The 216,571-nt window shown below is 41.5% G+C and carries 186 protein-coding genes, 1 tRNA gene and 2 pseudogenes (1 of these 189 only partly in view); 103 read left to right on the top strand and 86 right to left on the bottom strand.

The features are described from left to right. From COR50_RS05785 to lptB, 5 genes are all read right to left on the bottom strand, one after another. Window positions 1–769: the 5' portion of a RagB/SusD family nutrient uptake outer membrane protein gene (locus COR50_RS05785; protein ID WP_098193118.1), read on the bottom strand. Its footprint begins 737 nt before the window's first position; 769 of the gene's 1,506 nt are visible here — the first part of the coding sequence; its start codon is at window positions 767–769; its stop codon lies beyond the left edge, outside the window. Between the two features lie 21 nt (window positions 770–790). Next, a complete protein-coding gene (locus COR50_RS05780; RefSeq protein ID WP_098193117.1) occupies window positions 791–3,757 on the bottom strand; it encodes a SusC/RagA family TonB-linked outer membrane protein in 2,967 nt (988 codons plus the stop codon). 858 nt (window positions 3,758–4,615) lie between these two features. Next, entirely contained in the window at window positions 4,616–5,365 is a 750-nt protein-coding gene (fabG, locus tag COR50_RS05775; protein ID WP_098193116.1) for a 3-oxoacyl-[acyl-carrier-protein] reductase, read from the bottom strand. A 36-nt stretch (window positions 5,366–5,401) separates the two neighbouring features. Continuing rightward, window positions 5,402–6,931, bottom strand: coding sequence for a GH3 auxin-responsive promoter family protein (locus tag COR50_RS05770; RefSeq protein ID WP_098193115.1), 1,530 nt, complete (start codon window positions 6,929–6,931; stop codon window positions 5,402–5,404). Between the two features lie 27 nt (window positions 6,932–6,958). Then, window positions 6,959–7,726, bottom strand: a complete 768-nt coding sequence (gene lptB, locus COR50_RS05765; protein WP_098193114.1) for an LPS export ABC transporter ATP-binding protein — start codon at window positions 7,724–7,726, stop codon at window positions 6,959–6,961. Window positions 7,727–7,883: 157 nt separating this feature from the next. On the opposite strand from lptB, the gene metF reads away from it, so the two are divergent. Then, complete coding sequence (gene metF / locus COR50_RS05760) at window positions 7,884–8,837, top strand: methylenetetrahydrofolate reductase [NAD(P)H] (protein WP_098193113.1); 954 nt, start codon at window positions 7,884–7,886, stop codon at window positions 8,835–8,837. Window positions 8,838–9,046: 209 nt separating this feature from the next. On the opposite strand, the gene COR50_RS05755 is transcribed toward metF, so the two are convergent. The 4 genes from COR50_RS05755 to COR50_RS05740 all read right to left on the bottom strand — a co-directional run bounded on the left by COR50_RS05755 (window position 9,047) and on the right by COR50_RS05740 (window position 13,095). Continuing rightward, the gene (locus tag COR50_RS05755) at window positions 9,047–9,766 is read right to left on the bottom strand and encodes an outer membrane beta-barrel protein (protein ID WP_098193112.1); all 720 of its coding nucleotides are present in this window, start codon (window positions 9,764–9,766) and stop codon (window positions 9,047–9,049) included. A gap of 404 nt (window positions 9,767–10,170) precedes the next feature. Beyond that, a complete protein-coding gene (locus tag COR50_RS05750) occupies window positions 10,171–10,770 on the bottom strand; it encodes a porin family protein (protein ID WP_098193111.1) in 600 nt (199 codons plus the stop codon). 100 nt (window positions 10,771–10,870) lie between these two features. Continuing rightward, complete coding sequence (locus COR50_RS05745; protein WP_098193110.1) at window positions 10,871–11,575, bottom strand: porin family protein; 705 nt, start codon at window positions 11,573–11,575, stop codon at window positions 10,871–10,873. 113 nt (window positions 11,576–11,688) lie between these two features. Continuing rightward, window positions 11,689–13,095: a TlpA family protein disulfide reductase gene (locus COR50_RS05740; RefSeq protein ID WP_098193109.1), complete on the bottom strand. Its 1,407-nt coding sequence runs from the start codon at window positions 13,093–13,095 to the stop codon at window positions 11,689–11,691. A gap of 151 nt (window positions 13,096–13,246) precedes the next feature. Here COR50_RS05740 and rlmD point away from each other — a divergent pair, with 151 nt between their 5' ends. The 8 genes from rlmD to COR50_RS05695 all read left to right on the top strand — a co-directional run bounded on the left by rlmD (window position 13,247) and on the right by COR50_RS05695 (window position 22,377). Continuing rightward, complete coding sequence (gene rlmD / locus COR50_RS05735) at window positions 13,247–14,674, top strand: 23S rRNA (uracil(1939)-C(5))-methyltransferase RlmD (protein ID WP_098196112.1); 1,428 nt, start codon at window positions 13,247–13,249, stop codon at window positions 14,672–14,674. Between the two features lie 27 nt (window positions 14,675–14,701). Further along, the gene (locus COR50_RS05730; protein WP_098193108.1) at window positions 14,702–15,532 is read left to right on the top strand and encodes a rhomboid family intramembrane serine protease; all 831 of its coding nucleotides are present in this window, start codon (window positions 14,702–14,704) and stop codon (window positions 15,530–15,532) included. 117 nt (window positions 15,533–15,649) lie between these two features. After that, the gene (locus COR50_RS05725; RefSeq protein ID WP_098193107.1) at window positions 15,650–16,606 is read left to right on the top strand and encodes a rhomboid family intramembrane serine protease; all 957 of its coding nucleotides are present in this window, start codon (window positions 15,650–15,652) and stop codon (window positions 16,604–16,606) included. 110 nt (window positions 16,607–16,716) lie between these two features. Further along, window positions 16,717–17,799, top strand: coding sequence for an endonuclease/exonuclease/phosphatase family protein (locus COR50_RS05720; protein WP_098193106.1), 1,083 nt, complete (start codon window positions 16,717–16,719; stop codon window positions 17,797–17,799). Between the two features lie 150 nt (window positions 17,800–17,949). Beyond that, entirely contained in the window at window positions 17,950–19,077 is a 1,128-nt protein-coding gene (locus tag COR50_RS05710) for an endonuclease/exonuclease/phosphatase family protein (protein ID WP_157760638.1), read from the top strand. Between the two features lie 67 nt (window positions 19,078–19,144). Beyond that, a complete protein-coding gene (gene cysS / locus COR50_RS05705) occupies window positions 19,145–20,641 on the top strand; it encodes a cysteine--tRNA ligase (protein WP_098193103.1) in 1,497 nt (498 codons plus the stop codon). Between the two features lie 51 nt (window positions 20,642–20,692). After that, window positions 20,693–21,679 carry a M28 family peptidase gene (locus tag COR50_RS05700; RefSeq protein WP_098193102.1) on the top strand — a complete coding sequence of 329 codons (987 nt, stop codon included), beginning with the start codon at window positions 20,693–20,695 and terminating at the stop codon, window positions 21,677–21,679. An 86-nt stretch (window positions 21,680–21,765) separates the two neighbouring features. Then, window positions 21,766–22,377 carry a DNA-3-methyladenine glycosylase family protein gene (locus COR50_RS05695; protein WP_098193101.1) on the top strand — a complete coding sequence of 204 codons (612 nt, stop codon included), beginning with the start codon at window positions 21,766–21,768 and terminating at the stop codon, window positions 22,375–22,377. A gap of 185 nt (window positions 22,378–22,562) precedes the next feature. Here COR50_RS05695 and COR50_RS05690 read toward each other — a convergent pair whose 3' ends face one another. After that, window positions 22,563–24,719, bottom strand: a complete 2,157-nt coding sequence (locus tag COR50_RS05690) for a S46 family peptidase (RefSeq protein ID WP_098193100.1) — start codon at window positions 24,717–24,719, stop codon at window positions 22,563–22,565. Window positions 24,720–25,500: 781 nt separating this feature from the next. Between COR50_RS05690 and COR50_RS05680 the strand changes: the two genes are divergently transcribed. The 3 genes from COR50_RS05680 (at window position 25,501) to COR50_RS05670 (ending at window position 27,792) form a co-directional block, all read left to right on the top strand. Further along, entirely contained in the window at window positions 25,501–25,968 is a 468-nt protein-coding gene (locus tag COR50_RS05680) for an META domain-containing protein (protein WP_157760637.1), read from the top strand. A 68-nt stretch (window positions 25,969–26,036) separates the two neighbouring features. Further along, the gene (locus tag COR50_RS05675; protein WP_098193097.1) at window positions 26,037–26,471 is read left to right on the top strand and encodes a hypothetical protein; all 435 of its coding nucleotides are present in this window, start codon (window positions 26,037–26,039) and stop codon (window positions 26,469–26,471) included. 100 nt (window positions 26,472–26,571) lie between these two features. Further along, window positions 26,572–27,792, top strand: coding sequence for an IS256 family transposase (locus COR50_RS05670; protein ID WP_098192124.1), 1,221 nt, complete (start codon window positions 26,572–26,574; stop codon window positions 27,790–27,792). Window positions 27,793–27,967: 175 nt separating this feature from the next. On the opposite strand, the pseudogene COR50_RS22715 reads toward COR50_RS05670, so the two are convergent. The 8 genes and pseudogenes from COR50_RS22715 to COR50_RS05630 form a co-directional block, all read right to left on the bottom strand. Further along, window positions 27,968–28,354: pseudogene (locus tag COR50_RS22715) on the bottom strand (transposase); the annotation flags it as partial. A gap of 165 nt (window positions 28,355–28,519) precedes the next feature. After that, the gene (locus COR50_RS05660) at window positions 28,520–29,473 is read right to left on the bottom strand and encodes a glycosyltransferase family 2 protein (protein ID WP_098193095.1); all 954 of its coding nucleotides are present in this window, start codon (window positions 29,471–29,473) and stop codon (window positions 28,520–28,522) included. A gap of 48 nt (window positions 29,474–29,521) precedes the next feature. Then, window positions 29,522–32,377, bottom strand: coding sequence for a TonB-dependent receptor (locus tag COR50_RS05655; protein ID WP_098193094.1), 2,856 nt, complete (start codon window positions 32,375–32,377; stop codon window positions 29,522–29,524). 10 nt (window positions 32,378–32,387) lie between these two features. Next, window positions 32,388–33,623 (bottom strand): 6-bladed beta-propeller, encoded by a 1,236-nt coding sequence (locus COR50_RS05650; protein ID WP_098193093.1) that lies wholly within the window; start codon window positions 33,621–33,623, stop codon window positions 32,388–32,390. A gap of 1 nt (window position 33,624) precedes the next feature. Then, on the bottom strand, window positions 33,625–34,251 hold the full coding sequence (locus tag COR50_RS05645) for a hypothetical protein (protein ID WP_098193092.1): 627 nt from the start codon (window positions 34,249–34,251) through the stop codon (window positions 33,625–33,627). Window positions 34,252–34,261: 10 nt separating this feature from the next. Next, window positions 34,262–35,515, bottom strand: a complete 1,254-nt coding sequence (locus tag COR50_RS05640) for a hypothetical protein (RefSeq protein WP_098193091.1) — start codon at window positions 35,513–35,515, stop codon at window positions 34,262–34,264. Between the two features lie 55 nt (window positions 35,516–35,570). Continuing rightward, on the bottom strand, window positions 35,571–36,011 hold the full coding sequence (locus COR50_RS05635) for a hypothetical protein (RefSeq protein ID WP_098193090.1): 441 nt from the start codon (window positions 36,009–36,011) through the stop codon (window positions 35,571–35,573). Between the two features lie 83 nt (window positions 36,012–36,094). After that, the gene (locus COR50_RS05630; RefSeq protein ID WP_098193089.1) at window positions 36,095–37,393 is read right to left on the bottom strand and encodes a 6-bladed beta-propeller; all 1,299 of its coding nucleotides are present in this window, start codon (window positions 37,391–37,393) and stop codon (window positions 36,095–36,097) included. A gap of 247 nt (window positions 37,394–37,640) precedes the next feature. Here COR50_RS05630 and COR50_RS05625 point away from each other — a divergent pair. Continuing rightward, window positions 37,641–38,857: pseudogene (locus tag COR50_RS05625) on the top strand (IS256 family transposase). Between the two features lie 562 nt (window positions 38,858–39,419). Beyond that, a complete protein-coding gene (locus tag COR50_RS05620) occupies window positions 39,420–41,768 on the top strand; it encodes a right-handed parallel beta-helix repeat-containing protein (protein ID WP_098193088.1) in 2,349 nt (782 codons plus the stop codon). Window positions 41,769–41,776: 8 nt separating this feature from the next. Here the strand turns inward: COR50_RS05620 and COR50_RS05615 are convergent, their stop codons facing one another. The 3 genes from COR50_RS05615 to COR50_RS05605 form a co-directional block, all read right to left on the bottom strand. Then, window positions 41,777–43,591 carry a cytochrome-c peroxidase gene (locus tag COR50_RS05615; RefSeq protein WP_157760636.1) on the bottom strand — a complete coding sequence of 605 codons (1,815 nt, stop codon included), beginning with the start codon at window positions 43,589–43,591 and terminating at the stop codon, window positions 41,777–41,779. Between the two features lie 18 nt (window positions 43,592–43,609). Beyond that, the gene (locus tag COR50_RS05610; RefSeq protein ID WP_232516282.1) at window positions 43,610–44,977 is read right to left on the bottom strand and encodes an alkaline phosphatase family protein; all 1,368 of its coding nucleotides are present in this window, start codon (window positions 44,975–44,977) and stop codon (window positions 43,610–43,612) included. A 569-nt stretch (window positions 44,978–45,546) separates the two neighbouring features. Then, window positions 45,547–46,353, bottom strand: coding sequence for a hypothetical protein (locus COR50_RS05605; protein WP_098193086.1), 807 nt, complete (start codon window positions 46,351–46,353; stop codon window positions 45,547–45,549). A gap of 380 nt (window positions 46,354–46,733) precedes the next feature. On the opposite strand from COR50_RS05605, the gene COR50_RS05600 reads away from it, so the two are divergent. Further along, complete coding sequence (locus COR50_RS05600; RefSeq protein ID WP_098193085.1) at window positions 46,734–47,198, top strand: hypothetical protein; 465 nt, start codon at window positions 46,734–46,736, stop codon at window positions 47,196–47,198. 110 nt (window positions 47,199–47,308) lie between these two features. Here COR50_RS05600 and COR50_RS05595 read toward each other — a convergent pair whose 3' ends face one another. Next, entirely contained in the window at window positions 47,309–50,305 is a 2,997-nt protein-coding gene (locus tag COR50_RS05595) for a glycoside hydrolase family 3 N-terminal domain-containing protein (RefSeq protein ID WP_232516281.1), read from the bottom strand. 279 nt (window positions 50,306–50,584) lie between these two features. Here COR50_RS05595 and COR50_RS05590 point away from each other — a divergent pair, with 279 nt between their 5' ends. Both COR50_RS05590 and obgE read left to right on the top strand, forming a co-directional pair. Beyond that, a complete protein-coding gene (locus COR50_RS05590) occupies window positions 50,585–51,172 on the top strand; it encodes an adenylate kinase (protein WP_098193083.1) in 588 nt (195 codons plus the stop codon). 120 nt (window positions 51,173–51,292) lie between these two features. Beyond that, complete coding sequence (gene obgE, locus COR50_RS05585; protein WP_098193082.1) at window positions 51,293–52,444, top strand: GTPase ObgE; 1,152 nt, start codon at window positions 51,293–51,295, stop codon at window positions 52,442–52,444. 60 nt (window positions 52,445–52,504) lie between these two features. Here the strand turns inward: obgE and COR50_RS05580 are convergent, their stop codons facing one another. The 7 genes from COR50_RS05580 to COR50_RS05550 form a co-directional block, all read right to left on the bottom strand. Continuing rightward, the gene (locus tag COR50_RS05580; protein ID WP_098193081.1) at window positions 52,505–53,137 is read right to left on the bottom strand and encodes a response regulator; all 633 of its coding nucleotides are present in this window, start codon (window positions 53,135–53,137) and stop codon (window positions 52,505–52,507) included. A gap of 24 nt (window positions 53,138–53,161) precedes the next feature. Beyond that, window positions 53,162–55,006 (bottom strand): sensor histidine kinase, encoded by a 1,845-nt coding sequence (locus COR50_RS05575; RefSeq protein ID WP_098193080.1) that lies wholly within the window; start codon window positions 55,004–55,006, stop codon window positions 53,162–53,164. A 48-nt stretch (window positions 55,007–55,054) separates the two neighbouring features. After that, the gene (locus COR50_RS05570; RefSeq protein WP_098193079.1) at window positions 55,055–55,315 is read right to left on the bottom strand and encodes a hypothetical protein; all 261 of its coding nucleotides are present in this window, start codon (window positions 55,313–55,315) and stop codon (window positions 55,055–55,057) included. Between the two features lie 1,215 nt (window positions 55,316–56,530). Beyond that, a complete protein-coding gene (gene recA, locus COR50_RS05565; RefSeq protein ID WP_098193078.1) occupies window positions 56,531–57,592 on the bottom strand; it encodes a recombinase RecA in 1,062 nt (353 codons plus the stop codon). Between the two features lie 277 nt (window positions 57,593–57,869). Continuing rightward, window positions 57,870–58,562: a hypothetical protein gene (locus COR50_RS05560; protein WP_098193077.1), complete on the bottom strand. Its 693-nt coding sequence runs from the start codon at window positions 58,560–58,562 to the stop codon at window positions 57,870–57,872. 21 nt (window positions 58,563–58,583) lie between these two features. Beyond that, a complete protein-coding gene (gene rpoN, locus COR50_RS05555; RefSeq protein ID WP_098193076.1) occupies window positions 58,584–60,065 on the bottom strand; it encodes an RNA polymerase factor sigma-54 in 1,482 nt (493 codons plus the stop codon). Window positions 60,066–60,158: 93 nt separating this feature from the next. Continuing rightward, window positions 60,159–60,767 carry a ribonuclease HII gene (locus COR50_RS05550; RefSeq protein WP_098193075.1) on the bottom strand — a complete coding sequence of 203 codons (609 nt, stop codon included), beginning with the start codon at window positions 60,765–60,767 and terminating at the stop codon, window positions 60,159–60,161. A gap of 248 nt (window positions 60,768–61,015) precedes the next feature. Between COR50_RS05550 and COR50_RS05545 the strand changes: the two genes are divergently transcribed. Both COR50_RS05545 and COR50_RS05540 read left to right on the top strand, forming a co-directional pair. After that, window positions 61,016–62,059, top strand: coding sequence for a COX15/CtaA family protein (locus tag COR50_RS05545; RefSeq protein ID WP_098193074.1), 1,044 nt, complete (start codon window positions 61,016–61,018; stop codon window positions 62,057–62,059). A 155-nt stretch (window positions 62,060–62,214) separates the two neighbouring features. Beyond that, the gene (locus tag COR50_RS05540) at window positions 62,215–64,368 is read left to right on the top strand and encodes a patatin-like phospholipase family protein (RefSeq protein ID WP_198405784.1); all 2,154 of its coding nucleotides are present in this window, start codon (window positions 62,215–62,217) and stop codon (window positions 64,366–64,368) included. 2 nt (window positions 64,369–64,370) lie between these two features. Here the strand turns inward: COR50_RS05540 and COR50_RS05535 are convergent, their stop codons facing one another. Next, on the bottom strand, window positions 64,371–65,354 hold the full coding sequence (locus tag COR50_RS05535; protein WP_232516280.1) for an alpha/beta fold hydrolase: 984 nt from the start codon (window positions 65,352–65,354) through the stop codon (window positions 64,371–64,373). A gap of 337 nt (window positions 65,355–65,691) precedes the next feature. Here COR50_RS05535 and typA point away from each other — a divergent pair, with 337 nt between their 5' ends. Next, window positions 65,692–67,500, top strand: coding sequence for a translational GTPase TypA (gene typA, locus COR50_RS05530; RefSeq protein ID WP_198405783.1), 1,809 nt, complete (start codon window positions 65,692–65,694; stop codon window positions 67,498–67,500). A 164-nt stretch (window positions 67,501–67,664) separates the two neighbouring features. Here the strand turns inward: typA and COR50_RS05525 are convergent, their stop codons facing one another. After that, window positions 67,665–69,104 carry a Gfo/Idh/MocA family oxidoreductase gene (locus COR50_RS05525; protein WP_098193072.1) on the bottom strand — a complete coding sequence of 480 codons (1,440 nt, stop codon included), beginning with the start codon at window positions 69,102–69,104 and terminating at the stop codon, window positions 67,665–67,667. Between the two features lie 224 nt (window positions 69,105–69,328). Here COR50_RS05525 and COR50_RS05520 point away from each other — a divergent pair, with 224 nt between their 5' ends. Next, window positions 69,329–70,969, top strand: a complete 1,641-nt coding sequence (locus tag COR50_RS05520; RefSeq protein WP_098193071.1) for a peptide MFS transporter — start codon at window positions 69,329–69,331, stop codon at window positions 70,967–70,969. A gap of 131 nt (window positions 70,970–71,100) precedes the next feature. On the opposite strand, the gene COR50_RS05515 is transcribed toward COR50_RS05520, so the two are convergent. Together COR50_RS05515 and COR50_RS05510 are read right to left on the bottom strand one after the other, a co-directional pair. Further along, window positions 71,101–71,784: a gluconate 2-dehydrogenase subunit 3 family protein gene (locus COR50_RS05515; RefSeq protein WP_098193070.1), complete on the bottom strand. Its 684-nt coding sequence runs from the start codon at window positions 71,782–71,784 to the stop codon at window positions 71,101–71,103. Between the two features lie 55 nt (window positions 71,785–71,839). Next, window positions 71,840–73,579, bottom strand: coding sequence for a GMC family oxidoreductase (locus COR50_RS05510; protein ID WP_098193069.1), 1,740 nt, complete (start codon window positions 73,577–73,579; stop codon window positions 71,840–71,842). A gap of 133 nt (window positions 73,580–73,712) precedes the next feature. Between COR50_RS05510 and COR50_RS05505 the strand changes: the two genes are divergently transcribed. Then, window positions 73,713–75,191, top strand: a complete 1,479-nt coding sequence (locus COR50_RS05505) for a gluconokinase (RefSeq protein ID WP_098193068.1) — start codon at window positions 73,713–73,715, stop codon at window positions 75,189–75,191. Here the strand turns inward: COR50_RS05505 and mutL are convergent. Continuing rightward, window positions 75,188–77,167, bottom strand: coding sequence for a DNA mismatch repair endonuclease MutL (gene mutL / locus COR50_RS05500; RefSeq protein WP_232516279.1), 1,980 nt, complete (start codon window positions 77,165–77,167; stop codon window positions 75,188–75,190). The genes COR50_RS05505 and mutL overlap by 4 nt on opposite strands. A 239-nt stretch (window positions 77,168–77,406) precedes the next feature. On the opposite strand from mutL, the gene msrB reads away from it, so the two are divergent. Beyond that, window positions 77,407–77,895 (top strand): peptide-methionine (R)-S-oxide reductase MsrB, encoded by a 489-nt coding sequence (msrB, locus tag COR50_RS05495; protein ID WP_098196107.1) that lies wholly within the window; start codon window positions 77,407–77,409, stop codon window positions 77,893–77,895. A 199-nt stretch (window positions 77,896–78,094) separates the two neighbouring features. Beyond that, window positions 78,095–78,625 carry an SRPBCC family protein gene (locus tag COR50_RS05490; RefSeq protein WP_098193067.1) on the top strand — a complete coding sequence of 177 codons (531 nt, stop codon included), beginning with the start codon at window positions 78,095–78,097 and terminating at the stop codon, window positions 78,623–78,625. Between the two features lie 93 nt (window positions 78,626–78,718). Here the strand turns inward: COR50_RS05490 and COR50_RS05485 are convergent, their stop codons facing one another. Further along, window positions 78,719–79,006: a YciI family protein gene (locus tag COR50_RS05485; RefSeq protein ID WP_098193066.1), complete on the bottom strand. Its 288-nt coding sequence runs from the start codon at window positions 79,004–79,006 to the stop codon at window positions 78,719–78,721. 209 nt (window positions 79,007–79,215) lie between these two features. Here COR50_RS05485 and COR50_RS05480 point away from each other — a divergent pair, with 209 nt between their 5' ends. The 5 genes from COR50_RS05480 (at window position 79,216) to COR50_RS05455 (ending at window position 85,323) form a co-directional block, all read left to right on the top strand. Beyond that, the gene (locus COR50_RS05480; RefSeq protein WP_157760635.1) at window positions 79,216–80,982 is read left to right on the top strand and encodes a DUF4836 family protein; all 1,767 of its coding nucleotides are present in this window, start codon (window positions 79,216–79,218) and stop codon (window positions 80,980–80,982) included. A gap of 1,266 nt (window positions 80,983–82,248) precedes the next feature. After that, window positions 82,249–82,899, top strand: a complete 651-nt coding sequence (locus COR50_RS05470; protein ID WP_098193063.1) for an ATP-binding cassette domain-containing protein — start codon at window positions 82,249–82,251, stop codon at window positions 82,897–82,899. Between the two features lie 9 nt (window positions 82,900–82,908). Continuing rightward, window positions 82,909–84,099, top strand: coding sequence for a hypothetical protein (locus tag COR50_RS05465; protein WP_098193062.1), 1,191 nt, complete (start codon window positions 82,909–82,911; stop codon window positions 84,097–84,099). Window positions 84,100–84,121: 22 nt separating this feature from the next. Then, the gene (locus COR50_RS05460; RefSeq protein ID WP_098193061.1) at window positions 84,122–84,433 is read left to right on the top strand and encodes a Dabb family protein; all 312 of its coding nucleotides are present in this window, start codon (window positions 84,122–84,124) and stop codon (window positions 84,431–84,433) included. A 23-nt stretch (window positions 84,434–84,456) separates the two neighbouring features. Next, window positions 84,457–85,323, top strand: a complete 867-nt coding sequence (locus COR50_RS05455; protein ID WP_098193060.1) for an alpha/beta hydrolase — start codon at window positions 84,457–84,459, stop codon at window positions 85,321–85,323. Window positions 85,324–85,397: 74 nt separating this feature from the next. Here the strand turns inward: COR50_RS05455 and COR50_RS05450 are convergent, their stop codons facing one another. Both COR50_RS05450 and COR50_RS05445 read right to left on the bottom strand, forming a co-directional pair. Further along, window positions 85,398–86,033, bottom strand: a complete 636-nt coding sequence (locus COR50_RS05450; RefSeq protein WP_198405782.1) for a GDSL-type esterase/lipase family protein — start codon at window positions 86,031–86,033, stop codon at window positions 85,398–85,400. A gap of 11 nt (window positions 86,034–86,044) precedes the next feature. After that, complete coding sequence (locus COR50_RS05445; RefSeq protein WP_098193058.1) at window positions 86,045–86,980, bottom strand: hydroxypyruvate isomerase family protein; 936 nt, start codon at window positions 86,978–86,980, stop codon at window positions 86,045–86,047. 168 nt (window positions 86,981–87,148) lie between these two features. Here COR50_RS05445 and COR50_RS05440 point away from each other — a divergent pair, with 168 nt between their 5' ends. The 3 genes from COR50_RS05440 to COR50_RS05430 all read left to right on the top strand — a co-directional run bounded on the left by COR50_RS05440 (window position 87,149) and on the right by COR50_RS05430 (window position 90,894). Then, window positions 87,149–88,120 carry a formylglycine-generating enzyme family protein gene (locus COR50_RS05440; protein WP_098193057.1) on the top strand — a complete coding sequence of 324 codons (972 nt, stop codon included), beginning with the start codon at window positions 87,149–87,151 and terminating at the stop codon, window positions 88,118–88,120. 75 nt (window positions 88,121–88,195) lie between these two features. Beyond that, window positions 88,196–89,527 carry a Gfo/Idh/MocA family protein gene (locus COR50_RS05435; RefSeq protein ID WP_098193056.1) on the top strand — a complete coding sequence of 444 codons (1,332 nt, stop codon included), beginning with the start codon at window positions 88,196–88,198 and terminating at the stop codon, window positions 89,525–89,527. Window positions 89,528–89,577: 50 nt separating this feature from the next. Continuing rightward, entirely contained in the window at window positions 89,578–90,894 is a 1,317-nt protein-coding gene (locus tag COR50_RS05430; RefSeq protein ID WP_098193055.1) for a D-alanyl-D-alanine carboxypeptidase/D-alanyl-D-alanine-endopeptidase, read from the top strand. A 46-nt stretch (window positions 90,895–90,940) separates the two neighbouring features. Here the strand turns inward: COR50_RS05430 and COR50_RS05425 are convergent, their stop codons facing one another. After that, entirely contained in the window at window positions 90,941–91,255 is a 315-nt protein-coding gene (locus COR50_RS05425) for a YbaB/EbfC family nucleoid-associated protein (RefSeq protein ID WP_098193054.1), read from the bottom strand. Window positions 91,256–91,368: 113 nt separating this feature from the next. Here COR50_RS05425 and COR50_RS05420 point away from each other — a divergent pair, with 113 nt between their 5' ends. Continuing rightward, complete coding sequence (locus COR50_RS05420) at window positions 91,369–92,619, top strand: NAD(P)/FAD-dependent oxidoreductase (protein WP_098193053.1); 1,251 nt, start codon at window positions 91,369–91,371, stop codon at window positions 92,617–92,619. Window positions 92,620–92,696: 77 nt separating this feature from the next. Next, the gene (locus COR50_RS05415; protein WP_098196106.1) at window positions 92,697–93,746 is read left to right on the top strand and encodes a DUF2891 domain-containing protein; all 1,050 of its coding nucleotides are present in this window, start codon (window positions 92,697–92,699) and stop codon (window positions 93,744–93,746) included. Here COR50_RS05415 and COR50_RS05410 read toward each other — a convergent pair. The 3 genes from COR50_RS05410 to COR50_RS05400 all read right to left on the bottom strand — a co-directional run bounded on the left by COR50_RS05410 (window position 93,743) and on the right by COR50_RS05400 (window position 96,188). Further along, window positions 93,743–94,228, bottom strand: coding sequence for a transposase (locus COR50_RS05410; protein WP_098193052.1), 486 nt, complete (start codon window positions 94,226–94,228; stop codon window positions 93,743–93,745). The two genes, COR50_RS05415 and COR50_RS05410, sit on opposite strands and share 4 nt — an antisense overlap. Before the next feature lie 438 nt (window positions 94,229–94,666). Beyond that, window positions 94,667–95,809: a formimidoylglutamase gene (locus tag COR50_RS05405; RefSeq protein WP_098193051.1), complete on the bottom strand. Its 1,143-nt coding sequence runs from the start codon at window positions 95,807–95,809 to the stop codon at window positions 94,667–94,669. A gap of 130 nt (window positions 95,810–95,939) precedes the next feature. Next, window positions 95,940–96,188 (bottom strand): hypothetical protein, encoded by a 249-nt coding sequence (locus COR50_RS05400; protein ID WP_098193050.1) that lies wholly within the window; start codon window positions 96,186–96,188, stop codon window positions 95,940–95,942. 336 nt (window positions 96,189–96,524) lie between these two features. On the opposite strand from COR50_RS05400, the gene COR50_RS05395 reads away from it, so the two are divergent. Next, a complete protein-coding gene (locus COR50_RS05395) occupies window positions 96,525–97,649 on the top strand; it encodes a glycosyltransferase (RefSeq protein WP_098193049.1) in 1,125 nt (374 codons plus the stop codon). A 3-nt stretch (window positions 97,650–97,652) separates the two neighbouring features. Here COR50_RS05395 and COR50_RS05390 read toward each other — a convergent pair whose 3' ends face one another. Next, window positions 97,653–98,003: an arsenate reductase family protein gene (locus COR50_RS05390; protein WP_098193048.1), complete on the bottom strand. Its 351-nt coding sequence runs from the start codon at window positions 98,001–98,003 to the stop codon at window positions 97,653–97,655. A 100-nt stretch (window positions 98,004–98,103) separates the two neighbouring features. On the opposite strand from COR50_RS05390, the gene polA reads away from it, so the two are divergent. The 3 genes from polA to COR50_RS05375 all read left to right on the top strand — a co-directional run bounded on the left by polA (window position 98,104) and on the right by COR50_RS05375 (window position 102,804). After that, a complete protein-coding gene (gene polA / locus COR50_RS05385; protein ID WP_098193047.1) occupies window positions 98,104–100,917 on the top strand; it encodes a DNA polymerase I in 2,814 nt (937 codons plus the stop codon). A 105-nt stretch (window positions 100,918–101,022) separates the two neighbouring features. Then, on the top strand, window positions 101,023–101,553 hold the full coding sequence (locus tag COR50_RS05380; protein WP_098193046.1) for a GNAT family N-acetyltransferase: 531 nt from the start codon (window positions 101,023–101,025) through the stop codon (window positions 101,551–101,553). Window positions 101,554–101,658: 105 nt separating this feature from the next. Continuing rightward, window positions 101,659–102,804 carry a C1 family peptidase gene (locus tag COR50_RS05375; protein ID WP_098193045.1) on the top strand — a complete coding sequence of 382 codons (1,146 nt, stop codon included), beginning with the start codon at window positions 101,659–101,661 and terminating at the stop codon, window positions 102,802–102,804. A 179-nt stretch (window positions 102,805–102,983) separates the two neighbouring features. On the opposite strand, the gene COR50_RS05370 is transcribed toward COR50_RS05375, so the two are convergent. Together COR50_RS05370 and COR50_RS05365 are read right to left on the bottom strand one after the other, a co-directional pair. After that, window positions 102,984–103,334 carry a hypothetical protein gene (locus COR50_RS05370; RefSeq protein ID WP_157760634.1) on the bottom strand — a complete coding sequence of 117 codons (351 nt, stop codon included), beginning with the start codon at window positions 103,332–103,334 and terminating at the stop codon, window positions 102,984–102,986. 50 nt (window positions 103,335–103,384) lie between these two features. Next, window positions 103,385–104,002: an L-threonylcarbamoyladenylate synthase gene (locus COR50_RS05365; protein ID WP_098193043.1), complete on the bottom strand. Its 618-nt coding sequence runs from the start codon at window positions 104,000–104,002 to the stop codon at window positions 103,385–103,387. A 134-nt stretch (window positions 104,003–104,136) separates the two neighbouring features. Here COR50_RS05365 and mtgA point away from each other — a divergent pair, with 134 nt between their 5' ends. Beyond that, window positions 104,137–104,880 (top strand): monofunctional biosynthetic peptidoglycan transglycosylase, encoded by a 744-nt coding sequence (gene mtgA, locus COR50_RS05360; RefSeq protein ID WP_098193042.1) that lies wholly within the window; start codon window positions 104,137–104,139, stop codon window positions 104,878–104,880. Here mtgA and COR50_RS05355 read toward each other — a convergent pair. The 4 genes from COR50_RS05355 to COR50_RS05340 all read right to left on the bottom strand — a co-directional run bounded on the left by COR50_RS05355 (window position 104,872) and on the right by COR50_RS05340 (window position 108,448). After that, window positions 104,872–105,387 carry an AAA family ATPase gene (locus COR50_RS05355; protein ID WP_098196105.1) on the bottom strand — a complete coding sequence of 172 codons (516 nt, stop codon included), beginning with the start codon at window positions 105,385–105,387 and terminating at the stop codon, window positions 104,872–104,874. The two genes, mtgA and COR50_RS05355, sit on opposite strands and share 9 nt — an antisense overlap. Window positions 105,388–105,406: 19 nt before the next feature. Further along, on the bottom strand, window positions 105,407–106,030 hold the full coding sequence (gene pnuC / locus COR50_RS05350) for a nicotinamide riboside transporter PnuC (RefSeq protein WP_098193041.1): 624 nt from the start codon (window positions 106,028–106,030) through the stop codon (window positions 105,407–105,409). Between the two features lies 1 nt (window position 106,031). Continuing rightward, window positions 106,032–107,753, bottom strand: a complete 1,722-nt coding sequence (locus tag COR50_RS05345; protein ID WP_232516278.1) for a PNGase F N-terminal domain-containing protein — start codon at window positions 107,751–107,753, stop codon at window positions 106,032–106,034. A 110-nt stretch (window positions 107,754–107,863) separates the two neighbouring features. Beyond that, window positions 107,864–108,448 (bottom strand): NifU family protein, encoded by a 585-nt coding sequence (locus COR50_RS05340; protein ID WP_098193040.1) that lies wholly within the window; start codon window positions 108,446–108,448, stop codon window positions 107,864–107,866. Between the two features lie 171 nt (window positions 108,449–108,619). Here COR50_RS05340 and COR50_RS05335 point away from each other — a divergent pair, with 171 nt between their 5' ends. The 5 genes from COR50_RS05335 to ypfJ all read left to right on the top strand — a co-directional run bounded on the left by COR50_RS05335 (window position 108,620) and on the right by ypfJ (window position 118,242). Next, window positions 108,620–109,072: a methylglyoxal synthase gene (locus COR50_RS05335; protein WP_098196103.1), complete on the top strand. Its 453-nt coding sequence runs from the start codon at window positions 108,620–108,622 to the stop codon at window positions 109,070–109,072. A 205-nt stretch (window positions 109,073–109,277) separates the two neighbouring features. Beyond that, on the top strand, window positions 109,278–110,813 hold the full coding sequence (locus tag COR50_RS05330) for a glycoside hydrolase family 10 protein (RefSeq protein WP_198405781.1): 1,536 nt from the start codon (window positions 109,278–109,280) through the stop codon (window positions 110,811–110,813). Between the two features lie 367 nt (window positions 110,814–111,180). Beyond that, window positions 111,181–115,707, top strand: a complete 4,527-nt coding sequence (gene gltB / locus COR50_RS05325; RefSeq protein ID WP_098193038.1) for a glutamate synthase large subunit — start codon at window positions 111,181–111,183, stop codon at window positions 115,705–115,707. A 42-nt stretch (window positions 115,708–115,749) separates the two neighbouring features. Further along, on the top strand, window positions 115,750–117,228 hold the full coding sequence (locus COR50_RS05320) for a glutamate synthase subunit beta (protein WP_098193037.1): 1,479 nt from the start codon (window positions 115,750–115,752) through the stop codon (window positions 117,226–117,228). Window positions 117,229–117,405: 177 nt separating this feature from the next. Then, window positions 117,406–118,242 (top strand): KPN_02809 family neutral zinc metallopeptidase, encoded by an 837-nt coding sequence (gene ypfJ / locus COR50_RS05315; protein WP_098193036.1) that lies wholly within the window; start codon window positions 117,406–117,408, stop codon window positions 118,240–118,242. 14 nt (window positions 118,243–118,256) lie between these two features. On the opposite strand, the gene COR50_RS05310 is transcribed toward ypfJ, so the two are convergent. Together COR50_RS05310 and COR50_RS05305 are read right to left on the bottom strand one after the other, a co-directional pair. Further along, a complete protein-coding gene (locus COR50_RS05310) occupies window positions 118,257–119,333 on the bottom strand; it encodes a lipase family protein (RefSeq protein ID WP_098193035.1) in 1,077 nt (358 codons plus the stop codon). 413 nt (window positions 119,334–119,746) lie between these two features. Continuing rightward, complete coding sequence (locus tag COR50_RS05305) at window positions 119,747–120,424, bottom strand: type 1 glutamine amidotransferase domain-containing protein (protein WP_098196102.1); 678 nt, start codon at window positions 120,422–120,424, stop codon at window positions 119,747–119,749. Window positions 120,425–120,649: 225 nt separating this feature from the next. Here COR50_RS05305 and COR50_RS05300 point away from each other — a divergent pair, with 225 nt between their 5' ends. From COR50_RS05300 to corA, 8 genes are all read left to right on the top strand, one after another. After that, on the top strand, window positions 120,650–121,537 hold the full coding sequence (locus tag COR50_RS05300) for a LysR family transcriptional regulator (protein WP_098193034.1): 888 nt from the start codon (window positions 120,650–120,652) through the stop codon (window positions 121,535–121,537). A gap of 53 nt (window positions 121,538–121,590) precedes the next feature. Beyond that, window positions 121,591–122,088: a GNAT family N-acetyltransferase gene (locus COR50_RS05295; RefSeq protein WP_098193033.1), complete on the top strand. Its 498-nt coding sequence runs from the start codon at window positions 121,591–121,593 to the stop codon at window positions 122,086–122,088. Between the two features lie 55 nt (window positions 122,089–122,143). Beyond that, window positions 122,144–122,644: an SRPBCC family protein gene (locus tag COR50_RS05290; protein ID WP_098193032.1), complete on the top strand. Its 501-nt coding sequence runs from the start codon at window positions 122,144–122,146 to the stop codon at window positions 122,642–122,644. Window positions 122,645–122,703: 59 nt separating this feature from the next. Beyond that, window positions 122,704–123,078, top strand: coding sequence for a septal ring lytic transglycosylase RlpA family protein (locus COR50_RS05285; protein ID WP_098193031.1), 375 nt, complete (start codon window positions 122,704–122,706; stop codon window positions 123,076–123,078). A 173-nt stretch (window positions 123,079–123,251) separates the two neighbouring features. Beyond that, window positions 123,252–124,022, top strand: coding sequence for a hypothetical protein (locus COR50_RS05280; protein ID WP_098193030.1), 771 nt, complete (start codon window positions 123,252–123,254; stop codon window positions 124,020–124,022). A 16-nt stretch (window positions 124,023–124,038) separates the two neighbouring features. After that, window positions 124,039–124,428 carry a VOC family protein gene (locus tag COR50_RS05275; RefSeq protein ID WP_098193029.1) on the top strand — a complete coding sequence of 130 codons (390 nt, stop codon included), beginning with the start codon at window positions 124,039–124,041 and terminating at the stop codon, window positions 124,426–124,428. Between the two features lie 118 nt (window positions 124,429–124,546). Further along, entirely contained in the window at window positions 124,547–125,803 is a 1,257-nt protein-coding gene (locus tag COR50_RS05270; protein WP_098193028.1) for a DUF3472 domain-containing protein, read from the top strand. Window positions 125,804–125,914: 111 nt separating this feature from the next. After that, a complete protein-coding gene (corA, locus tag COR50_RS05265; protein WP_098193027.1) occupies window positions 125,915–127,021 on the top strand; it encodes a magnesium/cobalt transporter CorA in 1,107 nt (368 codons plus the stop codon). On the opposite strand, the gene COR50_RS05260 is transcribed toward corA, so the two are convergent. The 3 genes from COR50_RS05260 to COR50_RS05245 all read right to left on the bottom strand — a co-directional run bounded on the left by COR50_RS05260 (window position 126,990) and on the right by COR50_RS05245 (window position 130,904). Then, window positions 126,990–127,679: a hypothetical protein gene (locus COR50_RS05260; RefSeq protein WP_098193026.1), complete on the bottom strand. Its 690-nt coding sequence runs from the start codon at window positions 127,677–127,679 to the stop codon at window positions 126,990–126,992. The two genes, corA and COR50_RS05260, sit on opposite strands and share 32 nt — an antisense overlap. A gap of 466 nt (window positions 127,680–128,145) precedes the next feature. Further along, window positions 128,146–128,649: a DUF2480 family protein gene (locus COR50_RS05250; protein ID WP_098193024.1), complete on the bottom strand. Its 504-nt coding sequence runs from the start codon at window positions 128,647–128,649 to the stop codon at window positions 128,146–128,148. Between the two features lie 173 nt (window positions 128,650–128,822). After that, a complete protein-coding gene (locus tag COR50_RS05245; RefSeq protein WP_098193023.1) occupies window positions 128,823–130,904 on the bottom strand; it encodes a peptidylprolyl isomerase in 2,082 nt (693 codons plus the stop codon). Window positions 130,905–131,662: 758 nt separating this feature from the next. Between COR50_RS05245 and nadA the strand changes: the two genes are divergently transcribed. After that, the gene (gene nadA, locus COR50_RS05235; RefSeq protein ID WP_098193021.1) at window positions 131,663–132,670 is read left to right on the top strand and encodes a quinolinate synthase NadA; all 1,008 of its coding nucleotides are present in this window, start codon (window positions 131,663–131,665) and stop codon (window positions 132,668–132,670) included. Window positions 132,671–133,581: 911 nt separating this feature from the next. Here nadA and COR50_RS05230 read toward each other — a convergent pair. Beyond that, window positions 133,582–133,830 (bottom strand): FeoA family protein, encoded by a 249-nt coding sequence (locus tag COR50_RS05230; protein WP_098193020.1) that lies wholly within the window; start codon window positions 133,828–133,830, stop codon window positions 133,582–133,584. Window positions 133,831–133,988: 158 nt separating this feature from the next. On the opposite strand from COR50_RS05230, the gene ybeY reads away from it, so the two are divergent. The 3 genes from ybeY to hemN all read left to right on the top strand — a co-directional run bounded on the left by ybeY (window position 133,989) and on the right by hemN (window position 138,164). Beyond that, window positions 133,989–134,411, top strand: coding sequence for an rRNA maturation RNase YbeY (gene ybeY / locus COR50_RS05225; RefSeq protein WP_098193019.1), 423 nt, complete (start codon window positions 133,989–133,991; stop codon window positions 134,409–134,411). A gap of 158 nt (window positions 134,412–134,569) precedes the next feature. Continuing rightward, a complete protein-coding gene (mnmG, locus tag COR50_RS05220; protein ID WP_098193018.1) occupies window positions 134,570–136,438 on the top strand; it encodes a tRNA uridine-5-carboxymethylaminomethyl(34) synthesis enzyme MnmG in 1,869 nt (622 codons plus the stop codon). A gap of 364 nt (window positions 136,439–136,802) precedes the next feature. Next, the gene (gene hemN, locus COR50_RS05215) at window positions 136,803–138,164 is read left to right on the top strand and encodes an oxygen-independent coproporphyrinogen III oxidase (protein ID WP_098193017.1); all 1,362 of its coding nucleotides are present in this window, start codon (window positions 136,803–136,805) and stop codon (window positions 138,162–138,164) included. Here hemN and COR50_RS05210 read toward each other — a convergent pair. After that, a complete protein-coding gene (locus COR50_RS05210) occupies window positions 138,157–138,693 on the bottom strand; it encodes a CopD family protein (RefSeq protein WP_098193016.1) in 537 nt (178 codons plus the stop codon). The two genes, hemN and COR50_RS05210, sit on opposite strands and share 8 nt — an antisense overlap. A gap of 266 nt (window positions 138,694–138,959) precedes the next feature. On the opposite strand from COR50_RS05210, the gene COR50_RS05205 reads away from it, so the two are divergent. The 3 genes from COR50_RS05205 (at window position 138,960) to COR50_RS05195 (ending at window position 142,262) form a co-directional block, all read left to right on the top strand. Next, window positions 138,960–139,853, top strand: coding sequence for a terpene synthase family protein (locus COR50_RS05205; protein ID WP_098193015.1), 894 nt, complete (start codon window positions 138,960–138,962; stop codon window positions 139,851–139,853). A gap of 98 nt (window positions 139,854–139,951) precedes the next feature. Further along, on the top strand, window positions 139,952–140,314 hold the full coding sequence (locus COR50_RS05200) for a VOC family protein (RefSeq protein ID WP_098193014.1): 363 nt from the start codon (window positions 139,952–139,954) through the stop codon (window positions 140,312–140,314). A gap of 394 nt (window positions 140,315–140,708) precedes the next feature. Beyond that, window positions 140,709–142,262, top strand: a complete 1,554-nt coding sequence (locus COR50_RS05195) for a PAS domain S-box protein (RefSeq protein ID WP_157760633.1) — start codon at window positions 140,709–140,711, stop codon at window positions 142,260–142,262. An 8-nt stretch (window positions 142,263–142,270) separates the two neighbouring features. On the opposite strand, the gene COR50_RS05190 is transcribed toward COR50_RS05195, so the two are convergent. Continuing rightward, a complete protein-coding gene (locus tag COR50_RS05190) occupies window positions 142,271–143,569 on the bottom strand; it encodes an MFS transporter (RefSeq protein WP_098193012.1) in 1,299 nt (432 codons plus the stop codon). 112 nt (window positions 143,570–143,681) lie between these two features. Between COR50_RS05190 and rpiA the strand changes: the two genes are divergently transcribed. Then, the gene (gene rpiA / locus COR50_RS05185) at window positions 143,682–144,353 is read left to right on the top strand and encodes a ribose-5-phosphate isomerase RpiA (RefSeq protein ID WP_098193011.1); all 672 of its coding nucleotides are present in this window, start codon (window positions 143,682–143,684) and stop codon (window positions 144,351–144,353) included. A gap of 3 nt (window positions 144,354–144,356) precedes the next feature. On the opposite strand, the gene COR50_RS05180 is transcribed toward rpiA, so the two are convergent. Beyond that, on the bottom strand, window positions 144,357–144,875 hold the full coding sequence (locus COR50_RS05180) for a DinB family protein (protein ID WP_098193010.1): 519 nt from the start codon (window positions 144,873–144,875) through the stop codon (window positions 144,357–144,359). A 126-nt stretch (window positions 144,876–145,001) separates the two neighbouring features. Between COR50_RS05180 and COR50_RS22250 the strand changes: the two genes are divergently transcribed. Next, complete coding sequence (locus COR50_RS22250) at window positions 145,002–145,178, top strand: hypothetical protein (protein WP_157760632.1); 177 nt, start codon at window positions 145,002–145,004, stop codon at window positions 145,176–145,178. A gap of 41 nt (window positions 145,179–145,219) precedes the next feature. Here the strand turns inward: COR50_RS22250 and COR50_RS05175 are convergent. The 3 genes from COR50_RS05175 to recQ all read right to left on the bottom strand — a co-directional run bounded on the left by COR50_RS05175 (window position 145,220) and on the right by recQ (window position 148,345). Continuing rightward, a tRNA-Phe gene (locus COR50_RS05175) sits at window positions 145,220–145,292 on the bottom strand. Window positions 145,293–145,356: 64 nt separating this feature from the next. Then, entirely contained in the window at window positions 145,357–146,130 is a 774-nt protein-coding gene (locus COR50_RS05170) for a DUF3050 domain-containing protein (RefSeq protein WP_098193009.1), read from the bottom strand. A 13-nt stretch (window positions 146,131–146,143) separates the two neighbouring features. Next, window positions 146,144–148,345: a DNA helicase RecQ gene (gene recQ, locus COR50_RS05165; RefSeq protein WP_098193008.1), complete on the bottom strand. Its 2,202-nt coding sequence runs from the start codon at window positions 148,343–148,345 to the stop codon at window positions 146,144–146,146. Window positions 148,346–148,521: 176 nt separating this feature from the next. Between recQ and COR50_RS05160 the strand changes: the two genes are divergently transcribed. Both COR50_RS05160 and COR50_RS05155 read left to right on the top strand, forming a co-directional pair. Further along, complete coding sequence (locus COR50_RS05160) at window positions 148,522–149,496, top strand: KpsF/GutQ family sugar-phosphate isomerase (RefSeq protein WP_232516277.1); 975 nt, start codon at window positions 148,522–148,524, stop codon at window positions 149,494–149,496. A 5-nt stretch (window positions 149,497–149,501) separates the two neighbouring features. Further along, entirely contained in the window at window positions 149,502–150,593 is a 1,092-nt protein-coding gene (locus tag COR50_RS05155; RefSeq protein ID WP_098193007.1) for a mannose-1-phosphate guanylyltransferase, read from the top strand. A gap of 57 nt (window positions 150,594–150,650) precedes the next feature. Here the strand turns inward: COR50_RS05155 and COR50_RS05150 are convergent, their stop codons facing one another. The 3 genes from COR50_RS05150 to COR50_RS05140 form a co-directional block, all read right to left on the bottom strand. After that, window positions 150,651–151,319, bottom strand: a complete 669-nt coding sequence (locus COR50_RS05150; protein ID WP_098193006.1) for a carbonic anhydrase family protein — start codon at window positions 151,317–151,319, stop codon at window positions 150,651–150,653. Window positions 151,320–151,340: 21 nt separating this feature from the next. Continuing rightward, a complete protein-coding gene (locus tag COR50_RS05145) occupies window positions 151,341–152,975 on the bottom strand; it encodes a SulP family inorganic anion transporter (protein WP_098193005.1) in 1,635 nt (544 codons plus the stop codon). Window positions 152,976–153,252: 277 nt separating this feature from the next. Next, the gene (locus tag COR50_RS05140) at window positions 153,253–153,555 is read right to left on the bottom strand and encodes a hypothetical protein (RefSeq protein WP_098193004.1); all 303 of its coding nucleotides are present in this window, start codon (window positions 153,553–153,555) and stop codon (window positions 153,253–153,255) included. A 337-nt stretch (window positions 153,556–153,892) separates the two neighbouring features. Between COR50_RS05140 and COR50_RS05135 the strand changes: the two genes are divergently transcribed. The 9 genes from COR50_RS05135 to COR50_RS05095 all read left to right on the top strand — a co-directional run bounded on the left by COR50_RS05135 (window position 153,893) and on the right by COR50_RS05095 (window position 167,654). Continuing rightward, window positions 153,893–154,228, top strand: coding sequence for a PadR family transcriptional regulator (locus COR50_RS05135; protein WP_098193003.1), 336 nt, complete (start codon window positions 153,893–153,895; stop codon window positions 154,226–154,228). Between the two features lie 42 nt (window positions 154,229–154,270). Beyond that, window positions 154,271–156,112, top strand: a complete 1,842-nt coding sequence (locus COR50_RS05130; protein ID WP_098193002.1) for a PspC domain-containing protein — start codon at window positions 154,271–154,273, stop codon at window positions 156,110–156,112. Window positions 156,113–156,295: 183 nt separating this feature from the next. Beyond that, window positions 156,296–158,425: a ferrous iron transport protein B gene (gene feoB, locus COR50_RS05125; RefSeq protein WP_098193001.1), complete on the top strand. Its 2,130-nt coding sequence runs from the start codon at window positions 156,296–156,298 to the stop codon at window positions 158,423–158,425. Between the two features lie 80 nt (window positions 158,426–158,505). Next, the gene (locus COR50_RS05120; RefSeq protein ID WP_098193000.1) at window positions 158,506–159,453 is read left to right on the top strand and encodes a M28 family peptidase; all 948 of its coding nucleotides are present in this window, start codon (window positions 158,506–158,508) and stop codon (window positions 159,451–159,453) included. A 142-nt stretch (window positions 159,454–159,595) separates the two neighbouring features. Further along, window positions 159,596–160,189 (top strand): RNA polymerase sigma factor, encoded by a 594-nt coding sequence (locus COR50_RS05115; RefSeq protein WP_098192999.1) that lies wholly within the window; start codon window positions 159,596–159,598, stop codon window positions 160,187–160,189. A gap of 71 nt (window positions 160,190–160,260) precedes the next feature. Further along, entirely contained in the window at window positions 160,261–161,187 is a 927-nt protein-coding gene (locus COR50_RS05110; protein ID WP_098192998.1) for a FecR family protein, read from the top strand. A gap of 57 nt (window positions 161,188–161,244) precedes the next feature. Beyond that, window positions 161,245–164,625 carry a SusC/RagA family TonB-linked outer membrane protein gene (locus tag COR50_RS05105; protein WP_232516276.1) on the top strand — a complete coding sequence of 1,127 codons (3,381 nt, stop codon included), beginning with the start codon at window positions 161,245–161,247 and terminating at the stop codon, window positions 164,623–164,625. A 64-nt stretch (window positions 164,626–164,689) separates the two neighbouring features. Next, a complete protein-coding gene (locus tag COR50_RS05100; RefSeq protein ID WP_098192996.1) occupies window positions 164,690–166,486 on the top strand; it encodes a RagB/SusD family nutrient uptake outer membrane protein in 1,797 nt (598 codons plus the stop codon). Between the two features lie 55 nt (window positions 166,487–166,541). Continuing rightward, window positions 166,542–167,654, top strand: a complete 1,113-nt coding sequence (locus COR50_RS05095) for a glycoside hydrolase family 76 protein (protein ID WP_098192995.1) — start codon at window positions 166,542–166,544, stop codon at window positions 167,652–167,654. A gap of 115 nt (window positions 167,655–167,769) precedes the next feature. Here the strand turns inward: COR50_RS05095 and COR50_RS05090 are convergent, their stop codons facing one another. Beyond that, window positions 167,770–169,299, bottom strand: coding sequence for a S41 family peptidase (locus COR50_RS05090; protein WP_098192994.1), 1,530 nt, complete (start codon window positions 169,297–169,299; stop codon window positions 167,770–167,772). 22 nt (window positions 169,300–169,321) lie between these two features. Beyond that, on the bottom strand, window positions 169,322–169,951 hold the full coding sequence (locus COR50_RS05085) for a hypothetical protein (RefSeq protein WP_098192993.1): 630 nt from the start codon (window positions 169,949–169,951) through the stop codon (window positions 169,322–169,324). Window positions 169,952–170,262: 311 nt separating this feature from the next. Between COR50_RS05085 and paaA the strand changes: the two genes are divergently transcribed. The 5 genes from paaA to nadD all read left to right on the top strand — a co-directional run bounded on the left by paaA (window position 170,263) and on the right by nadD (window position 173,620). After that, the gene (gene paaA, locus COR50_RS05080) at window positions 170,263–171,279 is read left to right on the top strand and encodes a 1,2-phenylacetyl-CoA epoxidase subunit PaaA (RefSeq protein ID WP_232516275.1); all 1,017 of its coding nucleotides are present in this window, start codon (window positions 170,263–170,265) and stop codon (window positions 171,277–171,279) included. Window positions 171,280–171,293: 14 nt separating this feature from the next. Further along, a complete protein-coding gene (locus tag COR50_RS05075; RefSeq protein ID WP_098192991.1) occupies window positions 171,294–171,662 on the top strand; it encodes a 1,2-phenylacetyl-CoA epoxidase subunit B in 369 nt (122 codons plus the stop codon). Window positions 171,663–171,691: 29 nt separating this feature from the next. Continuing rightward, on the top strand, window positions 171,692–172,459 hold the full coding sequence (paaC, locus tag COR50_RS05070) for a 1,2-phenylacetyl-CoA epoxidase subunit PaaC (RefSeq protein ID WP_098192990.1): 768 nt from the start codon (window positions 171,692–171,694) through the stop codon (window positions 172,457–172,459). 24 nt (window positions 172,460–172,483) lie between these two features. Continuing rightward, complete coding sequence (gene paaD / locus COR50_RS05065; protein WP_098192989.1) at window positions 172,484–172,975, top strand: 1,2-phenylacetyl-CoA epoxidase subunit PaaD; 492 nt, start codon at window positions 172,484–172,486, stop codon at window positions 172,973–172,975. 75 nt (window positions 172,976–173,050) lie between these two features. Continuing rightward, window positions 173,051–173,620, top strand: coding sequence for a nicotinate (nicotinamide) nucleotide adenylyltransferase (gene nadD / locus COR50_RS05060; protein ID WP_098192988.1), 570 nt, complete (start codon window positions 173,051–173,053; stop codon window positions 173,618–173,620). A gap of 148 nt (window positions 173,621–173,768) precedes the next feature. Here the strand turns inward: nadD and COR50_RS05055 are convergent, their stop codons facing one another. Further along, a complete protein-coding gene (locus COR50_RS05055; RefSeq protein WP_098192987.1) occupies window positions 173,769–174,818 on the bottom strand; it encodes an AI-2E family transporter in 1,050 nt (349 codons plus the stop codon). Between the two features lie 239 nt (window positions 174,819–175,057). On the opposite strand from COR50_RS05055, the gene COR50_RS05050 reads away from it, so the two are divergent. The 3 genes from COR50_RS05050 to COR50_RS05040 are packed head-to-tail and all read left to right on the top strand — an operon-like array spanning window position 175,058 to window position 176,097. Next, the gene (locus COR50_RS05050; protein WP_098192986.1) at window positions 175,058–175,252 is read left to right on the top strand and encodes a YtxH domain-containing protein; all 195 of its coding nucleotides are present in this window, start codon (window positions 175,058–175,060) and stop codon (window positions 175,250–175,252) included. Window positions 175,253–175,282: 30 nt separating this feature from the next. Further along, the gene (locus COR50_RS05045; RefSeq protein ID WP_098192985.1) at window positions 175,283–175,696 is read left to right on the top strand and encodes a phage holin family protein; all 414 of its coding nucleotides are present in this window, start codon (window positions 175,283–175,285) and stop codon (window positions 175,694–175,696) included. Between the two features lie 23 nt (window positions 175,697–175,719). Further along, entirely contained in the window at window positions 175,720–176,097 is a 378-nt protein-coding gene (locus COR50_RS05040) for a hypothetical protein (RefSeq protein ID WP_098192984.1), read from the top strand. A gap of 92 nt (window positions 176,098–176,189) precedes the next feature. On the opposite strand, the gene COR50_RS05035 is transcribed toward COR50_RS05040, so the two are convergent. Then, window positions 176,190–177,215, bottom strand: coding sequence for an SPASM domain-containing protein (locus COR50_RS05035; protein ID WP_098192983.1), 1,026 nt, complete (start codon window positions 177,213–177,215; stop codon window positions 176,190–176,192). Window positions 177,216–177,401: 186 nt separating this feature from the next. On the opposite strand from COR50_RS05035, the gene COR50_RS05030 reads away from it, so the two are divergent. Both COR50_RS05030 and COR50_RS05025 read left to right on the top strand, forming a co-directional pair. After that, a complete protein-coding gene (locus tag COR50_RS05030) occupies window positions 177,402–178,106 on the top strand; it encodes a glycoside hydrolase family 25 protein (RefSeq protein WP_098192982.1) in 705 nt (234 codons plus the stop codon). A gap of 21 nt (window positions 178,107–178,127) precedes the next feature. Next, a complete protein-coding gene (locus COR50_RS05025; protein WP_098192981.1) occupies window positions 178,128–178,415 on the top strand; it encodes a hypothetical protein in 288 nt (95 codons plus the stop codon). On the opposite strand, the gene COR50_RS05020 is transcribed toward COR50_RS05025, so the two are convergent. After that, entirely contained in the window at window positions 178,412–178,975 is a 564-nt protein-coding gene (locus COR50_RS05020; protein ID WP_098192980.1) for a CAP domain-containing protein, read from the bottom strand. The genes COR50_RS05025 and COR50_RS05020 overlap by 4 nt on opposite strands. Before the next feature lie 236 nt (window positions 178,976–179,211). Beyond that, on the bottom strand, window positions 179,212–179,766 hold the full coding sequence (locus tag COR50_RS05015; RefSeq protein ID WP_098192979.1) for a CAP domain-containing protein: 555 nt from the start codon (window positions 179,764–179,766) through the stop codon (window positions 179,212–179,214). A gap of 450 nt (window positions 179,767–180,216) precedes the next feature. On the opposite strand from COR50_RS05015, the gene COR50_RS05010 reads away from it, so the two are divergent. Then, complete coding sequence (locus COR50_RS05010) at window positions 180,217–180,918, top strand: DUF4377 domain-containing protein (RefSeq protein ID WP_098192978.1); 702 nt, start codon at window positions 180,217–180,219, stop codon at window positions 180,916–180,918. 155 nt (window positions 180,919–181,073) lie between these two features. Here the strand turns inward: COR50_RS05010 and COR50_RS05005 are convergent, their stop codons facing one another. Together COR50_RS05005 and COR50_RS05000 are read right to left on the bottom strand one after the other, a co-directional pair. After that, complete coding sequence (locus COR50_RS05005) at window positions 181,074–181,766, bottom strand: response regulator transcription factor (protein ID WP_098192977.1); 693 nt, start codon at window positions 181,764–181,766, stop codon at window positions 181,074–181,076. A gap of 12 nt (window positions 181,767–181,778) precedes the next feature. Beyond that, entirely contained in the window at window positions 181,779–183,212 is a 1,434-nt protein-coding gene (locus COR50_RS05000; RefSeq protein ID WP_098192976.1) for a sensor histidine kinase, read from the bottom strand. Window positions 183,213–183,656: 444 nt separating this feature from the next. Between COR50_RS05000 and COR50_RS04995 the strand changes: the two genes are divergently transcribed. Next, a complete protein-coding gene (locus COR50_RS04995) occupies window positions 183,657–186,380 on the top strand; it encodes an outer membrane beta-barrel family protein (protein WP_098192975.1) in 2,724 nt (907 codons plus the stop codon). Window position 186,381: 1 nt separating this feature from the next. Here COR50_RS04995 and COR50_RS04990 read toward each other — a convergent pair whose 3' ends face one another. Then, a complete protein-coding gene (locus COR50_RS04990; RefSeq protein ID WP_098192974.1) occupies window positions 186,382–186,678 on the bottom strand; it encodes a hypothetical protein in 297 nt (98 codons plus the stop codon). A 249-nt stretch (window positions 186,679–186,927) separates the two neighbouring features. Here COR50_RS04990 and COR50_RS04985 point away from each other — a divergent pair, with 249 nt between their 5' ends. Next, window positions 186,928–187,824 carry a hydroxypyruvate isomerase family protein gene (locus COR50_RS04985; protein WP_098192973.1) on the top strand — a complete coding sequence of 299 codons (897 nt, stop codon included), beginning with the start codon at window positions 186,928–186,930 and terminating at the stop codon, window positions 187,822–187,824. Between the two features lie 52 nt (window positions 187,825–187,876). On the opposite strand, the gene COR50_RS04980 is transcribed toward COR50_RS04985, so the two are convergent. From COR50_RS04980 to mqnC, 3 genes are all read right to left on the bottom strand, one after another. Next, entirely contained in the window at window positions 187,877–188,437 is a 561-nt protein-coding gene (locus COR50_RS04980; protein ID WP_098192972.1) for a GNAT family N-acetyltransferase, read from the bottom strand. Between the two features lie 121 nt (window positions 188,438–188,558). Continuing rightward, window positions 188,559–189,206: a hypothetical protein gene (locus COR50_RS04975; protein ID WP_098192971.1), complete on the bottom strand. Its 648-nt coding sequence runs from the start codon at window positions 189,204–189,206 to the stop codon at window positions 188,559–188,561. A gap of 500 nt (window positions 189,207–189,706) precedes the next feature. Beyond that, entirely contained in the window at window positions 189,707–190,831 is a 1,125-nt protein-coding gene (gene mqnC / locus COR50_RS04970; protein WP_098192970.1) for a cyclic dehypoxanthinyl futalosine synthase, read from the bottom strand. Window positions 190,832–191,035: 204 nt separating this feature from the next. On the opposite strand from mqnC, the gene COR50_RS04965 reads away from it, so the two are divergent. From COR50_RS04965 to COR50_RS04950, 4 genes are all read left to right on the top strand, one after another. Next, on the top strand, window positions 191,036–192,259 hold the full coding sequence (locus tag COR50_RS04965) for an aspartyl protease family protein (protein ID WP_232516274.1): 1,224 nt from the start codon (window positions 191,036–191,038) through the stop codon (window positions 192,257–192,259). 127 nt (window positions 192,260–192,386) lie between these two features. Next, entirely contained in the window at window positions 192,387–193,634 is a 1,248-nt protein-coding gene (locus COR50_RS04960) for a M16 family metallopeptidase (protein ID WP_098192969.1), read from the top strand. Between the two features lie 39 nt (window positions 193,635–193,673). Then, window positions 193,674–194,960, top strand: coding sequence for a M16 family metallopeptidase (locus tag COR50_RS04955; protein WP_098192968.1), 1,287 nt, complete (start codon window positions 193,674–193,676; stop codon window positions 194,958–194,960). Window positions 194,961–195,282: 322 nt separating this feature from the next. After that, the gene (locus COR50_RS04950; protein WP_098196099.1) at window positions 195,283–195,642 is read left to right on the top strand and encodes a phage holin family protein; all 360 of its coding nucleotides are present in this window, start codon (window positions 195,283–195,285) and stop codon (window positions 195,640–195,642) included. Here the strand turns inward: COR50_RS04950 and COR50_RS04945 are convergent. Next, on the bottom strand, window positions 195,639–196,067 hold the full coding sequence (locus tag COR50_RS04945) for a YybH family protein (protein ID WP_098192967.1): 429 nt from the start codon (window positions 196,065–196,067) through the stop codon (window positions 195,639–195,641). The two genes, COR50_RS04950 and COR50_RS04945, sit on opposite strands and share 4 nt — an antisense overlap. A gap of 175 nt (window positions 196,068–196,242) precedes the next feature. Between COR50_RS04945 and COR50_RS04940 the strand changes: the two genes are divergently transcribed. Together COR50_RS04940 and COR50_RS04935 are read left to right on the top strand one after the other, a co-directional pair. Then, on the top strand, window positions 196,243–196,749 hold the full coding sequence (locus tag COR50_RS04940) for a hypothetical protein (protein WP_198405780.1): 507 nt from the start codon (window positions 196,243–196,245) through the stop codon (window positions 196,747–196,749). 59 nt (window positions 196,750–196,808) lie between these two features. Further along, entirely contained in the window at window positions 196,809–197,189 is a 381-nt protein-coding gene (locus COR50_RS04935) for a group III truncated hemoglobin (protein ID WP_098192965.1), read from the top strand. 13 nt (window positions 197,190–197,202) lie between these two features. On the opposite strand, the gene COR50_RS04930 is transcribed toward COR50_RS04935, so the two are convergent. Further along, entirely contained in the window at window positions 197,203–198,417 is a 1,215-nt protein-coding gene (locus COR50_RS04930; RefSeq protein WP_098192964.1) for an MFS transporter, read from the bottom strand. A 173-nt stretch (window positions 198,418–198,590) separates the two neighbouring features. Here COR50_RS04930 and COR50_RS04925 point away from each other — a divergent pair, with 173 nt between their 5' ends. Further along, window positions 198,591–199,955 (top strand): TlpA family protein disulfide reductase, encoded by a 1,365-nt coding sequence (locus COR50_RS04925; protein ID WP_098192963.1) that lies wholly within the window; start codon window positions 198,591–198,593, stop codon window positions 199,953–199,955. A gap of 155 nt (window positions 199,956–200,110) precedes the next feature. Here COR50_RS04925 and COR50_RS22650 read toward each other — a convergent pair whose 3' ends face one another. Continuing rightward, window positions 200,111–200,239: a hypothetical protein gene (locus COR50_RS22650; protein ID WP_262496290.1), complete on the bottom strand. Its 129-nt coding sequence runs from the start codon at window positions 200,237–200,239 to the stop codon at window positions 200,111–200,113. An 80-nt stretch (window positions 200,240–200,319) separates the two neighbouring features. After that, window positions 200,320–201,024 carry a hypothetical protein gene (locus tag COR50_RS04920; protein ID WP_098192962.1) on the bottom strand — a complete coding sequence of 235 codons (705 nt, stop codon included), beginning with the start codon at window positions 201,022–201,024 and terminating at the stop codon, window positions 200,320–200,322. A 334-nt stretch (window positions 201,025–201,358) separates the two neighbouring features. Here COR50_RS04920 and COR50_RS04915 point away from each other — a divergent pair, with 334 nt between their 5' ends. From COR50_RS04915 to COR50_RS04895, 5 genes are all read left to right on the top strand, one after another. Further along, on the top strand, window positions 201,359–201,934 hold the full coding sequence (locus COR50_RS04915) for a Crp/Fnr family transcriptional regulator (protein ID WP_098192961.1): 576 nt from the start codon (window positions 201,359–201,361) through the stop codon (window positions 201,932–201,934). A 68-nt stretch (window positions 201,935–202,002) separates the two neighbouring features. Further along, window positions 202,003–202,455, top strand: a complete 453-nt coding sequence (locus COR50_RS04910; protein ID WP_098192960.1) for a carboxymuconolactone decarboxylase family protein — start codon at window positions 202,003–202,005, stop codon at window positions 202,453–202,455. A gap of 396 nt (window positions 202,456–202,851) precedes the next feature. Beyond that, entirely contained in the window at window positions 202,852–203,355 is a 504-nt protein-coding gene (locus COR50_RS04905) for a hypothetical protein (protein ID WP_098192959.1), read from the top strand. A 21-nt stretch (window positions 203,356–203,376) separates the two neighbouring features. Further along, complete coding sequence (locus COR50_RS04900; RefSeq protein ID WP_098192958.1) at window positions 203,377–204,204, top strand: helix-turn-helix domain-containing protein; 828 nt, start codon at window positions 203,377–203,379, stop codon at window positions 204,202–204,204. Between the two features lie 70 nt (window positions 204,205–204,274). Beyond that, a complete protein-coding gene (locus COR50_RS04895) occupies window positions 204,275–205,150 on the top strand; it encodes an NHL repeat-containing protein (protein ID WP_098192957.1) in 876 nt (291 codons plus the stop codon). A 336-nt stretch (window positions 205,151–205,486) separates the two neighbouring features. Here COR50_RS04895 and COR50_RS04890 read toward each other — a convergent pair whose 3' ends face one another. The 3 genes from COR50_RS04890 to COR50_RS04880 form a co-directional block, all read right to left on the bottom strand. Then, a complete protein-coding gene (locus COR50_RS04890) occupies window positions 205,487–206,608 on the bottom strand; it encodes a rhomboid family intramembrane serine protease (protein ID WP_098192956.1) in 1,122 nt (373 codons plus the stop codon). Between the two features lie 255 nt (window positions 206,609–206,863). Continuing rightward, window positions 206,864–207,166, bottom strand: coding sequence for a hypothetical protein (locus COR50_RS04885; RefSeq protein WP_098192955.1), 303 nt, complete (start codon window positions 207,164–207,166; stop codon window positions 206,864–206,866). 49 nt (window positions 207,167–207,215) lie between these two features. Continuing rightward, on the bottom strand, window positions 207,216–207,458 hold the full coding sequence (locus COR50_RS04880) for a helix-turn-helix domain-containing protein (protein WP_098192954.1): 243 nt from the start codon (window positions 207,456–207,458) through the stop codon (window positions 207,216–207,218). 98 nt (window positions 207,459–207,556) lie between these two features. On the opposite strand from COR50_RS04880, the gene COR50_RS22245 reads away from it, so the two are divergent. The 3 genes from COR50_RS22245 (at window position 207,557) to COR50_RS04870 (ending at window position 208,874) form a co-directional block, all read left to right on the top strand. Beyond that, window positions 207,557–207,724 (top strand): hypothetical protein, encoded by a 168-nt coding sequence (locus tag COR50_RS22245; RefSeq protein ID WP_157760630.1) that lies wholly within the window; start codon window positions 207,557–207,559, stop codon window positions 207,722–207,724. Between the two features lie 3 nt (window positions 207,725–207,727). Further along, window positions 207,728–207,976, top strand: coding sequence for a hypothetical protein (locus COR50_RS04875; protein WP_098192953.1), 249 nt, complete (start codon window positions 207,728–207,730; stop codon window positions 207,974–207,976). An 82-nt stretch (window positions 207,977–208,058) separates the two neighbouring features. Beyond that, window positions 208,059–208,874, top strand: coding sequence for a hypothetical protein (locus COR50_RS04870; protein ID WP_098192952.1), 816 nt, complete (start codon window positions 208,059–208,061; stop codon window positions 208,872–208,874). Window positions 208,875–208,880: 6 nt separating this feature from the next. Here the strand turns inward: COR50_RS04870 and COR50_RS22240 are convergent, their stop codons facing one another. After that, the gene (locus COR50_RS22240; protein WP_157760629.1) at window positions 208,881–209,054 is read right to left on the bottom strand and encodes a hypothetical protein; all 174 of its coding nucleotides are present in this window, start codon (window positions 209,052–209,054) and stop codon (window positions 208,881–208,883) included. A gap of 67 nt (window positions 209,055–209,121) precedes the next feature. Between COR50_RS22240 and COR50_RS04865 the strand changes: the two genes are divergently transcribed. Then, complete coding sequence (locus COR50_RS04865; RefSeq protein WP_098192951.1) at window positions 209,122–209,466, top strand: hypothetical protein; 345 nt, start codon at window positions 209,122–209,124, stop codon at window positions 209,464–209,466. Window positions 209,467–209,654: 188 nt separating this feature from the next. Here COR50_RS04865 and COR50_RS04860 read toward each other — a convergent pair whose 3' ends face one another. Next, window positions 209,655–210,851: an IS256 family transposase gene (locus COR50_RS04860; protein WP_098192950.1), complete on the bottom strand. Its 1,197-nt coding sequence runs from the start codon at window positions 210,849–210,851 to the stop codon at window positions 209,655–209,657. Between the two features lie 278 nt (window positions 210,852–211,129). Here COR50_RS04860 and COR50_RS04855 point away from each other — a divergent pair, with 278 nt between their 5' ends. Then, entirely contained in the window at window positions 211,130–211,342 is a 213-nt protein-coding gene (locus COR50_RS04855) for a YodC family protein (RefSeq protein WP_098192949.1), read from the top strand. Window positions 211,343–211,375: 33 nt separating this feature from the next. Here COR50_RS04855 and COR50_RS04850 read toward each other — a convergent pair whose 3' ends face one another. Further along, window positions 211,376–212,329, bottom strand: a complete 954-nt coding sequence (locus tag COR50_RS04850) for an IS1595 family transposase (RefSeq protein WP_098192948.1) — start codon at window positions 212,327–212,329, stop codon at window positions 211,376–211,378. A gap of 132 nt (window positions 212,330–212,461) precedes the next feature. On the opposite strand from COR50_RS04850, the gene COR50_RS04845 reads away from it, so the two are divergent. Then, the gene (locus tag COR50_RS04845; RefSeq protein ID WP_157760628.1) at window positions 212,462–212,719 is read left to right on the top strand and encodes a helix-turn-helix domain-containing protein; all 258 of its coding nucleotides are present in this window, start codon (window positions 212,462–212,464) and stop codon (window positions 212,717–212,719) included. Between the two features lie 87 nt (window positions 212,720–212,806). Here the strand turns inward: COR50_RS04845 and COR50_RS04840 are convergent, their stop codons facing one another. After that, window positions 212,807–216,532, bottom strand: coding sequence for a DEAD/DEAH box helicase (locus COR50_RS04840; protein WP_098192946.1), 3,726 nt, complete (start codon window positions 216,530–216,532; stop codon window positions 212,807–212,809). Window positions 216,533–216,571 lie beyond the last annotated feature (39 nt).

Genomic DNA, 216,571 nt, shown 5'->3' with positions numbered 1-216,571 from the left:
TAGCCGCGTAATAACCGGGGAAACTAGCCGTTGAAGTCAGGCTATATTTATTTGATAACAACACGGAATCAGCATAATCTTTGGCTAATTGGTTATCTTCTTTATATAAATATACCCTTGATAATAATGCTTCCGCCGCTTCTTTCGTCGCGTAGCTGCATTCCTTATCCTCGGTCATCAGGTCTTTAGCCTTCAACAAATCAGCGATTACGGCATCATACACTTCTTTCACGGTGTTACGTGCAGGCATGGCATTAACGTCCGGTTTCAGCATTACGGGAACACCCGGGTTATCTGCTCCTTGGTTGTAAGGGCGCGCAAAAATGCGGCAAAGGGAGAAATGCACGAAAGCGCGGATGAACAGGTTTTCACCGATTAACTGATCCGTAGCCGCATCGCGGCCTTCCGGCATCACCTCGATGATCTTGTTGGCACCGTTGATCGCTTGGTAGCCCTTTCTCCAGATCTGGTTGGCGTTACCCTGATTTTTCAGATGTTGATATGTATAAGAATAATACAAGGCATCGGAGGTACCGCCGCTCAAGGCCACGTTATCGCCCGGGTACTCCCCCATCATATAATAGTTACGAGTAAAATATTCATCTTTTAAGAAGTAATAATTACCTGCTGTAATTACCGGCCACTTGGATTCATCATGCAAGAAAGTCTCATCAGAGATAGCGGTATATGGTTCTTTTTTCAGATCGCAAGAGGTTGCAGTAACAGCAAGCAAGGCAACACCCACGATTCCTTTTATGAAATTTTTCATTGTTAATTACTTTTTAGCTCATTAAAAATTGATTTCCAAACCGGCTAACCACCTCGTAGCGAACGGGTATTTGAAGCCCATAACCGCCCTGTCGTCAGCATCCGGATCTATGCCAGAGAATTTAGTGAGCGTCCATAAGTTGTCTCCAGAGAATGATACCCTTACACCTTCTACTTTCAAGGACTGCAACCAAGTTTTGGGCAGGTCATACGAAAGGGTTACGTTTCTCAGGCGCAGGTAGCTACCATCTTCAATAAAGCGGGAAGAAGGTTTGTTAGAATTTTTATTACCGTTTAATACATATTTAGGATGGGTGGCATTGTCGCCCGGTTTTTCCCAACGGCTCCAGTTATCATCCAATTTCATGATGTTGTATTGAGCGTAGAAACCATCATTATCAAACAGCTCCCTCTGGTTGTTATACACCTTATTTCCGGAAACGAAGTTGAAGAATGCACTCAGTTGAACCCCTTTATAAGAAACGGTGTTTCTCATCCCCCCGAAGAATTTCGGAGTAGAGCTACCTACCATTTGTATCGTAGCCTGGTTATAACTATTCGTCGTAGTAACTACTTTTTTGCCATCGGCATCCGTGCTTACTTTTTCCCATAGCGGATCGCCATTTTCGGGGTCAACACCAGCCCACTTGCGCATGTAATAAGTGCGCATATCATGACCGATTGCCAATACGAAGCTACCATTTGACGGATCAACCACTTGGCCCACGCCATCATTTAGGGATTGAATCCTGTTGTTGTTGAAAGCAATATTGAAGTCGGTCGTCCAGGTAACCTGGCTGTTCGGGCCCAAGTTATCGGTAGAGATACCGATTTCAATTCCCCTATTCCTAACGGCGCCAATGTTTTGAATCATGTTATAATAACCCGTGGCCACGTTTAACGGAACATTATATAATAAGTCTTTATTATCACGTTGATAAACATCCACGGTTAAATTGAAACGGTTGTTCAGGAAACCTACATCTACTCCCACGTTATAGTTCATAGCCTTTTCCCAAGATAAGTTCGGGTTACCGATAATGCTTGGATAACCTGCAGGGGAGCCGTTATACTGGGCATTGATGGCATAGGAAGGGTAAGCGATATAGTCCGTGATCTCGGCATTACCGGTGGTACCTAAACTGGTTCTCAATTTCAGGTTAGAAATCACTTCGTTGTACTTCAGGAATTCTTCATTAGAAGCAGCCCAGGTGAAGCCCAGCGCGTAGAAATTACCATATTGATTATTGAACCCGAAGCGGGAAGAACCATCCCTACGGAATGAAGTGGTTACGTAGTAACGGTAATCGTAGTTATAGTTTGCATTTACAAAATAAGAGTTGAATGCCCTATCAATCTTGGTCCCCCCCAGGCTGTTCGGTGCAGAAGTATTATTTAATACGCCCCCGGCAATGATTCCTTTACCGGTACCTTCCATATTGTCATAATTATATGTCTGGAACTCGGCCCCGATTAAACCATCTACATGGTGTTTACCAAAATTACGTTGCGCTTTCAGTAAGTTCGACGACAAATACGTTTGTGTATAGCGGTATTCGTTACTCAACAAACCTTGTAAATCCGCACCGCTGGCAGTACGGTAATCAGTATTGTCTTGGTTCCTAAAGTTATTGTACTGTGCCCTGTTCGTAGAGGAGAAGCTCAACCAATCCGTAAACTGGTACTCCAATTTCACCAAGGCATCGAAGGTTTGCTTACGGGTCTTGTTATTGCTGAACTGTTGATCATACACGAAGTTACTCGGATCACGACCGTACCATTTGCTGACGCGGGGATCTAAAGGAGTGCCGTCGTCATTGTAAGGCTTGTCCCAAGGCAAGTTCAGGAACATCGGGTAAATAGAACCCAGCGAGTTATCGGTTTCATTAGCCATGATACCGGATAAGTTTACACCTACTTTGAATTTGTCGGACACTTGGTGATCGAGGTTTAAGCGGGCGCTGTACCTTTCAAGACCTACGCCTTTCAAAATACCTTCTTCATTATAATAGTTACCTACTAAGAAGAAACGAGTTTTTTCGTTCCCCCCGCTGATGTTCACCTCGTAGTTCTGGTTCGTACCTGTTTGGAAACCTACATCCGTCCAGTCAGTATTGGTATTTAAAATTTCAGGCGGTAAAGATTCGGTAATGAATTTCTGGAATTTATCAGGATCGTTGGCATACAACTCTTGTGCAGATTTATATTGCAAATCGTATAGACCTTGAGTATCCATCAATCCGAAGCGGCCCATGTTTAATTTATTCACCCCTAGGTTACCACGCGCAGTGATTTTCGTTTTACCTGCCTTCCCACGTTTGGTAGTAATAACCAATACACCGTTAGCCGCGCGTGCACCGTAAAGAGAGGTAGAAGCGGCATCTTTAAGCACGGTTACGTTCTCGATATCGGAAGGATTGGGATAATAGTTACTGATAACTCCATCCACCACCAATAAAGGACTCGTACCGGCAGTGAGCGTACCATTACCACGGATACGGATAGTTGGCGGTTCGTTCGGGTTACCGGAGCTGGAACCTATGAATACACCGGAAGCCTTACCCTGCAACATTTTATCTACACTGGATGCCGTTACATCCTTGATTTCTTTTTCTTTAATTGTTTGAGCAGCGCCCGTTTGGTTTCTAACCGTAGTAGAAGTGTACCCCATAACAACTACTTCATCGAGCCCCTGCGTACTTTCTGCGAGTTCGATATTCAAAGATGCGTTACCATTAACGGGTACGTCTTTGGAACCGTAGCCGATCAAGCTAAAACTGAGCGTAGCATTTTTGTCTACTTCAATTTGAAATAAGCCGTCTGGCGTGGTAATAGCTCCTTTCTTGGTAGCTTTATCTATAACCGTAACCCCGGGCAGTGGCTGCTTATCTTTAGCGGAGACCACCTTACCTTTCACGGTAATGTTTTGTGCATATGCCGTTATACTTGCAACAGTTAACAGCGGCACTAAAAAAATGGATTTTCTCATTGCGTTTCTTTCAGACTTGAATAATGAAGATTCTTGGAACTAAAATTTTGGTTTATGATAATGCCGCCCTTCAAGGTGGCATATAAAGATGTTTGTTTTCCATACAGGCTTATATTGAACATAATCAACGTAATAATTACACTTATCCCATTTGGGCCTAAAAAAGCCGGTGTTACTTGGTAACTCCGGGACTATTTCGACCGATAGATTCAAATAATTCTAAATTGTCATAGTAAATTCACAGAATGAATTAACTACAATCGATTGATTGACTTTGGAATGTATTTAGCCAGGTTGACAAAACATTTCCACGGGGTATCACACCCCAAGAAAAATTAACTTCCATTACAATGATCAGGAGTACTTAGCTGGCAAATTGTTCACTGTTGCTTCATAACTAAATCCTTCCGAAATAGCTATCATAATTGCTACTAACTACCTTACAATAAATTTGGTTATACTCACTTTATATGAACGCCCCGGGATTCCCCGGCACATTCTACTATGGTTCCTTATGCTATCCGATTATGCTTTAAAACTAATTATCTCTAACTTTCTTTATGAAAATGTTAACAAGCATTTACATTTACATGACAATACATAGACAATTAGGGATGTCAAAAATAGGCTCTCCGTCAGTATAAACAATTATTATTCATATGTTTTTTCAATACTTTGTTAACTTTTCTTGCATTTTCGCTTATTAACCAGCAAGAATGGGAAAGTAAAGCATTTAACTTTCCATGATAATTAAGGATAATACTTCATGTAATTAATACATATAATTGTATTTGGGCACAAAAAAACCGGGTCAAATCTGACCCGGTTGTAAAACAAGTTTATGGATAGAGAAGCGCATTAAACGTTCATACCACCGCAAACACTTAGTACCTGTCCCGTAATATAATTCCCCATATCTGATGCCAAGAACAGGCAGGTATTAGCGATATCTTCCGGGGTGCCGAATCGACCTAAAGGAATTTTTTCCATGTAGGTTTTAGCGGTTTCTCCTTCCTTCAGGTAATTAGTCATATCAGTTTCGATGAAACCCGGCGCCACGGCGTTGCAACGAATGTTGCGACTACCCAGCTCCTGCGCAACGGATTTTGTAAAACCGATGATCCCGGCTTTAGAAGCTGCATAGCTGCTTTGCCCGGCATTACCCTTGATACCGATAATAGAACTCATATTAATGATAACACCGTTTTTAGCTTTCATCATCGGGCGGATCACTTGCTTGGTCATGTTGAAAACGCTCTTCAGGTTGATGTCCATTACATCATCCCATTGATCTTCACTCATACGTAACAACAAGTTATCCTTGGAGATACCGGCATTATTCACGCAGATGTCAACGCTACCAAATTCTTTCAACACCTCTGCAACCAAGGTTTCGCAATCCTGGAAATTACCTGCATTACTTTTATATGCTTTTGCCTTTACACCGAGGGCAGTCAATTTATCTTCCAACGCTTTCGCTTTTTCATCGGAGCTAACGTAAGTGAAAGCAACGTTTGCGCCTTGCTCAGCAAATTTTACCGCGATGGCTTCACCAATTCCACGGCTAGCACCGGTTACTATCGCGACCTTGTTGTCAAGTAATTTCATCGTAAGTTGTTGTTAGTTTAACTTTAATTATAAGAATTATTGTGGATTTTGTTTTACAAAACTGAGAATTTCTTCTAAAATTTTACGGTCATTATTTAACCTCGGCACTTTATGCTGCCCCCCTAATTTACCTTTGCTCTTCAACCATTCCGTGAAGGTATTCTTTCCCACGCTGTGAATGATCGGCATTTTCAAGGCCATATCTTTATGCCTCTTGGCTTCGTAGTCAGAATTTATTTCTTGCAGCGTCTTATCGAGCGTTTCCGTGAACACATTCAAATCATTCGGCGGCACCTCGAAAGCAATGATCCACTCGTGCCCTCCATTTCCTTCCCCGCTAAAATATACCGGGGCCGCGGTATAATCGTTTACCACTGCTCCCGTACGCTCACAAGCTTTTGCTATTGCTTTATCGCTATTATCTACGATCACCTCTTCACCGAAAGCATTAATAAAGGACTTCGTACGACCGCTCACCCGGATGCGGTAAGGCGCCAGCGAAGTAAACTGTATTGTATCTCCCACCAGGTAACGCCATAATCCACCATTTGTACTAATCACCAGGGCATAATTTTTCCCGAGTTCTACCTGTTGTAGCTGTAAAGTTTGTGGATCATCTTTCCCAAATTCCTCCATCGGCATAAATTCGTAAAAGATGCCGTGGTTTAAGAATAACAACAATCCTTCCTCCCCGATAACATCTTGCGCAGCAAAGAACCCTTCGGAAGCGTTATACGATTCCTGGTAATGCATATTATTACCCCGTATCAATTTGTTGAATTGGTCGCGGTAAGGTGTGAAGCTCACACCGCCGTGGATATACAACTCCAAGTTGGGCCATACATCCATTAAATTATCGGTATTGGTCAATTCGAAGATCCGCTTAATCAATACGATCGTCCAGGTAGGTACACCGGCAATGGAGGTCACATTTTCCCTGATAACGGCATGCGCCATCTTTTCTATCTTGGCTTCCCACTCGTCCATCAAAGCGATAGAGAGATCCGGTGTACGCACCAGGTTGCCATAAAAGGGCATGTTCTGGAGCATAACAGCGCTTAAGTCGCCATAAAACGAATCGCTATCTGGTGAAAGCGGGTTGATTTGGTGGCTGCCGCCAATAGCGAGGGATTTCCCCGTGAGTAAATCCGAATCCGGATTATTATAATAATATAATGAGAATACATCGCGGCCCGCGCGGTAGTGACATTCATCCAAACACTCTACGGAGATGGGGATAAACTTACTCTTATCGGCCGTGGTGCCGCTCGATTTGGCGAACCATTTAATCGGGGTATTCCAGATGATATTTTGTTCACCTTCCATCACCCTTTGGATGTAAGGTTTCATACTATCATAGTCGTGGATGGGGACATTTTTTTTAAATTCCTCCACCTTGAATATTTTGGAAAAGCCGTATTTCTTTCCAAATTCAGTGTATTGAGCAGCGCTTAGCAGGTTCTGAAACACCTGGTGCTGCACTTGCAAGGGGTATTGCATAAAATATTCTATGCGCCCCATGCGCAACCTGGCCAATTGTGATATAGCAGGACTTAATATTTTCATATTGGATTAGATCGAAGATTGTTAAGCCTAATTACTTTGTTTAGCTGCTTCTTCCAGGTAGTTTTTCCTGCGGAGGACGAAGTTTTGGCCAAGGTATACTTTCCTTACCTGTTCATCTTCCGCCAGTTCTTCCGCTGTGCCTGCTTTCAGGATTTTACCTTCGAATAGCAAATAGGCTCTATCCGTAATGGATAAGGTTTCTTGTACGTTATGGTCGGTAATCAGGATGCCGATATTTTTATATTTTAATTTAGCTACGATACCTTGAATATCTTCCACAGCGATAGGGTCAATCCCGGCAAAGGGCTCATCTAATAGGATAAATTTCGGGTCAACTGCCAAGGCTCTCGCGATCTCTGTTCTCCGGCGTTCTCCCCCGCTCAGTACATCACCCGGACTTTTCCGAACATGTTGCAAGCGAAACTCGTCCAACAAAGATTCCAATTTCTCTTTTTGCTCACTCCGGGTCAAATTGGTCATTTCTAATACGGCAGAAATATTATCCTCGACGCTCAGCTTACGAAAAACGGAAGCTTCTTGCGGGAGGTAACCGATTCCCATCTGCGCACGTTTGTACATAGGCAATTTTGTAATCTCCTCATTATCAAGGAATACTCGCCCTTCATCCGGCTTAATCAAGCCTACAACCATGTAAAAAGTCGTGGTTTTCCCGGCACCGTTCGGTCCCAACAAACCAACAATCTCACCTTGGGTCACTTCCACGGAAACGTGATTTACCACCGTCCGGGCACGATAACGTTTGACCAATTCCTGTGTATGTATACGTAGCGCCATAAACTCAAACTAAGCAAAAATAATAAAATAGTTGACATTGGCGGGAATAGCGGCAACTTATAACAGTTTATATAGAAATAAAAGATGTGGCGAAAGACCTAGAGATATGTTATTTTTGCCGGGCTTTAAGAATAGCATTTGAAACCGGCCTTTTATTATGAAAGTTATTGAACATATCGAACAAGCAAAGGATACGCTGATCTCCTTTGAAATTTTGCCACCGCTGAAAGGTAAAAGCATCGAGTCTATTTACGATCACCTGGATCCATTAATGGAATTTAATCCGGCTTTTATTAATGTGACTTATCACCGTAGCGAGCATATGTTCAAGAAGAAGCTGGACGGCTCTTTTGAAAAAGTTGAAATTCGCAAACGCCCCGGAACGGTGGGTATTTGTGCGGCCATTATGAACCATTATAATGTAGATGCCGTTCCACACTTGATCTGCGGTGGTTTTACGAAAGAAGAAACTGAGAATGCCTTGATCGACCTAGCTTTTCTTGGTGTAGATAACGTATTGGTACTCAGGGGAGATGCTCCTAAAAACGAAACATTCTTCGAACCGGAGCCAAATGGTCACCGTTACGCGATAGACCTGTTGCACCAGGTGATGCATATGAATAACGGGATGTATTTGGAAGAAGATCTGCAAAACGGGGTTAAAACAAAATTCTGTATCGGCGTTGCCGGTTACCCTGAAAAGCATTTCGAAGCGCCTAATTTGCAAAGCGATCTACAATATTTAAAACAAAAAGTAGATAGCGGCGCTGATTACGTGGTAACACAGATGTTCTTCGATAATCAAAAATATTTTGATTACGTGAAGAAATGCCGGGAGATCGGCATAAACGTTCCCATCATTCCGGGATTGAAACCTTTAACCACCAAGAAACAACTCTCTGTCATCCCGAGAACATTCCAAGTGGATATCCCAACAGAATTTTCTAACGAGATTTTGAAATGTAAAACGGACAAAGAGGTTGAACAGGTAGGTACCGAATGGCTTATTCAGCAATCCAAGGAATTAAAAGCATTCGGTGTTCCGGTATTGCATTATTATACTTTGGGCAAACCCCTAGTGGTTCGTAAAGTAATGGAAGCCATTCAATAATCCGAATTGAAAGATATTTTATTTAAATGGCCACCTTGTAGATACAGGGTGGCATTTTTTTTCCCTATAACTGTCACACTTTGACTTAATTATTTCTTTCGGTAGAATGAATATAATTATGACGGGAAATTCGCATACCACCCCTATTCCAATACAATAAAATTGATCGGTCTTTTGTACTTTGAATAGTTGGCTTCCTTAAATAGAAATTAATAATCTTCCCGGCTGAAGAAGAATCCCAAACTAAGGCCCCAGTATTGATTCTTGGTCGTAGTACTACTATTTCTGTCAATATCCTGAAATCCTTTACTATAGTTAGCGCTTATGGTAAGCAAGCTTCTAAACTCAAAGCCAACCAGGCAATTAACTCCAAAATCCCAAGGATAGAGCCGCACTTCCATGGGGCTGCTGCCTTCCTTCGAAGTGAACACAACATCCTGCGTGTTTTTATCGGTTACTTCTCCTTTGAATTGGGTTTGGAAAGAATATTTTCCACTCAAGCCATGCCCAATATAAGGGCCGGCCCCGATAAATAATCGACCTGCCCTACCCAACTTAGGCCTGAATACCAAATTTACGGGTAAATCGAAGTAGTCTAATTTCAGTTTTTGTCCTACGGGGGTATAAATATCCGGGTTCAATATTCCCGATGACTCCAAGCAAGCGCCTTTAGTCGTATAACGTAATACCGGCTGCAAATAAAGGGTTTGTCGTATCAAAGGAATATTTACTTGCAGATCAACATGCCAACCTTTCAATGGCTTGGTGGTATTGCCTACATTGGCAAATTCTTGGTAGTTACCTTTCAAGGATAGATCTGAACTTGTATAGCCTGCTTCAATTCCTAAACTTACCTGCGCTTTTGAAGGAATAGCAACTGCTATAGTTAGCATGAGAATGCTAAAACGGATGATTCGGTAGATGCTCATTGTTTATTGTTACTGTCTCGATGTCTAAAAAAAACCTATGATTCTTATCTCGATAAGGAATGAATGATTTAGGGTTACCTTATGTTCTCGAATAAATGCTTGGCCAGCAAAAACAGGTGAAATTTATCGCAAGATAAAACATCGACCTAAAAAATTATAATTTTTAAAGCGCATTTTACACAATATTAATGTGGTAAACATGCCATAAAACCCCTTGCTATCCTGGTTTGACTGTTAATTTACCTGTACCTGTACTATTACCTGCATATAACGCGAAATAGTTTTCAAATGTTCAATTTTTAATATCTGAGAATTTTAACATGTACCGATAAAAAAATACCATACACCGGATTACGGTATATGGTATTGGGAGATAAAATTATATATATCAATAATTTATTTGCCTATCGGCCACCGAATTTATACCCGATATTCACGCCGAAGGATGTATTACGGAACGAGTTATCGCTGTCGCCTTCGCCTGCCAGGTTAACCAAACCTAAATCAGTGTAAAGGCCGAAATTCAAACCGTTGAATAATTCGTAACCGAATTGCAGGTTACCACCGGCATCGAAACGTTTCATTTCACCGAGGTTATTACCAAACTCGATATCATTACCATCGGTATTACCACCCAGGGCATAGGCAAAATATGGCCCTACCCCGATGTAAATATTACCGTTGCCAACTTCCGGCTTATACATGAAATTCAAAGGCAATTCCAAGTAATTCAAATTTGTTTTAACATCTGTACCTAAGAAATCACCTGTTCCTCCTTTACCGGCATATAACAAGCTGGGTTGAATATAAAATTCATCTGCTAATGGCAGATCCACTGTAAATCCTCCCCTGAAATTGGTAATCAGGTCGCTGGTAGATTTCTTCCCGGCTACTTTCATCGTGTAGCTAGAAAAGGATGGACCGGCAACGACACCCCATTTTGCCTGTGCAAAAGTAGCGCCAGACAACAGTATGGCTATTGCAAAAAACAATAGTTTTTTCATGTGATTTTGTTTTTTTGAGATTAAAGATGGTTTCTGTGTTTGAAAATTATATCAAACAAAATGCCAACAGTAAATGTCATATTTTGTTCGATTCAAGAATTTATCTCGGCGCCCTACCGAACATATAACCGATCGATACGCTAAAGACACGGTTTTTATACTTATCATCCGAACCATTATCGGAACCTGACCGGATCTTAGCTAACCCAAGTCCGTATTGCGCGGAAACCAGGAAATTATCCCCTACTTCCACACCGGCTAAGAAGTTTGCGCCGTAATCAAAGCGTTTGAATTTATCCCAACCTTGATTCGGATCATCGTCGTTAAATGGTGTATCATCATCCCACTTGATATTATCTTCACCGTTTACATTAATACCAGCGGCAATATATTCATACTTATTTTTACCGGCTACGCCGAAGGCAGCATATGGCCCCACACCGGCAAACAACCTTGCATTATTGCCTATAGGAATTTTACCAAGAAAGTTTAACGGGATCTCGATATACATCGGGTTAGTAGTAGACTTGCTATAGAAAGTGCTGTTCTTATCTCCAGATTCCAATTTCGAACCTTTCCCGGTATAAAATATACCCGGTTGGAATGATAATACTTCAGATAAGGGCAAATCGGCAATTACACCGATATTATATGAACTAAGGGAGTTTTTGTTATCAACTGAACCGTTATTATCTTTTGTAACATTTGCCAGGTTCCATCCGCCTTTAATACCAACACGAACTTGTGCCATAGACGCCCCTGCAAATGTCAAAGCAACAATTGATAGCAGGATTTTCTTTCTCATATTCAAGTTTTTTGGTTGTCTTTAAAAATCCAAAGACTGTGCCAAAGAACTTGTTATCAATTATATCAATTTGATAATAAATATATTATAAAGGGTAATATCAAATAAATTATTTAATTCCCGCGGCTAGCCTTGTCCACATGATCGATAAAATCATCGAGCTGCTCTACTGCCAAACGTTTTGCCAAGATCTTTTTATTTTCATCCAGTAAGTACACCACGGGCGTGCTGTAAACATCGTATAGCCGGCGGTAATTTGATTTATACTGCGGATCCCAAGCATGGATCCAATCGAGCTTGTATTCTGCAATGAATTGTTCCCACTGCTCTTTCGTTCCTTCCGTTTTAATACCCAGGATTTTCACCCCTTTATTTTTCCAGCTCGATTTATACGCGGAGTCCAGGCGGGGAATTTCCGTTTTACAATGCCCGCATGTTGGGTCCCAGAATACGAGCACCGTATATTTTGCCTTGATATTATATAAGGATACAGGTTTGGATAATGAATCTTCCAGCTCTAGCGGCGCTGCTTTTTGCCCGATCAAGTTAGGCGCCATACTATATGCGCGGTTGATGATCTTGTTCAATTGTTCATCCGAGATCCAGTTTACTTTTCCACTCACGTAATATTTTTCTACCAGGTGAACAAAAACGGCGTCGAAGCCCATGTAAGGCGATTGTTCGTATTTATAAGTACACCACCAAACGAAGTATTTGAACATTTCAGGGTTCTTACTCGCCCTACCGATCAGGTCATCACAAGCAGCAATCACCGAATCCGGGTGCATCGGTACCAATTGCTTGAAATATTTCTCCAATTTATTTTCTATGATTGGCGTGCGAACCAGCCTTTCATCTGCAAAGTTGAAGTGATCCCAATATTTTGATTTATAATATAAGTATGGATATGTTGAGTCTAGGCTTCCATCTGCTTTCTTCGGCATCGGGGGCACTTCCGGTTCTTTCATGGCCAGGAAAATGCTAGCCAATAATGACTTCGGCGCCTTCTTAATGATATCTTCCCTATGCGCTTGCAGTCTTTTGCCAAAAGCTTTTTCCCCTTCTTTTACCGCTGCTGTATCGGCAGCAGTACGGGCTGCGGCAAATTGCTTCCTTAACTTTTCATTGGCCGCGGCTTCCGTTGCTAAGTAGCGGTTGTATTCGTAGAAAAGATCATTATCGGGAGAGTTTTTGAACTTGGCCAGTTGTATAAAGTTAGAAGTATCTGTTTCGATTGAAAATTTTTGCTGTTTATCTAGCAGGATTTCAAAATAGCGCTGTTTCCCAGGCATTACGATCAAGTAAATACCGCCGATCAACGCTTTATCACCCTTAATAACCGCTACCCCGTTAGCATCCATCTTAGCGGAATCTGCCAAATACGTATTTTTCCCCATATAATGCCCCAAATAATAATATCCGGAAGTATAGGGGCTCACTTTCACGCTAATTTCATAGCCTTGGGCCGACATGCTTGCCGCTGAAAATATGCCGAGTAATAAGAATAATAGCTTTTGCATAGGTTTTGTAAAATAACGAAAAAAGGATATGCATAACAAACGATAATTTTGGGAACGGTAGTATACGATTTAAAAGTCATCGCTGCACAGGCATTCAACTTTGATCCTAAACCATTCGATTTTAGCGAAGGGAAATCCTACCTTTGCAAGCGTGAGAAAAAAGAATGTTGTTTTAACCGATGTTCCCGTTACGGGATATGCCGCGGAAGGTAAGGCCTTAGCGAAAATTGATGGAAAAGTGATCTTCATCGAAGGGGGCGTCATGCCCGGGGATGTGGTAGATGTGAGGTTGAGTAAAAACAAGAAAGATTGGGCTGAAGGTAAAGCTACTACCATTCATACCTATTCGCCGGATCGCGTGGAGCCGTTTTGCGAGCATTTCGGGCTTTGCGGCGGGTGTAAATGGCAGATGATGCCATATTCATTACAATTACAATATAAACAACAGCAGGTGCAGGATCACTTGAGCCGGATCGGGAGGATGCCTTTACCGGAAATGAACCCGATACTTGGTTCAGAGCTCACCGAAAAATACCGGAACAAGCTGGAATTCACCTTCAGCAACAAGGCTTACCTCACGACTGAAGAAATTGCCGCTGCCGGCGATGGGGAAATCATGCAACGTTCGGCACTGGGCTTTCATGTACCGAGGTTGTTTGATAAAGTTTTGGATATCAATACTTGCTACTTGCAAGACGAACCTACCAACCTTATCCGTAACACGATCAAGGAATATGCCCTGGCAAATAATTTACCTTTTTACGATATCCGCAACCACGAGGGTTGGTTGCGCAACCTCGTGATCCGGGTTCTTAGAACCGGCGAAGTGATGGTAAACCTCGTATTGCACCATGAAAGCAAGGAAGAACGTATCGCATTACTAGATCACTTGCTGGCGAAGGTTCCCTCTATTACTACCTTATTATATACCTTTAACCCGAAGAAGAACGATAGCATTTTTGACCTGGAACCCAAGGTTTATTTTGGGAAAGGCTACGCGGAAGAACGCTTGGAAGATTTTACCTTCAAGATCGGCCCCAAGTCATTTTTCCAAACTAATACGCACCAAGGGGAAAGGCTTTACCAGGTTACCCGCGATTTTGCGGGGCTGACAGGTAATGAAGTGGTATACGATTTGTACTGTGGTACCGGAAGCATCGGCATTTTCGTGTCGCGAATGGCTAAAAAAGTGATCGGGATAGAACTGATCAAGGAGGCCATCGACGATGCTATTGAAAATGCAGATCGTAATGACGTGAAAAATGCCCAATTTTATGCAGGTGATGTAATAGATATTTGTGATGATGCTTTTTTCGCGGCTCACGGTGCGCCGGACGTAATTATAACCGACCCCCCCAGGGCCGGTATGCATGAGAAATTAGTCCAAAAATTATTAGAAATAGCCGCCCCAAAAATCGTGTATGTAAGTTGCAACCCGGCTACACAAGCCCGCGACTTGGCATTGTTACATGAGAAATATACGGTGGAAAAAATACAACCGGTAGATATGTTCCCTCATACGCATCATATTGAAAACGTGGTGTTGTTAAAACGGCGTGATACCGACTTAACATCGTAATTAAGGATTAAAAAAGAGGATTAGCTTATGAATTACCCAAGATATGGGCAATTTGGGGTACTTCCCCCCGTAATTAAATACCTGATGTTGATCAACGCGGCAGTATTCCTGGTGGAAATATCGCTCCCCGCCGAGGTCAGCAACCAGATGGTTAATTTCTTTGCACTGCATTATTGGGGTTCTGAATTATTTCGCCCGCACCAATTAATTACACACTTATTTATGCACGGTTCCTGGACTCACCTGTTCATGAACATGTTTACCCTTTGGGTATTCGGTAGCAAGTTGGAGGTATATTGGGGGCCAAAGCGATTTCTGAATTTTTACCTGATCTGCGGTATCGGCGCAGCATTATGCCATTTAGGCGTACTTACTTACGAGAACGTAGAGCTATCTAAGCATATCAGCGAGTTTATGAACGAGCCGGGTAGCGATGCCTTTATGAAGATTTACCGCGATTACGACCTCAACTCCGGCTCATTTGCCGTTACACAACTTGTAAACGCGGTGATGGATTACCCTAACGATCCTACTGTTATGGAGAATGCCAAGATTTTCTTGCAGCATTTCCAAGAGGAATACCGCAACATGGCTACATTGGGCGCATCCGGCGCCGTATACGGTATATTGTTTGCCTTCGGGTATTTATTTCCGAACACTTACTTCTACTTGTTCCTGTTACCTTTCCAAATAAAGGCGAAATATATCGTCGGTACGATGATTATCATGGAAATATTAGCCGGGTTCAGGAACGTGGCAGGGGATAACGTGGCGCATTTCGCGCATTTGGGTGGCGTGTTATTTAGTTATATCCTGCTGAAAACTTGGAATAGAAATAACCGGAAGGATTTTTATTAAACCATGATAGCCTCTCTCCTGTTAATAAAATAGGAGTCATCTAAATCGATGAACCAATAAAAAATACTGGGTAGGAGCGGCATTATTCGCTAATTTTGTATTATAAAGTATTATGCCATGCAACTAGTGGATTCAGAAAAAAGTTCGCGCCTTTCATTAGGTGAAGAAAAGAACATGGTAACGCAATTATTGTTGATCAACATCACGGTGTTTATCTTCCTGTTCTTTACATGGGTAATATTTAGAATAGAAAACTATACCGACCAAGATTTTAACAGCTCCCTTTTCGATAAGATCGTTTTCCAATCCGATCCCGAACAGTTGATTTGGCATCCCTGGACAATTATTACGGCCATGTTTACACATATTGGCGTATTCCAGGCATTTAGTAATTTTTTATGGTTGTGGTTCTTTGGCTCTACCGTGCAGCATGCTGTCGGTCACCAAAAAATTGTCCCGATGTACGTATTCGCTGGATGGGCAGGTTACCTGGTTTTCATGCTCGGATTTTTCGGCCTGCAACTAGGTGGGTTGCGGGCAACCGGTTTGAATGTGTTCGGGGCTTGGGCGCCTGTTACCGCATTTGCCGTAGCATCCATTATGCTGGCGCCGAAGCACCGCATTTTCACTTCATTAAAAGGCGGTGGAATCCCCGTATGGCTAATTGGCCTGTTGTATTTCGTTTTAGTGATTGCCGCTAACTATAATGTAAATGGCAACCATCATTATGAAATATATTTTTATCTCGCCGGCGGAGCCATCATGGGAGCGATTTATGCTGCCCAGCTAAAGAAAGGTCGCGATATCGGGGCTTGGCTCGACAAGTTATTATTTAACATCGGCCACCTGTTCCATCCAAAAGAGCAAAGAGTAAGGCAAGAATATACTTCTACACAATATTTAGCTAAGGAAAGAGTGTTTTACAAGCAAGACACGGTACCTTATCAAAAAGTTGGAACAGTTTCAGAAAATAAGCTGAATGAAATACTCGATAAGATAAATGAAACCGGCATGGAATCACTTACCGAAGAGGAAAAGCTTACCTTGGAAAGAGCCAGCAAATCCAAGGAGTAAGCCGCTCGATTTCTACCAGGATCTCCCGTACACTACCCATAAATTTTTTTACGTTTTTGCAAATCTATCCATTATTTTTATAGCCTAACCTCAATAACAACCTATACTATATGAAACTTTGGATGCATCGTTGTTTGTTATTAATCAATGTATTAATCGCAACTGGACTATTAGCAACCGCTTTTTTACCTTATATCAATCCTAGCAAATCTTGGATTTGCGGATTTGCAGGGTTTTTCTTCCCGGTATTCGGACTGCTAGCAGTCTTGAGCTTGATAGTTCACTTAATTTTTTACCGGGGTTATGCATGGATTCCATTCATTGCCCTGCTGGCTTCCGTTCCTCCATTTTTAGCATCGTTCGCGTTCCATCCTTTTGCGGCTAAAACTAGCGGCGAGCCTGCGGCTGGGCAAATACGCATCATGAGCTTTAATTGCAGCAGCATGGGATTGAAAGATTATAAAATCGATGAGCCGCAGCGGAACAGGATCCTACAAATGATTAGAGAAAATCCTGTTGATGTATTATGCTTGCAAGAATTTTATACGAATGATGACCCAACTAAGAGCCATCACCTCGATTCGATCATGAAATACGGCGGATTCCGGTATGTATACCAAACCAAGGATCTCACCCGCTGGAACACCTGGCATTTCGGATTGGCCTTATTTTCTAAATATCCCATCCTGGATACCGCCAAGATACTTACCGGTGCCGGGCCTGAATCCGAGAACTTACTGAAAGCGCGCATCCGGTTCGGACAGGAAACGCTGACGATCTTCAACACCCATTTATACTCATATAGCTTCGATCGATCCAATTACCAAACGGCTAATTCGGAGCAGCTACACGGCATCAGGGGTTTAATCAGGAAGATGAAAGCCACTTTCAGCGGCCGCGTACAGCAAGCCATGATCGTAAAAGAAAACGTGCATAACAGCGATGGCCCTACAATTTTATGCGGGGATTTGAACGCTATCCCCAATTCCTTTGTTTATAAAAGCGTGAAGGGTGATTTCCAGGACGCATTCTTAAAAAAAGGCTTCGGCTGGGGCACAACCTTCCATACGATCTCGCCGTTTCTAAGGATCGATTATATATTTTGTAATCCCGGGATTAGGGTGCAAGATTTCAGGGTACTGCACCATTTACCATTTGAACATTATCCTATCATCACCACGATCGAGCTATAATGTGAAATTCGTAATTCCAAGATCAAGTATTGCGTCATCTATTGAAATAAAATAAATATTAAGGCTTGGAAATAAGTTAATTGCGGTAAATTTATAGCGATAAGCTTAGATAACATGCCGGGGGGATAATACCCAAAAAACGACGCCATTTTGAGATTTTTACGACTATTCACCAAGGGATTTTTCCTTGTAACCAATATCATCGTGGAGCTATTATTTTTGATAGCTTGCCTCGCTCCCATCATTTCTCCCGAGAAATTTTGGCCGATGGGCTTTTTCACGTTAATATTCCCAATTTTACTTGGCATCCTCTTACTTTTCATCATATTCTGGTTGATCTTCCATCCCAAATATGCGCTGATTTCCTTGGTGGCAATTATTATCGGCTGGCGATCGGTAACGGCTTTCATCGCTTTTAACTGGCCGAAAGATCATTTCGAAAAACCGGCCAATAGCATTACCGTGATGAGCTACAACGTAGGTTTATTCGGTTTGTACCGCGATAAAAACAGTGCGCCCCGCCGGGAAGCCATCTTCCAATTAATAGAACAACAAAAGCCCGATATTGCCTGCTTCCAGGACTTTTATACTTCCGAGAAAAGGGATGATTTTAACAACCGTGAGGACATCAGCTTGCAAATGGGTCTTCCCTACCGCTTTTTTTCCAGTGATTTTAACAGGAACGGGATGCAGCATTGGGGCTCGATCATATTTTCGAAGTACCCAATTATCCAGTCGGATAAAATCAAACTTTCCAAGGGCCCACGCAGCGAGAGCCTCATTTTTGCCGATATTCTTAAGGATGAAGACACGTTGAGAATCATCAACATGCACTTGGAATCTTATCGCTTCAACGAAGAAGATTATAATTCCATAGAAAAGATCAAAAAATCCGAGGATAAAGGTTTGGTGGCCACCAAAGGAATTATTGAGAAAATGCGGGAAGCTTTTATCAGGAGGGCCAAGCAAGCCAATATAGTAGATAGTTTTATCCGCGAAAGCCCGCACCCCGTAATAGTTTGCGGAGATTTTAACGATACGCCGGCTTCCTACACATATTTCACGGTTAAGGGCGATCTTCAAGATGCGTTCTTGCAGAAGGGAAGCGGCATTGGCCGAACATTCGCCAGCCTGTCACCGACATTAAGGATCGATTATATTTTTGCCGGCAATACTTTCGCCGTCAATCATTTCAAAAAATTATCCGTAGACTTGTCGGATCATTATCCTGTTATTGCCAACATGCATCTTATTAAAACCCAAGAACCAAGAAAATAACCCGGAGATGTTACAATTCTTATCTTTGCAATCCAGGTAATTTTATGAAATTTAAAGATGGCTTTATATGTCAGAACTTAAAATATACAACACGCTAACAAGGAAGAAGGAAGCTTTTGAATCGCTATATCCCGGTCACGTAGGCATGTACGTCTGCGGCCCGACCGTTTCAGGGGAATCTCACCTGGGTCATGCCCGTCCATATATTACTTTCGATGTAGTATTCAGATACCTGCAACACCTCGGGTACAAGGTACGCTACGTTCGTAACCTGACCGATGCCGGGCATTTCGAAGAAGAAGGCAGGGAAGCAGAAGATAAGATCGCCAAGGGCGCCATTTTAGAAAAGTTGGAGCCGATGGAGTTGGTACAGAAATATACGAACCTGTACCATTGGGCTATGCACCAGTTTAACTGTTTGGAACCAAGCATAGAGCCCACGGCTACCGGCCATATCGTGGAGCAGATCAGCATGATTCAAAAGATCATTGAAAAAGGATATGCTTACGAAGTGAACGGTTCCGTGTATTTCGATGTAAAAAAATATGCTACATCCCACCAATATGGTATTTTAAGCGGCCGTGTCTTAGAGGAGTTACAAGCTTCTAACCGCGAACTGGAAAACCAAGGTGAAAAAAGAAATAAAGAGGACTTCGCCTTATGGAAAAAAGCGCCGCCGGAACACCTGATGCGTTGGCCAAGTCCGTGGGGAGAAGGTTTCCCCGGTTGGCATATCGAATGTTCGGCAATGAGCGGTAAGTACCTGGGCAAGCAATTCGACATCCACGGGGGCGGGATGGATCTCGTATTCCCGCACCATGAATGTGAAATTGCCCAAAGTGAAATTGCCAACGAGGAGTTGATGGCCCGCTACTGGATGCACAACAACATGATCACCATCAACGGAAAGAAGATGGGGAAATCATACAATAACACCATCAAGCTAACGGAAATGTTTGCAGGCACCAACCCGATCTTGCAACAACCTTTCCACCCTATGACGGTACGTTTCTTTATCTTGCAAACCCACTACCGCAGCACTTTAGACTTCTCTAATGAAGGCTTGATCGCGGCGGAGAAAGGCTTGCAACGTTTATGGGCCGCCTACAATGTATTGCAGCAACTGCAATATGCGCCTGGAAAAAACGGCAGCATCAACGAAGAATTGGATAAAAACGTGCAGGACTGGAGCAATGGCTGTAAAGAATATATCAACGATGATTTTAATACCGCCAAAGTACTAGCGAACCTTTTCGAGATGGTGCCGGTCATCAATTCCCTGAAAGGTGGACAGATCAAGATGGAAGAAATCAGTGAAGCTACTTTCCAACTGATGAAAGATACCTGGCAAACTTTCATGGTAGATATCTTGGGCTTGCAGCCCGTTACTATGGCCGACAGCGGAAAATTGGACGGCGTTATTCAATTATTAGTTGATATCAGGAAAGAAGCCAAAGGCAAAAAAGATTATGCCACTTCCGACAAGATCCGACAACAATTACAACAAATCGGCATCTTGTTGAAAGATGAAAAAGACGGCACTGTAAGTTATACGATCGAATAATATTCAATCTCCCGGCAACCTAGAAATTGCCGGGAATAAAGTTTAATAAATATGTCAATAAAACGCTGGCTTTTATTCGGATTGATGGCCACCTTGGCGGCTTGTAATAATCACTCTCCGAATTCATCATCCAGTGAAAGCGAATCGAACAAAGAAAGTACTTTCACACAAACAGCGCCTAACTTTAATGCAGATAGCGCCTACAATTTCGTAGCCCGGCAAGTTGCCTTCGGTCCGAGGATTCCCGGCACCAAAGCCCAAGCAGATTGTGCTGCTTGGCTAATTGAAAAGATGCAGGAATTTGCCGATACGGTATATATCCAGAATACGGATGTGGTTGTTCCGGGAGGCAAACGCGTACCTTGTACGAATATTATCGGTTCTTTTAACCCCGCATCTAAGCAACGGATTTTATTAGTAGCGCATTGGGACACCCGTCCTTTTGCTGACGAAGATCCGGAAAACAAGAAAGCATTGATTGACGGAGCAGACGATGGAGGTAGCGGTGTGGCCGTGGCATTGGAAGCCGCCAGGCAAATGAAATTAAAGAATCCCGGCATCGGTGTAGATATCTTGCTAAATGATGTGGAAGATTACGGTGATCCCGGCGATGAAGATTCTTATTGCCTCGGTACGCAGTATTGGGCCAGAAATCCACATATCCCGGGGTACAAAGCTACTTATGGAATCGGTTTAGACATGGTAGGAGCCATGGGATCACGTTTCTTCATGGAAACGATCTCCCGCCAATACGCCAATCGACCGATGAATAATTTCTGGAATGCTGCTAATAAAATCGGCTATTCCGATTATTTCCCGTACGATAATATCGGGGCCGGCACAACGGATGATCACGTATATGTAAATACGATCGCTAAGATCCCGACATTTGACGTGATCGCTTTTCAACAGAATGCCGACTTCATGCCCCACTGGCATACCCAGAAAGACAATATGGATATCATTGATAAAAATACGTTGAAAGCAGTAGGACAAACTTTATTGGAAGTTTTGTACGTACAGCCTTTCAGTTACTAATTTTGAAACCGTTTTCAATATCTTAGGATTATCTTTCGTACGAAAGATTGCTTAATTTCATGGAAACGGTTTCAAAATTTTAATCCATGCCCAAGAAGAAGCTTCATCCCTACTTTGAACATCTCTCGAAAGACAAGCGTTTCCTAAAGATCATGGAAACGCCACTGTTGCCCGTACAGCCCAAGCATAATATAACATTACTCTTAATCAGTTGTATCATTAATCAACAGTTAAGCATTAAGGTTGCAGATGTAATATATGCCCGCTTCCTCGCATTGTTCCCCGCAACACCAACCGCGGAAGCTATCCTGCAACTCGGCATTACAGATCTCAGGAGCATTGGTATTTCCGCTGCAAAGGCTCAATACATTCTAAACGTTGCACAGTTTGCAGTAGATGAAAATCTGGATGATGAAAAGCTGCTGGAGATGGAAAATGAAGAAATATTAAAATATTTGACACAGATTAAGGGTGTCGGGGCCTGGTCGGTCGAGATGCTGTTAATGTTTCAATTGGGTCGTGAAGATGTTTTCTCATTAGGGGATTACGGTGTGCGGCAATCGATGATTAAATTATATAAAATTGATCCTAGCGATAAAAAATCTTGCGATGCAAAAATCCTGAAGATCGCAGAAAAATTTAAACCCTACAGGAGCTTCGCTTGCAGGCATCTCTGGCTATGGCGCGATAACAATTAAAATCACGGATTGAAGGACACGGATTAAAGGATTACACGGATTTGAGATTCAATTCAATTGATTAATGGATGGCTTAGAAATTGAAGAAATATTTCTAAAAAACTTCATGACAATTATATGCCATCCATTAACCTGTAATCCGTGTAATCCTTTAATCCGTGTCCTATAATCCGTGAACGTTTTTTTTAGCGGACTAATTTCAATTCGTTAATGATATTGCTAGCGCCGCCTAATTTATCAATACACCACAACACATAACGAACATCTACGCAAATGGTGCGGTTGTAAACGGAATCAAACTGGATTTTATGGCTCAGCGCTTCATAGTTACCATCAAAAGCTAAACCGATCAATTCACCGTTGCCATTAATTACCGGGGAACCGGAGTTACCGCCCGTAATGTCATTGGTCGTAATAAATCCTACAACGATGTCATTTTTGCGGGCATCTTTATATTGACCAAAATCCTTTTTGTTATATAGATCGATCAGTTTTTGCGGTAAATCAAATTCGTAATCACCCGGGATATATTTCTCCATAACACCCGTGAGCGTTGTTACATAATCGTAATGAACGGCATCCCTTGGATTATACGATTTCACTTGACCATAGGACAAACGCATGGTAAAGTTGGCATCCGGATAACGCGTAGCAGTAGGTTTCATGGCCATTATACCCGCCAGGTAACTACGGCCTAAGTCATCATTGGTAGAAACGAATTTCCTGTATAAAGGCAAGTATTTAGAGATATAATTCTTAATGAAAGCGGAAGCATAAGCATAAGCGGGATCAGCTTGCAACTTGGCTGCATCGGGCAATGTTTTAAATTGGTTCCATTTGGTATCATCAAAAACCATTGTATTTGCAAAGACGTAAGCGGCCCAATCCTGAAAAGTCTTAGCATCGCTCAGATCACCGAATTGTTGCCGGATGCCTTCAAAGAAACCGATCGGGTGCTGATCTTTCGGAACATCATTATAATACATCTGTGCCGTTATAGCCAGGATTTTCTGATCGCTCGGCTTATTTTCATTTTTCAAGAAATTGGTGCGAGATGCATCGGCTTTCTGAATCGCTTTAGCCGCAGCATCAGCAGGAAGGCCGCTGCGCACCAAGGCATCTTCAACACCGGAAAGACTAGCGGCGAAGCTGGCCAATGGTGAACCTAAAACGCCTTCTGTCAAATAAATTCTCTCCTTGGCATAAGGTTCCCAGGCTTTATAGTTTTGCTCGTATTGGGAAAGGATATTTTCATACTCCGGCTTACCTTTAGCCCAAGCATTGAAAGCCGCCTCTTCCTTTTGCTTTTCTTCGTATACTTTATATTTCAGCAATTGTTTCCTTTCACCGTCATAAAATTTCCAGTAGTTCGCGATACCTGCATAAGAAGAAGCCAGTTGCAGTTTAACGGCAGGATCATTTTTCATTTGTTCAAACATCGCTTTCAGGCGTGCATCGCGCAAGTTCACGATATTCGGATTCTCAATGGAAGTTTTCAACTTCACCCCGTAAGATGTTTCATAGCGGTTTGTTCCGCCGGGATAACCGAAAATCATTGCATAATCATTTTCCTTCACCCCTTTAATGGATACCGGCAAGAAATACTTAGGTTTCAATGGCACGTTTGCAGCGTCATATTCAGCCGGCTTATTATCCTTGTTGGCATACACGCGGAAAATGGAAAAATCGCCCGTATGGCGCGGCCATTCCCAGTTGTCGGTATCGCCACCAAACTTACCGATACTTTCCGGGGGGGTACCTACCAGCCTGATATCGGAATAACGCTCATATACGAAAGCCAGGAATTGATTTCCCTTAAACATGGGCACAACCTTTGCCTCATAATCCGTACCCTCAACCAATTTCTTCACAATGTCGCCGGAAAGCTCCTGGAACTTTTTATTATATTCAGCGCCCGAAAGTCCTTTTAGGGCCGGCATCAGTTGTTCGGAAACATCTTCTACCCTAACTAAAAATTGCACGCTCAGACCATTAGCCGGAATTTCTTCGGCGAAACTCTTAGCATAAAACCCGTCTTTCAGATAATTATGCTCCACGCTACTTGCCGCGGCAATAGCTCCATAACCGCAGTGGTGATTGGTAAAAATCAGCCCGTTTTTGCTGACGATTTCACCGGTACAGCCACCGCCGAAAATTATGATAGCATCCTTGATGGAAGCCTTGTTAATACTGTAAAGTTGCTCTTTGGAAAGTTTTAAACCTTTCTTGACCATATCCGCATAAACTTTCTGGCCAAGCAGGTATGGCAGCCACATCCCTTCATCGGCATGGGCAAATTTTACCACCAATAGTAATAGGAGTACTAGTAGCTTTTTCTTCATAATAAGTAGATTTTGTAAAAAGGACTCCAAACCTAAGGATTTTTGATCGAACTAAAATATTTCGAATAAAACTCCTGAAATTATTTTAACTCGTATCCGAATTGGGCTCAACTACCCACTTCCGAGGTACCCCTACCCACCTCCGAAGTACCCCCTACCACCTCTGAGGTACCCCCACCCACTTCGGAACTCCAAGCGAGGATCTTTTAACTGGATATTTGGATAAATTAGGTGGATATCCGCGTTTCCAAGGGCTTTCAGCCGAGTAAAAACAGGCAAAAAACAGCTCAAAAAGCCGATTTTAATAAAATCGGCAGGAAGGTACCCACTTCGGAAGTACCCCCACCCACTTGCCCGAAGGGTATAGACCTTAAAATAATCCCGAAGTCGGAGTTCGGAAGTACCTACCCCCACCTCAGAGGTACCCCCACCCACTTCGGAAGTACCCCCATGGGGTTCAGAAGTGGGTCATCAGGCAAATTTCCCCCCAAAGAAACTTCGGAAAACACCCTTAAAGACTAAAAAGCGACATATATATATAAATTTCAGGAAATGAAAGCTTTCTAAGAAATAGCTCCATCTAGCGATAAAACCTTTAAGGCAGCAAAACATGTTGATATAAAAATATTTTATATGATGAGCATGCTAGGATGCGATATTATTTCATGAAAATCCTTAATTTCAAGAGTACCCAAAAAAGCCAGGGCTTTGGAAAATTCAATGACCGGTGCAATTGAAATCCATGGAATCCGCAAAATCTATGAACCTAACAAACGCGTTTATGAAAAAGCAATTCTTGCTGCTAATCCTTATTTACGGCTCTTGGTGTTGTGCTTGTCAACAACAAGGCAAAAAACATCCAACAGACAGTACGGAAGCACAGGCCAATACCCAGGCTCCATCGGTTAATTTAGATGGTACCCGCTGGCAATTAACCCAGCTCAGGGAACAAATTGTCCTGGCAAAGGATCACGAAAAGGAAATTTATATGCAATTTTCACAAGAAAATAACCAGGTTCATGGTTTTTTGGGCTGTAATAGCTTCAATGCCAATTTTGCGGTCAACGGTTCGAAGATCGCGATCACGGACTTGGTCAGCACAAGGGTGGCCTGCCCTGCCTTACCAACAGAACAGGGCTTCCAAACCGCGCTTTCAGAAGCCAATAGTTTCAAATTAGAGCAAGGTAATTTGTACTTATTTAAACAAGATACCCTCATTGCAGAATTCAAATCCACGCCAATCCTCTAATTCTTTGGCCTGTATTTTGTAAGATTTATAACAACCTCAAAATATTTACAAACTATAAAATCAGAATTATGAAAAAGATGTTCTTGATATTTGCAGCAGCAGCCACATTCATGGCTTGTAACAACAATAATTCGAAATCTGCCACCGGTGACTCCCTGCAAAAGAGTATGGATCAGATGAAAGAAGATGGACAAGAGGCAATGGATGATGCTAAAGCATCTTTCGAAGAACAAAAGAAAGAAACTGAAGATGCCATCAACAAAAAAATTGATGATATCGACAAAAAGATGGATGAGTTGAAAAAAGATGCTTCCGAAAAAAGTAAAGAAACCCAGAAAAAATTGGAAGAGCTGAAAGCAGAAATGAATAAACAATTGGATGATGTTAAGAACAGTACCGCTGAAACCTGGGAAGCCACCAAAGAAAAAACAAACTCCCTGATGAAAAAAACCGAAGATGAATGGAAGGAGTTTAAGAACGATTTTAAGGAGTTGTTCAAATAACTAGAAAGCATTCAGTATACAACACATGACAAGAGGATGAGACTGTAAAATAAACTGTGTCAAAGACTAAAAAAACAAGATCTTTAACACAGTTTTTTTTATGGAACAAAAAGGAAAATTTGACTACGAAGAACTCAAACGGAAGACCTTAGAGCAACTCCGCTCTGGTAAGTCCCTGTTTGGCAAAGATGGGGCTTTCGCACCTCTTCTGAAAGATATTCTCGAAGCTGCACTGGAGGGCGAGATGGAGGTTCATTTAGATGATGAGCAACGGGCAAATGGGAACCGGAAGAATGGCAAAAACCGAAAACGGCTTAAAACAGCAGATGGTACTATCGATCTGGAGACACCCCGTGACCGGGCAAGCAGCTTTGAACCACAGATCATCAAAAAGCGGGAGACCATTCTGGCAGAGAGCCTGGAGAGTAAAATCATCGGTATGTATGGGCATGGCATGAGCTTACGGGACATCTCAGCTCATATCAAAGATATGTACGATACAGAGATTTCAGCTGCGACATTATCTTCCATAACCGATAAAGTTATCCCTCTGGTCAAAGAATGGCAGGCCCGTCCTTTGGAGCCACTGTATTGCATTGTCTGGCTGGACGCCATGTTTTATAAAGTCAAAGAAGAAGGCAAAGTAGTTAACCGTTGTGTTTATAATATCCTTGGTATAAATACCGATGGACGCAAAGAGCTATTAGGCATGTATGTCTCGGAGAGCGAGGGAGCTAACTTCTGGCTGAGTGTCCTGGCCAATCTTCAGCAACGGGGGGTATCTGATATACTTATTGCCTGTATCGATAATTTGAAGGGATTTTCCGAGGCTATTGCCACGATATTCCCCTCTACAGCGGTACAAACCTGTGTCGTACATCAAATCCGCAATTCTATCAGGTACATAGCCAGTAAGGACCAGAAGCCATTTATGGCCGATTTAAAACCGGTTTATCAGGCGGTGAGCAAGGAAGAAGCAGAGTCGCAGCTGGATCAACTGGACGAAAAATGGGGAAAGAAATATCCAGTTGTTATAGACTCCTGGCGCCGGAACTGGGATAAGCTCACTACGTATTTCCAATATTCTGAGGCCATCCGCAGGTTGATCTACACCACTAATACTATCGAGGGGTTCCATCGCCAGGTGCGTAAAGTGACCAAAACCAAAGGAGCCTTTACCTCCGATATGGCCTTGCTGAAATTAATTTACCTGGCTGCCCAGAACATCCAGAAGAAATGGACACAGCCCCTTCAAAACTGGAGTCTGACTGTGTCTCAGCTGTCAATTATATTTGGGGATCGACTGAAATTGCGATTATAAATTAAATGTTGACACAGTTTATTTTACACTCCCCAAGAGGATCACTTCATCGGTAATCACTAAATACAATTAAGCCAATGTTTGATTCCAGTTGTACTGGCTTCTTCCACTTGGCATATATATTCTCTCCTGGACGAGACTATAAAATATATTGTGTAAACGCATAGTCAACTGATCAAATTCGACATCTGTTTTCAAAGATAGTAATATATTGATGGAGCACCAGCCCCCAGTTATGGAGCGGCATGCTCCATTTCTTTTCGATGTTCATTATAGTCAGGTAAACGGCCTTTTGAGCCGATGCATCGTCGGTAAATTGAACTTTGGTCTTAGTATACTTACGGATGCCCCTGTTAAGATTTTCGATGGTATTTGTGGTATACATGATCTTTCGGATCTCCATAGGGAAGTCAAAATAGCTGGTAAGATTCTCCCAGTTGTTCTCCCAGGATTGGATTGCATGTCTGTATTTGGCACCCCATTTATCAGAACAGGCGGCTAACGCATGCTCTGCTGCTGCGCGATTAGGTGCTCCATAAACTTCCTTTAGATCAGCACAAAACTCTTGTAAGGTTCCCCGAAAATTGATCCAGTATGGTTAGGGAAAAATCTCTAACTTAAATGGCTATCCATATTGTGATATCAAGTTAAAGTTAAAAACTTTTACTTATACACATTATATAATAATCTCCTACACTATAAAAAAAATTCAACCTTTAACTTAACATTACTCAACTATCACTTCAATATGATACTTAGGCCGACATTTTGTTTCTTTATATATCTTCGCAATATATTCACCTATAACCCCTAAACTTAATAATTGTACTCCGCTTAAAAAATACATAGGTAATGATATAGATGCCCAACCTGGAAGGGTTCTTCCTCTCAAATAAATAATTAAAACATTGATACTTAGCCCCATTGTAACAAAAAATAAAATTAACCCAATTATCGTGATTAAACGAATTGGTACATTGCTAAATGAAGTAATACCATTAATGGCTAGTGATAACATCTTTTTTAGTGTATATTTAGTCTTACCTCCTATTCGACCCGATTGTTCATAAGCAATTGCCGTTGTTTTTAAATTAATGAGGGGTAATAGTCCCCTTAAAAATAAATTTGATTCCTTATATCGAGAAAGCTCTTGAAGCACTTTATTAGATAACAGTCTAAAGTCTGAATGTCTAGGTACTAGAGGTACTCCGAACATTCTCAACATCAATGAAAAAAAATAAGCTGAATTTTTCTTAAACCAAGTCTCAGTGCGCCGATGTTTCCAAATTCCATATACGATATGTGCACCGCTTCGGTACGCATCAATCATTTTGTTAATTGCATATACATCGTGTTGTAAATCTGCATCAATAGTAATAACACAGTCAGTTTTATTAATGACATAATCTAACCCCGCCAACAAGGCATATTGGTGGCCTTTATTAGAAGCAAGTTTAATAATCTTACTATTCAAATTCCTAGATTTCAATAGAATATCAAATGTATTGTCGACACTTCCATCATCAACAAACACGATATAACTTTCCGAAGATACTTTATTATCATTAACTAGCGTAGCCAAATAATTCGAAAGTGTTCGTTCTGTTCTTTCAATTATCTCCTCTTCATTGTAACAAGGAACTACTATGCTTATTAACGGCTTAACTTCTACAACATTCATTAATCTAAGATTTGATGGTTCCAAACTTATAAGGTTATTTCACAAATATCAGTTAGATGTCTTTCTTCCAAACTGACGAGGATAGAAAGCAATTGAAAGCATAAAATATTGCTGTAGTACATTTGAATAACCTTCCGTTATAGAATAAGAATCGCCAAAATTTATCAAAGCCTTATTTTGCTTTAGCAAATCCAGAGCAGCAAATGTTATTTCGAGGTTATTACCGGGTAAACATCTATAATTTACATTTGCATTCCATATCTTAAACTTATCTCTTTGTCCATAACTGGATAACATACTTTTAAAACTTATATTGCTACCCACATTTAATCGCTTAGTAGCATTATAGGAGACACTTGCGAGTGTATTATAATAAACATTTTTCAATAAATCAGCAGTGCCCTTCCCCTGCTTTGATTGATAAAAATGGTAGCTCTCAGATAATTTAAATACCAAATTTTCCAGCCAGCTATAATATATAGAAACATCATTATTTATACTAAAAATATTAGAAATGATACTCGTAGTTATGTCTGTGGATGCAGTCTTTAAGAAACTAGGTCTTTTACTTAAGTACGTGGAATTGACATACTCTAGTTGAAATAAGTTATTCTTATTGATCTTATATGCTTTATTCAAATTCGCATTGAAATATGCAATTTTGTAACCGTTAGTATTTATTAAATTTACGAATTTTCTACCTGAAGGATTGATGAAGGTATTAGTGGCATAAAAATCACTTATAATCTTAGCTCGCAACATGGCAGATAACTTGAAATTATTGCTAGCTTTTAAATCATTATATTGATACCTGAGTGTTAACTGCTTATTCTTTTGAGGCTTAAGATCGGGACTTCCAAGGTACTGATAATAAATATCACTGCTATCTATTAAGGGAACTAATTGGTTTACAGACGGGTAATCGTAAAATATTTTATATTCAGCTTCCAAAAATTGATCCGTTAAAGAATATTGGTTATTTCTATATTGCACACTAATTTCAGGTATAAAATTATGGTACTTTTTATCTAGATCCTGAAAGGGCTTGGCTGAATTATTCCTTTGCCGAATAAGCTGTCCGATTATATTCAATGAAATGTTCAAATTTTTGCTGTATCGACCATATAGAATATCTGTGATAGATTTGGTTAAAGAAATCTGCGGTCGCTCATCAATTTCAGTATAATGGCTTCTATTAGTCAAATAATCATTTCTTAGGTACATATCTTTTGAATTATCAAAGTCCAGAGCATTTGTATTATTCCAATCCGTGACTAATTTGAATCTGTTCAGAAAAAAATATTTAATATGCAAATGCTTAAGAATACCCGGTCCATCAAAGGTGCTCGATTTAATATTAACGTCTTGGGAAACCCGGTTAAAGTTCTTATCATATTTCCTGTTAAATTTCAAATTCTCCAATGTGTCAACGTAGGAAACAAAATTTATATCGTTATGCGAATGGCTAGAATCTCGTAGGTAATGAAAATCATATATGATTTTATCAAAAGCACTAAGTATACTTTTGTTGTGGAAGTCATTTTTATTTTTCAAAGGTGAAAGTTCAATTCTAAAAGAGTAACTTTCATTCAAGTTCCTTTCATCTCCTAAGTTGCTCGTCTTACTTAAAGCAGTATAACTAATAAAATCTAGACTTTCCAAGTTTCTCATGCTATAATTTTTAGAGTCCCGGATATTGACAGCAGTAGATAGTACAGCCCTGTATTTGGAACCCTCTCTTTCATACTTTAAATTCAGTACGTGCGTTTTATCCAAATTTCTATTATTTGAGCTATCATAAGAACTCAATCGATTATTATCTCCTATAAGTGTAGAAGTACTTAAATTTTCATTTGCAATTAGCTTTGAATTTTTATAATAATAGTCGATGTTCAATTCATTGAGCCTACCACCTGGTTTTGAAAAATCCCTTTTAAAAAATCCGCCTAACATCTTGGAAGTGGTTACTCCCTGTTGATTAAATTCAGGTTGATAGTCTACACTTAGTCCAACCCCCTTAAATGTGCTATTGGAAATTAGTGTCATAATATCTTTTGGAGCCTTATTAACATTATTAAGTGCCCCTACGATTGATACTTGTGTTTTAGCATTAAAAGCATTAAAATTTAAATTTGATTCATGCCTCTTCCAGGAACCTTTACCTACAGAAACTTTACCAAAAAATCCATTGTCCTTCCCTTCTTTTAGTTTTATATTGATTTCCATTATTGAATCCTTCCTTGCGTCATTATCACTTCTTTTATATACTTGAACTTTATCAATAGCACCTTTATCAATATTTTGTGTTGCTACTTTTGTTTCGTTATTAAAGAAACTTTTTCCATTTACCAAAATCGCATTTACCTCTTTTCCATAAACTGTAATAGTACCATCCCCCCAAATAATCACACCCGGCAACTTTCTCAAGAGATCCTCCGCTACAGCATTCTTATCCATTTTAAAAGCCTCTGCATTAAATTCTATCGTATCCCCCTTCATACTTACAGGTGGCATTGCCTTAATTACAACTTCTTCTAAATCTTGATACAGTATAGTCATATTTATTGAAGGTAATTTCACAGATATTTCCTTTGCTTTAATTTGAAATATAAAGCTCGTGGTCTTATATCCAATATGGGTACAGATAACTTTCAACGGCTGTTCGATTGGCAAATTATGAAATTCGAATTTGCCAAAATTGTCGGTCAATGCATACGATATCAGAACAGAATCGTGCGCATATACTGCAACGGTTGCCGCAGGTAATGAATGATTATGTGATGAATCATAAAGTACCCCGTAAACGGTTCCTTTTTGTAAACTATCGCTAATTTCTTGCGCTTTAAGAGAAAAAGAAATCAAAATTGAGATGGCAAAAACAAGTAGGCATAATTTTCTTCTCATTAAAAGTAATTTAAAAATCTACCTTAGGGGTAATTTCGACTATGACAGGGTTTGATAGTTTATTTATGCTACTAATGATTGGAACCGAGCTGTTTTCTTTGTATACTTTTTTAAATGTATTCCTGCTATACGCATCCATTAAATCTCTTGTATTTAAAGCCGAATAGATTTTATCATTAGCCATAACCAAAACATCGCTAACAACAGGTAAATAATAACTCAAGGTGTCAGGTTCAATGAAATTAAATGAATAAAACATTCCGTTTAAAAAGTTAATACGCAGGTATTTATTATAATTATTATTCTCAGTATTTAAATACTTTAGCAAGAGTATATCATCTTGTCCGTATATCTCATCAAAACCGTAAACCCATTTATTGTGCGCTATAAGTGTATCAAGTCTTTTGCCATTATATATTGAGTTACTAAGAAAATCAGTAGGGATCGAATATTCTATAGGCAGGATTAACTTGTATTTCTTTCTCACTCCCCCGGTATCAATTTCATATATTTCATCCTTATATGCTTGGTTAAAAAATACGCTTTGAGTACCTTTCGCCCATTTCTCTACCATGTTTACGACAAAAAGATTATCTTGATTTTCTAATATTGGATGTTCCGAACATGGTAAAATGTTTGATAAGACTTTCCCATTTTTAATAACGGCGAAAGTGTATTTCTTTTTAAGCGTTTTCCATAAACTCCCGCCCTGTTCATACTTAATAAAGAAAGCATCATCTCCTAATGATGCAAACGATCTACCAAAGTTTGACACATCGAATTTTCTTTTAGCTAATAGTTTCCCGTTAAAGTCAAATTCAAATATAATGTCGCGTATCTTTTCATGTACATAATTAGGTAAAACTATAATCTTATTATTAACATAATCAATGGAGATATTTTCAAAAAGGATATCCCAGGCCGGGATTTTACTACTGCCGGAAAGATCATTTATTTTAGATAAGTACTTTCCATTTCTATCGAAAATTACAATTTGATTTCGCGTATCATCATAAACAATAAAATTGTCCTTGGCAACATACAATTTCCTAACTCTTCCTATGATACATTTTTTGCTTGTTTCTAACGGGATGTAACGTACGGATTGAAATAGTTCTGAGCACTTTCCACCCATGGCATAATTCGGAGCTATTCTTATTTCCATGGAATCTTGAGCATGCAATTTATTTGTCAATAAATTAACAAGAATACATATAAATGCAATTACATTTAATCTTGAACCCATTCTATAAAATTTCGTTAATATAATTAAGATATTCCTCTATTTGCTGTGGATCTTCTTTAAAAGGTATAAAAACTTTCTGTACTCGTAAATCAGAATTGAGTACGAATAAAAACGGTAAATTTTTACCCTCAATCGCCTCTAAATTTAGCCCTGAAATTCCATCAACAATGTTATAACAACTAACTCTCTTGTCACTAGACTTCTCTTTCAATATAAAGTCCTTTGTAGAATAGTTATCGGACAAAAACAAAACATTCTCCTTATCTATAATATTTTTGTATATCAGCCCTTTAACGGTGTTAACGCATAGATCACAATCTCGGAATGAGTACCTGAATACTAATTTCCTTTTCCCTTTCATTAATGAAATTAATTTTATCTTTTTCAATGAACTATCCTCTATCACAATTGTAGAATCAATTAATTCTCCCTCAGTTTTAACTATAAATGGAATATAAATACTATATAAAGAATTGGCAATACTGAATTCTGAATCTCCACCACTAAGACTCTCTCCAAGATTAGACACTTCAATATTATTCCTTTTAATAACAGCAAAATAAATTGTTGAAACAAATAATACACAAAGCAGTGCAAATAATAATCGAACTGTTTTTTTTGAATGCATAATACTCATTTTAGAAATGCCAAACCGAAGCAAGATAGCTACTGTACATAAAAAAATATACACCTAGTCCAATAAGTAATGTATATAACAATGTCCTATATCTTTTATATAGCTTAAATCCATATTTTGAAGCAAATAGAATTAAGAAAAATGACGACAAATACATATATCTATCTGCTGATAGCATTGGCCTATTTAAGGGAAATATTTGAAGAACCAATACTATTTGAGAAATAAAAATTGAAATACATAATAATTCAAAAAAGTAATTACTTAACGAGGTGCTAAATATTTTATACCCTTGCCAAATAATTATAAAGAAAAGAACAATAAACAAATAATAAATAAAAGGCAAGTTTTCCTGTGGAGCCATTGGAAATTTATAGGCATAATGCAGGTTCATTGGTATAAAAACATCAAAAACATATTTGAAAAAGCAATAAAAAGATAAAACTAACCTATCACAAAGTGGGTAAATATAGAATGGGCTATTTGATAATTGATTAGCATCTAATGTAATATAAACGAATATGATCGAAAAAATAAACATTAATATTAAATATATTATCAACTGTTTTAGGAAAATTTTACCAATCATCTTCATATTACTACTGGTATAGTAAAATAAAATCGCACCAATTATAAGAGGCGTCATAAATGCTTGTTCCTTAAAAAAGAAAGAAAGAAAGAAACATGTAAAGCTCAATACTAAACGTATCCTGAAGCTCTTCAAAGAATCTATATCTATATTTAATAAGCTACTAATAAAAAAAATCAAGCATAATATTGTAAACATCGTACATAAAAGAACTTTGGAAGCTGCGATCCATACGACTGCCTCAACATTAATTGGCGCAATAAGCCAAAAAAAAGTAGATATATAGCATATTGTTTTCAAATCTGCTCGATTAAAATCAGGCTGAAATAAAATATAGGTCTGTTCTCCTAGTTTACAAAGCAATACCCCATTCATTATATGAATGACAATAGAAGATAAATGAAAATAGAATGAATCGTAACCATTTATTTTGTAAACTAAAGAATAATATATAGTATTTAAAGGAGAATACTGTATATCCCAATAATTTAAAAAAAGACCTTTAATCCACCAAAACCAGTTTTCATCATTAGGCATTAAAACAAATGGGTTATTTAAAAGCATCCAATCATCATCCCGTGTTGAAAATCCTATGTCAAGGATAGAATTGAAAACAATAATGATAACAATTACAATAAAAAACAACTTTGATATTTTAATAATCATAGGCTTCTTATAATAGTAATAATAGCAAACGACCTTTTAATTTATTTTAATAAAATTAATTCCCTGTACCCGTTCCTGTTCCCGTTCCCGTTCCTGTTCCTGTATCAGAATCCGAAGGTGGAGGAGGGCAGTTTATGCTACCTGCAAGTGCTACAAGAATACATGTGCGAGTTTTATCCTCTGAAGATTTGCACGTTTGTACCGTGGCATAAACTGTTTGTTTATATGATTCATACTTTGCCCCTACACCTTCTCCTTCCTTCCAACCCGCTTTAATTCTATACAAAGTACATTCACCGCATGACACTTTCTCTGTTGTCTTATTGATTTCAGCCCCCTGATTTGTAACCTGTGTCGTACTACAACTCGAACTTCCTGTACCGGTTCCAGTTCCTGTGCTACCGCTTTGAGCTACGGCACTTGATGTCAAGTTCAATGTCGCTAAAACAATAAATGTTAAGCAAATTGTAAATATTAAATATCGATTTTTCTTCATAATTCTTGTTTTGAGATTAAAATTGGTCGTTTGCTAAGAAGTTATACAAGAAGTGTATTTCTTAATCTAATCCTTCAATTTTGCTAGTTTGATCTTGGCTCGAGTCTAACTAGGATAGGGTTACTAAAAATGGTTAATTCCTTTATTTTCTTCAAAATAAAAGGGCTATTTTTTAAATGTCTATCACCGAGAGTCCTATAAGCTTGCAACATTAGCTTGGGAGTAATATAGCTGTAATACGATTTATTATCAGCAGCGATTATCCTATCTTCAAAAAAGGGCATCCAATTCGAAATACTAGAAGAGTAAATATTCTCAATATTATAGTACTTTTTATTTTTAAGATTATATAAGAAAGAAAAATCTTTACTGCCAACAATATTTATGTTAAAAATGATACTATTTAAAACCCTGTGATAACTAGATATTGTCCAAATTTTAAGTTTATTCGATGGAGCCTTAAATTCAGATATCCTATTACCCAAGTATTTATTATTCCTCAGGAAATCTTCAGGAAATTTGGAATAATTGGGGAAAAGGAAATCAATCCTTAATGATTTAGTCCCATTCATATTAAATTCATACACTGAATAATCAAAAGGCCTTTGGAAATATACCTTATTGCCTGACCGCGTAAACATATGATCTAAATCATACATGTCTCTTCCATTGATAATCTTTGAATCGTAAGAAAAATATAAATACTTTATACTACTTGAATCGGAAACATAATATAAAAGATGATTCTCATTATTACTTTCTACACTCTTATAATATTTTGAAGAATACCTTTTGTAATAAAACATGCCACCCTCACCCAAAGCAAATTCATTAAACGACATTGGAGTTCTACTTGCCAACTTATAAGTGCCGTGAAAATCAGTTTTGATAACTCCATCAAAAGCTATTCCACTATCATAAATCAAAATTTCTTCCTTATTTTCATTTACAGTAAAGTCGCTTAATGTAGTAAATATCGAATCTCCATTTGCCAAAACTTGTGGTAGACTGTGAGAAAATCTCCCATCTTTATTAAAAAAAAGAAGTTTATTAGTTCTCGTGTCAAGTATTATATAATAATTATCAGTTATTTCAATTTTATCGATATTAGAAAATATACTTTCTTCAGTACTTGATTCTAAAAAAATGTATTCAATAGAGTCAAAAAGTTCTCCAGTCGTGTTAATTGAAGTATCTTTGAGATTAATAGAAACAGTCAGACTGTCGCTAAAGCCCTCAGTATTAAGTTGCTCGGTATGTATATTACAGGAAGAATAAAAAAGGAAGCAAATACTAATTACGAAGAAATTCCAACTCTTTAATCTGTGTAAGAAACTAGTACCATATGTAATCAACAAAACAATGTATTTTATACATTTCATATAGTTAGGTTGTTAAAATAGGTTAAACATACAATCTTAAGTTTATATGTGTAATATAGTTCTTTTTTGTAAAAAAAAAGTTTTTTTTAAAATTACCTAGCCGAATATTCAAAAACATTAAGAGCTTATTTAAAATATATTTTATTAAAAATTCTTTATAGCAGATAATCTGCTTCCAAAAGGAGACTGTAAAATAAAGTGTGTCAAGGTTAAGAAATTGAGAAATTCTTAACTTTAAACACATATGATGGAGAAAGAAAAATTCGATTACGAAGCGCTGAAGCAAAAAACACTTTCCCAACTACGAAACGGCAGATCCTTATTCGGCAAAGACGGCGCGTTTGCCCCTTTATTAAAGGAGTTTCTGGAAGCCGCCCTGGAAGAGGAAATAGAGGATCAGGTAAATGAACAGGAGCGGCAGCAGGGGAACCGTAAGAACGGTAAGACAAACAAGCAGTTAAAGACTTCCGATGGCACCATAGCGCTTTCCACTCCCCGTGACCGGTCCGGCCATTTTGATCCCCAAATCGTACGTAAACGGGAAAAGATACTGGCAGAGAGCCTGGAGAAGAAGATCATCAGCATGTATGGACGGGGGATGAGTTTCCGGGATATCTCGGCACATATTGAGGATATGTACGATACGGAGATATCGGCAACAACGTTATCGGCTATTACGGATAAAGTAGTGCCGATGGTCAGGAAGTGGCAGAGCCGGCCCTTGGAGTCTTTGTACCGCATTGTATGGCTGGATGCGATGTTCTACAAGGTGAAGGAAGACGGCAAGGTGCAAACACGGTGCGTGTATAATATCCTGGGAATAAAGAAAGACGGTCGCAAGGAATTACTGGGTATGTATGTTAGTGAAAGCGAGGGCGCTAATTTCTGGCTGAGCGTGCTGACCGATCTTCAGAACCGGGGCGTGGAGGATATACTAATCGCGTGCATAGACAATCTGAAGGGTCTTGCAGATGCTATTGGCACGATATACCCTCAAACAGTGGTTCAGAGCTGTATCGTGCATCAGATCCGCAACTCACTGAAGTATGTAGCGAGCAAGGACCAGAAGGTTTTATGAATGATCTGAAGCCTGTTTACCAGGCAGTGAGCAAGCAGCAGGCGGAGGATAAACTGGATGCACTGGAAGGAAAATGGGGCAAGAAATATCCGGTGGTAACAATTTCCTGGCGTAATAACTGGGACAAGCTGAGTGCCTATTTTGAATATCCGCCCGCCATTCGCAAGCTGATCTACACGACCAACACGATTGAAGGCTTCCACCGGCAGGTGCGCAAAGTAACGAAGAGCAAAGGGGCCTTTACGAGCGATATAGCGCTGTTGAAGTTGATCTACCTGGCAACCCGGAATATAGAGAAGAAATGGACGCAGCCACTACAAAACTGGGGCATCACGGTATCGCAGTTATCGATAATCTTTGGCAACCGGGTGCAGCTCGATATTTAAAAATTTTTCCCTGGCTTAGAGCCGCCTGCAGGCGGCTCTAAGCCAGGGACCTTGACACAGTTTAATTTACACTCACTCCAAAAGTTCAAAAAACTGCTTTTATCCACCGGCACATAGCGTTTGATTCCTTTTACTTTCTTTTGCCATCATAGCTTTATAAGAGCGATTATTACCTCAGCGAACTTTCTGGCTATTCACAATACCCAATGTCGCACGGGACTTTTGACCATCGCTGACTCGGACATTACTGCCTAATTTTTCATATCGAAAATTTTTCCCGCTACCCATTTGCGCTAGTAATAGTACACTAACTGCCATTGGAGAAAACCCTTCGGCAACATGCCTACTAGTTTATATTTTAATTTCTAACTGGCTCTTGTCGATATTTCTTTATCACAAAAGTCAAAATAGTTATCCCCCCTAAGATACTTTTTTAAGAATCTGTAGTAGCAAATTACCGAAATGACCACTTCCTTTGGAGAATAAACTACCAAACATTAATATTGATTACCGGTCGATGAACGGTTATTGATCCCATTGTAAACATGCATAATATGCTACCATGATGCGTAAGACTCCTTTGCTACTCATATTCATTTCATTTTTTTCTGCCGGCTTATTGGCCCAGGAACATAAAATATATATTTCTCCCACCGGAAATGATCATCAAAAAGGAGATATGTATCATCCTTTACAAAGTATTACCGCCGCGTTAGAACGGGTCAAAGCACCGGGGCAGGGACGATATGATCACGGGGTAACAATCATTCTGAAAGATGGAACTTATTACCTGGATAAGGCCATCACGATAGATAATAGGGCACAGGGAATAACAATTAAAGCCGAGCATGAAGGACGAGCAACTTTAAGTGCGGGCATTCCCCTACAATTAACCTGGGAATTGTACCGTGACGGCATATGGAAAGCGGCAATAAAACAAGGAATAACCGAAATACCCAGTCTTTATGGTAATGATAGTTTATTGACCCTTGCAAGATATCCCAACTATCAAGCGGGCATATTGCCCTTCGGTGGATATGATAAAGATGCCCTTTCTTCACAAAAGATAAAAACATGGAAAGACCCCGGCGGTGCTTATTTGCATGCTTTACATTCAGGAAGGTGGGGCGGTATGCATTTCGAAATAACAGGTAAAGTTACCGACACCTCGGTTTCCATGATCGGCGGATGGCAAAATAATCGCCCCAGCAAACCGCATCCGTTGTTCCGTTATGTTGAAAACATCAAAGAGGAGCTGGATGTACCGGGTGAATGGTTTTTTGATAAAAATGAAAGCATGCTTTATTACATCCCGAAGCAGGGCGAAAATATCCATAACATCCATTTCATCGCCGGGCATTTGGAAAGCTGCTTACATCTCGAAGGAACAGGGGCGCAGCCGCTTAGCAATATTCATATTGAAGGTATTCAATTCAAACATACCGTTCCAACTTTCATGAAAACGGAAGAACCGTTGATGAGAAGTGATTGGAAGGTATACCGGCAGGCAGCCATTTACATTTCCCATACCCAAAATGTATTGATCGCTAATAACGCTTTCAGCATGTTGGGCGGAAATGGCATCTTCGTCAGTTATAAGAATAAAAATGTTGTTATTAAAGATAACCTGTTAGAAAAATTAGGCGCATCGGCTATCTTGTTTGTCGGCGGTCCGGATGCGGTATATAATCCTTTATATAATTACGGTGATACGGTCAACAGCTCATTGATTAACCGGACACCGGGTCCTAAAAATGACAATTATCCCGTTGATTGCATTGCCTCCGGTAATTTAATCCATGATATCGGCTTAATAGAAAAACAATCGGCGGGAGTGCAGATACAAATTGCTTCCCGTATCAGCGTATTACACAATAGTATCTATGATGTTCCGAGAGCCGGTATTAACATTGGTGACGGGGCTTTTGGTGGTCATGACATTGCTTATAACGATGTATTTAACACCGTGTTGGAAACTTCCGATCACGGTGCCTTCAACTCTTGGGGCAGGGATCGTTATTGGCAAGCGAACCGCGCCAAAATGAATGCCTTGGTCGCTGCCGAACCGGGTTTAATATTGCTGGATGCATACCAGGTTACCAAAATTCACGATAACCGCTTCCAATGCGAACATGGTTGGGACATTGATCTTGATGACGGCTCTTCAAACTATAATATTTACAACAACCTCTGCCTAAGCGGCGGCATTAAGCTCCGTGAAGGATTCCATAGAAAGGTTCGGAACAATATACTTGTTAATAATTCCCTACATCCGCATGTATGGTTTAAACATTCCGAAGACACGGTACAAAACAATGTCTTGATGACCGCATTCAGCCCGATACAAGTGGCCGACTTTGGCGATCAGGTAGATAATAATGTTTTTATAACCGAGAAAAGTTTACAAAAAAATCAAGCGCTGGGAATAGATAACCACTCGGTTTTTGCAGCATTGAGGTTCAAAGCACCCGCTGAATTGGACTATACAATCACAAATATTGATGCGGCAAAAGGCAAGTTCAGCAATATACCGATGCAGCAATTCGGCGTTACAAAAACGTTTTTAAAGAATTTGGCACTAAAGCCTTCAACTCCGCTGCTCATTTCTCAAGAAGTCGAGGATAAACAAAAGGTTATTCATTGGGGCAAGTATCAAATTAAGAATATTACTACGCTCGGGGAACAGTCTGCCACGGGCTTAGCAGATATGAACGGCGTATTAATTATAAAAGCGCCCCAACAGAATGGCAATTACAAAACATTACAGGTAAACGATGTTATCCTGAAACTCGACCATGAACCTGTACAAAATGTTGAAGACCTCTTGATGATCGAAAGGAAACATCGATGGAAGGGCCATCATCAATTCACCGTGTGGAGAGACCAAAAAGAAATTTTGGTTACAAATTAAACCGCGTGTTATTTACTGTCCAAAGATTTCATAAAGGCTATGATATCTTGAATTTCTTCGGGGCTGAGTGCAAGCTTTTGTTCGCTCAGGCTTTGGTTCGATAATACTAAACCATTGCCGGTACCACCTCCTTCATTATAAAAATCCATGACATCATCCAATGTTTCATACACGCCATTGTGCATATACGGCGCCGTTTTCGTAACGTTTCTGACGGTCACGGTTTTAAAGGCATGATCAAATTCTGATAACCGGCTACTATCAAAATATCGATACCCAAGCAGGTAGTTAAACAGTCCCCTGTCGGGGTCTATCGCCTTGCTACCCTTTTTTACCGGGACACCGATTATTTCAGCATCCTGGGTAATGTATTTCGGGGGCAGCACACCATTAAATAAGGGCATAAAGTGACAACTGCCACAATTCGCTTTGCCCATGAACAGGTTGAAGCCGTTGACCTCACTTTTTGATAAGGCGCCGTCTTTTCCCTGCATATATTCATCAAAACGGCTGTCCAGCTTTACAAGGCTCCTAACGTAAGCGGCTAATGCTTCGGTAATAGCAGCAGAATCGGGTTTAACCATACCTGGAAATGCCGCGGCGAACAGTTGTTGGTATTTACCCGTTTCCCCGAAATGTTTTAACGCAAGCCGGATCGATCCTCCCATTTCTTTCGGATTATGCACCACATCGCTTACCTGGTCTTCCAGGGTTTCCGCCCGTTGATCATAAAATAACTGGGGCTGCAATGCGGCATTCAACAAGGAAGGAACGTTCCTATCGATCAAACCGGTACCACTTACATCAGGATGTTTGGGAAGATTTTCTGCGAACGATTTTTCCGGTTGATGGCAGGATGCACAACTGATGCTCCTGTTAGCAGAAAAAGCGGGATCCCTGAAAAGCGCTTTACCCAGTTCCGCTTTTTCCCGTTTATGTTCCTGCTCCAAGAAAGGCGAATAAGCATCCGCATCGAAAGCATTGATATCGAATAAAGTGAACGCATCCTGTTTGAGCAACCGATTATAATGATATCCCTGGAAATCCAACCCTCTTCTCAATTGTTCTATCGCCGTAGATAAAGGGTTGGCAAACTCCCGGATATACCTGGCCCGGTCGAAACTATTAAAATCGGTAGCCGAGCGTAAGAACGAGATATTTTCCTGCAACAGCCCGAGAACATTATCCTGCCCGGCGGAATAGTATTTTAATACCGGAACCAGCGCTTGCAGCGCAGTGGCGCACTCTTCCATGCTATTTTTGCTGAGGGGATTATCATAACCTGTAATTCCCAGGGTTTCTATCCTGAAAACTTCCTGCTTAGCCCCATCTATTATTTGCCAAGCGGCCAGGGGGATACCCGAGAAATAGGTTTTAAATACTGATAATTTTTCAAGTATAATGCCCGATTGTTGGAGTAAAATCTCGCGGGAAGTAGTATCGAAATCAGGAAAGATATATTCTTCCATTACCTGTAATCCTGTAGGTCGTTGTATCATCCTGCCGGTAAGTTCTGCTTCCGCTTTGGGTGCACCATTGATAAATTTCGCGGAGGTGAAAGCAAAGTACTCCGTTGCCCACTCTATCTTTTTATAATACTTCCTAGCATTCAAAAAGGAAGATTGCAGCATTTGCTCATTACCGGATTGAATCGCGGGTTGCAACGAATCCTTGATAAAACCTGTGAACACATCAATATTTCCACAGATCAAACTTGTGATCTCCCTTTCTGCGGACCCGTTTTTATTTCTCCCGAAGGAGGATAGCAACCAAACCATCCCTAGCATCGACACGAATACTATTGCTATCCTAACGTACTTCACTGTATAGATATAATTATTTTATTTAAACTCGAAAGCCCCTTGCAATGGATTGGCATTTCCATCCCTGCTATTCAGAGGTCTCAATCCCCAACGTTTTTCGATAAAAGCCAGGATACTCACAGTTTCATATTGCGTATGATCCACGTAACCTTTCTTGGCAAAGGGAGAGATAATGATAGCCGGAATACGGCTTCCGGGCCCCCATTTGTCAATTACCGGCGGAGCTACGTGATCCCAAAAACCACCGTTTTCATCATACGTAAGAATTACAACGGCATCTTTCCAGTTAGGGCCATTACGCACGGCGTTGATCAGTTCCAAGGCATGATTTTCACCCGTAATAACATTCGAGTAGCCGGGGTGTTCATTCTGGAAACCCAATGGTTTAACAAAAGAAACGGCAGGCAAAGTGCCTTCTTCCGCGGCTTTCAAAAAATCCTTCTCATCTTTCAGATGTTCCTTTTTAGCAGCGGTTCCGTCGGCAAAATTTTTAAAATATATAAACGGCTGGTGATGGTATTGGAAAAATTCATCTGCATTGTCGGCCATCGCATCATCCCATCCACCAGAATACCAAGCCCAGGAAATGTTCTTCTCACTCAGGCGATCCCCGATTGTTGGATTCGTCTGATTGGGAACCAGGTGAGATTTTCTAGCGCCGGACGGATGCGGCTGATTCACGGAATAAACCGTATTTACAGCGTAGCCATCGGGAGTTACGGAGCCATCTCTTTTATATTTACCGTTCTCATCCAATACAGCTCTCATTTCTTTGGGAGCATTTTCAAAATAAGGTGTAGCCGCCGCGATGAGCCATTGATGATTTAAGAAGGAACTACCGAAAGCGCTATGAAAAAAATGATCGCATAGCGTAAATTCTTTTGCAACGGGATATAGAGGCAATAAGGAGGTTTTATAATATCCCATGGCAAAACCGGCAGTACTGTTATACGCGGCAAATTTATTCATTTTACCGTTGTTGATCTGTGCTTGCTCTTGGTAATAGCGGTGCACTACATCCGGCGTTTCTTTATCGGAAGAAATGTATTGGTCGATGTTGAAATAATTATTCGGGATGTTGGTCGGAAACTCGCTGGAACGTGGCACCGGCGGGAGAAACTTATAAGGCGCACCTTTCCTGTCGACTTGCGTTACCGATTCTTTCGAAGCATTAGCCAAACCTTCCGCACCTTCAAATTGGCCGTAGAGATTATCAAAGCTGTGGTTTTCCATGTAAATTACCACAACATGTTTAACGTTCTCTATTCCTTTCAGGCCGGATAGTCCCTTGCTGCCAGATTGCTGTGTTTTGTGGCTTCCTGCACAACCGGCCATAACGGTGGCCGCAGTTGCTAATAAGATTCTTGAAATTTTCCTGCTGAACATCCTTATAATTATTTATTATAAAATTACTTTGTTGTCCGACTAAATTTTCAATGAAAAAATGATCATCGCCTCAATAGTTCGATTCAATGTCTACCTGCACATTTCTTTGTATTTTTTTGCTTGCCCAAAAAAGTACCTCAAAAGGGCACAAATTGGCCATCACGGCCGCCAATTTGATCGCTCGATCCAGCTTTTGTACTACTGTGTGGCCCAGCTACAGTTCGCTATCAACGCTGCGAAGTGCCACCGTTTTCTTCGCGGGGCTACCCGGGATTTTGAATAGATCATTCTTCACTTATGTCCTTGACCAGATAAGGGATCCAAGTAAATTTAATCCAATTTTAGTCGGACAATAATGATAAAATTACTTTCTATACGCCGGTTTTAATAGCTAATGCCGCACCGACTATATATTTTAATTGAATTATAATGATTGACTGGAAGAGAAAAATAGTATATCAGCCACTTTAATTATAAGCATTTGTTACTGCCAGTATTAATTTTATTTCAACGGTAAACAAACCGGGACAGTGATGTTGGTAGAAGGATCGTTTCTCCGGGATTCCCTATTAGATTGGTTTAAAATGATAATATAGCTTACTATTATTATACCTACCATCGGCGGTAACCGGCCCAACGGGGAGGAAGCCATTATATGATATGATCCCTTTCAGCGGATCAAAAGTAAATTCTTCCGGTTTATCGTTATACAAGCACTCCCTGCAAATGTTGCCGGATTTGACAAAATTGTATTTACCCTCTACTTCATCTACCAAGAAAATCTTATCATCATAGTCACAGTCCATCACTTTATCTACCAATTTAGGAATACCATTTTCGCTGGTAAGTTTCGTTTTTTTGGCTTTTATGTTGATAATAAAATTATTCGTTTGGAGGTTGACGGCTTGGTAATAATGTTTCATCAGGTAAACCCTGATCACTACGGTTCCTTTCAAAGCAACGGATTGGCCATTTTCCTTGATGTATAAAACGGAATCCACTATATAGTTCTTAGGTGTATACGCTTTAAAATTGGTGATATTAGCATTGAACGCGGCCTGCCCTTCCGGAAACTTATCCAACCATGTTTTCATGGAAACGTGGTTGCCTTCAGCAACATCCACTTTTCTTGGGAAGTACAATACCGTTACCAGGTAATTAACATCCTGTAGCATCTCCCGTGGCTTCTTTCTGACTACCGCGTTGAGTATTTGCCCTTTCATTTTTTGTGAAGCATCCTGGACATCCAGTTTCGACAACCAGGAAAACTCCGTATCGGCATCAATCATAAAATGTTGCGCATGCAAGAACTCAAAGCTTAAACATGCCAGGCATAGTAAGGTGATCCGTGAAATAATGCGTATCCGCTGCACCATGAATCGAACTTGTTGAAATAATAAATCGTAAAAAATCAGAAAATATTGTACCGGGGGTATTTATAGCAATTCCTAACTAACAAACTTTTTTATCATCCAAATTTCTGTACATACCTTATTCAATATTCTCCTCTTGTAGGCAAAAACTTAACCCCGGACACACCGGGTTGATTCAATCATCGAGCAAATGTAAGAAATATAGCCGTTATAAAGGAGTTATTTATTATAATTTTATTTCATACATGTTCCCCTGTTTTGTTTCACATTTACTTAATACGGCCTTAATATCCTGGTAATGTTAAGCTTTGAGCTTTGTGTCATCAAAATGAAGGTAAAAAAACAAGAACGGCCTTCAGTACAAAAACAATAAATACACCATCATGAAAAAGATTTTTGTTGTAAAGCCCAAAAACTGGATCATCGCGATAATTGCCGCAATGACCACATTTACTTCCGTAAAAGCGACAGCTCAACAAGAAGGCAGCGATGCATTTGCCTATAATGATGCCCGCAAAACGGAAAAAACGATCATTGAAGATGCTACTGAAGCAAAAAACAAGATGATCGTTCATATTCAACAGGAAAAAGAAAACGGGCTCATTTTCCGTGTTGCCATTGAAAATCCAACCGAAGAAAAAGTAACCGTTTATATTAAAGACGGCCACAATAATATTTTACACCGCGATGTAGTCAGCGCTACTTCTACTTTCATTACACGCTACAACTTCCAATCATTGGAAGATGGTCAGTACCAGATCAGCGTGCTGAAAGGCAAGAAGAAATACCGTAAGGAAATACAGTTGAAAACTCGCACACAGGTGCAAAGAACAGCTTTGGTTGATTAATTAGTAAGATACCCCACGATTTGTTAACTCCCCCTATTAGCCGAAAACACCGTGCAAGGAGCAATCCAAGCACGGTGTTTGGCTATTTGCGGTGATCATTTATATACCTTTTAAAAGGAGTGGCTAATCCCCATGGATTGATATAAAACTTCCATCATATTTTCCCTCACGTTCATCCGGGAAAGCTGGTGGTTATCGCCGCCGTTAGGGCAAACCCTATTACTTAAGAATACAAACACGAGGTTATACTTCGGGTCTACCCAAATACAGGTTCCTGTAAAACCCGTATGGCCGAAAACCAATGGGGAAGCACTTTTGCAAGGATATTCGCCATACCAGGATTTGCGCCTGTCATTTTCAGGTTTATCGAAGCCCAAACCCCTGCGGCTATATTTACTTTTATATGCAGTAAATTGCTTGATCGTGTTTTCCTTGATAAATCTTTGGCCATTTAATTCGCCGCCGTTCAGCAACATCTGTAATAAAATTGCCAGATCCTTTGCATTTGAAAAAAGCCCTGCATGACCGGCAACACCACCAAACATTGCAGCACCGGGATCATGTACATCACCCCTGATCCACTGTAAGCGGAAAATATTCTCCCTTTCGGTAGGCACCAGGTCCTTTAAGGGAAAGCGTTCACGCGGGTGGAAGCCCGTGGTATGCATATTCAAAGGGTCGTAAAACGTTTCCTTTACATATTCTTCCAGTGGCTTACCCGTAACCTGTTCCACTATTTTGCCAAGGAAAATAAAATCGTTGTCACTGTAAACATATTTATTCCTGGGACCCAACCTGCTAGCTAAAATTTCATCGAACATCGTATCGATATATTCCTGCTTCATATAAAGATCTTCAGCGACCCTTACCGTATGAATACTGTCTTCTTCATGGCTAAACAGGATAGAATCGGGGTAACCATTGCTGTACAGAACTTCGCGGTAAAAAGGTATATATGCGACCAAGCCCGCCTGGTGCAACAGGATATCCCTGATTTTCAGCCGGGCTTTGTTTGTGCCTCTCACCCATGGCAAATAAGTGCCGAGCGTGGCGTCAAGTTTAATTTTTTTTTGATCGTATAAACGCATAACCGAAACGGTCGTAGCACAAACTTTGGTTACCGAAGCCAGGTCGTAAATAGAGCGGTTCGTAACAGGTTCATGGTTGTTATAATCATAATAGCCGAAGTTCTTATTATAGACCATCTTCCCATCCTTCAAAGCGACCACTTCACAGCCGGGAGCTGCGCCCTTTTCAATCATATCATAAGCCAGGGAATCAATTCTCAACAATATAGTGCCGTCCATTCCAACATCTCCAGGCCTAGCTACCGGCAACTCGTAAGGTTTGCGCGGTTCCAAGCTAAGACCCGTTCCAAATTTAAAATTTTCGCAAACCGTAACCGGCAATTTCCCTTTAGGTTTCAACCTACCGAATATGATGTTTGCCGTTACTTTTTGCGTCGTGGAATCATCTTCATAAGCCGCGATCATCGTATTGGCATCGCAGAAATATTGAATAGCGTAAGGATTTCCGAACATGACAATTACGGCAGGCATTTCATGCTGGATCTTGTTGACCAACATCCTTTCAGAGTTACTCAACCCATAGTTGCGTGCAGGCCTCCTGCTATAGTTTTGCACGCCGACAATCACAGATTCGTAATTGTCTTTTAATTTTTTCACCGTTGCCGCGATAGCTGATGCAGATTGATTAGCAGCGAATACATAAGAATCGATTTTAGGGTTAAAGGATCGCAGGGTCTTCACGAAATCGTTTTCTTCTTCACCTCCAACGGTAATTACAGCAATCCTGGTACTGTCGTCATCCGAGCTATAAGGCAATAGCTGGGCATCGTTATTTAAAAGGGTTACTGCCTCTTCGGATATTCTTTGGCGGAGTGGCATTATATCCTTGTTCAAATCTTCAACCAAGTTTACAGGATCGATGGCCGGTCTTTGCGAAAGGCCCACCTTGTACTTGGCATATAAAACTTTCTTCACCCTTCCGTCAACTTCTTTCTGCGAGATCTTCCCGGATTTGATAGCAGCTTGAATAGCGCTAATACTACCTTTTGCCGTAGAAGGCAATTCCATTAAATCATTACCGGCAAGCAATGATTGAGCCGATTCCTGCCCATTTTTATAATACTTGGAGATGCCTTTCATTTCCAAGGCATCAGTTACGATCAATCCGTCGAAGCCCATCTTCTTTTGCAACAAGTTGGTAACCGTTTTATACGAGATAGAAGTGGGCCTATTAGGGGTCGGGTCAATAGCCGGCACATTCAAATGCGCGATCATGATAGAAGCTACGCCTGCATCGATGGCTCTTTGAAACGGGTATAGTTCCAAGTTTTGTAACGACTTCATCGACTTCCTGATCACCGGCAAGTCGGCATGACTATCTGTTTCCGTATCTCCATGGCCGGGAAAGTGTTTGGCGCAAGCCATGATACCTTGATCCTGCATCCCTTTAATTAGCGCGATGCCTAAGCGGGCTACCTGGTATTTATCTTCACCGAAGGAGCGATCGTTGATGACGGGGTTGTTACGGTTATTATTGACATCGAGAACGGGGGCAAAGTTGTATTGAATCCCCATCCTAACGCATTGTTGACCGATGGCTTTACCAATTTCATAAACCAATGCGCTATCCTGTATAGCGCCAAGCATCATGTTACGGGGAAAGCTCATGACGCTATCAAGCCTCATACCGAGCCCCCACTCCCCGTCAACTGCAACCAGTAAAGGTACTTTAGATATAGATTGATAATAATTAACGAGGTTAGCCTGCCTTCCTGGTCCACCTTGGAATGTAACGATACCGCCGATCTTATTATTAACGATATCATCCACTACGCTATTGATATGGCTTTGCCCTAGATTCGAGTGCACGCGTATCATGATCAACTGTGCGATCCTTTCTTCTGGCGTAAGGGAATTAAAAACGGAGTCCACCCATAATTTAGCGCTATCCTCGTACCTGGATACATTTACACCATTGCGATCCACATTTCTCTCCCCTTGATTTTTATTCTTCTTGGGGAATGCTACCGTTGAAAAAACAGAGGCAGCCAATCCAATTGCCAGAAAATATTTTATCATGTTATAAACATACAAAGATTTGATAAAGAACATGTAAGCATTCGGGGATAATTACAACCGCTCATGTATTAACATTTAAGTTAATATTGTAGCTATTGAGCAACATGAATGTAATCAACATTTAATAAGTTCTATACATTATTTGATTTTTTTGAATTTTTTTTATAAATTTCGCTGTTTTATTCTTATTTATTAAGCAAACCCAATTTAAATTACCAATACATTCAAAAGTTTGCTATATTTGCAACCTACGCAATGTATTTTTTAGTATAATAGCACATGGTCAATCTTATTCTTTTTGGCCCTCCGGGCAGTGGTAAAGGCACACAGAGTAAAAATATTATCGATAAGTACCAGTTGATTCACTTATCGACTGGGGATTTATTACGTGCAGAGATTGAAAAACAAACACCTCTTGGTCTTGAGGCAAAAAAGTTCATCGATCAAGGTTCATTGGTACCTGATGAAGTGGTGATTGGAATGATCGGCTCCAAACTTGACGCCAACCCGGACGCTAAGGGCTTCATTTTTGATGGTTTCCCACGTACTACTGCGCAAGCAGAGGCTTTGGATAAATTATTGGCGTTAAAGAAAACGGCCATTTCTATCGTGTTGTCTTTAGAGGTGCCCGAGGATGAATTGATCCGTCGCCTGTTGAACCGCGGTTTAACTTCCGGCCGTTCTGATGATGCCAACGAGGATGTTATCAAGGCCCGTATCGTGGAATATCACAATAAAACGGCCCCGGTGGCAGATCATTATGCCAAATTCGGCAAGTTCAAGCGTGTAAAAGGAGATGGTACCGTGGAAAGCACTTTCGAACTGCTGAGCAAAGAAATTGATGAGCTGGTGAGCGAGCGCGTATAATAGTTTATAAGTTATTCAAAGACAGCTTAGTCTTTAAAAATATTGCTAAAACGCAAAGAACCGGAATGGACAGTTATTAACTGCCTAAACTTTCCGATCTTTGCGTTTTATTTTTGAATCATGGAGAAAGGGAATTTTGTTGATTATATTAGGATTTATGCCAAATCAGGCAAAGGCGGCGCGGGAAGCTTACACTTCATGCGCACCAAATTTAACGCCCAAGCCGGCCCCGACGGTGGCGACGGTGGCCGCGGCGGACATATTATCCTAAGGGGTAATCAACAACTATGGACATTACTACATTTACGTTGGTACAAAAACGTAATTGCCGAAAATGGCCAAAATGGTAGTGGCAATAACTCAACCGGGGCATACGGAAAAGATGTCGTGATAGAAGTGCCGCTAGGTACCATCGCGCGCGACCAGGAAACAGGTGAAATCGAAGCTGAAATTCTTCATGATGGGCAAGAACTGATCTGGTTACCCGGCGGGCAAGGCGGCAGGGGCAATTCTTATTTCAAAAGCGCCACCAACCAAACTCCCGAATATGCACAACCGGGCATGCCCGGGGTAGAAGGTTGGAAGTTGCTGGAGTTAAAGATGCTGGCCGATGTTGGCTTAGTTGGTTTTCCCAATGCAGGTAAATCAACGCTTTTATCAGCCATTACCGCGGCTAAACCCAAGGTGGCCAACTACGCTTTTACGACGCTGACCCCGCAACTTGGAATCGTTGCTTACCGCGATAACAAGTCATTCTGCATGGCCGACCTTCCCGGTATTATCGAGGGGGCGCATGAAGGAAAAGGCTTGGGACACCGCTTCCTAAGGCATATCGAAAGGAACTCGGTGTTACTGTTCATGATCCCGGCAGATAGTAATGACCATATGAAGGAATTTGAAATATTGGTCAACGAGCTGGAGCAATATAACCCTGAACTGCTTGACAAGCAATTCCTGGTGGCGATTAGCAAAAGTGATATGTTGGATGATGAGCTGAAAGAAGCCATAGCAGCCGAATTTCCGGACGACTTGCCATTGATATTTATCTCTTCCGTTCAGAACGAGGGTTTAACAATCCTAAAAGATAAATTATGGGAAGCTTTGAATAAACCTGTTGATGAAAAACCTCATTATAGCTTCCTTGCCGAAAGGGAACCTGTAGTTCGCAAAACCCCTTACTGGCAAGTACAAGATGAGGAAGGTGAAGCAGGAGATGAGGACGATGACGATGCGTATTCAGATGAAGATGGTTATGAAGAACAAGAATCGTAACCAGGAATATTTTTTATAACAACCTACAACTGGTAGCACACTAGCCATCCATTTGGGTGGCTAGCAAATACCATGACTCTTCGCAAAATTCATAATTCCCGCCAAGTTTTTTACTGCAAGTTTCCTCATGATATTTTTGCGGTGCGTATTGACTGTAAATTCGCTGATATATAACTGCTGTCCTATTTCCCTGCTGGTCATTTCATCCCCTATCATCTTAATAATTTCAACCTCCCTTTTCGTTAGTTGATATTTTTTGAGAAAGTCGTCAATAAAATAATCTGGAATTTCTTGGCCTTGGGATTGCGGGGCATCGAAAAACTTTTCCCCGTTCAAGATCAATTCGATCACTTTAAGGAGGGTGCTGGCATTCGTGTTTTTCAGCAGGTATCCATCGGCCCCCATTTGCTGAATATTTAAGATCAATTGCGCTTGGTGATAATTTGAAATTACTAATACTTTAATTCGCGGGTATAATCTCTTTATTTGCTCTAAAGACTTTATTCCATCTAGCTGGGGCATATTGAGATCGAGCAACACGAGGTCAACCTCCGTATTAGCTAAACGATCGAGTAAGGCCCGTCCATCATTCACCGGTTCAATTAACTCCCATTCTTTATTCGCCGCTAAAACGGATTGTAATCCATCAATTAATAATTGGTGATCGTCAGCAATAATGATTCTAGCTTTCATTGTAATATTATTGATATAACCCGGTTAATAGTTCTTAGGAATCTCTATCAATATAGACATCCCGGATGGTTGGCTGCTGTTCGTCTCCATAATCCCATGCAAATACGCTACTTTAGCGCGGACACTACGTAAAAATAAAGCATCCTCCTTTTTATTTTCAAAGTCCGCAACCCCCTGCCCGTTATCTGTCACTTCTATATTGATAGCATCTTCATGTTCAACTACTTGCAATAGTACATTTTTGGCTTTAGCATGCTTAATTGCATTTTGAACTAGTTCTTGGATGATCCTGTACACCGTGAACTGAAATTGTAAGGGCATTGGTTCTTCCAGGCCAATAATAATCGCTTCAACCTTAAAATTGCTTGGCAGGTTAGTATTATCGACCAGGTCAGTTATCGCTTTACGAAGCCCATATTTTTCTATTACGATAGGTGTCAATTGGTGGCTAATGTTTCTTACCGTATTAGATATTTCATTCATCATACTACGTGTATGATACAGTTTTTGAATATCCATTGATTGACTTAAACTATCGATCTGTAAGGAAGCTACGGATAACATTGCCCCGATTTCATCATGTAAACGATCAGCGATCTCCTTGCGTTCTTGCTCTTGGACAGCAACAATTGTATCTGTTAATTTAGCTTGTTGTTGATTCAGTTCTTCAAGTAAAACTAGTTTTTCCTTACGGTATTGGTTGAACCTCATTGTTAAACCGAGGGTGATGATCACCATTTCTAGTACAACACCTATAAACATACCGTAATGTGCCAGTAAATACGGTAAATTTACCTTCCCCAAATGATACAGGCTTTCTAACATGGCAAAACATAGCAAAACTACCGTGGCAACCAGGTACAACAAAGCCGGCCTGCTCCCTTGCTTGATTTTTTCAACGATGCTACCTAGGAATAATGCTACTAATGCCAAAGTAGATAGGGACATGGTATGCTGAACGTAATTGGAATACTGTCCAAACCGGGTGTATTCTACCGGGCATATAATAACGAGGCAAATAATAAGTGCAAAATATTGTAAAATCTTCAGCGGAATAAAGAACCAACTTTTCCGGGGCTGCTGGATAAAAGATTGTAAGAACCCTATCATCAGGACAATGTTCAACATGGCGAAAAGTGGCCGCGCCCGGCTGGGAAAGAAATGCGAATTGGGCCATAAATAATGGAATCCTATCCCTTTATTAGACAAGATCCAAAGGGTTATTACGAGTACGTACCCCGCGTAATATAAATAAACTTTCTCCCTGGTATTAAGGAAAAGGAATAATCCAAACAATACGATCAATATCAATATTCCTGTAAATATTCCATTTAATAATTCTTCAGTGGCGACCGAAGCAAGCAGCCTTGCGTAATTCGTTAAATAGAACGGCGCCTGTAATGATTCAAAATGTTTATCGATCTTGAATAAGTAAGTCGTCGTTTTTTGCCTTAATGGGAAAGCAAAAGTATTATACTGGATTGGCCTTTGTGCAAAGGGGTGAAAGTCGCCGGTAACATACCGCGGAGTAAGCGCTTCTTCATGAAGTGAATCCAGATAATATGCTTGGATTTCATTAATATGCGCATTATCGATCACGAAAACACCCTGCTCCTTTCGATAGTTGGAATCCAGCTCCAGCACTAACCAATAATCGGAATTTGTAAATCCGGGATTTAAAGCCCCGGTTGACAATGGGCTAAAATGACCATTCACATAGGCTTTCAAGGCCTGATCAGCCCTGAGCGACCTTGTTGAATCCTCTAAATAATAATATTTCGGTCCTGGATTTTGCCCGGAAGATCGGGCAATTACTGTGACAGATTGAAGGATTGCAATGCAAAACAGGAAATACCATTTAAGATTCATACACCGGATTACCGGGGTAAGATACTCATTATTTGCGATGAAATCACATTAACCATTCCAAGGATGGTTGTTACGATCTTCAAGGTTGACTTGCTCTAATATCCTTGTGGCTATCGAGTTGATGACGTTGGTTTCCAGTTTGGGATTATTAGTTACATCAAGTGTACCGTCTTTTTGTTTTTCGAACTCTACTTTACGATCTTCATCAATAATTGCGGTAAAAAGCTGTTTGCCATCTTCTTCTTTTGGGATAATTACTACCACGTAATTTTTGGCATTCGCATCGAAGGTAATGTTAAATTGTTCCATTGTATATAGACTTTCTAATTATTAAAACATTGAAGCTTGTAAAATGTTTGGAGTATCAGTGCTTCTAGTTCAAATGCTGTGCCAGTGTTGGGATGGACGGGGTGTGATCCGGAGAGATCGGAAACGAGCGAAGTAGCGTCAAGGCATGCCTTGACGCTACTTCGCTCGTAAAAAGCGCCTGTTGGAAAACAGGCGCTTGAATGTTACTAACCCAAATAAATATTATGATAAATGACGTAATGTTTTAGATTAAAAAGGTTCGCTAGAAAACGAACCTTTATGACTAAACTAACCCAAACAAACGTAATAAACGTTGTCTTAAAAAGATAATGGGAGATAACAGTCCAATGGGTTTATTTAATCTGAAATATTTCAATTTGGTATATTTCAACCGGGCATCTGTGAGTTATGAGCCATAAATCTGTGGCTTCTCTGCGTCGCTGTTTATAAGCCGTCAAAATGATGTTCAGCCAACAAATTGATCAATATATTAACAAATCAGTGCTCCTACATCGAGACAATTTGGGCAGTAATCTTACACCGCTACTCGTTACCGCACATCAATCCAAACAAATATAACATTAACCGAAACTGACAGCATTCATCGCCACAAACCCAACCTTCACTTTAAATATTTATTCTTAAAAATATTCTTGCTCGAACATTTTTTTACAATCACTTCAATTCTCGAATACAATCGCTTCAATTCTAGAATGCAATCGCCTCAATTCTCGAATACAATCACTTCAATTCTAGAATGCAATCGCCTCAACTCTCAAATACAATCGCCTCAACTCTCAAATACAATCGCCTCAACTCTCGAATACAATCACTTCAATTCTAGAATGCAATCGCCTCAACTCTCAAATACAATCGCCTCAACTCTCGAATACAATCACTTCAATTCTCGAATGCAATCGCCTCAACTCTAGAATACAATCACTTCAATTCTCGAATACAATCGCCTCAATTCTCGAATACAATCACTTCAACTCTCAAATACAATCGCCTCAACTCTCGAAAGCAAAGTATAGATATCCAATCAACCTCATATAGTCATTCTCTCATCCTTAGGTACATTTAGCACCGGGGAATTAAAAACTATAGACAGTTAAAATTATTTAGCTAAGCTTTGTTCTTGTATAATGAACTATACTATTTTACGCAGCTTAGCTAAATAGTTTTTATGAACAGAAAGAGAATAATCATTACCGCTTATGCAGTAGGTGCCGCCGCTGCCTCTTTATCTTTACCATTAGGAGCAGGAGTAGCAGGAGTTGTTTGTTCGATCAACTTGGCTTTGATTTTTGCTTCGATCTCGTTAGCTACTTCAGGGTTATCCAGCAGTAATTGTTTCACGGCATCCCGGCCTTGACCCAACTTATTGCCTTCGTAACTAAACCAGCTACCGCTTTTTTGAACGATTCCAAACTCTACGCCCATGTCGATCAACTCGCCCACTTTAGAGATACCGCGACCGTAAATAATATCAAATTCTGCTTGGCGGAAAGGAGGTGCTACTTTATTTTTTACCACTTTCACTTTCACCCTGTTACCTACTGCTTCATCGCCATCTTTAATTTGGCTCATACGGCGGATATCCAACCTTACCGAAGCATAGAATTTCAAGGCATTACCACCGGTTGTTGTTTCGGGGTTACCGAACATGACACCGATTTTTTCACGCAATTGGTTGATGAAGATGCAGCAACTATTAGTTTTAGAAATCGTTGCGGTCAGCTTCCTCAATGCCTGGGACATCAAGCGGGCTTGCAAACCCATCTTGCTATCACCCATTTCACCTTCCAATTCACCTTTCGGCACCAAGGCTGCCACGGAGTCAATCACTACAACATCCACGGCGCCGGAAAGAATCAGGCGATCCGCGATTTCCAAAGCTTGCTCCCCGTGATCAGGTTGTGAAATCAACAAGGAGTCTACATCCACTCCCAATCTTTGAGCATATGAACTATCAAAAGCGTGTTCAGCATCGATGATGGCGCAAATTCCACCTTTTTTCTGCGCTTCCGCGATGGTGTGAATTGCAACCGTTGTTTTACCAGAAGATTCCGGGCCGTAGATCTCGATGATCCTACCCTTTGGAAAACCACCAATTCCCAACGCGATATCCAAACCCAGGGAACCTGTAGAGATAACTTCCGTACGCTCTACTCCACGCTCACCCATCATCATCACAGAACCTTTCCCAAAATCTTTCTCGATTTTATCCATTGTAAGGCGCAGGGCCTTCAATTTATCTGTATTGGCGTTAGACATAAAATTTCGTTTGTTTTAGTTAGTTAAGTTTAAAATCTAATGGTAGTGCTAAGGTAAAACTAAATTCTGAAATTGTCCTAAAAATTTTAGCATTTTTATAGAATTACTAATTTTAATAGCATCTACCGTGTTTTTTAATTTTTGAGGTCAACTGCAATAGACAATACAAAGATCGTAACACGGTACGCATTGAACATGCGTAACCAAAAAGTTTTTAGAAAAAATAAAAAAGGCCCCCTGAAAGGCGGCCAGCTCTCTTGCAATTTATTGAAAATCTTCAACCTACGAACCAATATCCTAGCATTTGAGAAATAATTCCAACGATAAAGCCGATATAAATCTCGCCGGTAGTGTGCGCATTCAAGATCATCCTGGCCGTAGCCACTAAACCTGAAATTACGAAAATAATTGCCAGCGGGAGCGCTACATTCATATCCATCCCGAACATCAACATGATGAAAAAGCCGATCATGCCGCCCCAACCCACCGTGTGCATACTGATTTTCACAAAGTTATTAGCTACCAGGCTCAAGATGACGGCGATGAAAATCCCCAGGAAAAACGCGTTCATAAATGGCGGCGCCTCCCCTTCACGTTTAAACGTGTAAAAAGTCCAGAAGTAAAAAATAATGCTGGCCACGTAAGGGATGATCCTGTCTTGCTGGGATTTGAGGTAAATTGAGCTCACAAAACCCAAGGCCCGCCCCAGCACTACCACCAGCAAAGGAAAAAGCAAGGTATTAGCAAAAACCCTGATATACAAAATGTCAAAAGAAAATACGCGGCTGATTTCCTTGAAATACACGAACTGTTCCGGCATCGCCGTTACACAGAGGTAGGTTACCACCAAAGGCAAGAACAACGGGTGAAAAATATAGGAAATTACCTGCGCCATGGTTTTTAAACCTGGTGCAAATGATATCGGCTCCGGGGCCGATGCTTCGATAAACGGCTTATCTTCTAGTAACATCTATTTGTTAAAGTCTAAATATTAAAGTGCTTTCCTTAACCTGGCCACCGGGATATTGAGCTGCTCCCTATATTTTGCCACGGTTCTACGGGCAATATTATAACCTTTTTCTTGTAACATCTTGGTCAGATTTTCATCGCTCAAGGGCTTGCGCTTATTCTCCCCTTCGATCAGGTCGGAAAGTATCTTCTTTACTTCCCGGGTACTCACCTCTTCGCCGCTATCTGTAGATAATGATTCGGAGAAGAAGAATTTCAATTTAAAGGTACCGAATTCCGTTTGCACGAACTTGCTGTTGGCTACGCGGCTAACGGTGGAAATATCGAGCTGCGTACGATCCGCGATATCTTTTAAGATCATCGGTTTCAACGTGGTTTCATCGCCGGTGAGGAAAAACTCCCTTTGATAATCCATGATGGCTTCCATCGTGGACAATAATGTATGCTGGCGCTGCTTGATGGCATCGATAAACCATTTCGCGGCATCAATCTTTTGCTTGATAAACAATACGGCTTCTTTCTGGCGCTTATCTTTCTTATCCCCTTTATCGTATTCCCTCAGCATTTCGCGGTAACCTTCGGAAATGCGTAAGTCCGGCGCATTTTTAGAATTGAGGGAAAGTTCCAGTTTCCCGTTGTTGTTCAATATAAAAAAATCGGGTATTACATAGCTCTCGGCCTTATTAACCGATTCAAAGTTAGAGCCGGGTTTCGGGTTCAGGCGGATAATTTGCGTGATGGCTTCCTTCAGATCATCATCGCTTAGGCCCAGGGCCTTTTGGATTTTCTCGTAATGTTTTTTGGTAAATTCTTCGAAGTACTCATCAAGGATTTGGGTAGCATTCACGATGCTGGGTTCATCCTGTGGCTTTCTACGGAGCTGCAAAAGCAGGCATTCCCTCAAATCGGCACAACAAACGCCCGGCGGATCGAAGGTTTGAATCAGCTTGATCAACTCTTTCACTTCCTCGTCGGAGGTCTCGATATTTTGGGAGAACGAAAGATCATCCACGATGGCATCGACCTCCCTCCTCAGGTAACCATCATCATCGATGCTACCGATAATTTGTTCGGCTACGCGGTGTTGGCGTTCGTCGAGGGCAAGCATTCCCAGTTGGGATAATAATTGCTCGTGGAAAGAAGTCTCCACCCTAACCGGGATGGTGCGGGTTTCTTCCTGGTCGCCGTAATTATCATCACGCAGTTTATAGTCCGCGATATCGTCATCCCCTTCCGACACGTATTCTGATATATCTATATTATCATATTCACTTTCACCGTCCACTTCGAACTCATCATCATTATTTTCGTACTCTTCGGCCGGATCTTTAGATAGATCGTCATCGTAAGTATCTTCGCTATGTTCCAACGCGGGATTTTCTTCCAATTCTTCCTTGATCCTCTCTTCCAGGTTGGCAGTAGGAACCTGCAACAGCTTCATCAATTGAATCTGTTGCGGTGACAGTTTTTGTAATAATTTCTGTTGTTGAGTCTGCTTTAACATAGCTACGTCCTATCGGTCTCAAAATTAATAACAATAGTTCTAAAAATAGATTTAGCTGTCGGCGTAAGGGAGTATTATGTCAACAATATACAATTAAACCGAGTCAAAATCTATGGTAAGCTGATCTGGCAATAACCGGAAGGATTTTCGGTGTAAGTGGGTATCACCGTGTTCCTTGATGGCTTCCCGATGCTGCAATGTTGGATATCCTTTATTCGTGTTCCAGCCATATTGCGGAAATTCTTCATGTAACTGCTCCATATAGGCATCGCGGTAAGTTTTTGCTAAAATTGAAGCTGCCGCGATGGATGCAAATTTACCGTCTCCTTTCACGATACATTCATAGGGAATTTCCCCGTAGGGAGTAAACCGGTTGCCATCGACCAGGATTAATTCAGGAACAATCAACAATTGTGCCAATGCCCTGTGCATGGCCACAAACGAGGCTTTAAGAATATTGATTTCATCGATTTCCACGTTATCCACGCTCCCTACGGCAAAGGCGAGCGCGCTTTCTTCTATTACACATTTCAATTCCAATCGATCTTCTTCCCTTAGCAGTTTAGAATCATTGAGCAACGGGTGCGAAAAATTGCGGGGAAGGATCACGGCGGCGGCATATACCGGCCCTGCCAGGCAGCCTCTACCCGCTTCATCGCAACCTGCTTCGATAAATACATCTTGATAGTATGGTAACAGCAATGGTCTAATGTTTTTATCCGGGTAAAATTAATCATTCGAAGCTACAATGCATATTTGGCTTTTTGCATTATTCTTTTTATATACGGCTTGATAAATATCCTATCTCTTTTTCAATTATAAATAAAGTTTTAATTTTCATATTAATATATAAAGCCCGGCACATCATCTCACCAATAAAAGATGATTTTGATCAGATTCCGGGCATTTCCTTCTATTAATTAGATTTCTACCCCTAATTTTGCGCCGTTATGAATACCAATTTCAAGCAACATAAACCTGTCGTTATTTGGCTGTTCGTAGGGGTAGCCATGATTATTGTGCAAGTATTGTTGGGGGGCATCACCCGCCTCACCGGCTCCGGGCTTTCCATTACGGAATGGAAAGTTGTCCTGGGCGCTTTGCCACCCATGAATGAACAAGCTTGGCAAGAGGCATTCAACAAGTACAAGGAAATCGGGCAATTCCAATATATAAACAACCACTTCACCTTGCAGGATTTCAAGGGTATTTATTTCTGGGAGTGGCTGCACCGCAACTGGGCCCGGTTAATTGGACTGGTATTCATCGTTCCGTTTATATACTTTATCGTTAAGAAAAAGATTACCAAGGAAATGATCCAACCCATGATCATCCTGCTATGCTTAGGCGCATTGCAAGGACTCATTGGTTGGGTGATGGTAAAAAGCGGCTTAAACGAAGAAAATCTTTACGTGAGCCATATCCGCTTGGCCATCCACTTCCTGGCGGCCTTACTTTGCTTGATATATGCTTTCTGGTTTGCCTTGAAACTCTCTATCCCGAAGATGGAAATCAGCTTTGCACCGAAATTGAAAACGCTGATGAACTGGATCCTGGTTATCCTGGTGGTTCAACTCGCTTACGGTGCTTTTATGGCTGGATTACATGCTGCATTGGTAGCTAGTACTTGGCCCGACATCAACGGTCAAGCATGGCCGGTGGGCATGTTTAAACAGGGCGGTTTTTTTGAGGATATTACGCATAATCAAATCACGATACAGTTTATACACCGCGGTTTAGCCTATATCTTAACCCTATTGATTGCCATATGGTGGTATAAAGCCGGTAAAGAACCGGTATCGTCCAGGTTGCACCGGATGCGTAATTGGGCGCTGATTGTTGTCCTGTTGCAAGTTTTACTTGGCGTTTTAACGATATTGAACAGCAAGGTCGCCATTCCGTTATCTTTCGCACTTGCGCACCAGTTTGTTGGCATGTTGTTATTGATCGTTATGGTTTGGGGAAGATTCCTAGCCGGCAAAAAATCAATGTAAAAAGAAAAATTTTAATATGCCGTAGATACTCGGGCTGATTTTTTTCCGTAAGTTTAGCCAAAAGCCCGGGCGTAAAAGTGAAATATTTCATATTTAAAATTTACTATTCCTTTCCTATTCAATTATTGTTACTTCATTTCAGGAAGTACCAAATCTTGTTGATTTTCTGGGTAATTTTATTCAGCACGATTAACGGCGGGTTTGCCAAGCTTTTCGGTGGGGATTCCTTATTCTTAGCGCCGGAATACCTTGGTAAGGTGAGCTTTTACAGCACGGCCATCCTCGGAGTTGCTTTGGCGGTATTCACGATGAGTTGGAATATTACCACTTTCATCCTGCATTCCGGCAGGTTTAAATTCCTGGCCACCACGACCCAACCATTCTTCAGGTATTGTTTGAATAATATGATCATCCCCGCATTGTTCCTCGGGGATATGATCTTCAGGTTATGGCGCTATCAACTGTACCAGGAGTTAAATATGGTTCCGAATGTATTGTTATTGACCGAAGGGTTCGTGGCGGGATATTTATTGATCATCTTTATTTCCTTTTTCTATTTTTTTAATGCGGATAAAAACATCGGCAAACGCCTGAACCGCCAGTTCGGCACCACGAGGAATTTTCTACGCCTGATCATTAAACCGACGCAGGAGCCGGATGAAAATGCATTGCCGGTTGATAATTATTTTTCTACCCCCTGGCGCATCCGTCGCGCGAGAAACGTTGACCACTACAACAAACACTACCTGGATAATATCTTTAAGCAACACCATGTTGCCGCGATGATCACGATCGGGCTAGCCTTGGTATTCCTGGTAATACTGGCTTACCTGATGGACTACAACGCTTTCCGCATACCGGCCGGGGCCAGCGTCCTGATCTTTTTCGCCTTCCTAATCGGCATTGCCGGGGCTTATTCATACCTACTACAAACCTGGTCAATACCTTTTCTCCTTGTCATATTGATCGGGCTTAACTGGATGGTAAAGCATGATATGGTAGATAACCGCAACAAAGGCTATGGGCTCAATTACCTAAACAAAAATGAAAGGCCCGTTTATGATGTCGAGCATTTACAATCATTTTTCAGTGAAGAGAGAAGCTACCGGGATCAAGCCAGCACCATTCAAATCTTACAAAGATGGAGAAGCAAGTTCCCGGAAAACATTAAACCGAAACTGGTTATCCTGAACGTTAGCGGCGGCGGTACCCGCTCTGCCACTTGGACCATGAACGTTTTGCAAAGATTAGACAGCTTGTTGGAAGGGCGGTTAATGACGCATACTGTTTTGATGACCGGCGCTTCCGGTGGGATGATGGGCGCCACTTATTTCCGGGAGTTGTACCTGCAACAACTACAGGGAAAAGTTCACAATATTTATGACAGTACTTACCGTGAGAAAATTTCGAGCGATATCCTCAATGCTGTTTTTGCTTCGTTAGCAGTAAATGACCTCATCACGCCGTTCAGAAATTTCAAGATCGGGAATAATCGCTATACGAAAGACCGCGGATACGCCTTCGAAATGCAGTTGAATAAAAACACCGACTATATTCTCGATAAACCCATCAGCGCTTACCAAGAGCCCGAAGCCAAGGCAGATATACCGCTGCTGATATGGAATGGCGCCATCAATGCCGATGGCAGGAAGCTAATTATCTCGGCGCAGCCCATCAGTTACCTTTGCGCACCGCAATACCTACATCCGACAAGGCCATGGCGCGATATTGATGGTATCGACTTTCAACAATTTTTCAGCAAACAATCAGCCGGTCAACTTAAAGTAACTAGCGCCATCAGGATGAACGCCACCTTCCCATATGTGCTGCCCAATGTGTTCCTTCCCAGCAAACCGATCATCGATGTGATGGATGCCGGGATCCGGGATAATTTTGGACAGGAAACAAGCCTGCGGTTCCTGTATACTTTCAGGGATTGGATTAATGCGAATACGGGTGGTGTATTGTTTATACAAATCCGCGATACGCGGAAGAACAATATGCAACGCATCAAGGGTTACAAGGATTTAAGCGACCTCCTGTTTGAGCCGCTGTTCACGATGCAACAACACTGGAGCACTATGCAGGACTATACGCAAGATTACATGATCAATTACATGGAAGGGTATTTTCCTAACAAGTTCGAAAGGGTCATCTTTCAATATGTGCCGCAGCAATCCAACCAAGCTGCTGCATTGAGCTTCCACCTTACATCCCGGGAAAAAAGGGATATCGCGGAAGCCCTGAAAAACCCTGCCATACAAAATGCTTTCAAGTACATTGAAAAGTCAATGGAACAACAACCGTAAACCTATTGCGCCAAGAATTTTTTCAATGGTTCGATGAACCTCGAAAAGGCCTCGATATGTGGAAGATGCCCCACATTATCCAGCGGAACCAACTTGGCACCGGGAATTGCCTTGGCAGTTTTTTTACCGAGTTCGGGGTAATTACCCATTTTGGCGCGAACTTCTGCTGAAACTAGCGCCTTTCCCAATGCCGTTCTATCTCTTTGCCCGATGATCAACAAAGTCGGCACCCGGATATCTTTAAATTCGTAAACAACGGGTTGCGTGAAGATCATATCATAAGTCAAAGCCGAATTCCATGCTACCAAGGGGTATTCTTTGGCGGTAATCCAGCTTGCCAATAAAGAAGCCCATTTCTCGTATGCCGGCGACCAATGCCCGGCATAATAGCTATTCAACTGGTATGCCTTGATCTCCTGGTAGTTTTGGGCTAACTCACCTTTGTACCATTGGTCGATCGACATATACGGAACCATTGTTTTCCAATCTTCGAGTCCGATCGGGTTTTCGAGGATCAACTTTTCCGTGGTACCCGGAAACATCAATGCAAACCTGGCGGCCAACATTCCTCCCATCGAGTGCCCCAGCACCGCCGTTTTCTTCACCCCGATAGTATCTAATAAAGCCTTGGTATTCAAGGCCAATTGTTGAAAACTATATTGAAAATGCGCCGGTTTCGAGGATTTGCCGAAACCGATTTGATCAGGCATCACAACGCGGTAACCGGCATCACGTAAAGCCGCGGCGGTACTATCCCAATAAGCGCCGTTGAAATTCTTCCCGTGTAATAACAATATAGTTTTACCATTAGGTTTTGCCGGCAGCACATCCATATATGCCATCGACAGCACTTGTCCTTGCGCATGAACGGAGATAAACTTTACGGGAAATGGATATTCGTATTGCGACAGCATGATATCCTGCGAAGGAATTTGCTGCGCGGCAGCCGGATGAAAAAGCCCTATCAATCCAAATAGACAAGCCAAAAGCAAGCATTTTTTCATATCGGATTTCATTGAAAAGATTTAAGTAAATACAGCATTAACAACAAAAATAATGCTGAAAATTAGCTCTTTTCACATTTAATTATTTATTAATTCAACCGGGATTATATACAATATTTGCCATCATTTAAACAGTTGTAAATCATGGCTTAATAAATAATACGCGCGAGTTTAACAAATGATTACATTAATTTAAACCCTATAGCCTAGAAATTCGCTACATTTTCGTACCTTTGCGCCTTCTTTTGAGGGCTGAATGCAATAACCTGGAACAGAGTTATCTGTGAGGTATACGTACAGCCAAAAGCAAGTTATTATTATGCAAATAAGAAACATCGCGATTATTGCGCACGTAGACCACGGGAAAACAACCTTGGTGGATAAAATTTTACACCAAACGAATGTTTTCAGGGAAAACCAGGAAACCGGTGAATTGATCATGGACAACAATGACCTCGAAAGGGAACGTGGTATCACGATCTTGAGTAAAAACGTATCCGTGGAGTTCAACGGCGTTAAAATCAACGTTATCGATACACCGGGTCACGCCGACTTCGGTGGTGAGGTAGAGCGTGTATTGAAAATGGCTGATGGTGTGATCCTCCTGGTGGATGCCTTCGAAGGCCCCATGCCGCAAACCCGCTTCGTATTACAAAAGGCTTTACAGTTAAACCTGAAACCGATCGTGGTAATCAACAAGGTTGATAAACCGAATTGCCGCCCCGACGAGGTACATGATGCCGTATTTGAATTATTCTTCAACCTGGATGCTACCGAGGAACAATTGGACTTCCCAACTTACTACGGTTCCGGTAAAAACGGTTGGTTCAATGATTCATTAACGCCTTCAGAAGATATTATTCCCCTGTTGGAAGGTATATTAAAACATGTACCGGAGCCAACTATTGAAGAAGGAACTTTGCAAATGCAAATCACTTCCCTCGATTATTCTACCTTCCTTGGCCGTATCGCCATTGGTAGGGTTGCCCGCGGTACTATCAAAGAAAACCAACCGATTTCTTTGATCAAAGCCGATGGTACAATCGTTAAAACCCGCGTTCGCGAACTATATATTTTCGAAGCATTAGGTAAAAAGAAAGTGGCTGAAGTGGTAGCAGGTGATATCTGTGCTGTTGTTGGTATCGAGGATTTCGGTATCGGTGATACCATCGCTGATTTCGAAAACCCTGAAGCATTGCCAGTAATCAGCGTAGACGAACCTACGATGAATATGATGTTCAGCATCAACAACTCTCCTTTCTTCGGTAAGGATGGTAAATTCGTTACTTCCCGTCACATCCGTGACCGCTTGACCAAAGAGCTGGAAAAAAACCTGGCTTTACGTGTAGTTGATACAGACAGCGCTGATAGCTTCTTAGTATATGGTCGCGGTATCCTTCACCTGGGAGTATTGGTAGAAACCATGCGCCGCGAAGGTTACGAATTAACAGTTGGTCAGCCGCAAGTAATCCTGAAAACGATCGACGGTAAGAAATGTGAGCCTTATGAAACCTTGGTAGTTGACGTTCCGCAAGAATTTGCCAGTAAAGTAATTGACCTCGTGACTCGCCGTAAAGGTGAAATGTTGATCATGGAAACGAAAGGCGAAATGCAGCACCTGGAATTTGAAATTCCTTCCCGCGGCTTGATCGGTTTGCGTACGCAAATGTTGACAGCAACTGCCGGCGAAGCTGTAATGGCACACCGTTTCTTAGATTACAAACCATGGAAAGGTAACATCCCCGGTCGTAACAACGGCGTATTGATCGCGAAAGAAGCAGGTACAACTACCGGTTACTCCCTTGATAAATTACAAGACAGGGGTTTCTTCTTCGTTGATCCGGGAGAAGAAGTATATAAAGGTATGATCATCGGGGAAAACAATAAGCCCGGCGACTTGGTTGTAAACCCTAACGAGGGTAAAAAACTGACCAACATGCGCGCCAGCGGTTCCGATGCAGCTACCAACATCGCTCCTAAAACATTGATGACACTGGAGGAATGTATGGAATACATTCAACACGATGAATGTATCGAAGTAACACCGAACCATATCCGTATGCGTAAGGTGTTGTTGGATGAGGAAGAAAGGAAGAAACAACAGAAAATGATGAAATCGGAGGCATAAAAAAATAGGCTGGGTAAAACCCAGCCTATTTTTTTATGCCTCCCTGCCAGGGGGCCGGTCGCGACCGGCCCCCACATATCCGGCCCCCATAATCCGGCACTAGCAAAACAAAAATGGCCCCCAACCGGAGGCCATTCCCAAAATTATATCTTCAAAAAACATTCCTACGCACCCAAAGTCCAACCTTGGCGGTAAGTACGTTTTACAAACTGATTCGCATCATCGAAGTTGGTAATCTTCATATCCTGACCATCCCACAACAACTTGATATAACGACCCGGATAATCAAATCCCCTACCGTCAGCACGGGGTTTCTGAATATCGAAGCTGCGGATTGCCAAGTTACCCATCAGGATGGTTTCGGTCAACGGACCGGCAATCTCGAATGGAGAACTTAATTCATTCTTACCGTAACCAGCGATACAAGCATTTACCCACTGTAAGTAGTGCCCTTCCGGTACACGGTCAATCGTTTGTGGAACTTTTGTTCCGGCCGTGCGGGAGGTAGGTAATAACTGCGGATTGATACCATAAGTTCCGCACATCATCTTACCTTTAGAACCTTCAAAGATCACACCGTTACCACCATCACCCATTACTTCGTTCGGACCGAGTTCTTCAGGACGGGTAGGTTGAATACCACCATCCATCCAGTGCATTTTCACATCACCCTTAGGCGTTTTGAAGGTCATCGTTACGTGAGAAGAAGGAGGACAGCTCTTAGGGAAATATCCACGTTTAAATTCATCCACATATACGCTACCGACACTACATTCAACATCACTAGGATAACCTAAGCCCAATACGCGGAAAGGAGGTTCGATCAAGTGACAACCCATATCTCCTAGCGCACCTGTACCGTACTCCCACCAGCCGCGCCAGTTAAATGGTACTAGCTTTTCAACATAATCGGTATATGGAGCCGTACCTAACCAAAGATTCCAATCTAAGGTCTTAGGCACTTCCGCCTTTTGGTCACTCCAAGGAATACCTTGCGGCCAAACGGGGCGGTTAGTCCAAACGTGCACTGTATGTACATCACCGACAATTCCTGCCCTGTACCAATCCATCAATTGGCGCACACCATCACCAGAAGAGCCTTGGTTACCCATCTGGGTAACAACTTTATATTTCTTGGCAGCTTCGGTTAATTTACGGGCCTCGTAAATATCATGTGTCAAAGGTTTTTGAACATATACGTGCTTGCCCAATTGCATTGCGGCCATAGCTTGGATGGCGTGGTTATGATCCGGTGTTGATACGGATACAGCATCGAAGTTTTTATGTTCCTTGTCTAACATTTCACGGAAGTCCTTGTAAAACTTCGCTTTAGGGAAACGTTTAACAGAAGTAGCAGCCCTTTTTTCATCTACATCACATAGGAAAGCGATGTCGGCTTTCCCTTTAGAAAACTCGTGAATATCGCTTTCACCTTTACCACCAACTCCAATACCAGCAACGATCAATCTATCACTAGGTGCTGTGTATCCCTTACCGCCTAGTACATGACGTGGAACGATCATAAAACCGGCTGCAGCCATTGCGCCACTCTTTAAGAAGTTGCGACGGGATTGCCCCCCGGTGTTGTTTTTCTCTTGAACCATGTGTGGAAAAATTTTTGATGAATATAATAGAAAAATAAAAGAAATTCCAATTTCATATATGAATGGCGATAAAAAACCGACACCGTGCAACATAGATGTATAAAGGGTTCTAGCTGCTAAATGGTTTTACCTGTTTAGCATAACATACCGGGTTCTTTCCCTTGTAAAGCGCGGAATCAACATTCTTTCTTATTTTTAGCTTTTCACCAAAACTGACGCATTTTATGCCAACCAACAGGAAACACCCTGCTTCGTTGCCATTCCTATTCCTTTCGGAAATGTGGGAACGGTTCGGATTTTATCTATTACTCGGTATCCTACAACTCTATTTAACTGATTCCGATAAGGGCGGTATGGGCATGGATCGCACTAAGGCCGTTGATATATATGGCACCTATCTCGCGATGGTTTACCTGACACCTTTTATCGGCGGACTACTTGCTGATAGGATATTAGGCTATTCAAAATCCATCATTATAGGTGGTATATTGATGGGCCTCGGCTATATTGGTATTTCATTCCACAATGAAATGATCTTTTATATATCCTTAGCCTTGCTCTGTATTGGTAACGGTTTATTTAAACCAAATATTTCCACCTTGCTTGGAAATACTTACAATACCCCCCAATTTAAAGCCAATAAAGATACCGGCTTCAACATATTTTATTTCGGTATCAATATAGGCGCATTCATCTGTAATTTCTTCGCGGCTTACTTAAGAAACACCATCGGTTGGAGCGCGGCCTTTATTGCCGCTGGCATCGGTATGTTCCTTGGCGTGTTGATTTTCATCCTGGGGAGGAAGCATTATAAGGAAGCGGATGTTCGCAAGCCTGTACAACCTGAAGATATGCCGATGGGACAAATTTTGGCTTCCGTATTCTTACCTGCGGCCATAGCTGCTGTAATTGGCTGGATGATCCCAGGAAATATTTTCGGTTCCGATTCCACGGATGCATTCCTTTTGGCTTGTATCCCGATCGTTTATTTCTACGCCAACCTGTTAAGGAAGGCTAGCGCTGCCGATAAAAAACCGATCAAGGCTTTGTTGATGGTATTTGCCGTGTCCATCATGTTCTGGGCCGTGTTCAAACAAAACGGTTCTGCGCTAACAACATGGGCCCAGTATTATACAGATAGGGAAGTTCCAACTGTATTGGAACAACCGGCCACCGGGTTATACCTGGTTCAATCTGTTACCAATACCCCGGCAGAAGTAGTGCAGTATGATAAAGAGTTCCGTGTTATAAAAGATGCTGATGGAAACCCTGTAAAGGATATTGGCCTCGATCCTTATTTCAAGAACTTGCAGGCGGAGAAGATGCCGACAGAAAATGATACCATTTATTTATTCAATACAGAGTTGTTCCAATCTATCAACCCTTTCTTTGTATTAATATTAACTCCCCTGGTGGTGATGTTCTTCGCGTTTTTACGAAGGCGGCAAAAAGAACCTACAACTCCTAGCAAGATCGCTTATGGATTGCTTATTTCCGCATTATCAACATTTATGATGGTGGCCGCGGTGTATTATTGCCATAACGGCGAAATCAAGGCTTCTCCCTGGTGGTTGTTCGGGAGCTATGGTATGATTACCTTGGGAGAATTATTCTTAAGCCCGATGGGACTTTCCCTCGTTTCGAAATTAAGTCCGCCGAGAATTACCGCATTAATGATGGGAGGTTGGTTCTTGGCTACATCCATGGGGAATAAACTGTCAGGCATCTTGGCCACGTTATGGGATAAATATGATAACAAGGCTAATTATTTCCTGGTGAATTTTGTTTTACTCGGTATCGCTGCCCTAACTATATTCTTAATGTTGCGATGGTTGAACAAGGTATTTAAAGAATACAGTCATTAATTTTTAAATTATAGATCTCTTGTGATCACAAAAAAACCGTCCCGGTCAATTGTCCAGGACGGTTTTTTGCATTTTTAATTAGCGTGTGGAATAATACCGTATAACAGGTACTACTAATATAGTCTAATTTTTTAATCCCACTTCATTATTTCTCCCCTATCTTCCATTCTCACGGCTTCCTTCAACATTTTCTCATCATAGGCCAGGTTGTATTGTTTCAATACATCCGCGGGCACACCATCCCATTCATTGGGTTTATTTCCCTGGTAACCAAGATCTTCAATGCCCATTTTAGTGGTAAAAAACCCTGTTGCCGTAAGATTTCGCATCCTGTTAAAGAAGGATACTCCCTGGCTAACAGCCGGATCGGCTTTTTCGGGATATGCGATTTCATCGACTACCGCGAGTTGTTGCTCCTTGGGCAAATCGGTAAAAATCTTATCATGTTTCTTCAGGCAATGCACATCCAACCATCTCAATCCGCCACGCATCGGCAATTTATTACTGGGTTGATCTTTCACAATAAATTCTATGAAATCCGGTACACCCGCGTCGGTAGCACTTCCCGAAGTATCATCTTTCGGGATGATGATATCCGCTAATACCGTGATAGTTTTCATCTCGGCAGCCGTGAAAAACACTTCCTCTTTCAGAGCAGCATCCCTTTTAGCTTCATCAGGTGTTCGGCCATAACCCGGCGCCATTGGAGCGGTTGCATGTTTGGCGTCTTTACCACCTTCACCGCAAGCGGTTAATATAGCGCCAACAGATAAAGAGCCGAATACTAAAGATTTAAGCGAATCTCTCCTATCCATTATAATTAGTTTTTTATATCAATGAATTAATGATCATTAGTTGAATGATGAAAAATTACAAGTTTTGTTTTTTCAACTCATCAACAATATACTCGGAAGCACGGAGCGACAATGCAAGGATTGTCCAGGTAGGATTCTTATCGGCTTGAGATACGAATGCCCCACCGTCTACAACGAATAAATTTTTCACCTCGTGGGCTTGGTTGTATTTATTCAATGCCGATTTGCGCGGATCACTACCCATCCTCGTAGTGCCTACCTCATGAATAATCCTTCCCGGTGTTTCAATGCCGTACCTTTCTTCTTCGCCGGGTTTGGTTCCAAGCGGCACACCGCCCATTTCATGGATGATCTGCTCGAAAGTATCTTGCATATGCTTGGCTTGCTTGATCTCGTGATCGCTCCAGGTGTAATGGAAACGCAGTACCGGGATGCCGTATTTATCAACGACGTTCGGATCTATCTCGCAATAATTATCTGCCCTGGCAATGGCTTCACCTCTCCCTGCAAATCCCACGGTTGCACCGTAAAAGCGGCGGTAATCGTTCTTCAAACCAACGCCGTAACCACCGGCAGGTTTCATCTTGCCATCGATTCCAGGCACGGTTCCATTTAATTTTTCGATACCGAAACCGAAACCGTATGAAGGCATGTGCATACCACCACCAAATTCAATATGGTAGCCCCTTGGGAAATCTAATTTCTTATTATCCAACCACCATGGAATGTACATGTGCATGCCGCCTACACCATCTTCATTATAACGCTTACGATCCATCAGGGAAGGCAAAAATGCTGCCCTTGATGAACCCGTGGAGTCATGTAAATATTTACCAACAACATCGCTACCATTTGCCAATCCATTTTCGAAACGCTTGGATTTAGAATTAAGGAGCAACCTGGCCGATTCACAGGCACTCGCAGCCAATACTACCACGCGGGCTTTCACCTCGTATTCCTGCATATCATCCTTGCTAACGTAAGAGATACCGGTTGCCTTTCCTTCACTATCTGTCAATACTTCGCGTGCCATTGCATTAACGTAAAGATCTACGTTACCGCTTTTCAGGGTAGGCTTCACCAATACGGATGAAGAGGAAAAATCCCCGTAAATAGTACATCCGCGGCTACATTGACTACAATAGAAACATGCGCCCCTGCGGTCATCCACCTTACGGGTCAAAATTGATAAACGTGAAGGGATTACCGGGATACCGAGCTTGTCTCCTGCTTGCTTAACCATCAATTCATGTAACCGGGGTTTCGGTGGCGGCAAGAAAAAGCCATCCGGCTCATTGTAGATGCCTTCACGGGTGCCGAACACACCGATCATCTTGTCAACCCTATCATAAAACGGTTTTACATCATCGTAAGAAATCGGCCAATCATCCCCCAATCCATCAAGACTTCTGTGTTTAAAATCATTAGGTCCGAAGCGCAAAGAAATACGTCCCCAGTGGTTCGTTCTCCCCCCTAACATCCTGGAACGGAACCAATCAAACTGGGTTCCATTTTTAGTAGTATAGGGCTCTCCCTCAATTTCCCATCCGCCGTACGCAGCATCAAAATCACCGAAAGGTCGGGTAGTACTGGCTCCTCGCCTCGGAGATTCATATGGCCATTTTAATTGGGTGGCCTGTTTTGGATCTGCGGGATCGTAATTGGGTCCCGCTTCTAATAGCGCCACCGAAAGTCCTGCTTCCGAGAGCACCTTTGCGGCCATTCCTCCCCCGGCACCAGAACCAACGATACACACATCATACATTTTCGCTTGCTTCTTGATTTCAAAAGCCATAATCGTGGATTTGTGGATAAATTTTAACAGATATTGACCAAAATTGACCTTAATTCATCTTGGAACGGTAATAAATCTATAAATTAAAACTCGAATACGGAAAGGCTTTTTTATAGAATAAAAATTTTAGCTGATGGAAAGTAACGGTAAATATGTATTGGGCGTAGATATAGGAACCGGCAGTGCTAAAACGATTTTATCTTTCGCCCCGGGGCAGGTGGAAAGTGTTTATTCAGAACATTACCCTACCAATCATCCCGGGCCCGGGTACAGCGAGCAAGACCCTGACCAGGTAATTGAAGCCGTGTTTAACTGCATCCGGAAAGCTGTCACGAGCCAATCTAAAACACCTGAAGCGATTAGCCTTAGCGCTGCCATGCATAGCTTAATAGCCGTAGACAAAACCGGCAAACCACTCATGCCCATGATGTTGTGGAGTGATAATCGCAGTGCAGCAGCGGCGGCAGCAATCAAAAACTCGCCCATCGGGCAAGAGCTTTACCAGCAAACGGGTACGCCAATACACGCGATGTCGCCATTGAGCAAAATCAAATGGCTACAATCGGAACAAGCGCAGGTCTTCCAAAAAGCTTATCGATTTATCGGGATCAAGGAGTATTTTCTTTGGCATTGCATGGGCGAATATGTTGTTGATTACAATATTGCTTCCGCGATGGGCCTCTTCGATATCCGTAAACACGAATGGAGCTCGCTGGCATTAGAAACATTGGGCATCTCGAAAGATGTCTTGCCGCACCCGGTACCTCCCGGCAGTGTATTTAAAATTATGAAACCAGCGATTGCAGCCAAAATGGGGATACCCATCGGCACCAAGCTCATTATCGGCGGTAGCGATGGTTGCATGGCGCAAGTAGGCTCGGGCGCCATCCGGGAGCAGGTTGCCACCCTAACGATCGGCACGAGCGGCGCGGCCCGTATGATTAGCCATTTACCACTTGTCAGCGGCAATGGCTCCCTATTTACTTACGCTCTGAATGAAAACCTTTACTTGGTAGGTGGTGCGATCAATAATGGAGGGAATGCGGCGCAATGGTTTCAAAAAACCTTTTACCCGGGCACAGCGGTTACAGATCTTGACAAGCAATTATCTTCCGCATTCGCGATACCGGCGGGGGCCGAAGGCTTACTTTGCCTTCCATATTTAAGCGGTGAGCGGGCGCCGATTTGGGATAGCCAGGCCAAGGGCGTTTTCCTTGGGATGCAGCACCATCATACCTTGGCCCATTTTAACAGGGCCATGATTGAAGGCATTTGCTACAGCTTGAGATCAGTGATCAGTGAATTACAGGAAACATTAGGAAACATAACATCCATCCATGTTAGCGGTGGATTTACAGCATCCAAGGACTGGGTGCAATTATTATGTGACGTATTAGAGCTCCCCTGCGAACTATACAGTCATGCCGATGCGTCAGCCCTCGGCGCTTCATTGCTGGGCTGGGAAGCGCTGGGAGCCACCGATGCTTGGACTTTTGACATAGGGAAACCTAGCGCCGTATTTAAAGCGCAAAAAAACGGTATCTATCAAAAACACTACGATTTATTCAAGGCTGCATACGAGCGATTAGCGGGGTTGTTCCCGGAAATCTAGGCCCGGTCAAACATCTTGTCCAGATCCTGTAATTTGAACGAGATATATGTAGAGCGACCGCTAGGCGCAACGTTGGACATGGCACAGGCAAAGAGCTCATCGATGATATTCTGCATTTCCTTGGGTCCCATCAACTTCCCGGCCGGTACCGCGTGGTTCCTTGCCATGGAACGTACCAGTTGTTCGCGCCTGTCAAGTTTCAATTCAGAACTGAAAAACTTAAACTGTTCCAATAAGGATTCGATACTGGCTTGTTGGTTACCCGTGGGTAGATCCGCCGGGGTGCCGCGGACTACGAAAGTGTTGTTGCCAAAAGGTTCCAGGTCATAACCTAACGTTTGTAAATCGGTGAGCATATCGATCAGCAAAGCGGCATCAGCCGGGGGAAAACTAATCGTTTGCGGGAAAAGACTTTGCTGGGTTGCCATTGGTTTTTCAGCCAGGGCACGTTGATAGCGTTCGTACAAAATCCGTTCGTGGGCAGCTTGTTGATCGATCAGGATAAAACCGGATTTTATCTGCGAGAGGATATATTTCTGGTGCACTTGCACCGGCTGCGCGGGGGCTTTCTGTTCCACTTCTTCTTCCATCCATCCCTCATCGATCACGGAAGCGGTAACGGGGTGCTGTACCTGCGGTTGGCCGGTATTCAGATCAAAATAATCCGGGATCGCCACTTCAAGCGGAAAGCTTTCGCCCGGTTCGTTACCCGCGATCTTGTACAAATCTTGCCAATTTTTCAGGTTGCTGTTATTGCTTTTTTCGATCAGGTGCGCCTGGTTGGCCTGTGAGAATGTTTTATAAAGCGAGGAGTTGCTTTGTTGCTCCTGTTTTTCCTTGGTAAATGGCTGCGTAAGCGCTTCCAACTGCTGGATACCGGGATCCAATTCAAAATCGAGCGTCGGGGTAATGCTGAACTGCGCCAGGGAGTGCTTGATAGCAGCCTGCACGAAAGCATACATCACCTTTTCATCATCGAATTTGATTTCCTGCTTCGTTGGATGCACGTTGATATCGACGTGCGCGGGATCCACCTCTATAAAAAGGGCATAAAGGGGATAACTATCCGCCGGGATCATTTCCTCGAAAGCATTCATTACGGCATGATGTAAATAAGGGCTCTTGATAAACCGGTTATTCACGAAAAAGAACTGATCGCCGCGGGTTTTCTTCGCCGTATCAGGTTTTCCAACGAAACCATACACGTTCATATAATCGGTACTTTCCTTTACGGATACTAGTTTCGCGTTATAAGACTGGCCTAAAATACCGACAATACGTTGTTTTAGTGAGCCTTTGTCAAGATGAAATAACTCCTGTCCATTGCTGACAAGGGAGAATTGCAATTGTGGATAAGCCATGGCCACGCGGATAAATTCATCCACAACATGCCTCATTTCGGCAGCATTGCTCTTCAGGAAATTCCTACGGGCGGGAACATTAAAGAAGAGGTTTTTCATGGCGATGCTCGTTCCGACGTGAAACTGGCAAGGCTCCTGTTTAATTACGGCGCTATTTTCAATCTCGATATAAATCCCCAGTTCCTCTTGCTCCCTGCGGGTTTTCAGTTCAACCTGGGCTACCGCGGCAATAGAAGCCAGGGCCTCGCCACGGAAACCCATTGTCCGGATATGAAATAGGTCATCAATCGTTTGAATCTTAGAGGTAGCGTGCCTTTCAAAGCACATACGGGCATCCAGTTCGCTCATACCGGAACCGTTATCGATCACCTGTATCAACTCTTTCCCCGCATCTTTAACCAGGAGCTGAATATCTGTAGCCCCTGCATCCACGGCATTTTCTAATAATTCCTTAACAGCCGAAGCCGGTCTTTGAATCACTTCGCCTGCAGCTATTTGGTTCGCTATATTATCCGGTAGTAATTTAATGATATCCGCCAATTGCCTCTCTTTTGGCGTAAAGTTAGCAAATTCCCGCCGGGTGGTGAAATACGGCGGGTGTACATTTTTGCACATGTTATATGCAAGAAATTGACATTAAAATGTTAAAAACTTGGCCGGGTGATATATAAAAGAATCCAAGAAGGCCTTGAGTTCGTAACTTTAATATATCGACAATACGGGTTGTTAAGCTGTTGTTAATGTAAAAAATTGTTGAAAATATGCCAAGGAAGATTCATTTATTTTTGTTGCTTATATGCGGATTAATGTTTGCCAATTGCTCATACTCCCAAAAGGGGAAAAAAAAGACACACATGGAAGAAGACAAAAAAAACCCGGTGTATTCGAGGTCGGATTCATCGAAGGTTAACCTATCTGAAGCTGAGTGGAAGAAGATTTTACCAAAAGATGTTTATGAGATTGCCCGGGGAAAAGGTACCGAATGGGCATTTACAGGAAAGTATTGGAATAACAAGGAGGTTGGCACGTACTATTGTGCTGCATGTGGTAACCCTCTTTTTGTTTCTGACACTAAATTTGAAAGTGGCTGCGGATGGCCAAGCTTTTACGAGCCAATTTCTAAAAGCAGTGTAATATACGCTCCTGATAATACACACGGTATGCAACGTACCGAGGTAATGTGCGGAAGATGTAAAGCTCACTTAGGGCACGTTTTTGATGATGGGCCACCTCCAACAGGCCTGCGTTATTGTATCAATTCCGTAATACTTGATTTTGAAAAAGCCAAGGATGCAGAAAAGAAATACAATGACGACAAAGAAAAAAACAAGGACAAGGAATAGCCCTGATCCATGTAAAGATTAAAGTATAAAATTAAATAATGATCATCCCTACCTCAAGGTAGTATAACTATTACTGCCTTGGGGGTATTTTTTTACCTCGCGGCCGCGTTCTCCCCTGTTTTAAGGCCTGTTATTCATTCCTATTTCTATTATATCAAATTTTAACGTACATTCCCTTATATCAACAATTCCATTCTGTATGAAATTCCTTAAATTCCTTGCTTGGCTAATAGGCATCGTCATCGTGATTGCCATTTTACTAGTCATGTTTGCCCCCACCAAAGTGCATATCGAAAAATCTATTGCCATCCATGCGCCGGATAGCGTAATATGGCCGCATATTGTCAAGTTCGAGCATTTTAATAAATGGAGCGAATGGTCGAAAATGGATCCGGGAGCCACTTTTTCAATCCAGGGGGAAGATGGCACCGAAGGCGCTTCCACCACTTGGAAAGGCAAAAAGATAGGTGATGGAAAACTACAGCACACGCATTTACAACCTTATTCAAAAGTTCAACAGAAAATATATTTCTATCAACCCGAAGAAAGCCAGGCGGATGTACAATTTGACCTAGTACCCAACGAACGGTCAACCGTCGTAACCTGGACCTTCGATTCGGAAATGAAACGGCCTTATAATGTTATGGGACTCCTCATGAAAGGTATGCTCTCCGATCAGTTTGAAGATGGGCTGGAAAGTTTAAAAGAAGAAGTAGAAGGCACTCATTAATCGACAGAAAAACCCCATCCCTCCCGGTTGGTTAAAACTTGGCAGTGAAGCAAAATTGAGCAGAAATAATGCGTTGAAAATAAACGCTTTAGATTAAGAGATATAATTGGCAAACTCGGCAGAATACACTGTGGGCTCGAACTCGATAACTTCGTACATTACCAGCTGTAAACGGTCGAAAGGATCTTCAGCTAAAATCTGTTCTACCTCTCTCCTGCTGGAAGCTTTGCACAAAATGAGCCCTCCCGTGCGGGGCTTACGCTTGCCAGACAAGATAAATTGCCCGCTTTTATAATACTTGTCTAAAAAAGCCAAGTGGCCGTCCATATAATGATCTATGGCCGCAACGGGGCGGATGTACTGTAAAAGAATTAAGAACATAGTGGTTTTTCGGTTTTTCAATAAATAATGGCAAGGTATAATATAGGCGCTATCATCAAAGGTAGGTATTTAAAACGGATAACATCTTGATAAAATTATTGTGTTATTGGGACTTTAATTACAATAATATATGAATAATAGTATTATATCATCCAAAAATGGTCGTATTTTTGTTACTTAGTAAATCTCATCAAAACCATTTACCTTTTATGAAACAAAAGATATCCCGGGTTTTGTTGGTAGCCTTATCGGCTATCCTGGTTCTTTCATCTTGTTCGAAAGCTCCTGAACAAAGCAAATATATCCCGAAGGAAGCTAGCTTCGTTGCTAGCATCAACACGAAGCAGTTAGAACAAAAACTATTAGAAAGCGGATTATCTAATGAAAAAATCCTAGAAACCATCTCCAAAACCGCCAGCGGTGCAGATGGCTCCGAAGATACTTCTAACCCGGTTACCAAGGGCGTAAAGGATTTCCAAAATTCCGGCGTGGATTTGAAAGGTACTTTGTACTTCTTCTCCAGCGCTACCCCCGATGGTAAAATGTATTATGCTACTATCGGTAAATTAACCGACGCTTCTAAATTCGAAGCGTACGTTACAAAGAATATCCCGAATGTAACTGTAACTACGGCCGATAAAGTAAAAATCGGTATTGTTAAAATCGAAGAAGGTACCAACGCTACTTTAGCTTGGGATGACAAAACCGTAATGGCATTGATTTCTCCTGATTTTGAGAAATATAGCTCATTTATGGATACGGACGCCCCTGCTGTCGATAACTCCGCCGTTTTAACAACGGAAGTTAAACGTCTTTTCAACCTGAAAGATGATGAGAAGGCAAGCTCCATGACTTCATTTAAAGAATTTAGCAAAGAAAATGCCGATATCGCTTATTGGGCGAATATCGATGCCACCGTTGAAAATTCACTTAAAAACATGCCTGGCCAGGCCGGTATGGCTGTAGCGATGTTCGGAAACGGCCTTAAAAAGCTGATTGAAGGCTCATTCTACATTTCCAGCCTGAACTTTGAAAAAGGTAAAGTAGTGGCTAAATCTACCGGGTACTATGGTAAAGAGTTGAAGGAATTATTGGACAAACACGATTCCAAAACTGTTGATATCAAGCAATTGGAGAAATATCCTTCTGATAATGTCTTTGGATATGCGATAATGGCCTTTGATACGCACCTTATCGGCGACCTGATTAAAGCTTTAGGTTATGACTCCATGATCGATATGCAACTCACCAAGATGGGCATCACTATGAATGACATTATGAACGCCTTTAATGCTGAGATTGCAGTTATCGGTTCCGACTTTACAGTGAAAGAAACGCCTTCCATGTGGGATTCTACTTACACCAACAAAGAACCTTCCGCTAAATGGCTCTTTACTTTTAAAATCGGGGATGAAAAAGCTTTTGATAAGTTGATCAGCCTGCCTGATATGAAGGATGTTATCGTGAAAGAAGGTGACAAATACATTTTGAAAGAGGTACCTCCTACCATGGGTGCAAAAATCGAAGGAAAAGATATCATTATCGGCTCCAGCCAAGAGTTGGTGGATAATTATGCTACCGGTAAATCAGGTGGTAAAATATCCGGCGATATGATCAGCAATGCTAAAGGAAATGTTTCCAGCATGTATATCGACTTCCAAAAATTATCCAAAAATGTACCGGCTTCTGTTTTCTCCGAAGTACCAGATAGCTTGGTAACGGACGTTAAAGGTTTGTTGAAGGAACTGAAAACACAATCCGGCACCGTTAGCGGTGGCAAACAGGTTTCTACAGCCGAATTAACTTTTGTTAACCAGGATGAAAACTCCTTGGCTCAAATCATCAAGCTTTGCACTAAGGCTTATGGCATCTTCAAGCAGAAACAAGCTGCCGAAGCGGCCACATGGTCACAAATGGGTGATGATGAAGAGATAGATACCGCAGTTGCTCCTCCTGCTGCAACTAATGTTCAATAATTCATTAAAGAATTTTTATATGAAAGCACCGCGCATAACAGTCGCGGTGCTTTTTTTATTTCCTTATAGGGGTAGCAGTTATGATTTCCGTTATATCTGTGATAGCAATACTAACAGTATGTACTTGTGACCCCAATCACTTAACATTTCGGTACAACGCCGGCAGGAAATTTTCTTCGCCGGTGTTTGTATTTAAACTATATCCCGGCAGTTACTTCTTGTTTTGAGTTTTCAAGCTATAGATGCTCCTGTCTTGGTTTTCTGGATTGGCCCCTGCGATTTTATTTTGAAATATCCTGAAACTCTCGCTAGTTCGAGCTTCAAAGCTCGGACTCCCATGCAGAATAACGTTCAACTGATAGAACAACTTGTTCGGCAGCATGTGGAATCCAACAATTGGCTGTTCGTGGTGCGAGGAGTTCGTACCATTTCGTTTCCGGTACAATTGTAAATATCCTCCATTGTCCGGGGTCCGAGCTTGGAAGCTCGAACCAGCAAGTGGTTTTCTTGTTTGGTCCCTGCGATTTTATTTTGAAATTACCTGAAACTCTCGCTAGTTCGAGCTTCAAAGCTCGGACTCCCATGCAGAAAAACGTTCAACTGATAGAACAACGTGTTCGGCAGCATGAGGAATCCAACAATTGGCTGTTCGTGGTGCGAGGGGATGGTGCCATTTCGTTTCCGGTACAATTGCAAAGGTCCTCCATTGTGCGGGGGTCCGAGCTTGGAAGCTCGAACCAGCAAGTGGTTTAGCTATTTACCAAGATAAATCATTCAAAAAAACCGTATTTCAGACATCTATAGTTTAGATGCCCGAATCATAAGGCAGTAACATTTGGAAAAAGCTCTTAATGTTGATTTAAATGATATTTCACGAATTATGAGGAATGCCGCCTAGAAAACTTTAATTTAGTTGGCCTAAGATTTTTTTTATAGATCATTTAAGTGAAAGGCAGAAACAATTATATTAAATAAACGCTGAAGCCGGGTGGCTGAATCCTTTAAAAAATTATTAAACTTTGAAGCACGAAGGCTGAGACATCTTTAATTAATTAAACTCTGAAGCACGAAGGCCAAGACTTTTTAATTAAATAACTCTGAAGCACGAAGGCTGAGACATCTTTAATTAATTAAACTCTGAAGCACGAAGGCCGAGACATCTTTAATTAATCAAACTCAGAAGCCAGGTGGCTGAATCCTTTAAAAATAATCAAACTCAGAAGCCAGGTGGCTGAATCCTTTAAAAAATAATTAAACTCTGAAGCCATGCAGCTTGCCATACAGCAATTACTTCCCGTTCCATTGAAGGAAAAGATTAGCCAGCAAGGTTCGGGGGTATGGAATAATGAAATACAATTCGAAGAGGGGAAATTTATAAAAATCAAAGCGCCCTCCGGTACCGGTAAAACCACGCTCATCCATTACCTGTACAATACCCGTTATGATTATACGGGCAAGGTGCTGGTAAACGGCAATCCTTGGCAAGATTATAATGCTTCCCAAGTTGCACAGTTACGTCAACAGGAACTTAGTATCATCTTTCAAGATTTACGTTTGTTTGAGCAACTTACCGCTTTGGAAAATATTCAATTAAAAAATTGCATGAGTGGTAAAGCTTATTGTACTGACGCAGAAATCGACTCCATGGCGAATCAATTGCAAGTGAGCCATGTATTACAACAAAGCGCTGCAACCCTTTCATATGGAGAAAGACAAAGAATTGCTATCATCCGTGCATTAACACAGCCTTTTTCATGGTTGCTGATGGACGAACCATTCAGTCACCTGGACGAAAACAATACCCGTAAGGCCGCCCAGCTCATTGCCGATGCTTGCAAAAAAAGGAATGCAGGGTTTATTTTAACCGATTTAGATGATGATCAACATTTTGAATACCAACTTGAATACCAACTTTAAATTCCGGCTATGCATACTTTCAATCAATTATTAAAGAAGATCATACGCTCCGGAATCGGGAAGTCGAGGTATTGGATGGCTTACCTTGGCCTAGGCATAGCGATGATATTGATCTTTATATCTATCCAGCTTTATGCTAATTTCAACGAGTTGTTACATTCTCCTAAGAATAAAAATGAGAGTGCGGATTTTCTTGTTCTCAATAAAAATATTACCAGGGAAAGTGATCGAAACGCAGAAAAAAATGCATTTACACCATCTGAAATAGCGGATATAGAAAAACAAAGTTTCGTGGCCGACTTCGGCATCATGACTGCCAGTCAATTCAAAGTAGAAGCCCAACCTCCCGTGGAGTTGCAATTTTCTACTGCGCTATTTTTTGAATCGGTACCGGATCGTTTCCTGGATATCAAACCGGAAGATTGGAAATGGCAGCCCGGTAACAGGTTGCTGCCGATCGTGTTGCCCAATAGTATGCTCAACATGTACAATTTCGGTTTCGCTTTAAGCCAGGGCTTGCCGCAGATTTCCCAAGACAATGTTAAGTTGTTGCCGATCAAGGTAACTATCTATAATAATTACGGCCAAGAGGAATTTGTTGGCAAGATTGCCGGGTTCTCAGACAGGATATCTTCCATACTCGTACCTCAAACTTTTATGGATTGGGCCAATAAGAAGTACGCCCCCGCTGCAAACCCGGATCCCAACCGGGTCATCATCAAAACGAAAGATCCCGGCGACCCCCTATTAACACGCTACCTCGAAAAACATAAATATGCAACCGATGCGGATAAGCTCAAGAACAGCAAAATCAGGACTGTCGTACAAATCATCGTCAGCGTGATCGGCGCCTTCGGTGTAGTGTTGCTGCTTTTTGCGCTTTTGGTCTTCAGCATGTTTATCCGCCTAATTATTTCCAGTTGCAGGAAAGAAATCAATCTATTAGTAACACTCGGTACGGCGCCTTCGCAATTGAAACGCTATTTGCTGAAACAGTTTGTACCCATGTATTTTGTAATTGCCGTCGTTTGCTTGGCGCTCATTTCCATCATTCAACTTTGGGCTGCGCATCGCTTGGAATATTACCAGTTAAGCGTATCCAAATATCCCGGCGTTGGTGTTTTCATCGCCGCGTTGGCTATCGTAGCGTTGTTGTATGTTGTTAATAGCAGGACTATTCAAAAATATATTTCTAAATAAATCGTGATAATTCAATAATGTTATGGCAAAGAAATTCGTACACGTAGTCAATTTTTATTTAAAACCGGGGCTTTCTGCCGCCGAAGTTAAAGATTTTGAGTCAGGTGTAAGTTCATTGGGAACAATCGCAGAGATAAAAGAATTTAACGTGGGCAAACCCGCTAGTACCGACAGGCCCGTAATTGATAAAAGTTATAGTTATTGCCTATTGACGGTATTCAACAATCAAGCGGATCATGATACTTACCAAGTACACCCAACCCACTTAGCGTTTGTTGAAAAGTGTAAAAATTATTGGGATAAAGTTGTCATTTTCGACTCCGAATCCATCTAATCAAGCCTCATAAATTCCACATTATGAAACAATTTTTTATAGCCAGTCTTTTTCTATTTACAAGCAGTATGATTTCCATGGCTCAAGAAAGAATCGAATTACATCCCGGCGCCAAGATGAAGATCGGCGGCGCCCAAGCTATTCAAGACGCGCCTTACTTCGAATATTTCCGAAGTCAATCTAAAGATCGGAAAACGGCAGCAGTATTGATTTGTCCCGGAGGCGCCTATACTAACCTAGCGGTGAATCATGAAGGAAAGGATGTAGCGTTATTCTTCAATGAGCATGGTTATGATGCCTTTGTTTTACATTACCGCCTCAATGATGGCCAACAAAGCGGCTCCACTTATCCCGCGCAATGGGACGATGCCACCACCGCCCTGCGTTATATAAAACAACACGCGGCCTCCTGGCAGATCGATCCCAGCAAAGTAGGAATCCTCGGATTTTCCGCCGGGGGACACCTAGCCTCTTCTGTTGCAACGATCATAGACAATGGAGATGGAAGTGCTGATAAACCTAGTACTCGTCCGGCTTTCGCGGTATTGGTGTACCCCGTAATCAGTTTAAATACAAATTTCAAGCATGCATATAGCGCTGAAATGTTACTAGGTAAAGATTATAGCAAACAGATGGCCGATTCATTATCTACGAACCTCAGAATTAGCGATCAAACACCACCGACCTTCCTGGTGCATTCTACCGACGATAAAACTGTGCCGGTTGAAAATAGCTGGTTCTTTTACCAGGGTTTGAAGCAGCACGGTATTTCCGCCAGTTTACATATTTTCGATCATGGCGGTCATGGTTACGGAATGGCGCCGAAAGACAAAGTGCTGAATGCCTGGCCTAAATTGTGTATAGATTGGTTGGAGGAACAAGGGCTTTAATAAAATAATTACCGCAGTAAATAAAAATGGCAGCATCCTCAAAATGCTGCCATTAACTTTTATAGAAGATATTTTTATTTAATCGCTTTTCCTACTGCTGCTGCCAAGTAATAAGCGCCTTCTTTATTAGGATGCACGCCATCCGGGACTAAATTGCCATAAGGCAACATAGGTTTGTATAAATCAATCAGCTTAACATGATTTTGTTTGGCGATCTTTTTTATCATCGGTAATTGTTCCCCTTTCACTACAGATTCGCGGATGCCGAAATTATCTTTAAACACCGGCATCGGGTAGCAGATATAAATTTTCGGTTTGCTCGGTAATGCTTTGAATTGATCAATCATGCTTTTATAATCGGCAGCGAACTCATCCTTAAATTTCCAGTTTTGCGGTTTGCTATCGTTTGTACCGAGCTTGATCACCACGATATCCGGCTGCCATTCTTTCACTTCTTTGAACATCGGTTCATTCATATAAGGATAATCACCGTGGTTCAATAACGTTCGTCCGCCTTTTCCATAATTCTTCACTTCGTAACCATCCCCTAAAATCCTTTGCAAATGTTTGGGGTAAGTACTGTCCCCTAAACCCCAACCTTCCGTGATACTATCGCCCACGCAAGCTACTTTTATTTTTTTCTGATTAAAGCTCGATGCTAAAATACCTACGCTAAGCAGGCACAGGCACCATGCAAGCATTCTTCTCATGGTTAAATATTTTAGTTTTCAAGAAAATTATCTACTTCGCGGTAGGCTTGAACCAGGCGTGCTTCCCCTTCTTTACCGGGTTTGGAAATACCGTGCTCCATGCCACAAACACCTTTGAACCCCTTGTTATAAAGATGTTTGAAAATGTTTTTATAATTGATTTCCCCGGTTGTCGGCTCTTTCCTGCCCGGGTTATCCCCGATCTGGATATAGGCGATTTCCTCCCAGCTCATATCTATATGTTTGATCAGGTCTCCCTCATTGCGCTGCATATGGTAGATATCATATAAAATTTTGCATGCGCTGCTGTTGACCGCCCGGCAAACTTCGTAAGACTGTGTAGATGTTCTCAAGAACAGGTCAGGATTATCACTTAATGGTTCTAAAACCATCACCAGGTTTTCTTTTTCGAGGATTTCCGCTCCCCTTCTGAGCGCATCAATCACGTTCCCGGTTTGAATACCGATCGGCAACCTTCTTTCAAAGTAACCCGGTACCACGGTCATCCATTTAGCATTCACCCTCTTAGCCACTTCAACCGATTTTTTGCAAGTGGCCAGGAAATTGTCCAAAAACTCTTTTTTCCCAGTGGTGAGGGAAACTTTCCAGTTATCGCCGCCATCAACAACGAATACTCCCATTGTCATGCCTAACTTTTGTAGCAGGTTCCCGATTTTTTCCTGCATTGCCACATCTCTGCCTAGCATGCCGTTATCTTCGATAGCCCTGAAACCTTGATCATGCATGAATCGTATCTGGTCGAGAAAATCCTTCCCGGCAGATTGCGCAAACATGCCATCATGGGGAGCATAATTGAGATTAAAAGTCTTTCCGGCACTTTCAGGCATAGTAACATCGCCGGGCTTTGCATGGGCTACAGCCGACCCGAATGCCAAACTGGATATCCCGGCCAAGGTGCCCTGTTGCAAAAATTTGCGTCTTTCCATAACGAGGAATTTTGGTAAAGTTCTTGAAATTAATCGCATTCAAGATAAGGGCAATTTTTCTAAAAAACTACCAGTTTATCTGCTATTTAAACCGCTTCCGTAAAATAAATTGCATGTTCTTATATGAATTATTAAATTCACCAGCTCTACTTATTCACCAAAATCAGCATGAAAAATATTAGCATCGTTTTTTTAGCAAGCAGCCTTATTAGTCTACCTACTTTAGCACAACAGACTGGCAAACAAGAATTTAAAGCGTATACCCAAAGTATTCCCGGCACGGAAGTGACGTTCGAGATGCAGGCTATCCAAGGCGGCACCTTCCAGATGGGCAGCGATTCAAAAGAGAAAGGCAGGAATCCCAATGAGGGACCGAGGAAGAAAGTAAGCGTAGATCCTTTCTGGATCGGCGTTCACGAAGTAACTTTCGATGAGTATGATATTTTTGCCGATGCCGATAAAGACCAGGAAGACCTGCCAGATGGCATGACCCGCCCCAGCCCTCCCTACATTGATTTGACTTTAGGAATGGGTAAAAGCGGCGGATACCCGGCCAACAGTATGAGCCAGTACGGTGCATTAATGTATTGCAGGTGGTTATATCATAAAACAGGCGTATTTTACAGGCTGCCAACTGAAGCCGAGTGGGAGTATGCATGCAGGGCCGGTTCTACAACGGCATATCCTTTCGGAGATGATCCCGGTCAACTAGAGAAATACGCTTGGTATAAAAAGAATAGTGAAGATAAATATCATAAAGTAGGTCAGTTGCAACCCAATGCCTGGGGACTATATGACATGCTCGGCAATGTTGCAGAATGGACACTCGATCAATACGATGAAGCTTTCTTGTCGAAAGCCTCCAACAAGAACCCTTGGAATAAACCGACAGCAAAATCGCCCAGGACTATCAAAGGTGGCAATTACAAAGATGAGGCAAGCCAGGCAAGAAGTGCCACCAGGCTGAAATCGGACATCAATTGGAACCGCCGGGATCCGCAAATACCCAAAAGTAAATGGTGGAATGCAGATGCCCCTTTTATCGGCTTCCGTATTGTCCGCCCTTTACAACAACCTACACCGGAAGAAGCAGCAGCATTTTTTGAATCCGTGATCGACAAATATGTAGGAGCGCGTTAATCAATCATTCAACATCCACCTATATAGTACTAAAATCAAATCTCCGGCTAGCCGGCAGCAATCAAAAAATTTAACATGGAAAACGAAAAATCAACAAAATTCCACTTAGATCGCAGGAACTTCATGAAAAAGGGTTCCCTCATTGCAGGTGGCCTCATGGCTATGCCGATCATCTCTTCTGCAAATTATTTTTCCGGTTCTGACAATGTCATAAAGATAGCCTTAATTGGCTGCGGCGGTAGGGGTACCGGCGCTGCGGGTCAAGCTTTGAGTACTGCTCAAAATGTGCAATTAGTAGCAATGGCTGATGCTTTCAGCGATCGCCTCGAAAGTAGCTTGGCGAACCTGAAAGAAGCGTTGGCCGATAAACCCGGGCGCATCAATGTCGGTAATAATAAATTCATCGGGTTCGATGCTTACAAGCAAGCCATCGCAATGGCCGATGTAGTAATCCTTACAACCCCTCCGGGATTTCGCCCTATCCACTTCGAAGAAGCGGTTCGCCAGGGTAAACATATTTTCATGGAGAAGCCCGTAGCCACGGATCCCGCGGGCATCAAGAAAGTGTTGGATGCCGCGGCAATCGCCAAATCCAAAAAGCTGAATGTTGTTGTAGGACTGCAAAGAAGATATCAAAACTCTTACAGGGAATTATATAAACGCTTCCAGGACGGCATTATCGGTGATATGCTGGCAGCTCAAGTTTGGTGGAACCAAGGCGCTTTATGGATGAAACGCCGTCAAGCCAATCAAACCGAGATGGAATACCAAATGCGCAACTGGTATTATTTTACCTGGATCTGCGGGGATCATATCGTGGAACAACATATTCACAATATCGATGTCGGCAACTGGTTCATGGGCGAAACACCCGATACCGCGCTGGGCATGGGCGGAAGAGCCGTACGTACCGGTAAAGAATACGGCGAGATTTTCGATCATCACGCGGTTGAATACCGCTACAAAAACGGCGTGGTAATGAATAGCCAATGCCGCCACTGGAAAGATGCACCGAGCCGTGTAGATGAAGAAATCGTGGGCACAAAAGGCCGCATCCTTTGCGACCGTGCCACCATCGTGGATCATAAAGGAAAAGTGTTGTATCAATTTGATAAATCAAAAGAAAACAACCCTTATCAAACAGAACATGATGAGCTATTTGCAGCTATTGCCAAGAATGAATACAAGTTTGCCGATGCCGAAAGAGGCGCAGAAGCAACTTTGTCGGCCATCATTGGCAGGCTCTCCACTTATTCCGGCCAGGTGATCCATTGGGATCAAGCATTGAATTCCGGTTTGAGCATTCAACCGCAACGCTATGCCTTTGATGCGCCGCCACCGGTTTTACCTTTAGAAGACGGTAGTTATGCGCATGCCAAACCAGGCATTACCAAGTATTTTAGTTAATGACTACATATAATAAAGCCCCGTTTAATGCGGGGCTTCTTTTATAATATATGACAAGAAAATACCTGATCTCATTTAGCTTGCTATTAATGGCCACCCAAGCTTTTCCCCAATCTACGGCGAAGATTAAGTCCTGGGCTGCCGATATGCTGTCGGACTCGGCATTTCAAACTGCACATACCGGTATTTATATCGAGGATATTCAATCCGGGAAAACCTGGTTTCAATATCAAGGCAATAAATTCTTCCAGCCTGCTTCTAATACGAAGATCATTACACTTTTTAGCGCACTCAGCTTCTTAGGAGACTCTCTACCGGCAGCCAGAATTTGGGAAAATGATACGGCCATCTGGATTAAAGGAACGGGAGATCCGTCATTTTTGCATCCGGATTTTAAAGATCGCCAACCCTTATATCAACTACTGTCTACTACAGCAAAGCATATTTACCTGGTTCCCGCTGTTAACGAAAATACGCGCTTCGGGCCAGGGTGGGCTTGGGGTGACTATCCCGACTATTATCAGCCGGAAAGGAATGAATTACCTATGTATGGAAATATCGCCCGTATCAATTGGCACCAAGGCAAGTATCATATAATTCCCGGTTTCCCTGTTCATATCCAATCAACACCGGATTCTACAGAAAACACTTACGCCGATAGGGACGAGAGAAAGAATGAATTTTATTTACACTATAAAAAAGAGGACACTTCCCGTTTTATCAGCGATGTTCCTTTTATAACAGGCGATCTTCAACAGGTAGCCTTCCGCTTGCAGGATACACTTCACAAAGCAGTAAATACCTGGCATCAAGCGAATAATATTCCTGCACATGGAACAGGAAGGCTTTTACATAGCCGGCCATTGGACTCCCTCCTTATCCCCTTCATGCATCATAGTGATAACTTCTTTGCAGAACAATTGCTAATGATGATTTCCGCGGAGCAATTTGACACCATTGCCACGGCTAGGGTCATCAAGAAAGTAAAAGGAGAATTATTGAACGAGTTCCCGCAAGATCCGCAGTGGGCAGACGGTTCCGGCTTGTCACGGTATAATTTATTCAGCCCTATGGATTTCGTGTACGTGTTAAAGAAATTATACAACCAGTTTCCGAAAGAGCGCCTGTTTCAAATATTTGCGACAGGGGGAAAAGGAACGTTGAAGTACTATTTTAGAGAGGCGCCAAATGCTGTTTTTGCCAAGACAGGCACTTTAAATGGTTGTGTTGCGTTGAGCGGGTATTTGATTACCCGCAAAGGAAGGACACTGGCTTTCAGTATCTTGGTCAACAATCACCATGCAACCAGTACACAAATCCGCCGCGGCACAGAAGCATTCCTGGTGAAAATCTACCAACAGTATTAATATAAAGCCGGGTCAACTTATGCCCCGGCTACAAACATCTTATTTCTTACAACCCCGGCAGCCCCATTCCGCCAAAAAGTCCACCAGCAGCACCTTTCATCTCGGTCTCCCAAACATTTTCAGCATTCTTAAGCGCCCTGTTCAAGGCAGTGATCATCAAATCCTCCAGCTCCTCTTTACGATCAGCCGAGCATAAAGATTCATCAATCTCTAAACTCTTAATTTCACGGTTACCGTTTGCGACTACTTTCACCAAACCATCAGCCGCTTCCCCGGTAACTGTAATATTTGCCAAGCGGCCTTTCGTTTCTTGCATTTTTTGCTGCATACCTTGCAGCTTTCCCATTAAATCACCAAACATGAAATTAGATTTTTGCCGTAAAGATAGCCATTCGGAAGATTTTTTAGCCCGCTATTGAGCCTGTTTTTTACTACATTCGTCCTCACAGAAACTAAGTGTATAACCAAGAATCCATGAAGCAACAGTTCAATATACCGGTTTGCATCATCGGCGCAGGGCCCGCGGGAGCTGCCGCCGCATTGCAACTTGACAGGCAAGGAATACAAAGTATCGTTGTGGATAAAGCAGTTTTTCCCCGGGACAAAGTATGCGGAGATGGATTAAGCGGCAAAGTTATTACTTGCCTTGAGAAGATCGACCCGGCCATTGCACGGAGACTCCGGGAATTTGCCCCGAAAGAAGATAGTTGGGGAGTAACTTTCGTTGCGCCCGGTAGAACCAGCATGGAAGTTCCGTACAAACCTGCCTATGACAAGAAAGTAGATTTACCGATGGGATTTGTTTGTAAGCGTATTGATTTCGACAATTTTTTAGTAGACGAGTTGAAACGCAGTCAAAACATTTCATTAATAGAAGGCATTGCCATAGAGCAATATCAAAAAACATCGGAAGGATATACTGTTTCCGATGCAAAGGGAGACTTAACAATCCATGCCAAGTTGTTGATCATTGCTAATGGTGCGCATAGCAGTTTTACGAAGCAAGTTGCAAACATCCAGATGGAACCCAAGCATTATGCTGCCGGGATAAGGGCCTATTACAAAGGCGTTACCGGTATGCAAGCAGACAATTTCATCGAGTTACATTTCCTGAAATCCCTATTGCCGGGATATCTATGGATATTTCCGCTACCGAATGGTGAGGCAAATGTTGGGCTAGACATGCTTTCAGACCACGTTAGGAAGGAGAAAGTAAACTTAAAAAAGCTATTACAAGATACGATTGCACAAGATCCTGTTTTTCAAGAACGTTTTAAGAATGCCGAACTGGTAAGCAATATCGAAGGATATGGTTTGCCCCTGGGAAGCAAGCAAAGGGTTATATCCGGCGAAAATTACATGTTGACCGGTGATGCAGCTTACCTAATAGACCCATTTACGGGAGAGGGTATCGGCAACGCGATTTACACGGGTAGGTTTGCCGCAGATAAGGCCAAGGAAGCTCTAGCAGCTAACGATTTCAGCGCCGCATTCCTATCTGCTTATGACGCCAGGGTGTATAAAGCGCTGGGGCCGGAGTTGAAGCTCAGTCACCGTTTGCAACAATTAGTCAAATATCCTCGTTTATTTAATTTCTTAATGAACTTAGGCACCAAGAACAAACAATTAAAATCATTGATCTCCTGCATGTTTTACGAGATCGATTTGCGCAAGCAACTTACAAAACCATCATTTTATTTCAAATTACTATTCAACAAGAGTTAATAAACTGACGTCAACCAATGTATTTTAAACGCATTTTTATTTTTATTGCCACCGTTCTCATTTTACAAACAAAAGGTATGGCACAGCTTTCAACGCCGCTTTACACGCAAACTAAGGGTAAAATAGAACTCTCCGTTGCAGGCGCCGAACATTTGGCAAGCTTACCGCTTCGCTGTATGCAACAGGAATACCCTTATAAAACAGGCATCGTATTTCCCGATTCCGATTACACTGTTGCGCCGATAAATTACCACCCCGCCTTTTACGGCTGCTTCGATTGGCACAGCAGCGTTCACGGTCACTGGACATTGGTGCGTTTGCTGAAAGAGTTTAAAAACTTACCAAGTGAGGCTGTGATTAAAAAAAAGTTGACACAAAATTTATCTGCCGCAAATATTCTCCAGGAAATAAAAGTCTTTAAAAACAAGGAGAATCGTGGCTTCGAAAGAATTTACGGGTGGAGCTGGTTGTTACAACTGTACGCTGAATTATATACCTGGCAAGATCCGTTGGGACAGCAACTGGCTGCGAATGTTGAACCATTGGCGAAATACATAGCGCAATCTTATATTTCATTCCTTTCCAATTTAGCCTATGCCATCCGTGTTGGTGAACATACCAACCTCGCTTTCGGTTTGAGCTTAGCCTGGGACTATGCAAGCACCGTAAAGGATGAAGCTTTACAAGCAGCTATAAAAAGTGCGGCAACCCGCTTTTATGCTAATGATAAAAATGCCCCGGTACAATGGGAGCCGGGTGGCTATGACTTCCTCTCCCCTTCTTTGGAAGAAGCGGACTTGATGTGGCGTATCTTACCTGCTGCGGAATATCAAAAATGGTTGCACGAATTTTTGCCGGGATTGTACCAACACCCCGATGAATTATTCAAGATCACCATTGTTAATGACAGAACAGATGGTAAGCTCGTCCACCTGGAAGGATTGAATTTAAGCCGCGCATGGTGCTTGTTCAATATTTCCAAACATGCGGGTGCCAATGAAGCTGCTATTAAGAAGTTAGCGCTCGAACATCTTGATGCAGCTTTGCCTAATGTTGTAAGTGGCCATTATAGCGGTGATCATTGGCTGGGTACATTTGCCGTGTATGCCATTATGCGGGGCCTTTAACCTATTCTACTATTTTGTTTCTTTCTTTTTAAATAATTGGCCGGGTTGCGAAGAATATAACGGTTAAAGTTCGCTGGATTCCAACTCTTTCTAAGAATCCATTCATGGAAAGATGCCTGCCACCTGAAATTTCGCAAACCGGCTTCCCTGATTCGGGCGGCTGTGGTTGATTTATATGCCCCGACAAGACTCATCAATGTTTTCACCTTCATGGTTTCCCTTCCGGTAGCTTTGATCTCTAACAAGATATGAACATGATCCGGCATAATTACAAAAGCATGGATTTTTACATAGGGATATTGTTCTTCCAACCAATACACCCTATTGTAAGCCATGGGTCCATATTCATTTAAACACATAAAGCCATTCCTGATGTTCCCGAAAAATTTCTCTCTATTATAAGTGACAAATGTGACAAAATACAGTCCATTTTTGGAATACTCATACCCCGGCAACCGAAGACTCGTTCTCTGCCTATTCATTGCAAACAAAGGTTAATGGATTAACAAAAAGGCAAATTACCGGAATTTTGTTTTAGATATCCTGTTCAGTTTGTTCATTTTTCCATCAGTCCGGATCCAGCAGTCTGGGATCCAGCAGTCCGGATCCAGCAGTCCGGATCCAGCAGTCTGGGCTCGCGAGCCCAGACCACAATTGTTTCCTGTCAGGGGATGTTTCACCGATTGGCCCAGACCACAATTGTTTCCTGTCAGGGGAGGTTTCACCGAATTGGCCCAGACCACAATTGTTTCCTGTCAAGGGATGTTTCACCGAATTGGCCCAGACCACAATTGTTTCCTGTCAGGGGAGGTTTCACCGATTGGCCCAGACCACAATTGTTTCCTGTCAAGGGATGTTTCACCGGATTAGCCCAGACCACAATTGTTTCCTGCCAAGGGAACCTATATTTAAAATTCCATCTAAATGGCCCTTTCTTGGGATCTCAACCATCTTTCGGGTATCTCGTTATTACTGGCTAATAAATAATCATTATAGGCACAAGGGATATATGATTTATCCGGAAGCTGCATCCACCATCTGCCTGTTTTCTTGCTTTTCAGGAACTTGGTATGAATATCGGAGAAGGCTATATGGAATTCCAAGAAGGCATCTTTATCATGCAACATGGCTTCTTTATTTTTGATAGCCCTGCCATCAACAAAATACCATAACATTTGAGCCATTTGCATGGCTGTTAGCCCATACTGATCTTGGGTGGGCTTATACCCGTAAATTCCAAAACTGCTCATCTGCCCGCTCATGCCTGCATACCTGCTTATTGCACAAGCCTCTTCACCGGTAAAACCATTAGGAGAAAGTACGTTCGCAGGTGCATCTGCATGCCGAATAGCGCAAACATCGAAGCTTAGCATATCGGAGTTTCGGAGTACAGGTTCTATCTCATCAAGATTTTCTCTCAGTTTGCCAAGGCGGTAACAATCAAACCGAAGTTTATCTAATGTTTCCAACATCTTGGGCTGAACGAAGTAACTTTGGAAACCGATATGATTATAATGCCTGATGTAATTGGGTTGTTCTGTAAACAAATCCATCAAGAATTTTTCAGCGCGTGCAGGCGTATCTTCGTGGAGATCTATTAATGCATCGGCAACAGTTAGTTCAATAATGTATTGTTTATTTGCATAAGCTTTGTACTGGGCATAGGTAAGATCATGGCTACCACCTAATACCAATACCGTTTTCCCGGCATCTATCAAGGCCCCTACAATCGACGACAACGCAGCGTATGCATCCGTTAATGCATTTCCCGGTAATAGGTTCCCGAGATCAGCCAGCTTTACATCTTGATGCCAATGATATAACTTGTAGAACGCCTCCCTCACCAAATCGGGCGCATGCATTTCAGGCGTTTTTCTTCCGGCCCCCCGTTCTTCGTTTACACCGATTAAAACAATATCAGCATTATCAAGATCGGGCCAATGTTCTTCTTCATAAGCATCGATCATGTTACCGATTTGCAAATCAGTATACAAATTATCATGGTTCAGCAACCACTTGGAAATAGGTGCTAGATAGTCTTGCAGTTGCGATTGATCTAACATCAGGACGAAGGTTTGTTTGAAGCAAACCTACAACAAGAATTTTACAATTGGATATAACAAGGAGAGATGACAATAAATTTTTCTTGATACCAAAATTTGTGTATCAAGAAAATGTAATTACTCTGAATAACTAGTTCTTATGAACAATAAATTCAAATGGTTTCGGTGCTTTTCTTTTGAAAACCTTTTCCAACAAATTGCGCTTACTAGTAACCCTACGTTTGTTGCAGTCAGCTAATTCGGTAGCGGAGGCAATAAACTCCATAGTTTCTACCAGTGTAAGCATTTCGCTGATTTGCTTCACTTCGAGTTGGATTTGCTGCTCATTGTATCGGTCTTCATGTAGCAAGATTAATAAATCTCTTTCTACAGGCTTCATGTACGTAAAATTTGAAAGTTCTCTTAATGGTAATCTTTTTTAAAGCTGACATCAATAGGTGATCTTAGGTATAGGTAGCAAATAATTTGTGCCTGCTTCGATTAATGCATTTTACGCTTGTTCATTGTTGGGCATCCACAATCGTTCTTTTTAAAAACACCACAACTCTGAAATAAAATACTCGTACCAATCAGCAGGGCTATGATCCATAATAATTTCTTCATATTTTATCTTATTTCGTCCGTTTACTTAATAGCCAGTCCTGGGAGAGTTTACCTTTTCTTAACAATGGTCAATTCTAAATTAAACTATTTTCGCAAATAAAAATTTATTTTTTTGTCAACATCTCCGCAAGTACCGAAAAAAATTTTAATCGTTCCTCTTGATTGGGGCTTAGGCCACGCTACGCGCGACATTCCCCTGATTTATGAATTATTAAACGCCGGCTGCGAGGTGATTATTGCCGCCGAAGGCAAACATGCCGCTTTACTTCACCAGGAGTTCCCCGGATTAACCATGCTGCCCTTACCCGGTTACCGGATTCAATATGCTCAAAAAGGTCTTTTCTTCGGACCGAAGATCATACAACAAATTCCTAAAATATATAAGTCGGTGACTTATGAGAATAACTGGCTAAGAGAGATCGTTAAAGAATATAAAATTGATGCCGTTATCTCTGATAATCGTTTCGGGTTGCACCACCCTGGTATCAAATCGGTTTTTATTTCCCATCAATTATTGATCAAGACTCCTTTCGGCAAACCTGTTGAAAATTGGCTGCAAAGCATCAATTATTCATATATAAATAAATATGATGAATGTTGGGTTCCTGATTTTCAAGGAGATAATAATCTTTCCGGAGAACTAGGTCATCCCAAAAAATTACCGGAACATACCAAGTACTTGGGCTGCCTTTCCAGGTTCGAACCGATACCGGGTATAGAGAAAAAATACGATGTGTTGGCATTAATTTCCGGCCCGGAACCGCAACGTTCCAACTTGGAATCGATGATCCTGGAACAGATCAAATCTCTTCCTATCAAAGCATTGATCGTCAGCGGTTTACCTGGGCAACCATTTAAAAATGAAATCGCGCCGGGCATCATCCATGTAAATCACCTCGACTCTAAATCACTCAATGAAGCCATGATAGCTTCAGACCTGGTAATCAGCCGCACCGGTTATACTACTTTAATGGATCTTGCTAAACTGGATAAAAAATCGGTTCTCATTCCCACTCCCGGCCAATCGGAACAGGAATATCTCGGCGATTACTTCATGAAAAAAGGATACAGTTACTGTATCCCTCAACAAAAATTTATCTTGGCAGAAGCGCTAAAAGCCGCGGCCACATTCCCTTTCAAGTCTTATAAAGATAATGGCGATATGTACGCCTACAAGGCGGTCGTAAAAGAGTTCGTAGATAGTTTACAACAAGAAAAGAAGCAAGTTCAGGCTTGAGAACTATAATGCTTTTTCCAACGCTTCCACGCTCTTGGCATCATTGCCGATAAAAATTTTCTTGCCCACGATTGTAACCGGTCGCTTCAGGAATGAATATTCCTGTAAGATCAGGTCATGGTAATCTTTTTCGGTCAATTCTTTCTCGTGTAAGCCCATCGGCCTGTACTTCTGGGAGCGGCGGCTGAATAATGCCTCGTAACTTCCGGCTAAATTATGCATTTCCTTCAACTGGGCATCTGTAATAGGATCTTTTTTAATGTCTTGCAAAGTGACGCCCTTTTCGGTAGCCCCTACTTTCTCGATAATTTTTTTACAAGTGCCGCATGTGGATAAATAATACATCTTCTTCATCCCGTAAAGGTACTAAGTTTTTGTGCCCTAATAAGATAGCCTTAAGCGGGAAATTTGTAATTGATGCAGGCGAAAATACTTTTCTACGTATTTTTACCTCATGAGTAAAAAATTATTCTTATTAGATGCCATGGCTTTGGTGTACCGCGCGTACTATGCCCTTTTGCGCAACCCACGCATTACCAGCAAAGGCAGAAACACCAATGCCCAGTTTGGTTTCACCAATACTTTATTTGAATTAATCAATAAAGAAAAGCCTAGCCATATGGCCGTGGCATTCGATACGCATGCTCCTACTGAAAGACATACCGATTTTGAAGACTATAAAGCCAACCGTGAAGATGCTCCAGAAGATTTGATCGAGGCGCTACCTGATATCAAAAGAATCATTGAAGGTTTTAATATTCCCGTGATGGAAGTGGACGGATACGAGGCGGATGATGTAATCGGCACGCTGGCTTGGCAAGCCGCCGATGCAGGTTACGAGGTATATATGGTGACGCCTGATAAGGACTACGGACAATTGGTGCGGGATAATATCTTTATTTATAAACCCCCTGCCGGTGGCGGTAAAGAAGAAATCCTGGGTCCGAAAGAGGTATGCGAAAAATGGCAAATAAAACGCGTCGACCAAGTCATTGACATCCTGGGGCTGATGGGCGATGCCGTGGATAACATCCCCGGGATACCGGGCGTCGGTGAAAAAACGGCGATGAAGTTATTAGCCGAGTATGACACCCTTGAAAATGTAATTGCCAATGCCGACAATATCAAGGGAAAAATGGGTGAAAAAATTAAGGCCGGGGCGGATAGCGCTGTTTTATCCAAGAAATTAGCTACCATCATCACGGATGTTCCCGTTGAGTTTCACGAGGAAAACTTCGGCATTAAACCGATGAACCCCGCTGCTTTGGCAGAAATATTTGCCGAGCTGGAATTCCGTACTCTCGGTAAAAGGATCTTGGGCGAATTATACCAGGATGCTACGCAGTCTGCCGTGGCAGTGCAACAAGATCTGTTTAGCGCTCCGGTTGAACAAAAAAATACGCCTAAAGCAGCAACACTCGCACCCGCTACCGAGCAGGTCGGGTTGGTCGCAGATAAGAACATCGAAAATACGCCGCATAATTATATTCTCGCAGGTACGCCCGAAGAGCATTTAACGCTATTACAACAGCTCCTGGAACAAGATGAGATCTGCTTCGATACCGAAACTACTGGTACCGATGCGAATAATGTGGAATTAGTCGGAATGAGCTTTTCCTATACTCCCGGCACGGCCTATTATGTGCCTGTTCCACCTAACCGGGAAGGCGCGCTGGAGATTTTGCACACCTTCAAACCCTTATTCGATAAGGAAAATATTATTTTTATAGGGCAGAATCTTAAATACGATTTAATCGTGCTGAAATGGTATGATATCGCTATCAAGGGCAGTATTTTTGATACGATGTTGGCACATTACCTTATTGAACCGGAAGGCAGGCGTGGCATGGATTTGCTCAGCGCCCAATACCTGGGCTACGAACCGGTTTCGATAGAAACACTGATTGGCAAAAAGGGCAAAAACCAAGGCAATATGCGCGATGTTCCCGTGGAAAAAGTAAAAGATTATGCTGCTGAAGATGCTGATATCACGCTTCAATTAAAACATAAATTCGCCCCTATCGTAGCCGAACGTGAAGTGAGCAAGGTATTCTACGAAATCGAAAATCCCCTGGTTAAAGTGCTGACGGATATGGAATATGAGGGTGTGGCCATCGATAAACAGACTTTATCCGATTATTCTAACGAGTTACAAGCAGAAATCAAACGGGCGGAAGAAAGTGTTTACGAACAGGCTGGTGTTCGATTCAACCTGGCTTCTCCTAAACAATTAGGGGAAGTGCTGTTCGAAAAATTACAATTAGATCCGAAAGCAAAGAAAACTAAAACAGGACAATATGCTACCGGTGAGGACATCCTCCAAAAACTCGCATCAAAACATAAAATCGTGGAAGATATCCTGGTGTTCCGGGAACTAACCAAATTGAAATCTACTTACGTGGATGCGCTTCCCACGATGATTAATCCGCGCACGGGAAGAATACATACGTCTTACAACCAGGCTGTGGCAGTGACCGGGCGATTGAGTTCCAATAATCCGAACCTGCAAAATATCCCGATCCGCACCGAGCGGGGACGTGAGGTCAGGAAGGCTTTCGTTCCGAGGGATGCAGAACACATCTTGGTATCGGCTGATTACTCCCAAATTGAATTGCGGATTATCGCGGCTATCAGTAAAGATGAAAATATGCTGGCGGCCTTCCGCTCCGGAACCGACATCCATACGGCCACGGCTGCTAAGGTTTACGGCGTTGAAATTTCAGAGGTAAGTCCCGATATGCGCCGGAATGCTAAAAGTGTGAACTTCGGTATTATATACGGTGTGAGCGCTTTCGGGCTATCAGAAAACCTCGGAATTTCAAGAACAGAAGCCAAGGGGCTCATCGATAATTATTTCATCCAATATCCGGCAATTAAGCAGTACATGCAAGACCAGGTAGCGTTTGCAAAAGAGCATGGCTATGTACAAACCATGCTGGGTCGTAAACGCTGGTTAAAAGACATTAATTCATCCAATGCCGTGGTTCGGGGCTTTGCAGAACGCAACGCCATTAACATGCCGATCCAGGGTACAGCAGCAGATATGATTAAACTTGCCATGATCTCGATTCATAAAGCTATGCAATCAGCAGGATTCCAATCCAAGATGATACTGCAAGTACATGATGAGTTGATCTTTGATGTGTATAAGCCGGAACTCGAAAAACTCAAACCGCTAATTATCGAGCATATGAAAAACGCGATGGAAATCGATGTGCCGATCGAAGCAGAGCTAGGTTCGGGGAATAACTGGTTGGAGGCCCATTAACCAAATAATAAATTTTTTCAGCCTGTAGTTTTGCATTTCCTGCTAAACATTACATATCAATGTTTCCTGCTTGGATTTACCAATTCCCTTTATTAGTTTTCAGTCATGATCGAAACTGCGAGGTTACAACTAGTGCCATGTACTTTGCAACACTTTGAAGCAAGTTTACATGGAAATGAAGCGCTTTCAAAAGCTCTTGGCGTGACGGTTCCAAGTGGGTGGACGGAGTTCCCGGAAATGATCATTATCGCCTATGATAAATTAAAAAATGATCCCTCCATGCTAGGATGGTTCTTTTATTTGATTATACACAAAGCTGATAATAAATTAATCGGAACAGGTGGATTTAAAGGTAAACCGGATAAGAATGGTACGGTAGAAATCGGCTACGAAATTGCCGAAGAGTACCGTGAACAAGGTTATGCCACCGAAATGGTCGGGGCATTCATTCGTTTTGCCTTCCACCATCAATACATCCACAAGGTGGTAGCGCATACTTTGGAGGAATACGATTCATCCGTAAAGGTGCTTCAAAAAAACGGGATGCAGTTTGCCGGGAATATCGACACTCCCGGTAAGGATACCCTATGGAAATGGGAGATCACCAGGAATGCGTATGAATCGCGCAATAAATAAACAAATATTACCATCTAATCTTTCCGTTTATCCCATTTTAACAACCCCGAATTAGTCATGTTTCCTTATTTTTGGTTTTTCTAGTTTTCTTAACTTAAAAGATATATGAAGAAATTGTTGTTGAGCGCTGCCATGCTTTGCAGCCTCGGTGTATTTGCACAATCTACGGTTACAAACAAAACAGGTAGTAATTATAAGTTCTCTGTAATTAACGATGCCAACGCTACCGGAATCCAAAACCAAGGTAGAACAGGAACCTGCTGGAGCTTCTCCGGTCTTTCTTTCTTTGAATCCGAAGTTTTGAGGAAAGACAAAAATAAAAGTGTCGATTTAAGCGAAATGTTCGTGGTTCGCAGGATGTACCCAATGAAAGCGGCTAACTATGTTCGTATGCACGGTAAATCCAACTTCGCTGAAGGTGGTGGATTCCCCGATGACCTTCTTTGTTTACGCGAGTTTGGTATGGTGCCGCAGAGCGTGTACGATGGCAACCGCGATAAAGTTTATAACCATGCCGAAATGGTGAGCGTGTTAGAAGGGATGGTAAAACCTTTAGGTGAAGCCAAACATCTGAACCCTAGCTGGACAAAAGCCATTGAAGGTACATTGGACGCTTACATGGGTGATGCGCCAAAAACGTTTGAATACAATGGTAAACAATATACCCCGCAATCTTTCGCTCAATACCTCGGTATCGATCCGAACGATTACGTGATTATTTCCTCTTTTAATCACCATCCTTTTTATAGCAAATTCGTGTTGGAAGTTCCTGATAACTGGAACTGGGAAAAAGTTTACAACGTGCCGATCGATGAATTCGTGAAAATCGCGGAAGATGCTGTAACTGATGGTTACACCTTGGCTTGGGCTGCGGATGTAAGTGAGAAAGGTTTCAATTACAGGGATGGCTTAGCAATCGTTCCTGAAAAAGATTTCAGCGACATGACCGAGGCTGAACGTAAAGATGCCTTCATCAACCCGGTAAAAGAAAAGAAAATTACGCAAGAAATGCGCCAGGAAGCTTTCGATAATTACGAAACACAAGATGATCATGGTATGCATATCACCGGTATCGTAAAAGATCAAAATGGTGACCTGTTCTTCAAAGTGAAAAACTCCTGGGGTGAAACCAATGATTGCGGCGGTTATTTCTATGCATCTGTTCCATACTTCGCATATAAAACCACCTGTTTCATGGTAAATAAAAAAGCAATCCCTGCTGCTATCGCGAAGAAAATGGGGATAAAATAATCCGGGTAACCCGTTATTTAATACAATCAAAAAAGCGTGTCTATAAAATTTGACACGCTTTTTTGTTTGCTCCCCCTTCGTAAAATTCTATATCCTAGAACCCGCCCGATCGGGTAACGTTATCTCAATTAAAAAATAGCAAAAACCCCGAACGATGAAGATTAAACGCTAAAAATATTCTATTCCTTCCCCTCCAACCTGTCAGTAATGCTTAAACCTCCCAACCGCACACGGAGCGGAACCTTTGTTTGCTGCTCCAACTCCCACTCTTTTTTACAAAAAAATCCAAAATGATTTCTATAAAAAGCCCCTCCAATATCCTCCTTTAGAAAAACTTCCTTCATTTTCAAGCTCCCTAACCTGTAAGAAGTCATCTCTTTATACTTATCGTGGTAACGCTGCAAATATTCCTTAAACCCATCATACAAATTATCATATAAACTATCACACGGTGGCTCCTGCACATTCTCCTGCGCGTTACCAGCCAACGAAACCAAGCTACAAAACAAGACAACAAAAAATCGTTTCATAAAAACCTCCGAAAAATCTGTGAAATCCCAAAATCCATAAAAATGCGTGATTACGTGATTGCTTCAAAACTCCCGGCCCCTTCCCGAACCAACTCAGGCTCTCCACTTGTACAATCAATTACCGTGGAGAAAACGATCCCCCCGGCGCCCCCATCTACCACAATATCGACCTGGTTGCCAAACTTTTCGTGGATAATTTCAGGGTCTGTATATTCCTCGATGTAATCATCAACCGGCAGGGTAGTACTCATGATCGGGTTTCCCAATTCCTCCACTATAGCATGGCAAATTTTATTATCGGGTACCCTGATACCCACCGTATCCCGCTTATTTTTCATCAACTTAGGCACCTGCTTACTCGCGTGCATGATAAACGTATAAGGGCCGGGTAGGGCTTTTTTCAACATCCTGAAAATTGGCGTATCCACACTTTTGGTATAATCAGACAAGTGGCTTAAGTCAGAACAAATAAAAGAGAAATGGGCCTTCTTCGGATCAACGCCTTTAATCCTCGCTACCCTTTCTATAGCTTTATGTTGATAAATATCGCAACCCATCCCGTACACGGTATCAGTTGGATAAATAATCACGCCGCCGTCTTTCAAACACTCTACGATCATCTTTAACTGGCGGGGATTGGGATTGTCCGGGTGAAGTTGTAATAGCATAATTGAAGTTACGATTTATATAGTTCTATTTAATTTAACAATGCTTCTTTCTCATTGTTCTCCTTATTTCACGATGCTATCTTTTCGCGGGCAGTAAATTTTTTTTACCTTTCCGCAAATTCAAAACTCGTTGGATGAAGCTCAAAGGAATTATCCCAAGAACTTGGCGAAGAATTAAGAAAATACTGTTATTCCTATTTATTGCGCATTTAGTTTATATTATCATACTCCGTTGGGTGAACCCTCCTATTACCATCACCCAAATCGTTAGTTGGGTGGAAACTTGGGGCACGGAAAAACATTTTCAAAAGAAATGGGTCGATTATGATGAGATCTCTCAATACGCGAAGCTTGCCGTAATCGCCAGCGAGGATCAATTATTCCCGGATCATGACGGCTTCGATTTCAAGTCGATCGAAAAAGCCATGAAACATAATCAAAAAAGTAAAAAAATTCGCGGCGCCAGTACCATCAGTCAACAGGTAGCTAAGAACGTTTTTCTTTGGCAACATGGTGGCTGGTTCCGCAAAGGACTTGAAGTTTACTTCACTTTCATGATCGAAAAGTTATGGAGTAAGCAAAGAATACTGGAGATGTACTTGAACGTTGCTCAAACCGGCGATGCCATCTTCGGCATCGAGGCTGCGGCAAAAGCATATTATAATAAAAGCGCCGCCGCCCTTAACCGTGAACAGGCGGCTATGATCGCGGCATGTTTACCCAACCCGGTCAAATATACGGTCGTGCCACCTGCAAGGATTACGGCGGCCCGCCAAAGACATATCTTAACTCAAATGCGAAATATCGCGCCGGATCCTGATATTGTTGAACTGGTTACCGGGAAGAAACAGGAAGATCCGAAGAAGAATTCAAAGTAAGCGGTCGATAAAGTTTATTGCATTGCTGAGCCGCTCCTGCTCCCCACCCCTGATATCAGCCCAGGGTATACCGGAATTAACAACGATATCTTTATAAATATTATAAAAATATTCCCTCGCTGCCGGTTCGGGATGCTCCCGTTGCGGATCATAAGTCCAGGGAATATCAATATATGTTAGCAAATATCCATCGTACCGGCGCTCAGAAATCCATTGCAAAATCTGCGGATGACAATCGCCATATTTACTTTCGCTCCAAACCTTTATAACGTACAAATCCGTATCACAAATCAAAAGTTTATCGGCAGATGTGGCTTTATCATCTTCTAATGCTAATTGTCCCTTGGCGATTTCCAACAGATCCTCCTCTTCATACGGGCGATCAATTTGCTCCAGGTACCCCCTCGCAAATTCGGGAACCCAAGCCGTTTGGTAATGCTTTGCCAAGTGCTGGCTCAATGTACTTTTCCCTGTTGACTCAGGGCCTATGACAACAAATCTTTTCAATTGCAATTTTTTATATAGCTCAATGCCCCGATGCCAATGACTGCCGGTAAATCTTTTTCCAATTTAAATATCCATAGATCGCCACTACGAACAGGATCACCGTCAATACAGCAGTAAGTACTAATTTTTTATGTACAAATAACGGGATAGCCACCAAATTAGAGATATTCAAAAATATCCAGTTCTCTATTTTCCGTCTTGCTAACAGCCACATACCACTACAGGCGGTAGCCGAAACAAAAGCATCGAAAATAGGAACATCGGAGGCCGAATAATTACTTAATAAATAATAAAATATCCCCCATCCAACTACCGAAATAGCAATTGCAATAAGCATTTCCTGCTTACTGGTCCAGCTCACGGTAACGGTATCTTCTTGCCCTTTCTTGCGCGTCCAGTGATACCAACCGTAAACACTCATAACAAAATAATACACGTTCAAAGTGGCTTCACCGTATAACTTGAAATCATCCAATGCCAACATGTAAGCATAAATACCCGTGCTAACCAAACCAGTCGGGTACACCCAAACGCTGTTCGCCTTCGAACAAAATACGCTGATAATTCCGAATACCACGGCAATGACCTCCAGCCAAGTGATATGTTGCAGGTTATCTAATAACTGTTGAAAGATCGTTTCCATATTATTTTGTATCCCCTGCTGCGTTCGTAAATTCCCCTTTCAGCACGCCGCTAACATTCCACGCACTGAAACTCGTGCCTTCCGGTTTTCCAAGCGGGATGGCAACTTTAAAAGTATGTTTACCGGGTTGCAAATCATGTAAATAAATAGTTACAGGCAAGGTCAAGGTGCCGGGGCACCAGTTGGATCGACTCAGGTCGCTGGAAGAAAGGCCGTTGCCGAAGTTACCCGAAACTGGGTTTAGTGTTCTGTAAGTAGCACAATCTTCCCTCCACGGAACAAAGCGGTAAACCCTTTCCCCATCTACGAAAATTTGATTTTCCTTGGGGTTAAATTCATCTCCGCCACCCCAACCGCCGTGGCCGGTAGTAATATATCTCAATGAAATATTTTTTAGCCCTTCGGGTATATCAACCGTTACGGTCAATGAATCCCGGTCGAATAAAGTGCCGTATTCCTGCCCGGCCATTTCCATCACGTTAGTAGTATTGAAAATCGGTTGCAACCAGTATTTTTTAGAGGCATCTCCATCGCCCCAACCGGGATAATAATTCAATTCCAGGCTTACTGTATGCCCGCCTTTATCATAATTGCCAATGAAAACGCATATCCAAACATCCCCTTGCAGGGCAGGCGCTAGTTCGGTAATCTCCTGTTTATAAACTGCCGAATCAGCCCAATGGTATCCTTTTATCTTGACCCTATCGTTAAAATGCTTGACGCCAAAGGGTGTAAAAAAGCGCATCAGCTCTAATACCGGTGAATAATTTTCTGTTGCTATCATGCCCTGGTAAGTCTTCCCATTCCTGCCTTTGAAAGATGGAATATGTTGAATGCCCTTTTCCAAGGCTTGTAAAAAGTCCTGGGAATGATCCATCGGGATCACAAACACGGAGCCTGTCCTATCATATGCATCGCCGTTTGAATGCTGGGTAAGTTTAGCAAACAGTGATGTTCCGTTTTTGATTTCAGGCAAATGCACCTTCTTCGCGATAACCGTTCCCCCGGCAAAATGATACGTTTGATTCATCACCTCACCTTCCGGGTTATTTATTTTATTACCCCATGAAACCTGTTCCTCCTTAAAAATATCAATTGTTTTATAGCGGCTACTGATGAGGCGCTCCATGTATGTCGGTTCATCCACGATGCTTCCGAAGCTTTTCGGCCAGCTTAAGGAGTCGGCATTCACCGAAGTTGTATTGATAGAAACGATCTGTTGTTCGTAGTTTCCATTCCTAACCATCTTCACGATAAGCCCTAGGTCTGCCCCAACCGTAAAATTGGGTGTAGCTTTGATTTTATATTGATCATTGTACCAAACTTCGACCGTATTGGAATTGATATTAAACTTCGCCTTTTTACAAGGGATGCCGGCAACCGTTTCTGTGCCGTTTAGCAATTCCGGCTGGTTAAACCCGGCAAACGGTCTAGCCCAGGCAAAACGCTCCCCTTGATCCAGTTCCAATACCTGGTAAACCGTTTTTGTATTATAATCTATCCATTGACTTTCCCTGCTATTACCGCCGCGCGAAGAACGGATAGCTGCTTTCCCTTTAACTACGGTCACGATCGTTTTAGCGCCCCGCGCAGGTTTACCGTTGCTAAGCGTAGCATAGGTAATAATGGCGCCTTCTGCACCGGGAGAAATTTTAATTTGCGCTTTCAAGCTTGTAGCGAAAAACAGGCAACTCATGCCAAGCGAAAAACCAAGCAATTTCATATCAGAGATTGATTAAGGAGTTGTAAAGCTAAGAAAGAAAAGTTCTCAATAAAAAAGCGCCCCGCAAAATTATGCGGGACGCTTCAAGTATTTGATAAGAAAACTACTGCTTATTCAGCTTCTGCTACCACTTCCTTCACTTCGGGGATCATGCGCTTCATCATGCCCTCGATACCGTTTTTCAAGGTAATCATGGAAGAAGGGCAACCACTGCAAGAACCTTGCAAAGCCAGTTTCACGATGCCGTCGTTATAATCTTTGAATTGAATGGCACCACCGTCCATTTCAACGGCAGGGGCAACATAATTCTCCAATAATTCCTTGATTCTTTTTACCACGTCGCTCTCATCACCACTTAAAACGGGTTGTTTCTCTTCTATCTCTTCTTCGTTAATAACTGCGCGGTTATCTTCTAAAAATTCTTTCAAAAACGCTTTGATCGTGGGGATGACATCATTCCACTCGGTATCCGCTGTTTTTGTCAAAGTAACAAAATTACTACAGATGAATACACCCCTGATAAATGGGAATGTAAACAATTCGGAGGCCAATGGAGATGGTGCTGCGCTGGCTGCCGTAGGGAAATCGATGGATTTTTGCGGGTACAATAATTTGTTGGCCACAAACTTCATCGTCTCCGGATTGGGCGTCATTTCCGTATAAATACTGATAATTGGATTGCCAGTTTTAATCATTTTAAATAATTTTCTCCCGCAAATTTAACGATTCTTCCGCACAAAGACCGAAATTATACCGACCCGATCCATTGAATTTTACAATTAACTTATAGTTTTTATTTATAGAGAAACAAAATTATATCAATTTGTGTCATTATGAATGACGAATACGATTGTTATTTTTGTAATATGCAACAAACCAAGACTCTTCAAAAGCGCAAGCGCATAGCTTTAATCGCGCATGACCATAAAAAAGCCGAAATGCTCGAATGGGCTATTTACAACAAAACTGTTTTAAGTAGGCACGAGCTTTACGGTACCGGCACCACCGGGAAACTTATCGAAGAACATTTAGATACGCCCGTCCGCAAACTGCTCAGCGGTCCGCTCGGTGGGGATCAGCAAATCGGCGCCATGGTGGCAGAAGGGAAGCTGGATGTAATCATTTTCTTCTGGGATCCGATGGAAGCTCTGCCGCATGATCCGGATATCAAGGCTTTGTTGAGATTAGGTGTCGTATGGAACATCCCTATGGCGAGCAACCGCGCTTCTGCTGATTTCCTGCTGACTTCTCCCTTGATTCACCAGGAATATGAAGTTATATTACCGGATTATTCCCAGTATTTAGGTCGTAAAGTATAGTAATTGGTAAAATCCTGCTAAGTTTGGCCGATTTATTGGTGAACAACGGGTCTTGGAAAATCATGTGAATTTCTTGGGTATATACGATTTAATGTATATTACCGTTCCTATATATTCCCCTCCTATTAAATGAAATTGGAATAAAAAAGTTGTAATGTGACCCCGGAAATACCGGGGCCGATAGAATTATTGTAAAGTATTTTTGATGGCGAAGCGTATCATAATTGGAATATGCCTGCTTTCCTTCTGCTGTAATTTATTCGCACAAAAACCTCCCAAGCGCGAATTAAGGGCAGTTTGGATTGCCACGGTGGAAAATATAGACTGGCCTTCCAGGAAGGGTTTGCCTTCTCAACAACAACAGCAGGAATTAATTGATCTCCTGGACGCCCAGAAACGCATGGGTATGAATGCCGTTGTCTTACAAGTGAGGCCTGTGGCAGATGCTTTTTATTTTTCCCCTTTCGAGCCTTGGTCAGAATACCTCACCGGCAGGCAAGGCCAGGCACCGAACCCCTATTATGATCCGCTGGCTTTTGCCATTACCGAAGCCCACAAACGCGGCATGGAGTTTCATGCATGGTTCAACCCTTACCGAGCCGTATTTAATACGCGCCGTAGTAGCATCGCTTCTAATCATATTACCCGTTTGCACCCGGAATGGTTCGTGACATATGGTGACACGAAATATTTTGACCCGGGGATTCCCGAAGTACGTGACTATGTGACCCAGGTAATCAAGGATGTAGTTAAAAGATACGATATCGATGCGGTACACTTCGATGATTATTTCTACCCTTACCGCATTCCCGGCAAAGATTTCCCGGATTATAATTCTTATCGTAAATATGGAAATGGTATGCGGCAGGACGATTGGCGCAGGCACAACGTGGATACCATTATTCAAATGCTCAGCCAAGTCATCAAGGCGGAAAAGCCCTATGTGAAATTCGGTATCTCCCCCTTCGGTGTTTGGCGTAACATTGACCGCGACCCCGAAGGTTCGCAAACACGGGGTGGACAAACCAATTACGATGATTTATATGCCGATGTGTTGAAATGGCTCAAAAAAGGTTGGATCGATTATGTAACACCGCAATTATATTGGGAGTTTGGTCACCGGTTAGTAGGCTACCAAGTTTTGGTAAACTGGTGGAATGACCATGCTTACGGCAAACATGTCTATATCGGCCACGGGGCTTACCGTTTAAAAAGCAATGCCGCCTGGAGCGACCCCTACGAGTTGCCCCGCCAAGTGCTTACTAACAGGAATTTACCCCATGTAGAAGGTAGCATGTTTTTTAGCGCTAAATCATTCGCAAATAATCCATTAGGCATCGTAGATACTTTCCAAAACCATTTATTTAAAACCCCGGCACTCGTGCCCGAAATGCCTTGGCTGGGTGGCAAAGCGCCGTTCTCCCCGTATTTTATCGATGCTTTCGAAAAAGACAATGGCCTGGAAATACATTGGGCGGATGATGATACTTCACATAGAACACGCCAGTATGTTTTATATAAGTTCAAACCGAATGAACCCCTCAATTTGAACGATGCGACGAAGATATTGAGCATTGTCCCGCAAATGCCCGACCCGGTTTTCCTGGACACGGCTTATCAAAGCGGGCAACAATATATCTATATATTAACGGCGATGGATCGTTTACAACACGAAAGTTTCCCGAGCGCACCATTGAAAGTGGCAGCCCATGGTGGCAGAGTATATTTTTATTTCGAATAATGCCGCGCGTGGAGATAAGGCATACCTTATCTCTACGCCCCGATATATTTTCATTTCTTCCCCCTTTTTTGATATCCCTTAAATTTTCTTTCAATTTTTATTGAAAATTTCTAATAATATGCCTAAATGACAAAATTTGCATAATTCTGGCTTTTAATATTCGTAAAAATTCAATTTCAAGAGGTTAATTTTTATGTTTTTCTAAATTTTTTGCATAAAACAAACTTTTATGCAAATTTTCTTGCATTCCTTTAGTATCTTTAAACCATTCCCAAGACAATATCGGTAAATATTTTTATCGCGGGGTAGGCTATGCCCAGTTGGGGAGTAGTATGTCCAATTAAAACCACGAAATAAACTTTTGCCCATGCGTGATGTGAGCCAAATGCAAGGATTGTACCGCCAGGAGTTTGAACACGATGCTTGTGGTATCGGCTTTGCCGCCCATATTAAAGGTCGTAAATCGCACCAGGTAATTAAAGACGCGCTAACCATGTTGGAAAATATGGAACACCGGGGAGCTTGTGGTTGTGAAATCACCACCGGCGATGGCGCAGGTATACTGATACAAATACCTCATGAATTTTTCTATGCTGAATGCCTTCAATTAGGTATCCGCCTTCCGGATGCCGGTAAATATGGTGTAGGTATGATCTTTTTCCCTAAAGAGCCGCGCTGGCGCGAAGAATGTAGGGAAATCATCGCCCGCTGCGCCGAAAAAGTTGGTCTCGAAATACTCGGTTACCGCAAAGTTGCCGTCAGGCCCGATGGTATCGGGGAAACGGCCCTTTCCGTTGAACCGGAAATCGAGCAAGTATTCATCGCTTGCCCATATCATATTACCGATACGGAAGAATTTGAACGCAAATTATTCGTGCTGCGCAATTATATCACCAAAACGGTGAGATGTAGCGTACCGAAAGACAAAGCTGACTTTTATATCTGTTCTTTTTCCAGCAGAACAATCATATACAAAGGACAATTGACCACCTACCAGGTGCGTCATTATTACCAAGATCTCAGTGACGAAAGGATGGTATCTGCTTTCGGCTTAATTCATAGCCGCTTTGCCACTAATACCTTCCCTTCCTGGCGCCTGGCGCATCCTTACCGTTTTATCGCCCATAATGGGGAAATCAACACGCTTAAAGGAAATCTAAACTGGCTTCGCGCCGGTGAAAAAAGCTTTATTTCCAAGTATTTCACCGCCGAAGAAATGGAAATGCTGACCCCGATCGTCGAAGACGGGCAATCTGACTCCGCTTGTTTGGATAATGTAGTAGAACTATTAACATTAACAGGTCGTTCCTTACCGCATGTAATGATGATGCTAATCCCCGAAGCCTGGGATGGCAACGAGGATATGGATCCTGTTAAGAAGGCTTTCTATGAGTACCATGCTTCGATCATGGAACCCTGGGATGGCCCGGCATCTATTTCATTTACGGATGGAAAGATCATCGGCGCCACCCTGGATAGAAACGGTTTACGTCCTTCCCGCTTTGCTGTTACTACGGATGATTACGTTGTAATGGCTTCCGAGGCCGGCGTATTACCGCTTGATCCAGCTAAAATCAAACAAACCGGATGCTTACAGCCCGGTAAAATGTTTGTCGTAGATATGGAACAAGGTTGTATCATCGGTGATGAAGAGCTGAAAGAAAAAATCTGCTCTCAACAACCTTACGCCGAATGGCTGAATAAGTACAAGATCCGCCTCGAAGAATTGTCTGAGCCAAGGGTTACTTATACGCACTTGGAACAGGAACAAATCTTCAAATACCAAAGGGCTTTCGGTTACTCCACCGAAGATTTGAGTAATATCATCGGCCCTATGGCTACTACCGGTAAAGAGCCGATCGGCTCCATGGGCACGGATGTTCCTTTGGCCGTTCTGAGCGAAGAACCACAGCACCTTTCCAGTTATTTCAAACAACTGTTTGCCCAGGTTACCAACCCGCCGATTGACCCAATCAGGGAGAGGCTGGTGATGAGCTTGGCAACTTATGTCGGAAATAACGGCAACCTGTTGGATGAAGATCCGCTTCATTGCCACGGCTTGGCCTTACGCCACCCGATCCTGACAAATTATGAACTAGAAAAGATCCGCAGTATCGATACCGGAATATTCCAGGCTAAAACCTTACATACTTACTTCCGTGCCGATGGCAAACCGGGATCGCTGGAAAAAGCGATCGCCCGTTTATGCCGCTACGCGGTAGATGCTGTGGAAGATGGCTTCGAAGTACTGATCCTTTCCGATCGTGCGCTGGATAGCGAACATGCCGCCATTCCTTCTTTACTTGCCGCTTCCGCCGTGCATCACCACCTGATCCGCAAAGGCTACCGCGGACAAGTTGGTTTGATCGTGGAAGCCGGTGATGTTTGGGAGGTACACCATTTTGCTTGCTTGCTCGGTTTCGGCGCTACTGCCATCAACCCTTACTTGGCGCTCAGCACCATCCGCAATATGCGCCTGAATGGCAAATTACAAACTGAGCTCGATGTAGATAAACTGAAGAAGAATTATATCAAGGCGGTTTGTGAAGGTTTGTTTAAAGTATTCTCCAAGATGGGGATTTCTACTTTACAATCTTACCAGGGCGCCCAAATATTCGAGATACTGGGGATTAATAAACTTACGGTTGATAAATACTTCACCGGGGCTGTTTCCAGGATTCAAGGTATCGGCTTGGACGAGATCGCCCGCGAAGCACTCGCTAAGCATGAAATGGGTTTCGGTCGCAAGGAAACGCCCGTAGTAAGGTTAACCGAAGGGGGTGTTTACCAATGGAAACGAAAAGGGGAATTCCATCTCTTCAACCCTCAATCGATTCACCTGTTGCAGTTTGCAACCCGCCAGAACGATTATAATATTTATAAAAAATATGCGAAGACGGTAAATGATCAAAGCGAAAAAGCCTGCACTTTAAGGAGCTTATTCACTTTCAAGAGAAACCGTCAACCGATCCCGGTAGACCAGGTAGAGCCTGCTGAGAGCATCTTCAAACGCTTCGCTACCGGGGCAATGAGTTTTGGCTCCATTTCCCATGAAGCGCATTCTACCCTTGCTATCGCGATGAACCGTATCGGTGCGAAAAGTAATACGGGCGAAGGCGGTGAAGATGAGATCCGCTACCAGTTATTGCCTAACGGCGATTCCATGCGCTCCGCTATCAAGCAGGTTGCTTCAGGTCGCTTCGGGGTTACCAGCTATTATCTTACCAATGCTGATGAGCTACAAATTAAAATGGCCCAGGGAGCGAAACCCGGCGAAGGCGGGCAATTACCGGGGCATAAAGTAGATGATTGGATCGCGAAAGTGCGCCACTCAACACCGGGTGTCGGCTTGATATCGCCTCCTCCGCATCACGATATTTACTCTATCGAGGACCTGGCGCAATTGATCTACGATCTGAAAAATGCGAACCGCGAGGCGCGCATCTCTGTGAAATTGGTTTCTAAAGCAGGCGTCGGCACTATCGCCGCGGGTGTGGCCAAGGCTCATGCCGATGTGATTCTCATCGCGGGTCATGATGGCGGTACAGGTGCTTCACCATTGAGTTCTATCAAACATGCCGGTTTACCTTGGGAATTGGGATTAGCAGAAACACATCAAACACTTGTTAAAAATAAATTACGTGGCCGTGTTACCGTTCAAACCGATGGCCAGTTAAAAACTGGTCGCGATATCGCGATCGCAACCTTGCTCGGCGCCGAAGAATGGGGCGTAGCTACTGCCGCGCTCGTGGTAGAAGGTTGTATCATGATGCGTAAATGTCACCTGAATACTTGTCCTGTCGGTGTTGCTACGCAAGATCCGGAATTAAGGAAAAGATTCAACGGCGACCCGCAACATGTGGTTAACTTCTTCCAATTCATCGTGCAAGAGTTAAGGGAAATTATGGCCGAACTTGGTTTCAAATCCATCAACGAAATGGTTGGCCAAGTAGATACCTTGCAATTACGTGATGATGTAAATCACTGGAAATATAAACACCTCGACCTCAAACCGATCCTCTTCAAAGAACCCGCTGAAAACGTGCCCTTGTATAAGCAAGAGGAACAGGATCACGGTATCAGCGAAGTAATCGACTGGAAATTACTCAAAGCGGCCAAACCTGCTTTGGAAAAGAAAACCAGGGTCTTCCAAGAGTTCACGGTGAAAAATACGGATCGTACGATCGGCACCATTTTATCGAATGAAATCTCCAAGATTTATAAGTCAGAAGGATTGCCGGAGGATACCATTCACTTTAAATTCATCGGTTCGGCAGGACAGAGTTTCGGCGCTTTCAATACCAAGGGTGTTACCCTGGAGTTGGAAGGCGAGGCCAATGACTATTTCGGTAAAGGTCTTTCCGGCGCTAAACTGATCGTTTATCCAAGAACAGAAAGCTCTTTTAAAGCTGAAGATAATATCATCGCCGGAAACGTTGCCTTCTATGGCGCCACTTCCGGTGAAGCCTTCATCCGCGGACGGGCCGGTCAAAGATTCTGTGTTCGTAACTCGGGCGCTACCGTGGTGGTAGAAGGCACCGGGGACCATGCTTGTGAATATATGACAGGCGGGCGGGCCATCATCCTCGGTCAAACCGGGTTCAATTTCGGCGCCGGTATGAGCGGTGGCATCGCTTACGTTTACGATGTGAAAGGCAATTTCGAAAACCGCTGCAATAAGGAGATGGTAGATATTGATCCGCTTACAGCCGAAGATAATGCGCTCCTGCATGACCTGGTAACAAAGCATCATGCTTATACCAACAGCAGTGTTGCCAAGTTCTTGCTGAAAGATTGGGAAGGTCAATTGAGATACTTCGTGAAAGTATTCCCCAAGGAGTACAAAGCCGTGCTCAGCAAGTCGAAAGTGGCCGAACAAGCGCAGAAAGCATAAGGCATTGAGTTAAAAGCATTGATCATTTAAAAAAGATTTGAAATGGGCAAACCTACAGGATTCTTAGAGTTTACACGCGTTTACCCTAGCAAAGAGGTTCCGACAAGCAGGATTTCTCACTATAAAGAATTTGTTCAACGTTTTCCTGATAATACGCTGAATGAACAGTCGGCACGTTGCATGAACTGCGGTGTACCGTTCTGTCATAGCGGCTGCCCCCTGGGCAACGTGATCCCGGAGTTTAATGATGCGGTTTATAGAAAAGATTGGCAAGAAGCTTACGAAATACTTTCATCTACCAATAATTTTCCCGAATTTACAGGTAGAATATGCCCGGCTCCCTGCGAAAGCGCTTGCGTGCTTGGCATCAATCAACCCCCGGTAGCTATCGAGGAAATTGAAAAACACATTATCGAGATTGCATTTGATAAAGGCTTGGTTCAAGCTAAAACTCCCAGGGTGAGAACCGGCAAAAAGGTAGCTGTAGTTGGCTCAGGCCCCGCGGGATTAGCGGCTGCGGCGCAATTAAATTATGCAGGCCATACCGTTACCGTCTTCGAAAGGGATGATGCTCCCGGTGGATTACTCCGCTACGGTATCCCTGATTTTAAATTGGAAAAATGGATCATCGATAGGCGCGTTAAGTTAATGGAAGATGAGGGAATTACCTTCCAATGCAATGCGAACGTGGGTGTTAACGTTAGTGTTAATGACCTGCTCCGTGAATACAACGCGGTTGTATTGGCTGGCGGTAGTACGATTCCCCGCGATTTAACCGTGCCAGGTCGTGAACTGAAAGGTGTTCATTTCGCGATGGATTTCCTGAAACAGCAGAATAAACGGGTGTCCGAACGCCCAGTTGAAGGGTTCGAATTACTGGCAAATGATAAACATGTCGTGGTAATCGGCGGCGGTGATACCGGCTCCGATTGCGTGGGAACTTCCAACAGGCACGGCGCCAAGTCCATCACGCAGATTGAGTTGATGCCGAAACCCCCGGAATCTCGCACCGCTTACATGCCTTGGCCTACTTACCCGATGATCCTGAAGACCAGTACTTCTCACGAGGAAGGAGCTGCGCGTCAATGGGCCATTGCTACCAAGTCATTCGTTGGAAATAGTGAAGGGACGTTAAAAGGCCTAGTAATTGTAGACTTACAATGGACGGCTTCCCAAGATGGCAAACCGGCTAGGTTTACGGAAGTTCCCGGTTCTGAAAGGGAAATTCCTTGTGATCTTGTTTTATTAGCCATGGGCTTTTTGCACCCCCAGCACGATGGTTTATTGGAAAACCTGGGCGTAGAGCTGGATGATCGCGGGAATGTGAAAGCCACGGAAAAAAGCTATCAAACTTCGATTCCAAAGGTTTTTGCAGCGGGAGATATGCGCCGGGGACAATCGCTAGTTGTTTGGGCTATCAGCGAAGGCCGTGAATGTGCGAGGAAAGTAGACGAATTCCTGATGGGCAGCTCCCAACTAGAAACCAAAGATCATTCCGTGATGGCTGCTATGAATATATAGCCATTATCAAGATATAATTAAAGATTCTTCTAAATAAGCAGGTTTAGATTTTGTTGTAACCTTCGACCGGGCCGGGTTTTTACCCGGCCTCTATTTTTATATAACTTGCTTATTCACAAACTTTGATATCTTTATTACTGTTTATAATTGTACATTTTTACCCTAAAATTTATTCTTATGAAATGGTCTGGCCGTCGTATGAGCGATAATGTTGATGATCGCAGGGGCAAAGGTGGCGGAATGGTTGTTGGTGGCGGAATTTTAACCGTTGTCATCGCTATTATCGTCTACTTTATGGGAGGAGATCCTTCCCAGCTGTTAAACTCCAACACGGGAACTACCCAAAATAACCAGCATGTAATTTCCCAGGAAGAGCAGCAATTAGCCGATTTCGTCAAGGTGGTTTTAGCTGATACAGAAGATGTTTGGTCACAAATATTCTCCGAAATGAACCGCAGCTACCAAGCGCCGACCATGGTATTGTTTACCGGCAATGTTCAATCAGCTTGCGGTGGCGCATCCAGCGCTAGCGGGCCGTTTTACTGTCCCGCGGATGAAAAATTATATATTGATTTGTCTTTTTATCAAGAGTTAAAGGATCGCTTCCAAGCGCCCGGCGACTTTGCCATGGCTTACGTGGTAGCCCATGAAGTTGGTCACCACGTACAGAATTTACTAGGCACCAGCAGGAAAGTTCAAGAACTGAGGCAACAATTGAGCGAAACAGATTATAACAAGCTTTCCGTTCGCCTGGAGCTCCAGGCTGACTTTTACGCCGGGCTTTGGGCGCATTACGATCAAAAAATGAAAGATGTACTTGAACCCGGGGATATCGACGAAGCACTTACCGCTGCCAATGCTATCGGGGATGACCGTTTACAGAAAGAATCCCAAGGTTACGTTGTTCCTGATGCCTTCACTCACGGCACTTCCGAACAGCGTATGTATTGGTTTAAGAAAGGTTATGAAACCGGGGATATCCGCCAGGGAGACACTTTCAATAATAACCGGTAATAACACTGGGCTCATCACCGGTGACCATAATACTTTTCAACTAAATATTCATACGGCTCGAAAGCGTGGTGAACAAATACGTTTTTGCCGTCAAACGGAAACTTTTTGAAGTATTCCCCATCGGCAAATAAAACAACCGGTACGCCGGCGAGCATGTAATTATGGGAGTTGGCATATTCCGGTTCCTTAAAATTCGGTAGCGTTTTCTTTATCAACGTGTACACCCTATGGCCAAGGATCCTGTTAAAACGCCTCCGCGACCTTTTCGTGGTACGGTTCATCTTGTTATAAACAGATTTGGCATATAGCCGAACAAAAAAGTTCAATTCTTTCAGTCTCGGTTTAACGTTCATAAAAATGCTAACATCGTTGAAATCCTTTAATGTTTGCAAAGAAAAAGGCGTTTCAGGTACCCAGTCGGCAGTATTTACCACTCGCAATGCCCAACCGCCGCGGGTGATAAAGTCAAAGTCATAAGCGTAATTCAAATTTCCCGGCTTGGGCGCTGCACTACAATAGGTTTTAATTGTAATATCCCTGGGGATTTGCTTATTATAATATAGATATGATCTCAGCAAGAATGCAATCGCTCCTCCTTGGCTGTGGCCTAATATTATAAATGATCTTTTCCCGGCGCTGTATTGCTCGAGAAGCTTAGATACTATCGTAGGCACCATGTAACCCAATGCCACTGTCCAACCTGTATGAACATACGCCTTGGTACCGGGCGCCGCCAACTGGTAATCGAACCGCGTAGTATCATCAAATTGCAAACTTCCAATAGCGGGGATCATCGCGGCATAAAAATTTGCCAACCAGCTTTCATTCTTTGGAACCGTTCCCCTGATTTTAATCACGATCACACCATCACTCTTACGTTCCCAAAGAGACCACCGGTTAAACAATCCTACTTCCGGTGACAAGTACAAAAATTTGTACCCGTTGTAATCTTTCTCATTATCCAAACTATCTTCTCTTTCAGGCAATTTTAAGGCTGATAAATACTCTTGCGGATCAAATCCAGGTTTAAGGTCTTTAGCCAAGATGCCCAATGGCAACAGGAAAAAGGCGGTGATCAAAAATAGGCGCATGGGATTAAAAATTTATGTACTCTTAACAAAAAACGTTCCGCTTTGTTCCCTTTTAAATTATTAAGAACTTCACTGGATATTTCTATTAATATATCAAAAAAAATAAACCCGGTGATAATTACTACCACCGGGTTTGAAAAAAATATTTATAGCTCTATAAACAGATTGTATGTTTATAATTTGTTGATATAACTTTATCGACTACACGAAATCTAAAAAAGAACAATGATCCCCGCGAAATGAAGAATTGTATTATGATACGGATGATTAGCTATATCAATTATCAACACCTATTCATAATTATCCATAAATGAAACTAAATCTATCCTACATAAATAACTACAAATTCAATATAAATGGTTTCATTTTAATGAAAAAATAGTTAGGAATACTACCTATTAAATCAATATTGATTATTTCGCATCCAAAGCTTTCACTATTGCCTTGGCTAAGCTCGTTGCCGAAGCCGGGTTCTGACCGGTAATTAAACGGCCGTCAACCTCTATATGATCGGTCCACATAGGGGCATCCACATGCCTTGCTCCCCTTTCTTCCAGCTTGTCGGCTAATAGAAATGGTACAACCTTACCAAGGCCCCTTTTCTCTTCCTCTTCATTGGTGAAACCTGCTACAGTTTTACCTTTTAGGAGATATTCGCCATCTTTAAGCTTTATATTGACCAAGCCGGCCGGTCCGTGGCAAACAGCGGCCACAATACCTCCCTTTTCGTAAATGTTAGCTGCTATGGTGGCTATTTGCGGCACATTAGGCAAGTCCCACATCGCGCCATGTCCACCTACATATAATATTACATCATAATCCTTAGGGTCTACCTGCCCGGGTGTCAAAGTATGCGTTAATTTCTCCTGCACTTTAGCATCATTCATAAATGCTTGGTTCACCGGGTCCGTAGTATCTTTTCCGTCAACCGGGGGCATTCCGCCCTTCGGACTCATGAAATCCATTTCATATCCTGCTTCTTTAAAAACGTGCCAGGGATGCGAAGCTTCGGAAAGCCAATACCCCGTTTTTTCATCCGTATTACCCAGTTGATCGTGGCTGGTTAATACAAATAATACTTTCTTTTTCATATCAATTTTTTTTGATTGAGTTCTTTGATTACCACAACTTGAAATGCTGATCAATGCAGCACTTACAAGAAATACAAATAAAATGTCTTTTAGTTGAGTCACTCTTTTCATGATCATGATCGATGAATTTTAAACTTTATTAGCTTTGCAAAAATCAGGTTATTTCTATTATAAATTAAATAATAAGATTTATACCATATTATAAATATTTTTATAGATCAATCTATGGTTAATCTTGAGTGGTACCGCACTTTTAAAGCAATTTATACAGCCGGAACGCTAACAGGCGCCGCCAAAGAGCTGCTGATCTCGCAACCGAATGTAAGTCAGCATTTGGCTGCGCTCGAAAACTATACCGGGAAACCGCTGTTCGAACGTACCGCGAGAAAAATGATTCCGACACCGCTGGGAAAGGAGTTATACACGAGGCTGGTAGCGCCGTTACAGCAACTTGAGGCTATAGAAGACAGCTTCCAAAAAAATGCTTTGAAATTAGATCCGACGATATCAATCGGGACTGCCCGCGAATTTTTTCACGCCAATATCGCGCCGCGGATCGCTAAAGCAACTTATAAATTTCACTTCGATTTCGATATTACAGCAACGCTGCTACAAAAATTGCAAAAGGGGCAAATCGATTTCGTGATCGCTAACCAGAAGAAAGAATTGGCAGGCATCCAATTCGATGAAATATTTACAGAGCATTTGATCCTGGTGGGTAGCCCCAAGCTAAATATAAAACCGTTCAAAAAATTAATTGCCGCAGCAGAACCCGCAAAAGTGGCCCTGTGGCTCGAAATGCAAAAATGGCTAGCCTATAGCAGCGACCTAGCATTGATACGAAGATTTTGGCTCGTGAATTTTCAAAGTAGGCCGCAAGTGCATCCAAACTTCATCATCCCGGATTTAGATTCGATTGCCAAAACGATTGTTTCCACGAAATCTTTGAGTGTTTTACCCGGTTACCTGGTAAAAAATGCCCTGAAAGACAAGCAGTTAATTAAAATTTGGCCGGGATATAGTCCCGTAACCAATACTATTTACTTAGCTTACAATCGTTCAATGGTTACTTCTGAGCAAAAAGAAGCCATTTTTGCATTACTCAGAAAATAAATTTGAAATCAGCCCGGAATTAAGGAAATTGACAAACCTAATTTAAATTTACCATGCTACATTTATTGCCGGCTCACCTCCGTGAAATACCAGTTATTCAATACATTGCGAAAGAAACCTGGCCGTTAACATTCGGAAAAATCTTATCTCCCCAACAAATTGAATACATGCTGGATATGATGTACAGCACCGATGCCATCACCCGCCAAATGACGGAACTGAATCACAAATATATCATAGCTTATAGCGATGAACTTCCCGCAGGGTACGCCTCTTATGAATTGAATTACAAAAATGAACCCATTGTAAAGCTTCATAAAATATATGTATTGCCTACTATGCAAGGAAAAAGCATCGGCAAGGCATTAATGGATGAAGTTTGCAAAATTGGCAAGGTATCTGCACAACAATTTATATCCTTAAATGTAAATAGGGATAATAACGCGATTCAATTCTACGAACGCGTTGGTTTTATTAAGGTAGGTGAAGAAGATATCGATATCGGGAATGGCTTTTTTATGAATGATGCCATTATGCAAAGAAAACTGTAATTGTTTTTGATTTCACCTGTTGCCTGCTAATTTATCATCTCAAAAATAAAATACCATGCAACATTACGACTGGAGCCAGTTTACAAAACGTATTGACATTAACGCCAGCTTGAAAGATATTTTCAATGCCTGGTCAACGCAAGCCGGGTTGGAGAAATGGTTCCTGAGGACTGCTTCTTTCTTAACCGAAGAAGGTAAAAAGCGCGGCAAGTCAGATCATGTCCAACAAGGAGACCAATACAAATGGCTATGGTACGGCTATTCAGATGATACCGCGGAAAATGGAAAAGTGTTGGATACCAACCAGGTTGATACCATCCAATTTTCATTTGCCGGTGATTGTATCGTTACCGTGACCATTAAAAAAGAAGGCGGAACCCATATCGTCGAATTGACCCAATCAGAAATTCCTACTACCGACGAAGCCAAAGCAAAATACCACCTGGACTGTATGGCGGGCTGGACTTTCTACCTGGCTAACCTCAAATCAATTTTAGAGTCAGGGCCGGATCTCCGGAATAAAAATGAAAGTTTAAAAGGTATGTTGAACTCTTAAAACGACAAATATATTATATTTGTTATTCATATAACTGTGTCGACTATATAATGAATAGTATGATAAGAAATGTAACGGGAATCTTATGCCTGTTTATTTACTTTACTACTGTTGCTTGCAGCAGTAGTAAAGTAATTGAAAAAGGAAAAGCATCTTACTATGCTGACAAATTCGAAGGACGTAAAACCGCCAGCGGCGCGACTTTTAAGCAAAGAAAATTAACTGCCGCCCATAAAACGCTTCCATTCGGAACAGTTGTAAAAGTGAAAAACCTGGATAATGGGAAAACGGTAAAAGTAACGATCAATGACCGTGGCCCATTCGTTGCGGGAAGAATCGTGGATCTGAGTAAAAAAGCAGCCAAGAAACTTGGAATGGTGCGCTCCGGGGTCGCTAAAGTCCAGATTAAGTATAAAAAACCTAGAAAACGGTAAAATTTTAGCCCTTTTTATTAAGATTTTCGATAATACAGGGTGAATGCTTGCTTCTGAAAAAAAATGCTACTAATTTTATAGACACTACAAACTTGGGGTTCTCCCATTCTCCGCCTTTTACGGTAATGTTTTGTAGCTATTTAGATATCTGAATTTTTTTATAATTAGTTTATATGTCGAACGATCAACATGTAGATGTAGTGGTGCACTTTATAGACATAGATTCCGGGGAAACTTTTGCTTCCTCCAATGTTCCTATTTCCCAATTACCTGAATCTTTTGAAAAACAAACCACACTCAATATCGGTGAAGATGAATGGCAGGTGATCGATGCAAACCCGCTGTTGGCAAGTGTTTTTAAAGAAACCCAACAACTGACCCTCAAATTGAAGAAGATCGAAAAATTAGACCCCAGGGATACGCTATATAGCATTCCCACCATTTCAAGCGAGTTACCGAACCTCGCGGAAAAGGCGCCTTTCCCCGATTTCACGCTTTATCTTCATGAAGATGAATGGCGGCAAAAGGAATTTATTCATCCGAAAAAATTGGTAATTGCCGGCGAAGAAGTAGATGAGATCAAGGAAATTTGGATGAATGAAAGCAAGGAGATCGACGAGGATCACCGGGCTTTTAAAAGGATCCATGTTAGGAAATTAATTGGCACTCCTAATTTATATATACCCTTATTCGAACTGGCCAAGCTACTCAACGCGGGGGAGCCTGGTAGCGTTGCCTTTCAAGGTATCGAAGGTTTCGTTGAAAACGGTTTCGCTTTGGAAACGGGTAATAGTAAATATTACGGTTTGGTTGAAAATGGCGTCGTAAAACTATTAGGTGTTGTTGAAGAAGGTAAGGCGACCATGCGGGAAGTGGGTTTAATTCTAAAAGTGTTTCCCGCTTCCTTCGTCAACTGGAGCCAATGCCTCATAGTCCCCGCTTAATCCAAAATTTCTTTCTATGAACACTTCCCTAGGCAGAATCGTAATCCTTGTAAACGATTATGAACAAGCATACCAGTTTTATGTAAACAAACTTGGAGCTAAGGTGCTTTACGATGAGGCTCTTCCCGGGGGAGAAAGATACTTACATGTAGGGTTCGGGAACAGTCAATGCGCCTTCTGGCTCCTCGCGGCCGCCGGGGAAGAGCAATTGAAATTAGTGGGAAAACAAACCGGTGGTCAACCTCTCGCTGTTTTATATACCGATGACTTCGATGGCTTTTACAAAAATTTATTACATCAAAATATCACGATAAATCAAGCCCCCGCCACAGCTCCGGGTAGTAAGTTCTTGCATTTTGCAGACCTTTATGGAAATGATTTCGTACTCGTACAGTTAATCCCCTAATACCTATCTTATATTTCTGCCATATTTATACTCTCAGTTGAATGTAAAATTTTACCGAAGCGGTTGCAAACCATAATGGGAAGGTATTTATTTGTAAGTGTACATTAAACACGTAATTATGAAAAAGCAATTCCTTGGGTTGCTGTTGCTACTCTGTAGTGCTTATGCTACCTCTTTAGCGCAATCTACTCCTGCCATTCTTCCCGGCTTCACAGCGTACGCGGCTCCCGCGGAGGAAGGTGTTAATATTTCTCAAAGACGGGGTGTCGTTAAATGGAATGATGCCAATACTACGGTTCACTTTTATTGCCATATTAGTAATCCCGGCTCATTAAAAGTCATCCTAAATGCCAAAGCAGATGCTGCCGCCACTGTAAACATCGCGGTAAACGGTGAAAATAAAAACGTTGAGGTACCCGTGGGTAGCGAGTTTTCAGATAGGGAAGTTCTTAAAACAAAGATTAAAAAAGCGGGATTTTATGATATCGCCGTTAGCGGTGTAAAAAAATCTGGAGATGTTTTCGCTGATATTAACAGCATTAAACTGGAAGGTTCCGCAACAAAAAATATTCAATTCAACCCTAAGCCCTGGCGCCGCTCTGCTTCTGTTCACTTAAATTACACCCCGCCAGCAGGTAAAGAAGTTGAATGGTTCTACGGTGAAATTAAAGTGCCCGAAGGTGAAGATAAAGTCGGTACGTATTTTATGAGTTGTGGCTTCCACCGCGGCTATTTCGGCATGCAGGTTAATTCCCCTACAGAAAGGAGGATCATATTTTCCGTTTGGGACGCGGGTGGTGAACCTGAAACCCGGGATAACGTGAAATACGAAGACCAAGTTCGCTTACTAGCTAAGGGCGACAGCGTTGTTGCCAGCGGTTTCGGTGGTGAAGGCACCGGTGGCCATAGCCACTGGCTATATAATTGGAAAGCCGGTAATACTTACAAGTTCTTAATGCATAGTGTTCCTGAAGGATCGCATACCACTTATACGGCATACTTCTTCGTTCCGGAACATAATGAATGGAAGTTGATTGCCAGTTTCCGCGCTCCGAAAGATGGTAAATATATGGGCCATTTATATTCTTTCCTCGAAAATTTCTCGTTTGAAAACGGGAACCTTCACCGTAAAGGATTCTTCGGAAACCATTGGATCAAAACACCACAAGGAGAATGGTATCCCCTGAATACCGCAAAATTTACGAACGACGCAACCGCGAGAGCGAATGACCGCCTCGATTATGGTGGTGGCGCCGATGGTGCATGGTTCTATCTTTGGACATCAGGATTTATCCCTGCCAATGCCCAACGAGGCGATATGTTTGAACATACACCTAATACAACTCCGCCGGTAATCAACCTGCCTAAATTTTAAGATATTAAAACCAACTCATCTAAAAACTATAGCCTCGGCAATATGCCGGGGCTTTTTCATGTCCCTTCCAATTTATTTCGTAGTTTGCTAGTAAAGAAATGGATAATACATATGGATAAGAAAAAGCCCTTGATTAACATTCCTTTCGTCGATATGTTTGCTGCCTTCCGACCTAAGAAGCAGCGCATCATGAACTACAACCCAACTATCAACCCCGCTACGAGGGAGGATGCAGCAGAAGTTAAAATAACAGTATTTGATTACGACGTACATTCATTAGCGGAAAAATTTTATACCGAGGCCAGCGATTGTTTTCAACATTCCGGGGGAAATACTATTAAATGGATAAATGTTGATGGTATCAATAAGCAAAATGTTTCCGATTTATCGAAACATTTCGGAATACACCCACTTTTAACGGAAGATATTCTGAGTGTAGGGCAACGCGCCAAAATGGATGAAATTGACAATACATTATTCTGTTTACTGCCCATGCTCTATTTCAATCCCCAACACAGTATAGTAGAACAGGAACAGGTTAGCATGGTCCTGGGGAAAAATTTCGTTATTTCCTTCCAGGAAGATCCCAAAAGGGATGTCTTCGATATGATCCGCAACCGGTTGCGAATCTCTAATTCAAAATTAAGGTTAGCGCCCGCTGATTACTTGCTATATTCCCTGTTAGATGTTATCGTGGATCACTATTTTCTCGTGCTAGATAAATTAGGGGAACGGATAGAAATGATGGAGGATATCATCCCCCGCCGGCCCGATAACAGGACGCTTGCACATATCAATCACCTGCGGAAACAAACCTTGTTTTTAAAAAGGGCGATTGCTCCCGTTCGTGAAGTTGTAAATGGAATTATAAAATCGGATAATGATCTTTTGCAGGAGAACACCGAGAAATACTTTAAAGACGTCTACGATCATATCATACAGGCCAATGACCTTGCCGACAACTACCGGGATATGGTGGTAAACCTCCAAGAGCTATACCATACGCAAACAAATCTCAAGATGAATGAAGTCATGAAGTTGTTGGCCGTTGTTACAACTTTAATGGCGCCTTTAACCTTGATTGCCGGTATTTACGGAATGAATTTCAATAATATGCCGGAATTAAAAGCCCAGAATGGATATTTTTATACCCTGGGCGCCATGTTTATAATCTTGCTGGGAATGATTATTTTTTTCCGGAAGCGGAAATGGTTTTAGATAAAGTGTCTTTCGGCGCTTTTGCTTCTAAAGATTTGTTGGTGGACCAATTCAATAATTCCCCTGATGCTAAATTGTATTTCCAAACCATCGGGAAATATCTTCCCTCATCATCACTCATCGCCCCTACTATGATAATAGAATAATTATCTATCCAAGTCGCTTCTTTCAAAATAATGCTCGGCCCAACAAATAAAATGCGCTTCCTGACCTTGGACGCGATATCAACTATGGCAACTTCCGAATCCGGTTCCCCTCCTTCCAACTGAAATTTGCCCCTACTATCTTTTTCCAGGATGGTACCATAACTGATCATATCAATTGCCATTTTCTTATCGGGGCTATAAATAAAATACGGCGAAAATTGCTTAAACCGATCTTCTGTCATCATGGTAGTAAAAGCATTAATCGTATCCATAGCAAAAGCGTCTAAACTATCCACGTCAAACGGCTCCGCAAAAGCGGTGTCCATCCAACCTTTCCAGTTTACAACACGGTTATCTAACCAATAGTCAATAGAATCTTGACTTGCTGAAACTTCTGCTTGCTCCTTTTTAATTTTCTTCTCTTGCTTATCATTACAACCCGAGCACGCTTGTAATCCATAAGCTATTAACATTGTTACAATAACAACACCTATCCAGTCTTTTTTCTGCATAATGCTTATTTAAATATTGGCAGGTGATAGGAATAAATATAATCTTGTTCCAACCTAGGAACAACAATTTTATATCATTGTTGTCCGATTAAAATTGATTCAAGCTTTGCTGTATTCCTTGCCAGTTATGGAATACCGGCTAAGGATGATATGTTCTACATACAGGGTAGCTCCCGCAAGAAAACAAGAATGCTCCGCACTGTTGATAGCGAACGAAAGCCTGGTGATACAAGTAGCACAAAAACTCCATCGTGCGATCAAATTGGCGGCCGTAAAGGCCAATTTGTGCTCTTTTCTTGTACTATTTTGGGCAAGCAAAAAAGAACAAGAAACGGGCAGATGGGCATTGAGTCGAGCCTTTAACGGAGATCGTTGTTCTTCCACATTGAAAATTTAGTCGGACAACAATGATTTTATATCATAAATTTTCTTTCAATTTGTTTGACTTCCGAAGGAAAAAGTATCCTTATTTCTTTTTATATACCGGAACTGTTGAACAAGGCTCCCCGTACATGATACTTTTTACTACGGGTCTCAATAACCTGGTGATTTCTACATACGCCGCTTCAGGGATAGATTTATCAGCACATCCTTTAATTACAATACGTTTATCAATATATTCATTAATATCGATCGATCTTATATTTTCCAGGTACGCCGTTTGCAATACGGATTCTTCATTTCCAAACATAGCAAAATTTGCTACAGGCTCTAAATAGGTCATTACTAACATATATGCCCAAACGGGAATAATGGCATCGGCGGAACATATAATTGCAACGTTTTTGTCGCGGTATTGTTCCCAGTCTACCTGTTGCAATGCCGTCCTAAAATCTTTCTCCTTCAGGATTAATTCCATGAAAAGGAAATCCTTTAGATCAAAAACTGCCGGCGCTTGCTTGGGATAAAATTGTTCCAGGTCCAAGGTAATCAGTCCGCTTTGTGCTACTTTATTTACAATTTCGTCCATGGTGATTAATTATTCTTACAAATTTACGAAATATTCAGGGACGCCTTTCCCGATAGCTGTTCCATACACCTCCCGGCCAGATCTTTTAACATTTTATAAAAGAGCCTGCTTAAAAAGAAAAACCCTGATCAAGATGATCAGGGTTTTATATATAAAATATAGTTTTATTGCTATTAGAAGAATTTCGCACGGTTATCTTCAACATCCGCTTTCTTACGGAATACTTCCGACAATTGATTCATCCAGAAGTTGCTTAAAGATTGTTCGTAAATCTTACGTTGATTTTCGTATTCTGGTTTTGGTTGCTCGCTACCTACATATTCATCAACCTTGATTACGAATACGCCGGTGTTACCTTCAATGGCAGCGCTTACTTTACCAACACCCCAGTTTTTATTGAACGCGGCGCCGGCAATACGTGGTTCATAACCAATAGAAGCAATAGACGGCATTGTAAAGGTTACCCCTTCTGTTTTTTGAATTGGCTGTGAAGTCGCTTCCGCGGCAGCTTCAATAGTAGCAGGATTTTTTAACTTGCTGATGATCTGGTCTGCCTTTTTAATTTTCCTAACTTCCGCTTCAACCCTAGGACGTACTTCATTCAAGCTTAAGGTACCTTTATCGGTTACATTTGTTAATACAGCTACTACATTTTTGTAATCAACTGTAAATACGCCGCTAACATCACCGATATTGGCGCTGTAAGCCCAACGTACAAGGTCACGCGCAGATCCTACACCAGGGATTACGAAATCCATTGGGCGGATGTCTTCAGAAATTCCTTTATTGAGACCTTCCTCACGGATAGTATTATCAAAAGTTTTACGATCCCTGTTTTTACTTGCAAAGTCGCTTGCTTTAGCATATGCCGCCCTTGAAGTTTCTTGACTTGGTTCAACTTTTTTAGACAGGTAAGCCACTTTTAATGCAGTTCCGAAATTCTTTTGTTCCATTATCTGCATTAACAAGTAACCAAAATTAGTTTTGATAACTTTTAATTCGTTTTTCTTTCCATTCAATGCAAAATCCTTTCCTTCTTCAAAGAAATTACCTGCGGGAGTAACTGTGAACTTTCCTCCGTTTTGAGCGGTAGAATTATCTTCAGAGAACTCGCTGGCCAAGGCCGCAAAGTCACCGCCATTTTTAATTACGGTGCTTATGCTATCAATTCTGGCTTTTACTGCCGAATCAATAGCGGGTTGGCTACTCATAGCAATATACCTTACTTCAACGGTATCCGGCAATGTTTTGCGATCCACCATTTTAGCATATGTTATTAAACCGCCATCAAAGTAAGGACCGTATGTTTGCCCGATACTCAATGCTTTGATAGAATCAATTTCGGGAACACGGATAATGCTCAAAGGAACATAAGCATCAAAATATTTATTATCAGAGTTAGCATTGATAAAAGTAGGGATATCATCATTAGATAAACTGTCCATGGCTGATTTCAAGTTAGCTAACGATTCTAATACCGCGGTAGTATCTTTCGCGGAAGGAATCGCATCGAAAGAAATAAATTCTACCCTGCGGCTCTCTTCAGCTGGGAATAAATCTTTATGTTTCTGAATATAATCATTCAACTCGGCATCAGTCAATTTAATGGTGCTATCTGCTATAGAAGCATATGGAACTTGTATATAAGATATATTAGCAGCTTTCTCACCATCTTTAACTTGCAATTCCTGCATCCATTTAGGATAATTGATAGCTTTAGTAACCAACGCCAAATACTTAGTAGTATACTGTTGTTGTTTAATACCTTGCTCCAAATTCAAGAAATCTTGGCTGTACTGGCCCGATTGAATTGCTTGGATCATCATCTCGCGGTTGAACACACCGGTTTTAGGATCGGTAAACATCTGAACGATCTGCGGGTTAGGATTGTTTCCTAAAAACTGATCGGTTACCTCTTCATCGGTGACAACGATACCCAACTTTTCATACTCTTCAGATAAGATCTGCTGGTTGATGAACTGTTGCCATACTTGCTCACGAATGCTTTGGCGCATAGACTCATCCATGTCCAACTGGTATTGAGCCGCTTGATTCCTTTCGGCTATGTCGATCATATTATTGTACTGGGCAATATCTAACTCTTTACCATTCACTTCACCAACGGAAGTACTAGAGCCCATTAAGGAACCTTTTCCGAAGAAAGCGTCTTGTAATAAGAAACCTACAATCGCCAAGCAAATAACTACCACGGTCATCGTAGCATACTTGTCCCTGATTTTCTGAATAAGTGACATATATTATATAGTCTAAATTTTAAAGGAAAGCAAAAATAAAATAAAATTACTGTAAAGCAAAATAGCTTTTAAATGTTGTAAATCCAATGCAGTAAAGGATTTAAGCATATGAGCCTTTCATGAGGTCGGGAGTTCTTTCACATCTTATTCACATGTTGACATTTCAAGAGGGTTATAAAATTAGGTTTATTTTTGTTGCTGTTTGCCTTACGAGTAGTGTATTTCCATGAATATCATTGCTCCCTGGCTTATCCACAAAATATAAATTGTTGATCAATAATCCACAGTATTTTGTGGAAAATTGATAAATATTTTATTAAAATAAGCGGTTTTAAGGCTAAAAGGAGCTTTTTGGATTTCGATGTTAATTTTTCCACAAAAGCTGTTGGTAACCCCCTGGGTAAGTCAAAAAACGGTGGGAAAATCACCCTTCCCAGGCAGGTAAAAAATAATTTGTTATTCTCCCCAGGATTTGCCTGGTATTTGGGGCTGAATAATTGTCCAACGAAACTCACACTTTTACCTGGCTTAACCAGGTTAACACTTTTCCACCTGGAGAGAAATACACAGCTGTGAATAAGCCTGGAACTTTCCAATAGCAGCCTGGAAACAGCCTGTTAATTTGATGTGGATAGCTGTCGAAAATATAATAACAAGTACCTTTGTACCGGTGTTTGATTTTTCACTATCCACAAACTCACACCCCTAATAGTAATGGGTCTTTATTTTTTTTAAAAATTAAAAAAGAAATTATAGTTATGATTACGGCTTTTAAGGAGGCAGAAAAAAATTTGCAAAAAAATGGTTTTCTAGATATACCCGTTGATGTGCGCCTGGATCTTTTTGCCGAGATTGCCCGGTTGAAAAAAGAAAAGAAAGCCGTTGTGTTGGCTCACTATTACCAGGAGCCGGATATACAAGATGTTGCAGATTATATTGGCGATAGCTTGGGGCTTGCACAAGCCGCAGCTAAAACAGATGCTGACATGATCGTTTTTGCAGGTGTGCACTTCATGGCCGAAACCGCCAAAATCTTAAATCCTGGTAAAAAGGTACTGCTACCTGATTTGAAAGCGGGTTGTTCCCTGGCCGATAGCGCTCCCCCTGCCCTATTTGAAAAGTTCAAAGCCAAGTATCCTGATCATATCGTGATTTCTTATATCAACTGTTCAGCCGGTATCAAAGCGTTGAGCGATATTATCTGCACTTCATCAAATGCTGAGAAAATAATTGAAAGTGTTCCCAAAGATCAACCGATCATATTTGCCCCGGACAGGAATCTTGGTGCTTACCTACAGAAGAAAACGGGGAGGGATATGGTGTTGTGGAACGGTGCCTGCATGGTACACGAGATTTTCTCCCTGGAAAAAATATTGAACCTTAAAGCAAAACATCCGGGCGCAAAAGTAATCGCACACCCTGAATGTGAAGCGCCTATCTTGGAAGTGGCCGATTTCATCGGGTCTACCACGGGTTTACTGAAATTTAGTCATAAGGATCCGGCCCAGGAATTCATCGTTGTGACGGAAACCGGTATTTTGCACCAGATGCAAAAGGAAAACCCTAATAAAACATTTATTCCTGCTCCTCCGAATAATGCATGTGCTTGTAACGATTGTCCGCATATGAAGCTGAATACACTAGAAAAATTATACTTGTGCATGGAGTACGAACAACCGGAAATCACGATGGAAGAAAATCTTCGCTTAGCGGCTAAGAAACCAATCGATCGGATGCTCGAAATAAGCGCTGCCGCAGGATTATAATCTATTTAAAATCCCAGTTCACCCGCATGGTTCATTTCATGCGGGTTTTTTTGTGCTATTATTTTGACCCTGTGAATAACATAAAACCTGGGTAATTTCTTTATTAAATTGTATAACTTATTGATTATCAGTATTAAAAATACCTGGTTCTTTATTATCTTATGTGAATCTATAATGAATTACTGTGGATAATACCTGGGTATTATGCATATTTAAGGCTTTAAGAATGAATTATTGTGTATAATAGTGCGATATAATGTGAAATATTCAATTGTCAAGCCCTTCGTTTTTACTACTACGCTCCTTTTAAAGCCCGCGAGATTTTATTTTATTCACATGTGCTGTGGTAACCACGGGTAAAGGTTTTCAATGCAAATCTCAATGGATTCATTTTGGAAGCGCCTGAGATTTATGTGCGTAAGTATAGGTACAGGTGTGAAATTAATGTGCAATTCTTATGGCGTTGATTTTTTAATGCCTTGAGAATTAATCTATTAATTATTATTCGTGGCTACCCAATGCTGTGGATAACCATGCAATTTTGAGAGCATTTATTTTATAGTGAGCTGAGAATTAAATATATAATATGGACCCCGGGGATTTTCTTTCGAGGAGCTTTTGGGAGGCTTGCATTTTAAGGAATCTGAGAATTTTATGTGAGAGGAATAAGTATGGGTTCCGCGTTTTGGAGCGAATGTAGGAAGCCTGTTAAGCGAAGGCTCTTAGGATTCTATGATCTGGTTTAACCCGTGGTTACCACGCAATAGTTTGATATTTTGAAATGTAAGGGCCTTACTTTTACGTTTTCCGCGTTGTGTGCTGTGTGGATAAAAGAGTAAATTTTTTTATTATGCAAAAAAAAATACTGCTAGACTTAGCAGTATTTTAAATATCAAGTTAAGTAAGTTTTATTAATCTTCTAAGCCTACTAAGCCCTGAACTTCTTCAACCCAAATGAAATCGGCTTCAGTTTTCCTGAGTGACAAATTATAGCCGGCAACGGTTATTGAAATCGGATCTCCTAGTGGAGCTATTTTCTCAATTTTTACTACTTCACCGGGAACGCAGCCCATTTCCATTAATTTGATGTGAATATCATCTTTTTCGAACTCACGGATTACAGCACTTTTCCCGATACTTAGTGAAGACAATTTTACCATGTCATATGAATTAAGGAACCAGATAAATGGAACTATTCCCATATAAATGCCAACAAGCAATTACGATGCAAAAGTACCTTAGTCCGTTGAATATGCAAAAATGAATTGACTGTAAATCAGAATTTTCACCATATTTTTACAAATGTAAATACAATGTGATGGCAGTTCGATTTTCCAATCTTGATGTAAAATTGGTTTTAGAGGATAAAACCAGGTTAAAAAAGTTTATAGCGGAACTCTTTAAAAGGGAATCGCAGGGTTTGCAAGATTTGCAATATGTTTTCTGTACCGATGCTTACCTGCTCGAAATTAATCAGCAGTTTTTGGATCATGATACTTATACAGATATCATTACTTTTGAATTGTCTCCCAATCCGGATATTACGGAAGGAGAAATTTACATAAGCGTTGAAAGAGTTCAGGAAAATGCTACGGCTTTTGAGGAAAGTTTTAATAGGGAATTGCACCGTGTTATTTTTCACGGAGCGCTACATTTATGTGGATATAGAGATAAATCAGATACTGAGGAGAAATTAATGCGACAAAAAGAAGACGAATATCTAAGCTTATATTTTGCTTGAGATTATAATTTATTATTTCTGAAGAGTGTTCCACGTGGAACACTCTTTTTTATTGTGGCAATGTTTCACGTGGAACATTTACCCGGTTATATATACCTTATAAATATTGACGGTTTTCTATTATGTAATCTGTAATTTTGCAACTCAAATTCAATGTAATGTTTCCAAGTTACGATGTTATAGTGGTTGGTGCTGGTCATGCAGGCTGTGAAGCTGCTGCCGCCGCTGCAAATATGGGTTCTAAGGTGTTATTGGTGACAATGAACATGCAAACAATTGCTCAAATGAGCTGCAATCCTGCTATGGGTGGAATTGCTAAGGGGCAAATTGTGCGTGAAATCGATGCTTTAGGTGGTTATTCCGGTATTGTTACCGATCAGTCCATGATACAATTTAGAATGTTGAATAGGTCGAAAGGTCCCGCTATGTGGAGCCCGAGAACACAAAATGACCGGATGCTTTTTGCTGCTAAATGGCGGGAAGCATTGGAGAACACTTCTAATATAGATTTCTACCAGGATATGGTAAAAGGCCTCCTGGTGAAGAATAATACTTGCTATGGAGTAGTTACTGGTCTTGGCCACGAAATCAAGGCTAAGGCTGTAGTACTAACTAACGGCACCTTTTTGAACGGGGTAATCCATATTGGTGATAAAACTTTTGGTGGAGGCCGTGTAGCGGAAAGGGCTGCCACAGGTATTACCGAACAATTAATAGAACTTGGTTTGGAAAGTGATCGCCTTAAAACGGGAACTCCACCCAGGATTGATGGGCGAAGCCTCGATTATTCCAAGATGGAAGAGCAAAAGGGAGATGAGGAAATCATCGGTTTTTCATACTTGGACGTGAAAAAGATACAGCCGTCAGAACAAAGAAGTTGCCATATTACTTATACTAATTCAAAGGTTCATGAGCTATTGAAGACGGGTTTTGACCGTTCTCCCATGTTTCAAGGGCGGATTCAAGGTGTTGGACCTAGGTATTGTCCGTCAATCGAAGATAAGATTAACCGGTTTGCGGAAAGGGATCGACATCAATTATTCGTGGAGCCTGAAGGTTTCGATACCGTGGAAATTTATGTCAACGGATTCTCTACTTCCCTACCGGAAGATGTTCAATATAAAGCCCTTCAATCAGTTCCCGGATTTGAGAATTGTAAAATGTTCCGTCCCGGCTACGCGATAGAATATGATTATTTTCCACCGACACAATTGAAGTTTTCGTTAGAAACTAAATTGATCGGGAACCTGTTTTTTGCCGGCCAAATCAATGGAACTACCGGGTATGAAGAAGCTGCTTGTCAAGGTTTAATGGCTGGTATGAATGCACATTTGAAGACGAAGGGACAAGATCCTTTTATCCTAAAAAGAAGCGAAGCCTATATCGGTGTGTTGATAGACGATTTAATCAATAAAGGTACTGATGAACCGTACCGGATGTTTACATCCCGTGCCGAATTTAGGACTTTGCTTAGGCAAGATAATGCTGATTTGAGGTTAACGGAAAGGAGTCATTTGATGGGTTTAGCAAAGGAAGAAAGGATGGAAAAGGTGAATGTAAAACGTGAAGGGGTTGAAAAGATTAAGAAAATTCTGAAAGAGCTTTCTTTAGATCCTTCAGATATCAACGGGTATTTAGAGGCAAATAACTCTTCTCCCCTAACTCAAAAACAAAGGGCGTTGCAAGTATTATTACGTCCTAATATTGATATTTTTTCGATGAAAGAGCAAGTACTGAAATTGAAACAAGCGTTGGAAGGTTTTGATATCGATACCTTGCAGCAGGCAGAGATCCAAATTAAGTACGAAGTATATATAGAGAAGGAAAATGAGCTTGTAAAAAAGATGAGCCAACTTGAAGATTTGGTAATACCGGATTCTTTTGACTATTCTAAGTTGGTATCTCTATCTGCGGAAGCCAAGCAAAAATTCATGAAGATAAAACCTAGGACACTTGGACAAGCAAGTAGAATTAGTGGGGTTAATCCTAGCGATGTCCAAATTCTGATGGTTTATATGGGAAGATAATGACTTGAAAATATTTCGTTTTAAGCCGGGTAATTTACCCGGTTTTTTTATGCATCGTAGTTGAAGATGAAAAAAAATGTAAATAATCGGAAAAAAGTGAGCTTTATATCTGCTGTATAATGAACGATCTCTAAGTAGGTGAGACCTTATATCCAAAAGAAGGGAGATTGTCTTAAAAGGGCTAAAATTACCTTTTATTTAGATTGGTGTATTTTAAGAATGCTCATTAATAGTAAATATTATTGTTCCACGTGGAACACCTTTATATCATCGGAAAAATTGACCATAATCATTTATCCTTCTGATCCATCTAAGCAAGTCTTGAAATAACTGGGGATATCTTAGCTATATAAAATTTTAGAAGATGGATCAGCAAGATTTACTATTGAAATACAATATTCCTGCCCCGAGATATACCAGTTATCCAACAGTGCCTTATTGGAATGAATCGATGAACACTTTAAGTTGGAAAGAGATGTTTTATGAGCAATTCAAAATTCATAATTTGAAAGAAGGTTTGGCCCTTTATATACATTTACCTTTTTGCGAATCCCTATGTACCTATTGTGGTTGTAATAAAAAGATTTCTTTACAACATCATGTTGAATTGCCCTATGTTGAAGCCGTCTTGAAAGAATGGAAGATGTATCTAAATTTAATGAACCAGGCGCCTATTATTAGGGAGATTCATCTTGGTGGAGGTACCCCTACCTTCTTTTCCCCGGAAAATCTTGTGCGTTTATTGACTACTATTTTCAACGATGCTATCATACATCCACAGTATGAATTTAGTTTTGAAGGGCATCCGAATAATACCACGAGGGAACACCTGGAAGCTTTATACCAACTTGGATTTAGAAGGGTAAGCTTCGGGGTGCAGGATAATGACCCGGTTGTTCAGAAAGCGATTAACAGGATTCAACCTTTGGAGAATGTAAAATCAGTAACCGGTTGGGCTCGTGACACGGGGTACACATCTGTAAATTATGATTTAATCTACGGGCTCCCCTTCCAAAATACTAGCGGTTTAGAGAAAACTTTGCATGAAGTATTGTCGCTAAGGCCTGATAGAATCGCATTTTATAACTATGCGCATATTCCCTGGAAGTCTAAATCTCAAAGGCTTTATAGTGAACAGGACTTACCCCTGGCTCAAGACAAAATAAAACTGTATACCCTAGGTAAAGAAATTTTCATGGATTACGGGTATGTTGATATCGGGATGGATCATTTCGCTTTGGCCCATGATAGCTTGGTGAAAGCCAAATATTTAAAAAATTTACACCGCAATTTTATGGGGTATACCCAAACCAATACCTCCTTGTTACTTGGCCTCGGGGTATCAAGTATCAGCGATGCCAGTAAAGCATATGCCCAAAATGAAAAGGAGTTGAAAACTTATTATGAAAGTATAGCGGCAGGAGAATTACCAATAGCAAAAGGACTCCTGCTTGATAAAAAAGATGAGTATTTCAGGCAGCATATTTTGAACATTGCCTGTAATGGTACTACAACATTAGATCAAGAATTTCCTGTTGAAGTAAATAAAATTGTATTACCTAGGTTGAAAGAATTGGAAGCTGATGGTTTGGTTGAGATCCGGGGAAAGACCGTTTTTTTAACAGCAATTGGTCAACAGCTCACGAGAATCGTTTGCCATGCATTTGATTTATATGCATCGGGTCAACAGGAAAAGATTCAAAACCAGTTTAGTAAAGCTATTTAGATTTACGATCCCGTATCTTTTTATAAATCCTGATAGCAAGTAAAAGCAATAAAGTGAAGGCCATCAAGCCACTAATCCCCCATGCTAAACCTGCAAGGCTTTTTAATACGACTAAGAATACAATAGCCACTAATAGCACGGTGGCTACTTCATTCCAAATTCTTAACTGCGTGGAAGAATATCTAAAAATACCATTTTGCTGCTCCTTTACAAGTTTATGTAAAGAAAGATGATATAAATATAAAGCAAGTACAAACCCTAATTTAACCCACATCCAGGGTTGTATAGTACCGTATTGATATAATAAATATGGGCCTAAAATTAACGTGATAATTGCAGAGGGCCAAGTAATCCCGTACCATAAACGCTTAATCATGATGGTGAACTGTTCCTGTAAGATGCTTTTCTTCGGCTCTACTTCGGTTTGCGCTTCAGTATTATAAACAAATAGCCTTACTATATAAAACATACCGGCAAACCAGGTCACAATGAAAATGATATGTAATGCTTTGATCGATAAATAATGCATGGGAACGATTGACTTGCCAACAAAAGTACAGTATCGATTGTTTACTTTCGAATCTAAGTTTGCTTTTTACACCACTGGGACAAAACATTTCTACAACTTATTTAATAAAAAATGGCATCTATTTTGAAATATATAATTTGAATTAACTGCAAACCGAATACAGGTAATTCAAGTAATTTACAAGGGAATACCCCTGATCTTTTAACCCCTATTCTACATCACAAATTATATAAGCTGTGGTAGTATGAATTACAAAATTGTCCGCCATGAATACACAACTCAACCAACTCTGCATCTTGTACGGAAAGGCGCTACAACAAGAATTAAATAATTTACTAGACACTTTTCAATTTTTAAGCAAGGAAGAAATAGAACATTACAAGTCAATGAATATCGGTATAATAGCCGCTAATTTATACCCCGATGCGCAATTTGAAAGATTGCAAACAATATCGAGATTATTATTGTGGATGCTTCTTTGCAAGGATGTATACAGTTTTTATTCCTCCAAGCAATTGAAACCGATACATCAATGTTACCTATTAGCCTTCGAAGGTAAACCTAATGCTGCATGCGATGATGAATTATGCATGCTCATACAAACTCTAGGTGCGGAAGTGCGGAAGTTTGCCAGTACCTCTTGTTGGTACCGTTTTATATTTCATTTCAATGATTATTTGAAAGGTATCCGCTGGATGACCGATATTAAGCAATCCACCGTTTGCCCTGTATTTTCTAAGTATATCGTGCAATGCGAACAATATTCTTTTACGCATATGTTGATAGATTTCATGGAAATTGCGATCGGCGCTCCCCTATCAACAAATATTTTGCATTCAAGTTTGTACCAAAGGCATATAAACATTTCTAACAGGGCCTTGATGATTAGTATGGAACTACAGCCAAGAGATCAATTTCCCGGCAGCCTAAGATGGAATTTTGAAGATTGCCTGAGTAAAAAGCAGCAGCTGTCTTACCAGGTTGCTTTCCATGATTTAGAAAATTTACGCACCAAATTACTGGAAGAAAATTTAAGGCAACAGGAAGAGCTGCAAGGAGTATTCAGGAGGGAAAAATTGCTGGATGAGTACCTATTAACGTTCCAGCAAATGATTTATTCCTTAAGTCCTGATTGGAATAATAATATTGATATATCATAAAAGTAGGTTTGTTATATTATAATGTAATTGTCAAGCTGTTAAAACAAAATTTGCTAAATTTTAGCAAGTACTTACTTTCGCGGTGAAATTTAATTGATATGATTCAGTTCGAGCGGATTCACCATGTACAATTATGTATTCCTATTGATGCGGAAGATCAAGCCAGGGAATTTTATGGAACAATATTAGGCTTGCAAGAAATAGAACGCCCGTTGTCATTGCAAGATAGGCCCGGTATGTGGTTTAAGATGGGAAATATAGAACTACATATAGGGCTTGAAGAAAGCAGTTTATCAAAGCGGCATCCTGCCTTCGAAGTAAAAGATATCGAATTTACCAGGGCATATTGTATTTCGAAGGGGATAAAGGTAAAAGATGAGATTCCTATCCCCGGTCAAACCCGTTTTTCTATTTGGGATCCATTTGAGAATAGGATTGAATTGTTGGAGAGGTGGAAATAAAATAAAAAAAGGTAGTAAGAATACCACCTTGTAATGTTTTAACCATATATCCTATGAAAACCTATTATAAATATATTATTATTGTTAATTAGAATAATATTTATTAGGTGAATGCTTTAATATTGTTCGTGAGCGTCGTTGATTTCTTATTAAGCGCAAACATATTAGCCCGATAGAAGCTCCAATAATTATGGAAGATTAAAAGTGTAAAATTTTAGAGATTTATTACTTTCATGTTGATGAAAATAAATACATTACACTTCTATAATCACGCTAAAAAACTGTGATTCAATAGATTGAATTTAAAAATAGTATTGCCAGTTTCATACCTGCTGATCAAAAATTTATTAGAGTTGGCGATACCTGTTTATCCATAACCTAGAAGCCGCATTTTTTGCAGAGAAAGTTCATGTTTATACATCAAATAGACCATCAAATCGATAATGGCATAACCGAAGCCATCTTAAATACCATAGACGAAGGAATCCTACTGGTTAGTAATGAAGGGATTATCAAGGGTTGTAATCGACAAGCATTAGAAATAATAAAATTATCGTCAGACCAAGTTCTCGGTAAATCATATAAGGATGAGATGTGGATAGCTACTACAGAAGAATTGATGCCGATTTCTTCCGAACAATTCCCGATAGCCACCTCGATAAAAAGCGGATCCCCTGTAAAGAATTTTGTCATGGGTTTAAAGGTGGATAAGGTTAGCATATGGATCAATGTAAATACGCACATCCTTGAAATAAAAAACGAACGATTTATCCTTGCTTCTTTCTATGATATTTCTGAACCGATAAGAGCCAGGCGCTCTTTGCAAATGTTGACAAATCAATTAATAGAAAAAGATAAACAACTATTAATTGATCAGAAATTTACAAATGCATTCCATTATGCGAGCATCGGGATTGCCCTAGTTACGGATACAGGATTATTTGTTGATGTAAATAATTCACTGTGCCAGATGCTGGGTTATTCTAAAGAAGAATTGTTGAGCTTAAATTTTCAATCATTAACGCACCCCGGCGATCTAGAGATCGATTTAGACTTTGTTCGGAAAATGCTAAACAATGAATTGGATACTTACCAAATGGAAAAGCGGTATTACCATAAGAATGGAAGTATTATATGGGTCTTATTATCAGTATCGATGGTACGGGATCCATATTCACCAATGTTTATATCGCAGATAGTCAATATATCAGAACATAAAAAGTTGATAGATGACTTAAACAGCAATAACATCATCCTGGGGAGAACATCCGGGGAATTACAAAGGAGAGTGAACCAACTCAGTGAATTCAATCAAATAGTTGCACATAATTTAAGGGGCGCCGCTGGAAATATTATTTCATTATTGGGGTTAATGAAAGATAGTCGTGATGAACAAGAACGCATGATGTACTTTCCATACTTGGAACAATCCAGTAAGGCCTTGATGGATATATTGAATAACTTGATAAAACTGTTACATGTAAGATTAAATAATGAACCGGTTAATCAAGAAATGCTGAACATCAATAAAAGTATTGATCAATGTATATATCAATTATATCAAGAAATTCATTCCTCGAAAGCAATGATCCGGATGGATCTACAGGTTTTGCATGTTAAGTATAACAAAGCTTATTTAGATAGTATTATTTATAATCTACTGAGTAATGCGATTAAATATGCAAAAAGGGATACCGCCCCTATTATCTTGATATCAACTTATAAAAAAGACGGCGCATGTTATTTAGATGTTGCCGATAATGGGATGGGAATAGATTTAGATAGGTTTGGTGACCAATTATATAAAGCTAATAAGAATTTTCATAAAACTAAAAATAGCCATGGCTTTGGTCTTTATATATTGAAGAATCAACTGGATGCAATGAATAGCGAGATTACAGTTGAAAGTGCTTTGGGTAAAGGCACGAAATTTACAGTAAGATTGTAAGTTTTTTACTAGTGTTTTTCGTGATCTATATAAGAAGTAGTCTTTGTATCTTTTACGAGTGTATAAACAATTAGCGAGATAAAAATGCAAGTTGCTACATAAAAATAGAAATACTGTTCATGCCCGATTTTTTTACAATATAGCGCCACCGTTTCAGCGGTACCGCCGAAAATAGCTACCGTAAGTGCATATGGCAAGCCCACACCTAAGGCTCTAATTTGAGCAGGAAATAGTTCTGCTTTCACGACGGCATTTATCGAAGTATATCCACTTACGATAATCAAGGCAGCAAGAATCAATAAAAATGCTTGCCATTCTTCAGTTACATGACTTAAAGTTGCTAAAATAGGCACGGTAAATATCGTACCGAGTATTCCAAAACCCATCAAGAGTGGTTTCCTGCCAATCTTATCCGACAGTAACCCGAATAAAGGTTGAATAGCTGCGTATATCAACATTAAGTAAAACGTTAACATGCTGGACCTTTCAATACTAAGATGTACCGTGTTGACGAGAAATTTTTGCATATACGTCGTGTAAGTATAAAATGCAAGTGTTCCTCCCAAGGTAAGGCCCACGACTGTGAAAACCGCTTTGGGATGTTGTTTGAGTAGGAGTTTTAGAGAGCCTTTTTCTTGCACTTTCGGAGAGAGATGCAATGATTCTTCCATGTTTTTCCTCATATACAAAGCAACGATGGCTAATAATGCCCCAATTACGAATGGGATTCTCCAACCCCAACTGGCGAGTTGTTCGTGGGTTAAAATTACTTTTTGTAATAAAACCTGTATGCTAAGCGCAAGTAATTGTCCCCCGATCAATGTAACATATTGAAAACTGGAAAAGAAGCCCCTCCTGCTCGCGGGGGCAATTTCACTTAAATAAGTTGCAGAAGAACCATATTCACCTCCTACGGATAAGCCTTGTAATAACCTGGCAACTAAAAGTAAAACCGGCGCCATGATACCGATGGAATGATATCCGGGAGTAAAAGCAATCAGCATAGAACCGAAAGACATCAACAATACGGAAAGCGTCATCGAAGTTTTCCTTCCTTTTTGATCGGCCATTTTTCCGAAGATCCAACCGCCTAAAGGACGCATTAAGAAGCCAACGGCGAATATAGCTGCCGTATTCAGTAGTTGCACCGTTTTATTATCGCCGGGAAAGAAGACCGGTGCGAAATACAAAGCGAATGTCGTGTATACATACCAATCATACCACTCTACAAGGTTTCCGATGGTTCCGGAGAGAATGGCTTTATATCTCCACATAGCGCTACCGTGTTGATTTTTTCCTGGTGACATAACGTGAAAATAAATGATAGTAATTAAAATAATGATTAAAATTTCTTTATAAAAACCTTCGATTGACGGAGTAGGAAAAAATGGCGAACTTCATCCTGTAAAACATGCTGACATGGAAATCAATCTCGCGAAAAAAGCAGCGGGCGAAAAGGCTGCTGAATATGTAGAAAGCGGAATGAATATAGGCTTGGGTACCGGTAGTACCGTCTATTATACTATTTTAAAACTTGGTGAACAAGTAAAATCTGGGATGAAGTTAAAAGCAATAGCGACTTCTCTTGCAACGGAAAAACTGGCCAAGGAATGCGGCATTCCAATAGTTGACTTTTCTGCTACCCAGGAACTTGACTTGACAATAGATGGGGCTGATGAAGTGGATGGGAAATGGAATTTAATAAAAGGTGGCGGTGGCGCTTTGATGAGGGAGAAGATCGTTGCGGCGGCGAGCAGGGAGTTTATTGTAGTGGTGGATGCTTCAAAAAAGGTGGATTATTTAGGTAAATTTCCATTGCCTGTTGAAGTGATTCCTTTTGGCTGGGAAGTGACATTAAAGCATATTAAAGCACTGTGCCGAACAGCATATTTAAGGACGAAAGGAGCAGAAATTTTTGTAACGGATAATAACAATTATATAGTTGATATGCCAATTAAATCGATTATTAGTCCAAAACAATTGGAGCTGCAACTCCGGGAGATACCTGGGGTTGCAGTTACAGGCTTGTTTATCGGTATGGCAAGTAAAGTAATTGTAGGAGAAACCGATGGTAAGGTCGTAGAATTATAAATATTATCTAACAGTCAAATAATACCCGTAATCCGTCATAGGAGCATCCGTAATGCCTAAATTCCTGCCCATTGTTACAATTTGTCCACGGTGATAAGTGCTATGATTAAATACATGGTGGATATATTCAAACCTGGATTCTTTTCCTTGTACCCAAGGAGATGTGAAGACAACTTCCTGGCTCAATTCAGCATCTGAAAGTGATAGGATATATGCTGTCATCTGCTCTGATTGTTCTAAGAGCATATCAAAACAAGCCCTTGTTGACAGTAATTCGTAGTTCGGGGTATGTTGTGGGCTTTCTTCGAGTACGCTCAACCAAAAATCCTGGCAACTGAGGATATGCAATAAGGTTAAACGGATCGTCGGAAAGCTGGAAATGGTTTCCTTATCCATTAGTTTTTCTGGATGGGATTGTAACCAATATATCATGGTTTTATTTGCCCAGGCATTATAGAGGGCAAAGTTTTTCATTACAACGGAAAGCGTATTTGAAATCGGTTTGCTGGTTGTTAAAATCATAGTAGTAACGTTTTGTTATTACAAAGAAACAACCGGGTTTTGACAGCAGTATGTCAGTAGGGATTTGGGAAATTATTTTAGCAGGAAAAAATGGTATCATAATTTTTTTCACCCGATTTGGTGGAGATGTCTAAGTTTTTGGAGGATTTTGAAGTATTAAATGATTTGGTGAAAAAATGGTATCATAATTTTTTTCACCCCGATTTTGGGGAGATTTCTAAGTTTTTGGAGGATTTTGAAGCATTAAATGATTTGGTGAAAAACCATGGATCAAGTAAAAATTTTGGGGGTAGCAGAAAATAAAAACGGGAACAATACATTTGACTGTACTATTCCCGCTTTTGTGGTAGGAGCCGGGATCGAACCGGCGACACAAGGATTTTCAGTCCTTTGCTCTACCAACTGAGCTATCCCACCAACGTATTCCCTTGTGTTGTAAGGGATTGCAAAGGTATGCAATAGTTTGAATAAACAAAATTTTTTAGGATAAAATTTTAGATTTTTCTTCTAAAACCGCTGTCCATAAGCGATAGCGCCATTCCAAGGCTGTAATTGCAGCGGCTTCCGCTTCCTTCCAAAGCCTTGCATCATCGCCGCATAATTCAGCCACCATTTGCATGGATAATATGCTATGATGATCGCCATCTACCTCGATATGACGCTCTAGGTAATACTGGAAAATATCCAGCTTCCCTGGGAATTTCTGATGCATATCCTTTACCAGTTCGTGGAACATTCCCGGGATGAGATCTTCCCTGCCGAATGTAAACACGGCAGCCATTAAATGGGGCTGATTACTTTCGATCGTATCAAAAGTAAACTTTAAAAAACCTTTAATATCTGCTGGTAAATTGGCTTCGGAAATAGCCGTTTGAATAGGAATACCGGCTTGCGCTGCTGCTACCAGGGAAAGGATAGCCTCCGTATTGGCGCCCGCTTGTTGCATAGCCTGCAAATAGAGCTCGTAATGGCTGCAACGGTTGCCCGCCGCATCTACATCACTCTCCTCCCCCGTTACTATTTCATTGATAAAATAGCGGGTATTAGGACTGCCTACGGGAACCCAAGGCACCTTTACACAGGTTAAGGATTGCTGGAGCCCTTTCAGCAAGGACATGAAATCCCAAACGGCAAAAATATGATGCTCCATGAACAGTTGAATATCTTCAAAAGACTCCAACGAAGCATATAATGGATGGTGTATTATCTTCTCCCTCACCGGGGCAATGGCTTCCTGAATTTTTCCTATTTCCATTATCAGAACTGCATTAGTTTCCGTACACAACCAAGAACTTGATACGCATCAATTTCAATTGTTCCAGCGTGTAATTGCTATCAATTAATTCCTCGCGGGCCAGGGCCAGGCTGGATGTTTCACAGTTTTTAAAATACTCCAGTATTTCATCCTGCGCATAATCATCCAACTCTTCATCGAGGCAGTAATCCAGGTTCAACTTGGTGCCACTGGCCACGATGGTTTCCATCTCGTCTAACAGCTTGCTCATACTAAGCTCCTTGTTTTTGGCGATGGTTTCCAGCGGGATTTTTTTATCGATATTTTGAATGATAAATACCTTCAGGCCGCTCTTGTTGACAACGCTTTTCATGACGAAGTCATCCGGCTTGACGATATCATTTTCTTCAACGTATTTAGTAATTACTTCCAGGAATTGTTTGCCGTAGCGGATAGCTTTGCCCTTGCTTACACCTTGGATCTTTTCGAGCTCCTGGGTCGTTGTAGGGTAATGGGTAGCCATATCTTCCAGGGAAGTTTCCAGGAAAATAACGAATGGGGGCAGGTTTTTTTCCTTGGCCACTGTCTTCCTGAGATCTTTCAGCATTTCGAATAACACTGAATCCGCGGAAGCTTGCGCCCCGGCTGCTATTTCTTCATCATCTTCAGCAGCTTCTTCATCAAACTGATGATTGAGCGCCACCATGATAGAATAAGGCTTTTTAAGGAACGAACGACCTTTATCCTTGATTTTCAATAAGCCGTATTCCTCGATATCCTTTTCGATCAAACCTTCCAACATCATCTGGCGGATAAGGGAATTCCAGAAGTGCGCATCGAACTCCTTACCGGAGCCGAAAACAGCTAATTTATCATGTTTGTACGTAGTGATTTGCGGGTTAATGTTACCCATAATCACGTTTACAACATATTCAGAACCAAATCTTTCGCCTAGTTCCTTGAGCGCTTTCAGAACGATCACCACCCGGTTTTTCACCTCGATTTTCTCTTTCGGGTTCCTACAATTATCGCAGTTTCCACAGTTCTCTTCCTCTAATGGCTCCCCGAAGTAGTGTAAAATCACCTTGCGGCGGCAAACAGCGCTTTCCGCGTAGGCCACGGTTTCGTTGATTAACTGCGCACCCATCTCGCGTTCGCTCAGCGGCTTATCGCGCATGAGGTGTTCCAGCTTTTGTACATCTTTATGGGAATAGAAACAAACGCAGATACCTTCCAATCCGTCCCTCCCGGCACGCCCGGTTTCCTGGTAATAGTTTTCCAAGCTTTTGGGAATGTTATAATGGATTACGAATCGAACATCCGGTTTATCGATACCCATACCGAAGGCAATGGTGGCCACGATAACTTCAACTTCTTCATGCAGGAACATATCCTGCCTCTGGGCCCGGGTACCGGCGTCTAAACCGGCATGGTAAGCCACGGCCTTGATGCCATTAGCTGAAAGCATGCTGGCCAATTCCTCCGTGGTTTTACGGTTGAGGGTATAAATGATCCCGCTTTTCCCTTTATGTAGATGGATAAACTTGACGATATCCTTGATCGTTTGATCTTTTTTACGCTTTTGGCGGATTTCGTAATAAAGGTTGGGACGGTTAAAGGAAGAAATAAATATTTCCGGCTCACGCAATCCCAGGTTTTTAACAATATCACTTTGCACTTTCGGCGTGGCGGTAGCCGTGAGGGCAATAATAGGTAAATCATCATTGATCTGCTCGATCATTTCCTTTAAACGGCGGTATTCCGGGCGGAAATCGTGCCCCCATTCGGATATACAGTGCGCTTCATCTACCGCGATGAAGGAGATCTCCAGATCTTTGAAAAAGTCGATATTTTCTTGTTTTGTTAAAGTTTCTGGAGCTACGTATAACATTTTTGTTTTACCTGAAAGCAGATCTGTCCTAACTTTCTTTATCTGCGCTTTCGTGAGCGTAGAGTTCAAAAAGTGGGCAACATTATCTTTGCTGCTATATGAACGAACCAGGTCTACCTGGTTTTTCATGAGCGCGATGAGCGGGGATACAATTAAAGCGCATCCGGGGCTCATCAGGGCCGGCAATTGATAGCATAGCGATTTCCCTCCCCCGGTAGGCATAATTACAAAAGTGTCCTTGTTGGCAAGGATACTGTTGATAATAGGCTCCTGGTTCCCTTTAAAGGATTCAAACCCGAAATGTTCCTGTAAAGCATCCAACAAACTTACCTTAGCATCGGCCATCACATAAATAGTTTAAAACTAAAATCAGACGAAATCAACAAAATGGATGGATAAAACGGCTATAAATGGATTATCGTTTTTTTTGGGGACACGAAATTAACTAAAAAACAGCTTACTTCAATATAAATTATATGATCGATGATCTGCACTAAAAAATATAAATTTGTGCCTACCGCATGAAACAAACGATGAATGAAAATATTTCGTCGATTGCCTTAAAAACCATCGCGTTAGAGGCAGCTGCCATCGACAACCTGCAAGGGTATATCAACGAAGAATTTGAGCAATGTGTGAAATTGTTGGCCAATTGCACCGGTAGAATTGTGATTACCGGTATCGGCAAAAGCGCCATCGTTGCCCAAAAAATTGTTGCCACGCTCAATTCCACCGGCTCCCCGGCACTCTTTATGCATGCTGCGGATGCTATCCATGGCGACTTGGGAATGATCGGACCGCAAGACGTGGTTATCATCATTTCCAAAAGTGGCGAATCTCCTGAAATTAAAGTTTTAGTTCCATTAGTAAAAGGTTTTGGTAATATAATTATTGCCATCGCTGGAAAAAAGGACTCCTACCTAGCGCAATCGGCTGACTACCTGTTAGATACTACCGTGAGCCAGGAAGCCTGTCCTAATAACCTGGCGCCAACTACCAGTACTACCGCGCAAATGGTTATGGGAGATACCCTCGCCGTTTGCTTAATGGAACTCAAGGGGTTTACAGCCGCGGATTTTGCCAAATATCATCCCGGTGGAACCCTTGGTAAAAGATTATACCTGAAAGTAGGTGATTTAAGTAGATTAAATGCCAAGCCTAAAGTATCTTTACAGAGTTCCTTACGGGAAGTAATCGTGGAAATTTCATCCAAAATGTTGGGTGTAACAGCTGTTTTAGATGAAAAGCAACATTTAGCCGGGATCATCACTGATGGTGACCTTAGGAGAATGCTAGAGAAAAACGAGGCAACTCAACATCTCACCGCAAAAGACATCATGTCCACCCAACCGAAAACGATTCAGCAAAGTGAATTGGCCGTCAATGCTTTAGAATTGATGCGCCAAAACAACATTACGCAGTTATTGGTAATGGACGGCCCGGGTTACGCAGGAATTATTCATTTACATGACCTTATAAGGGAAGGAATTATTTAAGAGCAATGACTTCAATGAACAATCACTTCTATGTAGCCATTATGGCCGGCGGAATAGGAAGCCGGTTCTGGCCATATAGTCGTACAGACTACCCCAAGCAGTTCCTGGATATTTTAAATACAGGAAAATCATTGTTGCAGTGGACCTATGAACGTTTCGTACAGTTCATTCCCCCGGAAAATATTTACGTGGTAACGCACCACCAGTACGCTGATATGGTTGCCAAACAACTACCGGAGCTGGCGAAGGACAATATCGTCAAGGAGCCTTCCCGGAAGAATACAGCGCCCTGCATCGCTTACATCTCGCATAAAATTCATCAGAAAGATCCCAAGGCTTGCATGATTTGTGCCCCTGCGGATCACCTGATCATGGATAGTACCTCGTTTATCAGTGTTTGCCTGAACGCGCTGTTGTTCGTTCAGAAACATTCTGCCTTACTGACTTTGGGGATCAAGCCTACCCGCCCTGATACTGGCTATGGCTACATCCAATATGAAACTTTACAGGCTGCCGATAACGTTTACCCTGTAAAAACATTCACTGAAAAACCCGACCTTGAGTTGGCCAAGACGTTTATTGCCAGTGGGGATTTCCTTTGGAATGCCGGGATTTTCGTCTGGAACTCCAAAACAATCATCGCCGCATTTAAAAAATACCTGGCCGAGATCGAGGAAATGTTTGAGGCGAACCTGGAGGCTTTCAATACCCCCGCGGAGAAAGAAGTGATGGAAAGAATTTATTCGCAGTGTACCAATATATCAATCGATTACGGTATCATGGAAAAGGCGGATAACGTTTACGTAATCCCTGCTAATTTTGGTTGGAGTGACCTGGGTACCTGGGCTTCTGCATATGAAAATCTTGAGAAAGACTACTTGGAAAATGCTGTTCAAGGAAAAAATGTGATGGTGATCGATGCAACGAACAACATGGTGAGGGCGCCGCATGATAAGTTAGTAGTATTGCAAGGGCTGGATGACTTCATCGTGGTTGATACTAGCGACGTATTGCTGATTTGTAAAAGACAAAACGAGCAACAGATCAAGGAATATGTTGCCGAAGTGAAAAGGCATAAAGGCGATAAATACCTATAAGATAATGTATAAAAATGGGGCGATCAAGAGATGATCGCCCCTTCTTCTTAACACTTACTATCCTGCAACTGGTGCAGCTTTTGGATGATTGATGATCATGGTGTGATCACAAAAAGTTACAGCTCCATTTTCTACATCGTAAACGGCCCCGATAATTCCAACTTTCCCCTCTTCAATCAATTCACGCAAAATCGGGCTTCTTTCCATGATGATTTTCACGGAATGTTCCACATGTATATTGGTCACCGCCGAAACGAAGTCGGGGTTGGATGCAGTTCTGTTGTCGGTGATGGTTGTTTCAGCATCAATAGACGGTTGAATCTCGCTTAATAAAGGGGTAAGGTTACCCATTTTTACGCCGTCACAGGCGCCTTTGATCGCACCGCATTTAGTATGGCCAAGCACCACGATAAATTTTGATCCGGCCACGGCACAAGCATATTCCAGGCTGCCTAATACAAATTCGCTGATCACGTTACCTGCCAAGCGGATGCTGAAGATGTCTCCCAAGCCGAGGTCAAAAATCAATTCTGCTGAAGTACGTGAATCCATGCAACTTACGATTGCCGCGATTGGCCACTGTCCATCGCGGGTGTCGTTCATTTGTTGTAAAAGGTTGCGGTTGATACGCAAATTGTTTACAAAACGGGCATTTCCATCGCGTAAGATCTTCAACACATCTGCCGGTGACAAGCTTTCCTGGGTGATTTTGTTATATGCGTTCATATTCAGTTATTTGTTTTATTATTAGTTTAATGTCAATTCTTTAATGAGTTGCGTGTGATTCCCATTAGTTTTTTGTCCTTCCCCGGGCTGTTCTATAAAAATGTGTTCCGTATTACGGATGTTGTACACGTCTTTAAACCCCGTGAGTACTACTTTAATATTCTTTTGAGGCGCCTTGATCTGGGTAAATTCCCGTAGGATTTCCAGTACATCGTTATCGATGTAGACGGTAGTGCTGGCATCGATAACCACGGTGCTGTCTTTAGGCATGTGGTCCAATGTCAAAAGAATATTAGCCTTATTTAAAAATGAAACTTCCTGAGCCAACTCGATGCGGATCAGGTCCCCGGTGCGGTATTTTTCCTTGGAGAAGAAGTACGGGCTTTTCAGGTTTCCGCGTAAAATGCCGATAACGCTAACAGCCAAACCTAGGGCAACGCCTAGCAATAAGTCTGTAAATACAACGGCCAACACGGTTACCACGAAAGGAACCCATTGATATTTACCTTTGGCAAACATCTTCTTAAAGATAGATATTTTGCAAAGTTTATATCCAGTAACTAAAAGAACCGCGGCAAGGGTTGCCAATGGAATCTTATTTAATACTACCGGGATCAGCGCTGTACAAGATAATAACAAGATGCCATGCCATACGGCAGACACTTTTGTACGGCCCCCGGAATTAATGTTCGCTGAAGAACGAACAATTACCGATGTTACCGGCAAGCCACCGATAAAACCACTTATGATGTTACCTACGCCTTGCGCCCTTAATTCGCGGTTGGGCGAGGAATATCTTTTTAGTGGATCGAGCTTGTCCGTAGCCTCCAGGTTTAAAAGGGTTTCGATGGATGCAACTACGGCGATAGTGGCCGCTGTCACCCAAACATCTCCCCTTGCAAACGCACTGAAATTCGGGGTTGTAAATTGCCCGATGAAATCAGAAAAGCTATCAGCTACAGGCAAAGATACCAAGTGTGAAGCGGAAATTGCTAAAGAAGATCCGGTTGCTACAAATAATTCGTTAATTCCTACCCCTGCCATTACAGCTACTAAGGGTGCGGGTACAGCCTTCAGCTTCGGAATTTTATTCCAGTAAACGATGATTAAAATGGATATCGCACAAATTAATGTAGCGCCCAAATGAATATGGTTCAAGGTGGATAACAAGGCCGTGATCGTGTTTTCACCATCTACCTGGATGAAATTCATATCCCCTTCTGCATCGGCATCGTAACCGAAAGCATGCGGGATTTGCTTCAGGATAATGATGATACCTATAGCAGTTAACATCCCGGTAATTACATTAGATGGGAAATAGTTTGCAATAACGCCGGCGCGGGCAAAGCCCAATGCCAATTGAATCATACCTGCTATCACTACTGAAGCCAGGAAAATATCGAATGCCCCGAGACTGGTGATAGCGGAAAGTACAATGGCCGTGAGACCCGCCGCGGGTCCGCTCACGCTAAGGTTCGAACCACTTAAGGAGCCAACCACGATACCGCCGACAATACCGGCAATCATCCCGGAAAACAACGGGGCGCCTGAGGCCAGCGCGATACCGAGGCATAAGGGAACTGCAATCAAAAATACGACTAGGCCCGCCGAAAGGTCACCTTTGATATTAGATAATGGAGATGTTTTAACGCTCATCTTTTTTGCATTTATTATAGTTGACAGACAACCATACAGCAGCCCAACTAGCCCGATATAATTGAAACAGTCCAAATCCGCAGTTTCCGCAGATCCCGTGGAATGAGTCAATAAGATCGGTACCGGCATAGGCGCCTGTACCTCGTCTAGAAATGAATAGCAAGTGTGAATAACTATTATACCCGGGTTAAGACAAGAATACGGGTACGGCTGAACCGTTCATACGCATTCGTACGTCTATCGATATAATAGCGTTAAGAATGGGATACCTAATTACTTAGGCAATAGCTAAAAAGTTAGGAGGAGGTGTTTGAATTTCCTGGATAGGATTAGGAGGTAGATGTTCGAAATATTGATGCCCACCACTTATGAGTGTGAAGCGCGGGTCATACAAACTGCCCTGCTCCGTGTAATTCAAGTGAAAATCTTTCACGAGCTTTACAGGGCTTTTAGAAGAGCAGCCGCCGTCAATATGTTCTTCAACAATCTGGTTGTTAAACAATAGTTTCCCTACTTCCTTGATGGGAAGTAATTGGACGCACATCAGTCCAAATAATAATATGGCGAGAAACTTTCTCATGTATAATTACAACTGCTACAAAAATACACTGCGAACATTAAAATAAAGCCTAGTAAGCGTAAAAAAAATGTTAAATGCGAAAAAAATTAATCTTTGGAAGATTAAATACCGATTATCATTTGTTTTGACCGTTTATAAATATATAACTGGGGCAAAAATGCCGAGTGCTAAATGTAAATATTTGATTTTCTATAGATTATAATAAATGTAAGCTAATATTGATAGCAAGTTATTTTGCTTAAGATAGTATTATGTATTGCATAGTAGTATAAAAGCATTACCTTTGTATTGTAATCGGAAGATATCGATTACAGAGAATCATTAAAGCTCTCTTGCCATGAATATAGATAACACACAATCACAAATGAGAAAAGGGGTACTGGAATTTTGTATCCTTTCGATCATTAAGCAAGGCGAAGCTTATCCTTCGGATATTATCGAGAAGATGAAAGAGGCGAAACTCGATATACTGGAAGGAACGCTGTATCCTTTATTGACCAGGTTGAAGAATGCGGAATTACTCACCTACCGCTGGGTAGAAAGTAGCTCCGGTCCGCCGAGGAAATATTTTTCCATGACCGAGAAAGGTGAAAACTTTTACAAGGTATTGGAAAACACCTGGAACGAGTTGGCAAATGCCGTACATCAATTAACAGATCATAGTACCCTTTAAAATCCTTTTAGATACCTAAAAACCTAAAACCTTCACTAAGCGATGAAAAAGATTATCAACATAAATTTATCGAGCCGCCTCATCCCCATAGAGGATTCCGCTTACGATACGCTGAGGCTCTACCTTGATAGCCTCAAGAAGTACTTCGCGCAAGAAGATGGTGCTGATGAAATCATGAGTGACATTGAAGGCCGCATCGCGGAAGTATTTCAAGATAAACTCAAAAAAGGAGCCCATTGTATCACCGATCAGGATATCGAGGATATCAAGGCTTCCATGGGAACACCTTCACAGTTGGAAGATGAAACCAATGCCGGCTCTCAAGGTATGGGGGCAGAACAGGCCGAGAAAAAAACAGCTTTTGATTTTGAACAATACATCCGCCCTACCAAGCGCTTTTACCGCGACCCCGATCATAAGCTGATCGGTGGCGTTTGCGGGGGCTTAGGCGCTTATTTTAATATTGACCCCGTTGTTTTCAGGGTGCTATTCGTAGTATTCGCCGTATTGTACGGTACCGGCTTTATCATATACCTGGTATTGTGGTTCGCTACGCCTGAAGCACAATCAACCGCTGAAAAATTAGAGATGAGGGGCGAAAAAGTTGATCTTAATAACATTAAGACAACCGTCCAGGAAGAGATGAAGGAGTTTAAAAGCAGGATGTCTAACGTCGGAACTGATTTCAAAAATTTTTCAGCCGGCCGTGGTAAACAAATGGGAAGTGAAATAGGTGGCGCCGTGGATAGGTTAGCGCGTGGATTCGGCAAGTTTGTCGTATTTATAGCTAAAAGCTTCTTCTATATTTTCGCGGTGATCCTCTTATTTGTATTAATAGGGGTATTGATTACAACTTCCTTTACCGCGGCCTGGTTCCCAATACTTAATACGATCTTTACAACCAACCAATCAATACTTTTCTGGTTGTCTAGCACCTTGCTATTAGGAATACCGATCTTGTCATTGATCATGTTCCTCGTACGCAAGATGACGGGTAGTAAGTACAATAATAAATATGTAGGCTACGCCTTCGGAACTTTTTGGGTCATAGGTTTAGTTTCCAGTATCCTGCTGGGTATTTCATTGGCCAAATCTTTCAGGGCCGGGGCCAAAACGATGCAAACCGTTGCGTTGGAAGATGTAAAAGGTGATAAACTTTATATCAAGAAGTCGGATGATGCCCTAGTAATGGATAATATCGATTTCTTTGACAGCAGGTTCCGTGTTTTGGAAGATACCGCGATCGTGGACGCTATCTCGTTGAGAATTATCCAAAGTAATTCCGATAGGTTCGAAATGCAAATCGATCGTTTCTCCCGGGGGAGAACTTATTCACAGGCAAGATCCTATGCCGAGTCCATCCGCATCCCATTGGTGCAAAAAGATTCCGTGATTTACTTGCCTTCAGGTTTCAGCATCCCAACAAAATTAAAGTACCGCGGGCAAAGGGTGGCCATTTATATCAAGGTGCCCAAAGGTAAAACAGTGGAAGTTGACCGCAGCGCTTACTGGAATTACCGTTTCCTTGGAAATCATGATAATTACTGGGATAATGATTATTACGACGGTCGTGTAGAGATAAAATCAGGTAAAAACGGGTTGGAAAAAGTGTACGATAGTTGGGATAGAAATGATGATAAAAATTTAGATAATAGCCCAGGGCAGGATGCCGCTCCTTCCGCCAAAAACAAGAGAGATTCCGTGAGGCAACATTACAGGTATCAACAAGATACTAGCCTTGCCCCGCCATCCGGCCCTGCTGTTCAACCCAAAAAGGAGAAGAAACAGGAAAATGATACTGCCAACGCGATGAAGAAATCCATTGCCCAGGTAGAGAAATTCAACTTCCTCTTCGCTCCTTACGATAAAATCAGACAATCATAATTCACAATAAGTTTAGAAAAATAGCTCAGCCAGCCGCAGTTTCTACTGCGGTTTTTTCTTTTTTGGGCAAAAAATACTGTTAAAAACAGGTCCGCAAATCCTTTTTTCCCGATTTGAGCATCTGCCAGGACAATTAATCAGTAAATTTGCGGTATTCAAAAAATTTAGAGAACTAGGAAAGGAATGCAGGCACCATTAAATATTGCACTGGTAGGTAACCCTAACAGTGGTAAAAGCTCTCTGTTTAACGTATTAACGGGTTTAAATCAAAAAGTTAGTAATTTTCCTGGCGTTACGGTTGATAAGAAAACAGGCTCCGCGAAGATTTCTCCAAATCTAACTGCGAACATTATCGATTTACCCGGTACATATAGCTTATACCCAAAGAGTGCCGATGAGTTCGTGACTTATGATGTATTGATTAATCCGCAAAACAGGGACAAACCAGATATGATCCTGGTTATAGCCGATGCTTCCAACCTTAAAAGAAACCTCCTGTTCTGCTCCCAAATTATTGACCTTAAAATTCCCATTATTATAGCGCTCACCATGATGGATTTGGCCAAATCCAAAGGCGTGGAAATCGATTTGCCGGGGCTGGAGAGGGAATTGGGTGTTCCGGTGGTGGCCATTAATCCCCGGAAAAATAAGGGGATGGCGGAATTAAGAAAGAATATTGAATTGCTGGCTAGTGAAAAATTTGGAGCGCCGGCGAGAGATTTTATTGATAATCAATCTCTTGCATCAAATGTTATCCATGATGTTAAGGAAGTTTTCCCAACTTCAAGTGATTATGCAGCTTTACATGTTGCGGTTAACTACGAAGAGTTAACATTTTTATCCGGTTCGCAAAAAAAAGTAATCGGGGACTCCATAAAAAATAACCAATTCAATAAAACCAAGGTGCAGGCTGAAGAAATCATGCAACGTTTCGCGAGAATCAAGCATGTAATGAAGGCCGCGGTAGTAGAAACGGCGCCGTTTCAAAAACAGCTTCAAACAGAAAGGATCGATAACATACTATTACATCGCACCTGGGGTTATGTGATATTATTGGTAGTCATGTTTTTACTTTTCCAAAGTATCTTCTGGTTCGCCTCCTACCCCATGGATGTAATTGAAGCCGGTTTTGGCTCATTGGGTGGATGGTTGACCGACATATTACCAAGCAATAATTTTAGTGATTTGTTAATCAATGGTGTAATAGCCGGTCTTGGAGGGATCGCGGTCTTTATACCCCAAATCATGATATTATTCGGTTTGATCACCATTTTGGAGGACACGGGCTACATGGCGAGGATCAGCTTTTTGACCGATCGCCTGATGAGGCAGGTTGGTTTGAATGGTAAATCAGTTATGCCGTTAATAAGTGGCGTGGCTTGTGCCGTGCCCGCGATTATGGCTACGCGGAATATAGAAAACCGCAAGGAAAGGCTGATCACGATCTTGGTTACGCCTTTGATGAGCTGCTCCGCGCGCTTGCCGATTTATACCATCATGATCGCTTTAGTGATTCCTTCTAAAACGATCTTGGGCTTCCTGAGTTTACAAGGTTTGGTAATGATGGGGCTATATTTATTAGGCTTCATCATGGCTATCATGATTGCCGCGGTGCTTAAATGGCTTATCCGGATCAAGGAAAAGAGTTATTTCATCATGGAGCTGCCCGACTATAGGGCGCCACGTTGGAAAAATGTGGGTACAACCATGGTAGAAAAGGCGAAGATATTTATTACAGATGCCGGGAAGGTTATCATGGTAATTTCTATAATATTATGGTTCTTAGCTTCTTATGGGCCATCTAAAAAGATGGACGCGGTGCATGCCAAATTTGAACCTTTAATAGAACAAGCCAGCACTGATTCGATAAGAGCCGAGATAGAGAAATCGTTCCAATCCGAAAAATTAGCCAATTCATATGCCGGTATCCTGGGGCATGCAATAGAACCCGCCATCAGGCCATTGGGATTTGATTGGAAAATCGGTATCGCGCTAATTACCTCATTTGCCGCACGCGAAGTTTTCGTAGGAACAATGGCCACTTTATACAGTGTTGGAGAAGATGCGGATGAAAACGATGCCACCTTGCGCGAGAAGATGGAAGCTGCTACTTGGAAAGACGGCAGGCCGGTATACACTCTCGGCGCGGGTCTATCCTTAATGCTTTTCTATGCATTCGCCATGCAGTGTATGAGTACCTTGGCAATTGTAAAAAGAGAGACCAAGTCCTGGAAATTCCCGGTAATTCAATTTGTGTATATGACCGTATTGGCTTACGTTTCCAGTTTGATAATTTTTCAATTGTTCAAATAAGGGGTATACGACCTGGCTTCGGTTTAATTTCTTTTTGGTATAATCTACGTATCTTTTATGCCGTGTAAATTCGCGATCATATGAGATACATATACCTGGTTTACTTCCTGCTATTGGGCACCTCTCTTTTTGCGCAATCTTTGCCCGATATTGATTCATCATTGTTGATGAAAGATATTGCGACGCTTTCTTCCGATAAGTATGAAGGCCGCAGAACGGGCACCAGGGGTAACCGGCTCGCACAATTTTATATACTGGATCGCTTCAAGCAGATCGGGCTTTCCCAATTTCATAATACATACGAACAGGCTTTCTATTTCCAAAGAAGGGATGAAAAGTTGATGGGTACAAACTTGTACGGATATATTAAAGGCAAGTTGGACAGCGTGATAGTAATTTCTGCCCATTACGATCACCTGGGCATTCGGAAGGGTTCCCCGGAAGCAGATAGTATTTATAATGGCGCTGATGATAATGCCTCCGGGGTTGGGGCCATGTTAGCGATGGCTGCATATTTCAAGCAAAATCCCCCGCTCTACTCCATGATCTTCGCAGCGCTTGATGCCGAAGAAATGGGTCTACAAGGCGCCGCAGCCTTTACCAGGCAATTGCCGGTATCCAAAAACAGGATTGTCCTGAATATCAATATGGACATGGTAAGCCATAATGACAAAAATGAATTATATGTTTGTGGAACGCAACATTACCCGGCATTACGCTCAATAGTGCAAGCGGCGGCCGTAAAAAGCCCGGTGAAATTACTGTGCGGTCATGACCTACCCGGTAGCGGGCATGATGATTGGACTAACCAAAGCGATCATTATGAATTTCATCAAATCGGCATTCCATTTTTATATTTTGGAGTTGAAGATCACCCTGATTACCATAGGGCAAGTGATGAATTTGAACACATTACCCCGGGATTTTATTATCATGCCGTTCAAAGTATCATAGAGGTTGTAAATGCTTATGAAGCAGAAACTTATAAACAAGCGGGGAAAGAATTAAAAATATACGAAAACCGGTAAAAGCAGGTTTCATATGGCGATCAATCCTTTGAGAACGGGGAAAAAGCTTACGATAATCTGTATTGAAAGTATATATTTGATCCCGGTATAGAAATTATAACGTTTTTTCACGACGGAAATCGTCCCAGCTAATTTTCGGAAAATGTATGAAAAACGGAACAGTGACGGTGCATTAATTCAGTCTTTAAAAGAAGACGATACAGCAGCTTTCGAACTGTTGTACGATAAATACTGGAAAACACTTTATATAAAGGCTTGCCAAAGGGTGGATCAGGACGAGGCGAAAGACATTATTCAAGAGGTGATGATCAGCTTTTGGAACAGGAGGCATAAAGTTGAAATTAAAGAAGAAGGAGATATTGCAAAGTATTTATATACAGCGGTCAAGTACAGGGTTATTAGTCATTATGCATTCCAAGCAAAAGAAATAAAGAAGATAGATTACCTGGAAGTGCTTTCGGGCGAACTTAACCATGAAACTGTCGAAACCAAGGAGTTAAAAGCTTCGATAGAAGCTGCCATATCAAGACTGCCTACCCGGATGCAGCAAGTTTTCCGCATGAGCAGGGAAGAAGATTTATCTATAGCCGATATTGCCAAGCAATTAAACTTATCCGAGCAAACCGTAAAAAACCAACTTACCGAAGCTTTAAAACGGTTACGGTCGGCATTGCATGCCAATGATGCCGGGGAATGGGCTTGGTTGCTAGTCCTCCTTTTCCTACCTATCCAATAATTTTTTGAAAAATTTATCCTTCGTCTAGTACTAAACCTTCATTTTCTAGATAAGGTACTAAAACGTGCATATTGGAAGTCTCTAAAATCAAAAAACTATTCAGCAATTACTTGCTCGGGAAAACGCCCGAACAGGAAAACGTAATTGTTGATCAATGGTACGATTCCTTCGATCAAGACCCACCGGTAGCGGTTTTTAAAGATAGGCAGGAAGAAGAAAAGATCCGCCTTGAAATATGGAATACCATTTCTCCGCAAATTAAAGTTGCTAAATCCTTTTACTTGAGCGCTTCTTTTAAATGGTCGGCAGCAGCGGCAGCGCTCCTGGTAGCAGTTTGTACATTTTTCTTCCTTCGCCATCAGCCATATACAGAGATTATTACCAATAACGGGGAATACAAGAATATTTTGTTGGAAGACGGCTCCCAATTAGTTGTAAATGCAGGCACCAGGGTAAGAATACCCCGGAATTTTGTTAAAAATCGCCAGGTAGAACTCTTGGATGGTGAGATTTATGTTGAGGCGGCCCGCGATGAGCAGCATCGTTTTACCGTGGAAAACGGGTCGATTAAAACCACCGTACTCGGCACGGCCTTTAACATTACTGCCTACGAAGGATTGTCAAAAATGACGGTGGGTGTTGTTTCGGGTAAGGTTAAAGTGGAGATGCCAGAACATGGGGCAACTATTTTAAATAAAGATCAATCATTTGTATTACATAAAGATATTTCCACGGTAACTGTAGAAAGATTTGACCCTGCCACTTTGGGTTGGAAATCTGGAAAATTGATATTGAACGATGCCAGTTTCGAAGAGATGATTTACCTGGTAGAAAAGCAATTCGGTATCAAAATAATCACTACCTCCGAGAAAGTGAAAATGACACGTTATACAACCGAGCTCTCTACCTCCATGGATCCTATAAAAGCCGCGGAAGTGCTCGCGGCTATTCACAGACTAAAAATTTCTATTCACGAGAACCAAATCACGATGTATTAACTGAATTGTGCGCTGGTCCACGACTGATCGCCATAACATTAAATGCCTAAACTACGTATGAAAAAATTGATTCAAACGCTCAGGAATCGCGTTGTTGCTATCGCGTTTTTCTTAGCAGGATGTGCCACATTTTTCCCCGCCTACGCTGGGCATGGGCAAGTCCTTACGAAAACCAATGTTACGATTTCGCTACGGGATGGAACCCTAGAGTCTGCTATTGAGAAAATCCACGCGAACACAAAAGTAACTTTTGCTTACGATAAGCAATTGCTAAGATCTTACCGCGTTGAAAAGATCTCTTTCAAAAAACAACGGTTAGATAAGGTGCTAGCCGCGCTTTTAACACAACATGCATTGGCTTTCGAGGAAGTGAATAATATTGTTGTAATTAATAAACCGAAACCCGGTAATGCCCTTGGTGCCGGGAATACCCTTGCTGCGCAGGATATGACCATCAGCGGTAAGGTGGTTGATGAAAAAGGTATTCCCCTGCCCGGCGTAAGCGTTGCTGTACAAGGCAGCACGACTATGACTACCACGGATGTCAAGGGGGAGTTCAAAATACTCGTACCCGGTAATGCAGCAAAACTGGCATTCAGCTACATTGGATACGAAAGGTTGATCGTTGCTGTAGATAAGTCAACGAATTTGAATATCCGGATGAAACTTTCCAGTCAATCATTAGACGAATTTGCAGTTATCGGTTTCGGTACGCAACGTAAAGTAAGTTTGGTAGGCGCACAATCTACAATTAAGCCCGCGGAGTTAAAACAACCTGCATCAGATATTACCGCTTTATTAGCAGGAAGGGTTGCTGGGCTGGTTGGTGTACAACGCACCGGGGAGCCAGGTAAGGGCGCCGCAGATATATGGATTCGAGGTATCGCAACATTCGGTGGCGGTAATAGCGCGAACCCTTTGATCTTGGTAGACGGTGTAGAAAGGCCGATCAATAATATTTCACCAGAAGATATAGAGTCCTTTACTGTATTGAAAGATGCGGCAGGTACCGCGGTTTATGGCGTACGTGGCGCCAACGGGGTTATTATTATTAAAACGAAAAGGGGGAAAGTGGGCAAACCACAAATATACCTCGACTATAACGAAGGTGTAAATACCTTTACAAAGCGCCCTGAAATGTTGGATGGCATCACGTATATGAACCTTGCCAACGAAGCTTTAACTACCCGCGATCAAAATCCGAAATATTCCCAGGAGTACATTGAAAATACCCGTAATCAAGTTGACCCTTACCTCTATCCCAATGTAGATTGGATGGATGCCGTTTTTAATAAATACGGTCATACCAGGAGCGCCAATCTTAATGCTAGTGGAGGTGTTGAAAACGCACAATATTATATTTCACTCGGGTATTTTAACGAAACCGGTTTCCTGAAGACCGATGATTTGGCAAAGTATAATTCATCCCTCAAGTTTAACAGGTATAATTTTACGACAAACGTTAACCTGAACGTAACTAAAACCACCAAATTAGATGTAGGTATTCAAGGCTATTTTTCCAATGGCAATTATCCGGGGATCAATACGCACGACATATTTCAGAGCGCGATGGATGCGGCGCCGGTCGCCTACCCAATCTTGTACCCTGGGGGCTTAGTGCCCGGTCAATCATCTAACGGCGGGTTCAGGAATCCCTATGCTGATCTTACCCGTCGTGGTTATAGGAACGAGTTTAGGAATCAACTGTTTTCGAATATCCGGGCTACGCAAGATTTGAGCATGATAACGGAAGGGTTAAGCGCTACCGCGATGTTTGCTTTTGATACATACAATCAAAATTATATTACCCGTAGCAAAAGGGAAGACACGTATTTCCCCGATCAAAATGAACCTTACAAACCAGATGGCAGCTTAAATCTTGTTAAAACGTATACGGGGAATCAATATTTAGGTTTTGACAGGAATGATGGAGAAAGGAGGACGACCCGCAAATTTTATACGGAAGCAGCATTGAATTATGATCGTGCTTTTAAGAAACATCGCGTTGGGGGCCTTGCGCTTTTCTATTCAAGCGATTATTCAAATACTTTGGCGGGCGATTTTATAAGTTCAATTCCTGAACGTTCTCTGGGGTTAGCAGGAAGGGTTACTTACTCTTACGACGAAAGATATTTTGCCGAGTTTAATTTTGGATATAATGGTTCCGAATTATTTGCCCCGGGAAATCGTTTCGGTTTCTTTCCGGCAATGGGTTTGGCTTGGGTCATTTCGAACGAGTCATTCTTCGGTGCTTTAAAACCGACTATTTCCTTCCTGAAACTGCGTTATTCAAATGGTAATACCGGTCTAGGCTCTGCCGCTGAAAGATTCTTATACATCACCAACCTAAATACTTATGGCGGCGCCTATAAATACGGGAAAAGTTTCGATAATGTTGATGGTATAAATATTAGTCGCTACGCAACAAATGTTAAGTGGTCCGTTTCCAATAAGCAGGATTTAGGAATCGAGATACGGATGTTTGAAGATAGGTTGAATATGAATGTTGACTTCTTCAAGGAGCACCGCACGGGCATATTCTTAAAACGTGCATCGAACGTAGATTTTATGGGCTTGGAAAATGAACAATACGCGAATCTCGGAATTGTTGATAACAAGGGGATTGATGCCAACATCGAGTATAGAATGCAATTGGGGCAAGTAGGTTTAACCTTGAGGGGTAATATTACTTATAACAAAGATATCTTGGTAGAGAATGATATGCCTCCACAGCAATATCCTTGGATGGAGCACAGGGGCAACAATGTGCTTGCATTGTATGGCTATTTATCCGATGGCTTGTTTACTTCTGATGATGAAATTCAAAAAAGTGCTGTGCCAGGTGATAAATCCCAGGTAAGGCCGGGAGATATTAAGTATAAAGATCTGAATGGTGATGGATTGATTAATTCCAATGATATGACTAGAATTGGGAGAGGCGATGTGCCATCTACCGTTTATGGTTTCGGTTTCGATTTAAGCTATAAAGGTTTTGTATTCGGAGTATTGTTCCAGGGAACAGCCGATGCAGATAGGATGCTGAGCGGTTCTGCAATTATTCCGTTTAATAGCGGTGGTGGCTTAACGAACGCTTATGCCATTGCAACGGATCGTTGGACAGTTGATAATCCTAGCCAAGATGTTTTCTATCCCCGCTTGGCATACGGGGAAGCGCCCAACAAGAATAATACGCAACCAAGCGATTGGTGGGTGAAAGACATGAGCTTTATGAGGTTAAAATCAGCCATGTTAGCATATAATTTGCCTTCTGAAAAGCTAAAGAAATTCGGTATACATAATTCTTCGATTTATTTGCAAGGGATCAATCTATTTACTATCAGCAAATTCAAATTGTGGGATCCTGAATTGAATACCAGCAATGGTACCTCGTATCCGAATGTTAGAACCGTTTCCCTAGGTATTAACCTCAGGTTCTAAGGGGAAAATTTATTGATTGAAAAACTTTACTGCCTCAAGAGGCAAGCATTATAAAAATATTAGGATGAAAAAGTTAATATACATTCTTTTAGCAATGGCCATATTTACTTCATGTTCTAAGTTCTTGGATCAAGTGCCGGATGACAGGCTAACAATCGAAGAAACATTTAGAACATGGGAAACGGCCCGTAAGTTTTTAGCAGACGTTTACCGTAGGGTACCTGATGAGTTTGGACAAAGAAACCCCGGGGGTAATAATAATGCCGGTTTATGGACCGGGGGAAGTGATGAAGCGGATTATGTTTGGTCTTTCGTACAGTCCAATGAAGTCAATATCGGTAATTGGGATGCTAACTCCGGTTTTGTTGGAGATTATTGGAGAAATTTTTATAAAGGCATCCGTGCTGCAAGTGTTTTTATGCAGAATGCCGATAAAATCACGGATCTTTCCCCTGCACTTATTACTCAATATAAAGCAGAAGCGAGAGCGCTTAGGGCAATGTATTATTTTTACCTGTTGCGTATTTACGGCCCGGTGGTTATCCTGCCCGAAAACGCAGCCCCGGTAGATACAACATTGCAAATGCCTAGAAATTCTATCGAGGAATGTGTAAATTTTATCACTAGCGAGTTGCAAACCGCATCGGGGAATCTACCCGTATTTCCCAATAATGATCAAGATTACGGCCGTGTAACGAAAGGAGCTGCCCTTGCTTTCAGGGCAAATGCATTTATGTATGGAGCCAGTCCTTTATTTAATGGTAATACTGATTATGCCGATCTGAAAAACCCTGACGGCAAACAATTAATTAATCAAACTTTTGATGTCAATAAATGGAAAGAAGCAGCAAATGCTTACAAATCATTTATTGACCAATTCGTGCCCGGCACCTATTCATTATTTAAGAAGAATAATGCTGAAGGTCAATTTGATCCCTATCTTTCTTGCCGCGATGCTATCCTAACCGACTGGAATCCAGAGGTAATATTTGCACGCGTAGGCAACTCTCTCGGTCCCCGTCAATATGAACTAACGCCCTATCATAATGGCGCTGCATCCCGCGATGTAAAGGGGAGCGGCGGCTTAGGCGCTACCCAAAATATGGTGGATGCTTTCTTCACCGAAAATGGTAGAAGCATCGATGATCCATTATCCGGTTACCAAGAAACAGGTTTCTCGGATTTTAAAACACCGTATGACACGCAAGAAAGGAGTATTTATAATCAATGGGCGCACCGCGAGCCAAGGTTTTATGTCAATATTACTTTTGATGGTAGTTTATGGTTGAATAAGTCATACGGTGAGATCATTACCAGGTTTAACAATACTGGGAATTCGGGAAAACAAACCGGGGGTGGCGATTATACAACTACTGGGTACGTGGTCAGGAAAGCAATGGGGCTTGGTAAATGGGATGTAAATGACCGTACGCTCATCTTGGTAAGGTTAGCAGAAATTTATTTGAGCTATGCAGAATGTTTGAATGAATCTGAACCTGGGAATCCGGATATACTGAAGTACTTGAATTTAATTCGTGAAAGAGCGGGTATACCAACTTATGGCTCCGCTGAATTACCGGCTCCTAACGGTCAAGATGCTATGCGTGACGCTATACGTAAAGAGAGACGTGTAGAGCTGGCTTTCGAAAATAACCGTTTCTTCGATGTAAGGCGTTGGAAAATAGCAGAACAAACGGAAGATGGCCCCATATACGGGTTAAATATCTATAGTGATATGCCAGGTTTCTTGAACGTAGTGCCTTTTGAAACCAGGGTATTCAATAAAAGGCATTATTTATTCCCGATACCATCAGATGATATCAATAACGATAAGCAGTTGGTTCAAAACCCGGGTTGGTAAAATATTCATGGAGAAGCGTGTTTCATGATACGCTTCTCCTTTAAAAAATTTTGGTATGAAAAGTTGGATATTGATTTCGATGGTTGCGCTTGCCGGAATTCACTTGGCTTGTGGTAAAGATGAACATAAAGATGTGCCTATTACTCCGCCGAAAGAGGTTTCGTTTACGGCAAAAGATGCAACAAACGCTTTGAATTATTTCAATAAAGCGTATTATGATCCGGCAAAGAAGCTGTACTTCCCTACTACCGAAAAAAATGGGGTAGCCGCTATCTGGACGCAAGCTATTTATTGGGATATGATCATGAATGCTTATTTAAGAACAGGTGATGATCAATGGAAAATTATGATCCACGATGTGTTTGAAGGTAATTATCAACATTACGATCATTTTAATTGGGAAAACCGCCAGGTATGGTTTATCCATGACGATATGATGTGGTGGATCATTTCCCTAGCCAGGGCCTATCAAATCACCGGTACAGAAGAGTATCTTAATTATTCTAAAAGCGGATTTGAGAGGGTATGGAATGAATCTTACGACGCTGTCGATGGTGGGATGTGGTGGGACTTTAAGAAGTCAGGTAAAAATGCCTGTATCAACTTCCCGACTGTAATTGCAGCAGCAACTTTATACAATATAACGAAAGACGAAATGTATTTGACCAAAGCGAAAAGCATTTTTGAATGGGGCGCCAACAATTTATATGATAGCACTAAAGGTCGCGTGGCAGACAATAATGTTAACGGCAACAAAGGTTGGTCGGATTATACATACAACCAGGGCACATTTATTGGTGCCGCTACATTGTTATATAAAATCACCGGGGATTCTAAGTATTTGGGTTATGCAGTTAAAGCAGCCGATTATACTAAGATGAGTATGTGTGATGGCAACGGGATCATGCCGCCGGAAGGAGACTGGAATGAACAAGGTATTTTGAAAGCCATATTTGGTCATTATATAATGAACTTGGTGAATGAAGGTAAGCAGGACCAGTATTTACCTTGGCTAAGGAAGAATATCAACTTGGCCTGGGGTAACCGCGATGCGGCCAGGGGAATTACTTACCGTAATTATAATGTAACCTGCCCTACCGGTATCGTGCAGTCATACGAATCGAGCAGTACGGTAATGTTAATGCAAGTTTGCCCACCCGGAGAATAAATGGTTTCCGGCCTTTTTGCAGATATTTTTTTGCTGGAATCCTATTAATTTAAAAAGCGCCCCCATGTATTTTATGGGAGCGCTTTTTTATGTAAGGTAGAAGGATGATCCTACATTATTGTTTTCTTAAGTCATTAGGGTTTAATAGTAACCCTTTGAAGCCATGCTCACCCAGGCGATCAATTTTAGTAGGCATTAACCTGGTAGTTCGCCTTTCGATATTTGCTTTTCTACCCAGCTCTGCTTGGCTAACGCCTAATTGGATTAAAGCCTTAGCGATGGATTCTTCACGGGTATCTGCAAAATTAAAGCGGACATCATCAAAGGCTGTGATATCGGGGTTAAATCCATGGAAGTATTCACCTTGATTAGATGCATTTACATTTTGTACAGATACCGCGTACATGTCGTACCCGCTTACAGGTAAAGCCATAAATCCAACAGGTTTGCCGTAAGTAGTATCACCTACCAATTTCAAACGATCATTAAAATAAGGCTTCAGGTTGTTAATAACTAATTCACTTGCAGAAGCTGTTGAACCGGTAACTATAAAGATGATATTATCGAGGTCAAGGCCGTTAGTCTTGCTATAATTAGTCGTATTATAAAATGCCCAGTTATAGAGCAAGTCGGGTAACGTAATGACGCCGATATTGGTTTGGAACTTAATGCTATTGCTATAAGCGCTCATTGTTTTGTTATTAACCTTGGGTCCGTAAGTTTCTTTATACATCACGGAATTAGCTCCAGTTACAGAAGCAGGCGCCAGCATATTGCTTAGGTATTCTGCTGTAGTTACAGCACCACCGCCATTATACCTCAAATCTACAACAACTTGTTTTACACCTTCTGAAGAGAATTTGGTGAAAATAGGATCCAGGTATGGTGTTGCTAAATCGGCATTAATGAAGCTGTTAAAACAGAAATAGCCTATTTTTCGACCGGAGAAGTTGTATACTGTATCACTTAATACGGGTTTAATCGAATACTCCTGGCTGCTTATCGTCATGCTAACGGTATCGTTGGGATTGCTATAGTCCCTAATAAATGTAAAGTTGGCAGAACTGCCATTTAAAGCATTTACGATAAAGTTGACATTATCTCCGTTTCCATAAGGAGCGTAATCATAATCCAATGCTTCCCTGCCATTTATTTTTGCAATAAGCCATCCCCTTCTTACGCCTTTAATATAAGCTGGAGATCCGGGGTAACAGTAGTTCACACTGGGCAAATCCCTGTAATAATATTTGATAAAAAATCCCATATCCCCGATTTTACCCTCACCGATTTCACCACTTACCGTACCATCATCAAGAAAGCTATAATGATCTAAATTATTTCCTTGATCATCTTTTTGATACGTGATCATTTTATCAAATAAAGCTTCTGGAGAGTTAAAGGAAAGCGGCTTTAAAGTAGCCGAATCAGGAACGGCGTTTGTCCACAAGTAAACATCCGTAAAGATGTGGTACATCGTATCCAGGGATTTTTGCAATGGAGTAAGGGTTGCCACGGAATCCACCGGATCCGGGCCCGGATCGGGATCACCGGAACTACTTTTATCTTTTTTACAACTGAACAACATAACACTGGCCAAGGCACTTGCCAGTAATGCACGGGAAAAGAATACACGCATGTTTAACATATACGTCCGGTTTATTTTTTTTCTATGAGGGTAATGGCCATTGTCCTCCCAACTGGATTGCCTTCGCAATATTGGACTGCCATTCCTTTTGTTTATTTATGAAAGTACCATTCCTGGTTTCTTTGTCATATTGTGTTTGTAAAGTATTCATCAAGCGGAAATATTCAAGGTATTGATATTGGATAACACTGTTGATAGCATCGTAATCCTTTTCTTCATTAAAATCAATAGAAGCCAGTTTATTCTTGAATAATAAAGCCGTTAGATAAGTTATGTCAAAATGTATTTGCTCATGCGCTAGGGCGTCTTTATCATCCCGGATGAAGCTTTGTGCCCATGAATCATCCTTCACAAAAAATACTTGTAAGTCGAGATGAATTTCCAGGGTGTCTTTTACCTGGGTGGCCGTACCTTCATAAGCAAAACTTGTAAAACTTACCGCGGCACTTTTCGCATTGGATGGTATACGACCGGTAAAATCTTGCCATTGCAATACTTTGCCCGGTAAATAATAAACGGTATCTACGCTGTTCACATTGTGCGGCTGATAAAATCCCACCGTTACGATGGTTTTGCTGATCGTGTCTCCAGGGAAATGCTGGAGCGCAGGTAACAACAAAAATTGAATGAGCAGGCAACCGTTATGTAACATCTGCGATTATGCAAATTGGTCTTTATCTAAAATTAGGTCGTAACGCCGTTCTGTCCGAAAGTTGATACGCTTGACTAGATCCTAAAATTCTTTATTAATATTACGAAATTTTCATGATCTACGGGGATATAATCTTTCAAATAGCAAATTTTATAGATAGTTTTCTTCCTGGTAAAGAACCGGTTCTTATAATTGTACCTGTAATGTAAATTATTGATAACCAATTGAATTTATTCAATAAATACCTTGTTAAAATTTCGCCTTGACTGATAGAATCTTAAGGTTAACAATCAAAAATTCAGTAATTTACATTGAACCAAAACAATCGCATTATGTACGGCGGAGGATATATATTCGACGAACAAAGCAAGCGGCCTTTACAAACACAATTGGAGGACGACCCGGTGAAACTGGCAGATTTTGAACGCCGTATCGCTGCCGGGGAAAAGATTGAACCCGGTGATTGGATGCCCGTTGATTATAGAAAACAACTTATCAGACTCATCGAGCAACACGCCCACTCTGAAATTATTGGCGCCTTACCGGAAGGTACCTGGATTACCCGCGCCCCAGGATTTAAAAGGAAGTTAGCATTAATTGCCAAGGTGCAAGACGAGATCGGGCACGGTCAATTACTGTACAATGCAGCTGAAACGCTCGGCAAAAGCCGGGAAATGATGATAAACGACCTGCTGAATGGTAAATCTAAGTATTCGAATGTTTTTAATTATCCCGCCGAAACTTGGGCGGATGTGACGGTAATCGGATTCTTGATTGATGCCGCGGCCATCGTGAACCAGGTAGCTAATTCGAAAGGTTCTTATGGCCCTTATTGCAGGGCTTTAGAGCGTATTTGTTACGAGGAAAGCTTTCACCTTAAGCAAGGGCATGACGCTTTTATTGAGTTGGCCACGGGCACGGCTTTACAGAGAAGCATGGTACAAGATGCGCTGAACAGATGGTGGCAGCCTATTATGCATTTCTTTGGCCCACCGGACAAAACCTCTGTACATAGCGAGAAATTAATGCGTTGGAAAGTAAAGATGGCCAGCAACGATGATATGAGAAATCAATTCCTGGACTCATACGTTCCCAAGATACTGGAATTAGGCTTGACCTTACCGGATCCAGGCTTGCGCAAAGACCCGGAAACGGGTAAATGGTTATTCTCGGATCCCGATTGGGACTTATTTATGAAAGTCATTAACGGCGGCGGCCCCTGCAATAGCGAAAGACTTGGCGTTAGGAAATGGGCAGAAGAAAATGGTCGCTGGGTAAGGAAGGCCTTAATGGATAATAACCAAAAAAAATCATTCCCCGTAGCATAATTTAATTTATAACAATGGATAACCAATCATTAGACCCGCGCGTAAAACGGCTAAAGCTTGACGCCGATGGAAAACTTGTTACTATCCAGGAAGGCGAAAATTGGAATGTATTTGAAGTGTTTCACCAGGAAAAACGGGGTGCGCATCATGAGCATGTTGGGTCGGTTCATGCGCCCAGCGCACAATTAGCATTAGTATTTGCCAAGGAACAATTCGGGCGCCGCAAAAAATGTGTAAATCTTTGGGTCGTACGCAGCGCTGACATACTAGCTTTGGATGTGGAAGATGAAGATATGTTTGCCAATAATGCCGATAAAACTTACCGCGATGCTAGCGGCTTTAAAGTCATGGAAAAAATCAACAAGTTTAAAGGCAAGAAATAATACAAGAAATAGTAATAATAATAATAATAATGGATCAACAACAATTAGCCATCATAAATTTATTAACCAAGATGGGCGATGATGCGCTCATAATGGGACATCGTAACTCTGAATGGACAGGGTTGGGACCGATCATGGAAGAAGATATTGCATTTTCCTCTATGGCTCAAGACAAGATTGGCCACGCTTTAGCCTTGTACCGTTTACTCGAAGAATATTTTGAAGGAGAAGATCCTGATCGTTTTGCTTTCCTGAGGGAAGAATCCGGGTGGAAATGTTGCCATTTCGTTGAAATGCCGAACTCGTCATATGACTATAGTTTAATGCGACATTTTTTATTTGACCATGCCGAAGCAGTGCGGTACGCGAGCCTAGAAAACAGCAGTTTTGAGCCTGTACGAGCTATTGCTCAAAAGTTTAAAGGCGAGATAAAATACCACCTGATGCATGCGGATGCCTGGTTGACACAGTTGGGGAATGGTACCAGCGAAAGCCACACCCGCATGCAACAAGCATTAGATGATTGTTGGGCAGATGCCTTGGGAATGTTCGAAGAAGCCGGGGAATTAGAATCGGTGTTAATTGATGCCAAGGTTTATCCCGGTGAAAGCGCCATAAAGGAAAAGTGGCTAGAGAGAATCCAGCCGATCTTCACCCAGGCTTCACTAGTGGTACCCCGCGGGGAGCAAGCCAAAGCAGGTATGGGTGGAAGGTTCGGTTTCCATACGCAACATTTATCCATTTTATTAGACGAAATGTCCAGCGTATTCAAATTGGATCCATCGGCTAGTTGGTAACCAAGTAAATAGTGAAATCGGATCATGAAAGTAAGCGTACATACAGAAGATGTTTACCTAGCACTAGAGCAGGTGATGGATCCCGAAATACCGGTATTGAACGTGGTAGAGCTGGGCATGATAACCGGGGTGGAAGTGTCTGGAGGTGTGATCTGCGTTAAAATGATCCCTACGTTCGCAGCCTGCCCCGCTGTTCAATATATTCAAAACAATATCCGGGAGCAATTGCAGCTAGCATTGGATATGCCTGTTGAGGTGAAGATTGACCCTACTGTAAATTGGTCAAGCAACCGGATGAGCGAGGCTGCGAAGCAAAAGTTGCAAGCATTCGGTATCGCGGCGCCAAGGAAACTCCAAGGCGAAGGTTACCGGGAGTTATTGCTGGCAACACCTTGCCCTCATTGCGGTAGCACAGATACGTACTTGCGATCCCCTTTCGGTTCAACATTGTGCCGCGCGATACATTTTTGTAAAACATGCGGCTCCGCATTTGAACAGTTTAAACCCTTAGAATAAGGGGTGTTTTCATGATAAACAAGCCTAATTCATTAACTTGCCGCGCAATAGCATTTAAACTTTAATGGATCGCTCATGAAGATAGGCTTATACTTTGGATCATTCAACCCGGTACATATTGGACATCTAATTATAGCAAATTATATAGCATATAATACAGATTTAGATAAGGTGTGGTTCGTGGTTTCGCCCCAAAACCCATTGAAAGTATCTTCTACCCTGCTCAATGAACACCACCGTTTTCACTTAGTTGAGCTGGCCATAAAGGATGCTGATCGACTAAAGGCGAGCAACATCGAGTTTTCCCTTCCCAGGCCATCATATACTATCGATACGCTAACCTATATGGCAGAGAAATTTCCCACGCAGGAATTTGTTGTCATCATGGGGAGCGATAGTTTTGAAAATATTACGCGTTGGAAAAATTATGAACAGTTAATAAAGCATTACCCAATTTACATTTATACCCGTCCCGGGCACCCGGTGAAAGAAAGCCAGGGTGCAAATATTAGGATAGTAGATGCGCCGATGCTAGATATTTCCAGTAGCGCTATTAGGAAATTGATACAAGAAGGCAAAAGCATCCGCTATTTAGTAACGGAAGATGTACAGCAATATATTGAAGAAAACGGTTATTATCGTTGAAGTTGTTCCTGTCCCCAGTTCGGCTCGGCTGCGCTCGCCGTACTGGGGAGGACGTGTAGTGGATGGGAGGATTAAATTAAGGTAATGGGAATGATAAAGAACACGTCCCTCTCCCTACAGCTAGCGGTGAGCGTAGCCGAACCGCGGATTATCGCACCTTTACCCTTTTCACAACCTTAACATCCCTTTTCTTAATAAAATATTCATTTGAATAAATCCTCAACAGCAGGATAAACATTGATATCAACAACGGACCGAAAATCAGCCCGATAAATCCAAAAAGGTTGACCCCGATGATAACGCCGAAGATCGTAATCAAAGGGTGAACATCACCGATACGCTTTGCAAGGATAAACCGGAAAACATTATCGGATAACCCTACAACAACAAACCCGTAAATAATTACGCCTATCCCTTGCCAAGTCTGATCAGTAGCGATCATAAAAATTCCCATCGGCACGTACACCGCTGCAGCGCCCACTATGGGCAACATGGCCGTGAAGCAGGTTACCACGAACCAAAATACGGGTTGTGGCACACCGAAAACCAGGTATCCTACCAAGGCAATTACTCCCTGAATCAAAGCGATCAGCGGAATACCTACAGCGTTGGAGAAAACCAGGTTGCGGAACTCTTTACTTAAAAGCGTCACATTTTCATCCTTAAGCGGGATATATTCATATAATCCGGCTTCCAGCTCCTTGCTATTTATTAGCATGAAATATAGCATGAAATACATGACAGCAATGGCCGTTAAAGTATTGAAGGTAGCCCCAACGAAACCGGGCAGAATATTGGTGAGATTTTCCTGGAATTTCTGTAACCTCGCTTCCGATAACATATCAAAACCGGTCGCTTCGCTAATTTTACGGGTAACGGTTTCAATGCCGGCAATCAGTTCGGAGGAATGGTTTACTGCATAAGCAACTTTGGCCGTTAACATGTTAATCAATATACCCAGGGGTAGCAAGATGATCAGGAAGGAAAGTATCAAAATTACAGCTGCCGCTAAGTTTCGTTTCCATTTTCGTACTTCTACCAATTCTTCCATCATCCTGCGGAAAATCACGTAAAAAGTGACGGCGCCCAAGAATCCGGGGAAAAAACTATACAGTTCTTTAAATAAAATAACTCCTAGTGATAGGATAATAACTAGAAAACCGATCTGTTTTAAACGGTCATTGTCCAAATAACTCATATAGAATTTTCGTATTTATCAAACCTAATGATTTTTAAGGGAATGGCAAAAATCGTCCCAATCTTCTAAAGGCGCTATTGAAGATGAATACCGTTAGGTATATTAACTATTTAACATTTATTTTACCAGAATGAACAATATTGGAATAATGTTTGTAACCTTTATGCAACAGAAACAATTCATTGTGAAAGGTTGCCCCTGAAAGAAACCCAAATTCTTCACCCTAAAAAATTAATAATATGAGCAAGAACTCCAAAGCCGTTGTTTCATTTATCGTTGGCGCTGCTGTTGGTGTAGCAGTTGGTTATTTCTTAAACTCCGATGCAAAGGACGATATGGTAAGTAAATTAAGGTATGAAGCGGATAAGTTGAAAGAAAAGTTTAGGCGGAAAAAAGAACAATTTGAAGATGCAGTGGAAAATGAATTAACTTAATATAAAAATTCGCTCTAATAACCTATTTGCATGGAAGATAATTTCAGCAACTATTTTTCTGAAACTGGCAAGGTAGCCCGCGATTACGTGGAAACCAGGCTAGATTTATTGAAGCTGCAAACAGCAGGAAAGCTATCAAAAGCATTGGGATTATTTTTCTCGTTGATGATGGCTTTCTTGCTGTTCTTTTTCGTCATTGTATTCCTTGGCATGGTACTCGGCTTTTGGATCGGTGAAATGACGGGCAGCTTTACCATTGGCTTTGCTTGCGCGGCAGCAGTATTTATCGTGCTGTTCGTCGTTTTATTGATATTCAGGAAAAAGTTGATTCAGCGCCCTTTGGCGAATTTATTAGTGTCGGAATTGGTTGATGAAATTCAAGATGACGATGAAGACGATGAACATGACATCGAAAACATGGAGACCCGGAAGCCTAATATTTAGCCTATTACCGTAAAGATATCTATATGCAGTACCCAACATATAAAAAAATCAAAGTTAAAGATCTCGATACCCTGGAGTTGGAAATTGCAAGATTAAAATTGCAATCCAAGTCAATGGAAATCGAACTGCTTGAAAGAGGCGCTTATTTAAAAAGCAATTTTAAGGGAATGGCAATCAACAGCGTAGTCCCAGGCGTGGCCAATAGCGGGGTTTTAGGCATTTTAGGTAAAGTGGGTAAGGCCGCTTGGAACAGCGGAACCGCGAAATCCACCCTCACGAATATTTTAATAACTGCGGCGGAATTTATCGCCGTGAGATTTGGAGTGAAGCTGGCCAATAAAGTTTCCCAAAAGAAGAAAAAGAAAAAAACGGCCAAGGCCAACGTCGATAGCGAAGGTTAAATAATCAGTGTCATTATTTAATTATAAATCAATGCCCGGCTGCCAGGGGCTAATCAACCTGATTTTAAACTTCTATATCTAAATAGCCGGCCCTATTTCCAAACGCTGGCTCCTTCGCTACAGTTGGCACAGATATCTATGTTCTTCCTTCCTTTCATTAATTGAGACCTAAAGTTGTGGTATTCATCATTATGCCATAATGTTTTAAATGAGCTTTTCTTTAGATCGCCCAAGCGGTGTTGGGCGTCTTTATCAAAACAACATGGAACCACTAAGCCATCCCAAGTAATTACCGGGCTATGCCATAACCTCCAACATTGATTGGCCAATTTATTTTTAATGGTATAGGTACCATCCTCATTTTTGTGGTACCGGGAATATTTGTCAATCGTGGGAATGAGGCGGTTGCCTTCTTCGTAATCATAAACCTGCGCTGTTTTAAACCGCACCTGGTCTACCCCTATTTCTTCGGCCAACCTTTTAATATCCTCTATTTGATGCTCGTTAGGTTTCACTACTAAGAATTGGAAAAACACGAACGGCGTTTTGGATTTCAGCTCCCGTTTCCATTTTACAATGTTTTTGGCTCCTTCAATCACTTTGTGTAACTGCCCGCCGATCCTGTATTGGGTATACACATCTTGCGTTGTTCCGTCGATGGAAATGATCAACCGGTCCAAACCACTTTCAACCGTGCGTTTCGCATTAGCATCGTTCAGGTAATGCGCATTAGTGGAAGTGGCCGTATAAATGCCTTTTTCATTAGCATATTTTACCATATCGAGGAAGGCAGGATTTAAATACGGCTCTCCTTGGAAATAAAATATCAAGTATAACAGTTCTTTGGATATTTCATCTATAGTATCACGGAAAAAATCTGCTTGTAGCATCCCCGTTGGCCTGGTAAAAGCCCTTAAGCCGCTGGGGCATTCTGGGCAACGTAAGTTACACGAAGTAGTAGGCTCAAACGATAATGATATGGGCAAACCCCATTGCACGGGGCGTTTTCGCATTTTACTCCAATAAAAACTTCCCAACACTTTGAAAGCATTAGCAATCCGTTTGAAGGTTAATTTAGATACGAAATTCGTAGTGTCGTTCCAGTTAAAATCGGGCATCTAGGAAAAGGTTTATTCAACAAATTTAAGAATTCAATGCGGCTTTATTGCTGTCAATAAAAATATTACGCTATACTTGCCCTGATTTATATTGACGAGAAAACCATTTAACGAGTCCCAAAGTTGAAACAAAAAAAGAGAAAAACACGTATTAAGAGTGTCATTATCCTATTTTTATTAATAGTCATGGCCGCAGCCGGTGTATATTGGTGGTTGCAGATGGAGAATGAAGTAACTTATGTAAGATACGAGGAGTTCGGAATCGATATGCCGGTGAATTATGACTTACATGGCATAGATGTGTCCAAATTTCAAGGCAATATTAATTGGGAAGCCGTTAGGCAAATGCAAGTTGATAAGATTAATTTTTCATTTGCATTTATAAAAGCTACAGAAGGCATTACACGCCAAGATCGTAAGTTTAAACGAAACTGGCGCCTATCCAAAAAGGCCGGCATGGTTCGGGGCGCTTACCATTTCTTCTATGCTACCCGTGATCCTATACAGCAGGCTAGGAATTTTAGAAATACCGTTTCGTTGGAGAAAGGAGACCTGCCCCCGGTGCTGGATATCGAGGTACATAATAATCAAAGCCCGGCCGTAATACGTAGTATGGCTAAAATTTGGTTGGAAGAGATGGAAAATATTTACGGTGTCAAGCCGATTATTTATACCAATATCCGCTTTTACGATACTTATCTCGGGAAGGATTTCGATGAATATCCTTTGTGGGTAGCGCATTATTACCAAAAGGAGAAGCCCCGTATTCACAGGAAATGGCTGTTTTGGCAACACAGCGATATCGGTCATGTGAACGGCATCCGCGGGGAAGTTGATTTTAATGTATTTAGGAGCGACAGCAGCTCGTTAATAGAATTATGCTTACCTTAATAGTGATAAATCACCTGGTCATTGGAAGAGAATCATCATAACCCGTTTGAACAAGAAGAGAGAAGGCCTCCATTTGATATGAAGACTTTCCATTATTTCGCGAATATTATAAAAACGATCTTTTATGGCTTTTTCGTGATGATGGCAGGCATATTCTTCGGTTTGTACCTGGGGTACGGTGATCCCAAGTATTCAACACCCAAGTTGATGACCATCTTCTACGTTGTCTACGGTATCGTGTTTTTAGCTTACCTGTTTTTTGTTTTCAAGATGTGGCGCAAGCATCATAAAGAACATATTTCTTCTTAATTAGAACTAAACGGCTGCCCGAAAGTTTGTGTCCAATAGCTACCGTACTTGCCTACCCCCATCTCTGTAAAGTTAGCGTTCATGATATTTTTACAATGGCCGGGACTATTAAGCCATCCGGCAATAACAACCGCTTCCGTGCCGGGGCCTTTCGCGATATTTTCCCCGTAATACCTCCAATCATATCCTACTGCATCGAGCCTTTGACCAGGATTTTTTCCATCCTTGCCAATATGATCGAAATAGTTTTTCGTGTACATGTCTTTGCTATGCGATACGGCGGCAAATTCCAACAAATTATTCCAACTCAATGGCGCCACGGGAGGCATATAGGTATCCCCGCAATGGCAGCCTTTGGCCCGGACTTCGTTAACTAATAACAACAAGGTATCAGCATTAATGTTGTTATTGATTATTACAGCCGTCGGGGGAGCGCTGCTTGTATCTTGCGTTACAGGTTGCGGATGCGTAATCGGGGCAGGAATGAGATCTATCTTTTCGCATGAAGCGAATAGAATTATACAAACAACTATTACTGCCAGTGACAGGAAACGGAACATTTTAATCCCAGTTAAAAATGTAAAACAATTTGGTACTGGGTTTTAAATAGGTACGATAAAATTACTGGTGATTTTTTCTGTAGGACGGGGTTAAATAGTGTGGTAAGTCCTGTAAATTTAGGGGGCTTAACGCAATAATAAAAAAAATAAATTGTAAAAAATCTGTTAATGAGCAAAGTGCTACAAAACGTCTTTATAAAAGAGTTCGTAACACTTTGCGAAAATCACTCATGTGATTAGTTGGCAATTTGCGACTGTTGGGTCGCCATAATCTGTGTCCAGAAATAATCGGCCTGGGCTACCCCCATTTCTTTATAATCGGGGCCCATTAACGTCATACAATGCGAAGGACTTTTTAACCATCCCGCCACCACTTGTTCTTCATTAAATACACCGACGGCAAGGTTTTCACCGTATGTGTACCATTTATATCCCATGCTTTTAATCCTGGCTCCTGCCCTTTCACCATCCAATCCCTGGTGGCTGAAATAATTGCTATCAAGCATTTCCTTGCTATGAATCCAAGCGGCCTTTTCGAGGCTGGTATTCCATGTAACCGGTCCCACCGGCGGCATGTAAGTCGTTCCGCAATTGCAACCTTTAGCTCTAGCTTCGTTGACAAGTTGCAATATTTTTGATTGGTTGACGGTATTGTTCATATCCAGTACAACCGTATCTGTTGGGTTGATAGTTGGGGGTGTATATTCGGTTAGTTCTCCCTTGGTACAACTACCGAGGAAGCACAGCAATCCCATGCCTATCAACACCATGATTGGCAATAGCCTTTTCATGATCTAAAACAGTTTAATCGTTGGCAATAAATAAGTAATCCGTATGGGTCGAAATAAAAAGCTATGGATGCTGATTACAATGCAATACTTCAGATGGGTTTTAAATAACAGATATTAAATAAAATATATAATATCCAATGGATGTTAGTTGGCAAATATATTTGGTTGAGCAAAGGTACTTGTATACACTTATTTTACAAATCCAAAATCGACTAAAAATTAAGAAAAATAATTATTATATCAATAATTTCTTTGTATTAGTTTGATTTATAATTAATTATATTTTTTATAAAGCTTGTTATCCGTTTGTTAAGGTGCGTAAGTTAATTGCGGACTAGTGTTTTAAACTACTGTTGAAAGTGGTGTAATTTTTGCAAACTTGCTTAATTATCATCTTAATGGAACAATAGGTGTAATGCTTTGTTATTCCTTGCATCAAAACAAAATCGTATGAAAATTTCAATGTTGATTTTAACGCCCGCTCTAATTGGTATGATTGCTTGCCAAAATGTTTCTAAACAATCTACTACCAAAGACTCAACCGTAACCGAAAATATCCCGGTAACGGGTTATTACGAAGCATCGATGCCCGCCGCATCTAGCCCGGGTCGCATCATAGGATTAACGCTTTCAGAAGGTAATGATGTGACGATGACTACCGACTACATGAACATGACACCCGAAATTGTGCAGAGAGGAAATTGGATGGATCATGGTGGTGGAAAAATTATGCTAAGCCTTGTTACCGTGGGCAGTGGAAACCCTGCGAAAGATACATTGAACTTTAGGCGTGATGGCAATAGTTTGATTTATGAAGGTTCGGATTACGGTAGTGACGGCCTTACTTTAACAAGAAAAGACGCCCCTGTGCCACAGGATAAAGAATTGCTGGTTTGGATAAACGGTGAAACAACCTGCAAAGGCGCTATGGGAGAGGATATTACTTGTTATGAAGTCTGCTATGGCGATAAATTTATGGAACCTGCCGACGGGAACTGGGATAAATTATCAGGGTCAATCGAAGGATTTACATATCAAAAAGGGAACCGGTATAAATTAAAAGTAAACCGGAAAGTACGCAAACCCGCTCCTGCTGATGCCAGTATGTACGAATACGTATTAGTAGAGCAAGTATCAAAAGTGAAGAAATAGATTAGGAAAAGGGTTGATAACATTAAAACTATCAACCCTTTTTTGTTATAACTCTTCTAAATACTAATTCTCTCTTGCAAACGTTCCTGGAGGCGAATGCAAATCCAATTCAAAAATGTAACAGTTGTAGGTTGTTTATCAAGCTAAAAAAATTATTACATGATTAATTTGTAACCAACCCCGCGAACGTTCACGATCTGTATCCTTGGATCTTCTTTTAAATACCTGCGCAGCTTCGTAATAAATACATCCATGCTACGCGCATTGAAGAAAGTATCGTCTCCCCATAATTCGATTAATATCGGTTTCCGTTCAACCACTTCGTTCGGGCTTTGGGCTAGCCTGCGTAAAATTTCTGATTCGCGGTGCGATAAAAACTCTATTACATTATGGCGGCTCAAAGTTTGCCGGGTAAAGTTGAAAGAGTATTGCCCGATCTGGATCGTATTTTCATTGTTTTCTACCGGGGCAGGTTGTTGTCCGAAGCGGTTCAATAAAGACTTTATCCTGACGATTAGCTCGTCCATACTGAAAGGCTTTTTCAGGTAATCATTCCCACCCAGTTCAAAACCTTTTACAACATCAGCCGTTTGCGATTTGGCCGTCAAGAATATAATAGGCGTGTTTTTATCATTTTTGCGGACTTCCGTGGTAAGGGTAAAACCGTCCATATTGGGCATCATGATGTCCAGTACAATGATATCGGGTTTTTCCTGCTGGTACATCCGTATACCTTCCTGTCCATCCTTTGCATACAACATATCGAAGCCCCGTGTTTCCAGGCTATCTTTTACAATTTGCCCCAGTGTAAATTCATCTTCTACCAATAGGACTTTAGGATTAGACATAAGGTGTATTGTTTAAAAAGGTATTGTTATAATAAATTCGCTGCCCTTATCAGATTCGCTATGAACCTGTATCGTACCTTGGTGCATTTCTACGATTTTCTTTACATAGCTTAAACCGAGGCCGAAACCTTTCACATTGTGAATGTTACCGGTAGGGACGCGGAAAAACTTATCGAATATATTCTGATGGTAGCTTTTCGGTATACCGATACCATGATCTTTAACATGGATCGTCAATAATTGTTGCTCAACGATTACCTTGATATCAATATCTGCTTCTTCCTTAGAATATTTTATCGCGTTATCTACAAGGTTGTTAATGGCGTTCGATAGATGGGTTTTGTCTGCCACCACCAAGCCTTGTTCCGGCAAACTAACATGGAATTGTACCGGTTTTGCCGCTTTTAATTGATGGTTTGAAACGATATCTTCCACCACTTCGTTGATATCAAATTCTTCGGCATATAATTCAAAATCTTCCTTTTCTTCCGCGGCGATATGCAATACCTTTTCAACTAGGTCGCTCAAACGGTTTAATTGCTGTTTTGAAATATCTAGGTAGGTTAGCGTTTTCTTTTGATCGTTCAACGCGTTGAAATTCTGCATGGCTTCTACCGCTGCAAAGACCGTTGCAATCGGTGTTTTCAGCTCATGCGTCATATTGTTGATGAAATCGTTTTTCACCTCGCTGAGCTTTTTCTGCTTTAGGATCGTTCGTAGCATGTATACGAGGCAGATGATAATCAGGATCGTTAACAGCGCCGATGTGATAATCGACCAAAGCATCTGTTTGAGCAAGTACGGAACCGGCGTTTCGAATGTTGCTTGCACGAACAGGTTACTCACGGGATTAAACGGGGTTTTGAAGGTTTTAAGATGTTCCACGATATGAAGGCTATCCCTAAAACTTTCCCTGGCAAAATTGTTAAAATCAATATTGAGGGTATCTAAATTGTGTTGAACAACGATGCCCCTGCTGGCTAGCTCCGCTGAATACACTGAATCCAATCTCTTCAAACTCAGCCGGTTACTATAAATATTATTGATAATTAATATCTCCGAGATCTGCCGTGCCAAGGTATCGGCATACACCTGGATCGGGGAGTCCAGTTTGGGATCGCTCTGTTGAGTCGAATCATTAAAATACACCCTCAATTGTTGATAGGACTTATTATCCTTGATCTTCGAGCTGCTTAGTACCTGCTTGATTGCCCTGGGGAGTTCTGTTGAATTATGTAGGTTAGAGGAATCGGCATACCGGACAACCCGCTTTACATCGGCAAATTGCTTATTGAAGACGGCCGTTCTCAGGGCATCATTGATATCCCTGTTAAACTGGTCCATTACAATTTTGTAAGAACGGTATACCCAATATCCCTGGAACAGGAATATCCCCAACATGCAAATAACCATCAAAACCAAGATGTTCCGGATACGATTGCGCATAATCTCAATTTACCATTCTTACAAATCTATTTATAACAACTGTCCTATCCTATTATCCTTAACAATAATTAACAAATAATCCCCCGACGCCCTACCCGCCTAGAAAATTAACAAATACTATGTAAAATATTAACAATTGTAAATATGTAAAAATGCCAACATGAGTTAATTTGATCAAAATTATTTGGTTTATCGTCATCATATACTGCAATTTCACAACAGGGAATATCAGTAACTTGATAAAATTGTTTCGAAAACCAGCTTACAACTAAGTATCGTCTAACCAATGAAATTCAAGCCGCGTAAGGCTTCCATATATTGATACCTAGCTCATGCTGTTCAAATCCCGTGGTTTTTCAAACCTGGAAATCCATGGGAAGATTCAATTGATTAACCCGGGTAAATAGCATAAACATTAGATTAAAGACACGGTTTTAGCGCCTCATGAAAAGTTTAGTAGTTTTTTTAGCAATAATTTTTGTTTCCCTTTCTGCATCATCGCAACAAAGAGAGGTACGTGTTTCCGGGCGCGTTTTGGATTCAGCTTCCAGGGAAGCTTTGCCGGGGGCAACAGTGGTATTATTGCTTAAGAAAGACGCTTCCGTTTTGCAACATGTCCTTACATCTGAGGACGGGTATTTCAACTTAAACTTTAATTACTCGGACACTTCGGCTATCAAGGTGATGTTTATGGGGTATAATGTTTACGAGACCCCGCTAGCGATCAGCGATACAACCCGTAAAGTTGCTCTTGGAAATATTATGCTCGGCGTTAAAAATATCCAGTTAGGAGGGGTGGAAATCGTTCAGCAAATTCCACCGATTGTTGTTAAAAAAGATACGGTTGAGTTCAATGCCGGTTCTTTCAAAACCGCACCTAATGCCGCTTTGGAAGAACTTCTGAAGAAGCTGCCCGGGCTCGAAGTGAATCCCGATGGTACCTTTACTTTCAACGGGGAGAAGTTGACTTCTATATTAGTTGACGGTAAACCTTTTTTCACTGATGACATCCAGGAACTCGCCAAGATATTGCCCGCGGAAATAGTCGATAAAGTTCAGATGATCGATAAAAAATCACAACAGGCAGAGGATTCCGGCGTGCAAGATGGGCAAAGGTTAAAAGCGCTTAACCTGGTAATTAAGAAAGATAAGAAGAAAGGCACTTTCGGCTCTGTGGGTATAGCCGGTGGCGATGAAAAAAGATATAATGTAAATGCAAACTTGAACCTCTTTTCAGGGGATAAGCAGATCAGCTTGATCGGCGGTACCAATAACGTGAACCCAAATAATTTCGGTAACACCAGCCCCGGCATCCTCAAGAACACCAATTACATGGTCAACTATTCAGATCAGCTAACAAAAAAATTGCGTGTAAACGGCGGGTATGCTTATTCTAAAAATTTTAATCAATACGGAAGTGAAAGCTTGAAGGAATATATTTCTGTTGACTCCACCAAATACAATGCTTCCAGCAGGGTTTCTGAAAATAACAGGGTCAACCACAGGTTCTCATTGAACTTTGAATATGAAATCGATAGTACCCAAACCTTGAAATTCAAACCATCTTTTAGCTTCGGTGACGGTACCGGTAGGAGTATTAACAATTTTCAGATTTCAAGTATATCCAATACCATTAGAAACCAGGGAACGGATTTAACTTCTAATAACAATAAAACAACCCAAGGCGCTGCCAACTTGCTATACAGAAAAAAGTTCCGTCAACAGGGAAGAATCTTTACAGCTTCCGTAGATTGGTCCGGAAATAACACTGAAGGTACCGGCTTGCTGGAAAACAACCGTTTGTTGCTTGATAGTACGAACCAGGTAAAATTAGACTCTACCCGGCAGCAGAATCAGAATAATAGCAACAGTAGTAATCTCTCGCTCAGGCTCACTTACGTGCAGCCGCTGAAAAATGATTTCTTCCTGGAAAGCCAGTATTCATACGATACCCGTGCTACTGAAACGGATCGGGGTACGTATAACTGGAGCAAGGAATCGGAAGGATATACGGATAAGGTTGATAGCTTGAGTAATAACTATCATAACCTTACAAATGTGCATCGTGCCGGCTTGAATATCCGTAAAAGCTTGGATAAAACGGACTTTACCTTGGGCTTGAAATTACAGTACAATGACCTGTCGAGCGATAATATCACCAAGGATACGGTTTCACAACAACATACATTGAATTTCTCTCCGCTGGCAATGGCGAATTTTGACCTGGGTAATAACCGCCGTCTTAACATTACCTATAACGGTAATACCATGCAACCCAGCTTGGAGCAGTTGCAGCCTGTAATTGATCGCAGTAACAGCTTGTATATTCAAACGGGAAACCCGGATCTGAAACCTTCCTTTACCCACGCGATGAACTTGAGTTATAATGCCTTTAACCTGGACAAACAGACGGGGATTTTCCTCGGCCTATCGGGTACGGCGACTATGAATAAGATCGTTAACAGGACCACCTTCGATGAAACCGGGGTGCAATACTCGAAGCCTGAAAATGTCAATGGCAGTTTCAACTTGAATGGCTATGTAACCAATACTTTCTATTTTAAAAAGTTAAAGACCCGTATAAATGCCAGGACTAACAGCGCTTATAGCCGCAATGTTAGTTTCCTGAACGGTGAAAAGAACTTTACCAATAACTTATCTGTCGGTGAAAATTTAAGCATCAATCTTTTAATAGAAGAGAAGTTGGAATTAAACGGCAGCGTGAATGCGACCTGGAACCAAGCCAATTATTCTTTACAACCGGATAATAATCAAAATTACCTGTCGTACGGGGCGCAATTCACAGCGGATGTTACCTTGCCCTGGGAAATTCACCTGGGTAGCAGCGTCAAGTATATGGCTACAAGCGGCCAAGCAAGGGGCTTTGATCAAAACAATACCTTGCTGAACGGCTATATTTATAAAAATATATTGAAAGGAAATCAAGGTGAGCTGAAATTCTCGGCATACGATATCCTTAATCAGAACACGAGCGTACGGCGCATCACGAACGAAAACTATTTGGAGGATGTTCGTACGGATGTATTGAAGCGTTACTTTATGCTTTCCTTCGTGTATTATATACGGAGGTTTAACGGGAAGTCAATGACCGGTAGCGGCCCGAGGGTAAGACGATCGGCCGGCGCTACTAGCATTCGGAGCTACTAGCTTACTTAGAGGCATTTACGGTTGAAACACCTTTGCTTCTATTGAAAGCGTATTGAATCAACCAGCCTAATGTGAAGCTGGGCAATACATCCGATCCGGGGAATAATTCCTCGATGAACGTAAACATACTTCCGAATGTTCCCAAGGGACCTTTAAACATCCTGTAATAAATTATGGCAGCAATGGGAGCCCAAATTACGTCGCTAACCTCACCCAATACCGGGAATATATAGCTGGCGCAACCCACGAGATCCAATAGAATGCACAAACCGAGATGTGGGGTAAATTTTTTACGCATACTCAATAATTTGATACTATTATTATAACAAATAGCTTACCAAAATTGATGCAATTACACCCAAAAAGGGTAAATCACGTATCCTTAACCATTTAAGCTTTAACACTGCAAATATTTTGCGTAGATTTGAAAACTTTCCTTGGAAAGCATACCCCTAGCGAATTGTTGACCGGGAAAGGTTGTTTTTATAATAAGAGTATTGCATACACCATTAATTTGGGTTAAATTCAAGCCACAATCTTTGTCAACATGCAAGAAAAAAATTCCCGCAGGGATGCGATTAAAAAAGTAGCGACTATGGCACTTGCAACTTCCACGTTAAGTTCATTGACTTCCGGAGCTTCTGCAAAGGAATCCAGGAAAGACAAAACCTCCTTGAAAGGTAATATCCATCATTCGGTTTGTGCGTGGTGTTATAGCGGCATTTCTTTGGATGAGCTGTGCAAGGCTTCCAAGAAAATGGGTTTACATGCCATTGACCTGATCGATGTTAAGGATTTTCCTACCATGAAAGCGAATGATATGGAAGTGGCGATCGTGGCAAGCATTAATAAAGATTGGGGCATTCCCAAGGGTTGGAACAGGAGGGAACACCACGAGCCATTGATCGAATATTATAAATACCTGATCGATGAAACTTCTAAAGCCGGGTATAAACAAGTGATCTGCTTTTCAGGGAACCGCGCCGGGCTGGATGACGAACAGGGTTTGAAAAATTGTGCCGAGGGCTTAAAAAAGATCATGTCTTATGCCGAGCAAAAGAACGTAACCGTGGTGATGGAGCTGTTAAACAGTAAAGTAGATCATCACGATTACCAATGCGATCATACAGAATGGGGCGTGGCTTTAGCGAAAGCTATCGGCTCTGAGCGATTCAAGTTGCTATACGATATTTACCATATGCAAATTATGGAGGGCGATGTTATCAGGACGATCCGTGATCACCATCAATACATTTCTCATTATCATACAGGCGGTGTGCCCGGTAGGAACGAGATAGACTTCAGCCAGGAATTGTATTATCCTGCTATCATGCAAGCTATCGTAGATACAGGGTTTAAAGGCTTCGTGGCACAGGAATTTATTCCTAAGCACAAGGATAAGTTGAAGTCATTGGAAGAGGCCGTACATTTATGTGATGTATAACCCACCTTTTTGTTGAAATACTTATTGGGCTGGCAAGTGTTATTGTCAGCCTTTATTTTTTGGGAGGATATAATAAAAGCCAATCTTTTTTAAGCATTCCCATTACCACGATGTCAATATATGTACCGTGTAATTTAGCGCTCTCGCGTATCGTTCCTTCTCTCCGGAAGCCAAGTTTTATGGGTATTTTGGCGCTACGGACATTCTCCAGTGCGAAACGGATCTCGACCTTATTAAGTTTTAATTCGGTGAAAGCGTAATCCAGCAATCCTTTACAACTGGCCCTGGCAATTCCCTTTCCGGTGAACTCGTTGTCAATCCAATAACCGATCTCGGCAATTTGTAAGATTTTACTCCAGTCGTGCAGGTCGATTACCCCGCAAAGCTGTTTGTCGTACCAAATGCCGAAGGCGAAGTCGCTGAGCTCATCGGCTTTTCGGAGCATGGTTTTGATGAAATTTTCAGAATGTTGGAGCTTAGTATTATAATCTACCCAAGGTAAAAAACGACGGAGCGATTTGCGTGAACGATCAATCAACGCAAATAAGGCCGGGGCGTCTTTTAACTCCAATTGTTTGAGCTCTAATTGTTCACTGATATGAATATTAATCATAGTCCGGGTAAACTTACAGAGAAATTTGTTTACAAGATAAAATAAAAGGGGATCCGTCCGATCCCCTTTTCATTAAACTCACATCGATAATTGTATCGCTTGGTTATGAAAACCATCTCTCCTACTTTCTTGATATCAAGCCTTGTTTGAACATATCTTTTGCTACTTTCTTGCTATACACCACGGCAAACCGGGCGGTAGATGATGGGTCGAATGATTGTGTTTGTACGGAGTACAAGAGCATATTGTTCTGTAGATCGTAGAGGTTGCCTTCTAAGAAATACTTCGTATCAACGGTATAATATCCCGGATCGTAAACACGGTTGTACATGAACCCGTAATAATTCCAAAACCTACCGTAATATGGGTAGAACGGGAAACCGGGGCCATACCCCCTGCCCGGCACATAATTTTTCTCCTTGGACTTATCGAGCAATACCACGGTCATCACATTTTCAATTCCTTGGCGATCCATTTGTCGCAAGGCGCTTTTTTCATCGGTGTTTTTAAAGGCATCGGGGCCCAAGGACTGGTATGCAGAAATGGCGTTATACCCCTTCGCTTGTAATTCGGCCACCATCTCATTTTCAATCTGGGCTCTCAGGCCGCCTTCTTTGTTGGGGATCAGGGCAAGTACCATCACTTTGTGATCTTTTTGAATAGTAGCGCCTTCTTGTTTCCAGGAAGAGGTGATCTTGGTGCTGCTACAAGCGGATAAAACAATCATGCTGATGGCCATCATCCAAACACCCCGTAATGTCAGCTTCATAATTCCTCCTTTTTTATCGAACCAAAAATTGATTTCTTAATGGTTAGACGTAATCTGGAAAGGGAAAGTAACATGGGAATCAATGCTTTAACATTAATTTGGGCTAAATGTTAAGGTATTCGAAAAAAGCGCTATTTAGAATAAATGGACATTATTGTCCGACTAAAATTTTCAATGAAAAAATTATCGCCGCCTCAAAAGTTCGATCCAATGTCCACCTGCACATTTCTTTGTACTTTTTTGCTTGCCCAAAAAAGCACCAAAAAAGGGCACAAATTGGCCATCACGGCCGCCAATTTGATCGCTCGATCCAGCTTTTGTACTACTGTATGACTTCGCTATCAACAGTGCGTAGTTCCACGGTTTTGTTGGCGGGGCTGAATAGATCATCCTTCGCTTATGTCCTTGACAGGGTAAGGAATCCAAGTAAATTTAAAATGAAAGGGTTTACAGATTATAAAATCTATAAACCCCTGAAAAATATGATCGGGAAAAAATCCTTAATAATTGATAATCTGCTCTTGTATGTTTTCCGGTAATTCGCGGAAAGTGTATAGTTGAGTGCGTAACTGTGGCTCGAAACCGGCCTCACGGATGGCATCCTGCATCGATTTGTATGTAAATCTATGCGGTGCACCGGCAGCGCTTACCACGTTTTCTTCAATCATGATGGAGCCGAAATCATTAGCTCCTCCATGCAAGCAAATTTGTGCTACGGCTTTACCTACCGTTAACCAACTGGCCTGTATATTTTTAATATTCGGCAGCATGATACGGCTCATCGCGATCATGCGGATATATTCTTCGGCGGTAGTCATATTATGTACGCCGCGGATCCGGGCGAGCAAAGTATCTACATCTTGGAAAGTCCAGGGGATGAATGCCGTGAAGCCGTAATGACCTTCCGGTTTTTCACTTTGAACCTGCCGGATATCCACGAAATGTTGAAACCGTTCTTCCAGGGTTTCCACGTGGCCGAACATCATGGTGGCGCTTGTCGGGATATTCAACTTATGGGCTGCACGCATCACGTCCAACCATTCTTGTGCACCGCATTTCCCTTTCGACACCAGCCGCCTTACCCTATCGTTGAGGATTTCGGCGCCCGCTCCCGGCAAACTATCCAAACCTGCTTCCTGCAATGCTTTCAGCACCTCGGTATGCGTACTCTTCTCCAGTTTGGTGATATGTGCCACTTCCGGGGGACCGAGGGCGTGCAATTTCACATTGGGATACAACTGTTTGAGCTGCTTGAACGTATCTACATAGAAAGATAAACCTAGTTCCGGGTGGTGGCCGCCTTGCAGCAGCAATTGATCTCCGCCGTATTTCAAGGTTTCCTCGATCTTGACTTTATATTCATCTAAACCGGTAATATAAGCCTCCGGGTGTCCCGGTATGCGGTAGAAGTTACAAAACTTACAATTGGCAATGCAAACGTTGGTAGTATTTACGTTCCTGTCTATTTGCCAGGTTACTTTACCATGCGGCACCTGTTTTTTCCGCAATTCATCGGCAACTTGCATTAACTGCGCTAAAGGGGCATGTTGAAACAAGTATATTCCTTCTTCTGCCGACAAAAACTCGAAGTTTTGTGCCTTGCGATATAATTCTTCCAGTTTCATCCTTTGAACCTTAATATCAACAAAGGTAGGGTTTTAGCAGGAGTAATTACAAGCAAGTTATTTTTAATATGTACAGGGTCGATAATAGCGAACCCGATTAGAATAAATTAATTGACATACAAATCTGTTTTTATTTGATAAATTGATGTTTTGCTATTACATAAATGTTAAATTTATGTAACACGACGAAATTCGTGCTTCCTTATGCGTTATAAAAAACTACAACGACTGGTACTAACCGGCTGCGCCTTGGTCTTACTGGTGTTTATGCCTTACCTATGTAAATCCCAAACGCCCTCAACGCCACAGCAAGATGCCCAGTTGATAACAAAGTTCAAGTTCAAACAATTTTACGGCGGGGTCGTCGTGATATTTGCCAAGCTGAGCAATTATAATGACACCTTGCAATTTATCCTCGATACCGGTAGCGCAGGGATCTCGCTGGATACCTTTACGGCCGTAAGGCTCGGTGTTCCCCTCCACCCTTCTGATAAGATTGTCAGGGGCCTGGTGGCATCAAAGAACGTTTGGTTTGCTGAGAATCAAACCTTGCATTTGCCGGGTTTAGACGTAGACAGCTTGGATTTTCATGTTAATGACTACGAATTGATCAGCCAGGTTTACGGTATACGGGTAGACGGGATCATGGGTTACAGCCTGTTGAGCCGGTATATCGTGGAAGTTGATTATGATAAGGAGGAGATCAGGATATTTAACAAGGGGAAATTTGAATACGAACGGGGCGGCTATTTACTGAAGCCAGCCATCAACTTTATCCCGATAGTATATGCCCCGCTGAGAAATTCGAAACGGGATGTCCGGGGGAGGTTCTATTTCGATACCGGCGCCGGGATGTGTTTATTGATGAGTATGGATTTTGTAACCGATAGTATGCTGTTACCGAAGAAGAAGAAAAAACTGATTCCCACCGAAGCGCAAGGCCTGGGCGGAAAAATGAGCATGTTTTTAACAACCATGAAGGAGATAAAAGTGGGGCCTTACACTTTCAGGAATATCCCTACATACTTATTCAACGATGTAACGAATATCACCGCGTACCCTTTCCTGGCCGGTATGTTGGGAAATGACTTGCTCCGCCGCTTTAACCTTACGATCAATTACGACAAGAAGGAAATATATCTTTTGCCCAATACACACTTCCGGGATCCATTTGATTATTCTTACACGGGATTAATCATTTACCTGATCGATGATAATATCGTGGTCACGGATATCATCAAGGGCTCGCCGGCAGAAAAAGCAGGGTTTAAAAGAGGCGATCTCGTTTTAGCGGTTAACAATAATTTTAGTAATAATCTACAGACCTACCGGGATCAACTGAAGCATGTCGGTTCAAAACCAACCCTGCTCATCAGGAGAGATGGGGAATTAATGCTGATAAAATTGTTTATTAAGAGTATCCTGTAGGGCAATTTGTTTGTTAAGGATAATTGTTCTTATTTTTATAGGATGAATTGGCCGGAAATGGCTGAAAAATAAGGATATATAGCTTTGTTAGGATGTATTTGCTCATGAATTTGAACGATTATCAAATATGATTCACTTTAATAAATTTACTTTGGATAATGGCTTGAGGGTGATTGTACACGAAGACCATACCACGCCAATGGCCGTTTTAGATGTGATGTATGACGTAGGCGCCCGCGATGAAAACCCGGAAAAAACGGGCTTCGCGCACCTTTTTGAACATTTAATGTTCGGCGGCTCGATCAATATCCCTGAATATGACGAACCGCTGCAAATGGCCGGAGGAGAAAACAACGCCTATACCACCAACGATTTTACCAATTACTATATCCAGCTCCCGGCAGAAAATATTGAAACCGCCTTCTGGTTGGAAAGTGACCGGATGCTTTCTTTGGCATTCTCCGAAAAGAGCCTGGAAGTACAAAGGAAAGTCGTTTGTGAAGAGTTCAAGGAGCATTATATCAATAAACCTTACGGGGATGTACATGCTAACTTGAGAGCATTGGCTTATACAACGCACCCCTATAAGTGGATGACGATCGGTAAGGAGCTCTCGCATATTGAAAATGCCAGGTTGCAGGATGTCAAGGATTTCTTCTTCAAACATTACCGCCCTGTAAATGCCGTGCTTTGTGTTGCCGGGAATGTTACCACCGAACAGGTAAAACAACTGGCAGAAAAATGGTTTGGGGATATTCCCGCAGGGGAAAAATACGAACGCCATTTACCGCAAGAGCCAACGCAAACTGCGCCGAGAAGCAAGGAAATGAAAGCGAAAGTGCCACTGGACGCCTTGTACAAAGCTTTTCATATTTATTCTAGGCTGGACCCGAGGTATTACGCGGCCGACCTGGTTTCTGATGTATTAAGCGGCGGCTCCTCTTCCCGTTTGCATCAATCCCTTGTAAAAGAACAGCAACTTTTCAGTAATATAGAAGCCTACCATTACGGTTCAAACGATGCCGGGCTATTTCTCATTGAAGGTAAATTGGTAAAAGGTGTGAAGATGGAAGATGCCGAGAAAGCGCTCAATGCGGAACTGCAAAAATTGCAGGAAACCATCATCCCGGAAAGGGAATTGAACAAGGTGAAAAACCGCGTGGAAAGCATGTTGGCTTTTGAAGACATGAGCCTGATGAGCCGGGCCAATAACCTGGCGTTCTACGAATTACTAGGTGATATCAACCTGATGAACAACGAGTTCGAAAATTATGAGAAAGTTACCGTGGAAGATATCCTCGAACAATCTAAAATTATTTTCAACCCCAACAATACCAACACGTTGTATTATTATGCCGATGGCTCCATTAGCTAGTTTTTGTTGATGGATAAATTTTAATGAAAGGAAATTATAATGACGCTAAATAGAAGCCAAGCACCTGCGTTTAAAGATGCAGTAGACTTTGAACTGACGCTGAAACCATACGAGAAATATACTTTGGATAATGGAATTCCCGTATACGTGGTTCCATCTAAAGAACAAGACACCATCCAGATGGAGTTGGTGTTTCCCGGTGGTAGTTGGTTTGAAACCCAAGGACAACAAGCTTTTGCTACCAACTACCTGATGAAAAACGGTAGCAGCAAGCATACCGCTTTAGACATTAATGAAAATATTGAATATTACGGCGCTTACCTCAACAGGAGCCTGCATCATGAACACGGTACCTATTCCCTGCATTGCATGACCAAGCATTTTGCCGATTTAATGCCCATCCTGCAAGAAGTGATCCTGGACCCCGTGTTCCCGGAAGATGAATTAGTCATCTTTAAACAGATCATGAAGCAGCGCTTGGCCGTTAGTTTGCAGAAATGCGATTTCCTGGCCAATAGGTATATCGATCAATACTTGTTCGGTAGCTTCCACCCTTATGGACGCGTGAGCAGCGTGGAGGCTTATGACGCTTTGCAGAGCGAAACGCTGAAAGCCTTTTACAAGCAACATTATACGTACAACAATTGTAAAATCTTTTTAGCCGGGAACTTCCCCGCTAATTTTATCGCACTGCTCAACGAATTTTTCGGTGCCGACCAGTGGAACGGAAAATCGGAGATCGTTCGTAAAGATCTACCCATCCAGCCGGCACAAGAGAAGTTGTACCGGGTTGTAAATGATGAAAATGGCGTACAGGGCGCCGTTAGGATCGCACGCCCAATGCCGAATCGTTACCATCCCGATTTCTTTAAAATCCGCTTCATGAATACGATATTCGGCGGGTATTTCGGTTCCAGGTTGATGAGTAACATCCGCGAGGATAAAGGATATACTTACGGTATTCATTCGCAGGTTTATAACTTCAGGCAAATCGGCGCGTTGAATATTTCTACCGAAGCCGGTCGCGATGTATGTGAAGCCACCATCACGGAAGTGTACCATGAAATGGAAAGAATGAAAACCGAGCTGGTGCCGGAAGACGAGCTGAGCCTGGTGAGAAATTATATGCTAGGGCTGACCCTGGGTGATTTAGATGGCGCCTTTCAAGTGATTCAGCGATGGAAAAACTTGATATTGAATGATTTAGATGAGAATTATTTTTATAAAAATATCGAGGTAATTAAGAATATTACCGCTGAAGAAATCCAGCAATTAGCACAACAATATTTAAATAAAACAGATTTTTATGAATTGATTGTTGTTTAATTCCGGTTGCCCGGGATTGTAATCCAAAGGTTTTTCCAAGCCCGGATCAACGCACGATTGAGGACAGTTGCAATTGCACAGGAAACGAAATAGTATTTACTCCTTGCACCACGAACTGCCAATTGTTGGAATCCGAATGCTGCTGAACAAGATGTTCTATCAGTTGAATGTTGTTCCACATGGGGGGCCGAGCTTGGAAACTCGAACTAGCAAGTGTTTCAGGTTATTTCGAAATAATATTCTAAAGCCCAAACACGAACAACCCGGTTTCGAACAGCAATGGATCATGATCCCGGGCTACAATCGCAAAAATATATTGTTTATGAATTTCTTGTTACGTATCCTAATATCAGCCTTGGCGGCACTTATAACGCAATATATACTTCCCGGTGTAGAATTGGATTCATTCATAACAGCCTTATTGCTTGCCTTCGTATTGGCGATATTAAATCTCTTGGTGAAACCCGTTTTATTGATACTCACGCTGCCGATAACTGTTTTTACGTTGGGGCTATTCATTTTCGTTATTAACGCTATTATCATCTTGATTGCCAGCGAATTAATAGATGGTTTCCGCGTGGACGGCTTTTGGTGGGCCTTGTTGTTTAGCCTTGTTCAAACTTTAATAAGCAGTTTCCTATATTCATTGGGCCCGGGGGCTAAGAATGATGAAGAATTTTAGCTGCTATGATCCGCAATAATGACCCAGCGCCCGTTAATTTTTTCCCATAACAAGGTAAAATGTCCGCCCACATCACCGATAGATCGGGCCAGGTGCCATTTGCCAACTACGAAATAGTGCTTGCTATCCAAGGGCTTGAATTGCACGAAAGTGAACGTCAGTTTTCCCATGGCATCAGCATCGGGATAGGAACGTTTGTAGTTGTCCAAGGTGGCTTGCCAACCGTAAGTAACGCCGCTTTTCCCGATAAACATCAGGGAATCTGAATGCCAATACGGCTCCATGAAAGCATCGATATCGCCTTTATTCCAGGCAACATTTTGCACTTGTAAGATCGATTTGATCTTGGCTTCTTCCGGATGCTGCGCAAAAGAACGGGCTGTAAAAAAGCAGCAGGCCAATAATAATATCACCTTGATTCGCATATAGAATTTTTGCAAAAGATAATTACTATTTATGATTTAAATTAAACTTCTGATTTCCACTACCTTTGTTCCTCTCCAGGTATTTAGAGCTAGGGCTTAAAAATAAGTATCATTTGTTTGGTAGAATAACTAAATTGAATAGAATAGAATGTTCTTAACTAATACATCAGCATCTATGGCAACAGAATCTATTGAAAAATTAGCGGCCGAATTAGCCGGGTCATTTGAAAAGGTTGAACAGCGTAGACAATCGTGGCAAACGGCGACAAAACCTTTGTTAATGAATAAGTTACAGGAAATTACGGAGAAGATTAAGCTAGATTGGTCGGTGAACTTGAATGATATGTTAGTCAACCTGGAATCGGTATTTATCAGCTTTAACCCGATCCCGAGCGGTATCATGGAAAAGTCCCCGATTAATGTTATCAATAAAATGCAGATCGGCGGCTTCTTATCATTCTCTCAAACCCGCAATGGGCAGATTGTTGCTTGGATTTCAATGCCTTTGATCGAAGGTTTGGAAGAAGGGCCGGCTCAAAATCAAACTTTGGAAACCTTGGAGCCGGAAGAGATTGATGATCAGACGATTAACAATCACGTGGAGAAATTTCTCGACGAAATCCTGCAATGGCTCAATGAGAACCGTGATGAGATTGGTTTTGCCCGTCATCTTAAGCCATAAATTTGCCATTATTGATGTAAATCATTTCCCAAGCGGAGCTATTGCCGGAAATTTGTACCATGAAAGGTGATATTTTGACTAAGGCCGATGTGGAAACGTTTGTAAATGCCTTCTATGGCCGCGTGCAAAAAGATGACCTGATCGGCCCGATCTTTAACAGTAAAATAGCAGCAGATCAATGGCCTGCCCACCTGGCCAAGATGTACAAATTCTGGCAGGGAATCTTATTTGGAAATTCTGAATACGTAGGGAATCCTTTTGCCCATCACAGGCACCTCCCCGTTGGAGAAGATCATTTTGAACGCTGGATCAGCCTGTTCGTTCAAACTATTGATGACCATTTTGATGGTGAGAAAGCCAGCCTGGCAAAACATCGCGCTGCTTCTATCGCGGCCATCTTCTTAAATAAAATCATGTTTGAAAGAGGATTGCAGGCATAGGCAAACCATGCCCCTATTTCATCTTATCTTTATTGCTCACGTACCTGAACGCGGCTTTCGTGTATTTTGTCGGGCGGATAGCCACCAGGTAAATACTGGCAGCAATATTAATTACGGCATTCACCAAGAATGTTAGTGTAAAATATTTCGGGTCATTATGGAAAATAAAGGCGCTTAAATATGCCCCGAAGCCGATACCTACTTCCAATGCTATATACATACTTGCCAAGGCCCTTCCTTTATGTTGCGGGTTGCCGAGGTCGATCGTCCAGGCGGCCGTGGTTGGCGCCGTGAGTCCCAAGGCCATACCATACACGAGTGCGGCTGCCAATAGCAAAGTAGCAGAATTGGCATAGGCCAGCATTAACATGGATAAAGCCATTACCGTTGCAGCGATTTTTAATACGGGCACGCGGCCGTATTTATCAGATGCTTTCCCGGCCAAAAGTCTTATCCCGATTGAACTAGCCGTGAAAAATGTAAAAAATAATCCCTTGTTGGCCACACCGAGATGCTCACTAAAATCCGGGATGATGGTTAATAGCGCACCGTAACTTACATAGGTCAGGCAAGTCACAACCATCGGGGCAATTACCAGGGGTTCGAATATCTCGTTCTTCGATACTTTTAATAATTTAAATGAAAAGCGTTGCTTGTTTTCCAAGGTTTCACGCATGCTGCCGACTAATATTACGACCGACAGCAAAGCGAACATGGCCGAAGACTGGAACATCGTTTGCACACCCCATAGATTGGAAATCAGTCCGCCGATCGACGGCCCCAACGACATGCCGATGGTACTGAACAGCCCCACGATGCCCATTGCTTCCCCCCTCCTGTTGAACGGAACAATATCCGCAACATAGGCAGAGGTGCCGGTAGGTTTGAATCCTGTAGAAAATCCATGGAAGAAACGGAGCAGCAGGAAAGCAAACACGGAACTAACCAGGGGGTACAGCAAACTACATATTACACAGACTAATGAGCCGAATACCATTACCGGTACACGGCCAACCGTATCGGATAATTTACCGCTGAATGGCCTGGACAAGCCCGCCATCAAAGTAAATAAACCGATAATATATCCCTTGTAATCGGCGCCACCCAACTGTGTGAGGTAAGCCGGTAATTCGGGGATCATCATGTTGAAGCTCGCCGAAAAAAGTGCATTACTCAGGCATAGTAAAATAAATTGTAAAGTGTAGATAGACCCCTGCTGCGGTTTCATGGCGCAAAGTTAGTGAAGTCTGTATTAGTTTCCGACAATTGTATAATCCATCTGTTACCATTTTTCTGATTTTTTAACCGCTAAACATTTTTAGCCGGTTTTTCGGGGGGCTATTGTTAAATTGCAGTCATTAACTAGTAGTCACATTTATTACCACCATTAAAAAACGCAAAATGAAAAAGCTCCGCTACCTGCTTTTAGCAGTAGCCGTATGGGGTTCAAGTACGGTGTATGCAAAGAAGGATCAACCCACGCTCATCCAAGGGAAAACTGATCGCGAAACTACAACATCGATGAACCTCTACTCGGTAAATGAAGGTCATTATCAAAAAATCGCAACGGCTCCCGTGGACGATCAACATCGTTTCGCATTTGCTTTAACAAGCGTCAAAGAAGGTTTGTATTATGTTAGCGACAATGGCCAGGAATATGTCCGTTTCTATTTAAAGCCTAAGGACGCGCTGGAATTCATTATTCATGATAAGGGCGCCGAATTGGTGAAAGGCTCCAAGGAAAACAAAACCATGTTCCAATGGAACGAAATGGTATTGCCTATTACCTATCCGGCCCACATGTTCATGAAAGGGAATTACACTTATGATGAGTATTTCCCGGTGATGGTAGATTTTATACCGAAAGCTGAAAAGTTTAAATCCGGTATTAAGACCTCTAATAAGAACTTCAATGAATTGATGAAGTTCTTGGTGGATGCAGATGTGGAATATGCCGCGATGAAATTTATTTACACCCCGCGCTCCAAACATCCTTTGAAAGAGGATTACCCTGCCTATTACGGCACCATCCTGAAGGATAAGAAATTTAATGACGACAAGGTGCTTGAAATGGGCGACGGTATGGATTACTTGCGGATGTATTTCTTGTATGATATGATGTCAAAGGAAACAAGGCCCAAGCCAGCTGAATTTAACCAAGTTGCCGCCAAGATTTTTGGTGATGAGCGCGTGATCGGTGATTATATCGCAGATGGTCTCAGTTCCCATAAAACTTACGAAGCGTTTGTTGAAGCCGTAACTCCGGTAAAACAATACCTGGTTACAGATTATCAAATTAATAAATACAAAGAGGCTGAAAAAGCTTTACGTTCCTTTGAAAAAGGTAAGCCGGGATTGAATTTCAGCTACGAAAATGTTGAAGGTAAGAAAGTGGCTTTCTCTGATTTTAAAGGTAAAGTTGTTGTTATCGATGTTTGGGCTACCTGGTGCGGACCTTGCAAGCAACAAATCCCTTATCTGAAAAAGCTTGAAGAGGAAATGCACGGAAAAGACGTTGAGTTTGTAAGCGTTTCCGTGGATGTTGAAAAAGACAAACAAAAATGGATCGACTTTGTGAAAAAGGAGCAATTGGGCGGCGTTCAGCTATTTGCCGGCGGTTGGAACGATATCACAAAATACTATGATATCAAAGGTATTCCGCGTTTCTTGGTGTTCGACAAGAAAGGTAACGTGGTAACGATCGATGCCCCGCGCCCCTCTACTCCCGATCTTAAGAAGTTGTTAGAGAGCGAATTGGCTAAATAGTTTTTGGTTTTATAAGCAAGAAAAGGATGGGTCGCTCATTGGGCGGCCCATCTTTTTTGTGCCGAAGCCGTCTGTGCATCGGCATCGAACATAAAAAAAGCCATGCCTTTCGGAGGCATGACTTAAAGTTATATTAACGCCTAAAGCGTTGAATTCTACTCTTTTACGTATTTTATTGTTGCATACAGCAGCATCAGCAGGAACAACACGATAAAAGCACGGCTCAATACATAACCTATTTTGTCGCCTACTTGGTAGAATGTGGATACGAGCAATTGTAACATATAAATACGATTTTGAAACTGGGGGCAAGTTAGCGCATTACCAGGAAATTCCCAACCTTTTTCAATGGATTCTATTTATATCAATCGTAATATTCATAAGTTGAGCGCGATTCCCTGCGTTGATGGTTATAATCTATGCTGACCTTTATCACGTTTCCATATTTGTCGGTTTCAATTACTTTTTGCCGGAGCGTATCTATTTTAATCCCGTCAGAATCATCATAATAAACTTTAAAAACCGTAAGATTGGGCAATCTTTGACTTTTATCTTGATAATAGGATGTGCTTTTGGTTGAATAAAGACGGCTCCCGTATTTGGCATAGTGCATGGTTTCGTACACGGTGATATTGAAATCGTGATTTAATTTAACGGTAAAGGTTTCTTCGAGCCTGTTATCATTATAGAGCCTGGTTTCATAAGAGTGGGGATCCAGCCAATAACGGAAACCTTTCATTTCATTAATTACAGAATCATGCGAAGTTTCCAGGTAACTGACCTCTGCCGAATCATTTTTCCATCTATAAGTATAAGTATGGGCATATTGACTTTCATCATTCAATTCAAAATGTATCGTTTTGACCCAGCCTTCCGGGGAATAGGTAATAACACTGCTATTCAGAAGCGAATCCGTAGTTGTGCCTAAGCTATCAATATAATACGTTTTTATGCTTTCCTTTTTCACGGGCCCTTCCAACCTGCTTTCTACCAGGGAATTGTATCGGGGCGCTACATTACATCCAATGAAAAAGCATAGCAGGATGAGAAGCGGTATCGGTCTGATCATCTTTCGTAAGATTTATTAAGGTACAATATAGCACCTTCCGTTGCATTTCGCGTTATATACTTGGTAGCATTGCCCTTGGAATTTTTTTTGAGGATTTTATAGCCCCAAAACTGCAAGCTCCCTACTTGGTTATTTTGTACTAACTACTATAGTAAATCTAAGAGAGATGTACAAAATGCGCAACATGTAAAACCTGGAGGTGCCGATACAAGGTGCTTAAAATCAACTATTTATTGGAGTACATAGTGATATATGGCATACTTGAATACAGATGATTATTGCGTATATTTGGAAATAACCTGCATTCAAAAAAAGCAAAACCCTTTTAATCCAGATGTTGGATATATTCAAAAAACATATAACCAAATTCGCACAAGTTTCAGACAATGAATTTGAAGAAATTAAAAAATTCTTTGACACGAAAGTGGTGGCCAAAAAGGAAAACCTACTAGAGGAAGGGCAGGTTTGCAGACATCATTATTTTGTTTTGAATGGCTTGTTGCGAAAGTTTTACATCAATGAAAAAGGTATTGAACAAACCACTGAATTTGCCATAGAAACTTGGTGGCTTACAGATAACTTTGCTTACGAACACCAGGTGCCTACTGAGTTTTATATCCAGGCAGTAGAAAAATCTATGATACTTTATATCACTCAACAGAAACAAGAAAAGCTACTAGAGGAGTTTCCTGTAATGGAACGCTATTTTCGTTTTGTTTATCAGCGGGCTTATGCTGCGGCTCAAAAGCGGATCAAATTTCTTTTTTCGTTTTCAAAAGAGGAATTTTATTTCCAAGCGGTTAAAAATCATCCCGAATTTGTACAACGTGTTCCTCAATATTTAATCGCTTCATACCTGGGATTCACTCCCGAATATTTAAGCGAAATTCGAAAGAGGCTTCTTTCTTAAACTAGTTTAAGAATTTTTATTTTGTTATTCTCCAATTTTGCATCAAACTAATTTAAAAGAATAACAAAATGCAAAAACGATTAAACATTAAAGAAGTTGCACCAAATGCACTAAAAGCGATGATTGGTTTAGAAACCTATCTTTCAAAGGCTTCTATATCAAAAACGACCAAAGAACTTATAAAGATCCGTGCTTCGCAAGTCAACGGTTGTGCATATTGTATCAATATTCACACTCAAGACGCAATTAAAAATGGCGAAACAAATCAGCGTATTTTTCTATTGGGTGCCTGGAGAGAAACTGAAGGTGTTTTTACGGAAGAAGAAAAAGTGGTGTTAGCAATAACGGAAGAGATGACACTAATCCATCAAAATGGATTATCAGATGAGACCTATTCTAACGCCTTAAAATTTTTTAGCGAAACCCAAATAGCAGATATTATAACTTCAGTAATTACCATCAATATTTGGAATAGAGTAGTACTAAGCACACACCTCATGATAGGACAAAGCCTTGCATAAGGCAACCATAATTGAAAATCACAGGTTCAACGACCTGTGATTTTTATTGGGGGAAAATAATATTCGGGTTATCTGGCTTTGTCTAAATAAAGTTCGCGATTTCACAACATCATTTGACAAACTTGAAGGTTGGAACATAATATGTACAGTAAAACATTTAAATTTAATAAGGCTTGCCTAATTTTGAATACGAAGTAAAGCATATTTAAAATGGCAAAGACCAAAGTTTTAATCACTGTAAAAACTTATCCTGCCATTTAGAGTAAGTATGATGAATTGGTTTGTACGGCAGGCTTTCTTGAAGACGGAAGTTGGATTAGAATTTACCCTATTCAATTCCGAAAAAAATCGTTTGATGAACAATACAAATAATACGATTGGATAGAAATCGACCTTGTGAAAAATACTGGCGATTTCAGAAAAGGAAGCTACCGACCTGTTTCTTACGATACTGAAATAAAGATTTTAGATCACTTAGATACAAAAAGTAATTGGTTATTACGAAAAAAAATTGTGTTCAAAAATAAAGTTTACAAAGACATTAGTGAACTCATTTCAGATGCCAAGAACAAGGAGATTCTGACTTCTCTTGCTGTATTCAAACCAACTGAAATCGTTGATTTTACTATTGAACTTGTAGAAAGAGAATGGGATGAAAAGAAGCTCGAAAAGTTAAAACAAGACAGGAGCAGTAATTTATTTGCCCAAGAAGAAGAAGACTTGTTTGAAGTTGTACTGAAACTTCCGTACAAATTTTCTTACGTTTTGCTCGATTGCAAAGGTACGAAGAGTAAAATGATGATTGAAGATTGGGAAATCGGACAACTTTATTGGAATTGTCTTGCACGACACGAGGGTAACGAAGCTAAGGCCGTCGATGATATTAGGAAAAAAATATAATAATTTATAAAAGGTAAGCATATGCTTTCATCGACACCTTCTTTCGGGATCACCAATTTTGCGTTATATAAACAGGATCACTCCGGTAAAAGGAAACATATTTTCCTATCGGAACATCAATTGGTTTTTATCCTGAAAGGTAAAAAGCATATATATTATCAAGGCAAAACATTAGAAATACCTGGAGGCAACGCGGTTCTCTTTAAACGCGGTTTATACGCGATGAGCGAGTTTATTTCCGATGATGGTATATACGAAGTGTTGATGATTAAGTTCACGGACGAATTTGTTCGTAATTTCTTTGCAAAATACCCGCAGCATCATTTTTCCAATTCATTACCCGAACCCGGTCGCGCCATAATTATGATCGAAGGAAATAAATTGTTAGCCGGATTCCAGGATCAGTATTTGCAGTATTACCACGAGAGCGGAAATGCCGTGAAGCCCCTGCTGCAATTGAAGTTAGAGGAATTATTCTTGTTATTAACTTCAGGGGATCAGGCCGGGCAGATCACACCCGTGCTAAAAAGTATTGTTGACCAAAATGTTATCAGTATCGAGTTTGTTATGCATCAACATTTGTTTGAACCTATTACCATCGAACAGTTGGCGGCTTTATGCGGCAGGAGTTTATCAGCATTCAAACGCGAGTTTCAAGCCATCTACGGGATGCCTCCAAAACGTTGGATTAATATCCAGCGGTTGACACATGCACACAATTTGTTTCAACATACGAACGCGGGCGTGGCGCAAGTAGCTTATGAATGCGGATTTGAAAATGTTTCCCATTTTATAAGAATATATAAAGCGCAGTTTGGTCATACCCCGAAAGCTGCTAGGACGAATTAGACTATAAAATGAACTAATTTGACGATCCCGCCAATTCCGCGAGATTTAATTTTGCTAAAAATAATGTTATATGAAATTCCGTATCGTTTGCTTGTGTATCCTAATCAGCGCTTGCAGCACAAAGCCACAAGTACAAATAATCGAAGGCTTATCAAAACCCGAAAGCATCGTTGGCGAAGGTAACAACCTCTATATTTCCGATGTCGGTAAAAATCTGACCCCGACCGATAAGGATGGCGATGGCAGAATCGTGAAGATGAGCCTTACCGGTGAAATACTGGATAGCAACATTTGTAAGTCGCCGGTCAATGCGCCTAAAGGCTCTGCTATTATTGACGGGGTACTGTATGTTGCTGATATAGATTGTATTAGGATCATCAATCTAGCATCAGGCGAAGTGGCAGATAGTATTGATTTTAGTCCGGTGGGCGCCATGTTTTTGAATGATATCGTTGCAAAAGATAATCGTACTCTTTACGTATCCGCTACGGACCAGGGGAAGGTCTATGAAGTAAGTTTATCTCCCGGAAGGCAAATAAAGGCATTGGATATCCCTAATATTCCCGGTATAAACGGCTTGGATTATGATGCTAAAAATGCCAAGCTCGCCATTAATAGCATGGGCGCCGGTACCCCGCCATTTGGCAAGTTATTTATTTTAGATGTCAATAGCAGTCCTATGAACTTAAAAGCTATTGATGGTGTTAACGGCATCTTCGATGGTATGCAATTCATTGATGATCATCGCGTTGTATTGACGGACTGGGTTGACTTTAATACCCCGAGCGGAAAGGCTATTGCCGTGGATTTGAAAACCGGTAAAACTACCGCTCTTGAAACACCTGTTTTAGCGGGCCCTGCTGACTGTTGGTATGATCAAAAGAATCATTCATTATGGATTCCTTTAATGGTAAAGGGGAGCATTTATAAGCAGCAATTGAAGTAAAACTATGTGAATTTGCTGATCCAATCATTCAGATCATTAGTGCCTGGCTTTACAAGTATTTTGATCTCGAACATTCAGGATTCAATACTAAGAAACAGCAGAAATCGACATATTTGGAGTAAATAACTCCATCGTTGAAGTTCAGAACTCCGACGGAGAAGTCCAGGGCTGCGAAGCCGGTGTTACGCACCCCGGCGTTGGTGTAAATAACCCCGAACTAGGAGTTCTGAACACCGATTTCGGAGTTCAGAACTCCAAATTTTATGATTTTTTCCCACTAAAAGGTAAAATTAGAACTAAATCAGGATTTAAATTCCCACTTGAGAAAGGAATAAATTAATGTATTGATCTTAATAAGAACCAACAAACTGCCAAAATTACGAGGCATGCCAAGAAATTAGTATTGGCAAAAAGGGATTTATTATCCGGTTTTTTCAGGCTTAGGTAGAAAATATACCCGCAAATCAAACCGCCGATCAATCCCCCGATGTGTGCAGAGTTGTCTATATTTCCACCGGCGCCGATGGCCAGGTTAAATACCACGAACAAACCGATACTGCTTAACAAGCCTTTACGAACATGTTTGTCGATGAAATTTGTTGTTAATAAGGCCAAGAATACGCCATACATGCCGAAGATGGCCCCGGATGCCCCCACTCCTACCGATGAAACATCGTGGTACCAAATACTGGCAATGGACGCTAAAAGTGCGGCGAGAACATAGGCGATAATAAATCTTAGCCTGCCTAAGATCGGTTCTAGCATAACACCGATATAAACGAAGGCATACATGTTGAATAATAAGTGAATGATGCCACCGTGTAAAAACGCCGATGTAATTAATCGCCACCATTGTCCCGACATTACCAATTCCCTGTTATTCGCGCCCCACTTCACTACGTCTGCCACGCTAGGGTCAATGGGATTGGTCCCGGTTATTACCATTAATATATATACTAATACGTTCAAGCCTATGATTACCGGCGTTACTTCATAACCTTTCCCGGGAATAAATATCCCTAAAATGTTCTTGAAGAAATCATTGTTGCGCGCGGTTTTATCTTTGCCTATACTTTTGTAATGGGCAATGGCCTCTTGCCATTGAGCTACCAGGTGTGTTTGCCCTCCGGGTGTATTGTGGCTATTCCAAACATGGTTAAACTCTTGGCTGATCGCCCTAATGACCTGTGAGTTTTCTTCCCGGTCGGCCTTGGAATTATTATTGGTAATAGTTCTGCTGATGATTTCCCCCGATTCACCGATAATATGAAATATTACTTCATGTATTTCCCCGGTAATGTCTCCCCTGTCCCTTGCTATAAAGCTGTTGGCCGATAAATACGTAACGTCCCACTGTAAATGTTTGGCCGCTTCCAGGCATGCCGCCAGGAATAATTGTCTTGCACTGGGATCCAGTCGAAACCGGGTATATACTTTGGGTGATAGATTGATAGGCATATTTTACTATTGAATAAAAAACCATCTTGAGAACCGCTTACGAATTTACAAGTTCGTAATCAGCAAACAAGATGGTTTTTTAATTATTTAGGTAACTATATACTTGTTTAACCCATCATTAAATAAAAAAATGGACTGAATGTATCAGTCCATTTAGTATTTATAATAAATAGTTAATACTGCTTTTCTAATTAGCTCCACTTAATTCCATCCTTATTTTCATTTAGCCACTTTTGTAAAAAGAAATAGCTTGAATCATTCAACGTAATATACAATCTCAAAATTGTATTCATTCCTTTCATCAACTACAACTGCACTCATTCCATATTGACCAGAATTTTTGACTGTTTCATTATGGATTATTGTAAAAATCGATTTAACCGTATATTCTTTTCCTTCTATTCCGATTTTATCATTTACACCAATTTCCCAATTATTAAACTCTTTGTTTTCTTTAAGAGAAATTTCTTTAAAAATCTCAAAATCGGTAAAAGAAGCTATCACAGCGCCTTGTGTATGCTGAATACGAATCTTTGCGAGTATGTTATTATTTTTCATTTAATAAATATACTACATTCCCGTATATGATTTATATGTGATTAAAATATCATACAATAGGATTGTCAGGAAGAAAATCTTTAGGAGAGCATTCAAATATCTTGGCAAGTTCATTAAGGTGATTGAGGTTATATTTAGCTCTATACTTAGGGTTCTCTACATCACCAATAAATCCTACTGAAACATCAAGCATATAGGCTAGTTCCTTTTGGGAATAGCCTTTTTCTATTCTTTTCTCTTTTACTTTATCGATTACATACTGTTCTATTGGGCTATGCAAGGTTTCGGCCATTGGTGGTACTTTTTAGTACCACAAAGAATCTTCATCTGAAAAAATATTTCACACATACAGGTATGTGTATTATATTTGGAAGATAAAATCTCTTACATATGGCAACCACGCACAAATTCTCCGTAATGGTGGTAATTAAGGATAACCACGGCATTTCCCGTACCATTACCCCAATCATTGAAGCTACATCTGATCTTGAAGCTAAGAGGATCGCACAAGCCCAATATCCAGATGCTAGTGTTAGAACTGTTTCTAAAATCAACTAATCTATGGAACAAGAGCAGAAAAAAACAGACCCATTTGCAATTATGACATTTGCGGCTGGTTTAGGAGGGTTTGCTATTCTTCCTATTCTGTTTATTCCTGTAGGTTTTATCACCGGAATCGTTTCTTACTATCGGTTAAAGGAAAATGAAAACCTAAAGGGTAAAGGATTAAGGATAGCTGGTTGGATATTAACATGTATCAACATGCTGTATCTAATGTATCAATTCAGAGTAGGGATTTTTAGCAACTAAGCAAAAAGCCGTTATTAGTTTAACGGCTTTTTTGTTAATTGTTATTTCTTTTATATAATTGCAAGGATTTAAATACCCCACTATGAATATTAACATTCCGATTCCCTTAATTGCACCAATACTCACTTTCTTTTTGGGAATTATTAGTGGATTATTCTTCGAGCGATATAAAAATAGGCTTATTTTTTTACGGGAAAAGCTCATTGTTCGTCATGTAGCATTGGGAGGACAAGTACCAGGGGGAAATATTCAAATATTATACAATGGTCAAGTAAGTAACAATTTATATTCTGTGTATCTCGAATTGAAAAATGATAATAACGTAGATTTGGATGCTTTTTCAATACATCTTACCGTCAATGAAGGTGCTACTATTTTTGAGAACTCTGCTCAATTATTGCAGAATAATACATATAGAGCATTGAAATTCGAGAAAGAATTTAACAATACCTTCAATGCCGTTTTTACTGATTTTTCCGATGTTACAAGAGAAAGAAGTCCTGCTGAACAAAGAGCATTACAAAATGGGATAGATTATATTACTAGAAATAGGATTTATGAAGTTCCTTATTTAAATAGAAAAGCAAAATTGGAATTTTCCTTTTTAATAGATTCCCGGAACGGAGAGCCATCAATGGTCGTAACACCCCAAAAGAAAGGCATTGAAACTATTTATGAACAAGCAGACGAACAACGCATACAATTAAGAAAATTGTGGATTGGTATTATTTCCTGCACAATTTTCATGATTTCCTTGTATCCCATCATAATTTATTCACCTTCTGTTAGTTGGGCGGTATGGGTTACTACAGTTAGCAGTATTATTTGCTATTTAGTAGCATGGCCGATATTTTATTTCTGTTTATGGGTTAAAAAGAATGTTTTTCTACGGGGATAGCTTTTACTAGCCATTCTTTTTATTCCTTTCCTTTTTTTTATCCTCTTTTACAGCCTTTTCTACGTCCTCTTTGGGAGTATTGGCTATCTTCTTTATAGCTTCCTCAAACAGGGAGAAATTGTCTTTATTCTCACTATTATCAGCATTTGAAGGTTTGGTATGTTTTGATTTACTAGGCATTCATTATTTGTTTGGTATCCCGGTTTTTTTTGCTAATTTAAGGTATTTAAAACCTATTTTACTCTATATGGCTAATGCAAATAAAGACAAGAACTTTTTCTTCTTTTCTTATACTAGAATTAATAAATTAGATGAACTTTTTTTGATACGGAAGAATTTGGTTAAACTCTTTCTTTCTGCTGGTTGCGACATTCGTTCTAATGAAGAAACCTCTTTTTTAGTTATTTCGGATAAAACTCATGACGAACTTTGGTTTATATTGACTAATCCCAAATCTAAGTTGGAAAATATTATTTTCTATTCCCTTTGTGAGATAAAAAAGAATAAAGAAAGGCAACCACTTATTCAATGGAAGGAAAATAAAGGATATGAGGCAGATTTTGAGTCTTTAATGTCAACTATCAATGACTAAAGCATCCATAAACAGTTGCTTTCAAATCAGTATCATATCTTTTATAAACGTTGAATTTATAGGACTTAAGCTCGCAATGATGGAAAGTTTGGGCGAATTTAGTAGCATATTTCATTAACTGCTCTAATGTAAAACGGGACTATTTCAATAAGTGTGTAAACTTAAAAATCGGGGAATCAGAGTAATAATTAGATTCTCACCCTTTTATCAAAAATAGTTAAAAACTGATTCAGGATCATGCCCCAGTTTCTAATGGGCATGGTCCATTTTTTTGATACTTCCCGCAAAGCCAGGTATACGGATTTAAGCACGGCTTCATCTGTAGGGAAGGATAGCTTGTTTTTGGTATATTTTCTAATCTTACCGTTTAGATTTTCGATGAGATTTGTTGTGTAGATGATCTGCCTGATCTCCAGGGGGAAGTCAAAAAAGACAGTCAGTTCCTCCCAGTTTTCACGCCAGCTTTTGATGGCGTAGGCATACTTTGCGCTCCACTTAGCATCCAGGGCATCAAGAGCCGCCATCGCAGCTTGCCTGGTCGGTGCGGCATAAACATCTTTCATGTCTGCGGTAAATTCCTTTTTATCTTTCCAGGCAACATAGCGGCAGCTGTTACGAACCTGGTGTACGACACAAACCTGGGTGGCAGACTGAGGGAACACTGATTTGATAGTCTGAGTGAAGCCATTAAGATTATCGGTGGCCGTTATTAGAATATCTTCCAAGCCACGGGCCTTCAGATCAGTAAGTACAGTCATCCAATAAGCGGCTGACTCATTCTTACCCAGCCACATCCCTAGCACTTCTTTGAGGCCATCCCGCTTCAGGCCCACAGCGATATAGACGGTTTTATTCACTACTTTGCTGTTCTCCCGTACCTTGAACACAATGCCATCCATCCAAACGATGAGATAAACCGGTTCTAACGGTCGGTTTTGCCAGGCGACAATATCTTCAGTCACACGGCTGGTGATGCGGCTGATAGTGGCCGTGGAAACGTCAAATTTATAGGCTTCCCTTATTTGCTCTTCTATGTCAGATACGCTCATCCCCTTGGCATAAAAAGACACTATTATCTCTTCCAGCCCCTGAACCATTCCTTCGCGTTTAGGTACTATCATAGGGTTAAAACTGGCATCACGATCCCTGGGAACTTTTATTTCAGATTCACCATAGCTGGTCTTAATCTTCTTTTTACCGTACCCATTACGGCTATTGTTACTTTCATTGGGCTCATGCTTATCATAGCCTAAATGGCTATCAAGTTCGCCTTCCAGCATCTTTTCAATGCCCCGCTTCTGAATCTGGGCCAGGAAATTGTTTAGTTGATCGGCCGTTTTAAACTGCTTCAGAAAGTCGTCTGATAAAAAATCTTCTGTCTTCATAAAACTGTATATACTTTAAAATTAAAAAATCGGAGTGAAACCCCGATTTTTATAATTTACACAGTTTTTGAGATAGTGTCTGTAAAACACACTTCTCCTTTGGGAGTATTGATGACAATTGTATCAGTCTTATCATTTAAAACTATAGTATTGTATCTTTTCTCCTGAATATCACTATTGTTCTCTATAAGTACTACCATTAATTATAATTCTGTACCTTTTAAATAGTGATAAGGATTCTATTTTTTAAATTATCTTAACGTCAATTTATTGCTATTATGACAGATAACAACTATACCAATCCAAAATTTAAGCTAGGAGATATTGTGGCACTTAAATCAGGTGGCCCTAACATGACTATTACATCACTTAAATCACATTTTCTTGCAGAATCGTTTACTGGTACATATATGTGTACTTGGTTTGATGGGCATAGAAAGAATACCGAACCATTCATAGAAGAATCCTTAATAAGCATGGATGAGGATTGAAATTTCATATCCTCCCTTATTTCAAAGAGCTTTTCACTGAATTGCAGGTTGATTTTTATTGATCAACTCCTTATAAGTTAGCCTGCAATTCACACTATTTAAACAACTTTCAAACTTGTAACTATTGGGTATAGACCTATTGTTATATCTAAAAGAAAATTCATCACAATATCTTTGTAAATGCTTCCTGCTTAGATAATGATAAACTCCAATTATACCGCGTTTAAATAACCCCCAAAATCCTTCTATACTGTTGGTATGAAAAGCACCTCTTACAAATTCCTTCTGTTGGTGATCCATAACAATATGAAAGTACTTTTTATCTAACCCATTATATCCTAGCCATTCATCTGACACTATGATTGAACCTTCTGCAATATGTTCCTTTATGGCTGGTTGAATAGATGCTGATGCTGTATCTGGCATAACAATTAATCTCAAATGACCACCAGTATGCAACATACCTAATACAGGTGTTTTATCCTTAAAGCTCCTTCCTTGTGAATTTGCAACTTTCTTATGAGCATGACGGTTCTTATTTTTACCTCCAACAAATGTTTCGTCGCATTGAATCACTCCATCCAGCTTTTTGTCAAAGGACTTCACTTTTAGAGCATACCGTATTCTTTGAGCCATAAACCACGCGGTCTTTTGGGTAACCCCTAAACTACTCGCTAATTGAACAGAACTAATACCCTTCTTATGAGTAGTTATCAAGAAAATCGCCATAAACCATTTCTGCAAATGAATAGGGCTATTTTCGAATATAGTTCCTTTGATAGCTGAAAACTGTTTGCGACAATCTCCACATTTATATCGTCTGTATTTACCCTTCAAGGTATACACATTATTACAACCACAAAAAACGCAATACACGCTACCATTCCACCGCTTTGAAGCTAAGTAATCCAGACAAACGTTTTTATCCCTGAATGTTTCCGCTATATCTAATAAATTGTTACAGTGCATAACTTCTATTAAATCCATTAAATGATTTGATTATTTCCATTCTTATATATCATGGACTAACCATTTTTGCGGGGCTTGGAAGCCTTTGCTACACAAAAGTACGAAAATTTATTGAATTGACGTATATTTATACGTCAATAATTCATATTTTTGGCTGAAATTTCAGGTATGAATAACTTACTGGATAAGCAGATATTAGGCGCTATTGCTGTTAAATTCAAGGAGGCAAGAACTAAGCAGGGATTAAGCCAAAGGAAACTAGCTCTAATGGCTGATATGGAGTATAATCAAGTCCAAAAACTTGAAAAGGGAGAATCCAACCTCCAAATCACTACTGTTATCAAACTAATGATAGCCCTAAACCTTACGCCAAATGATATTATTCCTTACGGAAATGAATTGTCTTAATTTTCCCCATATTTAAGATATGGGTTTAACAAGTATATAGTTGCCATTATTTATTATTCTTATCCCGTTACCGCTTAAAAATTAGCTTTAACTGAATAGGTACATCACATCTTCTTTTGTCAACTTCTTCACGAAACCATTTTCATCGGCAACAATTTCTTTTACCAAGGATTTCTTACGTTCCTGTAATTCCAATATCTTCTCTTCAACCGTGTCTTTACAGATCATGCGGTACGCGAAAATATTTTTCGTTTGCCCGATACGGTGCGTACGGTCAATGGCTTGTTGCTCTACTGCCGGGTTCCACCAAGGATCGACAATGTAAACATAATCGGCAGCCGTCAAGTTCAAACCGACACCACCCGCTTTCAGCGAGATGAGGAATACGCGGCATTCGCTGTTCTGCTGGAAGTTCTGTATCGCGCGTTCCCTTTCCGTTGTGGAAGTGCTGCCATCAAAGTATTCGAACGGTATTTTTTGAGCAATCAATTTCTCCTTGATTAAACCCAGCATGCCGAGGAACTGCGAAAATACGAGTACCTTGTGATTGCTGATGTTTTCTGACATCTCGCGGGTCAACTCGTGCAGCTTGACTGAATGGTTCGGGTACTGCTCCGTTTCGTTCAAAATCGCGGGAGAGTCACATATCTGGCGCAGCTTCATTAAACCTTGCAAGATCGTTAATTGCGAACGCTCCATCCCTTGCTCTTCTATGACGCCGAGTATCTTGGAACGGTAAGTATTGCGGTAGGCATCGTAAATCTGCCTTTGCTCGTGATCCATTTCGCAGAAGATGACCGTTTCGATTTTTTCCGGCAGGTCTTTCGCCACTTGCTCTTTCGTTCTCCTGAGTATAAATGGATATATCAGTTTACGCAGGTGATCTTTCCGTTCTTCATCCTGGAACTTATCGATCGGTGTGGCAAATTCATTCCTGAAGAAATCAATGCTACCCAACATGCCCGGATTTAAGAAGTTCATCTGCGCGTAAATATCGAAAGTGTTGTTTTGCATCGGCGTACCACTCAGCGCTAACCTATTCTTGGTATGTAATAATTGCGCCGCTTTCGTAACTTTCGATTGCGGATTCTTGATCGCTTGTGATTCATCCAGTATCACGTAATCAAATTCGAGCTTCATAAACATCTGGATGTCGCTGCGCAATGTACCATAGGTAGTGATGATCACGTCGAATGGCCGCAATGCTTCCGGCGACTTGATCCTTGCGGGACCGTGATGTATATGATGCACGATCGTTGGCGTAAACTTCTTGATCTCGTTTTCCCAGTTATAGATCAACGTAGTAGGACAAACCACGAGGGTCAAGCATCTGCCGTGCTTATTTTTATAATGTTGAATGAAGGTGAGCGTTTGAATGGTTTTACCCAAACCCATATCATCTGCCAGGATACCGCCCCATTTCACTTCATCGAGATAATTTAACCATTGGAAACCACTCTCCTGGTAGGGACGTAAGCTGGCGTTCACATTACCGGGTAGCGGCTGGTGACGGATCTCGTCGAATTGCACCAGTTTCGTTCTTTTTTCATCCAGTTCGCGCAGCACTTGTTCATCATCGATAAACTCGTACAATTCATCGATGACGTTGAAGTTGTACTTAGATAGTTTCAGGCCGCCCTTGTCTTTTTCCTCACCGATTTTGAACAGTAAAGAATATTTCTTCAGCCATTCTTCCGGCAATAAACCCAGGGTGCCATCGGCCAACTGAACATAGTTCTGCTTGTTAGCCAAGGCTTTCTTAATATCCTTGATGCTAACCTTTTGGTCCCCGTACACAACCTCTACCTGCGCATCGAACCAATCGATGCCGGAGCTTACCTGTAAATTGGTAACGGGTTTATGCGTATTGAATCTAAAATTGCGGAGGTTGTCAAAGCCGAATACGCGGACATTCATCTCCTTCAACGTGTCGAAGAAGTTGAAAAACCAGTTATTCACCAGCGCTTCTTTAGATCTTAAATAGAAGTAATTAAAGTTTGTCGGTGCAGCAAAGCTGGTATGCAAACCACGCAGCTTCTGGATAAATTCTTCTTCGGCTTCCTTGTTGCGGTGAATCACCAGCACCTTGTTATCTTCCTGGATCGTGATCTGGGTTTCATTGTTCCACTCCACATCATGACCGCGGTAATTGAAAGTGGGTTGAATAACGAAAGTATCACCGATTTCCTTTAACTGCACCCTGTATTCCGGTATTTCGCCACTCACTTCAGCCATTAAAGCCGGATCAAAAGAAATGGGATAATCCTTACCTAAAGGCAATAAATTTTCGTTCAAATATTGCCCCCATCCGGATAAAGGTACTTTTACGTTGCCTTGATTTTGATAGAGTTCGGCCTGTAGCGCATCGAAAGGAATTTTAAACAGGTAAGCATCCGAATTATGGATAAAGACCATGGGGCTGCTCCATTCGTTATCGGCAAGATTCACTTCTTCGTCTTCGATTTGAACGGAGGCGGTAATGATCACCTGGTCGCCTTCCACTTTGGTGTGCAGGCTGATCTGCAACAGCTCGCCCGTGATATTGACCGGCAACAAGCTCTTGGTTTTAAAAGCCTGTCTTTCTTTTAATATGAATACGAGCGGTTGCTCGCTGAGTTGGTTGAAATATTTCACCAACTTGGGATGTAAATATTCCAATATCAGCTCCTTCGTATCGGTGGGAAGAGAATCGCCCGACTCGTGGATGATATTATCCCAAATCCCGGCAAAGGGAGAATTTTTATTCAGGAACTTGTTGATTTCCGATTGCTGCAATTTCCTGGTAGGGGCAATGACTTCGCGATCCTGCTCCTTGAATTGATAGTAATCGATATACTTCGTGAGATCAAGTTTGCTGATCAGCGTTACGAATGCATCACCCTCTTCGTTGGCTTCGCCGGTGATGAGATCAACGGAGAAATAAGGATATAACGTTTCATTGGCATTCAGCACCACCCCTATTCTCTTGCTCGGCGCAATTGTTTGGGTTGGCGGTTCTTCCTTGGGAGAAGGCATGGCCGATTCCACTTTCTTGATACTTGGATCAAGAACGCGAAGGAAAGGTTTACCGTTATTATAAGAGAACGCAAACTTGCCATCCAGGTTATCCTCCAGGGAATAGCCGTATAAAGACAATAATTTATTCTTTTCTTTATCCCAATTGCGTAGGGAGTCGAAATAATACGGGCCGTACTGGTTTAACAAATGTAAAAACAGGGCGGTTTTGTGCACGCACAATGCAAATTCATGTTCATCACATTGGCAATGGGTATCGAAATTCCTTTCCTCGTTTTTCTGAATAATGAGCTGGTAAGTTTCATTGGGCAATTCCAACATGGCTTCTACCTTCTCGTCTTTTGCAGATACGATAGTAGGATGATACTTCCGCAATAGCTTTTCCGCATCGGCAAAAATATTGCTGGAAGTCAACAACTTAATGGTTTTCAAGTCGATTGTACGCATCTTGATTACCGTATGCTGTTGATCATATTGAGAATCGAAGTTCTCAAAATGGTTTTTGTCGAGCATTTCTTGCAGTTGAAACAAGGCTGCGGCTTCGTGCCGACAAATTTCTCCTAAGTTATACGGGCATTGGCAACGCACGCTAATAGCCGAGGAATCGTGATATTTATTCACTGAAACCCGGTAATAGTTAGCATGGGTATCGCTTTTTACACGGAAGGAGGCTGATTTCAGAACAGGATCTGCTTCAATTAGTTCTACGCCACCGGATGCAAATATGCGCTTACCCCTACGGATCACCTCGTCGGTCCCGTTATTGTATATGTATTTTAACAGATGGGGTAATGACATATTTCAAACCTCTGCCTTTCTTTTGGCACTTGCCTGGGT

It is taken from the genome of Chitinophaga caeni (assembly GCF_002557795.1).
GTDB lineage: Bacteria > Bacteroidota > Bacteroidia > Chitinophagales > Chitinophagaceae > Chitinophaga > Chitinophaga caeni.
Note: the sequence above shows the minus strand (reverse complement) of the source record. Positions and strands in the feature narration are given on the sequence as shown.

Excerpts from the sequence above, each read along its gene's own strand:
- COR50_RS05440 (WP_098193057.1), top strand. The coding sequence starts at position 87,149 with ATGAAAAATATTAGCATCGTTTTTTTAGCAAGCAGCCTTATTAGTCTA.
- COR50_RS05435 (WP_098193056.1), top strand. The coding sequence starts at position 88,196 with ATGGAAAACGAAAAATCAACAAAATTCCACTTAGATCGCAGGAACTTC.
- COR50_RS05200 (WP_098193014.1), top strand. The coding sequence starts at position 139,952 with ATGATTCAGTTCGAGCGGATTCACCATGTACAATTATGTATTCCTATT.
- COR50_RS05380 (WP_098193046.1), top strand. The coding sequence starts at position 101,023 with ATGATCGAAACTGCGAGGTTACAACTAGTGCCATGTACTTTGCAACAC.
- COR50_RS05100 (WP_098192996.1), top strand. The coding sequence starts at position 164,690 with ATGAAAAAGTTAATATACATTCTTTTAGCAATGGCCATATTTACTTCA.
- COR50_RS05090 (WP_098192994.1), bottom strand. The coding sequence starts at position 169,299 with ATGTTAAACATGCGTGTATTCTTTTCCCGTGCATTACTGGCAAGTGCC.
- COR50_RS05755 (WP_098193112.1), bottom strand. The coding sequence starts at position 9,766 with ATGAGCATCTACCGAATCATCCGTTTTAGCATTCTCATGCTAACTATA.
- COR50_RS05750 (WP_098193111.1), bottom strand. The coding sequence starts at position 10,770 with ATGAAAAAACTATTGTTTTTTGCAATAGCCATACTGTTGTCTGGCGCT.
- COR50_RS05290 (WP_098193032.1), top strand. The coding sequence starts at position 122,144 with ATGCAACATTACGACTGGAGCCAGTTTACAAAACGTATTGACATTAAC.
- COR50_RS05375 (WP_098193045.1), top strand. The coding sequence starts at position 101,659 with ATGAAGAAATTGTTGTTGAGCGCTGCCATGCTTTGCAGCCTCGGTGTA.
- COR50_RS05250 (WP_098193024.1), bottom strand. The coding sequence starts at position 128,649 with ATGGACGAAATTGTAAATAAAGTAGCACAAAGCGGACTGATTACCTTG.
- COR50_RS05610 (WP_232516282.1), bottom strand. The coding sequence starts at position 44,977 with ATGTTCAGCAGGAAAATTTCAAGAATCTTATTAGCAACTGCGGCCACC.
- COR50_RS05425 (WP_098193054.1), bottom strand. The coding sequence starts at position 91,255 with ATGTTTGGTGATTTAATGGGAAAGCTGCAAGGTATGCAGCAAAAAATG.
- gltB (WP_098193038.1), top strand. The coding sequence starts at position 111,181 with ATGCGTGATGTGAGCCAAATGCAAGGATTGTACCGCCAGGAGTTTGAA.
- COR50_RS05675 (WP_098193097.1), top strand. The coding sequence starts at position 26,037 with ATGAAAAAGATGTTCTTGATATTTGCAGCAGCAGCCACATTCATGGCT.
- obgE (WP_098193082.1), top strand. The coding sequence starts at position 51,293 with ATGGAGAAAGGGAATTTTGTTGATTATATTAGGATTTATGCCAAATCA.
- COR50_RS05400 (WP_098193050.1), bottom strand. The coding sequence starts at position 96,188 with ATGAAGCCTGTAGAAAGAGATTTATTAATCTTGCTACATGAAGACCGA.
- COR50_RS05640 (WP_098193091.1), bottom strand. The coding sequence starts at position 35,515 with ATGATTATTAAAATATCAAAGTTGTTTTTTATTGTAATTGTTATCATT.
- COR50_RS05445 (WP_098193058.1), bottom strand. The coding sequence starts at position 86,980 with ATGGAAAGACGCAAATTTTTGCAACAGGGCACCTTGGCCGGGATATCC.
- pnuC (WP_098193041.1), bottom strand. The coding sequence starts at position 106,030 with ATGGAAACGATCTTTCAACAGTTATTAGATAACCTGCAACATATCACT.
- COR50_RS05120 (WP_098193000.1), top strand. The coding sequence starts at position 158,506 with ATGAGATACATATACCTGGTTTACTTCCTGCTATTGGGCACCTCTCTT.
- COR50_RS04870 (WP_098192952.1), top strand. The coding sequence starts at position 208,059 with ATGAATATTAACATTCCGATTCCCTTAATTGCACCAATACTCACTTTC.
- COR50_RS05040 (WP_098192984.1), top strand. The coding sequence starts at position 175,720 with ATGCAGTACCCAACATATAAAAAAATCAAAGTTAAAGATCTCGATACC.
- COR50_RS05300 (WP_098193034.1), top strand. The coding sequence starts at position 120,650 with ATGGTTAATCTTGAGTGGTACCGCACTTTTAAAGCAATTTATACAGCC.
- COR50_RS05720 (WP_098193106.1), top strand. The coding sequence starts at position 16,717 with ATGAAACTTTGGATGCATCGTTGTTTGTTATTAATCAATGTATTAATC.
- COR50_RS05135 (WP_098193003.1), top strand. The coding sequence starts at position 153,893 with ATGAATATAGATAACACACAATCACAAATGAGAAAAGGGGTACTGGAA.
- COR50_RS05505 (WP_098193068.1), top strand. The coding sequence starts at position 73,713 with ATGGAAAGTAACGGTAAATATGTATTGGGCGTAGATATAGGAACCGGC.
- COR50_RS05630 (WP_098193089.1), bottom strand. The coding sequence starts at position 37,393 with ATGAAATGTATAAAATACATTGTTTTGTTGATTACATATGGTACTAGT.
- COR50_RS05105 (WP_232516276.1), top strand. The coding sequence starts at position 161,245 with ATGAAAAAATTGATTCAAACGCTCAGGAATCGCGTTGTTGCTATCGCG.
- COR50_RS05570 (WP_098193079.1), bottom strand. The coding sequence starts at position 55,315 with ATGGAACAATTTAACATTACCTTCGATGCGAATGCCAAAAATTACGTG.
- COR50_RS04930 (WP_098192964.1), bottom strand. The coding sequence starts at position 198,417 with ATGAAACCGCAGCAGGGGTCTATCTACACTTTACAATTTATTTTACTA.
- hemN (WP_098193017.1), top strand. The coding sequence starts at position 136,803 with ATGGATCAGCAAGATTTACTATTGAAATACAATATTCCTGCCCCGAGA.
- COR50_RS05130 (WP_098193002.1), top strand. The coding sequence starts at position 154,271 with ATGAAAAAGATTATCAACATAAATTTATCGAGCCGCCTCATCCCCATA.
- paaC (WP_098192990.1), top strand. The coding sequence starts at position 171,692 with ATGGATCAACAACAATTAGCCATCATAAATTTATTAACCAAGATGGGC.
- COR50_RS04850 (WP_098192948.1), bottom strand. The coding sequence starts at position 212,329 with ATGGATTTAATAGAAGTTATGCACTGTAACAATTTATTAGATATAGCG.
- COR50_RS05390 (WP_098193048.1), bottom strand. The coding sequence starts at position 98,003 with ATGAAGAAGATGTATTATTTATCCACATGCGGCACTTGTAAAAAAATT.
- COR50_RS05600 (WP_098193085.1), top strand. The coding sequence starts at position 46,734 with ATGAAAAAGATTTTTGTTGTAAAGCCCAAAAACTGGATCATCGCGATA.
- COR50_RS05270 (WP_098193028.1), top strand. The coding sequence starts at position 124,547 with ATGAAAAAGCAATTCCTTGGGTTGCTGTTGCTACTCTGTAGTGCTTAT.
- COR50_RS05590 (WP_098193083.1), top strand. The coding sequence starts at position 50,585 with ATGGTCAATCTTATTCTTTTTGGCCCTCCGGGCAGTGGTAAAGGCACA.
- rpiA (WP_098193011.1), top strand. The coding sequence starts at position 143,682 with ATGGAAATCAATCTCGCGAAAAAAGCAGCGGGCGAAAAGGCTGCTGAA.
- COR50_RS04880 (WP_098192954.1), bottom strand. The coding sequence starts at position 207,458 with ATGGCCGAAACCTTGCATAGCCCAATAGAACAGTATGTAATCGATAAA.
- COR50_RS05020 (WP_098192980.1), bottom strand. The coding sequence starts at position 178,975 with ATGTTCCGTTTCCTGTCACTGGCAGTAATAGTTGTTTGTATAATTCTA.
- COR50_RS05645 (WP_098193092.1), bottom strand. The coding sequence starts at position 34,251 with ATGCATTCAAAAAAAACAGTTCGATTATTATTTGCACTGCTTTGTGTA.
- recQ (WP_098193008.1), bottom strand. The coding sequence starts at position 148,345 with ATGGCCGATGCTAAGGTAAGTTTGTTGGATGCTTTACAGGAACATTTC.
- COR50_RS05000 (WP_098192976.1), bottom strand. The coding sequence starts at position 183,212 with ATGCGCAATCGTATCCGGAACATCTTGGTTTTGATGGTTATTTGCATG.
- COR50_RS05365 (WP_098193043.1), bottom strand. The coding sequence starts at position 104,002 with ATGCTATTACAACTTCACCCGGACAATCCCAATCCCCGCCAGTTAAAG.
- COR50_RS05595 (WP_232516281.1), bottom strand. The coding sequence starts at position 50,305 with ATGATAAAATATTTTCTGGCAATTGGATTGGCTGCCTCTGTTTTTTCA.
- COR50_RS05095 (WP_098192995.1), top strand. The coding sequence starts at position 166,542 with ATGAAAAGTTGGATATTGATTTCGATGGTTGCGCTTGCCGGAATTCAC.
- COR50_RS04915 (WP_098192961.1), top strand. The coding sequence starts at position 201,359 with ATGTTGGATATATTCAAAAAACATATAACCAAATTCGCACAAGTTTCA.
- COR50_RS05780 (WP_098193117.1), bottom strand. The coding sequence starts at position 3,757 with ATGAGAAAATCCATTTTTTTAGTGCCGCTGTTAACTGTTGCAAGTATA.
- COR50_RS05605 (WP_098193086.1), bottom strand. The coding sequence starts at position 46,353 with ATGGTGCAGCGGATACGCATTATTTCACGGATCACCTTACTATGCCTG.
- COR50_RS05155 (WP_098193007.1), top strand. The coding sequence starts at position 149,502 with ATGACTTCAATGAACAATCACTTCTATGTAGCCATTATGGCCGGCGGA.
- COR50_RS05050 (WP_098192986.1), top strand. The coding sequence starts at position 175,058 with ATGAGCAAGAACTCCAAAGCCGTTGTTTCATTTATCGTTGGCGCTGCT.
- COR50_RS04950 (WP_098196099.1), top strand. The coding sequence starts at position 195,283 with ATGAATTTCTTGTTACGTATCCTAATATCAGCCTTGGCGGCACTTATA.
- COR50_RS05740 (WP_098193109.1), bottom strand. The coding sequence starts at position 13,095 with ATGCAAAAGCTATTATTCTTATTACTCGGCATATTTTCAGCGGCAAGC.
- COR50_RS05465 (WP_098193062.1), top strand. The coding sequence starts at position 82,909 with ATGCATACTTTCAATCAATTATTAAAGAAGATCATACGCTCCGGAATC.
- COR50_RS05670 (WP_098192124.1), top strand. The coding sequence starts at position 26,572 with ATGGAACAAAAAGGAAAATTTGACTACGAAGAACTCAAACGGAAGACC.
- COR50_RS05695 (WP_098193101.1), top strand. The coding sequence starts at position 21,766 with ATGCCCAAGAAGAAGCTTCATCCCTACTTTGAACATCTCTCGAAAGAC.
- COR50_RS05660 (WP_098193095.1), bottom strand. The coding sequence starts at position 29,473 with ATGAATGTTGTAGAAGTTAAGCCGTTAATAAGCATAGTAGTTCCTTGT.
- COR50_RS04965 (WP_232516274.1), top strand. The coding sequence starts at position 191,036 with ATGCGTTATAAAAAACTACAACGACTGGTACTAACCGGCTGCGCCTTG.
- ypfJ (WP_098193036.1), top strand. The coding sequence starts at position 117,406 with ATGAAATGGTCTGGCCGTCGTATGAGCGATAATGTTGATGATCGCAGG.
- metF (WP_098193113.1), top strand. The coding sequence starts at position 7,884 with ATGAAAGTTATTGAACATATCGAACAAGCAAAGGATACGCTGATCTCC.
- COR50_RS05460 (WP_098193061.1), top strand. The coding sequence starts at position 84,122 with ATGGCAAAGAAATTCGTACACGTAGTCAATTTTTATTTAAAACCGGGG.
- COR50_RS04860 (WP_098192950.1), bottom strand. The coding sequence starts at position 210,851 with ATGAAGACAGAAGATTTTTTATCAGACGACTTTCTGAAGCAGTTTAAA.
- corA (WP_098193027.1), top strand. The coding sequence starts at position 125,915 with ATGGATAAGAAAAAGCCCTTGATTAACATTCCTTTCGTCGATATGTTT.
- COR50_RS04925 (WP_098192963.1), top strand. The coding sequence starts at position 198,591 with ATGAAAAAGCTCCGCTACCTGCTTTTAGCAGTAGCCGTATGGGGTTCA.
- COR50_RS04875 (WP_098192953.1), top strand. The coding sequence starts at position 207,728 with ATGGAACAAGAGCAGAAAAAAACAGACCCATTTGCAATTATGACATTT.
- COR50_RS05490 (WP_098193067.1), top strand. The coding sequence starts at position 78,095 with ATGAAATTCCTTAAATTCCTTGCTTGGCTAATAGGCATCGTCATCGTG.
- COR50_RS05340 (WP_098193040.1), bottom strand. The coding sequence starts at position 108,448 with ATGATTAAAACTGGCAATCCAATTATCAGTATTTATACGGAAATGACG.
- COR50_RS05320 (WP_098193037.1), top strand. The coding sequence starts at position 115,750 with ATGGGCAAACCTACAGGATTCTTAGAGTTTACACGCGTTTACCCTAGC.
- COR50_RS05005 (WP_098192977.1), bottom strand. The coding sequence starts at position 181,766 with ATGTCTAATCCTAAAGTCCTATTGGTAGAAGATGAATTTACACTGGGG.
- COR50_RS05180 (WP_098193010.1), bottom strand. The coding sequence starts at position 144,875 with ATGATTTTAACAACCAGCAAACCGATTTCAAATACGCTTTCCGTTGTA.
- COR50_RS05205 (WP_098193015.1), top strand. The coding sequence starts at position 138,960 with ATGAATACACAACTCAACCAACTCTGCATCTTGTACGGAAAGGCGCTA.
- ybeY (WP_098193019.1), top strand. The coding sequence starts at position 133,989 with ATGGCAGTTCGATTTTCCAATCTTGATGTAAAATTGGTTTTAGAGGAT.
- COR50_RS05450 (WP_198405782.1), bottom strand. The coding sequence starts at position 86,033 with ATGAGAAGAATGCTTGCATGGTGCCTGTGCCTGCTTAGCGTAGGTATT.
- COR50_RS05210 (WP_098193016.1), bottom strand. The coding sequence starts at position 138,693 with ATGCATTATTTATCGATCAAAGCATTACATATCATTTTCATTGTGACC.
- COR50_RS05150 (WP_098193006.1), bottom strand. The coding sequence starts at position 151,319 with ATGAACGCATATAACAAAATCACCCAGGAAAGCTTGTCACCGGCAGAT.
- COR50_RS04920 (WP_098192962.1), bottom strand. The coding sequence starts at position 201,024 with ATGATCAGACCGATACCGCTTCTCATCCTGCTATGCTTTTTCATTGGA.
- COR50_RS05745 (WP_098193110.1), bottom strand. The coding sequence starts at position 11,575 with ATGAGAAAGAAAATCCTGCTATCAATTGTTGCTTTGACATTTGCAGGG.
- COR50_RS05145 (WP_098193005.1), bottom strand. The coding sequence starts at position 152,975 with ATGAGCGTTAAAACATCTCCATTATCTAATATCAAAGGTGACCTTTCG.
- rpoN (WP_098193076.1), bottom strand. The coding sequence starts at position 60,065 with ATGTTAAAGCAGACTCAACAACAGAAATTATTACAAAAACTGTCACCG.
- COR50_RS05620 (WP_098193088.1), top strand. The coding sequence starts at position 39,420 with ATGATGCGTAAGACTCCTTTGCTACTCATATTCATTTCATTTTTTTCT.
- COR50_RS05485 (WP_098193066.1), bottom strand. The coding sequence starts at position 79,006 with ATGTTCTTAATTCTTTTACAGTACATCCGCCCCGTTGCGGCCATAGAT.
- COR50_RS05525 (WP_098193072.1), bottom strand. The coding sequence starts at position 69,104 with ATGGTTCAAGAGAAAAACAACACCGGGGGGCAATCCCGTCGCAACTTC.
- COR50_RS05470 (WP_098193063.1), top strand. The coding sequence starts at position 82,249 with ATGCAGCTTGCCATACAGCAATTACTTCCCGTTCCATTGAAGGAAAAG.
- COR50_RS05515 (WP_098193070.1), bottom strand. The coding sequence starts at position 71,784 with ATGGATAGGAGAGATTCGCTTAAATCTTTAGTATTCGGCTCTTTATCT.
- COR50_RS22250 (WP_157760632.1), top strand. The coding sequence starts at position 145,002 with ATGTCTAAGTTTTTGGAGGATTTTGAAGTATTAAATGATTTGGTGAAA.
- COR50_RS05030 (WP_098192982.1), top strand. The coding sequence starts at position 177,402 with ATGGCCGCAGCCGGTGTATATTGGTGGTTGCAGATGGAGAATGAAGTA.
- COR50_RS05015 (WP_098192979.1), bottom strand. The coding sequence starts at position 179,766 with ATGAAAAGGCTATTGCCAATCATGGTGTTGATAGGCATGGGATTGCTG.
- lptB (WP_098193114.1), bottom strand. The coding sequence starts at position 7,726 with ATGGCGCTACGTATACATACACAGGAATTGGTCAAACGTTATCGTGCC.
- nadA (WP_098193021.1), top strand. The coding sequence starts at position 131,663 with ATGATTACGGCTTTTAAGGAGGCAGAAAAAAATTTGCAAAAAAATGGT.
- COR50_RS05680 (WP_157760637.1), top strand. The coding sequence starts at position 25,501 with ATGAAAAAGCAATTCTTGCTGCTAATCCTTATTTACGGCTCTTGGTGT.
- COR50_RS04910 (WP_098192960.1), top strand. The coding sequence starts at position 202,003 with ATGCAAAAACGATTAAACATTAAAGAAGTTGCACCAAATGCACTAAAA.
- COR50_RS05580 (WP_098193081.1), bottom strand. The coding sequence starts at position 53,137 with ATGAAAGCTAGAATCATTATTGCTGACGATCACCAATTATTAATTGAT.
- COR50_RS04945 (WP_098192967.1), bottom strand. The coding sequence starts at position 196,067 with ATGCGAATCAAGGTGATATTATTATTGGCCTGCTGCTTTTTTACAGCC.
- COR50_RS05170 (WP_098193009.1), bottom strand. The coding sequence starts at position 146,130 with ATGGAAATAGGAAAAATTCAGGAAGCCATTGCCCCGGTGAGGGAGAAG.
- COR50_RS05295 (WP_098193033.1), top strand. The coding sequence starts at position 121,591 with ATGCTACATTTATTGCCGGCTCACCTCCGTGAAATACCAGTTATTCAA.
- COR50_RS04955 (WP_098192968.1), top strand. The coding sequence starts at position 193,674 with ATGACGCTAAATAGAAGCCAAGCACCTGCGTTTAAAGATGCAGTAGAC.
- recA (WP_098193078.1), bottom strand. The coding sequence starts at position 57,592 with ATGTCTAACGCCAATACAGATAAATTGAAGGCCCTGCGCCTTACAATG.
- polA (WP_098193047.1), top strand. The coding sequence starts at position 98,104 with ATGAGTAAAAAATTATTCTTATTAGATGCCATGGCTTTGGTGTACCGC.
- COR50_RS05575 (WP_098193080.1), bottom strand. The coding sequence starts at position 55,006 with ATGAATCTTAAATGGTATTTCCTGTTTTGCATTGCAATCCTTCAATCT.
- COR50_RS05335 (WP_098196103.1), top strand. The coding sequence starts at position 108,620 with ATGCAACAAACCAAGACTCTTCAAAAGCGCAAGCGCATAGCTTTAATC.
- msrB (WP_098196107.1), top strand. The coding sequence starts at position 77,407 with ATGGAAGAAGACAAAAAAAACCCGGTGTATTCGAGGTCGGATTCATCG.
- COR50_RS04840 (WP_098192946.1), bottom strand. The coding sequence starts at position 216,532 with ATGTCATTACCCCATCTGTTAAAATACATATACAATAACGGGACCGAC.
- cysS (WP_098193103.1), top strand. The coding sequence starts at position 19,145 with ATGTCAGAACTTAAAATATACAACACGCTAACAAGGAAGAAGGAAGCT.
- COR50_RS04855 (WP_098192949.1), top strand. The coding sequence starts at position 211,130 with ATGACAGATAACAACTATACCAATCCAAAATTTAAGCTAGGAGATATT.
- COR50_RS05770 (WP_098193115.1), bottom strand. The coding sequence starts at position 6,931 with ATGAAAATATTAAGTCCTGCTATATCACAATTGGCCAGGTTGCGCATG.
- COR50_RS05455 (WP_098193060.1), top strand. The coding sequence starts at position 84,457 with ATGAAACAATTTTTTATAGCCAGTCTTTTTCTATTTACAAGCAGTATG.
- COR50_RS04960 (WP_098192969.1), top strand. The coding sequence starts at position 192,387 with ATGATTCACTTTAATAAATTTACTTTGGATAATGGCTTGAGGGTGATT.
- COR50_RS05700 (WP_098193102.1), top strand. The coding sequence starts at position 20,693 with ATGTCAATAAAACGCTGGCTTTTATTCGGATTGATGGCCACCTTGGCG.
- COR50_RS05280 (WP_098193030.1), top strand. The coding sequence starts at position 123,252 with ATGTCGAACGATCAACATGTAGATGTAGTGGTGCACTTTATAGACATA.
- nadD (WP_098192988.1), top strand. The coding sequence starts at position 173,051 with ATGAAGATAGGCTTATACTTTGGATCATTCAACCCGGTACATATTGGA.
- COR50_RS04890 (WP_098192956.1), bottom strand. The coding sequence starts at position 206,608 with ATGCCTATCAATCTATCACCCAAAGTATATACCCGGTTTCGACTGGAT.
- COR50_RS05655 (WP_098193094.1), bottom strand. The coding sequence starts at position 32,377 with ATGAGAAGAAAATTATGCCTACTTGTTTTTGCCATCTCAATTTTGATT.
- COR50_RS04935 (WP_098192965.1), top strand. The coding sequence starts at position 196,809 with ATGAAAGGTGATATTTTGACTAAGGCCGATGTGGAAACGTTTGTAAAT.
- COR50_RS04980 (WP_098192972.1), bottom strand. The coding sequence starts at position 188,437 with ATGATTAATATTCATATCAGTGAACAATTAGAGCTCAAACAATTGGAG.
- COR50_RS05305 (WP_098196102.1), bottom strand. The coding sequence starts at position 120,424 with ATGAAAAAGAAAGTATTATTTGTATTAACCAGCCACGATCAACTGGGT.
- COR50_RS05635 (WP_098193090.1), bottom strand. The coding sequence starts at position 36,011 with ATGAAGAAAAATCGATATTTAATATTTACAATTTGCTTAACATTTATT.
- COR50_RS04940 (WP_198405780.1), top strand. The coding sequence starts at position 196,243 with ATGGCAACAGAATCTATTGAAAAATTAGCGGCCGAATTAGCCGGGTCA.
- COR50_RS05160 (WP_232516277.1), top strand. The coding sequence starts at position 148,522 with ATGAAACAAACGATGAATGAAAATATTTCGTCGATTGCCTTAAAAACC.
- COR50_RS05415 (WP_098196106.1), top strand. The coding sequence starts at position 92,697 with ATGGCACAGCTTTCAACGCCGCTTTACACGCAAACTAAGGGTAAAATA.
- mutL (WP_232516279.1), bottom strand. The coding sequence starts at position 77,167 with ATGTGCAAAAATGTACACCCGCCGTATTTCACCACCCGGCGGGAATTT.
- COR50_RS05330 (WP_198405781.1), top strand. The coding sequence starts at position 109,278 with ATGGCGAAGCGTATCATAATTGGAATATGCCTGCTTTCCTTCTGCTGT.
- COR50_RS05230 (WP_098193020.1), bottom strand. The coding sequence starts at position 133,830 with ATGGTAAAATTGTCTTCACTAAGTATCGGGAAAAGTGCTGTAATCCGT.
- mnmG (WP_098193018.1), top strand. The coding sequence starts at position 134,570 with ATGTTTCCAAGTTACGATGTTATAGTGGTTGGTGCTGGTCATGCAGGC.
- feoB (WP_098193001.1), top strand. The coding sequence starts at position 156,296 with ATGCAGGCACCATTAAATATTGCACTGGTAGGTAACCCTAACAGTGGT.
- COR50_RS05035 (WP_098192983.1), bottom strand. The coding sequence starts at position 177,215 with ATGCCCGATTTTAACTGGAACGACACTACGAATTTCGTATCTAAATTA.
- COR50_RS05010 (WP_098192978.1), top strand. The coding sequence starts at position 180,217 with ATGAAAATTTCAATGTTGATTTTAACGCCCGCTCTAATTGGTATGATT.
- COR50_RS22650 (WP_262496290.1), bottom strand. The coding sequence starts at position 200,239 with ATGTTACAATTGCTCGTATCCACATTCTACCAAGTAGGCGACAAAATA.
- COR50_RS04995 (WP_098192975.1), top strand. The coding sequence starts at position 183,657 with ATGAAAAGTTTAGTAGTTTTTTTAGCAATAATTTTTGTTTCCCTTTCT.
- paaD (WP_098192989.1), top strand. The coding sequence starts at position 172,484 with ATGAAAGTAAGCGTACATACAGAAGATGTTTACCTAGCACTAGAGCAG.
- mtgA (WP_098193042.1), top strand. The coding sequence starts at position 104,137 with ATGAAGCTCAAAGGAATTATCCCAAGAACTTGGCGAAGAATTAAGAAA.
- mqnC (WP_098192970.1), bottom strand. The coding sequence starts at position 190,831 with ATGAAACTGGAAGAATTATATCGCAAGGCACAAAACTTCGAGTTTTTG.
- COR50_RS05725 (WP_098193107.1), top strand. The coding sequence starts at position 15,650 with ATGCAACTAGTGGATTCAGAAAAAAGTTCGCGCCTTTCATTAGGTGAA.
- COR50_RS05310 (WP_098193035.1), bottom strand. The coding sequence starts at position 119,333 with ATGCGCCTATTTTTGATCACCGCCTTTTTCCTGTTGCCATTGGGCATC.
- COR50_RS05285 (WP_098193031.1), top strand. The coding sequence starts at position 122,704 with ATGATAAGAAATGTAACGGGAATCTTATGCCTGTTTATTTACTTTACT.
- COR50_RS05260 (WP_098193026.1), bottom strand. The coding sequence starts at position 127,679 with ATGCAGAAAAAAGACTGGATAGGTGTTGTTATTGTAACAATGTTAATA.
- COR50_RS05345 (WP_232516278.1), bottom strand. The coding sequence starts at position 107,753 with ATGAAATTGCTTGGTTTTTCGCTTGGCATGAGTTGCCTGTTTTTCGCT.
- COR50_RS04885 (WP_098192955.1), bottom strand. The coding sequence starts at position 207,166 with ATGAAAAATAATAACATACTCGCAAAGATTCGTATTCAGCATACACAA.
- COR50_RS05045 (WP_098192985.1), top strand. The coding sequence starts at position 175,283 with ATGGAAGATAATTTCAGCAACTATTTTTCTGAAACTGGCAAGGTAGCC.
- typA (WP_198405783.1), top strand. The coding sequence starts at position 65,692 with ATGCAAATAAGAAACATCGCGATTATTGCGCACGTAGACCACGGGAAA.
- COR50_RS05545 (WP_098193074.1), top strand. The coding sequence starts at position 61,016 with ATGAATACCAATTTCAAGCAACATAAACCTGTCGTTATTTGGCTGTTC.
- COR50_RS05420 (WP_098193053.1), top strand. The coding sequence starts at position 91,369 with ATGAAGCAACAGTTCAATATACCGGTTTGCATCATCGGCGCAGGGCCC.
- COR50_RS05140 (WP_098193004.1), bottom strand. The coding sequence starts at position 153,555 with ATGAGAAAGTTTCTCGCCATATTATTATTTGGACTGATGTGCGTCCAA.
- COR50_RS05410 (WP_098193052.1), bottom strand. The coding sequence starts at position 94,228 with ATGAATAGGCAGAGAACGAGTCTTCGGTTGCCGGGGTATGAGTATTCC.
- COR50_RS05275 (WP_098193029.1), top strand. The coding sequence starts at position 124,039 with ATGAACACTTCCCTAGGCAGAATCGTAATCCTTGTAAACGATTATGAA.
- COR50_RS22245 (WP_157760630.1), top strand. The coding sequence starts at position 207,557 with ATGGCAACCACGCACAAATTCTCCGTAATGGTGGTAATTAAGGATAAC.
- COR50_RS05370 (WP_157760634.1), bottom strand. The coding sequence starts at position 103,334 with ATGAAACGATTTTTTGTTGTCTTGTTTTGTAGCTTGGTTTCGTTGGCT.
- COR50_RS05190 (WP_098193012.1), bottom strand. The coding sequence starts at position 143,569 with ATGTCACCAGGAAAAAATCAACACGGTAGCGCTATGTGGAGATATAAA.
- fabG (WP_098193116.1), bottom strand. The coding sequence starts at position 5,365 with ATGAAATTACTTGACAACAAGGTCGCGATAGTAACCGGTGCTAGCCGT.
- COR50_RS22240 (WP_157760629.1), bottom strand. The coding sequence starts at position 209,054 with ATGCCTAGTAAATCAAAACATACCAAACCTTCAAATGCTGATAATAGT.
- COR50_RS05075 (WP_098192991.1), top strand. The coding sequence starts at position 171,294 with ATGGATAACCAATCATTAGACCCGCGCGTAAAACGGCTAAAGCTTGAC.
- COR50_RS05405 (WP_098193051.1), bottom strand. The coding sequence starts at position 95,809 with ATGTTAGATCAATCGCAACTGCAAGACTATCTAGCACCTATTTCCAAG.
- COR50_RS05560 (WP_098193077.1), bottom strand. The coding sequence starts at position 58,562 with ATGTTACTAGAAGATAAGCCGTTTATCGAAGCATCGGCCCCGGAGCCG.
- COR50_RS05520 (WP_098193071.1), top strand. The coding sequence starts at position 69,329 with ATGCCAACCAACAGGAAACACCCTGCTTCGTTGCCATTCCTATTCCTT.
- COR50_RS04865 (WP_098192951.1), top strand. The coding sequence starts at position 209,122 with ATGGCTAATGCAAATAAAGACAAGAACTTTTTCTTCTTTTCTTATACT.
- COR50_RS05650 (WP_098193093.1), bottom strand. The coding sequence starts at position 33,623 with ATGGGTTCAAGATTAAATGTAATTGCATTTATATGTATTCTTGTTAAT.
- COR50_RS05430 (WP_098193055.1), top strand. The coding sequence starts at position 89,578 with ATGACAAGAAAATACCTGATCTCATTTAGCTTGCTATTAATGGCCACC.
- COR50_RS05055 (WP_098192987.1), bottom strand. The coding sequence starts at position 174,818 with ATGAGTTATTTGGACAATGACCGTTTAAAACAGATCGGTTTTCTAGTT.
- COR50_RS04985 (WP_098192973.1), top strand. The coding sequence starts at position 186,928 with ATGCAAGAAAAAAATTCCCGCAGGGATGCGATTAAAAAAGTAGCGACT.
- COR50_RS04895 (WP_098192957.1), top strand. The coding sequence starts at position 204,275 with ATGAAATTCCGTATCGTTTGCTTGTGTATCCTAATCAGCGCTTGCAGC.
- COR50_RS04900 (WP_098192958.1), top strand. The coding sequence starts at position 203,377 with ATGCTTTCATCGACACCTTCTTTCGGGATCACCAATTTTGCGTTATAT.
- COR50_RS05510 (WP_098193069.1), bottom strand. The coding sequence starts at position 73,579 with ATGGCTTTTGAAATCAAGAAGCAAGCGAAAATGTATGATGTGTGTATC.
- COR50_RS04975 (WP_098192971.1), bottom strand. The coding sequence starts at position 189,206 with ATGAAGCTGACATTACGGGGTGTTTGGATGATGGCCATCAGCATGATT.
- COR50_RS05115 (WP_098192999.1), top strand. The coding sequence starts at position 159,596 with ATGTATGAAAAACGGAACAGTGACGGTGCATTAATTCAGTCTTTAAAA.
- COR50_RS05245 (WP_098193023.1), bottom strand. The coding sequence starts at position 130,904 with ATGTCACTTATTCAGAAAATCAGGGACAAGTATGCTACGATGACCGTG.
- COR50_RS05480 (WP_157760635.1), top strand. The coding sequence starts at position 79,216 with ATGAAACAAAAGATATCCCGGGTTTTGTTGGTAGCCTTATCGGCTATC.
- COR50_RS05730 (WP_098193108.1), top strand. The coding sequence starts at position 14,702 with ATGAATTACCCAAGATATGGGCAATTTGGGGTACTTCCCCCCGTAATT.
- COR50_RS04990 (WP_098192974.1), bottom strand. The coding sequence starts at position 186,678 with ATGCGTAAAAAATTTACCCCACATCTCGGTTTGTGCATTCTATTGGAT.
- COR50_RS05085 (WP_098192993.1), bottom strand. The coding sequence starts at position 169,951 with ATGTTACATAACGGTTGCCTGCTCATTCAATTTTTGTTGTTACCTGCG.
- COR50_RS05690 (WP_098193100.1), bottom strand. The coding sequence starts at position 24,719 with ATGAAGAAAAAGCTACTAGTACTCCTATTACTATTGGTGGTAAAATTT.